This window comes from Streptomyces sp. NPDC026515 (assembly GCF_055567595.1).
The window spans coordinates 11,207-212,968 of the sequence record NZ_JBVHQD010000011.1 but is presented as its reverse complement, the minus strand read 5'-3'; the positions used below and the strand labels follow the sequence as shown (position 1 = coordinate 212,968).

The following is a 201,762-nucleotide window of genomic DNA, read 5'->3' as shown; positions in this document are numbered from 1 at the left end:
CGACATGCGCCCCCTTGTTCTCCTGGTAGGGTTCGGGGGGAGGGTGGACGTCACTGTGCCCGGTGCGGGGACCTTTGTCCAACACAGGCGCCCCCCGGGGGGGCGAGCACAAGGACCCTCCCGCCCCCCCCCGCACCCGTGTCTCCGGCTACTTGCCGATCCTGCGCAGCGTCACCGCCGCCCCCGCCGCCGCCGGCACCAGCAGCAGCGCCCCGGTGATCGCCGCTCCCTGCATGCCGCTGGTGAACGCCTCCCGCGCGGTGTGCAGCAGGGCGTCTCCCGTGTGCCCCGGCAGCCGGCCCGCCGTGGCCAGCGCGCCGCCCAGCGTCTCGCGGGCCGCCGCCGGAGCCGTGGCCGGCATCTCGTGACGGTAGACCGCCGTACCGACCGACCCCAGCACCGCCATGCCGAGCGCCCCGCCGAACTCCGCGCCGGTCTCCAGCAGCGAGGAGGCGGTGCCCGCCTGTTCCACCGGCGCACTGGTCATCGCGAGGTCGGTCAGCTGGGACATGATCGCGACCATCCCGCAGGCCAGGACGCCGGCCCCGGCCAGCACCAGCCACAGCGAGTCGGTGCCGACGAGGGCGAGCAGGACGAACCCGGCCGCCATGGCCGTGAAGCCGCCGGCGACGACGTAGCCCCGGTCGACGCCCCGCTGGACCAGCCGTGCCGTGAGGGGACCGGCGGCCCCGATGAAGACCGAGGGCAGCAGGCTCCACAGCGCGGCCTCCAGAGGGCTCTTGCCGAGCACCGCCTGCAGGTACTGCGTGGTGTAGATCGCCGATCCCATCATGGCGAGCGAGGCGAGAAGGGTCAGGACCAGTGCCGGGGTGAAGCCGTGCCCCTTCAGCAGGCCCGGCGGGATCAGCGGGGAGGCGCCGGTGCGCTGGCGCCGGACGAAGAGCGCGGCGAAGAGCAGGCCGATGGTGACCGAGACGACGTACAGCGGGTGCCAGCCCTCGGAGGGGATCTCCTTCACGCCGTAGACCACCGGGAGCACGGCGGCCATCGAGAGCGGGACGCTCAGCCAGTCGAAGCGGCCGGGGGAGGGGTTCCTGGACTCGGGGAGCAGGATCGGGCCGAGCACCAGCAGCAGCACCATCGCGGGCAGGTTGACCAGGAAGACCGAGCCCCACCAGAAGTGCTCCACGAGGATCCCGCTCATCACCGAGCCGAGCGCGATGCCGCCCGTCATCACACCGGACCACAGGCCGATCGCCTTCGCCCGCTGCCCGGGGTCGGTGAACATCGTCCGCAGCAGGGCCATCGTGGACGGCATCAGGGTCGCGCCGCCGATGCCGAGGAGCGCGCGGGCGGCGATCAGGGTCCCGGCGCTGTCGGCGTACGCGGCGAGCAGCGAGGCGCCGCCGAAGGCCGTGGCGCCGATCAGCAGCAGCCGCCGGCGGCCGATGCGGTCGCCGAGAGCGCCCGTCGTCATCAGCAGACCGGCCAGGACGAAGCCGTAGATGTCCAGGATCCACAGCTGCTGGGTGCCGCTCGGGCGGAGGTCGGCGCCGATCGCCGGAAGCGCGAAGTACAGGACCGATACGTCCATGGAGACAAGGAGCAGCGGCAGCATCAGCACCCCGAGTGCGGTCCATTCGCGGCGCCCCGCACGGTAGTCGGTCTCGGCTGTGCTCGTGGTCGTGCTCGTCGGGTTCGTCATGCCAAGGAATGTACGGGCGTATTAAACGGCTGTCTAGAACGATTGTATAAGTCATCCGTCTGGGACGGTTGTATGGATCTCGGGGTAAGGTGGCCCGCATGGGACACCGTGAGGATCTGCTGGAAGGCGCCAAGCGCTGCCTGCTGGAGAAGGGGTTCGCGCGGACGACGGCGCGCGACATCGTCAAGGAGTCGGGGACCAACCTCGCCTCGATCGGCTACCACTACGGTTCCAAGGACGCGCTGCTCGCGCAGGCCTACATCGCGCTGGTGGAGGAGATGTCCTTCGAGGGCGGCGACGGCGGGCTCACCGGCGCGCCCGGCTCCCTGGAGCGGTTCCGTGAGGTGTGGTCGAACATCGTCGACAGCATGCGCGAGCCCGGCTCGATGTGGCGGCTCGGCATGGAGATCATGGTGATGGGCGACCAGATGCCCGAGGTGCGGGACCAGTTGGCGCGGTCCCAGCGCGAGGGCGGCCGGGGGCTGACCGCACTGCTGATGGGGGTACCGGAGGAGCAGGTGTCCGACGAGACCGCCGACACCCTCGGCCAGTTCTACATGACGCTGATGTCCGGCCTCATCGCGCGCTGGACCTTCGACCCGAAGACCGCACCCGACGGCGAGGCGCTCACCGACGGCCTGCGCCGGATCGTCGAGGCCGCGACCCGCGCCTGACCGGCCGTCAGCCGACGGGGTAGGTGATCACCGCGCGGGCCGGGAAGCGGAGGGAGTCGCCGAACAGCGGTGAGCGTTCGACGGTGACGCCGACGCCGTTCACGGTCCGGTAGGTGAAGACCGGGTCCCGCAGGGCGGTGCCGCACAGCCCCGCCGGGAGGGCGAATCCTTCGCCGGCGACGCCCTTGGTGCCGTACGTCTCGGCGAACAGCTCCCCGTCCCGTGGGACGAGGCCCGCGCTGCGCAGGTAGTCCGCGAGCAGGCCGCTCTCGAAGGTGAGCGCGGCGCTGCCGTTGTGGACGTAGTAGTGCACGTCGGAGGCGTCGGCGGGGATCCGGGTACCGCCGGCGCTGATCGTGCCGGGCAGCCGCTGGTCGCTGCCGGAGCAGGCCCGGTCGTCGCCGAAGGGGTGGAACAGCTCGTCCCGCAGCAGCCACACGGCCCCGCCCGCCAGTACGGCGAGGGCGAGCAGGGCGACCGCCGGCCGGGCCGGCCGACGGCCCCGGCCGCGCCGGCCGGCCGCGTCCCCCGGGACGTCCTGCGCCGCCGCCGCGGTGGTTCTCGTGAAGTCACCCATGTCAGACCCCCGTTGACAGCCGGACGTACCAGCAGGCTGAGCATACGGCGACCAGCGACTACAGCCGCGCCCTCTTCAACGCCATGTGCAGCAGCAGGCGGTCCTCTCCGTCGTCCAGGTCGAGGCCGGTGAGCTGTTCCACGCGGGACAGCCGGTAGTACAGGGTCTGCCGGTGGATGCCGAGGGTCCCGGCCGTGCGGCCCGCCTGGCCCGCGCAGTCCAGGTACGCCTCGGCGGTACGGGCCAGTTCGCGGTGGGCCGGGGTGAGCAGGCCGGCCACCGCGGGATCGTGCGAGGCCCCTACCGGCAGCGTGGTCAGCAGCCGGTAGGGGCCGATGCGCGCCCACTCGGCGACCGGCCCGAACCGCGGCTCGGCCAGCGCGGCGCGGGTGGCGGCCGCGGCCTCCTGCCAGACCGTGCCCAGGTCCGCGAGGCCCGTCCGGGCCTCGCCCACCCCGGCGGCGCGGCCCTGTGCCGCCGCGGCCGTGCCGGTGGACCCCGCGGTGACGGCGGCGGCCGGGCGCGCCCCGGCCCCGCGCACCGGGGCCGGCCGGGCCTCCTCCGCCTCCCTGAGCAGACGCGTGGCGGCCGTCAGGGCGGGGGTGGCCGTGTCCGTGCTGCGCAGCCGGACCAGGACGGCGAGGCAGTGGCCCGCGGTCCCCCACGGCAGCGTGCACAGGGCGGTGGCGTGCGGGACCGTGCGCGGGGACGGGGCGTCGTCCGGGTCGGCGGACGGCCAGGGGGCGACGCAGACCATCGTGTGCGGACCGTCCGCGCGGACGCCGAGGGCGGTACGGAACTCCGCCACCGCCATGTCCCGCTGCCAGCCGTGCTCGGCGACCAGCACCGCCCGCAGCTCCCGGCCCAGGCCCGCTCCCGCCTGCGCCTCGTCCGCGAGCAGGGCGCCGATCCGCCCCGCCACCCCCATGGCGGCGGCCAGCTGGACGTCGGTCGGACCCGGATCGTCGTCCAGCAGCCACACATAGCCGAGGACCACACCCCGATGGCGTACCGGCAGGCAGATCCTTCCCCGGTACACCCCCGCCTCAGGCGTCGGCGGGATGCGGACCGGTCCGGTGGCCCGGGTGATGCCGAACCCCTCGAACCAGGTGCGGACCGCCGCCGTGGAGCGCCGGGTCAGGATCGAGCGGGTCCGGACCGGGTCCAGCGCCGAGGGATCGAGGTCGCCCTCGCTGTCGTACGCCCCGAAGGCGAGCAGCTCGAAGTCGCGGTTCTCCAGGGTCGCCGGGACACCCAGCAGCTCGGAGATCTCGTCGACCAGCTCCTGGTAGTCACCCTTGAATTCCGACGTCACCCGGGCATTCTCCCGCAATTCCCGAGTGCCTTCATACATCTGTCTGAGATCGGCGGCACGGATGCGTGACAGCTGTCGATGGCTCACGATCGGAGGGATCTCTAACTTTCACGGTGGTTCTCCGTGCCGTATCCACCTCGTCGGATCGCGGCCGTTCTGGCATGTGTTGTGGAGGTGCCCCGTGCTGGGTCCCGTGATTCTCGCCGCGTCGCGCAGCGACCGGATGCGTCGTCTCATCTCGGCTGCCCCGGTGACGAAGCAGGTCGTCGACCGCTTCATCCCCGGTGAGTCGGTCGACGACATCGTCCCGATCATCGAGCAGCTCACCGGCCGCGGCCTGGAGCTGACCATGGATGTCGTCGGCGAGGACATCACCACCCCGGAGCAGGCCACCGCCGCCCGGGACGCGTACCTGGCGCTGATCGACCGGCTGCGGGACCTCGGTCTCGGCGAGCGCGTCGAGATGTCGGTGAAGCTGTCGATGTTCGGCCAGGCCCTCCCGTCGCCCAGCACCACCCTGCTCGAAGGGCCCTCCGGGCCCGCACCTGCATTCCACGGCGGCCACGAGCTGGCCCTCGCCAACGTCCGCCCGGTCGTCGAGGCCGCCGCCGCCATCGGCACCACCGTGACCCTCGACGCCGAGGACCACACCACCCTCGACTCGATGTTCGCCATCCACGAGGAACTGCGGAAGGACTTCCCGCAGACCGGCTGCGTCATCCAGGCCTACCTCTTCCGTACCGAGGCCGACGCCCGCCGCCTGGCCGCGGCCGGCAGCCGGGTCCGGCTGGTCAAGGGCGCCTACAAGGAGCCCGCCGAGGTCGCCTACCAGCAGAAGCACGAGATCGACAAGGCGTACGTGCGGATCCTCAAGACTCTCATGGAGGGCGAGGGGTACCCGATGGTCGGCTCCCACGACCCGCGCCTCATCTCCATAGCGCAGGAACTCGCACGGCGCGCAGGGCGCAAGCCCAACGAGTACGAGTTCCAGATGCTGTACGGCATCCGCGGCGACGAGCACCTGCGGCTGGCCGCCGAGGGCCACCGGATGCGTGTCTACACCGCCTACGGCACCGACTGGTACGGCTATTTCATGCGCCGGCTCGCGGAGAAGCCGGCGAACCTGCGCTTCTTCCTCCGCTCCATGCTCAGCAAGGGCTGAGGCGAACCCCTCCCGCCCGCCGCCCGCCTCACTCCCACCCCCTCCCGGCACACCCCGCTCACGTACAAGGAGCTACGGATCTCATGGACGCCGTGACCCAGGTCCCCACCCCCGTCAACGAGCCGGTGCACGGCTACGCCCCCGGCTCATCCGAGCGCGCCCGCCTGGAGGCCAAGCTCAAGGAGCTGGCCGAGAACCCGATCGAGCTGCCGATGACCATCGGCGGCGAGAAGCGGCTCGGCGGCGGCGAGCAGTTCCAGGTGGTGCAGCCGCACAACCACAAGGCCGTCATCGGCACCGGCCGGCACGCCACCCGGCAGGACGCGCAGGACGCCGTCGACGCGGCCCTGGCCGCCGCGCCGGCCTGGCGCGCGATGTCCTTCGACGACCGCGCGGCGATCATCCTGCGCGCCGCCGAGCTGCTCTCCGGCCCGTGGCGCGAGACCATCGCCGCCTCCACCATGCTCGGCCAGTCCAAGACCGCCCAGCAGGCCGAGATCGACAGCCCCTGCGAACTCGTCGACTTCTGGCGCTTCAACGTCCACTACGCCCGCCAGATCCTGGCCGAGCAGCCCCCGGCCAACTCCCCGGGCGTGTGGAACCGCATGGACCACCGCCCGCTGGAGGGCTTCGTCTACGCGATCACCCCCTTCAACTTCTCGGCGATCGCGGCCAACCTGCCCACCGCCCCCGCCCTCATGGGCAACGTGGTGGTCTGGAAGCCGTCCCCGACCCAGACCCACGCCGCCGTGCTGCTCATGCAGCTGCTGGAGGAGGCCGGGCTGCCCAAGGGCGTCATCAACCTCGTCACCGGTGACGGCATCGAGGTCTCCGAGGTCGCCCTGGTCCACCGCGACCTCGCCGGCATCCACTTCACCGGCTCCACCAAGACCTTCCAGCACCTGTGGAAGACGGTCGGCAACAACATCGAGAAGTACCGCACCTACCCGCGTCTGGTCGGCGAGACCGGCGGCAAGGACTTCGTGGTCGCCCACCCGTCGGCCGACCGCGCGGTGCTCAAGACCGCGCTGACCCGTGGCGCCTTCGAGTACCAGGGCCAGAAGTGCTCGGCGACCTCCCGCGCGTACATCCCGGCGTCCATCTGGAACTCCGGCTTCAAGGAGGAGTTCGCCGCCGAGATCGAGCACCTCACCATGGGTGACGTCACCGACCTGTCGAACTTCATCGGCGCCGTGATCGACGACCGTGCCTTCGCCAAGAACAAGGCCGCGATCGACCGCGCCAAGGAGGACCCGACCTGCACCATCGTCGCGGGCGGCTCCTACGACGACTCGGTCGGCTACTTCGTCCGCCCGACCGTCGTCGAGTGCTCCGACCCGGACAACGAGGTCTTCCGCACCGAGTACTTCGGTCCGTTCCTCGCCGTGCACGTCTACGAGGACGACAGCTACGACGAGATGCTGACCCAGATGGAGTCGGTGTCCGAGTACGCGCTCACCGGCTCGGTCATCGCCGGCGACCGCGCGGCGGCGGCGTACACGATGGAGAAGCTGCGCTACGCGGCCGGCAACTTCTACATCAACGACAAGTCGACCGGTGCCGTCGTCGGCCAGCAGCCCTTCGGCGGCGGCCGTGCCTCCGGCACCAACGACAAGGCCGGCGCCCCGCAGAACCTGCTGCGCTGGACGCTGACCCGCGCGATCAAGGAGACCCTGGTCGCCCCGACCGACTACTCCTACCCGCACATGGGCTGACCCGCAGCCCACCCGAGCACGGGCCGGGAAGCCTGACCCACGAGCAGGCTTCCCGGCCCGTTCCCATGCGCGGGCGGCCCGGCCGTCCCGTACGGCACCCCGGCCTGACGGCTGCGTTCGGGTGACCCCCCGAACGCACGAAGGGGCAGCTCAGGGCGGTGTCACCCGCTCCGCCGTCTCAGATAGTAGGAAGTCCGAGTAATTGTGCAGACAGAAGCGGGCCGTTCCCCTATTTTTGTAGGAGCCGAACGTCTCGCTCGATCAAGCGAATGGCGGTCGTGAGCCGGGCCCCGTGCAGGCAACCCCTGCGGCACCGCTCCCCGCCCCTTCCGGCGTCTCGCAACCCCCCATTGCCGTACTCCCTGTGTATGCCGAAGGAGTCGATTCCCATGGCCGAGACGACCGTCCGCCGCCGCGTCCGCCACGTGTCCCGGACCAGCGAGTCCGAGCGCAAGAACGCCGCCGCCGCACTCCAGCGCGCCCTCGACCGCCGTGACAACGGCGGCGAGACCGGCCACTGATCCCACCCGGGACCGCCGGTAACACGTGTAACGCCCTTGTACGGGAGCCGTATCCGCACGGAGTACGGCGCGGCCGGGACGCCGTGCCGTACTCCGGGGCGTGCCCGCGCGGACGGCGCGGTACCGGCCCGCCGGGGTCAGCCGCCACGGCGTATCTCGAAGTGGTCGATCCGCGCACCGCTCTGCGCCAGCGCGGACACCCTCAGCCTCGGGGTGGTACCCGCCTCCGCCTCGACCCTGAGGAACGAGAAGCCGGTGTACCGCACCCGCGACCACTCCACGGTCTCCGCCACGTTGTGCTGCCCCTTGGCCCAGTGGAAGCTGCGCACCGCGCCGTGCCGGGTGACGTGCCCCTCGTAGCTGTCCTTGACGCCGGACGGGAACGAGTACAGGTCACGCCCGCCGCCGCCCGCGGTGACGTACACGATCCCGTCCCGCGTCGGGTCGGTCGAGCCGCCGACCGGGACCGCGCGCCCGACCCCGCCGCCCTTCACCGCGTCGGTGCGCTCGTAGACGTGGTTGTGCCCGTTGACGACCAGGTCCACCTGGTATCTGGTGAACAGCGGCAGCCAGGCGGCCCGGATCCCGCCGTCGGAGGCGTGCGAGGACGTCGAGTACGCGCAGTGGTGGAAGAAGACGACCACGAAGTCGACGTCCGGCGTGGTCCGCAACTGCTTCAGCCTCTCCTCCAGCCACTTCGTCTGCCGGCCGCCGCTGTAACCGAGGTTGGCGGGGATCTCGTACGACACGTCGTTGGCGTCCAGCGCCACGAAGCCGACGTTGCCGTAGGTGAAGGAGTACACGCCCGGCGCCCCGCGCGGGTCGAAGCCGTTGTCGGGCAGGGCGAAGCGGGCGTACTGGCCGCCGTAGCCGTCGGGGGAGTACCAGGCCTCCATGTCGTGGTTGCCGGTCGTCACCATCCAGGGGACCGAGCGTGCCACCGGGTCGTTCTGCCGCAGGAACCGGTCCCACTCGCGGGCGTCGTAGCCGTCGGAGGTACGGCCGGAGCCGTTGCCGTCCGCGTAGCAGATGTCACCCGCGTGGAGGTGGAAGGCCGGGTCCTGCTTCAGCAGCGCGTTGTCGGCGGCCTTTCCGGCCTGGCTGACGCCCTGGTCGCCGAAGGCCGTGAACACGAACCGCTCCGGACTCGCGGGCGCGGTCCGGAAGGGGGCGATGGAGGAGCGGTGGCCGGGGGCGGCCGGGTCCCAGCCGTCGTGGCCGACGCCGTAGTAGTACGTCGTCCCCGGGGTCAGGCCGTCCAGGGCCGCGTGGACGTAGTACTGCTCGACCACCGGCCGCACCCCCCGCATCCCGGGCGTGTGCAGGTGCCGGATCTCCGCGGCGACGCGCCGGCCCAGATCGTCCGGGCGTGTGCCGATCCGCACGAACGGCTTCTTCACCGCGAACGGCACCTGCCAGGAGATCCGCATCCGCGTCCTCGGGTCGGCGCCGAAGGCGAGATGGCGGCCGAACGGCACGACGGCCGCCCCGCGCACCGCCGAGGTGTCCGGCGCCGGGGTCGCCGACTTCGTCGCGCACCCGGTGACCAGGCCGGCACCCGCCGTCGTGCCCGCCGTCACCAGCGCGCGGCGGCTCACCAGCCGGCCGCGCAGGTACGCGTACTGCTCGGCCGTGCTCATCCGGGCGGCGAGCCGCGGCGGAATGCCGAAGTCGGGAAGGTCCATGGGAGCAACGTGCCCAGCGCAGGCCAACACCAGCCACACGTACGGGTGAACGCCGGGCTGCGCGACGACCCGCGATGTCCGGATGGCGGACACCGTGTGTCATCCCATGGGACGGGGAGTAGGGTGCCGACATGTCTCGCAGCATCGATCTCGCAGTGATCCCCGGTGACGGCATCGGGCAGGAAGTCGTGGCCGAAGGCCTCAAGGTCCTCTCCGCCGTCCTCCCGGAGGACGTGAAGCTGGAGACCAAGGAGTACGACTTCGGTGCCCAGCGTTATCACGCCACCGGTGAGACCCTCACGGACGCCGACCTCGACGCGCTGAAGAAGCACGACGTCATCCTGCTGGGCGCGATCGGCGACCCCAGCGTCCCCTCCGGTGTCCTGGAGCGCGGCTTCCTGCTCAAGCTCCGCTTCGCCTTCGACCACCACGTCAACCTGCGTCCGTCGAAGCTCCTCCCGGGTGTCGCCACTCCGCTGGCCGGCGACCCGCAGATCGACTTCGTCGTGGTCCGCGAGGGCACCGAGGGCCCGTACACCGGCAACGGCGGCACCATCCGCAAGGGCACCGAGCACGAGGTCGCCACCGAGGTGTCCGTCAACACGGCCTACGGTGTGGAGCGGGTCGTCCGGGACGCCTTCGCCCGCGCCCAGGCCCGCCCGCGCAAGAAGCTCACGCTGGTCCACAAGAACAACGTGCTGACCTTCGCCGGGCACCTGTGGACGGACGTCTTCAACAAGGTGGCCGGGGAGTTCCCCGACGTCACCACGGACTACATCCACGTCGACGCGGCGACCATCTACCTGGTCACCGATCCGGCCCGCTTCGACGTGATCGTCACCGACAACCTCTTCGGCGACATCATCACCGACCTCGCCGCGGCCGTCTCCGGCGGGATCGGCGTCGCCGCCAGCGGGAACATCAACCCCTCCCGCGAGTTCCCCTCGATGTTCGAGCCGGTCCACGGTTCCGCGCCGGACATCGCGGGCCAGGGCAAGGCCGACCCCACGGCCACCGTGCTGTCCGTCGCCCTGCTGCTGCGTCACCTCGGCTACGACGCGGAGGCCGCCCGGATCGAGGAGGCGGTCACCGCCGACCTCACCGAACGCCAGGGCAGGCCCGCCCGCTCCACCTCGGAGATCGGCGACGCCCTCGCCGTACGAGTAGCCGGCTGACCCGCCGCGCCGCCGAACCACTTCGAAAGCCGCCGGGTCGCACAGGCGCCCGGCGGCTTCCCCATGTCTGCCGCCGGGTGCCACCATCAACCCCGGGTCCGCTTTCACCCTGATTCCTTCCGCCCCGGCCCCGCGCGATAATCGAACGCGGAGCCGCGGTACGAGGGAATGCTCGGACGTCCTACCAGTGGACACCGGCGTACGGGCGTGAGCGCGGCCCATCACTACAACCGGTGAAGGATTACCACTCATGACGACGCCCACGATCGAGCTCAAGCCGTCCGCGCATCCGCTCGCCGCCGCCGAGCGCGAGGCGATCCTCGCCAACCCCGGATTCGGCCGCCACTTCACCGACCACATGGTGATGATCAAGTGGACCGAGGGCCGTGGCTGGCACGACGGCCAGCTCGTTCCGTACGCGCCGATCCCCCTCGACCCGGCCACCAACGTCCTGCACTACGCCCAGGAGATCTTCGAGGGACTGAAGGCCTACCGCCGCCCGGACGGCTCGGTGGCCACCTTCCGTCCCGACCAGAACGCCAAGCGCTTCCAGCGCTCCGCCCGCCGCCTCGCCATGCCCGAACTGCCGGTGGAGACCTTCATCGAGGCCTGTGACCTGCTCGTCCAGCAGGACAAGGACTGGGTTCCGGCCCATGGCGGCGAGGAGTCCCTCTACCTGCGCCCCTTCATGATCGCCACTGAGGTCGGTCTGGGCGTCAAGCCGGCCAACGAGTACCTCTTCCTGGTCATCGCCTCCCCGGCCGGCGCGTACTTCCCGGGCGGGGTCCGGCCGGTCTCCATCTGGGCCTCCGAGGACCGGGTGCGCGCCGTCCCCGGCGGCATGGGCGACGCCAAGACCGGCGGCAACTACGCGGCCTCACTGCTCGCCCAGGCCGAGGCCGCCGCCCAGGGCTGCGACCAGGTCTGCTACCTCGACGCGGTCGAGCACAAGTGGGTCGAGGAACTGGGCGGCATGAACCTGTACTTCGTGTACGGAGACAAGATCGTCACGCCGACCCTCAGCGGCTCGATCCTCGAGGGTGTCACGCGTGACTCCCTCCTCACCGTCGCCCGCGACCTCGGCTACGAGTCCGAGGAGGCGAGGGTCTCCATCGAGCAGTGGCAGCGCGACGCGGAGAACGGCACCCTCACCGAGGTCTTCGCCTGCGGCACGGCGGCCGTCATCACCCCGGTCGGCACGGTCAAGCGCAGCGGCGCCGAGTGGCTGCAGTCGGGCGGTGAGCCGGGCGAGGTGACCATGAAGCTCCGTGAGGCCCTCCTCGACATCCAGCGCGGCAAGGTCGTCGACAAGCACGGCTGGATGCACGAGCTCGGCTGACCGGTCCGGCCGTCCGCGCGCCACGCGCCGTCTCCCCCGCGGGGGAGGTGCGCCGGCGGGTGGCGGGACACCCCGGACGCACACGCGATGCCGCACCCCGGCACCGGCCGGGCGCGGCCCTGCCCCCGGACTGCCTCGACGCCGGCCGGTGTGGGGGGCGAGCAGGTCGCCGGCGGGCCCGGGGTCCGGTGCGACCGGCGCGGCGGCCGGGTGCCGGCCGCCGGTTCGGTGCCACGGGACGGACGGACCCGGTCTCAGACGCCGGTGGGGCTGGGACGCACCGCCGCGCGGGCGTCGTCCTCGGCGGCCGGCCGGGTCGGGCCGGCCGGGCGTGCGGGCAGCAGCAGGTAGAGCGCGCCGCCCACCAGGCCCGACAGCAGGAAGCTGCAGTCCACCCCGCCGGTCAGCGACAGCAGCGGTCCCTCGTACGACGGGAGGGAGACCGCCAGCAGGCCCACGCCCGCGCCCACGGCCCAGGAGAACGTGGCCCGGACGTTCCAGCCGGCCCGGTACCAGTAGATCCCGCCGTGCGACCGGCGGTTGAAGACCTGGAGCGCGTCGGCGTCGTAGACCCCGCGGCAGCGGCGGAAGCCGATCAGGGTGATGACCGCCCAGGGGGTGCCGATCGCCGTCAGCAGGAGCACGAAGGACGTCATCGCGGACTGCGCGTTCCAGGCGTAGTGGCCGACGAGGACGCAGGCCGTGGCGACGATCGCGACCGTGTAGGTGGCGCGGGCCCTGGACGCGCGGGGCAGGATCGCGTCCAGGTCCAGGCCCATCGAGTACAGCATCAGGCCCGCGTTGCCGACCGAGCCCGCCGAGGCGGAGAGCAGGAGCGGGATCAGGTACCAGGCGGGGGAGGCGGACACCAGCGGGCCCGCGTAGTCCGTCGCCGACCGTGCCGCGTACGCGGTGAAGGTGCCGAACAGCTGCGGCACCAGCAGGCCCAGGAGCAGCCCCAGCCAGGTCCCGTGCAGGACCCGGCGGGAGGAGTGGCGGGCGGGGGAGATGTAGCGGGTGTAGTCGCCGAGCAGGGTGATGAAGGCGACCGGCCCGGAGAGCCCCGCCGCGACCGCCGCCAGGCACCACGTCGGCCAGAAGCCGCCGAGCAGACAGCCGCCCGCGTCCGGCAGCGGCGAGGTGGTGAAGTGCGGCGCGTACGCGATGATCCCGAGGATCAGCAGGGCGGTCATGCCGACGGCGAGCACCTTGGACATGGCGAGCAGGACCCGGTAGCCGTAGACCGCGCCCGCCACGGTCGCCGCCGCGAGCACTCCGTAGACCACGGCGTACGCCACCCCGTCGGCCGGCAGCCCGAACAGCCGGTTCAGCACGCCCACCATCACGTCGCCGCCGATCCACACGGTCAGCGCGGTGTAGCCGAGGGCCAGCAGCAGGCCCACCACCGAGCCGACCAGCCGCCCGCGCACCCCGAACTGGGCGCCGGAGGAGGTGGACAGGTTGGTGCCGGTACGCAGTGAGACCAGGGCCAGCGGAGCCGTGAACGCCGTGCCGGCCACCGTGCCCGCCACGATCGCGCTCACCGACGCCCACCAGCCGAGCCCGAAGGACGGCGGCAGCCAGCCGAAGATGATCACGCCGAGGCAGAGGTTGGAGCCGAGCAGGATCGAGACCAGGTCCTTGGGACCGCTGGTGCGTTCACCGTCCGGGATGGTGTCGACTCCGCGCTGTTCGATCGGCATGGCTGGTCTCCTTCGACGGCCGCCCGAGAGTTAGAGCGACGTTCAATGTGGGTGACCTTGGTGTTGATGTCAACGGTTCCCTTCTTGCAACGGTGCATTTAGAGTGTTGCTCCAAGCTGAGCACGCCAAGAGGAAGCGAAGGAGGTACCGGGACGTGCGACTGACCCCCACGGAACGCGACCGGCTGCTGCTCTTCGGAGCCGCCGAGCTGGCCCGGGCCCGCCGCGCCCGGGGCCTCAGGCTCAACGTGCCGGAGGCCACCGCGCTGATCGCGGACACCGTCTGCGAGGCGGCCCGGGACGGCAGGCGGCTCGCCGAGGCCGTCGAGGCCGCCCGCTCCGTCCTCGGCCCGGCCGACGTGCTGCCCGGCGTCGCCGACGTCGTCACCGAGGTGCACGTCGAGGCCGTCTTCGACGACGGCTCACGGCTCGCGGTGGTCACCGACCCGATCGGGGGCGGCGGGCTGGGCGAGGCGGGGCCGGGCGCACTGCTCCCGGGTCCCGGCCACACCGACGCGGAGGCGGTCCTGCGGCTGACCGTGACCAACACCGCGACCGTCCCCGTCTCCGTCACCTCCCACTTCCACTTCTTCGAGACCAATCCGCGCCTCGACTTCGACCGCGCCGCCGCCTACGGCCTGCGGCTCGCCGTACCCGCCGGGTCCTCCGTCCGCTTCGGGCCGGGGGAGTCGCTGGAGGTCGGCTTGGTGCCGATCGGCGGCGCCCGGGTCGCCATCGGCTTCGCCGGGCTGGTCGACGGGCCGCTGGACGCGCCCGGCGCCCGCGAGGAGGCGCTGCGCCGCGCGGCCGCCTGTGGCTACCTGGGTACCGGCGCCGTTCACGGCATCCGCGACGAGGAGGCAGGCCGATGAGCCGTCCCGGAGGCCACCCGGCCGAGGCCCGCCGCCTCACGCCGTACGAGTACGCGGCCACCCACGGCCCCCGTGCCGGCGACCGGATCCGCCTCGGGGACTCGGGGCTGGTGATCCGCGTGGAGGACGACTCCCAGCGCTACGGCGACGAGTTCCTGGCCGGCTTCGGCAAGACCGCCCGCGACGGACTGCACCTGAAGGCCGCCGCGGTCCGCGAGACCTGCGACGTCGTCATCAGCAACGTCGTCGTCATCGACGCCGTGCAGGGCATCCGGAAGGTGTCCATCGGCATCCGCGAGGGGCGGATCCGCGCGATCGGACGGGCCGGGAACCCCGACACCCTCGACGGCGTCGACGTCGTGGTCGGCACCGGCACCTCGATCGTCTCCGGCGAGGGCCTGATCGCCACCGCCGGGGCCGTCGACACCCACGTGCACCTGTTGTCGCCGCGCATCATGGAGGCCTCGCTGGCCTCCGGCGTGACCACGATCATCGGGCAGGAGTTCGGCCCGGTGTGGGGCGTCGGCGTCAACTCGCCCTGGGCGCTGAAGCACGCGTTCGGCGCCTTCGACGCCTGGCCGGTCAACATCGGCTTCCTCGGACGGGGTTCGTCCTCGCACGCGGCCCCGCTGGTCGAGGCGCTGGCCGAGGGCGGCGCCTCCGGCTTCAAGGTGCACGAGGACATGGGCGCCCACACCCGGGCGCTGGACACGGCCCTGCGCGTCGCCGAGGAACACGACGTCCAGGTGGCCCTGCACAGCGACGGACTGAACGAGTGCCTGTCGGTGGAGGACACCCTCAGGGTGCTGGAGGGCCGCACCATCCACGCCTTCCACATCGAGGGCTGCGGCGGCGGACACGTGCCCAACGTCCTGAAGATGGCCGGTGTCCCCAACGTCATCGGCTCCTCCACCAACCCCACCCTGCCCTTCGGCCGGGACGCGGTCGCCGAGCACTACGGGATGATCGTCTCCGTCCACGACCTGAAGACCGACCTGCCCGGCGACGCCGCCATGGCCCGCGACCGCATCCGCGCCGGGACCATGGGCGCCGAGGACGTGCTGCACGACCTGGGCGCGATCGGCATCACCTCGTCCGACGCGCAGGGCATGGGCCGGGCCGGGGAGACCGTCCGCCGCACCTTCGCCATGGCCGGCAAGATGAAGGCCGAGCTCGGCGCGCCCGACGACGGCCACGACAACGAGCGCGTGCTGCGGTACATGGCCAAGCTGACCATCAACCCGGCGATCGCCCACGGCCTCGCGCACGAGGTCGGCTCCATCGAGGCCGGCAAGCTGGCCGACATCGTCCTGTGGTCGCCCGAGTACTTCGGGGCCAAGCCGCAGCTGGTCCTCAAGTCCGGCTTCCCGGCGTACGGCGTGACCGGCGACCCGAACGCGGCCACCGACACCTGCGAACCCCTCGTCCTGGGACCGCAGTTCGGGGCCCACGGAGCGACCCCCGCGGAGATCTCGGTGGCCTTCGTCGCCCAGGCGGCCCTCGACCAGGGCAACGACACGATGCCCACCCGGCGCCGCCGGGTCGCGGTCCGCGGCACCCGTGGCATCGGCCCCGCCGACCTGCGGCTCAACTCCCGTACCGGAGCGGTCGACGTCGACCAGCGCACCGGGCTGGTCACCCTCGACGGCGAGCCGCTGCGCTCGGAGCCCGCCGGCTCCGTCTCCCTCAACCGCCTCTACTTCCTCTAGATTTCACAGCCCGTGAAGGACCCCCACATGGACCCGCGCATGAGCACTCCCGCCTCCGACGGCTTCCGGATGCCCGCCGAGTGGACCCCGCACGAGCGCACCTGGATGGCGTGGCCGGGCCCCAACCCCACCTTCGACGACCCGGACGGCCTGCGCGCCTCCCGGATGGCCTGGGCCTCGGTGGCCCGCGCGATCCTGCGCTTCGAACCGGTGACGGTGGTGTGCGGCCCGGGCCAGTCGGCGGACGCCCAGACCCTGCTCGGCCCGGGCGTCGACACCGTGGAGCGCGAGCTGGACGACGCCTGGATGCGGGACATCGGGCCCACGTTCCTCAGTAACGGGCGTGAACTGGCCGCCGTGGACTGGACGTTCAACGGCTGGGGAGCCCAGCACTGGGCCCGCTGGGAGCACGACGCGAAGATCGCCGCGTACGTCTCGGACCTCGCGGGCGCCAAGACGTACGCCTCGAAGCTGGTGAACGAGGGCGGTGCGATCCACGTCGACGGCGAGGGCACCGTGCTGCTGACCGAGACCGTGCAGCTGGGCCCCGAGCGGAACCCGGACCGGACCCGGGAGGAGGTCGAGGCGGAGATCCACGCGATGCTCGGCACCCGCAAGGCCGTCTGGCTGCCCCGCGGTCTCACCGGCGACTACCCCCCCTACGGCTTCGGCACCCTCGGGCACGTCGACATCGTCGCCGCCTTCGCCCGCCCGGGTGTGGTCGTCGCCCACCACCAGCCGGACCCGGCGCACCCCGACCACGAGGTGACCCGGGAGGTCATCGGCCTGCTCAGGTCCCAGACCGACGCGCGCGGCCGGGCGCTGGAGGTCGTCGAGGTCCCGGCCCCGACCGTCCTGGAGGCCGACGGCCACTGGGCCGACTACTCCTACATCAACCACTACCTCTGCAACGGCGGGGTCGTGCTCTGCGGCTTCGACGACCCGCGCGACGAGGTGGCCGCCGGGATCTTCCGCCGGCTCTTCCCCGAGCGGACGGTCACCCTGGTGGACGCCCGTACGATCTTCTCCGGCGGTGGCGGCATCCACTGCATCACCCAGCAGCAGCCGAAGATCTAGTACGACGAGGAGCAGCTACATGGCCGGTGGGCGCAGACAGGCCCCGCCCCGCGAGGACGTACTCGCCGCGGCCATGGACATGATCGCCGATCGCGGTCTGGAGAAGCTCACCATGGCGGCGCTCGGCCACCAGGTCGGCATGAGCAGCGGCCATCTCCTCTACTACTTCCGCTCCAAGGACGAACTGCTGCTGCAGACCCTGGAGTGGAGCGAGGGCCGGCTGGGCGCCGAGCGCGGCCGGCTGCTCACCCGCCGCGGCACCGCCCGCGAGCGCCTGGACGCCTACGTCGACCTGTACGTCCCCGTCGGTCACCGTGACCCGCACTGGACGCTCTGGCTGGAGGTCTGGAACCGCTCGCAGAACGCCGACGAGGCGGCCCGCGACCGCCAGGCCGCCATCGAGGGCGCCTGGCACCGCGACCTGGTGGCGCTGCTCGCGGAGGGCATCTCACGCGGCGAGTTCCGGCGCGTGGATCCCGACCGGTTCGCCGCACGGCTGCGTTCCCTGCTCGACGGCTTCTCCATCCACGTGGCGATCGGCCTGCGCGGCACGGACCGGGCGCAGGTTCTCGGCCATGTGCGCGAGTTCCTGGACGCGGATCTCCTCGCGGACAGGTGACATCCCGCCGTCCCGGGAAGGCAGGGCCCATGGGACGACATCACTGGAAGAAGATCTGGGTCGGTTCGGCGGGCAACATGGTCGAGTGGTTCGACTGGTTCGTGTACGCGAGCTTCGCCACCTACTTCGCCGGGGCGTTCTTTCCCAGCGGCGATCCCACCGCTCAGCTGATGAACACCGCCGGCATCTTCGCCGTCGGGTTCTTCATGCGCCCGGTGGGCGGGTGGCTCCTCGGCCGGGTCGGCGACCGCAGCGGCCGTAAGGCCGCTCTGACCCTCACCGTCACCCTCATGTCGGTGTCCGCGCTGCTGATCGCCGTCGCCCCGACCTACGGCGTGGCCGGCTACGGCGGAGCCTTCGTCCTGCTCGTCGCCCGCCTGCTGCAGGGCCTTTCGGTGGGCGGCGAGTACGCGGCCAGCGCCACCTACCTCACCGAGGCCGCCGACCCGCGCCGGCGCGGCTTCGCCTCCAGCTTCCAGTACGTGTCGATGACTCTCGGCCAGATCGCCGGCCTCGGCCTGCTGATCATCCTTCAGCACACCCTGTCCGACGCGGCGCTGCACGACTACGGCTGGCGCATCCCCTTCGTCGTCGGCGCGCTCGGTGCCGCCGTGGTCTTCTATCTGCGCCGGACCATGCTGGAGACCGAGGTCTACGCGCAGGACGCCTCGGACACCGCCGAGCGCGGCACCCTGCGCGCGCTGTGGCAGCACCGGCGGGAGGCGTTCCTGGTCGTCGCGCTGACCATGGGCGGCACGGTCGCCTACTACACGTACACGACCTACCTCACGAAGTACCTCTCCAACTCCGCGGGCCTGTCCAAGGAGACCGCGACCCTGGTCTCCTTCACCGCGCTGACCGTCTTCGCCTGCCTCCAGCCGCTCGCCGGCGCCCTCTCCGACCGCATCGGCCGCCGCCCGCTGCTGATCACCTTCGCGGTCGGTTCCACCGTCCTCACCGTGCCGGTCCTGTCCCTCCTCAAACACGCGAACGGATACTGGCCCGCCCTCGGCCTCTCCCTCCTCGCCCTCGTCGTGGTCACCGGCTACACCTCGATCAACGCCTGCGTGAAGGCCGAGCTCTTCCCGACCGGTGTCCGTGCCCTGGGCGTGGCCCTGCCCTACGCCCTCGCCAACGCCCTGTTCGGCGGAACGGCGGAGTACGTCGCCCTGTGGTTCAAGAACGCCGGGATCGAGTCCGGCTTCTTCTGGTACGTGGCGGGCTGTGCCGCCGTATCCCTTGTGGTGTACGTCACCATGCGGGAGACGAAGGACCTGGATCTGGCCCGGATGAGGTCCCGGGAGTCATCCACTGTGACGACCGCATCCTGAGACGGTCGGTGAGCCCGGGGCGGGGTTGTGCCAGACTTCCCCCGTGCTCTCGTTCGCCATGATTATTGGCAGCAGGCGCGCCGGTCCGCAGTGACCACCACGTACGACCAGGTACGGGTGGCCATCGTCGTCCTCGACCCGCGCGCAGACCTCTCGCACCCGCGAGGGGTTTTTTCGTTTTCCGGCCCACCTTCAGCCGGAAGGCCAGCGCGAGGGACCATGGAGGGACGGTGGAGCCGGTCATTCCGGTACGACCGAGATTCGACATCAGGAGCCTAGAGACCATGACCGAGACGGCAACCGGCGAGCTGGACGACTCGTTCCACGTCTTCGACACCACGCTGCGCGACGGTGCGCAGCGCGAGGGCATCAACCTCACCGTCGCGGACAAGCTGGCCATCGCACGGCACCTGGACGACTTCGGCGTGGGCTTCATCGAGGGCGGCTGGCCGGGCGCCAACCCCCGGGACACCGAGTTCTTCGCCCGCGCCCGGCAGGAGATCGACTTCAAGCACGCCCAACTGGTCGCCTTCGGCTCCACCCGCCGGGCGAACGCCAAGGCGTCGGAGGACCCCCAGGTCAGGGCATTGCTGGAGTCCGGAGCCCCGGTGATCACCCTGGTCGCCAAGTCGCACGACCGCCATGTCGAACTGGCGCTGCGCACCACCCTGGACGAGAACCTGGAGATGGTCCGCGACACGGTGTCCTTCCTGAAGGACCAGGGCCGCCGGGTCTTCGTCGACTGCGAGCACTTCTTCGACGGCTACCGCGCCGACCCCGAGTACGCGAAGGCGGTCGTGCGGGCCGCCTCCGAGGCGGGTGCCGACGTGGTCATCCTCTGCGACACCAACGGCGGCATGCTCCCCGCCCAGGTCAACGCCGTGGTCTCCACCGTCCTGGCCGACACCGGCGCCCGGCTCGGCATCCACGCCCAGGACGACACCGGCTGCGCGGTCGCCAACACCCTCGCCGCCGTCGACGCCGGCGCCACCCACGTCCAGTGCACGGCCAACGGCTACGGCGAGCGCGTCGGCAACGCCAACCTCTTCCCGGTGGTCGCCGCCCTGGAGCTGAAGTACGGCCAGAAGGTCCTCCCCGACGGCCGGCTGCGCGAGATGACCCGCATCTCCCACGCGATCGCCGAGGTCGTCAACCTCACGCCCTCCACCCACCAGCCCTACGTCGGTGTCTCGGCCTTCGCGCACAAGGCCGGCCTGCACGCCTCCGCGATCAAGGTCGACCCGGACCTGTACCAGCACATCGACCCCGAACGGGTCGGCAACACCATGCGCATGCTGGTCTCCGACATGGCGGGCCGCGCCTCCGTCGAGCTCAAGGGCAAGGAACTCGGCATCGACCTCGGGGGCGACCGCGAACTGGTCGGCCGGGTGGTGGAGCGGGTGAAGGAGTACGAGCTCAAGGGCTACACCTTCGAGGCCGCCGACGCCTCCTTCGAACTCCTGCTGCGTGCCGAGGTGGAGGGCAGGCGGCGCAGCTACTTCCGCGTCGAGTCCTGGCGGGCCATCGTCGAGGACCGCCCCGACGGCACCCACGCCAACGAGGCCACGGTCAAGCTCTGGGCCAAGAGCGAGCGGATCGTCGCCACTGCGGAGGGCAACGGACCGGTCAACGCCCTGGACCGGGCGCTGCGTGTCGGCCTCGAAAAGATCTACCCCCAGCTGGCCAAGCTCGACCTGGTCGACTACAAGGTCCGCATCCTGGAGGGCAAGCACGGCACCCAGTCCACGACCCGGGTCCTGATCTCCACGTCCGACGGCACCGGTGAGTGGTCGACGGTGGGCGTCGCGGAGAACGTCATCGCCGCCTCCTGGCAGGCCCTGGAGGACGCGTACACCTACGGTCTGCTGCGGGCGGGCGTGGAGCCGGCGGAGTAGCGGCGGCAGGGGAAAGCCGGGGGCTGGGCTCACAGCCCCCGGCTCGTTCCGCGGCACCGCCCTACCGGCCGTACCCCTCTATTGCAGGCGCCACTTCTGGTTCGCGGCGCCCGTGCACGTCCAGATCTGGGCGCGGGCCCCGTTCGCCGACGAGTTGTCCGTGACATCCAGGCACTTGTCGGCCGCCGCGTTCACCACGTCACCCGTGGCGGCGTTGTACGACCACTGCTGCGCGCCGGTGCCGTTGCAGTCGTACAACTGCACCTTCGCGCCGTTCGCCGTGGAGGCCGAGGTCACGTCGAGGCACTTGCCGAGCGCGCGGACCGAGCCGTCGGACTGCACGGTCCACTGCTGGGCGGTGGAGCCGTTGCAGTCGTAGAGCTGCACGGCCGTGCCGTTGGCGCTCGAACCGCCCGCCACGTCCAGGCACTTGCTCGCGAGCCCCACGAAGGCGCCGCTCTGGCCGCCGCCGCCCGACTGGGTGCCGGACCAGGTGAAGGTCGCCGAGGTCTTGCCGGGCAGCGAGTAGGTGGCGTGCTGGCCGCCCCAGTTGACGGTGACGGTCTTGGCCGCGGAGGCGTCGTTGTAGGCGATCAGCGCCTTGGAGCCGTCCGGGTTGCGCCAGGCCACGTTCGGCACGGCGGTGGACGCGGTGGAGGCGATCCGCTGCGCGCCCGGCCGGACGAACTTGGTCAGGTGTCCCATCGTGTAGTACTCGACCGTGTAGTCGACGGTCCCGCTCGCGCCGTCCCCGTCGTGCACGGTGATCAGCCCGGTGCAGGTGCCGCAGCCGCCGTTGTGCGGGCCCATGTTCTGGTCCACGGCCAGCGACCACTTGGTCACCGACTTCGCCCAGTTGCGGGTGTAGTCGATGATGTTGTTCATGTCCTCGCGCTGCTGGTTGGCGATCCAGGTGCCGCCGGAGTGCTCGGTGCCGAAGGCGTCGAGGTCCGGGTACTGGTTGTGCACGGTGGTCTGCTTGTTGATGTCGCCGCCGTACCCGTGCCAGGCGATCCCGCCGAAGTTCGGGTGGTTGCGGATCGCCGCGTCGTTGACGCTCGCGGCCGCGTAGGAGTCGTACACGTCCCAGTTCCAGTCGTGCGCCAGGACCTTGGTGGAGAGCCCGGCGGCCTGGAGCTTCGGCAGCAGCTCGCTCCCCAGGAAGTACTGCAGGCCCGAGGCGTTCCAGCTCATCGACGGATAGCCGGAGCAGCAGGTCGGCTCGTTCTGCGGGGTGACGTAGGAGACCTTCACGCCCTGCGCCTGGTAGGCCTGGAGGTACTTCACGAAGTACGAGGCGTAGGCCCCGTAGTCCTCCGACTTCAGCCAGCCCCCGTTGAGCGAGCCGCTGTCCTTCATCCAGGCCGGCGCCGTCCATGGCGAGGCCATGACAGTCAGAGAGGGGTTCAGCTGGAGCGCCTGCTTGGTGAGCGGGACGACGTCCGCGAGGTCGTGGGAGAGGGAGAAGCTGTTGAGGTTCGGGTCGGTCTGCCCGGCGGGTATGTCGTCGTACGTGTACCCGTACCGTGCCAGGTCCGAGGCGCCCATCGGATTGCGCAGGAACGACAGCCCGATCCCGTCCGTGGGGGAGAACAGCTTCTTCATGGTGGCGTCCCGGGTGGCCGGGGACAGCGCCCCGCTGCTGTTCATCAGCCAGGCCGCGGTGTCGGTGAAGGACGCGCCGCCACCGGTGAAGGTCTGGTAGCGGGTGTTCTCGTCGACGGTGATGTTCTCGCCGCTGCCGCCGCTCCCGGACTGGAACGCGAACGGCGTCTGCGCCTGGAGACCGCGGGTGACGTGGCGGCCGCCGGAGTCGTCGGTGGTCGTGAGGTACGCCGTGACCTGCTCACCGGCCGCGTGCGCGGACGGCACGACCGCGCTGAGGCCGGCCACGGTGAGCAGTCCGGCCAAGAGCAGCCGGACCGTGTGGGGGGTGGTTCTCATGGACACATCGCCCTTCCTGACGGGACGTCTTGACGGGGGTGCGAGCCGTTAGTTAACTCACGTCGTGATCTAAGCCATGAGTGAACTGTGAGAGCCCCGAGTGAACCAGAGAGTCGAGGGAAGGTCTATGCCAAGAGCCGCCCTGCTCGTGTCCACCGCCCTACTCGCAGCCCTGATGCCCCTGTCGGCGGCCCGCGCCGCCGACGACCCCGCACCCACTCCCGTCGACCGCTTCGAGGGCGAGGTCCCCTTCGCCTCCCAGCCCGCCGAGGGCATCTTCACCTGGGGAGGCGACAGCGACGACCCGCCCGCCCTACAGCTCGCCGACCGGGCCGATGCCCCCGAGGGTGCCAAGGTGCTCTCCGGGACCTACGGCATCAGCGGGTACGGCGGCTTCACCCATGACTTCGCCGCCACCGGACCCGCCCACGACTGGTCCGCCCACAAGGGCATCCGCTTCTGGTGGGACGGCCAGGACAACGGCAAGAAGATCGCGTTCGAGATCAAGGACGGCGGCGCCGACGGCGAGGCCTCCGAGCTGTGGACGACGTCCTTCACCGACGACTTCACCGGCTGGAAGCAGATCGAGATCCCCTTCGCCGACTTCGTCTACCGCACGGACTACCAGCCCGTCGGCGGCATCGACCACGTCCTCGGCCTGGACCGGATGTGGGGCTACGCGCTCACCCTCCCGGTCGGGCTCCAGGGTCACTTCGCCATGGACGACGTGGAGTTGTACGGCAAGGCCGACCAGTCCCTGCGCGCCTCCGTCTCCACGGACGCGGCCGTCTACCCGGTGCGGGAGGGCCGCACGGCCACGGTGAAGGTCTCCGTGGGCACCACCGGCTCCGCCCCGCTGGACGAGCCGGTCACGGTCTCCTACGAGACAGCCGGTGGCACCGCCACCTCCGGCAAGGACTACTCCCCGGTCTCCGGCACCCTCACCTTCCCGGCCGGCACGGTCTCCGGCGCCACGCAGACCGTCAGGGTGCGCACACTGGACGACCGGTCCGCCGAATCGGCCGAGACCATCCCGCTGAAGCTCACCGTGACCGGCGCCAAGGCCCCCGCCGAGACCCCGCAGGTCGTCGTCGACGCGCACGGACTCCCCTATCTGGACAGCAAGTTGCCCGTGAAGAAGCGGGTCGCCGACCTGCTCTCCCGGATGTCCCTGGCCGAGAAGGTCGGCCAGATGACCCAGGCCGAGCGCGGCGCGGTGGGCACCGGCGGTGACGTCGCCGCCTACGACCTCGGCTCGCTGCTCTCCGGCGGCGGCTCGACCCCCACGCCCAACACCGCCGAGGCCTGGGCGAAGATGATCGACGGCTTCCAGCTGCGCGCGCAGGCGACCAGGTTCCAGATCCCGCTGATCTACGGCGTGGACGCGGTGCACGGTCACAACAACCTGGCCGGCGCCACGATCATGCCGCACAACATCGGCATCGGCGCGACCCGCGATGCCGCCCTCGCCGAGGACACCGGCGCGGTGACCGCCGCGGAGGTCCGTGCCACCGGCGTCCCGTGGGACTTCGCCCCCTGCCTCTGTGTCACCCGCGACGAGCGCTGGGGCCGCTCCTACGAGTCCTTCGGTGAGGACCCCGCCCTGGTGAAGTCCATGGAGACCATGATCCAGGGCCTCCAGGGGCGTGCGGACGGACGGGACCTCAAGGACGACGACAAGGTCCTGGCCACCGCGAAGCACTTCGTCGGCGACGGCGGCACCGAGTACGGCTCCTCCACGACCGGTTCGTACACGATCGACCAGGGCGTCACCAAGGTCACCCGGCAGCAGTTGGAGGCCGTCCACCTCGCGCCGTACCAGACCGCGGTCGACCGCGGCATCGGCACGGTCATGCCGTCGTACTCCTCGCTCGACATCGCGGGCGACGGCCTCGGTCCGGTGAAGATGCACGCCCGCGCCGACATGATCAACGGTGTGCTCAAGGGCCGGATGGGCTTCGACGGCTTCGTGATCAGCGACTGGAACGCCATCGACCAGCTCCCCGGCGACTATCCGGCCCATGTCGGCACGGCCGTCAACGCGGGCGTCGACATGATGATGGTTCCCTACAGCTACCAGGACTTCACCAGGACCCTGACCGACGAGGTGAACGCCGGCCGGGTCAGCGTGAAGCGGATCGACGACGCGGTCTCCCGGATCCTCACCCAGAAGGTCAAGCTGGGGCTGTTCGAGCACCCGTACGCCGACACCAGCGGCGCCTCCAAGATCGGCTCCGCCAAGCACCGGGCGGTGGCGCGGCAGGCGGCCGCCGAGTCGCAGGTCCTGCTGAAGAACTCCGGCGGCGTCCTGCCCCTGAGGAAGTCGCAGAAGGTGTACGTCGCCGGGTCCAACGCCGACGACCTGGGCAACCAGACCGGCGGCTGGACCATCACCTGGCAGGGCCAGTCCGGTACCCACACCACGGGCACGACCGTCCTCCAGGGCATGAGGAACGCCGGGGGAGACGTCACCTACTCCAAGGACGCCTCGGCACCGACCAGCGGCTACGACGTCGGTGTGGTCGTCGTCGGTGAGACCCCCTACGCCGAGGGCGTCGGGGACGTCGGCAACGGCAACGACCTGGCGCTGACCCCGGCGGATCAGGCCGCCGTGGACAAGGTGTGCGCGGCCATGAAGTGCGCGGTGCTGATCGTCTCCGGGCGCCCGCAGCTGATCGGCGACCGGCTCGGCGAGATCGACGCCCTGGTGGCGTCCTGGCTGCCGGGCACCGAGGGCGACGGCGTGGCCGACGTGCTCTACGGGAAGAAGGCGTTCACCGGCCAGCTGCCGGTCACCTGGCCGAAGTCCGAGGCCCAGCTGCCGATCAACGTCGGCGACGCCTCGTACGACCCGCAGTACCCCTACGGCTGGGGCCTGACGACCCTGACCAAGCCGTCGAAGGGCGGCGAGGCCACCCTGCGGTCGCTCGGCGTCGCGGCGAAGGCCGCGGAACGGACGGGCGCGGACGCGGCCGGCCGGAAACTGGTCACCAAGGCGCGGCTGCTGGTGCAGGCCGAGATCGGGCAGTCGATCACGGCGGCGGTCTCGAAGCCCTTCGCCGACGCCGACCACCTGCTGCTGACCGGCAGGTACGCGGCGGCGGTGGAGAAGCTGAGGGAGGCGTACGAAGCAGCATAAGAAATGACTGGTTATGGGAGGCTTCGGGTAAATTGCGAAACATGAAGGCCGTGCTGCGGACCCGAACCCGAGGCCTCCCAGGCCTGCTGCTGGCCCTGCTGGTGATCGCCCTCACGGCGTTCGCCCCGCAGGCCACGGCGGCCACCGGTGTCTCGACGATCGCCGCCGCCCTCCGCAAGAGCCCGGTGTACGTCGACCCGGCGGCCGCCGCCCAGCTCTCCACGGCCGAGGCCGACACCCTGGCCCGGCAGATCAAGGACGCGGACAAACCCCTGTTCATCGCCGTCCTGCCGGCCGGCTACCCCACCAAGGACCTGTTCACGGACCTGCGCACCGCCACCGGCGTCACGGGCCTGTACGCGGTCCGGCTCGGTGACCGCTTCGACGCCCGCGCCGACTCCTCGGTGCTGCCCCGGACGGCCGTGCAGAACCTGGTCACCAGCGTCCAGGGCGAGAGTGCGAACACGCAGCTGCGCGACTTCACCGACCGCGCCCTGGCCAACCTCGGCGGCAAGGCCCCCGCGTCCTGGGGCGGCGGTGCGGACGGCTCCGGCGTCTCCGGCGCGGCGCTGATCACGATCGGCGCGGTCGTCGTGGCCGGCGGGGCGGGCGCCTACGCCCTGGTCCGCCGCAACCGCCGGCGTCACGAGGAGGAGCAGCGGGCCGCCCTGGACCGGCTCCGGGTGGTCGTGGACGAGGACATCACCGCCTTCGGAGAGGAGCTGGACCGGCTCGACTTCCAGCCGGGCGAGCCGGGCGCCGACGACGCCATGCGCGCGGACTACGAGCGCGCGCTCAACGCCTACGACCAGGCCAAGCAGTACATGGCGGACGCCCGGCGACCGGAGGACGTCCGCGCGGTCACCCAGGCCCTGGAGGACGGCCGCTTCTCCCTGGCGCAGCTGGCCGCCCGGCGCGAGGGCCGCCCGCTCCCGGAGCGCCGGCCGCCCTGCTTCTTCGACCCCCGGCACGGTCCGTCGGTCACGGACGCCACCTGGACCCCGGCCGGCGGCTCGCCCCGAGAGGTCCCGGTCTGCGCGGCCGACGCCACCCGGCTGGCCGACGGCCACGACCCGGCGATCCGCGAGGTCGACACCGACCACGGCCGCCGCCCCTACTGGGAGGCGGGCCCGGCCTACGGCCCCTGGGCGGGCGGCTACTTCGGCGGAGGCCTCCTGCCCGGGCTCCTCATCGGCACCGCCCTGGGCGGCTGGATGTCGGCCCCCGCCTACGCGGCGGACTACGGCACCGGATACGGCGACTTCCAGACCGGCGGCTACCAGGGCGGCGACCTGTCGGGCGCGGACTTCGACCCCGGGGACTTCGGTGACTTCGGCGGTGGCGGCGACTTCGGCGGCGGGGGCGGCGACAGCGGCGACTTCGGCGGCGGTTTCTGAACGTAGGGGGTACGGACCCGGCGCGCGGCGGCCCCGGGCCCGTACCCATGGCTGTTCTACGCGGTGCACGGGGCGTGCGGGGGGTGATTCAGAGCGTCGCCGCCGCGGCGGCGATGGCGGAGGCGAAGGTCGAGACCTCCGAGTAGACGCCGGGGGCGTTGGCCCGGGCGCAGCCGATGCCCCAGCTGACTATGCCGACCTGGATCCACGCGCCGGCGTTGTCCTTGCGGAACATGGGGCCGCCGGAGTCGCCCTGGCAGGTGTCGACGCCGCCCGCCGCGTAGCCGGCGCAGATCTCGTCGCTCGCGACCAGGCCGCTGTAGCCGCTGTAGGAGCGGCAGGTGGCGTCGCTGACGAACGGCACGGTCGCCTTGAGGAGGTAACGCTGCTGGGCGCCGCCCTCGGTGGCCGAGCCCCAGCCGGCGATGGTGAAGGTGCCGGTGTTGTACGTCGTGGTGGTGGTGATGGGCAGCGTCGTCAGGTTGACGGGCGAGGCGAGCTTGATGAGCGCCCAGTCCTTGCCGTTGCCGTTGTAGCCGGGGGCCCGGTAGACGTAGGTGGACCTGACCTGGACCCGGCCGGTGGTCGACTGGAGGTCCACGGCACCGGCGGTGGCCGTGATGCTGGTGTTGGCGCCGGTGCGGCTCACGCAGTGGGCGGCGGTGAGCACGATCTGCGGGGTGTAGAGCGCGCCGCCGCAGCCCATGGAGAGCCGGACCATGAACGGGAACTCGCCCTGTGTGGCCCGGGTCCCGCCGACCACGGGTGCCGGGGCGGCCTGCGCGGCGGAGACGGGCTGAAGGCTGACGACCGCGAGGACGGCCGCACCGGCGACCGCGCATCTCCTGAGCACCTTGAGGAGGTTCTTCAACGTGGTACCTTCCGTGGGGAGTGGTGACGTGTGCATGTCAACAAGGAAGGTTGCGAGCCGTAAAGGAATACCCATGTGCTGGCATGCGCTCGTCAAATTCGGTTGCTGGATTATGGGAACGCCGTGGGCGTTCACACAAGGGGTCCGATCCGGCCAGTGCCCGGCCCGTGATCCGGTCGTGGCACAGCACTTGACGCGGCGTGCTTGCGGCGGAAGCCCCCTGCGCAGGCTGGACAGCCTCACAGCCTCACAGCCTCACAGCCTCACAGCCTCCGGCCCTCGGTCGACGTGCGCCGGGTGGCGGAGCCGACCCCCTGTCGGCTGCATGCGTCCCGCAGGTCTTGCGGAGGTGGCCGCCGCCCGGGCGCCTTCGACGCCCGGGGGCGGGCGGACGGGTACCAGGTGATCCTCGGGCTGGTCACGGCCCGCACCGGAAGGGCCCGGCCGCCGGTCCGGCGGCCGCCCTGGCCGGCCGGCCACGGACACGACCGCGCGCCCGGCCTCCGTGCGGGAAAGGGGAGGGCGGGCGCTACGGACGGAGGGGAGCGGAGGCCGCGGGCGAGACCGCGGGTCCGCGCCGCCGGGTCACGCGTTCTTGATCGCGGAGATGTCGAAGTTCAGCTTGATCTTGTCGGAGACCAGGACGCCGCCGGTCTCCAGTGCCGCGTTCCAGGTCACGCCCCAGTCGGAGCGCTTGATCTCGGCCTTGCCCTCGAAACCGACGCGGTCGTTGCCGAACGGGTCCTTGGCCGCGCCGTTGAACTCCAGATCGATGGTGACCGGCTTGGTGACACCGAGGATCGTCAGGTCGCCGGTGATGCGGTAGTCGTCGCCGCCGAGCGCCTCCGCCTTGGTGGAGCGGAAGGTCATCGTCGGGAACTCGTCCGTCTTGAAGAAGTCCGCGGACTTCAGGTGACCGTCACGGTCCGGGCTGCCCGTGGTGATGCTGTCCATCACGATGTCGAGGGAGGCGGTGGACTTCGCCGGGTCCGAGCCGTCCAGGTGCAGCGTGCCCTCGAACTGCTGGAAGCTGCCCTTGACGTTGGTGACCATCGCGTGGCGAGCCACGAAACCGAGCGTGGTGTGCGCCGGGTCGACCGTGTAGTCGCCGGTCAGCGCGGCGGTGTTGGCGCCGGGGACGGTGGCGGCGTCGTCGTTCTTGCGGCCGAAGATACCCATGAGGTGCTCCTTGAGGGGGACGGATCGCTGATGTTTAATGTTCAACGAACTCAACGACGCCTACCGTAACCCTATTCCGTACAACATTCAACATCATCGGTTTGCGTGTCGCGCTCATTACGCACCGTAACGGCACGTGGGGTGGATCGCCACGTGGTGTGAGGGTGTGGCGGGGGTGCGGTTAGGCTCGGAGGGGGACGGGACGGCAGGGGGCGGAGCCCGCCGTCCGGGGGGCCCGTCACTCCTGGGGTGGTACGGGCCGCCCATGAATGTGAGCCGTGTCTCAGGTCCCGCCTTTGTGGCACCCCTACAACGCCACGGCCCCCTGAGCAGTTGGAACGGCTGCATGCGGTTCTGGTTCTGTTCAGTGCTTCCAGGAAAACGCGTCGGAGACTGTACGGAGTCGACGTCTCCCAATCCTTGGTGTCCTTCGTAAGGTCGCTACATGACCGTTTTGGAAGAGACGACGGGTGAGCCCACCGGTGAGCCGACGGACGCGCGCGGGCGGGTAGCCGAGCTGCACGAGATCCGTGCGGTGGCCGTGGCGGGACCCAGCGAGAAGGCGACCGAGGCGCAGCATGCCAAGGGCAAGCTGACGGCCCGGGAGCGCATCGAGCTGCTCCTGGACCCGGACTCCTTCCAGGAGGTCGAGCAGCTGCGCCGGCACCGCGCGGTCGGTTTCGGCCTGGAGGCCAAGAAGCCCTACTCCGACGGCGTCATCACCGGCTGGGGCACCGTCGAGGGCCGTACGGTCTTCGTCTACGCTCATGACTTCCGGATCTTCGGCGGCGCGCTGGGCGAGGCTCACGCCACCAAGATCCACAAGATCATGGACATGGCCATCGCGGCCGGCGCCCCGCTGGTCTCCCTCAACGACGGCGCCGGCGCCCGTATCCAGGAGGGCGTCTCCGCGCTCGCCGGCTACGGCGGCATCTTCCAGCGCAACACCAAGGCGTCCGGTGTCATCCCGCAGATCTCCGTGATGCTCGGCCCGTGCGCGGGCGGCGCGGCCTACAGCCCCGCCCTCACCGACTTCGTGTTCATGGTCCGCGAGACCTCGCAGATGTTCATCACCGGCCCGGACGTCGTCAAGGCGGTCACCGGCGAGGAGATCACCCAGAACGGCCTCGGCGGCGCCGACGTGCACGCCGAGACCTCCGGCGTCTGCCACTTCGCGTACGACGACGAGGAGACCTGCATCGCGGAGGTCCGCTACCTCCTCTCCCTCCTTCCGCAGAACAACCGCGAGAACCCGCCGCGGGCCGACTCCACGGACCCCGTCGACCGTCGCAGCGACGTCCTGCTCGACCTCGTCCCGGCCGACGGCAACCGGCCGTACGACATGACCAAGGTCATCGAGGAGATCGTCGACGACGGCGAGTACCTGGAGGTCCACGAGCGCTGGGCGCGGAACATCATCTGCGCGCTGGCCCGGATCGACGGCCAGGTGGTCGGCATCGTCGCCAACCAGCCGCAGGTCCTCGCCGGTGTCCTGGACATCGAGGCGAGCGAAAAAGCTGCGCGCTTTGTGCAGATGTGTGACGCTTTCAATGTTCCGATCGTCACCTTCCTGGACGTACCGGGCTTCCTCCCCGGCGTCGACCAGGAGCACGGCGGGATCATCCGTCACGGCGCGAAGCTCCTCTACGCCTACTGCAACGCGACCGTGCCCCGGATCTCCCTCATCCTGCGCAAGGCGTACGGAGGTGCCTACATCGTCATGGACTCCCAGTCGATCGGTGCCGACCTGACGTACGCCTGGCCGACGAACGAGATCGCGGTCATGGGCGCCGAGGGCGCGGCCAACGTGATCTTCCGTCGGCAGATCGCCGCAGCCGAGGACCCCGAGGCCATGCGGCAGAAGATGGTCAAGGAGTACAAGGCCGAGCTCATGCACCCCTACTACGCGGCCGAGCGCGGCCTGGTCGACGACGTCATCGACCCGGCCGAGACCCGCGAGGTGCTCGCCAGGTCGCTGGCGATGCTGCACACCAAGCACGCCGACCTGCCGTCCCGTAAGCACGGCAACCCCCCGCAGTAATCCTGCGGAAACCTCTCTCACGGAGACTGAAGCCATGAACTTCCCTGACATTCGCGTGGAGAAGGGCAACGCGGACCCGGAGGAAGTCGCCGCCATAACGGCGGTCCTCCTGGCCCGCGCGGCCGCCCGGCCGACCGCCGACGACACCGAGCAGACCCACCGAGGCCGCGCGAAGGCCGGCTGGCGCCGCCTGGAACGCGAGAACGGCTTCCGCGCCCCGCACAGCTGGCACGGCTAGGCCGGCGCAGCCGGCCCCGGCCGGTACGCAGGAGAAGGGCCCCTCTCGCTCGAGAGGGGCCCTTCTCCGTGGGCGCCAACGACCGCCGGCGCGGCGGGGAAAGAACTCGGGCCCCTTCGAGGAAGGGGCCCGTACAGCGCCCCGACGGGGGCGCGAGGAACTGCGCGACCGGCCACGAACCACCCGCGGCCGGCGTACTGCCGGCCGTGGCGGCCCGGCCGCCGAACTACCGCAGGCGAGCCATCAAGGCGTGCTCCACCAGCGTGATCAGCGCCGACTTCGCATCGGCACGGTGCCGGGCGTCCGTCGTGATGATCGGGGTGTCGGGACCGATCTGGAGCGCCTCGCGGACCTCTTCGGGGTTGTACGGCTGGCTGCCGTCGAAACCGTTGAGGGCGACGACGAAGGGGAGACCCGAGTTCTCGAAGTAGTCGACCGCGGGGAAGCAGTCGGCGAGGCGACGGGTGTCCACCAGGACGATGGCGCCGATGGCACCGCGTACCAGGTCGTCCCACATGAACCAGAAGCGGTCCTGGCCGGGCGTGCCGAACAGGTACAGGATCAGGTCCTGGTCGAGCGTGATACGTCCGAAGTCCATGGCGACCGTGGTGGTCGTCTTGTCCCCGGTGTGGGTGAGGTCGTCGATGCCGGCCGACGCGGACGTCATCACGGCCTCTGTGCGCAGCGGGTTGATCTCCGAGACGGCACCGACGAACGTGGTCTTGCCCACGCCGAAGCCGCCCGCCACCACGATCTTCGCGGAAGTGGTGGAGCGGGAAGGACCGCCGCTAGAGCTTGCGAAGTCCACTGAGCACCCTTTCGAGCAGTGTCACGTCTGGCTGGCCGCCGGCGCTCTCGTCGCCGCCGGGCTGATGGATGGCGACCAGGCCCGCCTCCGCCAAGTCGGCGACGAGGATCCTGGCCACGCCGAGAGGGATCGACAGGAGGGCCGAGACTTCGGCCACCGACTTGATCTCCCGGCAGAGGTTGCAGATCCGCTGATGCTCGGGCAGTTGGCCCTGCATCTGGTGCGGCTGCGCGGTGGTGTGCACCAGTGCCTCGATGGCGAGCTGGTACCGCGGGCGGGTCCGGCCACCGGTCATGGCGTACGGACGCACCAAGGGGTTGTTCGCCCCCGAGGCCGGCGCCGGCTCGGGACGGCGCTGTGGCTGCACCGGCTGGATACGGGGCGCCGGCGGCTGGTCGTACGGTGACGGGCCGGGGCCCTGCGGGGCGTACGGCTGCCGGTGGCTCGGGGTGGAGGGGAAGTTGTACCGGTTCGCGGAACCGTCGCCCTGGCCCTGCGCAGGACCGTACGACCAGTTGCCGTTATTCGAACCGCCTGGGGGTGTTGCCACTTTCTCTCCTCCTCCGACCGTGCCGGGCACCGTTCCCTATGGAGCCGCGTCCCGAAACCTTACGGCCCCGGGACGCCAAAACGCACCGTCTGGCCGTTAGTTGAGAAGGCTTCCCTGGAGTTCCTGGCGCAGATCCGGGGTAAGAACCGTGCCCGCACGGTCCACCAAAAGGGCCATCTCATACCCAATCAGGCCGATGTCGGCCTCCGGGTGGGCCAGAACGGCCAAGGAGGACCCATCGGAAATGGACATGATGAACAGGAACCCCCGCTCCATCTCCACAACTGTCTGATTCACGCTGCCTCCCTCGAAAATCCGGGAGGCGCCTGCCGTCAGAGACGTCAGACCGGAGGCGACGGCCGCGAGCTGGTCGGCGCGGTCGCGGGGGAAGCCTTCGGACATCGCCAGAAGGAGTCCGTCGGCGGAGACCACCACCGTGTGGGACACCCCCGGGGTGTTGTCCACGAAGTTGGTGATCAACCAGTTCAGGTTCTGTGCCGCCTGGCTCATCGGGCTCACACTAACGCTCCTGGTTGTAGGTGCTGTCAGGACCACTGTGCTGATTCCTAGTGGCCTGGCCGTTCGTTTCACTGCCTGCGTTGCGCCCGCGCTGGACGCCCCTGCGCAGGTTGCTCAGCCTGCCCCGGACATCCTCCGGGGCGCGGGAGACCTGTGGGCCTCCCTGAGGGGTGTTCTCAGCGGCTCCCTCGACCAGGTTGGCCTTGGGAACCCGCCTCGGCAGTCCGGAGGAGGTGACTCCGCCCGCCTTCGGCTTGCGCAGTGCCGAGGCCTGCTGCCAGCGTTCGTCGTTCGCCGAACGCCAGCTGCTGTCTCCGCCGGCCGCCGGAGCGGAGGCCGCCGGAGCCGAGGACGCGGCCGGAGCCTGCTGTGCGGGAACCGTGCCGTTCGGGCCGCCGGATCCACGGCGGGGCAGTCCGGCGTCGGTCAGCTGGTGGCCGGCGGCTGGGGCCGCTCCCGGGCGGTCGAAGCCTACGCCGTTCCGCTCCTCCACGTCACCGGCCTGCGCTGATTCCGCTTCCGGAGCGTACTGGGCCGGGTAACCGTTCTGGTAGCCGTCCTGCCGCTGCCCCTGCTGTGGCCAGTCGTCCTGGTAGGGCTGCTCCCCGAACCCCTGGAAGGACTCGGACGTGGCGGCGGGCGCGGCCGACGGCTCTTCCTGGGCCGGTTCCGGATAGGCCGGTTCCGGGTAACCGCCGTTGGTCGTGAAGGCCTCCGGCGAGAACGTGTCGTGCTGCGGCAGGCCGCCGTTCGGCGCGTAGTACTGCTCGTCGTACGCGCCCTGCGACTGTTCCTGGTACTGCTGCCCGGCGTCGAAGCCCGTGGGCTGTTCCTGGAAGCCCGTACCGCTGCTGTCGTAGCCCTGCCGGCCTCTGTCGAACTCGTCGACGTACGCCGGGATCTCGGCCGTCTCCTGGGGGTTCTGCGGCAGCTGTCCGGCGTTCGGGGGCTGTGCCTGGGCCTCCAGGGCCGCACGGCGCTCCTCACGCATCAGCGAGCGGCCGACGGGGTCCAGGTCGCGGATGTCGTCGGGGACCTCCACGTAACGGCTGTCGTCGAAGCCCAGCTCGGCCGCCGTGCGCATCGGCTGGAGCTGCGGCTGCTGGCTGAAGTTCTCGGCCTGGAACTGCTGCTCCGGGATGATCTGCGAGACGGTGAACTCGTCGCGGTCCAGCTGGAGTTCGCCACCGCCACCGTGGGTGATGGCATCCGGCAGCATGACCAGTGAGGTGGTGCCGGCCTGCTCGCCGGAGGGGCGCAGCTGGACCCGGATGCCGTGCCGGTCGGAGAGCCGGCCGACCACGAAGAGGCCCATGCGCTGGGAGATCGCGGCGTCCACGGTCGGCGGGTTGGCCAGCTTGTGGTTGATGTCCGCGAAGTCCTCGGCGGTGAGGCCGATGCCCTTGTCGTGGATCTCGATCATGATACGGCCGTCGGGGAGACGGGTCGCGGTGACGCGGACCTTCGTCTGCGGCGAGGAGAACGTGGTGGCGTTCTCCAGCAGCTCCGCCAGCAGGTGCACGAGGTCGGTGACCGCGCGGCCGTGGATCTCGGCCTCCGGGACGCCGGAGAGCTCGATGCGCTCGTACTGCTCCACCTCGGAGGAGGCGGCGCGCAGCACGTCGACCAGCGGGACCGGCTGGTCCCAGCGGCGGCCGGGCTCCTCGCCGGCGAGGACCAGGAGGTTCTCGCCGTTGCGGCGCATACGGGTCGCGAGGTGGTCCAGCCGGAAGAGGTTCTCCAGCTGGTCCGGGTCGGCCTCGTTGTTCTCCAGGTCGGTGATCAGGGTCAGCTGGCCCTCGATGAGCGACTGGTTGCGGCGCGAGAGGTTGGTGAAGATCGCGTTGATGTTGCCCCGCAGCAGGGCCTGTTCGGCGGCGAGCCGGACGGCCTCGCGGTGGACCTGGTCGAAGGCGCGGGCGACTTCGCCGATCTCGTCGGTCGAGGTGATCGGGATCGGCGCCACCCGGGTGTCGACCCGGCCGGGGTCGGTGCGGGAGAGCTGGTCGACCAGCATCGGCAGGCGCTGCTCGGCGATGCCGAAGGCGGCGTTGCGCAGCTGGCGCATGGAGCGGGACATCTGGCGGGCCACCATGCCGGCCAGGATGAACGCGGCGAGCAGGGCGACCACGACCGCGGCACCGGTGATGAACGCGTCCGTCTTCGCGTTGTCGGCGATGTCGGAGGCCTCGCTCACCGCCTTGTCGGCCATGTCCGACTCGATCGTCCGGTAGGCCTGGTACTTGAGGGTGTTGACCGCCCACCAGTTCTCGGCGGTCACGCCCTGCGAGGCCAGTGCCTGGCGGGTGCTGGTGTCGGTGTCCTGCAGCGTCGCCAGCGCCTGGACCATCGCGTTGTCCTTGGACGGCGGGGCCACGTAGTTCGGGTCCTTGGCCTTGGCCTGCTGGACCAGGGCCGCGCCTTCGGACTTGATCTTCGTCTGCAGGTCGGCCAGCTTCTGCGCGTCCGCCTCGGTACCGCCGCCCAGGTACTCCTCGACGGCGATGCCTTCGAGGTAGGCGTACGAGGAGAGGGCGACCCGCTGGCTGGCCAGGTTGCCGGCGTCCGGGCCGGGCTTGATCAGCAGGTGCATGCCGATGGAGCGCTCCAGCGACAGGGCCGCCTTGGTGAGCGAGATGGCGTAGACGGTACGGCCGTAGGAGGTGATGTTTCCGGTGCCCAGGCCGAGCTCGTTGGCGAACTCCATCAGGGGATGGGCGACCTCGACGTATCCCTCTTCGGTCTGTACGCCGGTGAGCTTCGTGGTGTACGCGAACCCGCGCAGCTTCGTGAGGGTGGGCTCCGCCTCGCGGAAGAGCTTCAGGCGGCGCTCCAGGCCGGCCTTCTGCGGCATGTTCTGCGCGGCCGCGTCGAAGGCCTCGGCGGCCTTGTCGGTGTTGGCGCGGGCGTCGGACACCGTCTTCTTGTCGGCGGCGTTCTGCAGCGGGCCCTTGAGCAGGGGAGCCGCGGTGACGTCACGCTCCTGGTAGAGGGCGTCGGCGTAGGTCAGGGAGGCGCGGACCAGGCGCGCGGTGTTCTCCGCGTCGCGCGCCTCGTTCCAGGTGTCGATGGAGCTCTTCACCTGGAAGCCGCCCATGACCAGACCGACGACCACGGGTATGAGCAGAATCGCGTTCAGCCTGGTCGGCACTCGCCAGTTGCGCGGCGAGAAACGGCCGCCGCTCTTCGCGGGTGCGGCCGGTGGTGGTTCCGCGGCTGGCACAGGGGTGGGCGCCGCAGCACGCGGCGGCGGGGTGAAGTTTCCCCGCGCCGACGGCTCGGGACCGTTCTTGCTTCGCCTCACTCGACCAACAACCTCTCGGCGGCGGGCACCTGTCGTCGTGCCGCAGTCTCTCAGAGCCCGGTGTGTCTCAGACCACTACTCAGTACGTCCTTGACTAATGGGCAGTTCAGGCATTCCAGCATGGGGGCCTGCGCACTTCCAAACAGTGGAAAGTGGGGGAGTGCGGTGTTGTAAGGCCCAGATAAAACGGTCATAAAGAGCGAGCCCCGCCAAAAGACGGGGCTGTTGTGAGCACAGCGGTACCGCGCGACCGCGACGCGTGGCGATACCACCCGATTCCTCTGCCGAAACGTTATGAACACCGGAGCCGACCGTGTCAAAGGCCACAGCCGGCTCCGGTTTCCGTACGGCAACTGCCGTACACCATGTACGACTTGGGTGCTACCGCAGCCGTGCCATGAGGGCGTGCTCCACCAGCGTGATCAGCGCACTCTTGGCATCGGCACGGTGCCGGGCGTCCGTCGTGATGATCGGCGCGTCCGGGCCGATCTGCAGCGCCTCGCGCACCTCTTCGGGCGTGTACGGCTGGTGCCCGTCGAAGCCGTTGAGGGCTATGACGAACGGCAGACCGCTGTTCTCGAAGTAGTCGACCGCGGGGAAGCAGTCGGCGAGGCGACGGGTGTCCACCAGGACGACGGCGCCGATGGCACCGCGTACCAGGTCGTCCCACATGAACCAGAAGCGGTCCTGGCCGGGCGTGCCGAACAGGTACAGGATCAGGTCCTGGTCGAGCGTGATACGTCCGAAGTCCATGGCCACCGTGGTGGTGGTCTTGTCCCCGGTGTGCGTCAGGTCGTCGATGCCCGCCGAGGCGGACGTCATCACGGCCTCCGTGCGCAGCGGGTTGATCTCGGAGACCGCTCCCACGAACGTGGTCTTGCCGACGCCGAAGCCGCCCGCCACCACGATCTTCGCGGAGGTGGTGGCCCGACCTCCGTCAGAGCTTGCGAAGTCCACTGAGCACCCTTTCGAGCAGCGTCACGTCAGGTGCGCCACCGTTGTTCTCGTCGCCGCCCGGCTGGTGGATGGCGACCAGGCCGGCCTCGGCGAGGTCGGCCACCAGGATCCGGGCCACACCGAGCGGCATGGCGAGCAGTGCCGAGACCTCGGCTACCGACTTCACCTCACGGCACAGGTGGCAGATGCGCTGGTGCTCCGGGAGCAGCCCCATGAGCGCTGCCGGGTCGGCCGTCGTGCTGATCAGTGCCTCGATGGCGAGCTGATAGCGCGGCCGGGTCCGGCCGCCGGTCATCGCGTAAGGACGTACCAGCGGCTGGTCGCCCTCGTCCCCGTACGGCTCCGCGTACGGATCATGAGAGGCGGTGGGCGGGGTCATCGTTCCTCCGGGCGGGACAGCAAGTCGGTCAGTCGTGCCGTCGGACGTGGCCGGTGGGGGGATTGTGGCGGCCGGACGGTGATTTGGTGAGGCGGGTTGGATCCGGGCTGTCAGTGGAGCAGACTGCCTTGCAGTTCGGCACGCAGGTCGGGCGTGAGCACCGCGCCCGCGCGGTCGACCAGGAGCGCCATCTCGTAGCCGACGAGGCCGATGTCGCACTCGGGGTGGGCCAGGACCGCGAGGGACGACCCGTCCGAGACGGACATCAGGAACAGAAAACCGCGTTCCATCTCCACGACCGTCTGCGCCACGTCGCCGCCCTCGAAGATCCGGGACGCCCCGGCCGTCAACGAGGTGAGCCCGGACGCGACGGCCGCCAGCTGGTCGGCTCGGTCGCGGGGGAAACCTTCGGACATCGCCAGAAGGAGACCGTCGGCGGACACGACGACGGTGTGGGACACACCTGGGGTGTTGTCCACGAAGTTGGTGATCAACCAGTTCAGGTTCTGTGCCGCCTGGCTCATCGGACTCAACTAACGCTCCTGCTGGTGAGTGGGGCTCGGGAAGCTGCCGGTCTGCGGGCCGCCGGCCTGCCGACCCTGCGCGATACCCCGACGGAGATTGGTCAGCCGGCCGCGGACGTCGTCAGGCGCACGCGAGACCTGCGGACCGGTGTGGTGCTGTTGCTGCTGAGCCGTGCCCGGGACGAGGTTCGCCCTGGGCACCCGGCGCGGCAGACCGGAGGTGGTGACACCGCCCGCCGCCGGCTGCCGTACACGCTCCGCCTGCCGAACGAGGTCGTCGTTCGGAGAGGTGCGCCAGGCTGCCTGGGCGGGACGCTGGGGGGCCGCGGCGGCCGGAGCCGGCGGCTGCTGGGCAGGAGCGGGCGGGATCGGCGCCGAGCCGTTCCCGTGGCCGCTGCTCTGCTGCGGGTACTGCTGCTGTTCCTGCTGGCCGCCGTGGAACCAGTTGGTCTCCAGCGTGTCGTACAGCGGGGTACGACCGTCACCGGGACCGCTGGCCGGCGGCAGCGCCTCGGGCTCCTGGCGGACCGGCGGGGCCGGCGGACGCTGTGCCGCGCCGAAGTCGGTACCGCGGCCGTTGGTCCCCGGACGCTCGAACTGGCCCGTGTTGTGGCGGCCGTTGCCCGGGTAGCCGTTCTGGTGGCCGGGCAGCGGGTGCTGGCCGGTCGAGCCGTTGTCGTAGCCCTGCGGTGCGCCGAACTGGCCGGTGGAACCGTTGTCGTAGCCCTGAGGAGCCGCGAACTGGCCGGTGTTCTGGGAACCGCCCTGCGGTCCGCCCTGGCCGCCGAAGACGTCGGAGCGGACGAACTGCCCCGAGTCCTGTGGGCCGTTGACGTTGGGCCGCGGGAAGGAGCCCGTGTCCTGCGGACCGGCCGTGCCGGGCCGTTGGAACGAGCCGGTGTCCTGCTGGCCGTTCATGCCCGGGCGGGGGAACGAGCCGGTGTCCTGCTGGCCGTTCATGCCCGGGCGGGGGAACGAGCCGGTGTCCTGCTGGCCGTTCATGCCCGGGCGGGAGTACGAGCCGGTGTTCTGCGAGCCGCTCGGCAGGTTGAAGTCCGGGCGCGGGAACTCGCCGGTGGACGACGGCCCCTGCGGGATCGCCGGCATCTGCGAGGTGGCGCCCAGGTCCTGCCGGTCGTCGATGCGGGGCATCGGCGCGGTCTGCGACGGGTCCTGCTCATCGTGGCCGCGCGGGGTGTCCAGCGAGGCACGGGAGAGCGGCGGCTGGGCGTTGTCGTCGCTCCAGCTGGGCCTGCCCTGCTGCGGGTTGCCGCCGGGCAGCTCGGCCCGCGGGCCACCGCGCGGCGGCAGCTGCGGCTGACGGCCCTGGTCGGAGGGGGAGCCGGAGCGCTGCGGCGGGACCGGACCCCGGTTGCCGAAGGCGTCCTGACCACCGAAGGCGTCCTGACCGCCGAAGGCGTCCTGACCGCCGAAGGAGCCTTGCTGGTTGCCGAACGCGTCCTGGTCGCCGAAGGAACCGCCGCCCGGCCGGCCCTGCGGGGGAGCCGCCGGACCCTGCTGGCCGCGGGCACCGCCCGGCGCACCGGGACGGCCGCCGCTCTGGCCCGCGCCGGGCAGCGCGGCCCGAGGACCCTGGCCCGCGCCGACCTGGCCGCGGGGAGCCGCACCGGCGCCGAGCAGTCCACCGGAGGGGCCGCCCGAACCGAGGGCACCACCGCGCGCACCGGCACCGCCGCCGCCGAGGGCCGCCGCGGGAGCGCCCGCGCCGAGCGAACCGCCCTGGCCGCCGCCCCGCCGGGCCGCGGCCGCACCGGCCGCGGCCTGCGCGGCGGCCGGACCGCCGGACTGCGCCGGAGCACCGGGCTTGCCGGGAGCGGGCTTCTTGCCGCCCTGCGCGACATCCACGGGGAGCATGACCAGCGCGGTCGTACCACCGGAGTCGGAGGGACGCAGCTGGATGCGGATGCCGTGCCGCTGGGACAGCCGGCCGACCACGAACAGACCCATGCGGCGGGAGACCGAGACGTCCACGGTGGGCGGCGAGGCGAGCCGCTCGTTGATCGCCGCGAGGTCCTCCGGGGAGAGACCGATACCGGTGTCGTGGATCTCGATCAGGACGCGGCCGTCGGGCAGCGCGTGACCGGTGACCTTGACCTTGGTCTGCGGCGAGGAGAACGAGGTGGCGTTCTCCAGCAGCTCTGCGAGCAGGTGCACGAGGTCGTTGACCACGCGGCCGGCCACTTCGGTGGTCGGCACGGCGGCCAGTTCGATGCGCTCGTACTGCTCCACCTCGGACGCGGCGGCGCGGAGCACGTCGACCAGCGGGACCGGGCGGGTCCAGCGGCGGCCGGGCTCCTCGCCCGCGAGGACCAGAAGGTTTTCACCGTTCCGGCGCATACGGGTCGCGAGGTGGTCGAGCTTGAAGAGGGAGGACAGCTGGTCCGGGTCGGCCTCGCGGGACTCCAGTTCGGAGATGAGCGAGAGCTGACGCTGGATGAGGCCCTGGGAGCGGCGCGAGAGGTTGGTGAACATCGCGTTGACGTTGCCCCGCAGGAGGGCCTGCTCGGCGGCGAGGCGGACGGCCTCGCGGTGCACGTCGTCGAAGGCCGCGGCCACCTGGCCGATCTCGTCCCGGGAGTGCACACCGACCGACTCCACGGACGTGTCGACGTCCTGCGGGTCGGACTCGGAGAGCTGCTTGACCAGCTCGGGCAGCCGGTCCTGGGCGACCTTGGTGGCGGTCTCCTGGAGGCGGCGCAGCGAGCGGATCATGGAGCGGGCCACGATGAAGGCGCCGACCAGCGACACACCGAGGACGAGCAGGATCAGCGCACCGGAGACGATCGCTTCCTGCTCGGAGGAGGAGCGCAGCTCGCGGGCCTTCTGCTCCATGTCCTCGAGCAGCGTGTGCTCGATCTTCTTCATCTGCTCGATCTTGGTCGAGCTGTCGTCCACCCAGTCGCGGTAGGACCGCTTGGCCAGCTCGTTCAGACCGTTCTGGGCACCCAGCGCACGCTTGGAGTAGGTGTTGGCGGCCTCGATCGTCGGGTTGTTCTCGTCGACCGGCTTGAGCAGCTCGGCGGCGTTGCCCGCGTAGATCTTCCGGAAGATCGTCAGTTCGGAGGTCTCGCTCTCCTGGGCCGACTCGCCGTAGAGGCGGTCGTTCTCGGAGAGGTCGCCGGTGCTCGAGTCGTTCGCGGGCAGGGCCGCGGCGATGACCGCTCGCTGCACCGACGCGTACTCCTTGGCGGTGGAGAACGCCGCCAGGGCGCGGGTGCGCTGGATCATCTCCGGGTTGCTGGAGGCCTGCGCCATGTCCTGCGAGAGGTCGATCAGCTGCGTGATCAGCCGGTGGTAGGCCTCGACCGTCTGGGTCGAGTTCTCCTTCTGCTGGTACGCGTCCTTGCGGATCTTCGCCAGGTCGTCCAGCTGGCCGGCCAGACCGACGAGGCTGTCCCGGACGCCCTGGAGCTGACCGTTCTTGCTCGCGGTGTCGATGGCCTCGGAGGCGTTGAGGAAGTTCTCGCGGGCGCGGTCGGTCTGGGCCTCAAGGCCCTTGACCGCGATGTTGTCGACCGACGTGCCGTGCGCCAGCGGGCCGGCCGTCTCGTCGCGCTCCGCCTGGAGCTGGGAGGCCAGCTCGGTGGCCTGCTTGGTCATGGCGGTCAGCAGCTTGATGTTGTCGAGCTGCTGAATGCTGTCGAGTGACTGGTTGATGCGGACCGCGCCCAGCGAGGTCGCCGCCACCACGGGGAGCGCGAGCAGCGACACCAGGCGCGTGGAGATGCGCCAGTTGCGCAGTGCTATGCGCGAGCCGGGGCCGGACGGGCCCGCGGGCTTGGTCGTGGGCGCCGGTGCGGCGGTCGGCTGGGGGCCCGAAGATCCCGAAGCCGTCGAAGACGCCGACACGGCAGGGCGCCCGGAGCGCTCGCCGCCGTCGCCACCGCCGGCCGGGGCCGGGTTCTGGGCGTGCTGGGGCGAGGAACCGCGGTCGGTCCCGCCGTGCGCCTCAGGCTCCGCCGAAGCGCTGCCATCCCTCTTGAAACGTCCCTGCACTAGCGTCGCAACCTCTGGACCAGGCGCCCCTCCGCTGAACGGAGAGACACGGTGTCGGCGTTGATAGAGGGGAGCGCCCTGAATGCGCGCCCCCTGTTGGTCGTGAGTGTGACCGGCGCTGGCTCCCCCTGTCTCGCCGCCACCCGGCGCTGCGTTGCGCCCCTGCGCGCCGGCTGGATCCCGCGGCGGTCCGTGGAATTCCAGCACAGTGCCGGATCTCCAACAAGGGCCGTGGACCGAGCTGTGACCTCCGTGACAGCGCGTGAGTGACACGTTACGAGACGTCGAAGTCGATCGCGTACATAACGGGCGTATCCCTGCCAGTCGCAGGCGCCTCACTCGTGTCCCAGTCGCCATGATCAGGAGCGGAATGACAGGTTCGGCGCGGCAATGTCCGTTTCGTTGCGGTGAGTTGTCGGCCGGGAATGCCCGGTTTGAGCTCGACTTCGTGAGCAAACTCACACGCGGATCACGGCTACTCGGCGGCTTCCGCCGGGAATTCGATGTTTAGCCTGGCGCTTTACAAGAGGGAAGTTTCTGCCAACCGACACATGACGGGGTCCACGACAACCGTGAAGACGACGATGATGTTCCGCAACATAGCCAACCCCCGGCGCACCACCCTCGCCCACCTCAAGGACGCCGAGGAACTGCAGACCCCGGAATTCCCCGAGCACTCCCTCGAACTCCCCGCCCAGACGGCCAACCCGCGGCGCACCGTCCTCATGGACGTCCCGGTCACGGCCTCGGCCGCCGAGTAGCCGCCGGTACGGGCACGGCCGCCGATCGCCCGCCCGCCGGGTCACCGGGCTGGCTTCACGGCGGCCACCCCCTACCGCGCTAGCCTGGAGTGTCAGACTCCAGCCGGCTCAGTGAGGGGCGCAAGGATCCCGTGCGCATCGCCAGGTTCTCCATCGACGGGAACGTCGCCTTCGGCGCCGTCGAGGGCGACAAGCAGGACGAACTCGTCCTCGACATCATCAAGGGCATTCCGTTCACGGACTTCGAGCTCTCCGGCACGAAGGTCCCGCTGAACAAGGTGCGGCTGCTCCCGCCGGTGCTCCCCAACAAGGTCGTCGCGTTCGGCCGTAACTACCCGGAGCACGCCAGGGAACTGGGCAACGAGGTCCCGGACGCCCCGTTCGCGTTCTTCAAGCCGTCCACCTCGGTGATCGGCTCCGGCGACGAGATCCAGTACCCCTCGTTCTCCCAGGACCTCCACCACGAGGCGGAACTGGCCGTGGTCATCGGCCGTCTGTGCCGCGAGGTCCCGCGCGAGCGCGTCCAGGACGTCATCTTCGGCTACACCTGCGCCAACGACGTCACCGCCCGCGACATCCAGCGGCGGGAGAAGCAGTGGGCCCGGGCCAAGGGCTTCGACACCGCCTGCCCGCTCGGCCCCTGGGTGGAGACGGACCTGGACCTCGCCACCGCGTCCGACCTGACGATCCAGCTCACCGTCGACGGCGAACAGCGCCAGCTCGGCCGTACGAGCGAGATGATCCACTCCATCGCGGACCTGATCGTCAACATCACCGAGGCCATGACGCTGCTCCCCGGCGACGTGATCCTCACCGGCACCCCGGCAGGGGTCGGCCCCCTCAACGTCGGCGACGAGGTCGCCGTCACCATCGAAGGCATCGGCACTCTCACCAACAAGGTTGTCAAGCGTGGCTAGCGCACCCGGCTCCCCCGTACGCGTCCGTTTCTGCCCCTCGCCCACCGGTAACCCCCACGTGGGCCTGGTCCGCACCGCCCTGTTCAACTGGGCGTTCGCCCGGCACCACCAGGGCACGCTGGTCTTCCGCATCGAGGACACCGACGCGGCCCGCGACTCCGAGGAGTCCTACGGCCAGCTGCTCGACGCGATGCGCTGGCTGGGCTTCGACTGGGACGAGGGCCCCGAGGTCGGCGGCCCGCACGCGCCGTACCGCCAGTCCCAGCGCATGGACATCTACGCCGACGTCGCCCGTAAGCTGCTCGACGCCGGCCACGCCTACCACTGCTACTGCTCCCAGGAGGAGCTGGACACCCGCCGTGAGGCCGCCCGCGCGGCCGGCAGGCCGTCCGGCTACGACGGCCACTGCCGCGACCTGACCGCCGACCAGGTGATGGAGTACAAGGCGCAGGGCCGCACCCCGATCGTCCGCTTCCGGATGCCCGACGAGACGATCACCTTCACGGACCTGGTCCGCGGCGAGCTGACCTTCACCGCGGAGAACGTCCCGGACTACGGCATCGTCCGCGCGAACGGCGCCCCGCTGTACACGCTGGTCAACCCGGTCGACGACGCCCTGATGGAGATCACCCACGTCCTGCGCGGCGAGGACCTGCTCTCCTCCACCCCGCGCCAGATCGCCCTGTACAAGGCGCTCATCGAGCTCGGCATCGCCCAGCAGGTCCCGGCCTTCGGCCACCTCCCCTACGTCATGGGCGAGGGGAACAAGAAGCTCTCCAAGCGCGACCCGGAGTCCTCGCTCAACCTCTACCGCGAGCGCGGCTTCCTCCCCGAGGGCCTGCTGAACTACCTCTCGCTGCTCGGCTGGTCGTTCTCCGCCGACCAGGACATCTTCTCGATCGAGGAGATGGTGGCGGCCTTCGAGATCTCCGACGTGAACCCCAACCCGGCCCGCTTCGACCTCAAGAAGTGCGAGGCGATCAACGCCGACCACATCCGCATGCTGGACGTGAAGGACTTCACGGAACGCTGCGCCCCCTGGCTGAAGGCCCCGGTCGCCCCCTGGGCGCCGGAGGACTTCGACGAGGCTCAGTGGCAGGCGGTCGCCCCGCACGCCCAGACCCGCCTGAAGGTCCTGTCGGAGATCACCGACAACGTCGACTTCCTCTTCCTGCCCGAGCCGGTCCGCGACGAGGCGTCCTGGGCGAAGGCGATGAAGGAGGGCAGCGACGCCCTTCTGGCCACGGCCCGCGAGAAGCTGGAGTCGGCCGACTGGACCTCCGCGGAGTCCCTGAAGGAGGCCGTCCTGGCCGCCGGTGAGGCCCACGGCCTCAAGCTCGGCAAGGCCCAGGCGCCGGTCCGGGTGGCCGTCACCGGACGCACGGTCGGCCTGCCGCTCTTCGAGTCCCTGGAGATCCTGGGCAAGGAGAAGACGCTGGCGCGGATCGACGCGGCGCTGGCGAAGCTGACCGCGTAACACGCGGGCGCAGGTGAGGGGCGGCACCCGTGGACTTCGGGTGCCGCCCCTCAGGCGTCTGCGAAAGCCCGCTCTCACCGCCAAGTCCCGCCTTCTGCGCGGGCGTTGGACCTCTCCCGCGCACCTGAGGCGGGCGCGCGCCCGGCACCGGCCCGGTGCCGGGCCCGCGGTCCCGCCGCCGGCGGTCGCGGAGTACGGTCGGTGCCATGACGATCAGGGCCGTGGTCTGGGACGTGGACGACACTCTCTTCGACTACACGAGCGCCGACCGCGAGGGCATGCGGGCGCATCTGGAGGCGGAGGGACTGCTCGCGGGCCCGGAGGGGGCGGAAGCGGCACTGGTGCGGTGGCGGGAGATCACCGACGCGCAGTGGGCGCGGTTCTCGGCGGGCGAGGTCACCTTCGAGGGGCAGCGCCTGGACCGGGTACGGGTGTTCCTGGGCGAGGAGCTGACCGACGAGGAGGCCGACGGCTGGTTCCGCCGCTACCGGGCCCACTACGAGACGGCCTGGACGCTCTTCCCGGACGTCCTGCCCGCCCTGGACGCGCTCGCGGCCAGCCACCGACACGCCGTGCTCTCCAACTCCAGCCTTCACGTCCAGGACCACAAACTGCGCACGCTCGGGGTCCACGACCGCTTCGAGGCCATCCTCTGCGCCGCCGAACTGGGCGTCTCCAAGCCCGCGGCCGGAGCCTTCCTCGCCGCCTGCGAGGCGCTGGAACTGGCCCCGCACCAGGTCGCGTACGTCGGCGACCACCCGGAGATCGACGGACGCGGTGCCGCGGACGCCGGACTGCTGTCGGTCTGGCTCGACCGGCACGGGGCCGGGATAGCGCCGGCCGGCGGCCACCGGATCGGCTCCCTCGCCGAACTGCCCGCGATCCTCCGCGCCGATACCCGTTTTGGAGCCCCGTCCACCTTCAGGTAATGTTCTTCCTGCGCCGCCGGGGAGCGGGCCGAAAGGCCGGAACCGGAGACGCGAAACTAGAACAAGATCCCCGCAGGGGCTTGCGTTCCAGTGGCCTATGGTGTAATTGGCAGCACGACTGATTCTGGTTCAGTTAGTCTTGGTTCGAGTCCAGGTAGGCCAGCTCGCAGAGCTCATCTGCACGAGCGGATCAAATCCGCAAGCCCCCGTTGTGTAGCGGCCTAGCACGCTGCCCTCTCAAGGCAGTAGCGCCGGTTCGAATCCGGTCGGGGGTACGGTGATCGAAGGATCGCTAGGGCCCCCGTTGTGTAGCGGCCTAGCACGCCGCCCTCTCAAGGCGGTAGCGCCGGTTCGAATCCGGTCGGGGGTACGAACTGGTCTAAACCATCATTGGTCTATGGTGTAATTGGCAGCACGACTGATTCTGGTTCAGTTAGTCTTGGTTCGAGTCCAGGTAGACCAGCTCGGATCTGCGGAAACGTAAGATCCATGCCCCCGTTGTGTAGCGGCCTAGCACGCCGCCCTCTCAAGGCGGTAGCGCCGGTTCGAATCCGGTCGGGGGTACAGAAGGAAAGAGCGAGGCCCCTCACTTCGGTGAGGGGCCTTCGTCGTACCGCCGTATGCCGCCCGCCCGCTCACTCGAAACCGTAGCGGCGGGCCGTCTCCTCCTCCTGGGCCAGCCGGTGCAGTGCCTGGAGCATCGGCTCCACCAGGACCGCGCTGGCCACCGCGACCTCCACCTTCTCCTCCTCCGACTGGTGGGTCTCCAGGAAGTCCAGGTCGGCGACGGCTGCCTGGTGCATCAACTTGGCGTGCGACACGAGGAGTTCGGCGTCCCAGTCGTAACCGAGCCGGCGGAACGCGGCCACCGCGACCACCAGCCGGCGGTACGCGGGGGAGATGGTCGTCAGCTGTTTGGCGTTCTCCCAGCCGAGGACGTCCAGCAGGGCGTCGACCTCCTGGTGCGCGCTCCGCACGAACTCGTCATCCTCGTCCGGCTCGGGCACCTGCGGCAGCGCCCACAGTGCGGCGCCCACCCTGATCGTGCGGCCCAGCGAGTCGTCGTCGACGTGTCCGAGCACCTCGCGGACGGTGGCCACGGGGATCCGGCCGACCTGGATCATCGCCCGCACCAGCCGCAGGCGCCGCAGGTGCTCCTCGTCGTACTCGGCGGTGGTGGCGTTGACCTGGCGGCCCGGCGGCAACAGGCCTTCGCGCAGGTAGTACTTGATCGTCGCGGCGGACACGCCGCTGCGCTCGCTCAGCCGGGCAAGCCGCATGTCTTGCGCCCTTCTTCGGTCAGTGCCACTATCCAAGCATCGAAGAGAAGGATAGTGCTGCTATCCGATGAGGATCCGGGGGCGTCGTCATGTTCGCGAAACCGATTCCGGGCCGTACGACCGCGGCGCACGAGGGCGACGCGGTCGTTGTGCTGATCGGCATGCGGGTCAACCACTTCTGGGCGGTCCACCAGTGGCTGCCGGTCGGGCTGTCGATGTTCCGCATGCTGCGCGAGCTCGAACGGGACCCCGGCCGGGGCCTGCTGGGACGCATCCTGCTGACGGCCTCGCCACGCACGTACTACGTCGTCCAGTACTGGGAGTCCAAGGAGAAGCTGTACGCGTACGCGAGCTCGCCCGAACTGTTCCACCACAAGGTGTGGAGCATCGTGAACCGCAAGGAGCGCGCGGGGAAGCTGCGCGGGCACGTCGGGCTGTGGCACGAGGCGTACGTGGCGCCCGAGGGTGCGTACGAGTCGATCTACTTCGACATGCCTCGCTTCGGGCTGGGCGCGGCGAGCGGAGTCGTACCGGTGGAGAGACGGGGCCGGTACGCGAAGGACCGGTTCGCTCATCGCTCCGGGAGCTGAGCTGCCCAGCGCCCTCACGGGAGGCTTCACTCCCGTCGGGAAAGACCTGCCGCGGCGTTGAGGCCGGCCTCTCCCGGTGGAGGTGTCAGCCGGTTCGGCGCAGGGCTTCGGAGAGGCGGCCCGCCGCGTCGATGACCGCCTGGGCGTGCATCCGGCCGGGGTGCCGGGTCAGGCGCTCGATCGGCCCGGAGACGGAGACCGCCGCCACCACGCGGTTGGAGGGCCCCCGTACCGGCGCCGACACCGAAGCGACCCCCGGCTCGCGCTCGCCGATCGACTGGGCCCAGCCGCGGCGGCGGACACCCGACAGGGCCGTCGCCGTGAAACGGGCGCCCTGCAGGCCCCGGTGCAGCCGCTCCGGCTCCTCCCAGGCCATCAGGATCTGCGCCGAGGACCCCGCCTTCATCGTGAGCGTCGAGCCGACCGGGACCGTGTCCCGAAGGCCGGACAGGCGCTCCGCCGCGGCCACGCAGATCCGCATGTCCCCCTGGCGTCGATAGAGCTGCGCGCTCTCGCCGGTGATGTCCCGCAGGTGCGTGAGCACCGGGCCCGCCGTCGCGAGCAGGCGGTCCTCGCCGGCCGCCGCGGCCAGCTCCGCGAGTCGCGGCCCGAGAATGAAACGGCCCTGCATGTCGCGTGCCACCATGCGGTGGTGTTCCAGGGCCACGGCCAGCCGGTGGGCCGTGGGCCGTGCCAGTCCGGTGGCTCCGACCAGACCCGCGAGGGTGGCCGGACCGGACTCCAGAGCGCTCAGGACAAGGGCCGCCTTGTCCAGAACGCCGACGCCGCTACTGTTGTCCATGCAACGATACTCACGTCTCACTCTGTGAAACGCAAGTTCAATTTTCGGTGGAACGCGCCACCCTGGATGGACACAGTGGCCCGCGAACCAACGGGCCCGGCGGCGGAAGCCCGGAACCACGACTTCAGGGGCCCGGAGAACGGGCAGCCGCTACCTCAAGATCTCTAGTTGGGCCGGTGCACGTCTGCCGGCCGGAGGGAAAGCGATGGGTAGGACACTCGCGGAGAAGGTCTGGGACGACCATGTCGTCCGGCGCGCCGAGGGCGAGCCCGACCTCCTCTTCATCGATCTGCACCTGCTGCACGAGGTGACCAGCCCGCAGGCCTTCGACGGTCTGCGCCAGAACGGCCGCCAGGTGCGCCGCCTCGACCTCACCATCGCGACCGAGGATCACAACACCCCGACCCTCGACATCGACAAGCCCATCGCGGACCCCGTCTCCAGGGTCCAGCTGGAGACGCTGCGCAAGAACTGCGCCGAGTTCGGCGTCCGGCTGCACCCGCTGGGCGACGTCGAGCAGGGTGTCGTGCACGTCGTCGGCCCGCAGCTGGGTCTGACCCAGCCCGGTACGACCGTCGTGTGCGGTGACTCCCACACCTCCACGCACGGCGCCTTCGGCGCGCTCGCGTTCGGTATCGGCACCTCCCAGGTGGAGCACGTGCTGGCCACCCAGACGCTGCCGCTGGCCCGCCCGAAGACCATGGCCATCACGGTCGACGGCGAGCTGCCCGAGGGCGTCACCGCCAAGGACCTGATCCTGGCCATCATCGCCAAGATCGGTACCGGCGGCGGCCAGGGCTACATCCTGGAGTACCGCGGCTCCGCCATCGAGAAGCTCTCGATGGAGGCCCGCATGACCATCTGCAACATGTCGATCGAGGCCGGCGCCCGCGCGGGCATGATCGCCCCCGACGAGACCACCTTCGCGTACATCAAGGGCCGCGCCCACGCCCCCGAGGGCGCCGACTGGGACGCCGCGGTCGAGTACTGGAAGACCCTGCGGACGGACGAGGACGCGGTCTTCGACGCCGAGGTGCACATCGACGCCACCGCCCTCTCTCCGTTCGTCACCTGGGGTACCAACCCCGGCCAGGGCGCACCGCTTTCGGCGGACGTCCCCGACCCGGCTTCGTACGAAGACGCTTCGGAGCGCCTCGCCGCCGAAAAGGCCCTGGAGTACATGGGCTTGGAGGCCGGACAGGCGCTGCGGTCCATCAAGGTGGACACCGTCTTCGTAGGCTCCTGCACCAACGGGCGCATCGAGGACCTGCGCGCCGCGGCCGCGATCGTCGAGGGCCGCAAAGTCGCCGACGGCGTACGGATGCTGGTCGTCCCGGGCTCCGCGCGGGTCGGTCTGCAGGCCGTCTCCGAGGGTCTGGACGTCGTCTTCAAGGAGGCCGGCGCCGAATGGCGGCACGCGGGCTGTTCGATGTGCCTGGGCATGAACCCCGACCAGCTGGCGCCGGGTGAGCGCTCCGCGTCCACCTCCAACCGCAACTTCGAGGGCCGGCAGGGCAAGGGCGGCCGTACCCACCTGGTGTCGCCGCAGGTCGCGGCCGCCACGGCCGTCCTGGGCCACCTGGCCTCGCCCGCCGACCTGTCCGACGCCGACGTTCGTACGCCCGCTGGAGTCTGATCAGCCATGGAAGCATTCACCACACACACCGGCCGGGCCGTCCCGCTGCGCCGCTCCAACGTCGACACCGACCAGATCATCCCTGCTCACTGGCTCAAGAAGGTCACCAGGGACGGTTTCGAGGACGGGCTGTTCGAGGCCTGGCGGAAGGACCCCGAGTTCGTGCTCAACCGGCCCGAGCGGCAGGGGGCGACCGTCCTGGTGGCCGGCCCCGACTTCGGCACCGGCTCCTCGCGTGAGCACGCCGTCTGGGCGCTGCAGAACTACGGCTTCAAGGCCGTCATCTCGTCCCGCTTCGCGGATATCTTCCGGGGTAACTCGCTGAAGAACGGCCTGCTCACGGTCGTGCTGGAGCAGAAGACCGTGGACGCGCTCCAGGCGCTCACCGAGAGCGACCCGCAGACCGAGATCACCGTCGACCTCCAGGCCCGTGAGGCGCGCGCCGAGGGCATCACCGCCTCCTTCGAGCTGGACGAGAACTCCCGCTGGCGGCTGCTGAACGGGCTGGACGACATCTCCATCACCCTCCAGAACGAGGCCGACATCGCCGCGTACGAGACCAAGCGGCCGTCGTACAAGCCGAGGACGCTGCAGAGCTGATCGGGAGCCCGCTTCCGGCCTGATCGACCACATCTGAATACGGCTGGTTTCAGCCACCGCCACGCTCCGCCTGTACCCCCGATCGCCACGATTGGGGGTACAGCCATGTCTGCACCCGAACGGACGCTCGCGTTGTCGCAGGTCTTGCCAACTTCCCACGTTAGGACGGATGTTGTGGGGGTAGGTGAGTGCTGTATCCGTGGCTTCCGCAAGTGCCCGGAAGGCCATTTGAGGCGGCAGTTGCCCCCTGCGCAGGCGACAACTCGCCCCAGATGGCACAATCTGTGCATGGAACACGACGGCCAACTCCAGCTCTATGCGGCGGTCGCGGACCAACTGAAGGAAGCGCACACAACAGTGCGCGCACTGCAAGTCCCGGAGGGCGTACGGATGGCGCTGACCCGGAAGCTGCTGGTCATTACGGCCGCGGCCAAGCACGACATCGCCGACGCGGCAAGACGGCTGGAACGGTTCAATGCGGACCTCGACGCGGGTCGATTCCCCGAAGAGAACGCTGACTGAACCGCCCTGGACGACCGAGTCCGTTGCGGCACAAGGGTGATAAGCCCGTTTCGTGTTTGATTTGCGGTATATATCTGCCTAACGTGCGAAAAAGCTTGAACACTTTCGTTCTGGCGATGTCTCCGAAGGGGAAGACGTGAACAAGGCGCAGCTCGTAGAAGCGATTGCCGACAAGATGGGCGGCCGCCAGCAGGCGGCCGAGGCTGTCGACGCGGTTCTGGACGCCGTCGTCCGTGCGGTGGTCGCGGGTGACCGGGTCTCGGTCACGGGCTTCGGGTCCTTCGAGAAGGTGGACCGCCCGGCGCGTTACGCCCGCAACCCCCAGACGGGCGAGCGGGTTCGGGTCAAGAAGACCTCCGTGCCGCGCTTCCGCGCCGGTCAGGGCTTCAAGGACCTGGTGAGCGGCTCGAAGAAGCTCCCGCGTGGCGGCGAGGTCGCGGTCAAGAAGGCGCCCAAGGGCAGCCTGACCGGCGGCGCTTCGGCGACGGTCAAGAAGGCGGCGGCGAAGAAGAGCACCGCCAAGAAGGTGACCGCGAAGAAGGTCACCGCGAAGAAGACGACGGCCAAGAAGACGACGGCTGCCGCCAAGAAGACCACGGCGAAGGCGACCGCGAAGAAGGCCACGGCCACGGCCAAGAAGACGACCGCGAAGAAGGCGCCGGCCAAGAAGGTCACCGCGAAGAAGGCGCCGGCCAAGAAGTCGACGGCACGGAAGGCCACCGCCAAGAAGACGGTTGCGCGCTAGGCACCGGCGTCCCGGGGATACTCACGCGACGGGCCGGACTCCTGGGGGAGTCCGGCCCGCGGTGTGTCCGGCACGGGTCGCGCTCCCGGGTGCGGCCTGACGGGGGCCGGTAGCGCAGTTCCCCTCCCGGCCTTCGGCCCCGGAGGACTCGCGTCGCCCCTGGTCTCCCGCCTCAGAGTGTCTGCAACGTCACCAAGGTGATCCGGAGGCCGGCTCCGGCCCCCTCGGTTTCGATCCGCACGCGCTGACCGGGACGGAGCAGTCGCAGCCCGCCCGCCTCGAACGCGACACCGTCGAAGGGCACCGCGGTCCCGTCGTCCAGGAGCACCTGGCCGCTGCGGCTCTCGGGGTCGTACGTGTATGCGGTCGCCTGCATGACGGCAGCCTACTGGTCCGGGATCAGCAGGCGCGCCGCCACCGCCGCCGTGCGCGGGCCCACGCCCAGGGCCAGGGCCGTGCGCAGGTCGGCGCCCGTGTCCACGTCCTGGCGCACCGACTCCACCCCGGCCGGCCGCAGTTCCACGGCGCCCGAGGCGGTGTGGCGGGCGCGGGAATCCGGGCCGAATGCGGGTGCCAATTCATTGCCGGGGGCCGCGGCCAGCAGGGTGGTGCCGATAGCCGCCGCGTCCGGGAGAAAAGCGCGCGGGAATTCCGCGGCGGCGTCGAGCACCCGGGACAATTCCAGCGGACGCAACGCCGGCAGGTCGGCGTTCAGGGCGGCCACCGGGCTTTCCGGACGCGACGCGCGTACGACCGCCGCGCCGTGCCGCAGAGCGGCGTTCAGGCCGCTTCCCGGCGTGTCCGGGACGATGTGCGCACCCAGCGCCGAGAGCTCGTGTCCGGCCAGCGTGTCGTCCGTGACGACCGCCACATCCTTCACGGCCTGACAGGCCAGCGCCGCGGCCACCGTGTCCTGGGCGAAGGCCAGCGCCAGTCCGGGACGCAGCCCGTCCGTCGCGGTGTCCGCGAGCCTGCTCTTGGCTCGCGCCAGGGGCTTGAGGGGTATCACCAAGGTCCACTGCACCGACGTACCGTCCCTCCCTTGTTGCCTCATTGTCACCCGGGCCCCGAGGCGGGCGCGGCGGCGAGGCGTACGGTGTTCCTCGACAGACCGGCGGTCCGGGGTGACACTTCTCCCGGCCCCCCGGTCCGGGAGAGGAAGTCCCGGGGACCGGGAAGAAGTCCTAGAGGAAGGTGTGCGCGTGCCCCGCCGGAGAATCGGCTTCTGGTACCGCTTCGCTGCAGTGCTCTGCAAACCGCCGCTGGTGGTCCTGATCAAGCGGGACTGGCGCGGAATGGAGAACATTCCGGCAGAGGGTGGATTTATCACCGCGGTGAACCACAATTCCCACATCGACCCCTTCGCCTACGCGCACTATCAGTACAACACCGGGCGTGTTCCACGATTCCTGGCGAAGAGCGGGCTTTTCAAGAAGGGATTCGTCGGCGCCGCCATGCGGGGCACCGGCCAGATCCCCGTCTACCGCGAGTCCACCGACGCCCTCAGCGCCTTCCGGGCCGCGATCGACGCCGTGGAGCGCGGCGAGTGCGTCGCTTTCTACCCCGAGGGAACGATCACCCGCGACCCGGACCAGTGGCCGATGGCCGCCAAGACCGGCGCCGCCAGGGTCGCCCTGCAGACCAAGTGCCCGGTGATCCCGGTCGCCCAGTGGGGTGCCAACGAACTGCTGCCGCCGTACGCGAAGAAGCCCAGCCTGCTGCCCCGCAAGACACACCATGTCCTCGCGGGCCCGCCGGTCGATCTCAGCCGCTTCTACGACAAGGAGATGACCCAGGACGTCCTCAGGGAGGCGACCGAGGTCATCATGGCGGCGATCACGCGCCAGCTGGAGGAGATCCGCGGCGAGAAGGCTCCCGAGACCCCCTACGATCCACGCCAGGTGCGGATCGAGCAGCGGCGCCGGACGCGTGCGCAGAGCGGTCTGGAAGAGGAGAGCGGCAAGTGAGCATGCCTGCCAAGGCGGCGGTCTTCAGCGCGGGTTCATGGGGTACGGCCTTCGGGATGGTGCTCGCCGACGCCGGGTGCCAGGTCACCCTGTGGGCGCGGCGGGCGGAGGTGGCCGAGGCCATCAACTCCGGCCGCACCAACCCCGACTACCTGCCCGGCGTGGAACTCCCCGAGAACCTGCGGGCCACGACCGACCCCGCCGAGGCCGCGAAGGGCGCCGACTTCACCGTCCTGTCGGTGCCCTCGCAGAGCATGCGCGCCAACCTCGCCGACTGGGCGCCGCTGCTCGCGCGCGGCACCACGCTGGTGTCCCTGATGAAGGGCATCGAACTCGGCACCACCATGCGGATGAGCCAGGTCATCGCGGACGTCGCCAAGGTCGGCCAGGACCGTATCGCCGTGGTCACCGGCCCCAACCTGGCCCGTGAGATCGCGGCCCGGATGCCGGCCGCCGCCGTGGTCGCCTGCACCGACGGGGCGGTCGCCGAGCGCCTCCAGGCCGCCTGTCACACCCCCTACTTCCGGCCGTACACCAACACCGACGTCATCGGCTGCGAACTCGGCGGCGCGGTCAAGAACGTCATCGGGCTCGCGGTCGGCATCGCCGACGGCATGGGGCTCGGTGACAACGCCAAGGGCTCGCTCATCACCCGCGGCCTCGCCGAGACCACCCGACTCGGTGTCGCGCTCGGCGCCGACCCGCTGACCTTCTCCGGCCTCGCCGGCCTCGGCGACCTGGTGGCGACCTGTTCCTCGCCGCTGTCCCGCAACCACACCTTCGGCACCAACCTCGGCAAGGGCATGACCCTGGAGGAGACCATCGCGGTTACCCGGCAGACCGCCGAGGGCGTCAAGTCCTGCGAGTCCGTGGCGGATCTCGCCCGCCGGCACGGCGTGGAGATGCCGATCACCGAGACGGTGGTCGACATCGTGCACGAGGGCAAGCCGCCGGTGGTCGCCCTCAAGGAGCTGATGTCGCGCAGCGCGAAGCCCGAGCGACGCTGAGCGAACGCACCCGGCGGACGCTGTATCGGGGCCCTACCACCGGGTACTCTCATCGCGATATGAGCATCGAGAACCTCTCCCAAAGCCCTGAGCAGCCCGCTCGCAAGCCCCGTGTGGCCGTCGTGTTCGGCGGCCGCAGCTCCGAGCACGGGATCTCCATGGTCACCGCCGGAGCCGTGCTGAGCGCCATCGACCGGACGAAGTACGACGTCCTGCCGATCGGCATCACGCGGGAAGGCCGCTGGGTGCTCACGGCCGACGAACCCGAACGCATGGCGATCAGCGACCGCCGTACGCCCGAGGTCGGCGACCTCGCCGAGTCCACCGAGGGCGGCGTGCTGCTCCCCGTCGACCCGGCCAACCGCGAGGTCGTCTACAGCGAGCCGGGCTCCGTGCCCAAGGCGCTCGGCGAGGTCGACGTCGTCTTCCCGATGCTGCACGGACCCTACGGCGAGGACGGCACCCTGCAGGGCCTCCTGGAGCTCTCCGGCGTCCCCTACGTCGGCTCCGGCGTGCTCGCCTCGGCCGTCGGGCAGGACAAGGAGTACATGAAGCGGGTGTTCACCTCGTTCGGGCTGAAGGTCGGCCCGTACCTGGTGATCCGTCCCCGCGAGTGGAAGCAGGACGAGTCCGCCGCCCGCCGCGGGATCGTGGACTTCGCGGGCGAGCACGGCTGGCCGCTGTTCGTGAAGCCCGCGCGGGCCGGGTCGTCGATCGGCATCACCAAGGTCGACGACCTCTCCGGTCTGGACGAGGCGATCGCCACCGCACAGGTCCACGACCCGAAGATCCTGGTCGAGGCGGCGCTGCGCGGCCGTGAGTTGGAGGTCGGCGTCCTGGAGTTCGAGGACGGCCCGCGCGCCTCGGTGCCGGCCGAGATCCCGCCGGCCGACACGCACGCGTACTACGACTTCGAGGCCAAGTACATCGACTCGACCCCCGGCATCGTCCCGGCCCCGCTGACCGAGGCGGAGACCGCCGAGATCCAGGCGCTCGCGGTGGACGCCTTCGAGGCCGCGTCCTGCGAGGGGCTGGTCCGCGCGGACTTCTTCCTCACCGAGGACGGCGATTTCGTGATCAACGAGATCAACACGATGCCCGGCTTCACCCCGATCTCGATGTACCCCCAGATGTGGCAGGCGACCGGCGTCAGCTACCCGGACCTGATCGACCGCCTGATCCAGGCGGCGCTGAACCGCTCGACGGGCCTGCGCTGACACGCCCCCTCAGCCGATGGCCGGGGAGGAGCAACCGCGCGACACGCCACGACGAACCAGCACACGACGCCGGTGAGCGGGGTCTGGCGCGACCCACCGCAGGGCGGCGGGCGGCAGCGTGGTGGGGGCGCCTCCCGGCGGCCCGAAGGCTGGGGACGTGGACGACCGGCGACAACGACGCCCCTGGGGGTCCCCCTGCGGGGGAGGGCCGGCGGACTCCGCGTCCGGCCTGATCCGCCGGACCGGCCTCAGTCGGCGATGCCCTCCGGGACCGCCTTCTTGATGGCCGGCGCCAGGTTCACCAATGGCGCCATACCGTCCCCGGTCCGCCCCGCGGGGATCGTCACCTCGACATAGGCCTTCCGCAGCGTCGTCGTGAAGCGAAACGATTTGTCGGCCTCCTGCTCGAGCAGCCAGCCGACCCCGTCGACCTCGACCCCGTCGGCTTCGGGGTCGGTCATCTTCGCAGGCCGCTCGACACCGCAGCGCAGTATGATCGCGGGGTTCCCCCAGCCCGCCGTCAGCGCGGAGGCGGGCTCGGGGTCACGCCGGGCGAGCTTGTCCACCTTCTCCGGCAACCCCTCGTCGAGGTTCCGGCACAGCTCGGCAACCGCCGCACCCGGACGGGGAACCGCCGCCGACGGGCGGTCGACTGCTGAAGAGCAGCCCGCCGCCGCGATCATCAGCACGACGAGCGCGGGCAGACCGAATGGCCGGTGACGGAAGAAGTTCACCGGCCAAGCGTAGACGGGGGTTACAGATGGACGACCGGGCAGGTCAGGGTACGCGTGATGCCCTCCACTTGCTGGACTCTCGCGACCACGAGCCGGCCGAGTTCGTCGACCGTCTCCGCCTGCGCGCGCACGATGACGTCATACGGTCCTGTCACATCCTCGGCCTGGATGACACCAGGGATCTTGCTGATGATCTCGGCGACGGTCGACGCTTTGCCGACCTCCGTCTGGATCAGGATGTACGCCTGTACCACGGAACCTCCAGGGCGGCCACGAGGATCATGTGGGGAAAAGGAACGCCACGGTATCGCGTCGCCGCTCACCGCGGGGAGACCTGCGCGGACAGGGGCTTGCGCGCCAGGGTGCAGGCAGGACAGAAGTTGACGGTCACCTCGACCGTATCCAGGACGACGATGACGCGCGAGCGGGCACGGCAAGGCAGAGAAGGGGCGTAAGGGCAATGAAGGGCACTGTTGGTGAGCTGGGGGAGTTCGGGCTCATCAGGGAGCTCACCTCCCGTCTCACCACCACTCCGGCGGTCCGGGTCGGCCCCGGCGACGACGCCGCGGTGGTCGCCGCGCCCGACCGCAGGGTCGTGGCGAGCACCGACATCCTGCTGGAGGGCCGGCACTTCCGCCGCGACTGGTCCACGGCCTACGACGTGGGCCGCAAGGCGGCCGCCCAGAACCTCGCGGACATCGCCGCCATGGGTGCCGTGCCGACCGCGTTGCTGCTCGGCCTGGTCGTCCCCGCCGAACTGCCGGTGACCTGGCCCAGCGAACTGATGGACGGCATCCGGGACGAGTGCCAGGTGGCCGGTGCCTCGGTGGTCGGCGGGGACGTGGTCCGGGGCGACACGATCATGGTCTCCATCACCGCGCTCGGCGATCTGCGCAACCAGGAGCCGGTCACCCGGGCCGGCGCCCAGCCCGGTGACCTGGTGGCCGTCACCGGCTGGCTGGGCTGGTCCGCGGCCGGGTACGCGGTACTCTCCCGGGGCTTCCGGTCGCCGCGCGCCTTCGTGGAGGCGCACCGCCGCCCCGAGCCGCCGTACCACGCCGGCCCGGCCGCCGCGGGCCTCGGCGCCACCGCGATGTGCGACGTCAGCGACGGACTGATCGCCGACCTCGGCCACATCGCGGAGGCCAGCAAGGTGCGGATCGACATCCGCTCCGGCGCGATCGACGTCCCGACCCAGATGAACGACATCGGCCAGGCCGTCGGTGTCGATCCCATCCAGTGGGTGCTGACCGGCGGCGAGGACCACGCGATCGTGGCGACCTTCCCGCCGGACGTGAAGCTGCCCGCCCGCTGGAAGGTGATCGGCGAGGTCCTCAACCCGTCGGCGCTGCCTCAGGTGACCGTCGACGGGGCGCCCTGGACCAGCAAGGGCGGCTGGGACCACTTCGGGGACATCGAGTCATGACGCTCCCGCGGGTGCTGACGGTCGCGGGCTCCGACTCCGGTGGCGGGGCCGGGATCCAGGCCGACCTGAAGACGATGCTGGCACTGGGCGTGCACGGCATGAGCGTGATCACGGCGGTCACCGCGCAGAACTCCGTGGGCGTGCAGGGCGCTTGGGAGCTGCCGGTGGCGGCTGTGCGGGCCCAGTACCGCAGCGTGGCCGACGACATCGGCGTGGACGCGGTGAAGACCGGGATGCTCGCCTCGGCCGAACTCGTCGAGACGGTGGCGGAGTTGATCGCCGGTACCGACGCGCCCGTGGTCGTCGACCCGGTGGGGGTCTCCAAGCACGGCGACTCCCTGCTCGCGGCCTCCGCGCTGGACTCGGTGCGCACCAAGCTCCTCCCGCTGGCCACCGTGGCCACCCCCAACCTGGACGAGGTGGCCCAACTCACCGGCGTCCAGGTCGAGTCGGAGTCGGATCTGCGCCGGGCCGCGGCGGCCGTGCTGGCGTACGGGCCGCGCTGGGTGCTGATCAAGGGCGGGCATCTGCCGGGCGACGCCGTGGACCTGCTCACGGACGGCACCGACGAGTTCCGGCTGCGCGTACCCCGGCACGACAACCGGCACACGCACGGCACGGGCTGCACCCTCGCGTCCGCGATCGCCTCGCAGCTCGCGAAGGGACAGTCCGTGCCGGAGGCGGTGGCGGCGGCCAAGGAGTACGTCACCGGGGCGATCGCCGCCGGGTTCGCGCTCGGCGCCGGGATCGGGCCGGTGGACCACGGCTGGGCCCTGGACCGGGACCCTCGGTAGGGGTACTCCCGCGGCTCGACGCGGGTGGCCGTCTTCTCCGCCGTCCTCTTGGGGAAACGGGCCGGCGGGCGGCACCCGGCACCCCGCGGTCCCGGACATCCTCTGGCGCCCCCTGGCGAAGTCCCGGATCCACGTCTCGTACCCGGCGAACGCCGTGCCGCGGCCACCGCCCGCGAGGGCCGGCCCACCGGCGAGAAGACGGGCACCGACGACCGCCACACCGCGCCGACGGGGACCCGGAAGCAGGCCTGCCCGAAGATGGGTACGGCAAAAAGCCGGTCCACCCTCGGGTGGACCGGCTCAGTGCGGCGAACCGGCTGTGGCCGCGCGCTAGCAGCAGTGCGTCAGCGCGAGACCTTGCCGGCCTTGATGCACGAGGTGCAGGCGTTCACGCGCTTCGGCGTCCCGCCGACCACGGTACGCACACGCTGGATGTTCGGGTTCCAGCGACGGGACGTACGGCGGTGCGAGTGCGAGATGTTGTTGCCGAAGCCCGGCCCCTTGCCGCAGACGTCGCAGTTGGCAGCCACGGGTCACTCCAAAGACTTCAGATGCACTTACGGTTGGATCCCGGCTTGCCGGGATCGAGATCCAGGGATCTGAGATCTTGAGTGGCGTTGCCAGGGGTAATGGCCCGATCGGATCGGGCAACCGGAGCAGCATACAACGGCCGCGACGGTTAGACGAAACTAGCATGGCAGCTCAGGGGCCCGCTCACGGCCCACTTCCGGTGGACGCCCTTGCGGGGTCTACGCTGCGACCACATCGGGCCAGCTCAAGGAGGCGCAGGTGGCGCAGGTGCCGCAGACATTCTTCGATGCTCTCGCGGTACGCACCTGGTGCGGTCTCGCGCTCGGGGCGATCGGCCGGGCACGCGAGGAGATCGACGCGATCAACGTCTATCCGGTGGCCGACGGCGACACGGGCACGAACCTCTATCTGACGGTGGAGTCGGCCGCCGGGGCCGTGGAGGCCGTCTTCGCCGGCTACGAGCTGGGCGAGGAGGTCCCCACCCTGGCCGACGCCGTCCGCGCGATGGCGCACGGCGCGCTGATAGGCGCGCGCGGCAACTCCGGCACGATCCTGGCCCAGCTCCTGCGCGGCATGGCCCAGGTCCTCACCAAGGGTGAGACGACTCACAGCGAGGGCGAGCGGCTGCGGCTCGCCCTGCGGCACGCCGCCGACGCCGCCCGTCAGGCCGTGGCCCACCCCGTGGAGGGCACCGTGCTGTCGGTCGCCACGGCGGCGGCCGACGCGGCCCACGCGGCCGAGGGCGACGGCGGGGCGGTCGTCCGGGCCGCCTACGAGGGCGCGTGCGAGGCGCTCGCCAGGACCCCGGGGCAGCTGGCCGTGCTGGAGCGGGCCGGCGTGGTGGACGCGGGCGGGCGGGGCCTGGTCGCGGTGCTCGGGGCGCTGGTGGAGGCGTTCACGGGGGAGACGCCGACGGCTTTCGACCTGCACGCGTACGGAGCGCTCCCGGTCGCACGCGCGCGCGTGGACGCCGTTTCCGACGCCCGGGCCGAGGCGTGCGCCCAGTCGGCCACGGGCCCCGCCTTCGAGGTCATCTACCTCCTGGAGGCCGAGGACGCCGCGGTGGTGCGGCTGCGAGCCCGGCTCGACGCGCTCGGTGACTCCCTGGTCGTGGTCGGCGGCGACGGTCTGTGGAACGTCCACGTGCACGTCGACGACGCCGGTGCCGCCGTGGAGGCGGGCGTCGAGGCGGGCCGGCCGCACCGGATCCGGATCACGCACTTCGGCGCGGGGGACGTGCACACCGGCGCGGAGCCGCCGCGCGAGCGGGTGCAGCGGGCCGTGGTGGCCGTGGTGCCGGGAGAGGGGCTGGTCGGGCTGTACGGCGAGTCCGGCGCGACCACCGTGCTCGCGCGCCCCGGGGAGCCGCCCGCCAGCGGGGAGCTGGTGGACGCCGTGCGACGGGCCCACGCGCGCGAGGTGGTGCTGCTGCCCAACGACGCCGACCTGCGGCACACGGCGGCCGCGGCGGCCGAGCAGGTCCGTGCGGAGGGCATCCGGGTCGCCCTCATCCCGACCCGCTCCGCGGTCCAGGGCATCGCCGCGCTCGCGGTGCACCAGCCGGACCGCCGCTTCGACGAGGACGTCGTCCAGATGACCTCGGCGGCCGGTGCCACCCGCTACGCCGAGGTCGTGGTCGCGGAACGGCAGTCCTGGACCATGGCCGGCATCTGCCAGGCCGGTGACGTGCTCGGCCTGATCGACGGTGACGTGGCGGTGATCGGGTCGGACGTGACCGCCACCGCCGAGAGCGTCCTGGACCGCATGCTCCAGGCCGGCGGCGAACTGGTCACCCTCGTCCTCGGCGCCGAGGCGCCCGAAGGCGTCAGCGAACGCCTCCAGGCACGGGTGCGCGAGGCCTACCTCGCCGTCGACACGGTGGTCTACGACGGCGGCCGGCAGGGGGCCCCGCTCCTCATCGGCGTCGAGTGAGCCCGCCGGGCACGCCTCCTCACGCCTCCGTGGGCTCCAGCAGCTGCCGGGCCTCCGCCCGCCGGGCCCGGACCGTCTCGTCGTCCGGGTCGGCGCCCTCGTAGGCGTCCAGCACCGCACGCGCGCGTGCCGCCGCGTCGGCCGGCCGGCTCAGGTCGGCCTCCAGCCAGCCCGCCGCGAGTTCGGCGCCGGTACGGCTGTGCAGCGCGTCCGCGCCCAGCTCGGCGAAGACGGCGATCGCGGCCGTCGTCTCGGCCAGCGCCGCCTCGAACGCGTCCTGGATCGCCGCGTCCTGCGCGTCCTCGGACACGGACCGGGCCAGCAGATCTCCGAACTGCCGGTGGGTGTGGCCCAGTTCACCGGCGAGCCGGTCCCGGGCCGCCGGGTCCCGGAGCCCCTTCAGTGCCGTCTCGCACTCCGTCACCGCGGCCGTCATCAGGCGCCGCGCGCCCGCCGTCCCGGCCTCCGTGCGCAGCGCCAGCCACGCCCGGGCCCGCAGTGAGCGGACCAGGAAGTGCACGTTGCCCATCGCCCGCCACAGCTCGCCCGCGCGCGTGTACGCCCGGTCCGCCTCGGCGGCCAGGCCCGCGTTGCCCAGCGACTCGGCGGCCAGGTGCGCGAGGGTGGCGTGGTCGTGCTGCTCGGGCCAGTGCCGGGCGATCTCGGCCGCCTGGAGCCGCCGTTCGGCCGCCGCGTGGTGCTCGCCGAGCTCGCTCAGACAGTCCCCGAGCCACCACTGGGTCTGCACGACCGCGCCGTCCCCGTGCGTCTCGGCGCTCAGGTCGGCCAGCGCCGACTCCAGCACCTCGGCGGCCTCCGCGAACCGCCCCTGCCGCAGCAGGAGGCCGCCCAGCTGGTGCCGCGCCCAGGCGCCCAGGGTGGAGCTCTCCCCGGCCTCGTCGGCCCAGTGCGCCGCCTGAAGGGCATGTTCGGCGGCCTCCTCGGCCGCGCCGCGGCCGCCGAGCACCTCGGCCAGCTGGAGATGCAGCTGCGCCCGCCCCACCGGCTCCACGTGCGGGCCGCCGTGCTCCAGGGCCGCGCGCAGCGCGCGCTCCGCCTCGGCCATGTCGCCCTGCTCATGGGCGAGCGCGGCCACCCGCACCTCGTACTCCACCGCGAACCACGGCAGCTTCGCACCGACGAACTGCGCCGACGCCTGCCGGAACAGCTCGCCCGCCCGCTCGCCGTCGCCGGCCTGCTCGGCCAGTTCGGCGAGCATCGCCCGCCCCTCGGCCGCCCGGGACACCAGCCGGACGTCGGAACCGCCGCGCCCGCCGACCAGCGCCAGCAGCTCCCGTACGGCCCGCTCGGCGTCGGCGGTGCCCTCCGACCGCTCGTGGACCCGCCGCATCAGGATCCGCGCCCGGCTCATCAGCACGGACGCCGTCTGCCGTACGCCGGTGGCGTCGTCGGCGTACAGCGCGAGGATCCGGTCGTACGGCTCGCCGATCGCGGCCGTCGCCTCGTCCAGCTCCCCGGACAGCGCGCGGACGTAGGCGGCACGCGCGCGTGCCGCGATCGCCTCGCCCTCGTCACCGGCCTCCGCGTACAGCTCCGCCGCCCGCTCGAACAGCTCGACGCCCTCGGGGCCGCGGCCCATCGCCGTGTGGTCGGCGATCTCCGCGCGGACGTAGGTGTCCACCTCGGCGCCTCCGGCACCCTCGGCGGCCTCCGCCACCGCCGCCCAGACGTCCAGGGCATGCGGCTGGAGGGTGTCCGAGAGCCGGCGCGCCTCGGCGAGCAGCGCGGGCAGCGACGGCCGCTCCGGCGCGGGCGCCCGCACCACCGGCGCGATGGGCCCGGCGGGCGCCGTCCGTGCCGCCCGCACGCCCAGCGGCAGCCGGTCCACCAGCGGCCGCTGGTCCATGCGCTCGCGCAGCTGGTCGCCGACGTGGGAGGTGCCGTTGCGGGCATCGAACCGCGCGGCCAGCTCCAGGGCCTCCGCGCGCGCGTGCCCGGCGAGTTCCGCGGCGGTCCACGCCCGCCCGGCGGGGCCCGGTACCCGCTGCGCACCGAGACCCAGCCCGGCCAGCCGGTCCATCAGCAGCGTCACCACCGCCAGGAAGTCCATCCGGCTGCGCGGCTGCCCGGTGTCCGTGAAGTAGGCGGGACGTTCCGCCAGCAGTTCGAGACCTCGCGCCTCGTTGCCGGTCAGCGCGCAGAACTCCACATGGTCCGCGTACGCGCCCCGCATGCTCTCCATGGGGCGGACGAGACGGAAACCCCGCAGGTGGTGCGCGCGGGCCTCGTCGACCCGGCCGAGCCGCAGCAGCGGGACCAGGGAGGAGGCGAGGACCGTGTGCGGCTCGTGGGCGCAGCTGTACTCGCCCTCCAGGACCGGCCGCCACAGCTGAAGCGCCTCGGCGTCGCGGCCGTTGCGCAGCTGCCAGCCGCCCTGCCCGTGCAGCTCGCACGCGTGGCAGTCGGCCATCCGGTCCCGGTCCGCCGCCAGCCAGGCCGTGTACGCCCGCTCCGCGCGCGGGAAGTCACCGATGTGCGCGGCGACACTGAACTCGGCGCTGCGCACCGCCCGCTCGGAGTGCCCGGCCAGCCGGTAGCGGTGCTCCATCTCGCCCAGCCACTTCTCGACCGAGGCGAGCGGGATGTGCGGCTGGTCGAGCATGCCGGCCGACATCCACTTGAAGACCCAGTGCAGGGAATGCGTCTCGTACTCGTCGAAGTCCCCGGGCCGCTCGTCCCACAGGCGCAGCAGACGCGCGAAGGGGACGAACATCTTGTCCTTCTCGGAGCTGTAGTTGTAGACCTTCAGCTGGTGTCCGAGCGCCTCGATCACGGCGAGCGGGACGTTCAGCTTCTCGGCCTCCGCCAGCAGCTGCTCCGCGCGCGCGTTGCGGGCGGGACCCTCCGGCTCCTCGGAGTTCTCGGCCATCGCGCGGCGCAGCGCGTCGAAGTCCGCGATCCCGCCGGTTTCCTCCATCAGCGGTCACCCTCCCCATGAGTGGCCCACTCCAGGAGGCCGATGAACGAGCGGTTGATCAGCACCGAGTCGGCGGGCCGCAGCGGGCGCTGGGCCATCAGCAGCGCCTGCCCGTAGAGCGATTCGCTCGCGGTGCCGATCAGCTCCGGATCCGTCAGGGAACTGATCCGCCGGATCAGCGGGTTGAGATGGTTGAGCACCAGCCGCGCCCGGGGCGCGCTGCCGCGCAGCGAGCCCAGGATGCCCGCCCACAGGTCGTCGGCCTGTTCCTCGGCCTCCGCACGGGCCTGCTCGTGCCGTGCGGCCCGGTCGTCCAGGTGCAGCGCGGGCACGGAGAGCGGGTGGAAGGCGCGCAGGACGACATCGCACCCCAGCGGGTCCAGCTTCGCCCGCGCGGCCGCGAGAAAGCCCGCCAGCGCCAGCTCCTCCGCCGGATCCACCGCGTCCAGGTGCGCGGTCACGGTGTCCGCGTCCAGCTCGGCGACCACCGTGCCTGGCCGCACCGAGGGCAGCGCCTCGACCAGCTCGCTGTCGTACGTGTAACCGCCGTTGATCACCCCGACGCCCTGCGCGGAGGCGATCGGCGCGACCTGCCGGTACTCCTCGACCGTCCGCGTGAAGTGCACCACCGGGTGGCGCTGTGCGAACTCCTCCAGGGACAGCTGCCCGTCGGTGGTCTCGAAGGGGAGCCACGGCAGCATCGTGCGCAGCATCTCCCGGTCGTGCCGGGCCAGCGACTTCACCCCGAGGTGGTGCACCGACAAGAACGCCGAGAGCCGTTCCGGATCGCCCGCGGCAAGGCCGGTCAGCCAGGACCGAATCCTTTCGCCGAGCGCCTCCCGTACGGCGGCCAGGGTCTCGTCCTCGTACAGCGACTCGCGTGAGGCGGTCGGCCGCAGACTGTCCGTGTCCAGGACGCAGCGCACGAAGAACGCCCAGTCCGGCAGCAGCTGTTCGGCCCGCTCGGTGAGCAGCATGCCCTTGAGGTGCACGCGATGGGTGGCCCGCTGGGCGGGACTCACCGCCGACGGCAGCACGTACGCCACCCCCCGGATCCCGGCCAGCGGCACGTCCAGCGCGATCGAGTCCAGCGGCGCGAAGCCGAACAGCTCCTGACAGTGCCGGGCCAGCGCCACCCGGCGGGTGCCGGGGGAGGGGTACGGCCGGTCCCAGGGCGCGGGCAGGTCGGTGACCGCCTCGTCCCCCACCCGGACGTCGTAGGGCAGCAGCGAACCGAAGTCCCGCGCCAGCGCGAGCACCCGCCGCTCGTCCAGCCACTCCGCCGCGCCCGCCCGCGCCACCAGATGCACGGTGGTGCCGGGCTCGGGCCGCGCCTCGGGCGCCAGCGTCCGCACCGTGTACGACCCGTCGTCGCGCGCCGTCCACTCCACGGGGGGCGCGTCCGGGGTGCGGGCGCTGCGGCTGACCACACGGATCCGTTCGGCGACCACGAAACAGGCCAGCAGTCCGATGCCGAACTGGCCCAGGAAGTCCGAGCGGGCCTCCTGCAGCCCGTCCGACCGCTTGGAGCTGCGCCCGATGGTCGCGAGCAGACCGTGCACGTCCGACTCGGTGAGCCCGACGCCGCTGTCCTCCACCCGCAGGGCGCTGCCGTCGGCGTACAGCCGCACCCGTGCCGGGGCGTCGGGCTGTTCGGCCCGTCTCGCGGTGATCGCGTCCACAGCGTTCTGCAGCAGCTCGCGCAGGTAGACCTTGGGACTGGAGTACAGGTGATGGGAGAGCAGGTCCACCAGACCACGCAGGTCGACCTGGAACGAATGAGGTGGCTGTGATGCCTGGGATGACTGTGAGGTCTGGGAGTCCATCGTCGCTGCGCCGGAGGGGGGAAGAAGACGTGGTCGGCGCGGGGTCGGGCGGTCCCGGGTGGGGTGGTGACCGCGGAAGGATGGCCGGAGCGCGCCATCCTATGACTCAAAACGGCCGCCTGACCAGGGGTTTCCCGAGACATATACGGCATTGTCAGTGGCGTGGTGTGCAATGGATCTCGTGCCCGCACTGGAAGAACCGTTGAAACAACCCCTGAAGTCAGTGCTCGGCCCAGCCACCGCGAAGGTGATGGCCGAGCACCTCGGCCTGCACACGGTCGGCGATCTCCTGCACCACTACCCCCGCAGATACGAGGAGCGCGGCCAGCTCACCCACCTCGCCGACCTGCCCATGGACGAACACGTCACGGTGGTCGCCATGGTGGCCGACGCACGGCTGCACACCTTCGCCTCCGCCAAGGCGCCGCGCGGCAAGGGCCAGCGGCTGGAGGTCACGATCACCGACGGCAGCGGCCGGCTCCAACTGGTCTTCTTCGGCAACGGCGTGCACAAGCCCCACAAGGAACTCCTGCCGGGCACGCGCGCGATGTTCGCCGGCAAGGTCTCGGTCTTCAACCGCCGCCTCCAACTGGCCCACCCGGCCTACGAACTGCTGCGCGGCGACGACCCGGACGAATCGGTGGAGACCTGGGCCGGAACCCTGATCCCGCTCTACCCGGCCACCGCCAAGCTGGAGTCCTGGAAGATCGGCAAGGCCGTCCAGACGGTCCTGCCGAGCGCCCAGGAGGCCCTGGACCCCCTGCCGCCCGCCCTGTGCGAGGGCCGCGGCCTGGTCTCCCTTCCCGAGGCCCTGCTCAAGATCCACCGCCCGCACACCAAGGCGGACGTCGCGCAGGCCCGCGACCGCCTCAAGTGGGACGAGGCCTTCGTCCTCCAGGTCGCCCTCGCCCGCCGCCGCCACACCGACGCCCAACTCCCGGCGGTGGCCCGCAGGCCCCGTCCCGACGGCCTCCTGACGGCCTTCGACGACCGCCTCCCCTTCACCCTCACGGACGGCCAGCAGAAGGTCTCGAAGGAGATCTTCGACGACCTGGCGACGGAGCATCCGATGCACCGGCTCCTGCAGGGCGAGGTCGGCAGCGGAAAGACGCTGGTGGCCCTGCGTGCCATGCTCGCGGTGGTCGACGCGGGCGGCCAGGCGGCCATGCTCGCGCCCACCGAGGTGCTCGCCCAGCAGCACCACCGCTCGATCACCGAGATGATGGGGGAGCTGGCCGAAGGCGGCATGCTGGGCGGTGCCGAGCACGCCACCAAGGTGGTCCTGCTCACCGGCTCGACGGGCACGGCCGCCCGTCGCCAGGCCATGCTCGGCCTCGTCACCGGCGACGCCGGACTGGTGATCGGCACGCACGCGCTGATCGAGGACAAGGTCCAGTTCCACGACCTGGGCCTGGTGGTCGTCGACGAACAGCACCGCTTCGGCGTCGAGCAGCGGGACGCCCTGCGCGGCAAGGGCAAGAAGCCGCCCCACCTGCTCGTCATGACCGCCACCCCGATCCCGCGCACGGTCGCGATGACGGTCTTCGGCGACCTGGAGACCTCCGTGCTGGACCAGCTGCCGGCCGGCCGCTCCCCGATCGCCACCTATGTCGTCCCCGCCGCCGACAAGCCCCACTTCCTGGCCCGAGCCTGGGAGCGGGTGCGGGAGGAGGTCGTGAACGGGCACCAGGCGTACGTCGTCTGCCCCCGCATCGGCGACGAGGAGGACGACCCGAAGAAGGCGAGGAAGTCGGCCGAGGACGAGGCGGAGAAGCGCCCCCCGCTCGCCGTCCTGGACGTGGCCGGCCACCTCGCCAAGGGCCCGCTGAGCGGCCTGCGGGTGGAGGTCCTGCACGGCCGTATGCACCCGGACGACAAGGACGCGGTGATGCGCCGCTTCGCGGCCGGCGACACGGACGTCCTGGTCGCCACCACGGTCATCGAGGTCGGTGTGAACGTCCCCAACGCCACCGCAATGGTGATCATGGACGCCGACCGCTTCGGCGTGTCCCAGCTGCACCAGCTGCGCGGCCGCGTGGGCCGTGGTTCCGCCGCCGGACTCTGTCTGCTGGTCACGGAGATGGCCGAGGCGAGCCCGGCCCGCCAGCGCCTGACGGCCGTCGCCTCGACCCTGGACGGCTTCGAGCTCTCCCGCATCGACCTCGAACAGCGCAGAGAGGGCGATGTCCTCGGCCAGGCCCAGTCGGGAGCCCGCTCCAGCCTCCGCGTCCTGGCGGTGATCGAGGACGAGGAGATCATCGCGGAGGCCCGCGAGGAGGCGACGGCGCTGGTGGCCGGCGACCCGGAGCTGACCGGCCTGACCGGTCTCCGAACGGCCCTGGACGCCCTTCTGGACGAGGAGAGGGAGCAGTACCTGGAGAAGGGCTGAGCCTGACGCGCCCCGAAAGGGTGCTGGGCGACAGGCCACGCCGGACCCGCAGCCGCCGTCGCACCAGGCACCCACCCCGGTCGGCCTGCCAGACTGAACCCGTGAAGCCGCCCCCGAAGAAGGACCCCCCATGACCCGCGTGATCGCCGGCCGGGCAGGCGGACGGCGCCTCTCCGTGCCGCCCGGCACAGGCACCCGCCCCACCTCCGACCGCGCGCGCGAGGGCCTCTTCTCCACCTGGCAGTCCCTCCTCGGCGGCCCCCTGGACGGCGACCGGGTCCTCGACCTCTACGCCGGTTCGGGAGCCGTGGGCCTGGAGGCCCTCTCCCGGGGCGCCGGCCACACCCTCCTCGTGGAGGCCGACCCCCGGGCCGCCCGCGTCGTGCGCGAGAACGTGAGGAACCTGGGCCTGCCCGGCGCCGAGGTGAGGGCGGGCAGAGCGGAACAGATCGTCCGGACACCGGCGCCCGCGCAGCCGTACGACATCGTCTTCCTGGACCCCCCGTACGCGGTCTCGGACGACGATCTTCGGGAGATTCTCCTCACACTCCACTCGGGGGGCTGGCTAGCGCCCGAGGCGCTCGTCACCGTGGAGCGCAGCACCAGAGGCGGTGACTTCCCGTGGCCGGCCGGCTTCGAGGCCCTCCGGTCCCGTCGCTACGGCGAGGGAACGTTTTGGTACGGTCGCGCCGCCTCTACGTGCGAAGACGCACGATGACCGGACCGGAGAGCGAGGGATCACAAGTGCGCCGCGCCGTCTGTCCCGGGTCGTTCGACCCGATCACCAACGGACACCTCGACATCATTGCCCGAGCGTCCCGCCTCTACGACGAGGTCTACGTCGCGGTAATGATCAACAAGTCCAAGAAGGGCCTGTTCGAGATCGACGAGCGGATCGACCTGATCCGCCAGGTCACGGCCGACCACGGGAACGTCCGCGTCGAGGCGTTCCACGGCCTCCTCGTCGACTTCTGCAAGCAGCGTGAGATCCCTGCCATCGTCAAGGGTCTGCGGGCCGTCAGCGACTTCGACTACGAGCTGCAGATGGCCCAGATGAACATCGGTCTGTCGGGCGTGGAGACGCTCTTCGTGCCGACCAACCCCACCTACAGCTTCCTCTCGTCCTCCCTGGTCAAGGAGGTCGCCCAGTGGGGCGGAGACGTGTCGCACCTGGTTCCGGAGCCCGTCTTCGAGGCTCTCAACAAGCGTATTCACCGGGACTGATGGGGCTACAGTCGTCCCGTCCGTCTCCAACACAGCTGTAGAGAGTGGCGAGCGCAGGGTGGACGTACAGAACAAGCTCGACGAGATCGTGGCCACCGTCTCCGGTGCCCGGGCCATGCCCATGTCGGCGTCGTGCGTGGTCAACCGGGCCGACCTGCTCGCGATGCTGGAAGAACTGCGCCAGGCGCTGCCCGGCTCCCTCGCCCAGGCCCAGGAGCTGATCGGCGGCCGTGAGCAGATGGTCGAGCAGGCGCGCATGGAGGCGGAGCGGATCATCGAGACCGCGCACGCCGAGCGCGGTTCGCTGATCTCCGACACCGAGGTGGCCCGCCGTTCCCAGGCGGAGGCCGACCGGATCCTCGGCGAGGCCCGCAGGGAGGCCGAGGAGGTCCGCGCCGACGCGGACGACTACGTCGACTCCAAGCTCGCCAACTTCGAGGTCGTCCTCACCAAGACCCTCGGCTCGGTCGGCCGTGGCCGCGAGAAGCTGCTCGGCACCGGACCCGGCCTCGACGAGCAGGGTTACGAGGACGAGGACGCCCCCGAGCGCAGCCACGACCCGGAGACGCTGCGCCGGGACGCCGACGCCTACGTCGACGTCAAGCTCGGCGCCTTCGAGGCGGTCCTCGCCAAGACCCTGGAGGCCGTCGGCAAGGGCCGCGCCAAGCTGCACGGCCGGATCGCCTCCGACGCCCTCGGCGCCCTGTCCGACGACAACACGACCTTCCAGCACTCCAGCGACGCCGACTACCTCGCCGACCTCGCGGCTCTCGCCGACCAGGACGCCCAGGCGGCGCAGCCCGAGCAGCAGCCGGTCGCCGCCCAGCCGCAGCCGCAGTACGACCGGCAGCCGGCGCAGCAGCCCGTCGCGCAGGACCCGTACGGCTACCCGCAGCAGCAGGACCCCTACGGCGGCTACCCCCAGCAGCAGCCCGCCTACGCGCAGCAGGACCCCTACGGCTACCAGCAGGCCGACCCCTACGCCTACCAGGGCTACGACACCGGCCAGCAGCCCGTCTACGATCCCCAGCAGCAGGCCCAGCACCAGGCGTACGCCCTCGACGAGACCAGCCTCTTCGACACCGGCATGATCACGCCGGAGCAGCTGAGGGCCTACGAGCAGGGCCGCGGCCTGTAGGAAGGGGCCGGAGGACGGCGGATTGGGCCGACAGCGAAAGGTCCAGTATCCTGGCTCTTCGGTCGCGTCCACATCCGCGATCACCGCTGCCCGGAGACGTCTTCCGGACGGCGTCCCTCTGAACTCGAAGATCGAAAGCAGGAATGGCTCCTCACGCACGTCTCGACCACCGCGACCCGTTCGTGTTCGACACGCACGAGCTGGGGCGGCGTCCTGGCGCGCTGCAGCGCCTGACCCGCACGATCGACGCCCCCGAGGACTTCGGTATCAAGGGGGTCATCGGAGTGCCGGAAGGTGCCCCGGTGGAGCTGGACCTCCGTCTCGAGTCGGTCATCGAAGGGGTGCTCGTCACAGGCACCGCCCGTGCACAGGCCGAGGGGGAGTGCGTAAGGTGTCTGGAGCCGGTCGAGCAGGAGCTCGAAGCGGACTTCCAGGAACTGTTCTCGTACCCTGACGCCGACGACCGGGGCCGTGTGATCGCGGAACCGGGCGACGACGCCGAGGACGACGAGGACAGGTACTTCATCGAGGACGGCTTGTTCGACCTCGAACCCGTGCTGCGGGATGCGGTGGTGCTCGCACTGCCGATGCAGCCGGTGTGCCAGGACGACTGTGCGGGACTGTGCTCCGAGTGCGGAGCCCGGCTCGCGGACGACCCGGACCACCACCACGACGCCGTCGACATCCGTTGGGCGGCTTTGCAGGGACTCGCCGGTTCCACCAAGGACGGCGAGAAGGTCGAGATGAGCGGCGCTGACGCGGAAGCGGGCGTCGACGAGAAGCAGGAGAAGTAGCCGTGGCTGTTCCGAAGCGGAAGATGTCGCGCAGCAACACGCGCCACCGCCGGTCGCAGTGGAAGGCTGCGGTCCCCACCCTGGTTGCGTGCGAGCGCTGCCACGAGCCCAAGCTGCAGCACATCGCGTGCCCGTCGTGCGGCACCTACAACAAGCGCCAGGTCCTCGAAGTCTGAGCGGCCAGGTGAGAGGCACTGTGTCCAGTCCCAAGAAGGCGGATGACGCCAAGGCGGATCCATCTGCCAAGAAGAAAACGGACAGCACGGCCTCGTCCCACACGCTTCTGGAAGGGCGGCTCGGCTACAAGCTCGAGTCCGCCCTTCTGGTGCGTGCGCTGACCCACCGTTCCTACGCGTACGAGAACGGCGGCCTGCCGACGAACGAGCGGCTGGAGTTCCTCGGTGACTCCGTCCTCGGCCTCGTCGTCACGGACACGCTGTACAACACCCACCCGGACCTGCCCGAGGGCCAGCTGGCCAAACTCCGGGCAGCGGTGGTGAACTCGCGTGCGCTCGCGGAAGTGGGCCGCGGTCTCGACCTGGGTTCCTTCATCCGGCTCGGCCGCGGTGAAGAGGGCACGGGCGGCCGGGACAAGGCGTCCATCCTTGCCGACACCCTGGAAGCGGTGATCGGCGCGGTCTATCTCGACCAGGGCCTCGACTCGGCGTCCGAGCTGGTACACCGGCTCTTCGACCCGCTGATCGAGAAGTCCTCGAACCTCGGAGCCGGCCTGGACTGGAAGACCAGTCTCCAGGAGCTCACCGCGACGGAGGGCCTCGGCGTGCCCGAGTACCTGGTCACGGAGACCGGCCCCGATCACGAGAAGACCTTCACTGCTGCCGCCCGCGTCGGAGGCGTCTCGTACGGCACCGGCACCGGCCGCAGCAAGAAGGAGGCGGAGCAGCAGGCCGCCGAGTCCGCCTGGCGCGCCATCCGCGCCGCGGCGGACGAGCGGGCCAAGGCCGCCAAGGCGGCAGCGGCAGCCGAACAGGCCGCCGGGGCCGAGGAGGACGACGGCTCGTCGTCCGCCGCCTCCGCCTGAAGAACAGCGCGACGATCCGAGCGCCCGGCCCCTTCGCGGGGCCGGGCGCTCGGACCGTCCAGGGTCCTGCACGGGAGACGCGATGCCCGAATTGCCCGAGGTCGAGGTCGTACGGCGTGGCCTGGAGCGATGGGTCGCCCACCGTGTCGTGGGCGAGACCGAGGTCCTGCACCCGCGTGCCGTACGGCGGCACCTCGCCGGTGCCGACGACTTCACGCACCGGCTCAAGGGCCACCGCGTCGGCACTCCGAGCCGGCGCGGCAAGTACCTGTGGCTGCCGCTGGAGGACACCGGCCAGTCGATCCTCGCCCACCTCGGCATGAGCGGCCAGCTGCTGGTGCAGCCCCATGAGTCACCGGACGAGAAGCACCTCAGGATCCGCGTCAGGTTCGCCGACGGCCTGGGCACCGAACTCCGGTTCGTCGACCAACGGACCTTCGGCGGGCTGTCGTTGCACGACAACACCCTCGACGGGCTGCCGGACGTCATCGCGCACATCGCCCGTGATCCCCTCGACCCGCTCTTCGACGACGAGGCCTTCCACCAGGCGCTGCGCAGGAAGCGATCGACCATCAAGAGGGCGCTGCTCGACCAGTCGCTGATCAGCGGGGTCGGCAACATCTACGCGGACGAGGCGCTCTGGCGGGCCCGGGTCCACTACGAGCGTCCGACGGCCGGCTTCACCCGCCCGCGCACCGCCGAACTCCTCGGCCATGTGCGGGACGTGATGAACGCGGCCCTGGCCGTCGGCGGCACCAGCTTCGACAGTCTCTACGTCAACGTGAACGGCGAGTCGGGATACTTCGACCGCTCGCTGGACGCCTACGGCAGGGAGGGACTGCCCTGCCGGCGCTGCGGTACCCCGATGCGCAGGCGGCCCTGGATGAACCGGTCCAGCTACTTCTGCCCGACGTGTCAGCGGGCGCCGCGCGTCTCGTCGTAGCGTCCGCGGGCGGCCAGCACCTCGTCCATCCGGCTCTCCACGAAGTGGACGACGGACAGCAGGCGGTCGGCGACCTCGCGGCCGAGGGGGGTGAGTTCGTAGTCGACCCGCGGCGGGTTGGTCGGCTGGGCCTCGCGGTGCACCAAACCGTCGCGCTCCAGTGCCTGGAGGGTCTGGGAGAGCATCTTCTCGCTGACGCCGTCCACGCGCCGGCGCAGCTCGTTGAACCGGAACGACCCCTCGTGCAGCGCGCTCAGCGTCAGCCCGCCCCAGCGGCCCATGACGTGTTCGAGCGTGCTGCGCGAGGGACAGGCCCGGGCGAAGGCGTCGTACGCAGGACGCTCTTCCCCGGGACGGTTCTCGGTGCTGATGGTCATGCGTCAAGATTAGGCGAACGCAGCGCTAACCAACAGGGTGCGCTAACCAATGGTTAGCGCACCCTCACGCGGGTGTGCCCCGCAGCACGTGGCTGCGAGGCGCACCCACTGGAGTTCAGTCGACCATCTGCCCGTCGTACGAGCCGCCCTTGCAGAGGTTGGTCGCCCCTGGCCTTTCACGGATTGCCTCGGTTGGGACACCAATCAGCTTGATGTTCCTCCGTATGGGCGACACGTCATGTTGGGCCGTTCGGGTGACAGTGCGGGCGGATGCGTCTGTCGGCCACCGCCGTGGGATCTTCGCTCACATCCGCGGCGGGCGGCCCGGAATCCGGCCAGGACGATTCCCGGACCCACCGGCCCGCGGTTATCTCAGTAGCCGAAGTCCTGCGTCCACCAGGGGCCGCCCGAACCGAGGTGCACGCCGACCCCGAGGGTCTTGAAGTCGCAGTTCAGTATGTTGGCGCGGTGGCCCTCGCTGTTCATCCAGGCGTCCATGACGGCCTCGGCGGTGGCCTGGCCCCGGGCTATGTTCTCGCCGCCCAGGTTGGATATGCCGACGGCCGCGGCCCGGTCCCACGGCGTCCTGCCGTCCGGGTCGGTGTGGTCGAAGAAGTCCCGCGCGGCCATGTCCTCGCTGAACGACTCGGCCAGCCCGGTCAGCGAGGAGTTCACGGACACCGCGCTGCAGCCGACCTTGGCCCGCTCCTCGTTCACCAGCTTGAGCACCTCGGCCTCGGCGGCGGCCGCCTCGGAGACGGTGACCGGCACCGCGGTCTTCACCGGCGCCCTGGTGGCCGTCTTGGCGGGCGCGGGCGTCGCCTTGCCGGACGGCGTGGCGCTGGGCTCCTGCTGCTCGGACGCCGTCTTCGCCGGCGCGGGTGAGGCGGAGGTGGACGCCGGAGCGGACGCGGCGGCCGTCTCGGTGGGCGAGCCGGAACGCTGGGTGTCCCGGCTGGTCGAGGAGCCGGTGTCCCGGCTCTGGGCGCTGCCGGAGGTGCCGCCCTGCTCGGCGGCCGTGTTGCTGGGCACCCCGTCGGCCTGCACCCGGTCGTCGCCGGTGGTGCTGGTGTTCCCGCCGAGCCTGTAGTTCTCCAGGCCCGGCACCACGCCGGTGGCCACCGCGACGGTGCCGATGGCGACGGCCGCCGAGACTCCGAGCAGGCCGGTGCGCATGGGCCGGGCGCCGGCCTTCTTCTTGCGCCGGTGTCCGCTGCCGGCCGCCGGGGAGCCGCCGATGACCGGGGCGAACTCCTCGGTGGAGAAGAGGGCCGTGCCGTCGGCCCGGGCGTAGTCGTCGTGGGTCTCGTACAGGTAGGCGGAGCTGCGCGCGTTGGCGTCGGCGTAAGCCTCCTGGTGCAGGTAGGCCGCGGTACCCGTCCCGAAACGGAGACCCGCGTACGACTCCTGCGGGTCGAGGCCGCCCGTGTAGGGGCCGTCGTTCTCCGTGCCCCCCATGGCGCGGCCCGTGGCGGCGCGGCCGGCGGCGGAGCGTCGGTGGCGTCCCATGTCCTTGCCCTCTTCCCTCGTCCTCGCGGTAGCGGTCGACCAGGGGCCGGTGTGGCCGATGACTCCTTCTGGTCGACCAGCCTCACTCGATCGAGTGAGTTTCAGATGAGATTCATTGGGTCGGGACGGTACCGCATGGCGGTGGGGGCGGAAGCGTTCCGCGTGACATTGGCCGTTAGGTTGCACTCATGAGCGAGGATGTGCGGCTGGTCGCCTGGGTTCGTGGCCGGGTACAGGGTGTCGGTTTCCGCTGGTTCACACGGGCCAGGGCGCTGGAGATCGGCGGCCTGAGCGGTTTTGCCCTGAATCTGGGCGACGGCCGCGTACAGGTGGTCGCCGAGGGCTCCCGGACGGGGTGCGAAAGCCTGCTCGACTGGCTCCAGGGCGATGACACGCCCGGGCGGGTGGAGGGTGTCACCGAGATCTGGGACACACCCCGCGGCGGCTACGACGGCTTCGCCATCCGCTGACCCCGTCCCGCGCAGACCCGCGGGCGCAACCCTCGTGACCTGCCACCGGCATGTGCACAAAGTGGGAATGGCCTGGTGGTTGCCAAGAATCGCATGTCGTGGCAGGCTCCGCGGATAAAGCTGATCGCCGTGCTCCGAGGGCCCCGCGGGAGTCGCGGCGCCGCCGGTCCTGAGCCGCGCGTGCCCGGGTTCGCCCGCCAATACAGGGCGTGATCGTGTTGACCGTCAAACTTTTTGGTGAGACGCTGAAAGCCCCGCGCACCTTAGCTGTTTGGCATGGAGCAACAGGCGAGTAACACTCGGATGTGTCAAGCACCGCGGGTGCGATTCCCTCACGACCCACACCGCTACGGTCGGTCACTCAGTGTGGAGGACCATCCATCATGGCAAAGGCGCTTCTCGGTTACGTCGGCGGCTCTGACCCGCGACTCCTCGCCGAGATGCGACGGCTCCAGCAGCGTGTCCAGGACCTCGAATCCGAGCTCGTACGGATTCAGGCAGAGAACGACGCGCTGACGGCTGCCGCTTCTCCCGACAGGATCATGGAGAGCATCGACGCAAACCAGGCGGAGCCTGCGCTCACCTGATCGCTGCATCGCTCCACAACAGCACATGCGGCGGTCGGGCAGCCTTTTCAACCGCTACGTTGTCAAGATCTGCAAGGGACGCCCCGGCGTCCCTTCTTTTCTTCCTGCTCTCCTGGTATGCCCCCGCGCCCCCGCGTCCGGCACCTTCCAGCCCCGCGCATCCTTTCACCTTCTTTAACGTCTGATGTGCCCTGCATGTTCATGCGCGAAACCGCGAGGTTGCGAGGGGTCGTGGAGTGCGGTAGCGCCGCCGGGTAAAGTCCAACGGCGTGCATCTCAAGGCCCTGACCCTTCGCGGGTTCAAGTCGTTCGCCTCGGCGACCACGCTCCGGTTCGAACCGGGGATCACGTGCGTCGTCGGTCCGAACGGCTCGGGCAAGTCCAACGTCGTGGACGCGCTCACCTGGGTCATGGGCGAGCACAGCGCCAAGTCGCTGCGCGGCGGCAAGATGGAGGACGTCATCTTCGCCGGCACCACCGGTCGCCCCCCGCTGGGCCGCGCCGAGGTGTCCCTGACCATCGACAACTCCGACGGCGCGCTGCCCATCGAGTACGCCGAGGTCACCATCACGCGGATCATGTTCCGCAACGGCGGCAGCGAATACCAGATCAACGGCGACACCTGCCGCCTCCTGGACATCCAGGAACTGCTCTCCGACTCCGGCATCGGCCGCGAGATGCACGTCATCGTCGGCCAGGGCCAGCTCGACTCCGTCCTGCACGCGGACCCGATGGGCCGCCGGGCCTTCATCGAGGAGGCGGCCGGTGTCCTCAAGCACCGCAAGCGCAAGGAGAAGGCCCTCCGCAAGCTGGACGCGATGCAGGCCAACCTCGCCCGCGTGCAGGACCTGACCGACGAGCTGCGACGTCAGCTGAAGCCACTCGGCCGCCAGGCGGCGGTGGCTCGCCGGGCCGCCGTCATCCAGGCCGACCTGCGCGACGCCCGCCTGCGCCTGCTCGCCGACGACCTCGTACGACTGCGCCAGGCGCTGCAGAGCGAGATCGCCGACGAGGCTGCCCTCAAGGAACGCAAGGAGGCCGCCGAGCAGGAGCTGAAGAAGGCCCTCCAGCGCGAGGCGCTCCTGGAGGACGAGGTGCGGCAGCTCAGCCCGCGCCTGCAGCGTGCCCAGCAGACCTGGTACGAGCTGTCGCAGCTTGCCGAGCGGGTGCGCGGCACCATCTCGCTGGCCGACGCCCGGGTGAAGAGCGCCACCTCCGCGCCGCCCGAGGAACGGCGCGGCCGCGACCCCGAGGACATGGAGCGCGAGGCCCACCGCATCCGTGAGCAGGAGGCCGAGCTGGAGGCGGCCCTGGAGGCGGCCCAGCACGCCCTCGACGACACCGTCGCGCACCGCGCCGAACTGGAGCGCGAACTGGCCGTGGAGGAACGGCGCCTGAAGGACGTCGCCCGCTCCATCGCCGACCGCCGGGAGAGCCTGGCCCGGCTGAACGGCCAGGTCAACGCCGCCCGTTCCCGGGCCGGCTCGGCCCAGGCGGAGATCGACCGGCTGGCCGCCGCCCGTGACGAGGCACAGGAACGGGCGGTGTCGGCACAGGAGGAGTACGAGGCACTCAAAGCCGAGGTCGACGGACTCGACGCCGGTGACGAGGAACTGGCCGCACAGCACGACCGGGCCAGACACCGGCTCGCCGAGGCGGAGGCGGCCCTGACCGCGGCCCGCGAGGCGACCACCGCGGCGGAACGCAGGCGCGCCGCGACCCAGGCCCGTCACGAGGCGCTGGCGCTCGGCCTGCGCCGCAAGGACGGCACCGGCATACTGCTCGGCGCCCGGGACCGCCTCACCGGTGTCCTCGGCCCGGCGGCCGAACTGCTCACGGTGACCCCGGGCCACGAGACGGCCCTGGCGGCGGCCTTCGGCACCGCGGCCGACGCCGTCGCGATGACGGCTCCCGCGTCGGCGGCCGACGCGATCCGCCTGCTGCGCAAACAGGACGGGGGCCGAGCGGCCCTGCTGCTGTCGGGAGCCCCCGAGACGCCCCGGCCCGAAGCGCCCCACAGGGGCGCGGGGAACGGCGGGACCGGCCACGACGTACCCGCGGCCGACCGGCGGCCTCCGGCGGCACCCCCCGCCGGGCACTTCGCGGCCGACCTGGTGCGGGGCCCGGCCGACCTGATGCCCGCCGTACGGCGGCTGCTCCGCGACATCGTCGTCGTCGACACCCTCGAGGCCGCCGAGGAGCTCGTCTACCGCCACCCCCACCTCACCGCCGTCACCGCCGAAGGCGACCTCCTCGGCGCGCACTTCGCGCACGGCGGCTCCGCGGGCGCCCCCAGCCTCCTCGAAGTACAGGCGTCCGTCGACGAGGCGGCCGCCGAACTGGAGGAGCTGGCGGTCCGCTGCGAGGCGCTGGCCGAGGCCCAGCGGACGGCCCAGGAGTATCGCAAGGACTGCACCGCCGAGGTCGAGGAGCTGGCGGAACGCCGCCGCGCCGCCGACCGGGAGAAGTCGGCCGTGGCCCAGCAGCTCGGCGGCCTCGCCGGACAGGCGCGCGGCGCGGCAGGTGAGGCGGAACGGTCCACGGCGGCGGCCGCCCGGGCCCAGGATTCCCTCGACAAGGCCCTGGAAGAGGTCGAGGTACTGGCCGAGCGGCTCGCGGTGGCCGAGGAGATGCCGGTCGAGGAGGAGCCGGACACCTCGGCCCGGGACCGTCTCGCCGCCGACGGCGCCAACGCCCGCCAGACCGAGATGGAGGCCCGCCTCCAGGTCCGTACCCACGAGGAGCGGGTCAAGGGTCTCGCCGGCCGCGCCGACTCCCTGGACCGCGCCGCCCGCGCGGAACGCGAGGCACGCGCGCGTGCGGAACAGCGCCGGGCCCGGCTGCGCCACGAGGCCGCGGTCGCGGAGGCCGTCGCCGCCGGCGCCCGCCAGCTGCTCGCCCACGTCGAGGTCTCGGCCGGCCGGGCCGACCGGGAACGCGCCGCCGCCGAGGCCGCGAAGGCCCGGCGCGAGCAGGAACTGGCCGCCGCCCGCACCACCGGCCGCGACCTCAAGGCGGAACTCGACAAACTCACGGATTCAGTTCACCGGGGTGAGGTACTCGGCGCCGAGAAGCGGCTGCGGATCGAGCAGCTGGAGACCAAGGCGCTGGAGGAACTCGGTGTCGAACCGGCGGGACTCGTCGACGAGTACGGACCGCACCAACCGGTGCCGCCCTCGCCCCCCGCCGAGGGCGAGGTGCTGCCGGAGGACCCCGAGCACCCGCGCAACCAGCCCAAGTCGTTCCACCGGGCCGAACAGGAACGCCGGCTCAAGGCGGCCGAGCGGGCCTACCAGCAGCTGGGCAAGGTCAACCCGCTCGCCCTCGAGGAGTTCGCGGCCCTTGAGGAACGGCACAAGTTCCTCAGCGAGCAGCTGGAGGACCTGAAGAAGACCCGCACCGACCTGCTTCAGGTGGTGAAGGAGGTCGACGAGCGTGTCGAGCAGGTCTTCACGGAGGCCTTCCGGGACACCGCCCGCGAGTTCGAGGGCGTCTTCAGCAGGCTCTTCCCGGGCGGCGAGGGACGGCTGATCCTGACCGACCCCGACAACATGCTCACCACGGGCGTGGACGTCGAGGCCCGGCCGCCGGGCAAGAAGGTCAAGCGGCTCTCCCTGCTCTCGGGCGGCGAGCGTTCGCTGACCGCCGTGGCGATGCTGGTGTCGATTTTCAAGGCGCGGCCCAGCCCGTTCTACGTCATGGACGAGGTCGAGGCGGCCCTGGACGACACCAACCTCCAGCGGCTGATCCGCATCATGCAGGAGCTCCAGGAGTCCTCCCAGCTGATCGTGATCACCCACCAGAAGCGCACGATGGAGGTCGCGGACGCGCTGTACGGCGTGTCCATGCAGGGCGACGGTGTGTCCAAGGTCATCAGCCAGCGGCTTCGCTGACGCCGGGTCTCGGCGGGGTTCCCTCCGGGTGCGGTGCGGTGCGGTGCGTCCGTGGCCGGTTGCGCGCATCCCCGCGCCCTTGGGGAGATCATCTGCCCATCTTCTTCAAGAAGTGAACGCATCTCTCTTGCGTGGTATCTGCAACTTCACACCGTACCGACTATTGACTTCGAAACTTGAAGGCATAGTCTCTGCAACGTTGCTTTTACCTTCAGGTGTGAGCGGTGTGGAGTTCTGCGCCACTCGACCTGAGAGGGCTCACCCCCCACCCCCGGCAGCGCTGCCGGGTGGCCCGAGGAGTTTTCTGTGACCAGCACTGCGCAGGCACCCCGTTCAGGAGCCGGGACGGCTCACCCCGATCATCTCGGGCATGTCATCTTCATCGCGGCGGCCGCCGCGATGGGCGGTTTCCTCTTCGGCTACGACAGCTCCGTCATCAACGGTGCCGTCGAGGCCATCCGAAGCCGCTATGACGTCGGGTCCGCCGCCCTGGCCCAGGTCATCGCCATCGCCCTGATCGGCTGTGCCATCGGCGCCGCGACCGCCGGCCGGATAGCCGACCGGATCGGCCGTATCCGCTGCATGCAGATCGCCGCCGTGCTGTTCACCATCAGCGCCGTCGGTTCGGCGCTGCCCTTCGCCCTGTGGGACCTGGCCTTCTGGCGGATCATCGGCGGCTTCGCCATCGGTATGGCCTCCGTGATCGGCCCCGCCTACATCGCCGAGGTCGCCCCGCCCGCCTACCGGGGCCGCCTCGGTTCCTTCCAGCAGGCCGCGATCGTCGTCGGTATCGCCATCTCCCAGCTGGTCAACTGGGGTCTGCTCAACGCCGCCGACGGCGACCAGCGCGGCAAGCTGATGGGCCTGGAGGCCTGGCAGGTCATGCTGGGCGTCATGGTGGTCCCGGCCGTCCTGTACGGTCTGCTCTCCTTCGCCATCCCCGAGTCCCCGCGTTTCCTGCTCTCCGTCGGCAAGCGTGAGCGCGCCCGCGAGATCCTCGAAGAGGTCGAGGGCGGCAAGGTCGACCTGGACGCCCGCGTCGCCGAGATCGAGCACGCGATGAAGAGCGAGCACAAGTCGACGTTCAAGGACCTGCTCGGCGGCTCCTTCTTCTTCAAGCCGATCGTCTGGGTCGGCATCGGTCTCTCGGTCTTCCAGCAGTTCGTCGGCATCAACGTCGCGTTCTACTACTCCTCGACCCTGTGGCAGTCGGTCGGCGTGGACCCGGCGGACTCGTTCTTCTACTCCTTCACGACGTCGATCATCAACATCATCGGCACCGTGATCGCGATGATCTTCGTGGACCGGATCGGCCGCAAGCCGCTCGCCCTCATCGGCTCGGTCGGCATGGTCGTCGGTCTCGCCCTGGAGGCCTGGGCCTTCTCCTACCACCTGGTCGACGGCAAGCTCCCGGCCGCGCAGGGCTGGACCGCGCTGGTGGCCGCGCACATCTTCGTCCTCTTCTTCGCCCTGTCCTGGGGTGTCGTCGTCTGGGTCTTCCTCGGCGAGATGTTCCCGAACCGGATCCGTGCCGCCGCGCTCGGCGTGGCCGCCTCCGCGCAGTGGATCGCCAACTGGGCCATCACCGCGAGCTTCCCGTCGCTGGCCGACTGGAACCTCTCCGGCACCTATGTGATCTACACGGTCTTCGCGGCCCTCTCCATCCCGTTCGTCCTCAAGTACGTCAAGGAGACGAAGGGCAAGTCCCTGGAGGAGATGGGCTGACCTCGCCCCGAGGTCCCCGACTCGAGGAGAGGGGCCAAGTCCCCGCTGCCCCTCTCCTCGTATCCCCCCCCCGTCGCCCCGCCCGGTCACTGCCCGGGCGGGGCGACGGTCCGTTTCGGCACGGCGGTCCTGCCTAGGCCCCCAGCGCCGGAAGTACGGACTCCCCGAACAGACGCAGGCTTCGCCAGCCCTCCTCCACGGGCATGCCGCCCGCCAGCGGGTGCAGCACCAGGTTGTCCAGCCCCGCCGCCACGCACTCCTGCGGCGTGAGGATGCGGTAGACGCCCTCCGCGCGGAGTTCCTCCACCGTCGTGGCCGCCGAGCGCACCGCCGAGCGGATGTCCCCCGACTGCCAGGACGCGTACGTCCGCGCCTCGTGCAGGAAGTGCTGCCCGTACCGGGCCCACGCCCGGTCGGGATCCTCGGCGATGTGCAGCAGCGGCGTCTCCTGCGTGGGCATCATCGTCCAGCCCTCGGTGCCGTACTCGGTGAGCTTCTCCTTGTAGTACGCCTCCAGCTCGGGCAGATGCGCGCTGGGGAAGAACGGCAGGCCGAGCCGGGCGGCACGGCGGGCGGCGGCCTGGGAGGAGCCGCCGACCAGCAGCAGCGGGTGCGGCTCGGTGAAGGGCCGCGGTGTGACCCGTACGGTACGGCCCCGGTACTCGAACTCCTCCCCGGTCCACGCCTTGAGCAGCGTCTCCAGCACTTCGTCCTGCAACCGCCCCCGCCGTTTCCACTCCACGTCGAACAGGGCGTACTCCTCCGGCCGGTAACCGATCCCGGCCACCGTCACCAGCCGCCCCCCGCTGAGCAGATCGAGCACCGCGATGTCCTCCGCCAGCCGCAGCGGGTCGTGCAGCGGGCCGATCACCGCCGACACGGTCACCGCGATGTTCCGCGTGGCTCCGAAGACGGCGCCCGCGAAGGCGAACGGCGACGGCAGCCAGTTGTTGTCCACCCCGTGGTGTTCCTCGGTCTGGACGGTGGTGACCCCGTGTTCGTCGGCGTACGCGGCCATCTCCACGGCGGCCCGGTAGCGGGCGCCCAGGGAGGCGGAGTCGGCTCCGGGCTCGACGAGGTTGAAGCGAACGACCGAGACGGGCATGGGAGTTCCCCTTCACCTAGGGCCTGCCGTGTGGATCACGGCGCAGACGCGTGGTCCGGCGCGCGGGTGTGCGGGGACAGTAGCTGACGGTGCGTCAGACGGCCAGGGGTGCGCGCCCCCCGGCCGACGCCGGCACCACCGCCGGCTTCGGCAGCACCGCGTACAGCAGACCCGAGACGACGATCGTCGCGATCCAGCCCAGCCCGTACCGGCCGACGGGGTTGTTCGCGGCGAACGGGCCGGTGAACCAGTCGGACCTGGTGAACAGGGATCCGGCCAGCAGGCCGAGCGCCCAGGCCGTGACGGCGGCGGGGGAGAAGCCCGCCCGGTACCAGTAGGCGCTGGCGCGGCTGGTGTCGAGGAGCGCCGTGGCGTCGTACTCCCGCCGCCGGAGCATGTCGACCCCGAAGACGCCCACCCACGCCGAGAACGCCACCGCCAGCAGCGACAGGAAGGCGATGAACGTACCCATGAACGAGGTCGCCGCCAGCATCAGCACCCCGGCGAGGACCAGTGAGATCACCGCGTTGACGGCGACGGCCCAGTGGCGGGGGATCCGGAAGCCGAGGGCCTGCGCGGTGAAGCCCGCCGAGTACATCGACATCGCGTTGATCAGGAGCATGCCCGCCAGGGCGACGAGCAGATAGGGGACCGCGAGCCACAGCGGGAGGATCTCGCCGAGGAAGGAGACGGGGTCGCCCGCCCGGGCGAGCTCCGGCATGCCGGACGCCATCACCGCGCCCATCAGGACCATCGGCAGGACGACGATCACGGCGCCGCCGACCGTGTTGCACACGATCGCCGCCGAGGACGCCGTGGACGGCAGATACCGCGTGAAGTCCGGCGAGGCCGGCGCCCAGCTCATCCCGCCCGCGGCGATCAGCCCGATGCCGGTGATCATCGCCGCTGTGGAACCGGCGTGCTGTGCGAGCAGCCTGCTCCACTCCGTCGTCGCGATCAGCCGGCCGAGGACCAGCAGCGTGAAGGCCCCGAACAGCCAGGTCGCCCACCGGTTGCAGCGCCGCACCGCCCTGATGCCCATGCCCGAGATCGCGAACGTGGTGATCACGAAGAGAAGGAGGGTGGCGATGATCAGGACGGGGCCGCTCCGGACCCCGAAGAGGATGTCCAGGACCGTCAGCAGCGCATAGGCGCCGGTCACCGCGTTGATCGTCTCCCAGCCCCAGCGCGCCACCCAGATCAGCGCACCAGGCAGCAGGTTGCCGCGCTGCCCGAAGACCGCGCGGGAGAGGGTCATGCCCGGCGCGGCACCCCGTCGGCCCGCGATGCCGATCAGTCCGACCAGGCCGTACGACACGGTCGGGGCCGCGATGCCGGCCGCCAGGGCCTGCCAGAAGTTCAGTCCGAACAACACCGCCAGGGTCGCGCCCATGGTCAGCAGCAGGACGGTGATGTTGGCGGCGATCCAGATGGGGAGCAGTCCGCCGGGTGTGGCGGTGCGCTCGGAGTCCGGGACGGGTTCGAGGCCCCGGGTTTCGAGGCCGTGCCGCTCCAGCGACTCTTCCAGATGTTCGAGGGCGCCATCGTGGTGGGCGGTGGTCCTCATGGGCAGTCATCGTACTTTAGTCCAACGAATGCCCCCAAAATGGGCATGCCGATTCGGGGCATCGTCCGGAAACTCCTTCGCGAGGGAGCAAAGTCGTGCCCGGGGGAGGGATGGATACTGGACGCGTTATGGAAACCGTCATCCTTGCTGTAGTCATCGCCGTGGTCGTGCTCGGTGCGCTCGGCGGGCTCGTCATCGGCAGCCGGCGCAAGAAGTCGCTGCCCCCGCCGCCGCCCGCCGCGCCCGACATCACCGCGCCCCCGGCCGAGCCGCACGTCGGCGACGAGGCCGAGACGCCGCGCGACGAACCGCGCCGGACGATAGAGGAGGTCGACCTTCCCGACGGCTCGGCTCCCGTCGTCGTAGAAGAGCCACCGGCTCCCGAGATCGAGATCCCCGAGCCCACGGCCGGCCGTCTGGTCCGGCTGCGCGCCCGGCTCTCCCGCTCCCAGAACGCGCTCGGCAAGGGGCTGCTCACGCTGCTCTCGCGCGAGCACCTCGACGACGACACCTGGGAGGAGATCGAGGACACCCTGCTCACCGCCGACGTCGGTGTGCAGCCCACCACCGAGCTGGTCGAACGGCTGCGCGAGCGCGTCAAGGTGCTCGGCACCCGCACCCCCGTGGAGCTGCGCGCCCTGCTGCGCGAGGAGCTGCTCAAGCTGGTCGGCACAGAGGCCGACCGCGTGGTGAAGACCGAGCCCGCGGACCGCAAGCCCGGCATCGTCATGGTCGTCGGCGTGAACGGCACCGGCAAGACCACCACCACCGGCAAGCTCGCGCGGGTGCTCGTCGCCGACGGCCGCACGGTCGTCCTCGGCGCCGCCGACACCTTCCGGGCCGCCGCCGCCGACCAGCTCCAGACCTGGGGCGAGCGGGTGGGCGCCTACACCGTGCGCGGGCCGGAGGGCGGCGACCCCGCCTCCGTCGCGTTCGACGCGGTGAAGGAGGGCAAGGAGATGGGGGTGGATGTCGTGCTGATCGACACCGCCGGGCGTCTTCACACCAAGACCGGGCTCATGGACGAGCTCGGCAAGGTCAAGCGGGTCGTCGAGAAGCACGCCCCGCTGGACGAGGTGCTGCTCGTCCTGGACGCCACCACCGGCCAGAACGGCCTGGTGCAGGCGCGGGTCTTCGCCGAGGTCGTCGACATCACCGGCATCGTGCTCACCAAGCTGGACGGCACGGCCAAGGGCGGCATCGTGATCGCCGTCCAGCGCGAACTGGGCGTACCCGTCAAGCTCATCGGCCTCGGCGAGGGCGCGGACGATCTGGCGCCGTTCGAGCCGGAGGCGTTCGTTGACGCCCTTATCGGGGAGTAGCGGCCGGGCAGTGAACGTGCCGGCCCGCGTGAGAGGCGCCCGTTCCCGACGTGTGGTCGGGGACGGGCGCCTCCGCATGGCGGGCCGCGGTGGCTCGGCCGACGCGAAGAAGGGCCCCGCCGCACGGTGCAGATGCGGCGGGGCCCTCCGCTGTCGGCCCGGCGAAGCCGGCTACGCCCGCGACCGGTGCGCCACGTAGGCGAGCGTGCCGAGCAGCAGCCGGGCCGCCGGCGGCCGGGTCGCCGAGTCCAGGGCCGGTGGCCGCAGCCAGCGCACCGGGCCCAGGCCGCCCCGGTCCGACGGCGGCGCGGTGATGTACGCGCCCGGACCGAGGCCGCGCAGGTCCAGGGAGGCCGGGTCGTCCCAGCCCATGCGGTAGAGCAGTTCGGGAAGTTCGGCGGCGGCGCCGGGGGCGACGAAGAAGTGGGCCAGGCCCTCGGGGGTGGCGGTGACCGGGCCGATCGGCAGGCCCATCCGCTCCAGCCGGACCAGGGCCCGGCGCCCGGCGGGTTCGGCGACCTCGATGACGTCGAACGCCCGGCCGGCCGGCAGCATCACCGCCGCGCCCGGGAACTCGCCCCAGGTCTTGGTGACTTCGTCGAGCGTGGCCCCGGCGGGCAGCCGGGGCGCGAAGTCCAGGGGATGGGCTCCCGGCGCGCCGCAGTCGGCGAGCCCGCACGAACACGCTCCGGCCGCGGCCCGGGCCCCCGGGACCACGTCCCAGCCCCACAGGCCGGTGAACTCGGCGACGGCGGTGCAATCCGATGAACGGCCGCGCCTGCGCGTGCCGGAGCGGATCTCGCGAATGCCGCCGATCGTGAAGCCCATGCCCCCTCCAACGGGTCCGCCGTGCCGGTGGTTACGACACGGAGCGGGACGGAAACGGAACGTGACGCTACGGCTCCGCTTTCCCTCGCGCCCGCAAGGTCAAGGCGGCGCCTGGAGGCGCCGCCGGTGGTGCGCCTGGGGTTGTGCGCCCCCGAGTGCACCGCTCCGCCTACTCCCGGCCGTCCTATGTCAAGTGAATCGCGCCAGCGCCATCGTGGGTTCATTCGAAGGGGTGGCGAATGGTGGCGTTTCCGGGATCGCCATGGCTGGAGCAGTGATCGTAGGATTACTTTGAGTGCACGAGGCCTGGGGGCACATGCACTCATGGGTATGCCGGAGGCAACTAGGCATCCCGTTCGAAGGGTGAGAACTGGCGGACGGGAAGCCGTATTTACCGGCATTCTGATAGGGCTTGGCGCATCCGGCATCAAGTGGTCTCAGGGATGGGGGCGTTCCAGTGGGCGGCAACGGCGGAAGCGGGACGACCGCGGCCAGTACGGACAAGCGCCCCAATGAGCTGCTGAACTCGTGGTTCGTGCGCAGTGGCTGGTCCAAGGGCGAGCTGGCGCGGCAAGTGAACCGCAGAGCGCGTCAGTTGGGGGCCAACCACATCTCGACCGACACGTCGAGGGTGCGCCGCTGGCTCGACGGGGAGAACCCGCGCGAGCCGATCCCCAGGATCCTCTCCGAGCTGTTCTCCGAGCGCTTCGGCTGCGTCGTATCGGTCGAGGACCTCGGTCTGCGGGCCGCCCGCCAGTCACCCTCGGCGACCGGCGTCGACCTGCCCTGGACGGGCCCGCAGGCGGTGGCCCTGCTCAGCGAGTTCTTGCGCAGCGACCTGATGCTGGCGCGGCGCGGCTTCCTCGGAACCTCGCTGATCCTGTCGGCGGGCCCGTCCCTCATCGAACCCATGCAGCGCTGGCTCGTCCCCTCGCCCACCGCCCCGCACCAGGACCCCGAGCCGGCGGCCGACTCCCGCCGCCCGGGCCGTCTGTCCAGGCCCGAGCTGGAGCTCCTGGAGTCCACCACGATGATGTTCCGCCAGTGGGACGCCCAGTGCGGCGGCGGCCTGCGCCGCAAGGCGGTCGTCGGCCAGCTGCACGAGGTCACCGACCTGCTCCAGGAACCCCAGCCCGAGGCCACCACCCGCAAGCTCTTCAAGGTCGCCGCCGAACTGGCCGAGCTGGCCGGCTGGATGTCGTACGACGTCGGGCTCCAGCCCACCGCCCAGAAGTACTTCGTGCTCGCGCTGCACGCGGCCAAGGAGGCCGGCGACAAGCCGCTGGGCTCGTACGTCCTGTCCAGCATGAGCCGTCAGATGATCCACCTCGGCCGGCCCGACGACGCCCTGGAGCTGATCCACCTCGCCCAGTACGGCAGCCGGGACTGCGCGAGCCCGCGCACCCAGTCGATGCTGTATGCGATGGAGGCCCGCGCCTACGCCAACATGGGCCAGCCCGGAAAGTGCAAGCGCGCGGTCCGGATGGCCGAGGACACCTTCGGCGAGGCCGACGAGTGGGACGATCCGGATCCGGACTGGATCCGCTTCTTCTCCGAGGCCGAGCTCCACGGCGAGAACAGCCACTCCTTCCGCGACCTGGCCTACGTCGCCGGCCGCAGTCCCACCTACGCCTCCCTGGCCGAGCCACTGATGCAGCGGGCCGTGGAGCTGTTCGCCAAGGACTCCGAGCACCAGCGGTCGTACGCGCTGAACCTCATCGGCATGGCCACCGTGCACCTGCTGCGCGGCGAGCCCGAGCAGAGCACGGTTCTCGCCTCCGAAGCCATGGGCATCGCCAAGAAGGTGCGCTCGGAACGCGTGAACACTCGTATTCGAAAGACGGTGGACGCGGCCGTCCGTGCCCACGGCGACCTCGCCGCGGTCATCGACCTCACCGAACAGCTCGCCGTCGACCTGCCGGAGACCGCCGAGGCGGTCTGAACCCCGGCACACCCCAGACCCCGGCCGCGGCCGGCCCTCCCGAACTGCCCGACTCGGCTCCCCCATGCCAGGTCATCGGAAGGCCGCCGCGGCCGGTTCTCCTCGTCTCCGCCGTGTCGCGGAGACGACCGGGAGAAGGTTGCGCCACGATAACGATCCCGCGGCCCGGCATCTGGCAGTTCATCGACGCGTAACACGCAGGGCGTCTTCGTCACTCCGGCGAAACAACGAGGGGCAACGACCGAAACCGCGCTGCGCCAGTCTCGTGGCGCATAACCGGCCCACCCCCCGCTTGAACCGGACCGCTCTCAGGCATCGCCCGCACCCGGGCCGTACCAATCGACGAGGAGACGCCGATGGCACCAGCCATCATGCTTGCCGCGGAGGGACCCAAGCTGTCCTCCGCGAACACAGGCTTCATGCTCATCTGTTCCGCCCTGGTGCTGCTCATGACGCCGGGACTCGCCTTCTTCTACGGAGGCATGGTCCGCGTCAAGAGCACCCTGAACATGCTGATGATGAGCTTCGTCAGCATCGGGATCGTCACCATCCTGTGGGTTCTCTACGGCTTCTCCCTTGCCTTCGGCTCCAGCAACGGCTTCATCGGGTTCAACTCCGACTGGCTGGGGATGAGCAACGTCGGTCTGACGGAACTCTGGGACGGCTACACGATCCCGATCTTCGTGTTCATGGTCTTCCAGATGATGTTCGCGGTCATCACACCGGCCCTGATAAGCGGTGCCATCGCGGACCGCGTCAAGTTCTCGGCCTGGGCGCTCTTCGTCGCCCTGTGGCTCACGATCGTCTACGTCCCGGTCGCGCACTGGGTCTGGGGCGCCGACGGCTGGGCCTACAAGCTCGGTGTGATCGACTTCGCCGGTGGTACCGCGGTCCACATCAACGCCGGTGCCGGCGCCCTCGGTGTGATCCTGGTCATCGGCAAGCGCGTCGGCTTCAAGAAGGACCCGATGCGCCCGCACAGCCTTCCGCTGGTCATGCTCGGCGCCGGTCTGCTGTGGTTCGGCTGGTTCGGCTTCAACGCCGGCTCCTGGCTCGGCAACGACGACGGCGTGGGCGCGCTGATGTTCGTCAACACGCAGGTCGCCACCGCCGCCGCCATGCTGGCCTGGCTCGCCTACGAGAAGATCCGGCACGGCGCGTTCACCACGCTGGGCGCCGCCTCCGGCGCGGTCGCCGGTCTGGTCGCGATCACCCCGTCCGGTGGCGCCGTCTCCCCGCTCGGCGCGATCGCCGTCGGCGCCATCGCCGGTGTCGCCTGCGCCGCGGCCGTCGGACTGAAGTTCAGGTTCGGCTACGACGACTCCCTGGACGTCGTCGGCGTCCACATGGTCGGCGGCATCATCGGCTCCCTGCTCATCGGCTTCTTCGCCACCGGCAAGGGCCAGTCCACCGCGACCGGCGTCTTCTACGGCGACCACTCCTTCACCCAGCTGTGGAAGCAGTTCGCCGGTGTCGGCGCGGTCCTCGCCTACTCCCTGGTGGCCTCCGCGGTCCTCGCCTTCCTCCTCGACAAGACCATCGGCATGCGGGTCTCCGAGGACGAGGAGGTCTCCGGCATCGACCAGGCCGAGCACGCCGAGACTGCATACGACTTCAGCGGCACGGGCGGCGGTGTCATCGGCTCCGTCTCCGCCGCGGCCCTGGCCGGCACGAGCAAGAAGGTGGACGCATGAAGCTCATCACCGCCGTCGTGAAGCCGCACCGGCTCGACGAGATCAAGGAGGCCCTGCAGGCCTTCGGCGTGCACGGCCTCACGGTCACCGAGGCCAGCGGCTACGGGCGGCAGCGCGGCCACACCGAGGTCTACCGTGGTGCGGAGTACACGGTCGACCTGGTGCCCAAGATCCGCATCGAGGTGCTGGCCGAGGACGAGGACGCCGAGCAGCTCATCGACGTCATCGTCAAGGCCGCCCGCACCGGCAAGATCGGTGACGGCAAGGTCTGGTCCCTCCCGGTCGAGACCGCCGTACGGGTCCGCACGGGCGAGCGCGGACCGGACGCACTGTAGAACAGAACCATCTGAATACAGGCAGGAGTCGCTGGGTGACGGGTACGGATGTTCGGAACGACGCAGAGGACACGGGACCCAGCGGCTACGCGGCGGCCCGGCTGCGCCTCCTCACCGAGGGGGCGCGGTCCGGGCCGTCGCGCCGTACCGCCCTCGCCGAACTCACGGACGACTGGCTGACCGGCCTGTTCGCGGCGGCCACCGAGGGCATCACCGGTGGCGTCTCCCTGGTCGCCGTCGGCGGCTACGGGCGCGGCGAGCTCTCCCCGCGCAGCGACCTCGACCTGCTGCTGCTCCACGACGGCGGCGACTCCGGTGCGGTGGCCGCCGTCGCCGACCGGCTCTGGTACCCCGTCTGGGACCTGGGCCTGGCCCTCGACCACTCGGTGCGCACGTCCGCCGAGGCCCGCAAGACCGCCGGTGACGACCTCAAGGTCCAGCTGGGCCTGCTGGACGCCCGCCACATCGCAGGCGACCTGGGCCTGACCTCCGGACTGCGCACCGCGATCCTCGCCGACTGGCGCAACCAGGCGCCCAAACGCCTTCCCGAACTCCAGGAGCTCTGCGTCGAGCGCGCCGAACGCCACGGCGAGCTGCAGTACCTGCTGGAACCGGACCTGAAGGAGGCCCGCGGCGGGCTGCGGGACGCCACCGCGCTGCGCGCCGTCGCCGCCTCCTGGCTGGCCGACGCCCCGCGCGAGGGCCTCGCCGACGCCCGCCGGCGCCTGCTGGACGTCCGCGACGCCCTGCACCTGGCGACCGGGCGGGCCACCGACCGCCTCGCCCTCCAGGAGCAGGACCAGGTCGCCGCCGAACTGGACCTCCTCGACGCGGACACGCTGCTGCGCCAGGTCTACGAGTCCGCGCGGGTCATCTCGTACGCCAGCGACGTCACCTGGCGTGAAGTGGGGCGCGTGCTGCGGTCGCGCGCCATGCGGCCACGGCTGCGCGCCATGCTGGGCGGCGGCAAACCGCTCACCGAGCGCTCCCCGCTCGCCGAAGGCGTGGTCGAGCAGGACGGCGAGGTGGTGCTCGCCCGCGCCGCCCGCCCCGAACGCGACCCCGTCCTGCCCCTGCGCGCCGCGGCCGCCGCCGCGCAGGCCGGCCTCCCGCTCTCCCTGCACGCCGTACGGCGCATGGCCGCCACCACGCGCGCCCTGCCCACGCCGTGGCCCGCCGAGGCGCGCGAGCAGCTGGTCACCCTCCTCGGGTCCGGCCGCCCCACCGTGGACGTGTGGGAGGCGCTGGAGGCCGAGGGCCTGATCAGCCGGCTGCTGCCCGACTGGGAGCGAGTGCGCTGCCGGCCGCAGCGCAACGCCGTGCACATCTGGACCGTCGACCGCCACCTCATCGAGACCGCCGTCCGCGCCTCCGAGTTCACCCGCCGCGTGCACCGCCCCGACCTGCTCCTGGTCGCCGCGCTGCTGCACGACATCGGCAAGGGCTGGCCCGGCGACCACTCGGTGGCCGGCGAGATCATCGCCAAGGACGTGGCGGCCAGGATCGGCTTCGACCGCGCGGACGTGGCGGTCCTGTCGACGCTCGTACGACACCACCTGCTGCTCATCGAGACCGCCACCCGGCGCGACCTGGAGGACCCGGCCACCGTCCGGCTGGTCGCCGAGGCGGTCGGCAGCCAGGGCACCCTGGAGCTGCTGCACGCCCTCACCGAGGCCGACGCACAGGCCACCGGCCCGGCCGCCTGGTCGTCCTGGCGCGGCTCGCTCGTCGCCGACCTGGTCAAGCGGGTCTCGGCGGTCCTCGCCGGGGACACCGCCGACGAGCCCGAGCCGGGCGCGCCCACGGCCGAGCAGGAGCGGCTGGCCATCGAGGCCTTCCGCACCGGCGGCCCGGTGCTGGCCCTGCGCGCCCAGACCGAGCCCGCGGCCACCGACGAGGAGCCGACCGGCGCCCCCGAACCGCTCGGCGTGGAACTGCTCATCGCCGTACCGGACCAGCCGGGCGTCCTGCCGGCCGTCTCCGGGGTCCTGGCCGTGCACCGGCTCACCGTCCGCACCGCCGAGTTCCGCTCCCTCGACCTCCCGGACGACGTCGACGACGGCACCGTGCTGCTCCTGGACTGGCGGGTCGCCGCCGAGTACGGCTCCCTGCCCCAGGCCGCCCGCCTCCGCGCCGACCTGGTCCGCGCCCTGGACGGCTCCCTGGACATCGCCGGACGTCTCGCCGAGCGGGACGCGGCCTACCCGCGGCGCCGGGGCTGGGTGGCCCCGCCGCCGCGGGTGACGGTGGCTCCCGCGGCCTCCCGGCACGCCACGGTGATCGAGGTACGGACGCAGGACGCCCCCGGGCTGCTGTTCCGGATCGGGCGGGCGCTGGAGGACGCCGGGGTACGGGTACGCAGCGCGCACGTCAGTACCCTCGGCTCCAACGCCGTCGACGCCTTCTACGTGACCGGCGCCGACCACGCGCCGCTGCCCGCGGAGGAGGCCGGCTCCGTGGCGCGCAAGCTGGAGGAGACGCTGAGGGCCTGACCGCACGGTTGTGCACGGCGGGGACCACTTCCTTGCGCGGCCGGATACCCTGGAAGACGCTCACCGCCCCCGACTCCGAGGACCGACGCCGCCGTGTTCGACACTCTCTCCGATCGCCTTTCAGCGACCTTCAAGAATCTGCGCGGCAAAGGGCGTCTGAGCGAAGCGGACATCGACGCCACGGCGCGGGAGATCCGCATCGCGCTGCTCGAGGCCGACGTGGCCCTTCCCGTCGTCCGCACGTTCATCAAGAACGTCAAGGAGCGGGCTCTCGGCTCCGAGGTCTCCAAGGCCCTGAACCCGGCCCAGCAGGTCCTGAAGATCGTCAACGACGAGCTGGTCACCATCCTCGGCGGCGAGACCCGCCGGCTGCGGTTCGCCAAGCAGCCGCCCACCGTGATCATGCTCGCCGGTCTCCAGGGCGCCGGTAAGACCACCCTCGCCGGAAAGCTCGGCCACTGGCTCAAGGGGCAGGGCCACTCCCCGCTCCTGGTCGCCGCCGACCTCCAGCGCCCCAACGCCGTCAACCAGCTCAGCGTCGTCGCCGAGCGCGCCCAGGTCGCCGTCTACGCGCCCGAGCCGGGCAACGGCGTCGGCGACCCGGTCAAGGTCGCCAAGGACTCCATCGAGTTCGCCAAGCAGAAGGTCCACGACATCGTGATCGTGGACACCGCCGGCCGCCTCGGCATCGACCAGGAACTGATGCAGCAGGCCGCCGACATCCGGGACGCGGTCAGCCCCGACGAGATCCTCTTCGTCGTCGACGCGATGATCGGCCAGGACGCCGTCACCACCGCCGAGGCCTTCCGTGACGGCGTCGGCTTCGACGGTGTCGTCCTGTCCAAGCTCGACGGTGACGCCCGCGGTGGTGCCGCGCTCTCCATCCGCCAGGTCACCGGCAAGCCGATCATGTTCGCCTCGAACGGCGAGAAGCTCGACGACTTCGACGCCTTCCACCCGGACCGGATGGCTTCCCGCATCCTCGACATGGGTGACCTGCTCACCCTGATCGAGCAGGCGGAGAAGACGTTCAGCCAGGAAGAGGCCGAGAAGATGGCCTCCAAGCTGGCGTCCAAGAAGGGCCAGGACTTCACCCTGGACGACTTCCTGGCCCAGATGGAGCAGGTCAGGAAGATGGGCAGCATCAGCAAGCTGCTCGGCATGCTGCCCGGCATGGGCCAGATCAAGGACCAGATCAACAACCTGGACGAGCGGGACGTCGACCGCACCGCCGCGATCATCAAGTCGATGACCCCGGGCGAGCGCCAGGACCCGAACATCATCAACGGCTCCCGCCGCGCGCGTATCGCCAAGGGTTCCGGTGTCGAGGTGAGCGCGGTCAAGGGGCTCGTCGAGCGGTTCTTCGAGGCCCGCAAGATGATGTCCCGCATGGCCCAGGGCGGCGGGATGCCGGGCATGCCGGGGATCCCGGGCATGGGCGGCGGCCCCGGCCGTACCAAGAAGCAGCCGAAGCAGGCCAAGGGCAAGCAGCGCTCCGGCAACCCGATGAAGCGCAAGCAACAGGAGCTGGAGGAGGCCCAGCGCCGCGAGGCGGCCGCCCAGGGCGGGAACGCCTTCGGGGTGCCGCAGCAGGGCGCCCAGGACTTCGAGCTGCCGGACGAGTTCAAGAAGTTCATGGGCTGATACCCACCGTGCGCGTGCCGGGGGTTGGTCGGTGTCGTACCTTCCGCATATGACCAACCCCGCGCCGCCGCGCAAGTCGCCCGACCAGCCCTGGCGTACCGAGGGTGCCCCCGAGGAGCCGTCGAAGCCGCCGCCCGGCGGGCCCAGGATGCGCGGCGGGTGGTGGCGGTTGATCATGACCGCGCTGGTGGTCTACCTGCTCGCCAACCTGGTGCTGTCCTACTTCGACCAGGCGAACGAACCGACGATCTCGTACACCGAGTTCAGCAGGCAGGTGAACGCCGGCAACGTCGACAAGATCTACGCCAAGGGCGACTCGATCCAGGGGCAGCTCAAGAAGGAGCAGAAGAACCCCGAGGGCGAGGGGAGCTACAGCAAGTTCAACACCGAGCGGCCCTCCTTCGCCGACGACGACCTGTGGGCCAACCTGACCAAGCACAACGTCACGGTCACCGCCGCACCGGTCGTCCAGCACCGCAGCTTTCTCGCCAACCTGCTGATCTCGCTGGCGCCGATCATCATCCTCGTCGCGGTGTGGGTCTTCATCGCGCGCCGGATGAGCGCGGGACTCGGCGGCGCGGGCGGCATGCTGGGACGCAAGGCGCCGCCCAAGCCGGTCGAGCTGGAGCCCGGACAGCAGCGGACCACCTTCGAGGACGTGGCCGGCATCGACGAGGTCGAGGGCGAACTCAACGACGTCGTCGACTTCCTGAAGAACCCCGACGCCTATCGCAGGATGGGTGCCAAGATGCCGCGCGGCGTGCTGCTGGCGGGCCCGCCCGGCACCGGCAAGACGCTGCTGGCGCGGGCCGTGGCCGGTGAGGCGGGGGTGCCGTTCTTCTCGGCCTCCGCCTCCGAGTTCATCGAGATGATCGTCGGCGTCGGCGCCTCCCGGGTCCGCGAGCTGTTCGCGGAGGCCCGCAAGGTCGCCCCCTCCATCATCTTCATCGACGAGATCGACACCATCGGCCGGGCCCGTGGCGGCGGCGCCTCCATGGGCGGACACGACGAGCGCGAGCAGACCCTCAACCAGATCCTCACCGAGATGGACGGCTTCTCCGGCTCCGAGGGCGTCATCGTCATCGCGGCCACCAACCGCGCCGACATCCTCGACCCCGCCCTCACCCGGCCCGGCCGCTTCGACCGGGTGGTCCAGGTGTCACCCCCGGACCGCACCGGCCGCGAGGCCATCCTGGAGATCCACACCCGCCAGATCCCGCTCGCCGAGGGCGTCGACCTCGCCCAGGTCGCCCGCACCACCCCGGGCATGACCGGCGCCGAACTGGCCAACCTCGCCAACGAGGCCGCCCTGCTCGCCGTCAAGCGCAAGCAGGACGAGGTCACCCAGGCCGACCTCTCGGAGGCCCTGGAGAAGGTCCAGCTCGGCGCCGAACGGCCGCTGGTGATGCCCGAGGAGGAGCGCAGGCGCACCGCCTACCACGAGAGCGGACACGCTCTGCTCGGCATGCTCCAGCCCGGCGCCGACCCGGTCCGCAAGATCACCATCGTGCCGCGAGGCCGCGCGCTCGGCGTCACCCTGTCCACACCGGACGCGGACAAGTACGCGTACACCGAGGAGTACCTGCGCGGCCGGATCATCGGCGCGCTCGGCGGAATGGCCGCCGAGCAGGTGGTCTACGACGTGATCACCACCGGTTCGGAGAGCGACCTGGAGCAGGTCACCAACATCGCGCGCGGGATGGTCTCCCGCTGGGGTATGAGCGAGGAGGTCGGCCGCCTCTCCGCGCTCCCGAACGACGCCCAGCAGGCCTACGGACTCGCCGCCGCGCCCCAGACCCTCGACGCGATCGACACCGAGATGCGCCGGATCGTCGACGAGTGCTACGAGGAGGCCCGCCGCAAACTCCGCGACCACCGCGACCAGCTGGACGCACTGGCCCAGGCCCTGCTGGAACGCGAGACCCTGGAGGAGGCGGACGCCTACCGCATCGCGGGCATCCCTCGCCTGACCAAGACCTCCGACGAGACCTGACCGCCCCGGATCCGAGCGGCCCGCACGGGCGCGGGGCTGTATCGGCTTGCGGCATCGACTTGCGGCTCCGCCGCGTGGGCGCGACCAGCCCCACGGCGCCGCACACACATATCGGCCAGCCCGGCGGAGCGTCAGCGCACGCGGGCGATCAGATACCGGAAGACGTTCGGCATCCACACCGTGCCGTCCGGCCGCTGGTGCGGGTGGAGCGCTTCGGTCAGCTCCTTGTCGACCTGCTCCTGATCGGTCGCCGCGATCGCCGCGTCGAACAGTCCGGTCGACAGCAGCCCCCGTACGGCACTGGCCGTGTCGGCGTACCCGAACGGGCAGGAGACCCGTCCGGACCCGTCGATCCGCAACCCGGCCCGCTGGGCGACCTCTTCCAGGTCGTCGCGGCAGGCCGGCCGCCAGCTGCCCGCGCTGCGCAAGGGATCGGCCAATTTCGCGGCCACCCGCAGGACGGACGAGGTCGCGCAGCGTTCCGGCGGCCCCCAGCCGACCAGCACCACGGCCGCCCCGTGCGCCGCCGCCGGCGTCGCCTCGGCGAGCAGTCCGCCGAGCCCTTCGGCGTCGCCCGCCAGGCAGCCGATCGGGTCGAAGGCGGTGATCAGGTTGTACGCGGGCGCCTGCGGGTCCGCCGCGTCCGCCGGGCGGCCTTCGACGATCCGGGGACCGCCGCCCCGCGCGCGTGGCCCGCGGGAAGGCTCGGGCAGCAGGCGCTCACGGGCGAGGGCGAGGCGGTCGGGGCAGGAGTCGACTCCGGTGACCGCGGCCCCTGTGGCCGCCGCCATCAGCAGGGCCAGACCCGAGCCGCAGCGCAGGCCCAGCAGCCGGGTGGCGGGACCCACTTCGAGTCGCTCGTGGACGGTCTCGTAGAGCGGCACCAGCATCCGCTCCTGGATCTCTGACCAGTCACGCGCGCGTGCGCCCAGGTTCACGCGGGGTGCGGAGTCCGCGTGAGACGGGTGATGCCGCACGAGCGTAGGTGTCATAGGTAAGCGCCCCAATCCGCCGAGAGTTACGCACTGACCGATCCCGTGGTCCCCGTGTCGTGCGCTCGCACTTCCCACGTATGCCAGGTAACTCCGGGCTCGCGGTGGCGTCCAGAGGTCGCGGCTGCCCGCTTGTGCATGGACTATGACTGTGGCGAGATTTCACATCCCCGCAACTTGTGGCTCTACCATCGGACCCACGACACGGCGGTTCTGGCCATGGTCGGCGGCCACGGCGGCCGCACGGTGTCCGGTCGCGGGAGAGGGGCCGGTGCCGGATGACGACGGGATCCGAGTAACGTCGGAGCCGTCGCGGGCGCTGAGCGAGATGGCGTGTCCGCCACGAGAGCGACCGAAAGGCCTCTTGCGCATCCACGGACCATCGCCGTGACGGCTTCTACGCCGGAGTACGTGCCGGGCCGTACGTCAGGCTACGCACCGGCTTGGTACGAGCTGTGAGGCTTCTCCGCAGATCAGCGCACCCGTACTCGTCTCCACGCATCAGTGCCAACTGACGGGTACGTGCAAATTATTTGGGATGCCCCGGAATCGGAACACAGTGGCACTCCCGCTCGTTCTCATTACGTGAGCACGACACAGACACCACCTGTTCTCGCCGCGGAGCTGGCAGAGGCGTGGGCCGACATTCAGCGGTACCACCCCGAGCTGCCGGACCTCGCCGCGCCGGAGTCCCTGATCGGAGAGTCGTCGTCCGCGTGCGGACACGAACTCTCCTTCGAACGACTGCTCCATGAGGCAGTCCACGGCATCGCCGCAGCCCGTGGAGTGCGCGACACCTCCCGGGCCGGCCGCTACCACAACCGCAGATTCCTCGCGATCGCCGAGGAGCTGGGCCTGGACCACCCCGACGAACCGCACCCCAGCAGTGGCTTCTCGCTGGTCACGCTCAACCCCGAGGCCAAGCGGCGCTACCGGCCGACCATCGAGAGGCTGCAGCGCGCTCTCAAGGCCCATACGGTGGCGACCTCCGCCGACACCTCCCGTACCTTCCGCGGCCCGGCCGCCCGCCACGGCTCGTCCGGTGGCGGCGTCCGGGTCAAGGCGGTGTGCGACTGCGGACGCAACGTCCGGGTGGTGCCGTCGGTCCTCGCCCAGGCGCCCATCGTGTGCGGCGGGTGCGGCAAGCCGTTCCGCATCCCGGAGGTCGTGGGAGCGGCGGCGAGCTGAGCACACGGCTGCTCGTGGCAGTCGTAGCCATCGCTCATCGCCGCACCCCGGTCTCCGCGCAGGCAGCGCACCCGACGCGCCTCACCTCCGCGCCGGGTGCTCCTGCGGCGTGCCCAGGGCCCGGGGCCTCGCCGTCGTCCAGAGCGACCCGCGGGGTGTGGCACAATGGCTAGCTGTACTCGACAGCCGCACAGGACCCCTCTCTCCTCCGGCTGACGCGTCCATCGGGCACTCGGGTACCGCAACCCCACGCGGCAATCTCGCCGTGCCCAAACACGTCAAATCCAGGAGAACCCACTCCAGTGGCAGTCAAGATCAAGCTGAAGCGTCTGGGCAAGATCCGTTCGCCTCACTACCGCATCGTCGTCGCCGACTCCCGCACCCGTCGTGACGGCCGTGCGATCGAGGAGATCGGCAAGTACCAGCCGACCTACAACCCGTCGGTCATGGAGGTGGACGCCGAGCGCGTCGCCTACTGGCTCGGTGTCGGTGCCCAGCCGACCGAGCCCGTGCTCGCCATCCTCAAGAAGACCGGCGACTGGCAGAAGTTCAAGGGCGAGCCCGCCCCGGCGCCGCTGCTCGTCGCCGCGCCGAAGGCCGCGCGTCCGACGTTCGAGGCGCTCGGCGGTGACGACGAGGGCAAGGGTGAGGCCATCACCCAGAAGAAGAAGGCTGAGAAGAAGGACGAGGCCGCGGCTGAGTCCGAGTCGACCGAGGCCTGAGCACCATGCTCGAAGAGGCGCTTGAGCACCTCGTGAAGGGCATCGTCGACAACCCCGACGATGTGCAGGTCGCCTCGCGCGACCTGCGCCGCGGGCGCGTGCTGGAGGTCCGGGTGCACCCCGACGACCTCGGCAAGGTGATCGGCCGCAACGGCCGTACCGCTCGCGCCCTGCGTACCGTCGTGGGCGCCATCGGCGGTCGCGGAGTCCGGGTCGACCTCGTCGACGTGGACCACGTCCGCTGACGCTTCATCGCAACCGGCTCGGGCCGGGGAGGGCCACTGGGCCGTCCCCGGCCCGTAGTCGTATGGCTGGTCGTACGAGTCCTATGACAGGAGAACAAGCACAGTGCAGCTGGTAGTCGCACGGATCGGCCGCGCCCACGGCATCAAGGGCGAGGTCACCGTCGAGGTACGTACCGACGAGCCGGAGCTCAGGCTCGCGCCCGGCGCCGTACTCGCCACCGATCCCGCCTCGACGGGACCGCTGACCATCGAGACGGGCCGGGTGCACAGCGGCCGTCTGCTCCTGCGCTTCGAAGGGGTCGCGGACCGTACCGGCGCCGAGGCCCTGCGCAACACCCTCCTGATCGCCGAGGTCGATCCGGAGGAGCTGCCCGAGGACGAGGACGAGTACTACGACCACCAGCTGATCGACCTGGACGTGGTCACCGTGGACGGCACCGAGGTCGGCCGGATCACCGAGATCTCGCACCTGCCCTCCCAGGACCTGTTCATCGTGGAGCGGGCCGACGGCAGCGAGGTGATGATCCCGTTCGTCGAGGAGATCGTCACCGAGATCGACCTGGCGGAGCAGAAGGCGGTCATCGCGCCCCCGCCGGGCCTGATCGACGACCGGGCCGCGATCGCCTCCGCACGGGAAGAGTCGTAAGAGATGCGCCTCGACGTCGTCACGATCTTCCCCGAGTACCTGGAACCGCTGAACGTCTCGCTCGTCGGCAAGGCACGCGCGCGTGGACAGCTCGACGTGCGTGTGCACGACCTGCGGGCCTGGACCCACGACCGCCACAACACCGTCGACGACACCCCGTACGGCGGCGGACCCGGCATGGTCATGAAGACCGACCCCTGGGGCGACGCCCTCGACACCGTCCTCGCCGACGGCTACGAGACGGGTGCGCACGCCCCCGCCCTGATCGTGCCCACCCCCAGCGGCCGCCCCTTCACCCAGGAACTCGCGGTCGAACTCTCCGAGCAGCCCTGGCTGGTCTTCACACCGGCCCGCTACGAGGGCATCGACCGGCGGGTCATCGACGAGTACGCCACCCGGATGCCGGTCCACGAGGTGTCCATCGGCGACTACGTGCTCGCCGGCGGCGAGGCGGCCGTACTCGTCGTCACCGAGGCCGTGGCCAGGCTGCTGCCCGGCGTCCTCGGCAACGCCGAGTCGCACCGGGACGACTCCTTCGCGCCCGGCGCGATGGCCAACCTCCTGGAAGGCCCCGTCTACACCAAGCCGCCCGAGTGGCGGGGGCGTGACATCCCGGAGGTGCTGCTCAGCGGGCACCACGGGAAGATCGCCCGCTGGCGCCGTGACGAGGCCCTGAAACGCACGACCGCGCACCGGCCCGACCTGATCGAGCGCTGCGAGCCCCAGGCGTTCGACAAGAAGGACCGCGAGATGCTCTCCATCCTGGGCTGGGAACCGGACCCGCAGGGAGCGCCCCACGGCCGATTTTGGCGCCGGGCCCCCGGCGTGGAAGAATAGGCGGCTGTTGTGCCGTGAACCGTCCGGTGTGCGCCCCTGCCACAGGGGGAGACGACGCCCACCCCGACGGCCCGGCCCATCTCCCGAGAACCTCTAGTTCCGTTGATGACCTGTGGCATCAGCGAAGAAAGCAGAAGAAAATGGCTCACCTGCTCGACACCGTCGACTCCGCGTCGCTGCGCAGCGACGTCCCGGCCTTCCGCCCGGGTGACACCGTCAACGTCCACGTCCGCGTCATCGAGGGCAACCGCTCCCGTGTGCAGCAGTTCAAGGGCGTTGTGATCCGCCGCCAGGGCAGCGGTGTCCGCGAGACCTTCACGGTCCGCAAGGTCTCCTTCTCCGTCGGCGTCGAGCGCACCTTCCCGGTGCACACCCCGATCGTCGAGAAGATCGAGCTCGTCACCCGCGGTGACGTGCGTCGCGCCAAGCTGTACTACCTGCGCGACCTGCGCGGCAAGGCCGCGAAGATCAAGGAGAAGCGCGACAACTGATCGCGCGATCGGCTCGCGATCCGCAGGCGAGCGAGCCGATAGGAAAGTGCCTTACCGGGGCCGGATACCATCTGGCTCCGATGGACACCGAAGCACAGCCGACGGAGCGCGACCGCTCCTCCAGCCCCGAACCAGAGGCCGCGGAGGACCGGTCGCGTTTCGCGTTCCTGACGCGGGTCGCCGACTGGCTGCCCGGCGGCTGGATCACCCTGACCCTCTTCACCTGCCTGGCGTTCTTGCTCGTCCTCAACACGTTCGTGGCGCAACCGTTCCAGATTCCCAGCGGATCGATGGAACAGGGATTGAGGATCGGGGACCGGGTTCTCGTAAACAAGTTGGCGTACCGTTTCGGTGCCGAGCCGCGCCGGGGCGATGTCGTCGTGTTCGACGGCACCGGGTACTTCGGGGACGCCGACTACATCAAACGCGTTGTCGGTGTGGGAGGAGACCTCGTGGTCTGCTGCGACAAGGAGGGGAGGATCAAGGTGAACGGCCGGCCGGTCGACGAGACCGCGTTCCTCTATCCCGGGGACACCCCGTCCACCGTGCCCTTCTACGTCGAGGTACCCGAGGGCACGCTCTTCGTCCTGGGGGACCACCGCGGCGACTCCAGCGACTCCCGCGACCATCTGGGCTCGCCCGGCGGCGGCATGATCCCCGTCGGGGACGTGATCGGCCGGGCCGACTGGATCGTCTGGCCGTACGCGCACTGGACCCACCTCACCCGTCCCGCCGCCTACGCGCGCGTGCCGGCGGCACAACAGGGGTCGAAGGGGGCGGGAGCGGCCCATGGGTAACCGCGGCAAACCGCGCGGCGTGCCCAGTGACGCCACCGCCAACCTGCTGCCCACCGGGCTCAGGCGTTCCTCCGGCCCGACCGGCGGCCGGTCCCGCGCGGAGCGGCGCAAGCTGCAGCGTAAAGTCAAGCGCAAACGCCGGCGCTCCGCGGTACGGGAGATACCGCTCCTGGTCGGTGTGGCCGTCCTGATAGCCCTCGTGCTGAAGACGTTCCTCGTCCAGGCCTTCGTGATCCCCTCCGGTTCGATGGAGGAGACGATCCGCATCGGCGACCGGGTACTGGTCGACAAGTTCACCCCGTGGTTCGGCTCCGAGCCGCACCGCGGTGACGTCGTCGTCTTCCACGACCCGGGCGGCTGGCTGGCCGACGAGCAGACCACCAAGGCGAGCGACCCGATCGTCGTCAAGCAGGTCAAGGAAGGGCTCACCTTCATCGGCCTGCTGCCCTCCGCCAACGAGAAGGACCTCATCAAGCGGGTCATCGGCGTCGGCGGCGACCACGTCAAGTGCTGCGACGCGCAGGGCCGGGTCACTGTCAACGGCGTGCCGCTGACCGAGGGCGACTACCTCTATCCGGGGAACGCGCCGTCCGCCACCGAGTTCGACATCACCGTCCCGCAGGGGCGGCTGTGGGTGATGGGCGACCATCGCGGCAACTCGGCCGACTCCCGGGCGCATCAGGACACCGACTACGGCGGCACGGTCCCGGTGAGCCTGGTGGTGGGCCGTGCCAAGTGGATCGGCTGGCCGTTCGGGCACTGGACCTCGCTGGACGAACCTAAAACCTTCGCAAGCGTTTCCAACTCCGTGTCGGGGTCGACCGCGGCTCCCCTGCTGTCGCATAGGGTTGCCTCCGACGATCCGAACGGATACATCCAACTCCCGACCCCTGCGGAACTCCCGCTCGTTATGGGAGTGGTGGGCCTGCGCCGGGGATGGCGCGGGCGGCGGCACGGAGTAAGGAGTTGGCGTGGGGGATGTGGCGGTTGGCGCACGGTCGGGACACGACGGCGAGGAGCACAGCGGGCGCCCCGTGGAGAATGTCTCCCCCGTCGACGGTGGTTCCACCTCCGGGAATGACGGTGGTCCGGCCGGAGACGGCGGTCCGGCGGACGGCCCGTACCCCCGCGGTGGCGGCGGGGACACGGGCGGGGGTACGGGCGACACGGCGGCGTCCGCACCGAAGAAGCCCCGTTCCTTCTGGAAGGAACTGCCGATCCTGATCGGTATCGCGCTGGTACTGGCGCTGCTGATCAAGACGTTTCTGGTGCAGGCGTTCTCGATCCCGTCGGACTCGATGCAGAACACCCTCCAGCAGGGTGACCGCGTCCTGGTCGACAAGCTCACCCCGTGGTTCGGCTCCAAGCCGGACCGCGGCGAGGTCGTGGTCTTCCACGACCCGGACGACTGGCTGGCCGGCGAGCCCACGGCCCAGCCGAACGCCATCCAGACGTTCCTCAGCTGGATCGGCCTGATGCCGTCCGCCGAGGAGAAGGACCTCATCAAGCGGGTCATCGGCGTCGGCGGCGACACCGTCTCCTGCAAGAACAGCGGCCCGCTCATGGTCAACGGCCATGCGCTGAACGAGCCGTATGTGTACCCGGGCAACACCCCGTGCAGCGTCGACGACCAGGGCGGCCAGTTCACGGTGAAGGTGCCCAAGGGCTACATCTGGGTGATGGGCGACCACCGCCAGAACTCCCGCGACTCCCGCTACAACCAGTCCGACAGCCATCACGGCATGGTCCCGGTCAAGGACGTCGTCGGCCGTGCCATCGTCAAGGCCTGGCCGATCAACCGGTGGGGCACCCTGCCCGTCCCGGACACCTTCGACCAGAGCGGCATCAACACGCAGTCGTCCGCCGCGGCCTCCCTCTCGGTGGCGCCGGAGGGCGTGGCCGTCGCGGCGGTCCTGCCGGTCGTCGTGTGGCGCCGCCGGCGGGGCGAGCGGATCCAGTCGAAGTTCGAGAAGCGCCCTGCTGCCGCCGGCAAGCGCTGACCGGCCCGTGTGAAGCCCTTGGGGAGCTTGTGACCAGGGGCGGGAAAGAAGGGCTGCCCCTGCCCGGTACCGCCGGGTAGGGTGCGGCCTCATGGGTGGCGAGAGCACGATACGTACGGCCCCGCGCAGCGGAGGCACCAGCACCGGTACGGCGCAGGCCGGCAGCAGGCTCGGAAATCGCTTGTCCGGGATCGCCGTCGCGCTGGGCATCGTGCTGTTCCTCGGCGGGTTCGCCTGGGGAGCCGTGGTCTACCGGCCGTACACCGTGCCCACCAGTTCCATGACTCCGACGATCGACGCCGGCGACCGGGTCCTCGGCCAGCGCGTCGACGGCAGCGAGGTGCGCCGGGGTGACGTCGTGGTCTTCCACGACACGAGCTGGGTCTCCAACGCGGACGTCGTCAAGCGTGTGGTGGCGGTCGGCGGTGACACCGTCGCCTGCTGCACGAACGGCAAGCTGACCGTCAACGGCAAGCAGATCGACGAGCCGTATCTGCCGGCGGGCAGCCAGGCCGAGCTCCAGGGCTTCCCGACGGTCACCGTTCCCAGAGGCCGGCTCTTCCTCCTCGGTGACGAGCGCCAGGGGTCCCTGGACTCCACCGCGCACCTCACGGACGCGGCCAAGGGCACGGTGGCCCGCAGCGCCGTGCGCGCCCGGGTGGACTCCGTCGTCTGGCCGATGAAGGGCCTGCTCAAGCGCCCGACCGGGTTCGAGACGCTCGGTGCCCTCTCCCAGCCGGGCCCGCTGCGGATCATCGAGTTCATGATCGTGGCCGGTGCCGTGCTGGTGCTCGCCGGCGGCGCCTACGGCCCGATCGCCGGCCTGATGGGCCGCTCCCGCACCCGCGGCCGCACGGAGTCCGCCGGTGCCCGCTGAGGCGCTTGTGGAGGGTGCCCCGGGCGCTCCGCGCAAGGTGGCCCGGGTGGTCCTGCTCGACCCCGACGACCGCATCCTGCTCCTGCACGGCCACGAACCGGACGATCCGGCCGACGACTGGTGGTTCACGCCCGGCGGGGGACTGGAGGGCGAGGAGACCCGTGAGCAGGCCGCACTGCGGGAACTCGCGGAGGAGACCGGCATCACGGACGTCGAACTCGGCCCGCTGCTGTGGCGGCGGATCTGCTCGTTCCCGTTCGACGGCCGCCGCTGGGAGCAGGACGAGTGGTACTACCTGGCCCGTACGGCGCATACGTTTGAGGTGACACCCGAGGCCGGCGCCCTGACCGAGCTGGAGCGGCGCAGTGTCGTCGGAGCACGGTGGTGGACGTGCCGGGAACTGACCCGGGCACATGAGACGGTGTATCCGACCAGACTCGCCGAGCTGTTCCGTAGGCTGCTCGACGAAGGTCCCCCCGTCAGGCCCGTCACCCTTGACACGGAAATCGTCTAGGGGCGCGCGGGACTGGCGCACAATGGTGGGATCGCACGGCTGAAGGGGAACATGCCATGAGCGCCGAGGACCTCGAAAAGTACGAGACCGAGATGGAGCTGAAGCTCTACCGGGAGTACCGCGATGTCGTCGGTCTGTTCAAATACGTGATCGAGACCGAGCGGCGCTTCTACCTCACCAATGACTACGAGATGCAGGTCCACTCGGTCCAGGGTGAGGTGTTCTTCGAGGTGTCCATGGCGGATGCCTGGGTCTGGGACATGTACCGGCCGGCCCGGTTCGTGAAACAGGTTCGCGTACTGACGTTCAAGGACGTGAACATCGAGGAGTTGAACAAGACCGACCTGGAGCTCCCGGGCGGGTGAGCCGGGCTCCCGGGGCGACGACGGGTGTCACTCGTGTGAGTGACGGAGTTGTCCACAACCGCTGAGTAACCCACCAAGATCCACTTGCCGGTGGCGGATGCGTGACGGTTGGCGCCGGAGGTGGTGCCGACATGAACACGAACCGGGCGCGCAGCGCACTCGGCAAGTACGGCGAGACGCTGGCCGCGCGGCGGCTGACGGAGGCCGGTCTGACGATCCTGGAGCGCAACTGGCGCTGCGGCAGGACCGGCGAGATCGACATCGTGGCGCGGGACGGGGACGTCCTGGTGATCTGCGAGGTCAAGACCCGGCGGGCGGGGCTCTTCGAACAGCCCATGGCCGGGGTGACCCCCGTGAAGGCGGAGCGCCTGCGGGGCCTCGCGGAACACTGGATCCACGCACACGGGGGAGCGCCGCCGGGCGGTGTCCGCATCGACGTGGTCGGCGTGCTCCTGCCGCAGCGCGGGGCGCCCGTGGTGGAGCACGCCCGGGGGGTGGCCTGAGATGGGGTTCGCACGGACGTGCTCGGTGGCGCTGGTGGGCGTCGAGGGCGTGGTGGTAGAGGTCCAGGCCGATCTGGAGCCCGGCGTGGCGGCGTTCACGCTCGTGGGGCTGCCGGACAAGAGCCTGACGGAGAGCAGGGACCGGGTCAGGGCGGCGGTGGTGAACTCGGGGACCGCCTGGCCCTCGAAGAAGCTCACGGTGGGGCTGAGCCCGGCGTCGGTGCCGAAGGCGGGCTCCGGGTTCGACCTCGCCGTCGCGTGCGCCGTGCTCGGGGCCGCCGAGCGGATCGACCCGAGGGTGCTGTCCGACATCGTGATGATCGGGGAGCTGGGTCTCGACGGGCGGGTGCGTCCGGTACGGGGCACCCTGCCGGCGGTGCTGGCCGCGGCCGACGCAGGTTACGAGCAGGTCGTCGTGCCGGAATGCGCCGCCACCGAGGCCGCGCTGGTGCCCAACGTCTCCGTGCTGGGCGTGCGCAGCCTCCGGCAGCTGATCGCGATCCTCGCGGACGAGCCGGTGCCCCACGAGGAGCCGGACGAGCCGGGACGCCCCGATCCGCTGCTCGCCGGCCTGCGGATGCCGGGTTCGGGCGCGGCCACCGGGATGCACGGCGCGCCAGCCGCACAGCAGGACCAGGGCCACGACCTGGCGGACGTCGTGGGCCAGCTGTCGGCCCGGACGGCCGTCGAGGTGGCGGCGGCGGGCGGCCACCACCTCTTCCTGGAGGGACCGCCGGGTGCGGGCAAGACCATGCTCGCGGAGCGGCTCCCGGCCGTGCTGCCCCGGCTGACCCGGGAGGAGTCGCTCGAGGTCACGGCGGTGCACTCGGTGGCGGGACTGCTGCCACCGGGCAAACCCCTGGTCGACGCCGCTCCCTACTGCGCCCCGCACCACTCGGCCACCATGCAGGCCCTGGTCGGAGGCGGGCCCGGGATGGCCCGTCCCGGAGCGGTTTCGCTCTCTCACCGGGGAGTTCTCTTCCTCGACGAGACCCCGGAGTTCACCACCCGTGCGCTGGATGCGCTACGGCAGCCGCTGGAGGCCGGTCATGTGGTGATCGCGCGCAGCGCGGGCGTGGTGCGGTTCCCGGCGAAGTTCCTGATGGTGCTCGCGGCGAATCCGTGCCCCTGCGGGCGGTTCTCCCTCGCCGACGACTTCTGCGAGTGTCCGCCCTCGGCCGTCCGCCGCTACCAGGCCCGGCTCTCCGGCCCGCTCCTGGACCGGGTCGACCTGCGCGTACAGGTGGACCGGGTGACACGGGCCCAGCTCGCCGAGCGGGGCGTCCGCGGCGAGTCCACGGCGATGGTCGCGGACCGGGTGCGCTCGGCCCGGGAGCGGGCGGCCCTGCGCCTCGCCGGAAGCCCTTGGCGGACCAACAGCCAGGTGCCCGGCCGTGAGCTGCGCAGCCGCTGGCACGCCGTGCCGGGAGCCATGGACGAGGCCGAGCGCAACCTGGAGCGGGGCGTGCTGACCGCCCGCGGTCTGGACCGTGTCCTGCGCGTCGCCTGGACGGTCGCCGACCTCGCCGGGCACGACCGTCCGGACGCGGCGGACGTGGCACTGGCGCTGCAGTTGCGCACCGGGGTCCCGCGGGGCGTGCCGATGGTCATCGGGGCGCCGGCATGACCGACGACCGCACGCTGCTGGCCCGGGTCTTCCTCTCCCGGGTCGTCGAACCCGGTGACGAGGTGGCCGGACGGTGGATCCGGGAGCGGGGCGTGCACGAGGTGGTCCAGCGGCTCAGAAGGGCAGGCGAGGCCCTGCCGGGCGTCAGCGGCAAGCGGTGGGCGGGGCTGCTGGCCCGGGCGGGGCAGGCCGATCCCCGCGCGGACCTCGTCCTCGCCCAGCGGGCCGGAGCACGGTTCGTCGCCCCCGGTGACACCGAGTGGCCCACCCAGCTCGACGACCTCGGTGACGCCCGTCCCCTCGGGCTGTGGGTGCGGGGCGGGCCCAGCCTGCGGATGTGGGCGCTCCGGGCGGTCGCCGTCGTGGGGGCGCGGGCCTGCACCGAGTACGGGGCGCACATGGCGGCCACCCTCGCCGCGGGGCTCGCCGAGCGCGGCTGGGTGGTGGTGTCGGGCGGTGCCTACGGCGTGGACGGCGCCGCCCACCGCGGAGCCCTCGGCGCCGGCGGTGCCACCGTCGCGGTGCTGGCCTGCGGGGTCGACCGGCCCTACCCCCGAGGGCACACCGAGTTGATCGGCAGGATCGCCGAACAGGGCCTGGTAGTGGGGGAGTTGCCGCCCGGTGACCATCCGACGCAGAGCAGGTTCGTGCTCCGCAACCGGGTGATCGCGGCGCTGACCAGGGGGACCGTGGTCGTGGAGGCCGCCCACCGCAGCGGCTCGCTGGTCACCGCGCGGGCGGCGCAGCGGCTCGGCCGGTTCACCATGGGCGTGCCGGGACCCGCCACGAGCGGCCTCTCGGCCGGGGTGCACGAACTGCTGAGGGGGGAGGCCTCTCTCGTCACGGACGCCGCGGAAGTCGTCGAACTCGTGGGCGACATGGGCGAGCTGGCACCGGCCAGGCGCGGTCCCGTCCTCCCGCGTGACCTGCTGGAACCCGGCGCCAGGCGGGTCCTGGCCGCGCTGCCGGGGAGTCGGCCGGCGTCACCCGAAGAGGTGGCGCGAGGCGCTCAGACGTCCGAGGACGAGGCCGTCGCCAGACTGTACGAACTCCGAGCACTTGGTTACGTCGAACGACACGGCGACGGCTGGAAGTTGACACGCCAGGCGGTGATCTCGGTCCGCGAGGGTCGGAGTCCGTGCTGACCGAGCGTGTTCGGCCGTCCGGGGGAAGACCCGACACCCTTGGGAATTCCCGGAGTTGACACCTCCGGCCGATCACGCAGAGCGATGTTCCGTGCGCGGCCGGACGCGCCGTGCGGGGGGTTCGTGCGGGGGTGGAGCCTCGGTGTTCGCGCACCGCGACTCCTCAGTCACGCTACGCTCACGAAAGCCCTGACGCAGACCGCGCCAACCTGCACCAGACGTACACCTCGACCAACCCGCACCTCTCATCCCCGCCCACCCCCTTCACGGCGCATCACGGCACTTCCTGGCACTTCACGGCAGAACGGCACAAGGCGACGAATGCCCCAGCACACCTCCGGGTCCGACCGGGCGGCGATCCCCCCAGCCGCCCGCGACGGTGGCAGCGTGCGGCCGCCCGCTCCCTCGACGCTCGACGAGCTGTGGCGGTCGTACAAGGCGACGGGGGACGACCGCCTGCGGGAACAGCTGATCCTGCACTACTCACCGCTGGTGAAGTACGTGGCGGGACGGGTGAGTGTCGGCCTGCCGCCCAATGTGGAACAGGCCGACTTCGTCTCCTCCGGGGTGTTCGGGCTGATCGACGCGATCGACAAGTTCGACGTCGACCGGGAGATCAAGTTCGAGACGTACGCGATCACCCGGATCCGGGGCGCGATGATCGACGAGCTGCGGGCGCTGGACTGGATCCCCCGGTCCGTACGGCAGAAGGCGCGCAACGTCGAGCGGGCGTACGCCACGCTGGAGGCCCGGCTGCGCAGGACCCCCTCGGAGAGCGAGGTGGCCGCCGAGCTGGGCATCGAGGTCGAAGAACTCCACGCCGTCTTCAGCCAGTTGTCGCTGGCCAACGTGGTGGCGCTGGAGGAGCTGCTGCACGTCGGGGGCGAGGGGGGTGACGGCCTGAGCGTCATGGACACGCTGGAGGACACCGCCGCGGACAACCCCGTGGAGGTGGCCGAGGACCGGGAACTGCGACGGTTCCTGGCGCGGGCCATCAACACCCTGCCGGATCGGGAGAAGACCGTGGTGACCCTCTATTACTACGAGGGACTCACGCTCGCCGAGATCGGCAACGTGCTCGGGGTCACCGAGAGCCGGGTGAGCCAGATCCACACGAAGTCCGTGCTGCAGCTGCGGGCGAAGCTGGCGAGTTTCGGCCGCTGAGCGGCGCCTCCCCGGTCGCTGAACTGCGGGTTCTGGCGCGTGCCGGCCGGAGTGACCCGTGTCCCGGCCGTGCTGTCTCCCGTCCGGCGCGGCGCGTCCGTACAGTGGTCGACGTGCCAAGGATTCGAGCGGCCTCCGTGGCCGAGCACCGGTCGATGCAGCGAGCCGCCCTGCTGGACGCGGCGCGGTCCCTCCTGTCGGAGGGCGGGACGGAGGCGCTGACGTTCCCCGCGCTCGCCGAGCGGACGGGACTCGCCCGCTCCTCGGTGTACGAGTACTTCCGATCGCGGGCCGCGGTGGTCGAGGAGCTGTGCGAGGCCGACTTCCCGGTGTGGGCTGCGGAGGTCGAGGCCGCGATGGAGCGGGCGGGTTCCGGGGAGGGCAAGGTCGAGGCCTACGTGCGGCAGCAGCTCGCGCTGGTCGGGGACCGGCGGCACCGGGCGGTGGTCGCGATCTCGGCGAGCGAGCTGGACGCGGGGGCGCGGGAGAAGATCCGCGCCGCGCACGGCGGGCTGGTCGCGATGATCGTGGACGCGCTGGGGGAGCTGGGTCACGAGCAGCCCCGGCTGGCGGCGATGCTGGTGCAGGGGGTGGTGGACGCGGCGGTTCGGCGTATCGAGCTGGGTGCGGCCGAGGATCCGGCGGTCATCACCGACGCGGCCGTGGCCATGGCCCTGCGGGGCGTGCGGGGCTGAGACGGGGTGAAGCGCTCCGGTTCACCCTTCCGGTAGCGGGACGCCCAGGACCGGCAGCAGCCTCGACGGACCCCCGTTCAGCAGCCACGGCGGCAACAGCAGCAACGGGTTCACGTACACGTCCCCCCTGCGCAGACCCCAGTGCACACACGCACTCGCACCGCAGTGCGCGCCCGCCGGCGCCACCTGTTCCACGGTCCCCACCACCTGCCCCGCCGTCACCTCCTCCCCCTTGCGCACCCGCGCCGTCACCGGTTCGTACGTCGTGCGCAGGTCCGTCCCGGCGAGCAGCACCGACACCACGCCCCTGCCCGCCACCCGTCCGGCGAAGGAGATCCGGCCCGCCGCCACCGCCCGGACCGCCGTGCCGGGCGGGGCGCCCAGGTCGATCCCGCGGTGGCCGGGGCCGTACACCGTCGCCGGCGGCTCCCAGCCCCGCAGGACCGGCGGCCGCGTCCCCACCGGCCAGGCGCGGCCGATCGCCGGGACCGCCCCCGCAGGGGGCGGGGGATCCTCCGCCCAGGCCGCCCAGGCCCCTGCCCGGGCGAAGGTCCAGAGCCAGGTCCCCGTCACCATGAGCAGCAGTGGCAGCCACCGCATCGTTCGTCGCATCACGCACATGACCGAACCGTCCCGTAAACCGCCGATCATGGCCGGTACCTGTGGATTACTCACGGGTTGTGGACAGCGACGTCACCCGGCGCCCCGCGGGTCCCGTACACTTCCCTTGGCGATCCGGGTCACCGGGTCGACTTCGCACGCCCCGACACCAGGTCAGTAACACGGCCGGGGTCAGCGCTTCTCGGTCCTTCGTGGCACAGCGCAAACGGGCGTCAGGCGCGGGAACCGTCCGGTACCCGCGGCACAACCGAGACATTCAAGGAGATACGGCCATGGCCGTCGTCACGATGCGGGAGCTGCTGGAGAGCGGCGTCCACTTCGGTCACCAGACCCGTCGCTGGAACCCGAAGATGAAGCGCTTCATCTTCACCGAGCGCAACGGCATCTACATCATCGACCTGCTCCAGTCGCTGTCGTACATCGACCGCGCCTACGAGTTCGTCAAGGAGACCGTCGCCCACGGCGGCACGGTCATGTTCGTCGGCACGAAGAAGCAGGCGCAGGAGGCCATCGCGGAGCAGGCCACCCGCGTCGGCATGCCCTACGTCAACCAGCGCTGGCTGGGCGGCATGCTCACCAACTTCTCGACCGTCTACAAGCGTCTGCAGCGCCTCAAGGAGCTCGAGCAGATCGACTTCGAGGACGTCGCCGCGTCCGGTCTGACCAAGAAGGAGCTTCTCGTGCTGTCGCGCGAGAAGGCCAAGCTGGAGAAGACCCTCGGCGGTATCCGCGAGATGCAGAAGGTGCCCAGCGCCGTCTGGATCGTGGACACCAAGAAGGAGCACATCGCGGTCGGCGAGGCCCGGAAGCTCAACATCCCGGTCGTCGCCATCCTCGACACCAACTGCGACCCCGACGAGGTCGACTACAAGATCCCGGGCAACGACGACGCGATCCGCTCCGTCACCCTGCTCACCCGCGTGATCGCCGACGCCGTGGCCGAGGGCCTCATCTCCCGCTCCGGTGTCGCCACCGAGGGCAAGGAGAAGGCCGCCGGCGAGCCGCTGGCCGAGTGGGAGCGCGACCTGCTCGAGGGCGAGAAGAAGGCCGACGAGCCCGAGGTCCAGACCTCCGCCGAGACCGAGAAGGTCGCCGACGCCGAGCAGGCCGAGGCTCCGGCTGCCGCCGAGGCCGCTGCCGAGGCCCCCGCGGCCGAGGCTGCCGCCGCGGACGCCGAGCAGGCCTGACCCGTCAGCGTTGACGGCGGGGGCGGCGACATCCCGAACGCCCCCGCCGTTCATCCACAGATTCGCGTTCCACATCTCCGTGTGGTTCGTGGATCGGGCAGATCTCCCGACTTCGAGAAAGACTTAACGACTCATGGCGAACTACACCGCCGCTGACGTCAAGAAGCTCCGCGAGCTCACCGGCGCCGGCATGATGGACTGCAAGAAGGCCCTGGACGAGGCCGAGGGCGACGTCGACAAGGCTGTCGAGGCGCTCCGCATCAAGGGCCAGAAGGGCGTCGCCAAGCGCGAGGGCCGCTCCGCCGAGAACGGCGCCGTGGTCTCGATCATCGCCGACGACAACTCCTCCGGCGTCCTCGTCGAGCTGAAGTGCGAGACGGACTTCGTCGCCAAGGGCGAGAAGTTCCAGGCCGCCGCCAACGCCATCGCCGAGCACGTCACCAAGTCCTCCTACGCGGACCTGGACGCCCTGCTCGCCTCCGAGATCGAGCCCGGCAAGACCGTCCAGGCGTTCGTGGACGAGGCCAACGCCAACCTCGGCGAGAAGATCGTCCTGGAGCGCTTCGCGCAGTACGCCGACGGTTTCGTGCTCGCGTACATGCACCGCACGATGCCCGACCTGCCCCCGCAGATCGGTGTCCTCGTCGAGCTCGACAAGCCGAACGCCGAGGTCGCCAAGGGCGTCGCCCAGCACATCGCCGCCTTCGCGCCGAAGTACCTCTCCAAGGATGAGGTGCCGGCCGAGGTCGTCGAGTCCGAGCGCCGTATCGCCGAGGAGACCACCCGCGCCGAGGGCAAGCCCGAGGCCGCGCTCCCGAAGATCGTCGAGGGTCGCCTCAACGGCTTCTTCAAGGACGCCACGCTGCTCGGCCAGCCGTACGCGCTCGACAACAAGAAGTCCGTCCAGAAGGTTCTGGACGAGGCCGGTGTCACCCTGAAGCGCTTCACGCGCATCAAGGTCGGCATCTGAGTCCGTACCGCGATCGACGCGCGACCCGTGGGGAAATCCCGATAGGGTCGGTCGACAGCAGCCGTCCGGTACCCGGCCAGACCCAGGGTCGTGACGGACGGCAGCAGATCTGACGAGGAGGCCATTGCCGCGCATGGGCAGCGAAAAGCGACCCCACCGGCAATGGCCTTCTTCGTATGTGCACCACGTGAAAGAGGCGGGATCTCCATGACCACCAAGGCTCAGAAGAGCGACGACGGCAAAGTACGCGGCCGGTTTCTGCTGAAGCTGTCCGGAGAGGCGTTCGCCGGTGGCGGCGGCCTGGGCGTGGACCCCGACGTCGTGCACAAGATCGCCCGCGAGATCGCGGCCGTCGTCCGCGACGGCGCGGAGATCGCCGTCGTCATCGGCGGCGGCAACTTCTTCCGCGGTGCGGAGCTCCAGCAGCGCGGCATGGACCGGGCCCGCTCGGACTACATGGGCATGCTCGGCACGGTGATGAACTGCCTGGCCCTCCAGGACTTCCTGGAGAAGGAGGGCATCGACAGCCGGGTACAGACCGCGATCACCATGGGTCAGGTCGCCGAGCCGTACATCCCGCTGCGCGCCGTGCGCCACCTGGAGAAGGGCCGCGTGGTCATCTTCGGCGCCGGAATGGGCATGCCGTACTTCTCCACCGACACCACCGCCGCCCAGCGCGCCCTGGAGATCGACGCCGAGGCGCTGCTCATGGGCAAGAACGGCGTGGACGGGGTCTACGACTCCGACCCCAAGAAGAACCCGGACGCCGTCAAGTTCGACTCCCTCGGCTACGGCGAGGTCATCACCCGCGAGCTCAAGGTCGCCGACGCCACGGCGATCACGCTCTGCCGCGACAACAGGCTGCCGATCCTCGTGTTCGAGCTGCTCGTGGAGGGCAATATCGCGCGAGCGGTCAAGGGTGAGAAGATCGGCACGCTGGTGGGTGACCAGGGCGGCCGGGCCTGACCGGCACCGCCTGACGCACCCTGACCGGGGGATGGACAATGTCCTGCCGGTCGGGAACCGTGCAGGAAACAAGACGCGACGCAGCCGGCCGCCGCCCGCACAGGAACCGCAGCCGGGCCTTACTCAAGACACGCAGGAGCAAGTGGTGATCGAAGAGACCCTCCTCGAAGCCGAGGAGAAGATGGAGAAGGCCGTCGTGGTCGCCAAGGAGGACTTCGCCGCGATCCGTACCGGTCGTGCGCACCCGGCGATGTTCAACAAGATCGTGGCCGACTACTACGGCGCGCCGACGCCGATCAACCAACTGGCCTCGTTCTCCGTGCCCGAACCGCGCATGGCGGTCGTGACCCCGTTCGACAAGACCGCGCTGCGCAACATCGAGCAGGCGATCCGCGACTCGGACCTGGGTGTCAACCCGAGCAACGACGGCAACATCATCCGGGTGGTGTTCCCGGAGCTCACCGAGGAGCGCCGCCGCGACTACATCAAGGTCGCCAAGGGCAAGGCGGAGGACTCCCGGGTGTCCATCCGTTCCGTGCGCCGCAAGGCCAAGGACGCCATCGACAAGCTGATCAAGGACGGCGAGGTCGGCGAGGACGAGGGCCGTCGCGCCGAGAAGGAGCTCGACGACACCACCGCGAAGTACGTCGCGCAGGTGGACGAGCTCCTCAAGCACAAGGAAGCGGAGCTTCTCGAAGTCTGATGAACGACTCATCCTGGGGAGCGCCGCCACACGCCGGTCCGCAGGCCGGGCAGCCCGGGTACTGGGGGCCGACCGGCCAGGGGTACGGCCAGGGTCCTGCCGAGGACCGGGCGTACGACGGCCAGGGCCCGGTCCAGGGCCAGGGTTACGACCAGGGCCCGGTCCAGGGCCAGGGTTACGACCAGGGCCCGGTCCAGGGCCAGGGTTACGCCGACGGTTCCGGCCGCGGCCAGGGCTACGACCGGGTTCCCGGCCAGGGGTACGACCAGGGTTACGCCCATGGCTACGGCCAGGGAGCCGCCCCGGCGGGTCCCGCGTACGATGCGCATGACGCGCAACAGACTCGCCCCATGCCCATCGTGCCCGACGACGTGCCCGCGTACGGCGGAGACCAGGACGACGACCGGGGGGCCGCTCGGCTGAACGGCCCCCTGTTCCGAGACGAGACGTTCCAGGACGGTACGTCCCGCGACGGGACGTACCGTGACGACACCTCGTCGGCGCAGCCTCTGCCCACCGCGGCGGCGCCGCAGAATCCGGAGCCCATGCCCGACGCCTCGCAGCCGGCGCCCGCGCCGCAGAAGAAGAGCGCGGGCCGGGACCTGGGCGCGGCCATAGGTGTCGGCGTCGGACTGGGCGTCGTGATCGTGGCGTCCCTGTTCGTCGTCAAGGCCGTCTTCGTCGGCGTGGTCGCGGTCGCCGTCGTGGTGGGCCTGTGGGAACTGACCAGCCGGCTCCAGGAACGCAAGGGCATCAAGGCGCCCCTGGTCCCGCTGGCGCTGGGCGGTGCGGCGATGGTGGTCGCCGGCTACGCCCGCGGTGCCGAGGGCGCCTGGGTCGCCCTCGCGCTCACCGGGCTGGCGGTCCTGGTCTGGCGGATGACGGAACCGCCGGAGGGCTACCTCAGGGACGTCACGGCGGGTCTCTTCGCGGCGTTCTACGTGCCGTTCCTGGCGACCTTCGTCTCCATGATGCTCACCGCCGACGACGGCCCCCGCCGGGTGATCACCTTCCTGCTCCTCACGGTGGTCAGCGACACCGGCGCCTACGCGGTCGGCTGGCGTTTCGGCACCCACAAGCTCGCTCCGCGCATCAGCCCCGGCAAGACCCGCGAGGGCCTGGTCGGCGCGGTGCTGTTCGCCATGGTCGCGGGCGCGCTGTGCATGCAGTTCCTGATCGACGACGGCACCTGGTGGCAGGGTTTGCTGCTGGGCCTCGCGGTCGCGGCCAGCGCCACCCTCGGCGACCTCGGCGAGTCCATGATCAAGCGGGACCTGGGCATCAAGGACATGGGCACCCTGCTCCCCGGTCACGGCGGAATCATGGACCGACTGGACTCCCTGCTGCCGACAGCTCCGGTCGTGTGGCTGCTGATGGTGCTCTTCGTCGGCAGCGGCTGACGTACACCTGGTGTTTCCGGGCCCCCGTCCTGCACAGGGCGGGGGCCCGTCGGCCTGCCCGGCCCCGGATGACGCAACAGAAATCGCATGGCCCCTCCGGTCGGAGCAGACTCCCTGTGAGGACGCCGCGTCCTCCGACGCGGTCCTCCGACGCGCAGGGAGTGCGCCCATGCCCCTCGACCCGGCCCCGGCCGCCACCCCGGACCCGCCCCCGCCGCCTCCGGTGCGGTCCTGGCCCGTCGACGACCTGCCCGCCCTCGACCCCGACCCGTTCCTCGACGAGATGCTGCGGGACGAGCCGGTCACCCGGATCAGACTGGCGCACGGCGAGGGCCACGCCTGGCTCGTCACCCGGTACGAGGACTGCCGTTTCGTCACCTCCGACCCCCGCTTCTCCCGGGAACGGGTCGTCGGCCGTGACGTCACCAGCATGCGCCCGGAGCCCGTGGCCTCGCAGACGGCGGGCCTGCAGTACATCGACCCGCCCCGGCACAACCGGCTGCGCCGGGTCGTCGCCCGCGCCTTCACCGGGCGGGCCATGCAGCGGCTGCGGCCGATGGCCGAGCGCCGGGCCGCGGCACTGCTCGACGTGATGGCGGCCGCCGGGCCGCCCGCCGACCTCATGGAGCACCTGCACGGCCCCTTCCCGATCGCCGTGGTCCGTGACTTCCTCGGCGTCGACGAGAGGGACTGGCATCGCTGGGCGGCGACCGGCGAGGCCCTGCTGTCCGCCGGTGCCGACTCCGAGGAGCGCGCCAAGGAGGCCGCCCGGACCACCCGGACGCGGATCGCCGAACTGCTCCGGCACCGGCGCGATGAATCCCGGGAGGACCTCGCCGGAGTGCTGGCGCTGGCCACCGGGGCCGGCGAGATCACCGAGGACGAGGCGATCTCCCTGGCCACCGCGATCCAGGTGAGCGGCGGTCACGCGGTCCGCAACAACAGCGGCTCGATGATGTACGCGTTGCTCACCCACCCCGGCCATCTGGAGCGGCTGCGCCGTGAGCCGGAGCTGCTCCCCAGGGCCGTGGACGAGCTCTTCCGCTACGTCCCGCACCGCAACGGCGTCGGCATCCCGCGGGTCGCCGTCGAGGACGTCGTGGTCGGCGGCCAGACGATCCGGGCCGGTGAGGTCGTCTACAACGCGTATGTCGCCGCCAACCGGGATCCCGCGGTCTTCCCCGACCCCGACGAGCTGGACTTCGACCGCGCCGACGGCCCCCACCTGGCGTTCGGACACGGTCCGCACCACTGCATGGCGGCGATCATGGCCCGTATGGAGGCCGAGATCATGATCGGCTCGGTCCTGACCCGCTTCCCCGGCATCCGGCTGGCCGTACCCGCCGAGGAGGTCGAGTTCCAGCTGCACGGGCTGATCCGCGGACCGCGCACACTGCCGGTGACCTGGTGACCGGCGGTGGTTCCGCACGGTCATCCGAGCGGGGATCACCATCCCCGCTCCCAGGAAAGCCGTGCTCTCGCAAGCGGGTCTCTGCTGGTCATCCGTGCTGGTCCCCCATGCCACTCGAACGAGGGAGCAGCCGGCGCGGCTCCGGATGTCGTAAGTCAGGCAGGCGTTTTTCCGCCCCGTCAGGCATGTGTGCGGGCGGGTCCTGTGCCGCATCGGCGGGCGGAGAACTGCCGTGCGAGCACTGAGACACCCTCACAGGCTGACGACGACCAGGGCGGTGTCGTCTGTGACGCCTTCGGCGGGGATCAGGTCGTTCATCACGGCATCGGCGAGCGCTTCGGGGGCGGTGAGTTCCTTGTGGCGGATCAGGGCGTCGGTGAGTTGGCCGAGTCCGGTGTCGATGTCCTGGTGGCGGCGTTCGATGAGGCCGTCGGTGTAGAGCAGGAGGGTGCCGCCGTCGGTGAAGGCGGTGGTGGCTTCCGGCCGCGGGCTGGACTCGAGGACGGCATCCAGCGGCGGATCGGTCGCCCGGTCCAACAACTCCACAGTGCCGTCGCCGCGAAGAAGGACCGGAGGGGGGTGGCCGGCGCTGGAGTAGGTGATGAGGTGGCGGCCGAAGTCGACGAAGGCGGTCACCGCCGTGGTCGACTCGGCGCCGGTGACGCAATGCGCGTACCGGCCGAGGACCTCGAGGGCCTGGGCGGGGCCGGTGGCGACCAGGGAGGTGGCGGACAGGGCGCTGCGGAGCCGACCCATGATGCCCGCGGCCTCCAGGCCGTGGCCGACGACATCGCCCACTGCCACGGCGATCTTGTCGCCGTCCTGGAGCTGGACCAGGTCGTACCAGTCGCCGCAGACATTGAGGGAGCCGACCGCGGGCCGGTAGCGGACGGCGTACCGGTGATGGCCGATCGGGGGCGGAACGGGGAGCATGGCGCGCTGCAGGGCGAGGGCGACCTCACGCTCACGGGCATGGGCGCGACGCAGGCGCTCGTTCACTTCGTGCAGCTGCCGCATCCGGCTGAAGAGCTCGGCCTCGAGCCGGCGTGAGCCGTCCGGCCGGCTGGTGGCGCGCAGGAGTTCAGTGACTTCCTCGACGCGGTGGATCACCAGGGTGATGTGGCCGTCGGGCGCGAAGAGGGGCGCGTTGACCGAGCTCCAGTACCGTTCCTCCCAATGGCCGGGGCGCTGCGCGGATTCCACGTCGTAGCGCTGCAGGTCCATGTCGATCTCGCGGTTGGCCAGGACCGCGCGCAGGGATGTCTCCAGGTGGCGGGCGCTGGAGGCTGCCGGGTCCTGCGGGCTGCCGGGGAAGGCGTCGAAGAGGTAGCGGCCCACCACCTGGTCGCGGCTGCGTCCGGCCTGGCGCAGCCACGCGAGGTTGGCGTCGGCGAAGACCAGATCGGGAGTCAGCAGAGCGACTGCGCCCGGCAGTGCCTGGAACACTGCCGCGTAGTCGATATTCATGGATGCAGGATATGGATAAATAGTGTGATTCACGCTTACCGGCATCCTCCTGACGGAGACCCGGGCCTTTCTCTGCCGGCGGCGACCCGATCAGGAAGCCAAGGCGCTGGTTACCGCAAGCCAAGGCCCTGGTGGACGGGGAGGTCCTCCGGCGCACCGCCCGCAACCGTCAGGTCAAGGGCCGGCTCGGTGAGTGGCCGGCAGCCGACGAGTGATCTCCACCGGGCCGTCCCTGGGCCCTCCCAGGCCGCTCGGCGATGACAGGTGACCCTGCCGACGGCAGTCGTGGCGAGCGCCCGCCCCAGGTCACCCGATTGGATCTGCGACACTGGTGGGGCTATGCCTAAGCCCGGAGAACTTACCTTTGTCGCGCCGCGCGGAGCCAAGAAGCCGCCGCGGCATCTCGCCGACCTCACGCCCGCCGAGCGCAAGGACGCGGTGGCCGAGATCGGTGAGAAGCCGTTCCGCGCCAAGCAGCTCTCGCAGCACTACTTCGCGCGGTACACGCACGAGCCCGAGCAGTGGACGGACATTCCGGCCGGCTCCCGGGACCGGCTGCGGGACGCGTTGTTCCCCGAGCTGATGACCGTCGTACGGCATCTGTCGACCGACGAGGGGACGACCCGCAAGACGCTGTGGCGGCTGTTCGACGGCACGCTCGTGGAGTCCGTGCTGATGCGCTACCCGGACCGGGTGACCATGTGCATCAGCTCACAGGCGGGGTGCGGGATGAACTGCCCGTTCTGCGCGACCGGTCAGGCGGGCCTGGACCGGAACCTGTCCGCCGCCGAGATCGTCCACCAGATCGTGGACGGGATGCGGGCGCTCAGGGACGGGGACGTGCCGGGCGGCCCGGCGCGGCTCTCCAACATCGTGTTCATGGGCATGGGCGAGCCCCTCGCCAACTACAAGCGCGTCGTCACCGCCATCCGCGCGCTGACCGACCCGGCCCCGGACGGCCTGGGCCTGTCTCAGCGCGGGATCACCGTGTCGACGGTCGGGCTCGTGCCGGCCATCCACCGGTTCGCCGACGAGGGCCTCAAGTGCCGGCTGGCGATCTCCCTGCACGCCCCCGACGACGAACTGCGCGACACCCTGGTCCCCGTGAACACCCGGTGGAAGGTGCGCGAGGTCCTCGACGCGGGGTTCGAGTACGTCGAGAAGAGCGGGCGGCGGCTGTCGATCGAGTACGCCCTCATCCGGGACATCAACGACCAGGCGTGGCGGGGCGACCGGCTGGGCCGCCTGCTCAAGGGCAAGCCCGTGCACGTCAACCTCATCCCGCTGAACCCGACACCGGGCTCGAAGTGGACCGCCTCCCGGCCCGAGGACGAGAAGGCGTTCGTCGAGGCGATCGCCGCGCACGGTGTGCCCGTCACCGTCCGGGACACCCGCGGGCAGGAGATCGACGGGGCGTGCGGTCAGCTCGCGGCGACCGAGCGGTAGGATCGGGACACATTTTCATATTCCGACAGGGGAGCGCCACAGCGCTGAGAGTGCGGCAATCGGGCCGCAGACCCTCTGAACCTCGCCCAGGTCATTCTGGGTAGGAAGTTCGGTCATCACTCAAGCTGTTGTGCCCTGCCCGGGTGGTTCCACCGGGTGGGGCCGCGTCTCTTCCTGGTCCACCCCAGGAGGAAAACACCAGTGCACACCAAGACCTTCTTGGCCGCGGCCGTCGGGCTCGGTCTCGTCACGCTGTCCGCGTGCGGGTCGTCCTCCGGCGATGCCGCGGACTCCAGGACCGTCACCCTGGTCAGCCACGACTCGTGGGCCGTCTCCAAGAACGTGCTCCAGGACTTCGAGAAGCGGTCCGGCTACAAGGTGCACGTCCTCAAGGACGGCGACGCCGGTCAGGCCGTCAACAAGGCCATCCTCACCAAGGACAACCCGCAGGGCGACGTCTTCTTCGGCGTCGACAACACCCTGCTGTCCAGGGCCCTCGACAACGGGCTCTTCCAGCCGTACGAGGCCAAGGGGCTGGACCGGGTCGGCGCCGGCTACCAGCTCGACGCCGCCAAGCACCGGGTCACGCCCGTCGACTACGGCGACATCTGCGTCAACTACGACAAGGCCTACTTCAGCGAGCACAGGCTGACCCCGCCCGCCTCCTACGCCGACCTCGTCAAGCCGCAGTACAAGAACCTCCTCGTCACGGAGAACGCGGCCACCTCCTCGCCGGGCCTGGGATTCCTGCTCGGCAGCGCCGCCCAGTACGGCGACGGCGGATGGCAGGGCTACTGGAAGAAGCTCAAGGACAACGGCGTCAAGGTCGTCGACGGCTGGGAGCAGGCCTACAACGAGGAGTTCTCCGGCTCGGCCGGCGGGAAGAAGGCCAAGGGCGACCGGCCGCTGGTCGTGTCGTACGCCTCCTCCCCGCCCGCCGAGGTCATCTACGGCGACCCGAAGCCGAGCACCGCGCCCACCGGCGTCGCGACCGGCACCTGCTTCCGGCAGATCGAGTTCGCCGGGCTGCTGAGCAACGCCGGGAACACCAAGGGCGGCAAGGCGCTCATCGACTTCCTGGTCTCCAAGGAGTTCCAGGAGGACATGCCGTTGAACATGTTCGTGTATCCGGTCCTCAAGGGGGCGGCCGTGCCCGCCGAGTTCACGAAGTACGGGCCCGCCGCCCAGGACCCCGAGACCATGGCGCCCGAGAAGATCGCCGCCAACCGTGACCAGTGGGTCAAGACGTGGACCTCACTCGTACTCAAGTAGCGGGCGGGCGCGGCAGCGCGGCGCGGCTCGGCCTGATGGCCGTGCCCGTCGCGTTCTTCGCCGTCTTCTTCGCCTGGCCGGTCGCGGCGATCGTCACGCGCGGGCTGAAGACCGACGGGGGGTGGCGGCTCGGGCGGATCTCCGACGTCGTCGGCCAGTCGGACATCCGGCACGTCCTGTGGTTCACCACCTGGCAGGCGCTCGCCTCCACCGGACTCACCCTGCTGGTGGCGCTGCCGGCCGCCTATGTCTTCGCCCGCCTGGACTTTCCGGGCAGACAGGTACTGCGGGCCGTGGTGACGGTGCCCTTCGTGCTGCCGACGGTGGTGGTCGGTACGGCGTTCCTGGCGCTGGTCGGCCGCGGCGGCCTGCTGGACGAGCTGTGGGGCGTACGACTGGACACCACTGTCTGGGCGATCCTGCTCGCGCACGTCTTCTTCAACTACGCGGTCGTCGTACGGACCGTGGGCGGACTGTGGGCGCAACTGGACCCGCGGCAGGAGGAGGCCGCGCGGATGCTGGGCGTCTCGCCGTTCGGCGCCTGGCGGAAGGTCACCCTGCCGGCGCTGGCGCCCGCCGTGGCCGCCGCCGCGCTGATGGTCTTCCTGTTCACCTTCACGTCCTTCGGTGTGGTGCAGATCCTCGGCGGACCGACCTTCTCCACCCTCGAAGTGGAGATCTACCGGCAGACCTCCGAGATCTTCGACCTCGCCACGGCCGCCGTCCTGACGATCGTGCAGTTCGTGGCGGTCGGCGCGATCCTCGCCGTGCACGCGTGGACGGTACGGCGGGGGGAGAGCGCGCTGCGGCTGGTGGACCCGTCGGTGACGGCGCGCCGGCCGCGTGGGGCCGGGCAGTGGGCGCTGCTCACGGGCGTCCTCGCGACCGTCGCCGTACTCCTCGTGCTGCCGCTGGCGGTGCTGGTGCGACGGTCGCTCGACGGGGGATTCGGCTACTACCGGGCGCTGGGCGACGCCGACGGGGGCACCTTCCTGGTCGCGCCCGTCCAGTCGGTGGTCAATTCCCTCGAGTACGCCGTCGCCGCGACCGCCGTCGCCGTGGTGATCGGCGGGCTGGCCGCCGCCGCGCTGGCCCGGCGGGACGCGGGGCGGCTGGTACGGGGCTTCGACGCGCTGCTGATGCTGCCGCTCGGGGTGTCCGCGGTGACGGTCGGCTTCGGGTTCCTGATCGCGCTCGACAGGCCGCCACTGGATCTGCGGCAGTCCTGGATCCTGGTGCCGCTCGCGCAGGCGCTGGTCGGGGTGCCGTTCGTCGTCCGCACCATGCTGCCCGTGCTGCGTGCCGTGGACGAACGGCTGCGGGAGGCGGCGGCCGTGCTCGGAGCCTCGCCGTGGCGGGTGTGGCGGGAGGTCGATCTGCCGATGGTGCGCCGGGCGCTGCTGGTCGCAGCGGGCTTCGCCTTCGCGGTGTCGCTCGGGGAGTTCGGGGCCACGGTGTTCATCGCCCGGCCGGACAACCCGACCCTGCCGGTGGCCGTGGCGCGGCTGCTGTCCCGCCCCGGCGATCTCAACTACGGCCAGGCGATGGCCCTTTCCACGATTCTGATGGTGGTGTGCGCGGTGGCGCTGCTGGTGTTGGAACGGCTGCGGACCGACCGGACGGGGGAGTTCTGATGCCGCTTCTCGAACTGGAGCGGGCCACCGTGCGGTTCGGCGGGCGGGCCGTGCTCGACGCCGTGGACCTCAAGGTCGCCGAGCACGAGGTGGTGTGTGTGCTCGGGCCGAGCGGGAGCGGCAAGTCGACGCTGCTGCGGGTGGTGGCGGGGCTGCAACCGCCCGATGCGGGCCGGGTGTTGCTCGACGGGCAGGACCAGGCGCGGGTACCGGCGCATCAGCGCGGGGTCGGGCTGATGTTCCAGGACCATCAGCTGTTCCCGCAGCGTGACGTGGGCGGGAACGTGGCCTTCGGGCTCCGGATGCGCGGTGCGGGCAAGGACCGGCAGGCCGAGCGGGTCGGTGAGCTGCTGGAGCTGGTCGGGCTGCCGGGGGCGGCCGGGCGGGCGGTGGCCGGGCTCTCCGGTGGTGAGCAGCAGCGGGTGGCGCTCGCCCGGGCACTGGCGCCCCGGCCCAGGCTGCTGATGCTCGACGAACCGCTGGGACAGCTCGACCGCTCGCTGCGGGAGCGGCTGGTGGTCGAACTGCGCGAGCTGTTCGGGCGGCTGGGTACGACCGTGCTCGCGGTCACGCACGATCAGGGCGAGGCCTTCGCGCTGGCCGACCGGGTGGTGGTGATGCGGGACGGACGGATCGCCCAGTCCGGCACCCCCCTCGATGTCTGGCAGCGGCCCGCCGACGCGTTCGTGGCGCGCTTCCTCGGCTTCGACAACGTGGTCCCGGCGACCGTCCAGGGGGCGGTCGCGGTGACGCCGTGGGGGAAGCTCCCGGTGCCCGGGAACGCGCCACAGGGGCCGCGCACCGTCCTGGTGCGGCCCGCGGGCGTGCGACTGGTGGCGGCCGGCGCGGGGCTGCCCTGCGCGGTGACCGCGCGCACCTTCCAGGGCACCCATGTCACCGTCCACCTCCAGCCCCAGGACGGCGGCCCGCGCCTGGCGGCGGCCTGCGCGCTGCGGGAGGCGCCGGCGGCCGGGGACACGGTGGGCGTCGAGTTCGACGCGGCGGAGACCGTCGTACTGGGCTGACGGCCTGGAGCACGGCCGAGGCCCGTCCCCCGGGGATGCGGGGACGGGCCTCGACGGTGTGCGAAGAGATGTAGTACCGCGGCTGGTGCGTCAGCTTCCGCTGTTCGCCCCACGACGGCGCATGCCGAACCACACGGCGCCGCCACCGACCACGACGAGCGCGCCCGCGACGCCGGCGATCAGGCCGGTGTTGGAGTTGGCACCGGTCTCGGCGAGGTTCGACTCACCGACCGCCGGGGACGGGGCGTTGTCCGACGCGCCCGCGGGGGCGGTGCTGCTGCTCTGCGAGGCCGACGGGGTCGGGGAGTCGGACTCGGCCGGGGTGGACGCGGACTCCGACGGAGCCGGCGTGGCCGAATCCGACGGGGAGGGGCTGGCGCTCTCGTCGGACTTGCACGCCGTCGACGGGGTCGTCAGGTTGGGCGTGATGTCCTTGTCGATCTGGATCTTGCCGCTGTCGACCTTGACGTGAACGCGGTACTCCGCGTTCGGCTTCCAGGCCTCGGAGAAGGTGACCGTGGTGCCCGCGCGGGACCCCTTGACGGTCTGGGCGGTGCCGACCTGGTTGGCGTCGGCGCCGTTGCTCTCCAGGAAGACCGTGATGGTGGCCGAAGTACCGGAGGCGTCGATGTCCTTGACGTTGATGACACCGTTGGTGCCGTCGCAGGTGGCCTCGGCGGAGAAATCGGAGATGTTGCACGCGAGCGCGGAACCGGAGACGCCCAGCGTCAGCGCGGCCGACGCGGCGGCGACACCCAGGATGCGCACGGAACGACGTGCACTGCGGCGGGATATGGACACGTTTGTCCTTACTGAGTGCATAACTGCGGGGGGCTTGAAGGGGAGTTGACGCAACGCGAGGTGAGGCATCAGCAACCCCGGGAGACTCACAGGTCTATAAGTGTGCCGTAAGTACTGTCAATGCATATGCGGTCCACAGGTGTTGACTTTGCCTGCTTATTAACTGCCGAGACGTTTCAGCGCCTCAGAAGCCTGCTCGATCCGGTCAACCAGGGTGATACGGGACGCCATCGGCCGCTCCCGGGCAAGCGAGGTCAACAGCTGCCAGGCGGGCAGCCGTTCGCTCCAGTGCGCCTCGTTCACGAGCACCATCGGGGTCGGCTCGCCCCGTGACCCGTAGTAGTTGGGTGTCGCGTTCTCGAAGATCTCCTGCACGGTCCCGGCGGCGCCCGGCAGGAACACCACGCCGGCGTTGGAGCGGGCCAGCAGGCCGTCCTCGCGGGTGGCGTTGGCGAAGTACTTGGCGATGTGCGCGGCGAAGGCGTTCGGCGGCTCGTGGCCGTAGAACCAGGTGGGGATGCCGACCGAGGCACCGCCGTCCGGCCAGCGCTCGCGGACCTCGAAGGCCGCCCGGGCCCAGTCGGTGACCGAGGGCCGGAACGACGGTGCCTTGGCGAGGATCCGCAGCGCCTCCTCCAGCATCCCGTCGTCGAAGGGCGCCGCGTACGCGCCCAGGTTCGCCGCCTCCATCGCTCCCGGACCGCCCCCGGTGGCCACCGTGTAACCGGCGCGCGCCAGCTCCCGGCCGAGCCGGGCGGCCCCGCCGTACTCCGCCGTGCCGCGCGCCATCGCGTGCCCGCCCATGACGCCCACCACCCGGGCGCCGTCGAGGAGTTCGTCGAGCGCGTCGGAGACCGCGTCGTCGTGGATCGAGCGGAGCATCGAGGCGAATATGTCGCCGTCCGCCTTGGTCCGCTGGAACCAGGCGTACGAACGGGCGTCCGGGGTCGCCTCGTAGCCCTCGCCGAGCGCGTCGAACAGTTCGCCGGGTGTGTAGACGAAGGCGCGGTACGGATCGAAGGGGAGGTCGGGGACGGGCGGGAACACCAGGGCGCCCGAGGCGCGGACCCGGGCGGCGGCCTCGGCCGACATCGGGCAGCCGAGGAAGACCGCGCCGGCGGTGTCGGTGGTGAGCAGGGCGTCCGTACGGTCCGTCAGGTCGACGGTCTGGACGCGGTACTGGGCGAGCGTGGCGTGCGCGGCGACGACCTCGTCGAACTCGGCGAGGGACTCGATCTCACGGTCGTGGGCGGCACGGTGGGGCTGCGGCTGGGCGGGTGTCTGATGCACCCGCCCACCCTAGGCGTCAGCCCTGCACGGCCGCCGGGTCCATCCACACGACCTCCCAGCTGTGACCGTCGAGGTCGTCGAAGGAACGGCCGTACATGAAGCCCTGGTCCTGGACGTCGTCGTTCGCCGTGCCGCCCGCCGCGACCGCCTTCTCCACCAGTTCGTCGACCTTCCCGCGGCTCTCCGCGCTCAGACAGATCAGCACCTCGCTGGTCTTGGCCGAGTCGGCGATCTCCTTCTTGGTGAAGTCGGCGTAGCGCTGCTTGCTCAGGAACATCGCGATGATCGTGTCGCTGATCACGACACAGGCGCAGTTGTCGTCGCTGAACTGCGGGTTGATCGAGTAGCCGAGCTCCGTGAAGAACTTCCGCGACGCGGGGACGTCGGCGGTGGCCAGGTTCACGAAGATCATCTGCTGGTACATGGGGGTCTCTCCCTCGGATGTCGTGCGGTTCGGGGGGACAGACCGAAGGCGGGTGCGAAAGTCATCGGCGGGTTCGGATTTTGCTGCCGCGGTTCGTCCGTACGACGTCTCAGCGCGTGAGGGGCAGCGCGGCGAGGTCGGCGACCAGCAGGGTCGGCGGGGCGAAGAAGGCCAGCAGGGCGCCGGTGCGCAGGGCCGCGGCGCTGCGCAGCGCGGTGGCCGGGGCGCCGAGGCGGAGCAGGGCCGCGGTGGTGTCGGCGCGGGACTGGCGGGCCTCCACGGCCGCGGTCAGCAGGGTGGCCAGCGCACAGCCGGCGACCACGACACCGCCGAGGGTGGTGAGCGGGCCGAGGGCGTCGCCGTCGTCGTAGAGCGTGAGGGCCGCGAAGCCCGCGGACGCCACCGCGCAGACGACGCCGAGCGGGCGGCCGATCCGGGTGGCCTCCGCCATCAGGCCCCGGCCGGCCAGCAGGCGGAGGGCGCCGGGACGGAGGGTCTGCAGCAGGCGGCCGCAGAGGTGGGTGAGGCCGGGGGCGGCGAGGACCAGGCCCAGGGCGGTGAGCGACCAGCCGGCGAGGACGCCGACGGGGCTCACGGCCAGGCCGCCGGGGAGGGTGGTGCGAGGGGTGGCGCCGGCGTAGGACTCCACGGCGAGGCCCGCGGCGAGTACGGCGATGCCCCAGGGCAGGCCGCTGGGCGACTTGCCGAGCGCCGTCGGCTCCGGTGCGGCCGCGGGGGGCGGGGCTTCCCCCGCCGGCGACTGCCGGGTGCCGTCCCCGGCGGGGGCGTCCGCGGCCGGCGCCGCCGTGCCGGTGGCGCGGCCTGCCGTGGACGGTGCCGCGGGGCGCGGCACGGCGGTGAAGAGGCGGGCCCCGAAGCGTCCGTACACACCCGCCCGGCCCGCCGGCCCCGGCAGGTCCCTCGGGCGCAGGGTCACCGCCACCGCCGCGGAGGCGAGCACCGGGAGCACGGCCAGGAGGGTCAGGGCCGCCGGGACGGGCAGGGACCTGTTCGCCGCCAGGAAGTCCTTCGCCGCGCCGTCGAAGGGCATGCCCGTGAGGTCTCCGCGCAGGTGCAGGAAGACCAGGAGGGCCAGCAGCGAGCCCAGGGTGCAGGCCAGGGCCGTGTTCAGGGCGGCGACGGCCATCAGGCGGCCCGGGCCCAGTCCCAGGGCGGACAGGCCCGGGCGCGGCCTGGTGCCGGGGTCGGTGCGGGCGACCGCGACCGCGAGGTACACCGTGGCGGCGAGCGGGATCGCGCACCACGACAGGCGCAGCAGCGCGGCCGTGGAGTGGGTCGGGTGGACCATCGCGTAGCCGAGGGCGGACAGCAGCAGGAAGCCCGTACCGCCGGCCGCCGCGGCCACCAGGAGTCGGCGCAGGTGGACGGCCGGACGGGCGGCGCGGCTCAGACGGAGAGCGAGCACTCGGCCCGGCCTTCCGTCTCGGGGACCGGCGGCAGGTGGAGGGTGTTCACCCGGCGCCCGTCCAGGAGCGCGACGGTGCGGTCGGCGAGCGCCGCCGTCTCGGCGTCGTGCGTGGCGAGGACGACCGTGATGCCGTGCGAGCGGGCCGCCGTGGTGAGGGTGCGCAGCACGTGGGCGCGGTCGGCGCGGTGCAGCGGCGCGGTCGGTTCGTCCGCGAAGAGGATCGTGGGGGAGGGGGCGAGCGCGCGGGCGACGCAGACGCGCTGGCGCTCGGACTGCTGGAGCTCCGCCGGGTGGCGACGGGCCCGGTCTCCGACGTCGAGGCGCTCCAGCCACTCCAGTGCGGCCACCTTGGCCCGGCGGCGGCCGGTGCCCCGCAGCATCAGCGGCAGGGCGGTGTTCTCCCAGACGTTCAGCTCGGGGACCAGCGCGGGGGCCGGGTCGATCCAGCCGAAGCGGTCGCGGCGGAGCCGCTCGCGGGTGAGCGGGCCCATCCGGTGTACGGCCATGCTGTTGAACCAGACCTCGCCGTGCTGCGCCGGGACCAGACCGGACAGGCACCTCAGCAGCGTGGTCTTGCCACTGCCGCGCGGGCCGCTGACGGCGAGGATCTCGCCCTCCCGCACACCGAGCGAGACACCGGTGACACCGGGCGAGCCGTCCTGGTGGCGGAAGTGCAGGGAGCGTGCCCACAGCACGTCGTTGTCCGGCGGGGCCTCCATGGGCGTACACCTCGGTTCTGATCCGTTTCCGCGCGTCCGATCCCCCGTCCGGGGGAACGAAGGCTGGGCCGATCGGTCACGTGCACGCTAGGCAGGTCGGGGGCCGAGCCCGGACAGCACACGGCCCCGGGCCTCCGTTCTCACTCGAACGGACGGCACCGGGGCCGGATCGGACCGCCGATCCGATGATCAGAGCTTCGTCCACGCCTCCGTCAGCGTGGCGCGCAGGATCTGCTCGATCTCGTCGAAGGTCTCCTGGTTGGAGATCAGCGGCGGGGCGAGCTGGACGACCGGGTCGCCGCGGTCGTCGGCACGGCAGTACAGGCCGTTCTCGAACAGCGCCTTGGAGAGGAAGCCGTACAGGACGCGCTCGGTCTCCTCGTCGTTGAAGGACTCCTTGGTGTTCTTGTCCTTCACCAGCTCGATGCCGTAGAAGAAGCCGTTGCCGCGGACGTCGCCGACGATCGGCAGGTCGTGCAGCTTCTGCAGGGTGGACAGGAACGCGCCCTCGTTGTCGAGCACGTGCTGGTTGATGTTCTCGCGCTCGAACAGGTCGAGGTTGGCGAGACCCACCGCCGCGGAGACCGGGTGGCCGCCGAAGGTGTAGCCGTGCAGGAAGGTGTTGTCGCCCTTGTAGAACGGCTCGGCGATCCTGTCGGAGACGATGCAGGCGCCGATCGGGGAGTAGCCCGAGGTCATGCCCTTGGCGCAGGTGATCATGTCCGGGACGTAGCCGAACTTGTCGCAGGCGAACATCGTGCCCAGCCGGCCGAAGGCGCAGATGACCTCGTCGGAGACGAGCAGCACGTCGTACTTGTCGCAGATCTCGCGGACCCGCTGGAAGTAGCCGGGCGGGGGCGGGAAGCAGCCGCCGGCGTTCTGCACGGGCTCCAGGAAGACCGCGGCGACGGTGTCCGCGCCCTCGAAGAGGATCTCCTGCTCGATCTGGTCGGCGGCCCAGCGGCCGAAGGCCTCCGGGTCGTCGCCGAAGAGCGGGGCGCGGTAGATGTTGGTGTTCGGGACCTTGTGCGCGCCGGGGACCAGCGGCTCGAAGGGGGCCTTCAGGCCCGGCAGGCCGGTGATGGACAGGGCGCCCTGCGGGGTGCCGTGGTAGGCGACCGCGCGGGAGATGACCTTGTACTTGGTCGGCTTGCCCTGCAGCTTGAAGTACTGCTTGGCGAGCTTCCAGGCGGTCTCCACGGCCTCGCCGCCGCCCGTGGTGAAGAAGACCTTGTTCAGGTCGCCGGGGGCGTAGTCGGCCAGCCGCTCCGCGAGCTCGACGGCCTTCGGGTGGGCGTACGACCACACCGGGAAGAACGCCAGTTCCTGGGCCTGCTTGAAGGCGGTCTCGGCGAGTTCCGTGCGGCCGTGACCGGCCTGGACCACGAACAGGCCCGCGAGACCGTCGAGGTAGCGCTTGCCCTTGTCGTCGTAGATGTAGGTGCCCTCACCCCGGACGATGGTCGGGACGGGCGAGTTCTCGTACGAGGACATGCGGGTGAAGTGCATCCACAGGTGGTCGTACGCGGTGCGGCTGAGGTCCTTCTGGGTCACGGTTATCGGGTTCCCCACATGTAGGTCTGCTTCTTCAGCTTCAGGTAGACGAAGCTCTCGGTGGAGCGCACGCCGGGCAGCGCCCGGATGCGTTTGTTGATGACGTCCAGCAGGTGGTCGTCGTCCTCGCAGACGATCTCCGCGAGGATGTCGAACGAGCCCGCGGTCATCACCACGTACTCGACTTCCGACATGGCCGTCAGCGCGTCCGCGATCGACTCGACATCGCCCTCGACGTTGACGCCGACCATCGCCTGCCTGCGGAAGCCCACGGTGAGCGGGTCCGTCACGGCGACGATCTGCATCACGCCCTGGTCCAGCAGCTTCTGGACGCGCTGGCGCACGGCCGCCTCCGACAGGCCGACGGCCTTGCCGATCGCGGCGTACGGCCGGCGGCCGTCCTCCTGGAGCTGCTGGATGATGGCGAGGGAAACGGCGTCCAACTGCGGGGTGCCGTTCCTGGACTCGCGGGAGGAGTCCCTCTGGTCTGCGCTTCGACTGGCCACGACCTCACTGTGCACGACGTCTCGACGGTTCCGCAAGGCCGTAGCGATGAAATTCGTTGTTTGTGGTGGCTGGTATTGCGGATTTCGCAGAAGGGATGCCAGTGGGGGTGTTGAAAACGTGGGATCTCGGATTACTGTGGTGTCTCAGTCAATGGACACCCGAACTTGGAGGGCCGGCAGTGAGCACCGAGCTGCGTCGTCTGCGCAACTACATCGACGGTGAGTTCCGGGACGCCGCCGACGGACGGACCACCGAGGTGGTCAACCCCGCGACGGGCGAGGCGTACGCGACGGCGCCGCTGTCCGGGGCGGCGGACGTCGACGCGGCCATGGCGGCCGCCGCGGCGGCCTTCCCGGCGTGGCGGGACAGCACGCCCGCCGAGCGCCAGAAGTACCTCCTGAAGATCGCCGACGCGTTCGAGGAGCGCGCCGAGGAGCTCATCGCGGCCGAGGTGGAGAACACGGGCAAGCCCGTCGGGCTGACCCGCTCCGAGGAGATCCCGCCGATGGTCGACCAGATCCGCTTCTTCGCGGGTGCCGCGCGGATGCTGGAGGGCCGCTCGGCCGGCGAGTACATGGAGGGGCTCACCTCCATCGTCCGCCGCGAGCCGATCGGTGTCTGCGCGCAGGTCGCGCCCTGGAACTACCCGATGATGATGGCCGTGTGGAAGTTCGCACCGGCGCTCGCCGCGGGCAACACGGTCGTACTCAAGCCGTCCGACACCACCCCGGCGTCGACCGTCCTGATGGCCGAGATCCTCGGCGGCATCCTCCCCAAGGGCGTCTTCAACGTCGTCACCGGCGACCGTGACACCGGCCGTCTCATGGTCGAGCACCCGACTCCGGCGATGGCCTCCATCACCGGCTCCGTGCGCGCCGGCATGCAGGTCGCCGAGTCCGCCTCCAAGGACCTCAAGCGGGTCCACCTGGAGCTGGGCGGCAAGGCGCCGGTCGTCGTCTTCGAGGACACCGACATCGCCAAGGCCGTCGAGGACATCTCCGTCGCGGGCTTCTTCAACGCCGGCCAGGACTGCACGGCCGCCACCCGCGTCCTGGTCCAGGAGTCCATCCACGACGAGTTCGTCGCCGCGCTCGCCAAGGCCGCGGCCGAGACGAAGACCGGGCAGCCGGACGACGAGGACGTGCTGTTCGGCCCCCTGAACAACCCCAACCAGCTCAAGCAGGTCTCCGGGTTCATCGAGCGGCTGCCCGCCCACGCCAAGGTCGAGGCCGGCGGACAGCGGGTCGGCGACAAGGGCTACTTCTACGCCCCGACCGTCGTCTCCGGGCTCAAGCAGGACGACGAGATCATCCAGAACGAGGTCTTCGGGCCGGTCATCACCGTCCAGTCCTTCACGGACGAGGACCAGGCCACCGAGTGGGCCAACGGCGTCGAGTACGCGCTGGCCTCCTCCGTGTGGACCAAGGACCACGGGCGGGCGATGCGGATGTCCAAGAAGCTGGACTTCGGCTGCGTGTGGATCAACACGCACATCCCGCTGGTCGCGGAGATGCCGCACGGCGGGTTCAAGAAGTCCGGCTACGGCAAGGACCTGTCGGGGTACGGGTTCGAGGACTACACGCGGATCAAGCACGTGATGACGTCGCTGGACGCGTAGGTCCGGATGCGGCGCGGTGGGGGGCGGGGCTGGTCGCCCGGGTTCCCGCGCCGCTGGGTACGTGGCGCTGCCCGGGGACGAGGAGTCCCCGGGCAGCGCTTTGCCGTCGGCCCCCGGTGACCGGCCGTGCAACGCCGCGTCGACCCAGGTCATCGACAAGGTGTCCGGTCCGCGTCAGAGGGCTCGACGCAGCGTCGATTGCCCGGCCGCGGGCAGGCGGGACATGCTTCAGGTGTGCCCCAGAATCCCTCTCGAACGCCCGGGCCGTCCCGTCGCTCCCTGTTGCGCGCGCTCGGCGGTGCCGCCGCGCTGGGCGCCCTGGCCGGCTGCGGGGTGCCCGCCGCCTACGTCAAGGCCGACGACCGCGACGTCACCGACGTGTCCGCCCGGGACCGCAGGCTGGTCTTCGCGAACTGGCCGCTGTACACCGACGTCGACGACGACGACCCGAACAAGCGGCCCACCCTCGACGCCTTCGAGAAGCAGACCGGGATCTCCGTCGACTACATCGAGGAGATCAACGACAACGACGAGTTCTTCGGCAAGATCAGCCCGGCGCTGATGAACCACCAGTCCACCGGCCGCGACCTGATCGTCATCAGCGACTGGATGTGCGCGCGGTTCGTCCGGCTCGGCTGGGTCCAGAAGATGGACCGCGCCCACCAGCCGCACGTGGCGAGGTACCTGGACCCGCTGCTCCGCTCGCCCGCATTCGACCCGGGCCGCCGGTACACGGTGCCCTGGCAGTCGGGCATCACCGGCATCGCCTACGACCACCGCAAGCTGGGCCGCGAGATCCGGCACGTCAAGGACCTGTGGGCGAGCGACCTCAAGGGCCGGGTGACCCTGCTCTCCGGTCTCGACGAGGCGTTCGCGCTGCTGATGCAGGGCAACGGGGTGGACATCACCAAGTGGACCGCCGACGACTTCTACGACGTCTGCGACGAGGTGGACAAGCAGGTGGCCCGCGGTCAGATCCGCCGCTTCACCGGCAACGACTACACCAAGGACCTGGTCAGCGGCGACGTGCTGGCCTGCCAGGCGTACTCCGGTGACGTGATCCAGCTCCAGGCCGACAACCCCGACATCCGCTTCCTCGTCCCGGAGGAGGGCGCGGAGCTGTGGTCGGACTCCCTGATGATCCCGGACCGCGCCGACCACAAGGTCAACGCCGAGCGCCTGGCCGACCACTACTACGAGCCCGAGGTCGCCGCCCGGCTGGCCGCCTGGGTCAACTACGTCTGCCCCGTCCCGGCGGCCCGGCAGGTGCTCGCCGACTCCAAGGACAAGGACACCGCGGCCCTCGCCGAGAACCCCCTGATCTTCCCGAACACGGCGATGCGCAGGCGCCTCGCCATCGCCCGCGACATCACCTCGGCCGAACGCGTGGACTTCGCGAAGCGGTGGAACAAGATCGTGGGGCTGTAGGCGCCGGCCTGCGGTCGCCGGGCCGGCCGGGGACCATGCGTGAGGCCGGTGATCTGCTCGGCGATCATCCCGAAGCCCGGCGGCACCGGGTGAAGAAGCACGATGTCCAGGCTGCCCCGCAGGCTCCTGCCACCCGTGACGAGTCCGCACGGGCTCGGCAGCCGGAAAAGGAGAACGGCGAGCTACGGCGGGTGAACGAGGTACTCGAGGCCGCGGGTGTTTCTTTCGCACCGGCACCCGCCCGCGACCCGCGCCGAACCTTTCGGCGGCGCCTCACCATGAGGCGGGCCGTCACCGATCACCCCGGCGTCCTTCGCGTCGGTCGTCGCCTCGCCGGGTTCGGTGGACGGGGACACGGCCGTGCTCACCTGCTCCCTGATCGGGCAGCCGGGCCGCTCGCCACGGTGTCGGCGCTCCTCAAGGGCACCCCCCGCAGTGCGTCCCCCAACCCTGTGGACGAAGCCGGCGTCTCCTGTTCGGTGACGGCCCGCCTCAGGGCGTGGCGCCGGCCGGCCCATCGCTGATCAACAGGTGGAGGCGGTTCAGGTGGCGCGCACGCCGGGCCTGTTCGTGGACTAGGCCGGGGCAGCAGGGGTGAGCCTTGGCTTCGCTCCGACCAGTGCACGGTCGATGTCGTCACCCGTGATAGCAGTGCGGGACAGGGTCTTGAGCACGGAGTATCGCGACTCCACGCTCACCCGTGAAAGCGACTGCCGCACGGTGAGCGGCGTGACCGACTGCCTACTCTCGCACCAGCTCAGCGGTTTGGAGGCGTTGTGCGTCCTGAACCGGCGGGACTCCGAACATACGCCGGTACTCGCGGCTGAACTGCGACGGGCTGTTGTACCCCACGGTGGCACCAATCGCGGCGACGTCATGTGGCGCTGCGATGAGTTGCAGGCGGGCCTTTTGCAGTCGCAGCTGCTTCTGGTACTGCAGCGGACTCATGGCGGTCACCGCGCGGAAGTGCCGGTTGAGTGAAGAGACGCTTGTGTTGACTTCGTCGGCGAGGTCGTCGATCCGGATCACTTCGTCGTAGTGGGCCGTGATCCATGTGATGGCGCGGGAGACGAGGGACACACGGCTATCGGCCAGGCCGATCTGTCTGACCAGGCCGCCTTGGGGTCCGTTCAGCAGGCGCCAGTGAATCTCCCGTTGCACGCCAGGAGCGAGAATCGCGAGGTCACGTGGCTCGTCCAGCAGGCGCAGCAGCCGGGCGACAGCATCCAGTAGTTTGTCGTCGGCGTCGCTGGTGGCGATGCCGGGCCCGTCGTGAGGGCGGAACGCAGTGGAGCCGGCCTCCATCAGCAGTTCGGCGATGGTCGCGGATCGTAGCGGCAGTCCGAACGCGAGAAACGGCTCGTCGAACGTGGCGCGTGTGATCTGAGAGGTCAGCGGGAGATCGACGGTCACAACGAGGTACTGGCTCGCGTGGTAATCGAGGATGCGGTCATTGAGTATGGAGCGTTTCGCCCCCTGGAGGACCAGAGCGAACGTGGGCTCGACGACCATGCCCAGAGGTTCGGTCACATGCCGGGCCGAGAACACCGTCATTCCTTCGATCGCCAACGGTCGCTGGCTGACTGCGGCGAGTCGCGCAATCCGGTGACGCAGTTCATCAAGGTGGTCCACTACGCCAGGAGACCATGAGCGCCTGCGCTCGGGCAACGAGATGCACGCAGGTTTGAGCGTATCGTGCAAGGAATTGCGCAGGTTGTTCTAGGTGGCTTGCGCCGAGTGGGCTCCAATGGAGGAACACAGAGAAACGGTATTCACGCCGCCGCCTCATGGCTCCGGTCGCCAGATCGCGGGCGCGGACGGATGACCGATACGCCGAAGCCGGGGGCATGCCGTTTCGCGTGGTGACGTACATCCCCATCAGCTTGGAGATTCACAATGACCCTCGATTCCTTCGCCACGCTGGGCCGCTCGGGACTGCGAATAAGCCCGTTCACGCTGGGCACAATGACATTCGGCGAGGATCACGGTTGGGGTTGCAGCCCGGAAGAGGCCAGGAACATCATCGCCGCCTATCTGGACAGGGGCGGCAACTCGATCGACACGGCCAACATCTACACCAACGGCCATGCCGAGAAGATCGTCGGCGACTACTTCGCCGAGCGGCCCGGACTTCGCGATCGAGTCGTTCTGGGCACGAAGTTCTTCGGCAACCTGTACGAAAATGACCCCAACGGCGGCGGAGCCGGCCGTAAGGCAATCGTGCAGCAGCTCGAGAACTCGCTCCGACGCCTCCAGACCGACTATGTCGACATTTACTGGCTGCACAACTTCGACCCCTCCACGCCCGTGGAGGAGACCCTTCGCGCCCTGGACGACTTGGTCAGCGACGGCAAGGTTCGCTACGTCGGCTTCTCCGACGTGCCCGCGTGGGCGACGGCCGAAGCAGCCACCATCGGGCGCTTCCGAGGCTGGGCTCCCATCACCGCATTGCAACTGGAGTACTCCCTGCTCGAGCGGACCTCGGAGGGGGAGCTCCTCCCCATGGCCCAGGCCCTGGGCATGGGTGTCATGGCCTGGGGGCCGCTGAAGAGCGGGTTCCTGTCTGGTAAGTACTCCAGCAGCAGCACCCTCCCCGTGGACACTGCTCGCGCACAACTGGTCGGCACCCCCAGCGAGACCGACTACATCGTCATTGACGCCCTCAACACCGTCGCCGGCGAGGTGGGCGCGAGTTCCGCCCAAGTAGCCCTGGCCTGGGTCCACGCGCGATCCGGAATTGCCTCCACTCTGATCGGCGCGCGTCGCCTGGACCAGTTTGAGGCCAATCTGGGTGCTCTGGAGGTCGCCCTCACCGAGACTCAGCGCGCCACCCTCGACGAGGTGTCCGCTCCCGCCCTGAACTTCCCGGCCGACAACAACAGGATGCTGGCCCGCATGCTGCAGTTCACGGGAGCGACAGTGGACGGAGTCCCGTCGATCGTGTCGCCGCTGCTGCAGATCAGCGACGCCCGCTACTGACCTCGGCTCCAGTTCCCGAGATGCAATGTGAAAACGAAGGACAGATATGACCAAGCAGTTCGCTGACAGGTCGGTGCTCATCACCGGCGGTGGGAGCGGCATAGGGCGGGCGTCAGCCCTGGCGCTGGCCGCCGAGGGGGCGCTGGTGACGGTCGCGGGCCGTACGGTGGAAACCCTGCAGGAGACCGTCAGCCAGATTGAGGCCCGCGGTGGCTCGGCTCGCTATGTGGTGGCGGACATCACCGACGAGTCCCAGGTGGAAATGGCCGTCCGGACTGCGGCCGACGGCACCGGCCGCCTGGACCTTGCCGTGGCGTCTTCCTGTCGATGAAGTACGAGCTGCAGTACATGGTCGCTCAAGGGGCCGGCGCGATCGTGAACATGTCCTCAGCTGCGGGGCTGGTGGGCGTCGCGGGGTTCTCTGGCTATACGGCCACCAAGGCTGCGGAGATCGCGATGACCAAGAGCTCCGCGCTTGAGGCCGCACCGCACGGCATCCGCATCAACGCCGTATGCCCCGGTCTCGTGGACACTCCCATGATCGCAACCCTGGACGACCAGGCGCGGAAGTCACTCGCCGACGCTCACCCCCTCGGCAGGATCGCCCGTGCCGAGGAGATCGCCGACGCTGTCGTTTGGCTCTGCTCCGGCAAGTCGAGCTTTGTCACCGGCATCGCACCGCCCGTCGACGGCGGCTACTCCGTTCCCTGACCCTGGGACCGCAATCTCCGGACATCCTGTGGCCGTCTGCCGTGGGGGATGGCCACAGGTTCCGTTGTTGGAATCGACCAAGCGACGGCCTGGCAGGGATGGGTCTCAGCCGCAGTCCTTGAGTCGACGCCGCAGGGGCTGGGCGTCTGGCGACACTCCGTATCCAGTGCTGACCGCATGGGTCGCCGGGCGGCGGTCGTACAGGATTACGACTTCTCGTTCCAGCCCGAGCTCGCCCCCCCCCACGAGGTCAATGACCTGGCCCCGCTCTCCTTCGTCGAGGCCAAGGCGACGCAGCCCTGCTCGGACCGCCGGGCGTGGGCGGCGCCTGACCAAACTCGGAAGCTACCTGCGGCCAGCCGTCCTCGTCCTGGACGAAGTCGGCTACTCAGTCCGTCGGCCGGGCGCCCTCGGGGAGTTCGGCCGGGTAGTCCTGGTCGGAGTCGGCCGAGCGGCTCACCTGCTCCCAGGTGCCGGCCTCCTCCAGTTGGGCACGCGAGTAGCTCTGCGCCATCTCGACGGCGTCGACGCCGAGGAGCAGGTGCGTGGGCGGGTTCGGTGACTTGACGACCCGGACCAGGATCTCCCCGGCACGCCTCGGGTCGCCGGCGGCGGCACCGCCCAGTCGGCGGACCATCTCCCCGACGGTCGGCTCGTACTCCGGGGCCACCTCGGGGATCCGCATCGAGGGGCCGGCCCAGTCGGTGGCGAAGCCGCTGGGTTCCACGACCAGGCAGTGGATGCCGAAGGGTGCGGTCTCGGCCGCGAGGACCCGGGTGAAGCCGTCCACGGCGAACTTGGCGGCCTGGTAGGAGCCGAGGCCGGGGGTGGAGCCGACGCGGCCGCCGATGGAGGAGAACTGCACGATGGTGCCGCCGCCCTGGGCCCTGAGGAGCGGGAGCGCGGCGGTGGAGACGTTGTAGACGCCCCAGAAGTTCGTGTCGAACTGGCGGCGGAAGTCCTCCTCCGGGGTCGTCTGCACGGCGGCGAGGTTGGCGTATCCGGCGTTGTTGACCACGACGTCGACCCGGCCGAAGCGGTCGACGGCGGCCCGCAGGGCGGCCTCGGCGGCGGGCCGGTCGGTGACGTCGAGCGCGACGGGCAGGACGCGGTCACCGTACTTCTCGACGAGGCCGTCCAGCTGCTCGGGCCTGCGGGCGGTGGCGACGACGTCGTCGCCGGCCTCCAGGGCGGCGATCGCGAGATCGCGGCCGAAGCCGCGGGAGGTGCCGGTGATGAACCAGGTGTGGGTGGTGGGGGAAGTCATGACGACAGCACAACACGGTTTCGTTATTAGTGCAACTGTGTTGTGTTAGACGTCTCGTCGGGCGCCGCGGTGTTCAGGGGTGCCGTGGCACTCCGCCCGTCCCGGCCGTCGTGTTCAGGGCGTGGTCGATGAAGCGCCGGGCGGCCGGGGGCAGGGAGCGGGCGGCCAGGCGGGCGACGCCGATGTCCCGCGCGGCCCGTACGTCGGTGAGCCTGAGGTAGCGGATGGGGAGGTCCGGGTTGGTCTCCGGGGCCGCGGTGGCCTCCGGCGCGGCCGGGATCAGGGAGACGCCGAGACCGGACGCGACGAGTCCGCGCAGCGTCTCCACCTCCTCGCCCTCGAAGCCGACCAGGGGGCTGAACCCGGCCTGGTGGCACAGGGTCTCGGTGACACTGCGCAGCCCGTAGCCCGGCTTGAGCACGATGAACTGCTCGTCGGCCACCTCGGCCAGCCGCACCCGCCGTCGCTGCGCGAGCCGGTGCCGGGCGGGGACCGCCAGCCACAGGGGCTCGACCAGGAGCCGCCGCCAGGTGATCAGCGGATGGCCGGGGTCCTTGCCGGTGATGATCAGGTCCGCGGTGGAGTCCAGGAGGTGCTGGGCGAGACCGTTCTCGTCGGCCTGGTGCAGTTCGAACCGGACGGCGGCGAAGCGCTGCCGGAATCCGGTGACCAATGTGGGTACGAGCCAGGTGCCCAGGGTGTGCAGGAAGGCCAGCGACACCACGCCCGTGTCGGGGTCGACGACCTCGGCCACCGCCCGCCGTCCCCGGTCGTAGCTGTCCAGCAGGGTGTCGACGTACTCCTTGAACACGCGCCCGGCCGGGGTGGGCCGCAGGACCCGGCCGACCCGCTGGAGGAGTTCCGCGCCGACCTCGCCCTCCAGCCGGTTCAAGGCCCGGGAGAGCGCGGGCTGGGTGATGTGCGCGGCCGCCGCGGCCTCGGTGACGGTCGCCCCCTCGGCCACGGCCTGGAAGGAGCGCAGTACCTGGAGATCCATGCTCCTATTCTCCCGCCGCATCGGACGGGCCGTACGCAGACCGTGGGTGCATGTGGGGGAGTGGTGCGGGAAATGCTCCGCCGGCCGCCGCCGCGGCGCGCGGTGGGTCAGACGGCCTTGACCGGCGGGTAGACGGGCTTCCATATCGCCGCCCGCACCCGGTCCTCCACCGAGTCGTCCACCGCCACGCGCGCCACCCCGTCGTCGGCGGCGGCGCGGGCCACCGCGACCGCCACGGCGACCGAGGTCTCGCGCAGCTGGTCGGTGAGGGGCAGGATCGGCGCGCCGGGGCCGGTGGCGTCGGTCCGGCCGGCGACGGCGTGCGCGGCGGCGGCCAGCATGCCGTCGGTGACCCGGGTGGCCCGGGCGACGATCGCGCCGAGTCCGAGGCCGGGGAAGATCAGCGCGTTGTTGGCCTGCCCGATCTCGTACCGGACCCCGTCCTGCTCGACCGGGCGGAACGGGCTGCCGGTGGCGATCAGGGCGCGGCCGTCCGTCCAGGCCAGCAGGTCGGCCGGGACCGCCTCGGCCAGGTCCGTCGGGTTGGACATCGGCAGCACGATCGGGCGGTCGGTGTGGGCGGCCATCGTGCGGACGATGTCCTCGGTGAAGGAGCCGCCCTGGCCGGAGGTGCCGATCAGGACCGTCGGCCGCACCCGCGCGACGGTCTCGGCCAGTGCGATGCCCCCGATCTTCTCGTCCCGGTGCCAGTCGGCGACCTCGGCGGCGGGACGGGCGTAGGGGACCTGGAAGTCGCGCAGCCCCTCCTGGTCGTCGGTGAGCAGGCCGAAGCGGTCCACGGCGTAGATGCGGGCGGTGGCCTCCTCGGCGGTCAGCCCGTCGGCGACCATGGCGTCGCGCAGCTGGTCGGCGATGCCGATGCCGGCGGTGCCCGCGCCGAAGATCACCGCACGGTGGTCGCGCAGCGCGATCCCGCTGGCCCTCACCCCGGAGAGCACGGCGGCGAGGTTGACGGCGCCGGTGCCCTGGACGTCGTCGTTGAAGGTGAACTCGTTCGGACGGTAACGCTCCAGGATCCGGCGGGCGTTGGCGGCGCCGAAGTCCTCCCAGTGCAGCAGGGCGTCCGGGAAGAGCCGGCGGGCGGTGGTGACGTAGGCGTCGATGAAGGCGTCGTACGTCTCCCGGTCCACCCGCGGGTGCCGGTTGCCCAGGTAGAGCGGGCTCTCCAGGAGTTCCTGGCGGTTGGTGCCGACGTCCAGCATGACCGCCAGGGTGCGGTTCGGGTCGATGCCCGCGGCGGCGGTGTAGACGGCGAGCTTGCCCACCGAGATGTCGATACCGCCCACGCCCCAGTCGCCGATGCCGAGGATGGCCTCGCCGTCCGTGGCGACGATCAGGTCGACGTCGGCGGGGCCCAGGCCGGTGGCCGTGAGCGCGTCCTCGATGTCCTCCGGCTCGTCCACCGACAGGTACACGCCGGCCGGGCGCCGGTACTCGTTGCTGTAGCGCTGGATCGCCCGGCCGACGGTCGGCGTGTAGACGATGGGCAGCATCTCGTCGAGGTGGTCACCGAGCAGCCGGTAGAAGAGCACCTGGTTGCGGTCGTGCAGCGCGGTGAGATTGACGTTCTTGGCCAGGTCGGTCGGCTGGGCCGCGTATTGCTGGTACGCCCGCTCGGCCTGTTGTTCCAGGGTCAGCACCGCCGTCGGCACGAGGCCCACCAGGCCCAGTGACCGCCGTTCCTCACGGGTGAAGGCGGTGCCCTGGTTGAGGCGGGGCTGGGAGAGCACGGCACGGCCGCGCGCGGTCGTCTCGATGTGTCCCTCGGCTGCGTTCCACTGGGTCCTCATGATCGGCTCCTGGTCGGAGGAACAGGTGATGTCCGCAAGCCTCGGCCGTCGGCACGCATACGTCCAATGCCTGCATGGGCGCCAATCGATGACCAGAAGGCATGTCTGGCGCGCCATCTGCACGCTTTGCGAACCCCTGGCGATCGGCCGGTCAGCGTTTCATGACGTGGTTCGCGGCGGGCCGCCTTTTCCATTACCCGGGGGCATTCCTCACCGACCGAGGCTTGTGCGCGCTGAGCAAAGAGGAGCCGCGGAAGGCGGCCCGTGCCCTCGCGCCCGAGGACGTGCCGGCGACGGTCTGCCTGCCGGCGGGCTCCGCCGCGGAGACGCCGGCCCGCCGGCGTCTCGACCGTGGTCGGCGGGGATCCCCTAGGCCGCAGGCCGGAGCAGTCCCGACTCGTACGCGAAGGTCACCGCCTGCACGCGGGCGCGGGCGCCGATCTTCGCCAGGACGTTGCTGACGTGGGTTTTCACCGTGGTCGGGGCGATGGACAGCCACTGCGCGATCTCGGCGTTGGACCAGCCGGAGGCCACGGCGACCAGGACATCGTGCTCGCGCCCGGTGAGGGCGCCGAGCCCCGGAGTGCGGGGGAGGGGGCGGACCGTGTGCTGCTCGCGGACCGCGTCGATGAGCGCACGTGTCAGACCCGGCGTGATGACGGCGTCCCCGGCGGCCACCACCTTGATGGCAGCGGTCAGTTCGGCCGGGTCGGCGTCGTCGAGCAGGAAGCCGCCGGCGCCCGCGCGCAGGGCGGCCCAGGCCTCCGCCTCCTGCTCGGCCGGGGTCAGCACCAGGACCCGGGGGGCGAGGGTCTCCTCCGCGGTGGCGGGGAAGCCGGGGGTCCGGGTGGTCCTGGGGGCGGGGTGGGTGAGGCGCCGGATGGTCTCGGTGCCGGCCGCCCCGGACAGCCGGCCGTCCATGAGGACGACGTCCGGGCGGAGTTCGGCACTCGCGCGGATCGCCCCGTCCCCGTCCGTCGCCTCTCCCGCGACGGTCAGGCCCGGCTCGGCGGTGAGGAGCATGCGCAGGGCGAGGCGCTGGAGGGATTGGTCGTTGACGACGAGTACGGAGACCATGCCTGTCTTCTCCATGCGAGGTCCGTTCCGTAAACGAAACTGTTTCGTTCACATGCTACGCCGGGATCGGCCGCCCCGGGAGGGGGGCCGCCCCACCAGGTCCCCCCGCGGAGCCGGGTTCACTCCGACGTGTTCACCTGGCGCGAACCAGCCCCGTATCCCGTGATCACGGCCTGGACCCGGTCCCGCGCCCCGGGCCTTCGCGATCGCGCGGCCACCGGGTCCGTCTCCTCGCCCGTGGCGTCGGTCGCGGCGACCGAGTGGACGAGGGCCCGGCTCAGGTCCCGGGTTCCGGCGAGCTCCGCGCCGTGGCCGTACCGGGAGCCCGACCTGAGCCGGTACACCCGGCCTCCGTACGCGAACCGCTGCAACCCGGCGCCGTGGACGGCTCCTTCGATGTGTGCCGGGGCCGTGGACATCTCCTCCGGCCACGGTCCCGGCGGCACGATCCGCCCGCGGAGGAGGGAGGCCGGCAGCCGTTCCAGGTCGGCGGCGGTGGAGATCACGTCGCCGGCCGCGAAAGCGGGCCTCCCGGATTCCGGCGGGGCGGAGTACGAGCCGGCCGGCCACGGAGGCGTACCAGCGCCCGGCCACCTTCGTAGCGGTGCGCGTACTGCGCGGAGAAGGAGCCGGCGAAGTTGCCGCCCGCCCGGACGCCGCTGATGTGGTTCGGCAACTTCCCTACGGTGAGGCCGGAAGGCGGGGTCGAACAGGCCCGGAAGGCAGTGCTGCGCGGGGGCGCCGAGATCGACGCGGTGCTCCGGCGCGAGCGTCGGCACCGCCGCCGTCACCTTCGTCGTCGAACCGGCCCGGAAGCGGGCGCCCGGGTCCGCCGCGCGGCGGCTCGTCAGGCCGTGCACGCCGACACTGCCGCGCCAGGTGCCGTCGGTGCCGCCCACCCGGACGAGTGCGGCGCGCAGGACCTCGGTGTGCGGACCGGCGGCGGTCGCTCAGCGGTCGGTGAGGTGGCGGCGGAGCGAGTCGAGCATGTCCACCCGGTTCGTGGTGACGGAGTCGACGCCCATGTCCAGCAGACGGCGCATCGAGCGGCGGGTGTCCGGGGTCCAGCACGAGACCAGGTGGCCGTTGCGATGGACGTGCTCGGTCAGGGCGTGGTCGAGCAGGGTGAAGCGGTAGTTGAGGTAGCGGGGGCGGATCACGTCCAGGAGCGCCGGGCGCACCGGCGCCAGTGTCTTGCGGGTCAGGGCGATCTCCGCCGCCGCGTCCGCCGCCCGTACCGCCAGCATCGCCGCCGCGTCTCCCGTGTAGTAGACGCGGTCCGCCGCACCGCTCTCCCGGGCCACGGCGACGATCCTCGCCACCGCCCGCTCGCCCGGACCGCCGGGCAGGTCGATCATCACCCGGCTGTCCACCGCCGCCAGCGCCTCGGCGAGCGTCGGTACACCGCCCTCCGTGAGACCGCGCACCTCGTCCGCGGACAGCGCGCTCAGCGGGCGCTCGACCCCCCAGAGGCGCTTCAGGGTCGCGTCGTGCAGGAGGACGGGGACGCCGTCACGCGTCAGCCGTACGTCGATCTCCACCGCGTCCGCGCCCTGTTGGAGCGCGGAACGCAGGGAGGCCGGCGTGTTCTCGCGGAAGCGGTAGGGGTCGCCGCGGTGGGCCACGGCGGTCACGGTCTGCATGGGCCCATGGTGTCAGGGTCGCGCAGCCGTTTTTCAGGGGGCGAGCCACGCCTTCGTGTACGCGTCGATCTCCGCCGAGATCCTCGCCTTGCCCGTCCGGTCCAGGAAGGACGCCTCCACCGCGTTCTTCGCGAGGTCGGCGACACCGCGCTCGTCGAGGGCGAGGAGACGGGCCGCGACCGCGTACTCGCTGTTCAGGTCGGTGCCGAACATCGGCGGGTCGTCGGAGTTGACGGTGACCAGCACGCCCGCGTCCATGAAGGCCCTGATCGGGTGCTCTTCCAGGGTGCGGACCGCGCGGGTGGCGATGTTGGAGGTCGGGCACACCTCCAGAGCGATGCGGTGCTCGGCGAGGTGGGCGAGGAGCTTCGGGTCCTGCGCGGAGCTGGTGCCGTGGCCGATGCGCTCGGCGTGCAGGTCGGTCAGGGCGTCCCAGACCGTCTGGGGCCCGGTGGTCTCACCGGCGTGCGGGACGGAGTGCAGGCCGGCCGCGACGGCCCGGTCGAAGTACGGCTTGAACTGCGGCCGGGGGACGCCGATCTCGGGGCCGCCGAGACCGAAGGAGACCAGTCCCTCCGGACGGAGCCGGTCGTCGGTCGCGAGCCGGACCGTCTCCTCGGCGGCCTCCAGGCCCGCCTCGCCGGGGATGTCGAAGCACCACCGCAGTACCGTCCCGAACTCGGACTCCGCCGCCTTCCGCGCGTCCTCGATCGCGTCCATGAAGGCCCGTGCGTCGATCCCGCGCCGGGTGGAGGAGAAGGGGGTGATGGTCAGCTCGGCGTAGCGCACCTGCTGGCGGGCCAGTTCGCGGGCCACCTCGTAGGTGAGCAGCCGGACGTCCTCGGGCGTGCGGATCAGGTCGACGACCGAGAGGTAGACCTCGATGAAGTGGGCGAAGTCCGTGAAGGTGAAGTAGTCGGCCAGCGCCTCGGGATCGCTGGGCACCTTGGAGTCGGGGTGCCGGGCGGCCAGTTCCGACACGATCCGGGGGGAGGCTGAGCCGACGTGGTGGACGTGCAGTTCGGCCTTCGGCAGCCCGGCGATGAAGGCGTGCACATCGCGTGGCGCGGGTTCGGTGCGGTGGTCGGTCAAGGGTTCCTCCCCGGAACGGCGCCGGGCCGCCCTCGGCGGTGGTACGGCCGTGAGCTGGCGCCTTGCGCGGTGATCGGCTGATCGTTGATCCGGGGCCATCGTAGGCCGGACCGGCGTTCGAGGCGGACGGGCCTTAGCATGACGGCGGCACGCGTGCAGGAGAGGGGACATCGCGAGATGGCTGACGAGGCGCCGGAAGCTCCGAGGGTACGGCTGGACAAGACGGCTGCGGCGGGGGACGGAGCGGGAGCGGAGGCAGCGGTGCCGCCCTCGGTCCATGACCAGCGGACGGTCGCGGCGATGCCGGGGGCGGACGAGGGGGCGACGCCCCAGGGCTGGGCGAACCCCTACGCGGCGCCGTCGGACGCGGCTCCGGGCGTGGCGGCCGACCCGTTCGCGGCTCCGGGTGCCCGTCCCGCGCCGAGCCCCTACACACCGCCCGCCCCGGGCCCCTACGCGCCGCCGTATCCGCAGAGCGCGGCGGTGCCGCCGCCGCCGATGGCTCCGGGCGGGCCCGGCCAGGTCCCCTACGGCTGTCCGGTCGCGCCCGGTCCCGGCCAGGGCCCGGGGTACGGCTACCCCGGGCAGCCGTTTCCGCCCTACCCCGTCGGGCCCGGCGGATACGGCGGCTGGCCCGGTGCGCAGCCGATGCCCAACAACGGGCTGGGCACGGGGAGTCTCGTCACCGGGATCATCAGTGTCGTCGGGTTCTGCGCCTGGCCGGTCGCGCTGGTGATGGGAGTGCTGGCCATCGTCTTCGGTTCGATCGGGCGGGCCCGGGTCCGGCGCGGAGAGGCCACGAACGGGGGGCAGGCGCTGGCGGGCATCATCTGCGGGTCGGTGGGTCTGCTGCTCGCCGTGGCGTTCATCGTGGTGATCGTGGTGGCGAGCACGCGTTGACAGGGGGTGGCGTGGCGAGCACGCGTCGAAGAGGGCGGCGGGGCGACGGCCGACTGCGCGTGGCCGGGGGCCCGCCGTTGTCCGCGCCCCTTCACGTCGGGCCGGCCCCCGTCGCCCGCAGCCTCTCGCGTGCCTCCATCAGCGCGAACCCCAGCAGGTTGAGCCCCCTCCAGCGGGACGGGTCCGCCGCCGCCTCGTCCGTCGCCGCCAGGCCGATGCCCCAGACCCGGTCCACCGGACTCGCCTCCACCAGGACCCGGTCACCGGTGTTGAGCAGGTAGTCCCGCAGACCCGGGTCGGCGGCGAACTTGTGCACGCTGCCCTCGGTCACGATCCCGAAGCGCTCCCGCCGCCATGTCTCCTCGTCGAAGTTCCGGACCAGCCGGCCCGCCTTCTTCGCCCCGGCGGGGTGTCCGGCCGCCACGGCCCGGCGCTCGGCCTCCGCGTCCCCGAACAGCCGGGCCTTTCCTGCCATCATCCAGTGCTCGGCGGTCGCGTACTCGACACCGTCGACCACGAAGGGTGACGGCCACCACTGGCTCAGGCAGCTCGCCGAGAGCTGTCCGTCCGGCCGCGGCCGGTGTCCCCAGAAGTGCAGGTACTTGATCCTGGCCCCCGCCCGGGCCGCCCTGATCAGGGCTTCCGCCGAATCGATCTTCGCCATGCACGGCAGTCTGGCAGGCACCACTGACACTCCGTCCTGCCTTTTCCACCCTGACTCGACACCTGGTCGACAGATTCCGTCGCGTAACCAAAAGGCAACAACGGAATCACTTGTTGGACTCCCTCTGCTCTGCCAGGATCGGCAGTCAATTCGAGCTGGAGCTACGCCACCCGCCTCTCGTGCGGGGTGACGGCGGAGGAGAGGCGACATGGACAACCCGGGCACCGCCACCCCGGAGACCTTCCCCGCGCAGGAGCGGCTCGCGGGCGGCGCACAGTACATCGCGGGACGGTTCGCCAAGGGCACGTCCGGGCGTAGGCACGCCGTCGTCGACCCGGCCACCGGCACGGACGTGTACACCTACGAGCTGGCAGGGGCGGACGACGTCGACCGGGCCGTGGCCGCCGCGCGGGACGCCTTTCCCGGGTGGGCCGGGTCGACACCGGGTGAGCGGTCGGACGCGCTCCACCGGTTCGCCGCCGTGCTCGCCGACCGCGCCGAGGAGTTCGCCCGCGCCGAGTCCCTCCAGTGCGGCAAGCCGCTCAAGCTGACTCGGGAGTTCGACGTACCGGGGACCATCGACAACACCGCGTTCTTCGCGGGCGCCGCCCGGCACCTCCAGGGGCAGGCGGCCGGGGAGTACTCCGGCGACCACACCTCGTACGTCCGCCGGGAGCCGATCGGTGTCGTCGGGTCGATCGCGCCCTGGAACTACCCGCTCCAGATGGCCGCGTGGAAGATCCTCCCGGCGATCGCGGCCGGCAACACGATCGTCCTGAAGCCGGCCGAGCTGACACCGCTGACCTCGCTGCTCTTCGCCGAGGCCGCCACTCTCGCCGGCATCCCCGACGGTGTCGTCAACATCGTCACCGGGACCGGGAAGGAGGCCGGTGAGCATCTCGTCGGGCACCCCGACGTCGCCATGACCTCCTTCACCGGCTCCACCGGGGTCGGCAAGCGGGTGGCGGAGGTCGCCACGGCGACCGTGAAGCGGCTCCACCTGGAGCTCGGCGGCAAGGCGCCGTTCGTCGTCTTCGACGACGCCGATCTGGAGGCGGCCGTCAACGGGGCCGTCGCGGGGGCGCTCATCAACACCGGTCAGGACTGCACCGCGGCCACGCGCGCGTACGTGCAGCGGCCGCTCTACGAGGCCTTCGTCGAGCGGACGGCCGCGCTGATGGAGACCGTGCGGCTGGGCGACCCGTTCGCGCCCGGCACCGACCTCGGACCGCTCATCTCGCATGCCCAGCGGGACCGGGTCGCCGGCTTCGTCGAGCGGGCGCGCGGCTACGCGCGCGTGGTGACCGGCGGCGAGCCCCCGCAGGACGAGCTGAAGAGCGGCGCCTACTACCGGCCCACGCTGATCGCCGACGCGCCGCAGGACAGTGAGATCGTCCAGGCCGAGATCTTCGGCCCGGTGCTGGTCGTTCTGCCGTTCGACAGTGATGATGAGGGCATCAGGCTGGCCAACGACACCCCCTACGGTCTGGCCGCCTCCGCGTGGAGCAGCAGCGTCTACCGGGCGAACCGCGCCACCCGCGAGATCAAGGCGGGGTGTGTGTGGGTCAACGACCACATTCCGATCATCAGCGAGATGCCGCACGGCGGCTACAAGGCGTCCGGCTTCGGCAAGGACATGTCGGTGTACTCGTTCGAGGAGTACACCCAGGTCAAGCACGTAATGTTCGACAACACGGCGGTGGCCCGGAAGGACTGGCACCGCACGATCTTCGGGGACCGATAGTCACACCTGAGGCCGCTCATCACGGCCCTCTTCCCGAAAGGGCATCAAGCGCATGAGGCAGTACGAGCCCGACCGCCTTTCGCCGGTCGTAGCGGCCGCGATGCGGCGCAGCCTCCGCACCGGCCGGGCCGCCCTGGCCCGCCGGTCGTTCCTGGGCGGTGCGCTCGCGGTGGGCGGCGCCGGGGTGCTGAGCGCCTGCGGCATCCCCGCGGCCGGCAAGTCCCAGGGCGGTGTATCGGCCGACGACCACTCGGCCGAGGAGAAGGTCGTCAACTTCTCCAACTGGCCCGAGTACATCGACGTCGACGACAGCGGGAAGACCCACCCGACCCTTGACGCGTTCCGCAAGCGGACCGGGATCACGGTCAAGTACACCGAGGACATCAACGACAACGACGAGTTCTTCGGCAAGATCCAGCCGCAGCTCGCCGCGGGCCAGGACACCGGCCGGGACCTGATCGTCCTCACCGACTGGCTGGCCGCCCGCATGATCCGGCTCGGCTACGTCCAGAAACTGGACGCGTCGAACCTCCCGCACGCCTTCGCCAATCTGACGGACCAGTTCCGCAGCCCCGACTGGGACCCGGGCCGGGCCTACTCCTACCCCTGGCAGGGCATCTCGACCGTCGTCGCCTTCAACAAGAAGGCCCTGGACGGCGTCGAGGTGAAGTCGGTCTCCGACCTCCTCGACAACCCCGCGCTCAAGGGCCGGGTCGGGCTGCTGACCGAGATGCGGGACACCGTCGGCATGACCATGCTCGACATGGGCATCGACCCGGGCAAGTTCACCGGCGACAACTACGACGCGGTGATCGCCCGGCTCCAGAAGGCCGTCGACAAGGGGCAGATCCGCCGGTTCACCGGCAACGACTACACCTCCGACCTCAGCAAGGGCGACCTGGCGGCCTGCGTCGCCTGGGGCGGTGACGTCGTGCAGCTCCAGGCCGACAACCCGGACGTCGCGTACGTCATCCCGGACAGCGGCTACATGACGTCCACCGACAACCTGATGATCCCCAACAAGGCGCGCCACAAGACGAACGCCGAGCGGCTCATCGACTACTACTACGAACCGGAACCGGCCGCGGAACTCTCGGCCTACGTCAACTACGTCAGTCCGGTCGCGGACGTGCAGCCGTACCTCGCCAAGATCGACAAGGGGGCGGCGAGCAACCCGCTGATCGTTCCCGACAAGGCCATGCAGGCCAGGTCCCATGCCTTCCGCGCCCTGAGCTCGAAGGAAGAGACGGCCTACCAGCAGAAGTTCGCGAAGCTCACAGGGGCGTGACGACACCATGACGACGACAGACAGCAGCGGCGACGTCCGCCTCACCGGTATCGGCAAGACCTACGACAACGGCTTCACCGCCGTGAAGCCGATGGACCTGACCGTGCCCCAGGGCTCCTTCTTCGCCCTGCTCGGAGCATCCGGCTGCGGCAAGACCACCACCCTGCGCATGATCGCGGGCCTGGAGGAGCCGACCAGCGGCACCGTGCACCTCGGCGACCAGGACGTGACCCGTCTGCCGCCGTACAAGCGGCCGGTGAACACGGTCTTCCAGTCCTACGCGCTCTTCCCGCACCTCGACATCTTCGAGAACGTCGCCTTCGGCCTGCGCCGGCGCGGCATCAAGAGCGTGAAGAAGCAGGTCGAGGACATGCTGGAGCTGGTCCAGCTCGGCGAGCAGGCGCGCAAGAAGCCACACCAGCTCTCCGGCGGCCAGCAGCAGCGCGTCGCGGTGGCCCGGGCACTCATCAACCACCCCAAGGTGCTCCTCCTCGACGAGCCGCTCGGTGCCCTCGACCTCAAGCTGCGCCGCCAGATGCAGCTTGAGCTCAAGCGGATCCAGACCGAGGTCGGCATCACCTTCGTCCACGTCACGCACGACCAGGAGGAGGCCATGACCATGGCCGACACGGTCGCCGTGATGAACGCGGGACGGGTGGAGCAGCTCGGCTCGCCCACCGACCTGTACGAGAACCCCAACACCACCTTCGTCGCCAACTTCCTCGGCACCTCGAACCTGATCGAGGCCGAGGTGGACACGAAGAGCGGCGACGGCATCGTGCTCAAGGCCGGCGGCGGCAAGCTCGTCCTGCCCGAGGCACGATGTTCCGCGCCCACCACGACGGGCGGCAAGGTACTCGTCGGCATCCGGCCCGAGAAGATCTCCCTCACCCACGCCGACGACGCCGGCTCCATCCCCGAGGGCCGCAACCGGATCACCGGCAAGATCGCCGACGCCAGCTTCATCGGCGTCTCCACGCAGTACGTCATCGACAGCGCGGTCTGCCCCGAGTTCGCGGTGTACGTGCAGAACGTCGACCGCGACGGACGGCTGGTCCCGGGGGCCGACGTCGTCCTGCACTGGAGCCCGGCCCACACCTTCGGTCTCGACGCCGCCCAGTCCCTGCTTGCTGGGACGGCGGGCTCCGCCGGCACCGAGGAGGAAGCCGCCTGATGGCCACGCTCTCCGAGGCGCCGCCGCCCCTGGCGCCCGCCGCACCCGAGGCGACGAAGCCCCCGCGCAAGCGGGGCCGTTTCACGCCGTACTGGCTGCTGCTGCCCGGCCTGCTCTGGCTGGTGATCTTCTTCGCGCTGCCGATGATCTACCAGGCGTCCACGTCCGTCCAGACGGGTTCCCTGGAAGAGGGCTACAAGGTCACCTGGCACTTCGCGACCTACTGGGACGCGCTGAGCGAGTACTGGCCGCAGTTCCTGAGGTCCGTCTTCTACGCGGCCGCGGCGACCGTGCTCTGCCTGCTGCTCGGCTACCCGCTGGCGTACCTCATCGCCTTCCGGGCGGGCCGCTGGCGGAACCTGATCATGATCCTGGTGATCGCGCCGTTCTTCACCAGCTTCCTGATCCGCACCCTGGCCTGGAAGACGATCCTCGCCGACAACGGCCCGGTCGTGCACGTCCTGAACTCGCTGCACATCCTGAGCGTCACCGACTTCCTCGGCTGGACGGCCGGCGACCGGGTCCTCGCCACACCGCTCGCCGTGGTCTGCGGTCTGACGTACAACTTCCTGCCGTTCATGATCCTGCCGCTCTACACCTCGCTGGAGCGGATCGACGGGCGGCTGCACGAGGCGGCCGGCGACCTGTACGCGAAGCCCTGGACGACCTTCCGCAAGGTCACCTTCCCGCTGTCGATGCCCGGCGTGGTCTCCGGCACGCTGCTGACCTTCATCCCGGCGGCCGGTGACTACGTCAACGCCGAACTCCTCGGCTCGACCGACACCCGCATGATCGGAAACGTGATCCAGACGCAGTTCCTGCGGATCCTCGACTATCCGACGGCGGCCGCGCTCTCCTTCATCCTCATGGCCGCGATCCTCTTCATGGTCACGATCTACATTCGCCGGTCCGGGACGGAGGATCTGGTCTAAATGCCCTTCGTCAACTGGCTCAGGAAGCGGCTCGTCGTCATCGCGGGACTGCTCACCCTCGGATATCTGCTGCTTCCGAACGTCATCGTCACGGTGTTCTCCTTCAACAAACCGAAGGGGCGTTTCAACTACGAGTGGCAGCAGTTCTCGCTCGACGCGTGGAAGCAGCCGTGCGGAGTCGCCGACATGTGCGGCTCGCTCTCCATCAGCCTTCAGATCGCCGCCCTGGCGACCATCGGCGCCACGCTCCTCGGCACGATGATCGCCTTCGCACTGGTCCGCTACCGGTTCCGGGCCCGTGGCGCCGTGAACTCGCTGATCTTCCTGCCGATGGCGATGCCCGAGGTCGTCATGGCGGCCTCGCTGCTCACCCTCTTCCTGAACATGGGCGCCCAGCTGGGCTTCTACACGATCCTGATCGCCCACATCATGTTCTGCCTCAGCTTCGTCGTCACCGCGGTCAAGGCGCGTGTGATGTCGATGGACCCGCGCCTGGAGGAGGCTGCCCGGGACCTCTACGCCGGACCGGTGCAGACGTTCGTCAGGGTCACCCTCCCCATCGCGGCCCCCGGAATCGCGGCGGGCGCGCTGCTCTCCTTCGCGCTCTCCTTCGACGATTTCATCATCACCAATTTCAACGCGGGCTCCACCGTCACCTTCCCCATGTTCGTCTGGGGTTCGGCGCAGCGCGGTACGCCCGTCCAGATCAACGTCATCGGTACGGCCATGTTCCTGGTCGCGGTACTGCTCGTGCTGGTATCGATGCTCCTCACCAACCGCCGCACCAGGCAAAAGGCATAAGGCACCAGAAAAACTCTGTAGGGAGTTGAAATCATGGCCCCAAGCGCCATGAGCCGTCAGGCAGATTGGACCACGTCTCTCTCCGAAGCACGGCCGGTCCCGTACTGGCTCGAAGACCCCGGCAAGCCGCCCGCCGAGCCCGCGCTCACCGCCCCCGACACCTGCGACCTGCTGGTCGTCGGCGGCGGATACAGCGGACTGTGGACCGCGCTCAACGCCAAGGAGCGCGACCCGGGGCGTGACGTGGTTCTGCTGGAGGGCCGTGAGGTGGGCTGGGCCGCCTCCGGCCGCAACGGCGGCTTCTGTGCCGCCTCCCTCACCCACGGCCCGGCCAACGGCCTGGCCCGCTGGCCGGGCGAGATCCACCGCCTCGAAGAGCTGGGCCGGCGCAACCTCGACGAGATCGAGGCCGCCGTCGCCCGGCACGGCATCGACTGCGAGTTCGAGCGCACCGGCGAGATCGACGTGGCCACCGAGCCCTACCAGGCCCGGGAACTGCGCGACTGGCACCAGGAGCTGGAGGGCGAGGGCCTCGCGGACGGCATCGAGTTCCTCGACGCCGACGCGCTGCGCGCGCAGGTCGACTCGCCCACCTTCGAAGCCGGTCTGTGGGACCGCCGGGGCGTGGCCATGCTCAACCCGGCGAAGCTGGTCTGGGGTCTCAAACAGGCCTGCCTCGCCCTCGGCGTCCGGGTCTACGAGCACACGCCCGCCCTCGAACTGAAGGCGTACGGCGCCGGCATGGCCGTACGCACCCCGTACGGGTCGGTCCGGGCCCGGCGGGTCGCGCTCGGCACCAACATCTTCCCGAACCTGGTCAAGCGGGTCCGCGCCTACACCGTGCCGGTCTACGACTACGCCCTGATGACCGAGCCGCTCACCGCCGAGCAGCTCGGCGCCATCGGCTGGAAGAACCGGCAGGGCCTCGGCGACTCGGCCAACCAGTTCCACTACTTCCGCCTGTCCGCGGACAACCGGATCCTGTGGGGCGGCTATGACGCCATCCACCACTACGGCGGCCGGGTGCGCGCCGAGTACGACGACCGCCCGGAGACCTACGCCAAGCTCGCGGGGCACTTCTTCACCTGCTTCCCGCAGCTGGAGGGTGTCCGCTTCACGCACGCGTGGGGCGGCGCGATCGACACCTGCTCCCGTTTCTCGGCGTTCTTCGGCACCGCCCACCAGGGAAAGGTGGCGTACGCGGCCGGGTACACCGGTCTCGGCGTCGGCGCGACCCGGTTCGGCGCCGACGTGATGCTGGACCTGCTGGCCGGTGAGGAGACCGAGCGCACCCGCCTGGAGATGGTCCGCAAGAAGCCGCTGCCGTTCCCGCCGGAGCCGTTCGCCTGGACCGGCATCGCGCTGACCAAGTGGTCGCTGGCCCGCGCCGACGCCCACGGCGGCCGCCGCAACCTCTGGCTCAGGGCGATGGACCGGATAGGGCTGGGCTTCGACAGCTGACCCGTCCGTGGATGTGATCCAGGTCACTCCGAAAGGGTCACGAAACCCGCGTAATGCTCCTGGAAGACCTCCCTCTCTCCCCGTGACGCGACGCCCGCGTCGACGAGTGGGACTGGGAGGTCTTCTGATGACTGGGGCGAAGACGGCGGTCGAATGGCTGGCATCCGTCGCACCTGACCCCGAGGCGTGCCGGTGGGAATGGGAGCGCAACCCCCTGGGGGTCGCGCTGCTGCCCGCCGGCCGGGCCTGGGACGTGCTGATCCTGCCGGGCGAGCTCGGCTACCCCACCCTCGACGTGCTCACCCGCGTCCTCGACCGGCCGGGGCCCGTCCTGGTCGACTTCGGGGACAGCCGGGTGGGCTTCTTCGTGCCGCCGGGCACGGCCGCCCGGTGGCTCGGCACCGGTATCCGCACGGCGGGCGCCGGCACCTGGATCGTCGTGCCGTATCCCGGCCGGTCGACCCAGGGGGTGCGGTGGCTGGTGGCGCCGGACGGGTCGGGGACGCTGACGGATCCGGCACTGCTGGAGCTGGCGATGCACGAGGCCGCGGCGGGTCTGGCCGACCGTGACTAGGTGCCGTTCGTATGAGGTCGCCGGTCGGGTGCGGGTGTGTGGCATGTGCCCGCACGGTTTCCCGCGCCTCCTGGCGGGGTGGCAGGTCCGTGGGGTGTCCGTTGCCGCAGCCCTTGACAGGTAAATTGGTCTGGACCAAATTGAGCGCGGCACACCCCACCTCCAATTCCCCCATTCACGGAGGCACTTGTGGTTCGCGCGAGACCTGTCCTCACCATGCTCACGGCCTTGCTGCTGGCCGTACCCGGTATCACCGCGCTCTCGTCGGCCGCCCGTGCGGCCGACGCGGACCTCGCCAGGAACGGCGGCTTCGAGTCCGGTCTCGACAACTGGAGCTGTACGGCCGGTACGACGGTCAACTCGCCCGTGCACAGCGGCGCCTCGGCACTGCAGGCGACCCCGGCCGGCAGCGACAACGCCCAGTGCACGCAGACGGTGACCGTGCAGCCGGGCGCGCAGTACACCCTGTCCGGTTACGTCCGCGGCGCCTACGTCTACCTCGGCGCGAGCGGCACCGGGACCACCGACGTCTCCACCTGGACCCAGTCCGCCCCCGACTGGCAGAAACTCACCACCACCTTCACCACCGGCGCCGCCACCACCAAGGTCACCCTGTACACCCACGGCTGGTACGGCACCGGCGCCTACAACGCCGACGACATCTCCCTCGTCGGCCCCGGCGGCAGCACCGGCCAGCCGCCCGCCGCGCCCACCGGCCTGAGGACCGGCACGATCAGCTCCTCCAGCGTCGGTCTGTCCTGGACGGCCGTCGCGGGCGCCACCGGCTACGCGATCTACCGCGACGGCACCAAGGTCCAGACGGCGACCGGGACGTCGGCCACGGTCACCGGTCTCACACCCTCCACCGCCTACAGCTTCCAGGTCACCGCCGTGAACGACGCCGGCGAGTCGGCGAAGTCCGCCGCCGTCACGGCCACCACCACCGCGGGTTCCTCCGGAGGCTCCGGTGATCTGCCCACCCACGCCCTGGTCGGCTACCTGCACGCCTCCTTCGCCAACGGCTCCGGCTACACCCGGATCGCCGACGTCCCCGACAGCTGGGACGTCATCGACCTGGCCTTCGGCGAGCCGACCTCGGCGACCTCCGGGGACATCCGCTTCAACCGCTGCCCGGTCACCGAGTGCCCGAACGTCGAGAGCGACGCCGACTTCAAAGCGGCGGTCAAGGCGAAGCAGGCGGCCGGCAAGAAGGTGCTGATATCGATCGGCGGCGCCAACGGCCAGGTGCAGCTCACCACCGCCGCCGCCCGGGACGCCTTCGTCTCCTCCGTCTCGGCCATCATCGACACCTACGGCCTGGACGGCCTCGACATCGACTTCGAGGGCCACTCGCTGTCCCTGAACACGAACGACACGGACTTCAAGAACCCGACGACCCCGGTGGTCGTCAATCTCATCTCCGCGCTGAAGACGCTGAAGGCCAGGTACGGGGCGAAGTTCGTGCTGTCCATGGCGCCCGAGACCTTCTTCGTGCAGATGGGCTACCAGTTCTACGGCACCGGCAAGTTCGGCGGCCAGGACCCGCGCTGCGGGGCGTACCTCCCGGTCATCTACGCGCTGCGCGACGACCTGACCCTGCTGCACGTCCAGGACTACAACTCGGGCCCGATCATGGGCCTCGACAACCAGTACCACTCCATGGGCGGCGCGGACTTCCACATCGCCATGACCGACATGCTGCTCACCGGCTTCCCGGTGGCGGGCGACGCGAACAACGTCTTCCCGCCGCTGCGCCCGGACCAGATCGCGATCGGCATGCCCGCCTCGACCAACGCGGGCAACGGCTACGTCGCCCCGGCCGAGGTCACCAAGACCCTGGACTGCCTCACCAGGAGGACGAACTGCGGCGCGTACACGACCCACGGCACCTGGCCCGCCCTGCGCGGTCTGATGACCTGGTCGGTCAACTGGGACCGGTTCTCGAACTGGGAGTTCCAGAAGACCTTCGACGCGTACTTCGGCTGACCACCGGCCACAGGGCCGTCAGCAGGACCGTGCACAGGCACCAGCTGGCCGCGACGTCCAGCGGCCAGTGGTAGCCGCGGCGGACCAGACCGTAGGAGACGGCGAGGACCAGGGCCGCGCAGACGGTGACGACGGTGCGGCGGGCGGCACGGGAGCGGAGCCAGGGAAGGAGGAGCAGGGCCGCGCCGCCGTAGGCGATCGCCGCCGTCGCCGTATGGCCGGAGGGGAAGTAGCCGGCCGCCGGGGGCACCACGGGGGTCCCCGGACGGGCGGTCCACTCCTTGACCGGCACCACGACCGCCGGGACCAGGGCCATCAGGACGGCGGCCGCGGCGGGCGGCAGCCACCAGCGGTCTGTACCGGTGGCGCGGCCGCGCATCGCGGCGTATCCGATGACGATCACCAGGACCGGCACCGCGACCTGTGCGTTGCCGAGGTCGGAGAGCAGCTCGGAGAACCGGTCCGGGTGGACGAGTGCGCCGCTCAGCCTGCTGTCCAGGCGCAGCAGGGGGCCGTGGGCCATAACCTGCCAGGTGACCAGCGCGAAGAGGAGGGCCGGAAGGGCCACGAGCCCCAGGAGTCCCGCGAGGGAAAGGCCGGGGAAGCCGAGAAAGGAGGTCGGCCGCCCCGGAACAGGGGGGGTGGTTCCGAGGCGGCCGTCCGGATCGGAACGCCGCGCGCCCCGGGGGGTTTGGGGCGGGCGACCGTCCGATCGGTGAGGAGATCCGGAGCCGGAGGCACCGGTTGTGTGCGCGAGGGCACGACCAGGTCGAAGCTGGGGAGGCCCCGGCCTGAAGTCGCCCACAGTCCCCTGTGGGCGGGGTGTATCTCTCATCTGAGTAGAACCTACGGCAGGGTCAGGCATGGCGACAGGCGGAATCGCGTCCCGTCATCCACCTCGCACACGTTCTTCACACGGCCTGACGGGGGCCGCCCCAGCCCCCCGGATCACGCCAGGTGGGCGGGGAGGGGCGGCCATGGCACAGGGGTTCGGCCTCCTGTGGACGGGCTGGGTGAAGCCTGTGGGTCAGATCCGGGCGAAGGCCTGCTCGATGATGTCGAGGCCCTCGTTCAGCAGGTCCTCGCCGATGACCAGCGGCGGCAGGAAGCGCAGCACGTTGCCGTAGGTGCCACAGGTCAGGACCAGCAGGCCCTCCTGGTGGCAGGCCTTGGCGAGGGCCGCGGTCGCCTCCGGGGCCGGCTCCTTGGTCGTACGGTCCTTGACCAGCTCGATGGCGATCATCGCGCCGCGGCCCCGGACGTCACCGATGACGTCGAACTTCTCGGCCATGGCGGACAGCCGCGGCTTCATGATCGCCTCGATGGCCTTCGCCTTGGCGTTGAGGTCCTGCTCCTTCATGGTCTCGATGGCACCGAGCGCACCGGCGCAGGCGACCGGGTTGCCGCCGTAGGTGCCGCCGAGACCGCCGGAGTGCGCGGCGTCCATGATCTCGGCGCGGCCCGTGACCGCGGCCAGCGGCAGACCGCCGGCGATGCCCTTGGCGGTGGTGATCAGGTCCGGGACGATCCCCTCGTCCTCGCACGCGAACCACTGACCCGTACGGCAGAACCCGGACTGGATCTCGTCGGCGACGAACACGATCCCGTTGTCCTTGGCGAACTGGCTGATCGCCGGCAGGAAGCCCTTGGCGGGCTCGATGAAGCCGCCCTCGCCGAGCACCGGCTCGATGATGATCGCGGCGACGTTCTCCGCGCCGATCTGCTTGTTGATCATGTCGATGGCCTGGGCGGAGGCCTCGGCACCGGCGTTCTGGGGGCCCGTGAGCCAGCGGTAGCCGTAGGCCACCGGCACCCGGTACACCTCGGGCGCGAACGGCCCGAAGCCCTGCTTGTACGGCATGTTCTTCGCGGTCAGGGCCATGGTGAGGTTGGTCCGGCCGTGGTAGCCGTGGTCGAACACGACGACGGCCTGCCGCCTGGTGTAGGCGCGGGCGATCTTCACGGCGTTCTCGACGGCCTCGGCGCCGCTGTTGAACAGCGCGGACTTCTTGGCGTGGTCACCCGGGGTGAGCTCGGCCAGCGCCTCGGCGACGGCCACGTAACCCTCGTACGGGGTGACCATGAAACAGGTGTGGGTGAAGTCGGCCAGCTGGGCGGCGGCCCGGCGTACGACGGCCTCGGCGGAGGCGCCCACGCTGGTCACCGCGATGCCGGAACCGAAGTCGATCAGGCGGTTGCCGTCGACGTCCTCGATGATGCCGCCACCCGCGCGCGCGGTGAACACCGGCAGCACGGAACCGACGCCCTGCGCGACCGCGGCGGTGCGGCGGGCCTGCAGCTCCTGCGACTTGGGGCCGGGTATGGCGGTGACGACGCGGCGCTCCTGCGGAAGTGCGGTCATGGGGGCTCCCTGATCAATCGTGCGTTCCGGGGCGCTGTGCGTGTCCGGCGGCCCCGGGGCGGATCCGGCGGTGCGTATCCGGACGCTCTCCTTCTTTCTTCGCAGGCTAGGGCCGGGTATGAGAGGTGGGCATGCTCCATGTGGGTGTTGTCGGGAGAGGGCGTTGTCCGTGGTGGACATAGGGCGCCGGGCGACGCGGGGATCCGGCCGACGGTTCCTCGGCCGTGTAAGCGGTGAACTCCCCTTCGGAGGGCGTTAGATTGACTCGCTGACGGTGGACGGAACGGCTGGTCAGGGGGAAAGGGCGATGGACAGCGACGGGACGCGGGACCCGAGGGGCACGCACGCGCATCCTGTGCCGCGTCCGGCGGGGCCACAGGACGCGGGCGCGGTGCCGCCGCGGCCGAGCCTGCCCCCGGGGACGCCGCACCTGCCGCCCGGGGCGCCTCCGAGGCCCGACGGCTCGGCCTTCGTGAGCTGGCTGCGGGCGCCGAGGCCGGAGGCCGCGCCCGGGGTGTGGCGGTTCCGGTACACGCCCAGGCCCGCGGAGGAGCCCGAGCGGATCCCGGCCCGGCAGCTGCTGAGCGGCGCGCTGATCGCGTTCCTGGTCGGCTGGCTGCTCTGGTCGCTGCTGTGGAACGGCTATCTGGGCGGCTGGTGGGTGGTGCCCCTGGAGCTGTTCACCCCGGACTCCTGGCGGCACAGCGACGACCGCGTCGGCAACGCCGTCCTCTGGTACGCCTACTACACACTCATCGCCCTGGCGATCATGCTCGTGGTCGGCCGGCTGGGCCGCTGGGGCGAGGTCTGGCGCCGCTACGGCCCGCGGGCCTGGACCCGGGCCGCCGGTGCCCCCGCCGTCGAGCGGCCGCCCGTCCCCGAGCAGGACCCCGCCCAGTGGCCGCACCTGCGGGCCGCCGGGGCGCAGGAGGCCGCCGACCGGCTGGCCGCCGAGGCCCGGGCCGGGCTGATGGGGGACGTGGACCAGGCCCGGATCGCCCGGGCCTGGCAGGGCGTGCGCAGCGGCCGGCACACCATGGCCTCCTTCTCCGCCTCCGTGGTCAAGGACGGCGCCGCCGCCTGCCCGCACCCCTCGGGGGAACGCGACCTGCCCGCCCGGCACGCCCGGCACGACCTGGTCACCGGTCAGGTGCGGCTCGGCACCACCGCCGACGACCCCCGCAACCCCTACCTCTACCGCGGTACCGGCCTCGCCCTCGGCCCCGAGCTGCTCGGCACCTCCCTGCTCGCCGTCGGCCCGGCCGGCTCCGGCAAGACCGGCGCGCTGGTGCGCCCGCTCGCCGAGTCGCTCTGCCTGCACGCGCTGGCCGGCCGCGCCTCGGTGGTCGTCGTCGGCGCGGCCGGCGCCGGACTCGGACCCGCCGACTCCTACGACGTCGTGGTCCGTATCGCCCACCCCGAGTCCGTCTACGACCTCGACCTGTACGGCGGCACCAGCGACCCCGACGAGGCCGCCGCCATACTCGCCGAGGCCCTCGTCGGCGACCTCGCCGACCCGCACCCCGGCAGCGACAGCCGCCGCTCCACGACCGTCCTCGCCCAGTTGCTCGGGCCGTTCCGGGCGGTCCACGGCCGCTTCCCCTCCGTACCCGAGCTCCGCCGCCTCCTGGACGGCGCCCCGGGCCCGGTGGCCGCGCTCCGCAAGGCCCTGACGGATACCGGACACGAGTCGCTGCTGCGCGAACTCGACGCGAGGGAACGGCAGATGGGTCATCCGGGGGACGTCGGATCGGTCCTGGCCGACCGTCTCGCCCTGCTCGACCGTCCGGCCTTCGCCGGGTTCTTCGACACCTCCGGCCAGACCCGGCCCTTCTCCCTCAAGGCCCTCGACCACCCGGTCCGGGTCCGTATCGACCTGCCCGAGCGCGGCCACGCCGACGCCTCCCGCATCCTGGCCCGGCTGGTGCTCGCCCAGTTCACGACGAGCGTGACGGTCCGGGACGACCGTTCGCTCTTCGCCTGCCTGCTCCTGGACGACGCGACGGGCGTGGTGACGCCGGAGGCGGTACGCGCGGTCCAGCGGCTGCGGTCGGCCAACGCGGGCGTGGCGCTGACCCTGCGCAGCCTGGACGACGTACCGCGCCCCCTGCGCGGGCCGCTGCTGGGTGCCGCCGGCTGCCGGATGGCCTTCTCCGGGCTGACCCCCTGGGACGGCCAGGACTTCGCCGAGGTCTGGGGCAAGGAGTGGATCGAGGCCCGGGACGTGACCGATCGCCAGATCATCGCGGAGACCCCGGCGGGCAAGGCGCTGCATGCCGTACGCCAGGTCATCACCGGCAAGGCGCCCACGGCCCGCGCGGTCACGGTCCGCCAGGTGGAGCGCGAGCGCTGGTCGGCCTCCGAGCTCGCCCACGGCGTGCCGCCGGGCCATGCGGTCCTCTCCCTGACCTCCGTCAAGGGCGAGCACGCGCCGCCGCTGCTGGTGGACCTCAGGGGTGGCGCCGGCCGGGTTTGAACAGGGGGGCACACGCGACCGTACAGTGAGGCAGAATCGAGAGAGGTCGTTCATACGAGACGGCCAAAGGCCAACCGCCCTCTGTGCACGTCATCACGTGTTCCCGACCCAAGAGAAGATCTGACGGCCCGATGCCACCGACGCTCGCCTCGCTCGTCCACCATTCCGCGCTCAAACTGACCGTGCGCGCGGGCGAGGACCGCCTCGACGTGCCCGTGCGCTGGGCCCATGTCAGCGAACTGGCCGACCCGGTGCCGTACATGGAGGGCGGGGAGCTGCTCCTGATCACCGCGCTGAAGCTGGACGCGGACGATCCGCAGGCGATGCGCCGGTATGTGAAACGCCTGGTGGGAGCAGGTGTGGTGGGCCTCGGCTTCGCCGTCGGGGTCAACTACGACGAGATCCCGGCAGCCCTCGTCGACGCGGCCGAGCAGGAGAACCTGCCGCTCCTGGAGGTGCCGCGCCGCACCCCCTTCCTCGCCATCAGCAAGGCCGTGTCGGCGGCGATCGCGGCCGACCAGTACCGGGCGGTGACGGCGGGTTTCGCCGCCCAGCGCGAACTGACCAGGCAGGCCCTGAGCGCCGGTCCCGAGGGCCTGCTCGCCGCACTCGCCGCGCAGGTCAACGGCTGGGCGGCGCTCTACGACGCCTCGGGCGCGGTCGTCGCCACGGCACCGGAGTGGGCGGGCCGCCGGGCGGCCCGGCTGACGGCCGAGGTGGAACGGCTGCGGGAGCGCCCGGCGCCGGCCTCCTCGGTGGTGGGCGCCCCGGACAACGAGGACCGGGTGGAGCTGCACTCGCTCGGCACCGGGCGCAGGCCCCGGGCCGCTCTGGCGGTCGGCACCGCGGCGGCCCTCGGCACCGCCGAGCGGTACGCCGTCCACTCGGCCATCGCCCTGCTCACGCTCACGACGGAACGTTCCCGTTCGCTGCACGAGGCCGAGCAGCGGGTGGGCGCGGCGGTGCTGCGCATGCTGCTCGCCGGCCAGCCGGACCACGCCCGGTGGGTCGCCGGGGATCTGTACGGCGGACTTCTCGACGCGCCCTTCCGGATGATCGTCGCCGACGCGGGCGGCGAGCTGCTCGCCGGTCTCGCGGAGGCCGTCGAGTCGGCCGCCGCACGCGCCGGGGAGGCGGTGCTGGTGGTGCCCGAGGGAGAGCGGCTGGTGGTGCTGGCCGCCGACGGCGGTGCTGCGGTGGGCGCGTGCGTCGACCACGCGGCGGCGCGCGAGACCGCGCGGACCGTATCTGAGCAGGACGCCGCCGCGGAGGACGACCTGGTCATGGGGATGTCCGCCCCGTCCGGCCCGATCGGCGCGGCGGCCGCCTACAAACAGGCCGAACAGGCACTGTCGGTGGCCCGGCGGCGCGGCCGGGTGCTGGTCGAGCACGAGCATCTGGCCGCCGGTTCCGTGCTGCCGCTGCTGGCCGACGACGCGGTCAAGGCGTTCGCGGACGGCCTGCTGCGGGCGCTGTACGAGCATGACGCCACGGGCCGCGGCGATCTGGTGGCCTCCCTGCGGGCCTGGCTGTCCCGGCACGGCCAGTGGGACGCGGCCGCTGCCGACCTGGGCGTCCACCGGCATACGCTGAGGTACCGGATGCGCAGGGTCGAGGAGATCCTGGGCCGTTCCCTGGACGACCCGGACGCCCGGATGGAGCTGTGGCTGGCTCTCAAGGCGACCTCGACGGAGTGACCGGCGCCGGAGAACCCCCGGAGCCCTGGAGAACACGGTCCGTGCGTCCCTGACAAAGAGGCGCACCCCCATTCCCCACCACTACACCCCGGACAAGCGCCGCTTCTCCTTCCCGCGCCTACGGTGGAGCTCGAAAGCCAAGAACATCCCCACACGCGGAAGGGCCGGGACTCTCATGACCGCCACCCACGCCTTCTGGCTCGCCGGCCGTCAGGTCACCGGCGAGGACACCTTCGACGTCACCAGCCCGTGGGACGGGCGCCTCGTCGGCAGGGTCAGCGTGCCCACCGACGCCCAGGTCGAGGAAGCCGTCGCCGCCGCGTACGCCGTACGGGACGAGTTCGCCGCCACCCCGGCCCACGTACGCGCCGCCGCCCTCGACCACGTCAGCCGGCGTCTGGCCGAGCGGACCGAGGAGATGGCCCAGCTGATCTCCGCCGAGAACGGCAAGCCGATCAAGTGGGCGCGCGGCGAGGTCGGCCGCGCCGTCTCCGTGTTCCGGTTCGCCGCCGAGGAGGCCCGGCGCTTCAACAGCGGCGAGGCCCAGCGGCTCGACACCGACCTCGGGGGCCAGGGCCGGCTCGCGCTGACCCGCCGGTTCCCGAAGGGCGTCGTCCTCGGTATCGCCCCCTTCAACTTCCCGCTCAACCTCTGCGCCCACAAGATCGCCCCGGCCATCGCCGCCGGCGCGCCGATCATCCTCAAGCCGGCGCCCGCCACCCCGCTGTCCGGCCTGATCATCGGTGACCTGCTCGCCGAGACCGAGGGCCTGCCGGCCGGGTCCTGGTCGATCCTCACGGTCGCCAACGACAAGATGGCCGCCCTCGTCCAGGACGAGCGGCTCCCGGTCATCTCGTTCACCGGTTCCGAGAAGGTCGGCTACTCGATCATGGACTCGGTCCCGCGCAAGCACTGCACGCTGGAGCTGGGCGGCAACGGCGCGGCCGTCGTCCTCGGCGACTGGGCGAGCGACGCCGACCTGGACTGGGCGGCCACCCGCATCGCCACCTTCTCCAACTACCAGGGCGGCCAGTCCTGCATCTCCGTGCAGCGGGTCATCGCCGACGCGTCCGTCTACGACCGGCTGCTCCCGCGCATCGTCGCCGCTGTGGAGGCCCAGGTCACCGGTGACCCCGCGGACGCGAAGACCGATGTCGGCCCGCTGGTCAGCGAGGCCGCCGCGGAGCGCGTGGAAGCGTGGGTGAAGGAGGCCGTGGAGGCCGGCGCCACCCTGGTCACCGGCGGCGACCGCGACGGCGCCGCCTTCGCGCCGACCGTTCTCACCGAGGTCCCGGCCGACACCACCATCTCCTGCGAGGAGGTCTTCGGACCCGTCCTCACCGTGCAGAAGGTGTACGGCGAGGACGCGGCCTTCGCCGCCGCCAACGACTCCAAGTACGGCCTCCAGGCGGGCGTGTTCACCCACGACCTGCAGACCGCCTTCCGCGCCCACCGCGCCCTTGAGGTCGGCGGTGTCATCATCGGTGACGTCCCCTCCTACCGTGCCGACCAGATGCCGTACGGCGGCGCCAAGCAGTCCGGTGTCGGCCGCGAGGGCGTCAAGTTCGCGATGGACGACTACACCTACGAGCGGGTCCTGGTCCTCACCGGCCTCGCCCTCTGACCTGCCACGGACAGGACACCACGGCCGGAGCCCGCTGTGCGGGGGCTCCGGCCGCCGGTGTACCTCAGCCGCGTCCGGCCGCTCGGCCCGGCGTCACCTCAGGTGCCGGGCGAAGAACTGGGCCGCGGCGTCCCCGGCGAACTGCGGGACGCCGGTGTGCCCGCCCATGTTGGCGTGCAGCGTCTTCTCCTTGGAGCCGAAGGCGTCGAACAGGTCCAGGGCCGCCTGCCGGTCGTTGCCCTCGTCGTCCCACTGCAGCAGGACGTGCAGCGGGACGGTGACCCGACGGGCCTCCTCGAACATGGCGCGGGGTACGAAACTCCCGGCGAACAGCACGGCGGCCGTGATGCGCGGCTCGACCGCCGCCAGCCGGGTCCCGACGGATATCACTCCCCCCGAATAGCCGACCGGGCCGCCGATCCCGGGCAGCGCGAGGAGGGCGTCCAGGGCGGTCCGCCATTCCGGGACCGCCTGGCCGACCAGCGGGAGGACGAGCCGGTCCACGATGTCGTCGCCGACCGGCTCGCCGGCCTCCAGCGCCCGGCGCAGGTCGGCGCGGGCCTCCTCCAGGGCGGGGGAGCGGGGCCGGTCACCGCTTCCGGGGAGCTCGATGGTGGCCGCGGCGAAACCGTCCGCCGCGGAGTGCCGGGCCCGGGCCACCAGCCGGGGGTGCATCCGGTGCAGTCCGCCGGGGTGTCCGAGCAGGATCAGCGGCACCGGTCCGGACACGGATCCGGGTGTCCACAGGATGCCCGGGACATCGCCGAGGGTGAATGTGTGTTCGAGGACGCCGTCGTCGAGGCGTCGCTCCGAGGTGAGACGCATGGTCGTGCCTTTCGGGAATACGCGTGAACGGCGCTCCCGGACGACCTATCGCCCGACCGTGACCCCGGAGGGGAGCACCCATGTCGTCAGTGTGTTCACGGGTACCACCTCCTGGTTCTCTCGCACGGCCGTCAGGAACGTAGCAGGGGCCGCCGTGGTCCGCCAACGGGTTTTCGCCGGCCCTTCCCGCCACCGGCCGCCGCGGCGGGCCGCGCAGCTGCAACGGGATGTCGTGCACGCCCGTGGCGGCGAAGCCCGCGGTCGGCGTGACGTAGGCGTACTGACCGGGGGTCGGCTCGGCGAGTGTCAGCGCGGCCGCCGACGGCCCGCGGTCCAGGGCGAGTTCCAGCGAGCCCGAGCCCGACACCCGTACGCTCGTCTCTGGGTCGACAAGACCGGAGCCGTCGGCCCGCTCGGCACCTCGCAGGACACGCTCACCCCGGGCGGCAACACCCGGACCGTCCACAAGGACAACAACGGCTCGGACAACGTCTACTCGTTCATCCGGCTCCAACTCCGGTTCCGGCACGGTCGGCATCCTGCCGATCCTGTAGTGGATCAAGGACACCAAGGGCTGGTTCGGCAACGTGACCATCGGCGACGTGCAGTTCGGCTACGAGATCACCAGCTCGTCCGGTGGCCTGAACGTCACCACCAACAGCCCGACCGTCAGCGGGGGTTGAGCAGAGCGGGCCGGTCCCGCACGGTCATGCCCGGTCGACCCGTGCGCGCAGCTCGTTGTAGTCCGCGAAGGCCGCGTCGACGTCCGCGCGGGTGAGGCCGTAGCGGGCCAGGTCGTAGCTGTGGACGCGGGTGCCACGGGGGCGGGCGGCGACGGCGGGAAGGCGGGCCGCGTCGGCCTCGGTCCAGCGGGCGCCGACGGCCGCGTAGAGCTTCGGGGCGCCCGCCGCCGGGTTTGTGCCGAGCCAGGTGTACGGCACGTCCACCAGCGCCTCGCCGGGGATGCGCGCCCGGGCGGCCAGGCCGCGGGCGGCCGAGCGGCTGAGCAGCTCCAGCCAGGTGGCGCCGATCCCGTTCAGGTCGAGGGGCCGGGTGCTGACCGCCATGCCGTGCTCGACCAGGCTGCAGAACGAGGCCACGGCGGTGGCCGGATCGCGGTGCGTCCACACGATGGTGGCGTCCGGGAAGACCGCGCGCAGCGCGTCCAGGTTCTCCAGGTGCAGCGGGGACTTCAGCACCCAGCGGCGGCGCGGGCGGCCGTACTGGAGCACCTGGTAGATCTGCTTGAGATACCGGTAGTCGGCCGCGAAGTCATGGCTCTCGTGCCAGGGCAGGTACTCCGGGATCACCGCCTGGGACAGCGGCATCACCGTGTGCGGCAGTGCGAAGGTGCACTCCTCCGGGCCCGCCGGGCGCAGGTGGTGGACGTGGCGGAAGCCCGGGGCGAAGAGATCGATCCCGCCGACCAGGCGCTGGGCGGTGGCGATCGCCTTCCGCCGCTCCTCGGGGCCCGGTTCGAGGCCGGGGGTGAGCAGCTCCCAGAGCAGCGGGCAGCGGTGGTCCGCGGAGAGGGAGAGCACGCCGTGCGTCAGCGTGGTGGCGGTGCGGGGCAGGCCCACCACGAACACCGGCCGGTCGACGGGCTCCCGCTCGATCCCGGGGTGTTCGGCGAGCAGCCGGCGGACGCGGGCCCGGTTGGCGAGGTGCCGGCCGATGTGGCCGCGCGCCGACAGCCAGCCGACGGGGGTGAGATGTTCGGCGCCGGACCAACATCGCAGCAGGTGACGGAAGCCGTCGGCGAACGGTTCGTCGCCCTCCGTCCATCCGGCCGCGTCGAGCAGCCGCTCGAAGATCCGGTCCGGTGTGCGGCGGCTGCGGGAGGCGGGTCCGAGCAGCAGATTGGCCAGCGTGAGGGGGAGCGGCGCAAAGGACACGGTGACGGGGCCCTTCGTGGGGGAACAGGCGGGAGGAGATATCTATTACTCCTGTCAACTGCCCCACCGCGCTGTGGAGTTGAGACATTCGCCGAGACGGTGGCCGGAGGCCGCCGGTGATGGCCGCCTCCCGCGGCGGTGTACAGGCGTGGGCCGGGCCACCGGAAGTGGGCGCGCTCCGCGGTCAGGATCTCCGCGAGGCCGTCGGTGCGCAGGAACCGGACCAGCCCCACGGCGGGCACCTCGGCGGTCAGGCCGCCGACCGTCAGCCGCCCCTCACCGCCGGCGATCCCGACGGTCGACCCAGCGCGCCCGGCAGGCCGTCGAGGATCCGACCGCCGAGCCGGGCACGCACCCGGACCGCGTCCGGCCCCCGCGGCTCGACCCGCAGCGTCTCCTGCCGGCCGCTCCACTCCAGGGCGCCGTCCCGCTCACGGAACGTGCCGACGGTGGGCGGGGACTGCGCGAGGCTCACTTTGGGCGGCGCCACGGCGGACGTGTCTTCGGCAGGCTGATTGACCGGGCGGGCTTCTGAACGGGTGCAGACACGGGGTGCCCCGGAACGGCGGGGCACTGCAAGGGGGTCAGGACCCGGCCGGCGCCGGGCCCGTGCTCGCCCGTACCGTCAACTCGGGAGCGATCAGGAGGACTTCGTCACCACCGCGGCCGTCCAGCTTGGCCACCAGGTGCTCCACGGCGTACCGGCCCATCTCCTGGGCGGGGATGGCGACCGACGTCAGTCGCACCGAGGCCTGGACGGCGACCTGGTCCGGGCAGATCGCGACCACCGACACGTCCTCGGGCACGGCCCGGCCCTGCTGGCGCAGCAGCGCGAGGAGCGGCTCGACCGCGGACTCGTTCTGCACGACGAAGCCCGTGGTGCCCGGGCGCTCGTCGAAGATCCTGGCCAGGGTGACGGCCATCGCGTCGTAACCGCCCTCGCACGGCCGGTGCAGCACCCTGAGACCCAGTTCCCGGGCCCGGGACCGCAGTCCGTCGAGGGTGCGCTCGGCGAATCCGGTGTGCCGCTCGTAGACCGCGGGAGCCTCGCCGATGACAGCGATGTCGTGGTGGCCGAGTTCGGCGAGGTGCTCCACGCACAGCGCCCCGGTCGCCCCGAAATCGAGATCTACGCAGGTCAGCCCGGTGGTGGAGGCGGGCAGCCCGATGAGTACGGAAGGCTGGTGGGTCCCCCGGAGCAGCGGCAGCCGTTCGTCCTCCAGTTCCACGTCCATCAGGATCATCGCGTCGGCCAGTCCGCTGCCGGTGACCCGGCGCACCGCGTCCGGCCCTTCCTCGCCGGTGAGCAGCAGCACGTCGTAGCCGTGCGAGCGGGCCGTGGTGGCGACCGCGATCGCGATCTCCATCATCACCGGCACGTACATGTCCGTGCGCAGCGGGATCATGAGAGCGATGATGTTCGACCGGCTGCTGGCCAGGGCGCGGGCGCCGGCGTTCGGGTGGTAGCCCAGCTCGCGGATGCTCTGCTCGACCCGTTGCCGGGTGGTGGTGGAGATGGACCGCTTGCCGCTGAGGACATAGCTCACCGTGCTCGCCGAGACTCCGGCGTGCTGGGCGACCTCGGCGAGGGTGACCATCCAGCTCTCCAAGTTGTGTGAAGCGCTTCGACAGTGCGCCTTGCTGACAAAGGGGAGTGAGGGTGGCTCGACAGTAGCTCCAGTGGGGGTGGGTGTCCATAGGTCGTCGAAGCGCTTCGACAGTCCCATGGCGGCCTGCCCTCGCCGAACCGTCCCCCGGGCGCCCCCCGGATGCGACACCGTGGACGGCATCGGCGGGTCCGGGTGACCCGATCGGACCGCGAGGACTGGTGGGGGCGGCCCGTTTCAGGTACCAACGATCCAGTAGCACTGGTCGGTAACGAACGGTCCGCACACAACCCCTTTCGTGGCGAGGTGAGCCTCAATGTCCGCCCCCACCACCAAAAAACCCACCGTCACCGAGCGGGAGGCCCGTCAGGTGGCGGAGGCCGCCCGGGAACAGGACTGGCGCAAGCCGAGCTTCGCCAAGGAACTGTTCCTCGGGCGCTTCCGGCTCGACCTCATCCACCCGCATCCGCTCCCCGCGGACGAGGACGTGCGCCGCGGCGAGGAGTTCCTCGCGCGGCTCCGCGAGTTCTGCGAGACGAAGATCGACTCGGCCCGCATCGAGCGCGAGTCCCGCATCCCCGACGAGGTCATCAGCGGCCTCAAGGAGATCGGCGCCCTCGGGATGAAGATCGACACCAAGTACGGCGGCCTCGGCCTCACCCAGGTCTACTACAACAAGGCCCTCGCCCTGGTCGGCTCCGCGAACCCGGCGGTCGGCGCGCTGCTCTCGGCCCACCAGTCGATCGGCGTGCCCCAGCCGCTGAAGATCTTCGGCACCCAGGAGCAGAAGGACGCCTTCCTGCCCCGCTGCGCCCGCACCGACATCTCCGCGTTCCTGCTCACCGAGCCGGACGTCGGCTCGGACCCGGCCCGCCTGGGCACCACCGCCGTACGGGACGGGGACGACTACGTCCTCGACGGGGTCAAGCTGTGGACCACCAACGGGGTGGTCGCCGACCTCCTCGTGGTCATGGCCCGGGTCCCGAAGACCGAGGGCGGCAAGGGCGGCATCACGGCCTTCGTCGTCGAGGCCGGCTCCGAGGGCATCACGGTCGAGAACCGCAACGCCTTCATGGGCCTGCGCGGCATCGAGAACGGCGTCACCCGCTTCCACCAGGTCCGGGTCCCCGCCGCCAACCGCATCGGCCCCGAGGGTGCGGGCCTGAAGATCGCCCTCACCACCCTCAACACCGGCCGGCTCTCGCTCCCCGCGATGTGCGTGGGCGCCGGCAAGTGGTGTCTGAAGATCGCCCGCGAGTGGTCGGCCGTCCGGGAGCAGTGGGGCAAGCCGGTCGCGCTGCACGAGGCGGTCGGCTCCAAGATCAGCTTCATCGCCGCCACCACCTTCGCCATGGAGGCGGTCGTCGACCTGTCCTCCCAGATGGCCGACGAGAGCCGCAACGACATCCGGATCGAGGCCGCCCTCGCCAAGCTCTACGGCTCCGAGATGGGCTGCCTGATGGCGGACGAGCTGGTCCAGATCCGCGGCGGCCGAGGCTTCGAGACGGCGGAGTCCCTCGCGGCGCGCGGCGAACGCGCGGTGCCCGCCGAGCAGCTCCTGCGCGACCTGCGCATCAACCGCATCTTCGAGGGCTCCACGGAGATCATGCACCTGCTGATCGCGCGCGAGGCCGTCGACGCCCACCTCTCGGTCGCGGGCGACCTCATCGACCCCGACAAGTCCCTCCAGGACAAGGCCAGGGCGGGCGCGAACGCGGGTGTCTTCTACGCCAAGTGGCTGCCGAAGCTGGTCGCGGGTCCGGGGCAGCTCCCCACGGCGTACGGCGACTTCAAGCACGGCGTGGACCTCTCCCCGCATCTGCGCTACGTCGAGCGGCACTCCCGCAAGCTCGCCCGGTCCACCTTCTACGCCATGTCCCGCTGGCAGGGCCGCATGGAGACCAAGCAGGGCTTCCTGGGCCGGATCGTGGACATCGGCGCCGAGCTGTTCGCGATGAGCGCGGCCTGTGTGCGCGCCGAACTGCTGCGCCGTCAGGGCGACCACGGCCGTGAGGCCTACCAGCTCGCCGACGCGTTCTGCCGGCAGTCCCGGGTCCGCGTCGACGAGCTGTTCGCGCGCCTGTGGTCGAACACCGACGACCTGGACCGCAAGGTCGTCAAGGGCGTGCTCGGCGGCTCCTACGAGTGGCTGGAGCGGGGGATCGTCGACCCGTCGGGCGAGGGCCCGTGGATCGCCGACGCGACCCCCGGGCCGTCGCGGCACGAGAACGTCCGCCGCCCCTTCGAGTAGGTCAGCAGTACTTGTCGCTCGGATCCCGCGTCGTCCAGGAGCAGGAGTCGACCTTGCTGCCGGTCGCCTTCGTCAGGGTCGCCGTGTCGCTGGTGTTGTTCCACACGTAGGCGCCACGGTTCTGGAACTTGTCCGACGCGGTGTCCGTGCCCCGGCCGGTGTGCACCTTCATCGTCTTGTGGGCGCCGATCTTGATGTTCTTGAAGACGTAGCGGTGGTTGGAGGCGTCCTTCAGGACCCAGCCCTTGATCGAGACGGCCGAGCCGCCGGTGTTCTTGATCTGCACCCACTCGCCGTTGAGGCTCGTGTTGGAGCCCCGGTCGCTGCCCGGGCTGTCGAACCACACGTGGTAGATGGTCACGCCGCCGGCGGCCTGCGCCGGGGTGCTGAGCAGGGTGCCGGTGAGCAGCGCGGCGCCCGCGAGCGCGGGCACGGCGGCACGTATGCGCACAGTACGCATGGAGAGATCCCCCCAGGATGTCTTCCGGTCGGACCGACCCCCTGCCGGCCCGAGAGAAGTGTTATCACATGATCTTCACGTGAACCTCACAAAGGGAATTACGCTCCATAGAGCGCCAAGACCTGATAAGGCACCCGGGTGAGGGACGCGCTGTCCTCCGGGCCCCCGGTTGCGGCCACAATGGGGGGATGACCGACAGTCCTGCCAGTCCGGCCCCCCTCGCCGACCCGCACCTCGTCTACGACCCGCTCGCGGGCGACGGCCCCAAGGACGTGGTGATCCTCGGCTCCACCGGATCCATCGGCACCCAGGCCATCGACCTCGTCCTGCGCAACCCCGGCCGCTTCCGGGTCACCGCACTGTCCGCCAACGGCGGCCGGGTCGCCCTCCTCGCCGAGCAGGCGCACCGGCTGCGGGTACGGACCGTCGCGGTCGCCCGCGAGGACGTCGTACCGGCGCTGCGCGAGGCCCTGACCGGCCTGTACGGACCCGGCGAGCCGCTTCCCGAGATCCTCGCCGGACCGGAGGCGGCCACCCGGGTCGCCGCTTCCGACTGCCACACGGTCCTCAACGGCATCACCGGCTCCATCGGCCTCGCGCCCACCCTCGCCGCCCTGGAGGCGGGCCACACCCTCGCGCTCGCCAACAAGGAGTCGCTGATCGTCGGTGGACCGCTGGTCAAGGCGCTCGCCAAGCCCGGTCAGATCATCCCGGTCGACTCCGAGCACGCGGCGCTCTTCCAGTCGCTGGCGTCGGGGACCCGGGCCGACGTCCGCAGGCTGGTCGTCACCGCGTCCGGGGGACCCTTCCGCGGCCGTACCAAGGCCGACCTGGCGCGGGTCACCGTCGAGGAGGCACTCGCCCACCCCACCTGGGCGATGGGACCGGTCATCACGATCAACTCGGCCACCCTGGTCAACAAGGGACTGGAAGTGATCGAGGCGCACCTCCTGTACGACATTCCCTTCGACCGGATTGAGGTGGTCGTGCATCCGCAGTCGTATGTCCACTCGATGGTCGAGTTCACGGACGGATCCACGATCGCGCAGGCGACGCCCCCCGACATGCGGGGGCCGATCGCCATCGGTCTCGGCTGGCCCGAACGGGTCCCGGACGCCGCCCCCGCCTTCGACTGGAGCAAGGCCTCCACCTGGGAGTTCTTCCCACTGGACAACGAGGCCTTCCCCTCCGTGAACCTCGCCCGGCACGTCGGTGAGCTCGCGGGCACGGCGCCGGCGGTGTTCAATGCCGCCAACGAGGAATGCGTAGAGGCGTTCCGGAGCGGTCTGCTGCCCTTCAACGGGATCATGGATACCGTCACCCGGGTGGTCGAGGAACACGGCACTCCTCGTACGGGAACTTCGCTCACCGTGCCGGACGTACTCGAAGCGGAGACCTGGGCCCGGGCCCGGGCCCGGGAACTGACAGCACAGACGGCGACCGCGGAGGCGCGTGCATGACAGCCCTGATGATGATCCTCGGCATAGTCGTCTTCGTGGTCGGCCTGCTGGTCTCGATCGCCTGGCACGAGCTGGGGCACCTGTCCACCGCCAAGCTCTTCGGCATCCGCGTCCCGCAGTACATGGTCGGCTTCGGCCCGACCATCTGGTCGCGGCACAAGGGCGAGACCGAGTACGGCTTCAAGGCCATCCCGGCCGGCGGCTACATCCGCATGATCGGCATGTTCCCGCCGGGCGCCGACGGCCGCATCACCGCGCGCTCCACCTCCCCCTGGCGCAGCATGATCGAGGACGCCCGTTCGGCCGCCTTCGAGGAGCTCCAGCCCGGTGACGAGTCCCGCCTCTTCTACACGCGCGCGCCCTGGAAGCGCGTGATCGTGATGTTCGCGGGCCCCTTCATGAACCTGATCCTCGCGGTGGCCCTGTTCCTCACGGTCCTGATGGGCTTCGGCATCAGCCAGCAGACCACCACCGTCAGCTCCGTCTCCCAGTGCGTGATCGCCCAGAGCGAGAACCGCGACAGCTGCAGGACGACCGACGCGGCCTCCCCGGCCGCCGCCGCGGGGCTGAAGGCCGGCGACAAGATCGTCTCCTTCGACGGGGTGCGGACCACCAGCTGGAACCAGCTCTCCGACCTGATCCGCGCCACCCCCGGCAAGGACGTCGCGATCGTCGTCGACCGCAAGGGCCAGGACGTCACCCTGCACGCGAAGATCGCCACCAACCAGGTCGCCAAGAAGGACTCCAGCGGCCAGATCGTCACGGGCCAGTACGTCTCGGCGGGCTTCCTCGGCTTCAGTGCCGCCTCCGGCATCGTCCGCCAGGACCTCGGCCAGTCGGTGACCTGGATGGGGGACCGGCTCGGCGAGGCCGTCGACTCCATCGCCGGCCTGCCCGGCAAGATCCCGGCCCTGTGGGACGCGGCCTTCGACGGCGCCCCCCGCCAGCCGGACTCCCCGATGGGCGTGGTCGGCGCGGCGCGGGTCGGCGGCGAGATCTTCACCCTCGACATCCCGCCCACGCAGCAGCTGGCCATGGCCCTGATGCTGGTGGCCGGGTTCAACCTCTCCCTGTTCCTCTTCAACATGCTCCCGCTGCTCCCGCTGGACGGCGGCCACATCGCCGGCGCCCTGTGGGAGTCCCTGCGCCGGAACCTGGCCAGGGTGCTGCGCCGCCCGGACCCCGGTCCCTTCGACGTGGCGAAGCTGATGCCGGTGGCCTACGTGGTGGCGGGTGTGTTCATCTGTTTCACCCTGCTCGTCCTGGTGGCCGACGTGGTCAACCCGGTCAAGATCAGCTAGCGGCCGGACACCGCCTGCCGCGGTGGGCCGGTTAACCCCCTGAAAATCTCGTGGCCACACGACGTTCGAAGCGGCTCGGAACGCTGTGTTCCGGGCCGCTTCCATCGAGTGGGTTTAGCGGTAGGGGATGTGCTCGCGCCTGGCCCGGTGCCGTAATCTCGGAGACTGGAACCCGCTTTCGACGGGACCTGGACCTAGATCCACGACTTGGGGTTGCACAGCAGATGACTGCGATTTCTCTCGGCATGCCGTCCGTTCCGACCAAGCTCGCCGAGCGCCGGAAGAGCCGGCAGATCCAGGTCGGCTCCGTGGCTGTCGGCGGAGACGCACCGGTCTCGGTCCAGTCGATGACCACGACCCGTACCTCGGACATCGGCGCCACGCTCCAGCAGATCGCCGAGCTCACCGCGTCCGGATGCCAGATCGTCCGCGTCGCCTGCCCCACCCAGGACGACGCGGACGCTCTCGCCACCATCGCGAGGAAGTCCCAGCTCCCGGTGATCGCGGACATCCACTTCCAGCCGAAGTACGTGTTCTCGGCGATCGAGGCCGGCTGCGCCGCGGTCCGGGTGAACCCCGGCAACATCAAGCAGTTCGACGACAAGGTCAAGGAGATCGCGGCGGCCGCCAAGGACCACGGCACCCCGATCCGCATCGGCGTCAACGCCGGCTCCCTGGACCGCCGGCTGCTGCAGAAGTACGGCAAGGCGACCCCCGAGGCCCTGGTCGAGTCGGCCCTGTGGGAGGCGTCCCTCTTCGAGGAGCACGACTTCCGGGACATCAAGATCTCCGTCAAGCACAACGACCCGGTCGTGATGATCGAGGCGTACCGGCAGCTCGCCGCCCAGTGCGAATACCCGCTGCACCTCGGTGTCACGGAGGCCGGCCCCGCCTTCCAGGGCACCATCAAGTCGGCGGTGGCCTTCGGCGCGCTGCTCTCCGAGGGCATCGGCGACACCATCCGGGTCTCCCTGTCGGCTCCTCCGGTCGAGGAGGTCAAGGTCGGCAACCAGATCCTGGAGTCCCTCAACCTCAAGCAGCGCGGCCTGGAGATCGTCTCCTGCCCGTCCTGCGGGCGCGCCCAGGTCGACGTCTACAAGCTGGCCGAGGAGGTCACGGCGGGCCTGACCGGCATGGAGGTTCCGCTGCGCGTCGCGGTCATGGGCTGTGTGGTGAACGGCCCCGGCGAGGCCCGCGAGGCCGACCTCGGCGTCGCCTCCGGCAACGGCAAGGGGCAGATCTTCGTCAAGGGCGAGGTCATCAAGACCGTCCCCGAGTCCAAGATCGTGGAGACCCTCATCGAGGAGGCCATGAAGCTGGCCGAACAGATGGAGGCGGACGGCGTGGCCTCCGGCGAGCCGTCGATCTCGGTGGCGGGCTGAGGGAGTCCTCGGCCGGCGGGGGAGGGTTCTTCGCCCCCGCCGCCCCGAAGGGGGCGCGGCGAACTTCGCGAGCGGCCACGGGCCACCCGCACGCCCGAACGGACGGGCTTTCCCCGGTCCATGGGCGTCTGAAAGCGGGGGCGCGGGAGGCGGCAGGCCCCGACGGCGGGACGGCGGCCGACGGCAGGGCAGAGCCCAGGGTCACCCACACGGGGCGGCACGGCCAGGCTTCCGCAGGTACAGTGCGGAGATCAGCAGAACCCCTCAGTGTGAGGCCCCGCACGTGTTGACGCAGACCACCTCTCGGGTGCTCGAACCGAGTGACCTGGACGCCGCGCTCGCCGTACTCGACCGCGAGCCGGTCACGAACGCCTTCGTGACCTCACGTGTCCAGGTGGCCGGCCTCGACCCCTGGCGCCTCGGCGGCGAGATGTGGGGCTGGTACGAGGACGGCATGCTCACGTCCCTCTGCTACGCCGGCGCCAACCTGGTCCCGATCTGTGCCACCCCCCGCGCGGTCCGCGCGTTCGCCGACCGCGCCCGCCGGGCCGGCCGCCGCTGCTCCTCCATCGTCGGGCCCAGCGAGGCCACCGCACTGCTGTGGCGGCTCCTCGAACCGCACTGGGGCCCGGCCCGCGAGGTCCGCGCCCACCAGCCCCTGATGGTCACCGAGCGGATGCCCGCCGACATCGCCCCGGATCCGTACGTCCGCCGCATCCGCAAGGACGAGATGGAGACGATCATGCCGGCGTGCGTGGCGATGTTCACCGAGGAGGTGGGCGTCTCGCCGATGGCCGGCGACGGCGGCCTCCTCTACCAGGCGAGGGTCGCCGAACTCGTCGGCTCCGGCCGCTCGTTCGCCCGGCTCGACGACGGCGGCAGGGTGGTCTTCAAGGCGGAGATCGGCGCGGCGACCCCGGACGCCTGCCAGATCCAGGGCGTGTGGGTGGCCCCCGAGTACCGGGGCATGGGTCTGGCGGCGCCCGGCATGGCCGCGGTCCTGCGCTACGCGCTCACCGACGTGGCCCCGGTGGTCAGCCTCTACGTCAACGACTTCAACACGGCGGCGCGCAGGACGTATCTGCGGGTGGGCTTCCAGGAAGTCGGCGCGTTCATGAGCGTCCTGTTCTGACGGTTCCCCCGCGACAGGAGGCAGGGGCGGGAACCGTGGCCTGCCTGTACCCTCCCCCCATGGACCTCGCGATCGGCCCCCTGGACCTCTCCTCCCACGTGGACGAGGCCCTGGCAGTCCAAGCGATCGCCTTCGGCCTGGGCCCCGACGAGGTAGCCGTACGCCGCCAGATCGTCGTGCGCCACATGCAGTACCCCGGTGCCAGAGCCCTCGGAGCCACCGCCGACGGCCTGCTCGTCGGCTTCGTCTACGGCATGCCGAACAGCCGCACCCACTGGTGGTCGACCGTCGTCGAGCCCTACCTCCGGGCCCAGGGCCACGCCGACTGGCTCGACGACTCCTTCGTGATCACCGAGCTGCACGTGCACCCCCGCCATCAGAACCGCGGCGTCGGCCGCCGGCTGATCACGACGATCACGGACCGCGCCACCGAGCCCCGCTCGATCCTCTCCGCGATCGACGTCGACAGCCCGGCCCGCGGCCTCTACCACTCCCTCGGCTACGTGGACCTCGCCCGCCAGGTCCACTTCCCGAGCGCGCCGAAGCCGTACGCCGTGATGGGCGCCCCCCTGCCGTTGCGCCGCCCGGGGAGCGAGCCCCGTTAACGGATTTCCACCGGCGCAGCAGGCCCGGCTAACCTCCTAGCCATCAACCTTTCCCGGCAGGAGTACGAGAACCATGGCGAACGCACCGGTCCAACGCATGTCCCAGTTGATGGCGAAGACGCTGCGTGACGACCCGGCGGACGCCGAGGTCCTCAGCCACAAGCTCCTCGTCCGCGCCGGCTACGTCCGCCGCACCGCGGCCGGCATCTGGTCCTGGCTGCCCCTCGGCCTGAAGGTGCTCTCCAACATCGAGCGGGTCGTCCGCGAGGAGATGGACGCGATCGAGGGCCAGGAGGTGCTGCTCCCGGCGCTCCTGCCCCGGGAGCCGTACGAGGCGACCGGCCGCTGGGAGGAGTACGGCGCCGAGCTGTTCCGCCTCCAGGACCGCAAAGGCGGCGACTACCTCCTCGGACCGACCCACGAGGAGATCTTCACCCTGCTGGTGAAGGACCAGGCGTCCTCCTACAAGGACCTGCCGGTCATCCTCTACCAGATCCAGAGCAAGTACCGGGACGAGGCCCGTCCGCGGGCCGGCATCCTGCGCGGCCGCGAGTTCCTGATGAAGGACTCCTACTCCTTCGACCTGGACGACGACGGCCTCGCCCACTCCTACGCCCTGCACCGCGCGGCATACCAGCGGATCTTCGAGCGCCTCGGCCTCGACTACCGCATCTGCGCCGCCACCGCGGGCGCCATGGGCGGTTCCAAGTCCGAGGAGTTCCTGGCCCCGGCCGAGGCGGGCGAGGACACCTTCGCCGACTGCCCGAACTGCGACTTCGCGGCCAACACCGAGGCGATCAGCTATGAGCTCAGGCCGGTGGACGCGTCCGGCGTGCCCGCGCTCGAGGAGATCCCGACCCCGGACACCCCGACCATCGAGACCCTCGCCGCCCACCTCGGCGTGCCGGCCTCCGCCACCCTGAAGAACCTGCTGGTGAAGGTCGACGGCGAGATCGTGGCCGTCGGTGTCCCGGGTGACCGCGAGGTCGACATGGACAAGGTCGAGGCGCACTTCGCCCCGGCCGCCGTAGAGCTGGTCACCGAGACCGACTTCGCCGGCCGTCCCGACCTGGTGCGCGGCTACGTGGGTCCGCAGGGCCTCGGCGAGAAGGTGAAGTACATCGCCGACCCGCGCATCGCCCCCGGCACCGGCTGGATCACCGGCGCCAACAAGGCGGGCACGCACGCCAGGAACGTGGTGTCCGGGCGGGACTTCGAGGTCGACGAGTTCGTGGACGTCGTGGTCGTGCAGGACGGCGACCCCTGCCCGAAGTGCGGCACCGGCCTCAAGCTGGACCGCGCCATCGAGATCGGCCACATCTTCCAGCTGGGCCGCAAGTACGCCGACGCCCTCAAGCTGGACGTCCTCGGCCAGCACGGCAAGCCGGTCCGCGTCACCATGGGCTCCTACGGCATCGGCGTCTCCCGCGCCGTCGCCGCCCTCGCCGAGCAGACCGCCGACGAGAAGGGCCTGGTCTGGTCGCGTGAGGTCGCCCCGGCCGACGTGCACGTCGTGGCCGCCGGCAAGGCGCCGCAGATCGAACTCGCCCTGGAGGTCTCCGAGAAGCTGCGGGCGGGCGGGCTGCGCGTCCTGGTCGACGACCGGGCCGGCGTCTCCCCGGGCGTGAAGTTCACGGACGCCGAGCTGATCGGCGTACCGCAGATCCTGATCGCGGGCCGCCGCTCCGGCGAGGGCGTCCTGGAGCTCAAGGACCGCAAGACGGGCGAGCGCGAGGAGCTGACGGTGGACGAGGCGATCGCCCGCCTGACCAGCTGAGCCCCGACTCCCGCCGCGGCGGCCGCCGGTGACCCACCGGCGGCCGCCGCGCCCTTCCCAGCCGCGTCTCAGGCGGTTCTTGGAAACCGGGGGCCGGCCGAGCGCCCCGTCAGGGTCGCTGGGGGTCCCCCCGGCGAAGGCCGGGGGAGGAATCGCGCGGCAAGCCAGGCCGCCTCCCCCCGCAGCGCGCGGACGACCGACGCCGCCCAGGCCGTCGGCCCTAAAGCCACCCGGCGAATTCGAGCAACAGCTCGGCGTCCTTCGGCCGCCCCACCCGGAGGGCCCGCACGCCGGACTCCACCGCCCGGAACAGCGTCCACCCCCGAAGCCGCTCCTGATCCACCTCCAGCGACTCCGCGAGCCGCTTGATGCGGCGCCGCGTGATCGTCGGACCCGACGGCGAGGCGATCAGGTCCTCCACCCGGTCCCGCACCAGCCGCGCCAGATCGAACGCACACTCCCCGACCACCGGATCCGGCCCCACCGCCAGCCACGGCAGCCGCTCCCCGGCCAGCACCTTGCTCTGCCGGAACGTTCCGTGCAGCAACCGCCGCTCAGGGGGCGCGGCCAGCAGCTCGTCCCGGGCGGCGAGTGCCGCGTCGACCAGCGGGGTGACCTCCAGGCCGGCGGCCGCCCGCATCGCCGTGGCCTGCCGGCCGGTCCGGTCCGCCACCGTCTCGAACGCCGTGCCCCGGGGCGGCTCCACCCACAGCCGGCGCAGCGTCCCCGCGGCCTCCAGCGACGCCTTCGCCTCCGGCAACGACCGCACCGAGACCTCCGGGTGCAGCCGCTCCAGCAGCAGCACCCCGTCGGCTCCGTCCGCCTCCAGCAGCCGTACGGCACCCAGCCCACCCCAGTGCGCCAGCGCCGCGGCCTCACTCTCCGGCCGGGCCCGGCGGGGCGCCAGCTTCAGCACCGCCGGTGTTCCCTCCGCCTGCCGGACCAGCAGGACGACGCTGCTGCGTCCACCGGGTTCCTGCACCCGTTCCACGGCCAACTCGCGTCGGGCGACGGCCTCTTCCACCGCTCCGGGCAGCTTCTCCAGCCACTCGTCACCGTCCGGCGCCGTCTCACCGAGCGCCTTCACCAGGCGCCGCGGCGGTTCGAAAGCCATACGCGAGTCGTTCCCTTCCTGCTCTGTTGTCTACGGAGTCGACGAGGCCGAAGGCGAGGCCGAGGCCGAAGCACCGGCCCGGCCCAGCGGCGCGTCCCGCTCGGCGAGACCAGGGAAGGCTACGCTCTGCCCGCTCCACCGCACCGCCCGCACCGCTGCCTCCCGCAGTGCCCCGGCCGCGGATCCGCGCCGCTCACCGGAGGAGGCCCGGACCAGGTCGGAGTAGACGTCGGCCACCCGTGCCTCCAGTGCGGCGGCGAGGCGTACGGCCGTCGTCGCGTCGGTGACCTCGAACGGCAGCGCGTAGGCCGCGTTCGCGGCGACGGGCGCCGCGCCCAGGTCCCGTACCTCGCGGGCGAGCGCGTCCCGCCGGGCCCGGTGCGCGTCGTAGGCCGAGCGGGCCTCGGTCAGCCGCTGCGCGCCGATCCGGCCGCCGACGACGCCGTACCCGTAGACCGCCGCGTGCTCGGCCGCCAGCGCTGCCTGCAGCGCCTTCAGCACCTCGGTCGTGGCCTCGTCGCTCACTTCTCACCCTCCGTCAGCAGGTAGGCATGCGCGGACCCGGACGCCGACACCCCGGCCAGCAGCCGCGCCAGTTCGCCGGGCACGTCCAGCAGCTCCTTGGCGCGCCGGCCCGCGAGGGTGCGCTCGGCGGCGGCCAGCGCGCTGAGTGCGGACTTCTCGTCGGCCGGCACCGCGGCCGAGGCCGACGCGGACACCGTGGCCGAGGGCGAGCGGGTCGCCGTGGCAGAGGCCGTGGCCTTCGTGTCCTGCGTGCCCTCCATAAAGGCCGCGGCGTGGGCCGCGACTTGGGCGCGCAGCGGCCGCAGCCGCTCCGCGAGCCCGGGATGGGCGGCGAGGACGGCGTCGTACTGCCCGAGCAGCATCTGGCTGTCCCGGGCCGCCCGCACGCGTGCCCGTGCGGTGGCGGTGACCGACGCGCCGCCGCCGCTGCCCGCGGAGTCGGGGGCGGCGGAGCAACCCGCCAGTACGGCGGCCGAGGCGGCCGAGACGATCAGGCTCCTGCGGCGTACTTCCCAGGGGGTACGCGACGGCGGGGGGAACGGCACGGCAGACGTCCTCGGGGGAGCTGGATACGAAAAAACGCGAAAGAAATGGGGCACGGGACGGACCCGCCCGTGATCACCGTACCCGCGCACCTGTCCGAAGCCACTCATCGGCACCGTCCGTACCCGGGTGGACGGCAACACTCCTCACGACCGGATACCCTTTGACCAGACACGCGACCCAACCCACAACAGCACACGCGGCCGAGGAGTCACCCGGATGAGCACGACCCAGAGCGAGAGGCTCCGAGAGCTCCTGGAACCGCTCGTCACCTCTCAGGGCCTGGATCTCGAAGAGATCGCCGTGGACTCCGTCGGACGCAAGAGGGTGCTGCGCGTGGTCGTCGACTCCGACACCGGGGCCGACCTGGACCGGATCGCCGATGTGAGCCGCGAGCTCTCGGCGAAGCTCGACGAGAGCGACGCGATGGGCGCGGGCGAGTACACCCTCGAGGTCGGCACCCCGGGCGCGGAGCGCTCCCTCACCGAGCACCGGCACTACGTGCGAGCCCTGGACCGCCTGGTGCGGTTCCAGCTGGCCGAGGGCGGGGAACTGGTCGCGAGGATCCTGGACGTCGACGACGAGGGCCTCGATCTCGAAGTGCCCGGCGTCAAGGGCCGCAAGGCCACCGGCCGCAGACTCGGCTTCGCCGAGATCGACAGGGCCCGGGTCCAGGTCGAGTTCAACCGCAAGGACAAGAAGGACATGACGGAAGAAGAGGAGGCGTAGCCGTGGACATCGACATGAGTGCCCTGCGGGGCTTGGTTCGGGAGAAGGAGATCTCCTTCGACCTGCTGGTCGAGGCGATCGAGTCGGCCCTCCTCATCGCCTACCACCGCACCGAGGGAAGCCGCCGGCACGCGCGCGTGGAGCTCAACCGGGAGACCGGGCATGTGACCGTGTGGGCGAAGGAGGACCCCGAGGACCTGGAGGAGGGGCAGGCGCCCCGCGAGTTCGACGACACCCCGTCGGACTTCGGGCGGATCGCCGCGACCACCGCCAAGCAGGTCATCCTGCAGCGGCTGAGGGACGCCGAGGACGACGCCACGCTCGGCGAGTACGCCGGCCGCGAGGGCGACATCGTCACCGGTGTGGTCCAGCAGGGCCGCGACCCGAAGAACGTGCTCGTGGACATCGGCAAGCTGGAGGCCATCCTGCCGGTGCAGGAGCAGGTTCCCGGCGAGACCTATCCGCACGGGATGCGGCTGCGCTCCTACGTCGTCCGGGTGGCCAAGGGCGTCCGCGGCCCCTCCGTCACGCTGTCCCGCACGCACCCGAACCTGGTGAAGAAGCTCTTCGCCCTGGAGGTGCCGGAGATCGCCGACGGGTCCGTGGAGATCTCCGCCATCGCCCGCGAGGCCGGTCACCGGACGAAGATCGCGGTCCGCTCCACCCGTTCGGGCCTGAACGCCAAGGGCGCCTGCATCGGCCCGATGGGCGGCCGGGTGCGCAACGTGATGGGCGAGCTGAACGGCGAGAAGATCGACATCGTCGACTGGTCGGACGACCCGGCCGAGATGGTGGCGAACGCGCTGTCGCCGGCCCGGGTCTCCAAGGTGGAGGTCGTGGACCTGGCGGCCCGGTCCGCCCGGGTGACCGTGCCCGACTACCAGCTGTCACTGGCGATCGGCAAAGAGGGGCAGAACGCCCGTCTCGCCGCCCGGCTCACCGGCTGGCGGATCGACATCCGGCCGGATGTCGAACAGGTGACCGAGTAGAGTGCCGTCCCCCCGCCGTCGGTTCACCCGGACGGGGGGAATAGTTCCAAGCCGCAGGTCGCTTGGATTACGACAACGGCCGTTCGATCTTTGCCCCGAAGGGGTGAGGTCGGTGCGGGGAGGTAGACTTAGCAGTGTCTGGCCGGACGCGTGCCCGCGTATGCCCTGAGCGCACCTGTGTGGGGTGCAGGCAGCGAGCGGCCAAGACCGAACTGCTGCGGATCGTGGCGGTCGAGGGCGAATGTGTCCCCGATCCTCGCGGTACGCTGCCCGGCCGGGGTGCATATGTACACCCCGCCCAGGTCTGTCTGGACCAGGCGGAGCGCCGCCGGGCACTTCCGAGGGCGCTCCGCGTCCCGGGTCCGCTGGACGTAAAGGCGTTGCGGCCCTACGTCGAGCAGTAACACCGTTAGAAGCGTCGTGCGGAACCCCCGTGCGGCTCTGGTACCCCGCGAGTTGGAAGTAGGTCGAGATTGCGATGAGCACTCGATGAGCACGCGATGAGTACGCCCATGAAGTAGCGACGGTCCGGACGCACCCGGACCTAAAAGGAGCGAAGTGGCTAAGGTCCGGGTATACGAACTCGCCAAGGAGTTCGGGGTTGAGAGCAAGGTCGTCATGGCCAAGCTCCAGGAACTCGGTGAATTCGTCCGTTCGGCGTCCTCGACGATCGAGGCGCCCGTTGTACGCAAGCTGACCGACGCCTTCCAGGGCGGCGGCAACGGCAAGTCCGCCCCGCGCAAGGCTGCGCCCAGGCCCGCCGCGCCTTCTCCGGCGCAGGCGGCACGTCCGGGTGCCCCGAAGCCGGGCGCCCCGCGTCCGGCCGCCCCGCAGCCGCCGGCCCCTGCGGCGCCCGCCCCCGCGGCTTCGGCCCCGGAGGCGCCCGCGGCTCCGGCACCGGCGCCGGTCACCCCCGCACCGGCCGCCGCCGGCGGCCCGCGTCCGGGCCCGCGGCCCGCGCCGCGTCCGGCTCCGGCCGTGCCCGAGTTCACCGCGCCGCCGGCCCCTCCGGCCGCCCCGGCGCAGAGCCCGGCCGCCGCGCAGGGCCAGGGCCAGGCCCAGGGGCAGCGTCCCGGTGGCGCCCCCCGTCCCAGCCAGGGCGCCCCGCGCCCCGGCGGTCGTCCCGCCCCCGGCCAGGGCCAGGCCCGTCCGGGTCAGGGCGGCGGCCAGCGTCCCGGTGAGCGCGCCCCCCGTCCGGGCGGTGCCCGTCCGGCCGGTCCGCGTCCGGGCAACAACCCCTTCACCTCCGGTGGCTCCACCGGCATGGCCCGCCCGCAGGCTCCGCGCCCGCAGGGCGGCGCGCGTCCCGGCCCCGGCGGTCCCGGCGGTGCTCCCCGTCCCCAGGCGCCCGGCGCCCAGGGCGGCGGCCCGCGTCCCCAGGCTCCCGGCGGCGCCCGTCCGAGCCCGTCCGGCATGCCCCGTCCGCAGGGCGGCCCGCGTCCCGGCGGCGGTTCCGCAGGTCCGCGTCCGAACCCCGGCATGATGCCGCAGCGTCCCGCTGCCGGCCCGCGTCCCGGCCCCGGTGGCGGCGGTCGCGGTCCCGGCGGTGCGGGTCGTCCCGGCGGCGCCGGTCGTCCCGGTGGTGGCGGCGGCTTCGCCGGTCGTCCCGGCGGCGGCGGTGGCGGCGCCCGTCCGGGCGGTGGCGGCGGCTTCGCCGGTCGTCCCGGCGGCGGTGGCCCCGGTGGCGGTGGCGGCGGCTTCGGCGGCGGTCCCGGCGGCGGCGGTCGTCCCGGCTTCGGCGGTCGTCCGGGCGGTCCCGGCGGCCGTGGTGGCACGCAGGGCGCCTTCGGCCGCCCCGGCGGTCCGGCGCGTCGCGGTCGCAAGTCGAAGCGGCAGCGTCGCCAGGAGTACGAGGCCATGCAGGCCCCGAGCGTCGGCGGCGTGATGCTGCCGCGCGGCAACGGCGAGACCATCCGTCTCTCCCGCGGCGCGTCGCTCACCGACTTCGCGGAGAAGATCAACGCCAACCCGGCGTCCCTCGTCGCGGTCATGATGAACCTCGGCGAGATGGTCACGGCCACGCAGTCCGTCTCCGACGCGACCCTCGAGGTCCTCGCCGGCGAGATGAACTACACGGTCCAGATCGTCAGCCCCGAGGAGGAGGACCGCGAGCTGCTCGAGTCCTTCGACATCGAGTTCGGCGAGGACGAGGGCGGCGAGGACGACCTGGTGGTCCGTCCGCCGGTCGTCACCGTCATGGGTCACGTCGACCACGGTAAGACCCGACTGCTCGACGCCATCCGCAAGACGAACGTCATCGCGGGCGAGGCCGGCGGCATCACCCAGCACATCGGTGCCTACCAGGTCTCCACCGAGGTCAACGACGAAGAGCGCAAGATCACCTTCATCGACACCCCGGGTCACGAGGCGTTCACCGCCATGCGCGCCCGTGGTGCGAAGTCGACCGACATCGCGATCCTGGTCGTCGCGGCCAACGACGGCGTCATGCCGCAGACGGTCGAGGCGCTCAACCACGCCAAGGCGGCCGACGTCCCGATCGTCGTCGCGGTCAACAAGATCGACGTCGAGGGTGCCGACCCGACCAAGGTGCGCGGTCAGCTGACCGAGTACGGCCTGGTGGCCGAGGAGTACGGCGGCGACACCATGTTCGTCGACATCTCCGCCAAGCAGGGTCTGCACATCGACTCGCTGCTGGAGGCCGTGATCCTGACGGCCGACGCCTCGCTCGACCTGCGGGCCAACCCGAACCAGGACGCGCAGGGCATCTCGATCGAGTCCCGTCTCGACCGCGGCCGCGGTGCCGTGGCGACGGTCCTCGTCCAGCGAGGCACCCTGCGGGTCGGCGACACGATGGTCGTGGGCGACGCCTACGGTCGCGTCCGCGCCATGCTCGACGACAACGGCAACAACGTCGCCGAGGCCGGACCCGCGACGCCGGTCCAGGTCCTGGGTCTGACCAACGTCCCGGGTGCGGGCGACAACTTCCTGGTGGTGGACGAGGACCGTACGGCCCGTCAGATCGCCGAGAAGCGCGCCGCCCGTGAGCGCAACGCCGCGTTCGCCAAGCGCACGCGCCGTGTCTCCCTCGAGGACCTGGACAAGGTGCTCAAGGCCGGCGAGGTCCAGCAGCTCAACCTCATCATCAAGGGTGACGCTTCTGGTTCCGTCGAGGCCCTCGAGTCCTCCCTGCTCCAGCTGGACGTCGGCGAAGAGGTCGACATCCGCGTCCTGCACCGCGGCGTCGGTGCGGTCACGGAGTCGGACATCGACCTGGCGATGGGCTCGGACGCCATCGTGATCGGCTTCAACGTCCGTGCGGCAGGCCGCGCGGCGCAGATGGCCGAGCGCGAGGGCGTGGACGTCCGCTACTACTCGGTCATCTACCAGGCGATCGAGGAGATCGAGGCGGCCCTCAAGGGCATGCTCAAGCCGGAGTACGAAGAGGTCGAGCTCGGTACGGCGGAGATCCGCGAGGTCTTCAAGTCGTCCAAGCTGGGCAACATCGCGGGTGTTCTCATCCGCTCCGGCGAGGTCAAGCGCAACACCAAGGCCCGCCTCATCCGCGACGGCAAGGTCATCGCGGAGAGCCTCAACATCGAGGGTCTGCGCCGCTTCAAGGACGACGTCACCGAGATCCGCGAAGGCTTCGAGGGTGGTATCAACCTCGGAAACTTCAACGACATCAAGATCGACGACGTCATCGCGACGTACGAGATGCGCGAGAAGCCGCGGGTGTAAGACCCACGGTTGATGCTGGCCGACGGGAGTCCGCTCCCGTCGGCCAGCACTTTTCCCGCGGGCAGTGCGGCGGCTTCGCCGACCGCGGGGAAAGTCGGTCGAGTGCCCGGCAGGTACGGGGTACCGTTCCTGAACAGGGCCATCGATCCCGTGCCGGCGGGTGAACCGGTTACACGCATGTACGTGGGGACTCTGTCCTTCGACCTCCTCCTCGGCGACATCCACTCGCTGAAGGAGAAGCGCTCCGTCGTCCGCCCGATCGTCGCCGAACTCCAGCGGAAGTTCGCCGTGTGCGCGGCCGAGGTGGACCACCTGGACCTTCACCGCAGGGCCGGCATCGGCCTTGCCGTGGTCTCCGGCGACGCCGCGCACCTGACCGACGTGCTCGACCGGTGCGAACGGCTGGTCGCGGCCCGCCCCGAGGTGGAGCTGCTGTCCGTCAGACGGCGCTTCCACGGCGACGACGACTAGACCTGAGAACGACACAGAAGAAAGAACGGGAGACGGACCAGTGGCCGACAACGCGCGCGCCAAGAGGCTGGCGGACCTCATCCGAGAGGTGGTGGCCCAGAAGCTGCAGCGCGGGATCAAGGACCCGCGGCTCGGCACCCACGTCACCATCACGGACACCCGGGTGACGGGTGACCTCAGGGAGGCGACCGTCTTCTACACGGTCTACGGCGACGACGAGGAGCGGGCCGCCGCCGCCGCGGGCCTGGAGAGCGCCAAGGGCGTGCTCCGCTCGGCGGTCGGCGCCGCGGCGGGCGTGAAGTTCACGCCGACCCTGACGTTCGTCGCGGACGCCCTCCCGGACACCGCGAAGACCATCGAGGACCTGCTCGACAAGGCACGGGCCTCGGACGCGAAGGTCCGCGAAGTCTCCGCGGGCGCCGACTTCGCCGGTGAGGCGGACCCGTACAAGAAGCCGGGTGCCGAGGACGACGCCGACGAGACGGACGACGCCACCGAATGACCAGCAAGCCCACCCCGCCCGACGGCCTTGTCATCGTCGACAAGCCGTCGGGTTTCACCTCGCACGACGTCGTCGCCAAGATGCGGGGCATCGCCCGTACCCGGCGCGTCGGGCACGCCGGCACCCTCGACCCGATGGCCACCGGCGTCCTCGTCCTCGGCATCGAGCGGGCGACCAAGCTCCTCGGGCACCTCGCCCTCACCGAGAAGGAGTACCTGGGGACCGTCCGCCTCGGGCAGAACACCCTCACCGACGACGCCGAGGGCGAGATCACCTCGTCCACCGACGCCTCCGGGGTCACCCGCGAGGCCGTCGACGCCGGCATCGCCGAGCTGACCGGCCGCATCATGCAGGTGCCGTCCAAGGTCAGCGCCATCAAGATCGACGGTGTCCGGTCCTACAAGCGCGCCCGGGAGGGCGAGGACTTCGAGATCCCGGCCCGGCCGGTGACCGTCTCGTCCTTCACGGTCCACGACGTCCGGGACGCCATCGCCGAGGACGGCACCCCGGTGCTCGACCTGGTCGTCTCGGTGGTCTGCTCCTCCGGCACCTACATCCGTGCCCTCGCCCGCGACCTGGGCGCCGGCCTGGGCGTCGGCGGCCACCTCACCGCGCTGCGCCGCACACGCGTCGGACCGTACAAGCTGGACTCCGCGCGCACCCTCGACCAGCTCCAGCAGGAGCTGACCGTGATGCCGGTCGCCGAGGCGGCCACAGCCGCGTTCCCACGCTGGGAGGTCGACGCCCGGCGGGCCGCTCTGCTCACCAACGGGGTGCGGATCGACATCCCCGAGCAGTACGCCGGCGCCGGTCCCGTCGCCGTGTTCGGCCCCGAGGGGCGCTTCCTCGTGCTCGTCGAGGAGCAGAAGGGCAAGGCCAAGAGCCTCGCCGTGTTCGGCTGATCCGACCGGTGTGCCCGTGGAGCGGCGACCACGGGGTCTGCGCCGCCGCCGCTCCACGGTCCCCCCTCGGTTCCCCCACCCCTAGGGTGTATCCACCCGTCCCGGGCTATTCACCCGACCGGGCAGGCGCTCGGAGTGAACCGGGGGAGCGGAGGGGGGCGCGTTCGCCACCCGCTCTGTCCCGCTGATCATTTCGCCCCTACCGTCGCAGGCAGGGTACGGGTGTACGGGCGGGGAGGTCGATCATGGCGGGACGGCGCCCGCAATGCCGCACGGCGGACGGTACCCGGGAGGCGGGACAGGACATCCGGCCGGTGCTCGACGACCGGCTGGTCCGGGTCCGCGACCTCGCCGGGCGGCCGCGTGGCACCGGGTTCCTCGCCGACCATGACGGCACCCTGGTCACCAGCCACGAGGCCGTCGACGGGCTCGCCCGGATCGTGCTGCACGCGGTCGGGGACCGCACCTGCGTGGCCGGCCCGGACGCGGTCACCCTGCTGCCCGCCCACGGCCTGGCGCTGATCCGCACCGAGGGTCTCCGCGTGGATCCGCTGCCGATCACGGCACGGAAGCGGATCCCGGCCGGGACCTACGTACGGATCGCCGCCGATCGCTGGCGCGAGGCCCGGGTGCTGGCCGCGACCCAGGTGACGTACACCGCCACCGACCGCCTCCATCTCCTGGACGACGCCCTTGAGCTGGCGATGGGCACGGCGGCCCGGGACGCCCTGCGTCTCGGCGGCGGGGCGGCCGGCGGCCCGGTCCTCGACGCCGAGAGCGGCGCGGTCCTCGGCGTACTGGGCACCGCCCTGCGGTCCGGCCGGCGAGACGTGGGCTTCGCCGTCCCGCTCCACCACCCCGGCCCCGGCCCCCTGGCCGACCTCCTCGCCCGCAACGCGGCAGGCGTCCCCGCCTACGGCGCCGACCTCAACCTCGGCGGCATCCTGGAACTGACCGCCACATCGGTGGGCCAGGACGCCCCGCCAGGCACCCTGGCCGGTCATACCGGCCGCACCGGAGCGCCCTTGAGGGGCGCGCAGAACCGCGCGACCGGCCCCCATGCAGCAACCGGCCCCCACGCATCAGCGGCCACACGCTCACCTGCTGCCGTACTCTCGTCACTCTCGTCGGAATCCACCGACCCCGGGCATCCCGTCGAACGTACGGCGACCTCGAAGGAGCTGTCGGCCTTCGCCGAAGGCACCGGCACCGGCAACGCGAACGGCACCGTCCTGGCCCTCGTCGGAGACCCCGGCACCGGTCGCACCACCGAACTCGCCGCCCTCGCCGCCCGCCGCAACCGCGCGGCACACCCCGCCCCCACCCTCTGGCTCCGTGGCGCCGACCTCAAGGACGCCGACGGTTCGGTAGCCGACGCGGCCCGCCGCGCCCTGGAGCGCGCGGTCCGGATCGTCGCCGCCTCCCGCTCCCAACTCCCGGGCGACCTGGGCGAACTCACCGTCGAGCGGCTGGCCCGGCTCGCCTCCCGGGCCGGCCGCCCACTCCTCCTCCTGCTGGACGGCCCCGAAGAGATGCCAGCGGTCCTCGCACACCGGCTCACCGCCTGGACCACGGACACCGCCGGATGGCTGCGCGACACCGGCGCCAGGCTCCTGGTCGCCTGCCGTGAGGAGTACTGGGAGCACGCCGGGGCCGCGTTCCCGGCCGAGCTGCTGCACCGGGGCACCGGCGACCCCGCCCGCGTCCGGCTGGCAGGCCTCACCCCCGACGAGGCCCGCCGCGCCCGCTTTCGCTACGGCGTCCCCGACGGGGCCCTCACCGACCGCGACGCCCGCCACCCCCTCGCCCTGCGCCTGCTCTGCGAGGTCCGCGCCGCCCTCCCGGACGCCCCCGCCGCCGGCCCGCTCGACCGCCACGACGTCTTCGCCGCCCACCTCGACCTGCTCTGCCTGCGCATCGCGGTCCGGCTGGCCGCGGAGAACGGCCTGCGCGGCACGGCCGTACGACGGCTCGCCGTGCGTGTCTGCGGCCAGGTGCACGAGGCCGCCCGGCGCAGCCTCGGACCCGGTCAGGGCGAACTGGACGGGGAGTCGTTCGAGGCGCTGTTTCCCCCGGGGCCCGCCAGGGACCGTCCCGGCGGCGGCTCAGGCTGGGCCGGGGCCGTGCTCACCGAGGGCCTGCTGGTCCCGGCGGGCGGTGGCTACCGCTTCGCGCACGAGGAGTTCGCCGACTGGATCCAGGGCCTGCACCTGGACCTGGACGACGCCCTGCACGCCCTCGTCCACCGCCCCCGCAGCTCCGAGAGCGCCCACCCGGTGCCCGTTCCGCGCCACCGGATCGGCCCGGTCGTCCAGGCGCTGCTGCTCCTCGACCGCCAGTACGGACCGGTCCGACTCGCCCCGCACCTCAACGACCTGGCGCACGCCCTCGACCTCGACCCCGACTCCTGGTGGGCCGCCCGGCTGCTCGCCCAGACCCTGCTGCGGCTGCCCGACGCCACGCCGTACACCGGGGTGCTGCGGCTGCTGGCCGACCGGGTGGTTTCCCGGCAACACCCCGCGCGCACCGAGTTCGGACCGGACTTCTGGACCGCGCTCACCCTGCCCGACGCCGAACGCTTCGACCTGCTGCGGAGGCTGGTCCGCGCGGACGAGCCCCTGCCCGGGACCGCGGGCGGCGGCCGCTTCGGAGCCCGGCCGACGGCGAAGGCGCCGGAGGGCACGGCCCCGCGTCACCTGGACGCCGTCGCCCGGCTGCTCGCCGCCGATCCCACCGCCGTACAGCCCCACCTCACCCGGTGGTTCGACGACGAGAGGCCGTTGCCCGCGATGCCGCACGCGACCGTGGCGACCGCGGCGCAGGCGCTGCTGCACACCCACCGCCACCGCGCACTGGACGACCTCACCGAGGTGCTGGTGGACGCCGCGCACCGCCGGGGCGACGAACTGCTGGCCGTGCTCGCCGAGGACGAGCCGTCCGCGGTGTGCCGGGCCGTGGACCGCTGGGCCCACGACGAGCGCCCGGCCCGCCGGGTGGCCGCCGTGGCCCACGCGCTGAGCGCCGCCCCGCACGTCCGCACCGAGCCCGACCGCGAACTGCTCCGTCATGCCGCGCTCGCCCTGCTCGCCCGCCCCGCCGACTGCACCCTGCACGGCGGCGCCCTGGCCCTGCTGGTCCGGGACCCGTGGACCCGGGCCCGCCAACTCCCGCAGGCGCTTCGGCACTTCGCCACCGGTGATCCGCAGCTCCCGCCCAGCGCCCTGGTCCCCGCCCTGGCCACCCACCCCGACGACGTCCTGGCCGCCTTCCGCGCCCGGCTGCGCGGACCGGCCGCCGGGCAGGTGCTGCGCGCCCTCGCCGACGTCACCGCACCGGCCCTCGCCCACCGGGTCACCGAGCTGGTCCTCGCGGCCGTAGAGCTGGGCCCGGAAGCCGCCGGGCAGCTGGCCGGGTTCGTGGAGCGCCGCCTGGAGCACGGTGCCGGGGCCCGCGCCGTCCTGCTGCCGCTGGTCACCGGGCTGCTGGGTGACGGCCCCGAGCGGGTGCGGGCGGCCCTGGCGACGGTACTGGGCGCGGCCGGCACCCCCGTCTCGCGCCCGCTGCGCCGGGAACTGCTGGAGCTCCTGCTGGACCATGAACGGGACCCGGAGGTCCTCGACGCCCTGCTGCACGCGGCCGCCGTACAGCGCGAGGACGACGGCGACGGGATGCGTGAGCTGGTCAGGCGCACCGGTCTGCTGCTGGTCCGCACCCCGGACGGGGCGACCCGGTTCGACCGCGGACTGGTCGACCTGGGGCGGCACGTGCCCGGATTCGCCGCTCTGATGGCCCGCTGGCTCACCGACACCCCGGAGGAATGGGCCGCGGTGGTGGGGCCGAGCACCCGGCGGATGCTGGGGAACCTGGCCGGTGTGAGAGTGCCCGCGTGAGGAGCCGGACGCGTGCGCCAGGTCACAGCGACCGTGCCGGTGTGAGACGTGTCCGGCAAACATGGCACCCTTAGAGCTGCGTAAGACGGACAACGGACACAGGTTCGAGGAGCGGTCACAGTGCAGCGCTGGCGTGGCTTGGATGACATCCCCGAGGACTGGGGGCGCAGTGTCGTCACCATCGGGTCCTACGACGGGGTGCACCGCGGTCACCAGCTGATCATCCGGCATGCCGTGGACCGCGCCCGTGAGCTGGGCGTTCCGGCGGTCGTCGTGACCTTCGACCCGCACCCCAGCGAGGTCGTGCGCCCGGGCAGTCACCCGCCGCTGCTCGCCCCGCACCACACCCGCGCCGAGCTGATGGCGGAGCTGGGCGTGGACGCGGTACTGATCCTGCCCTTCACCACCGAGTTCTCGCGGCTGTCGCCGGCCGAGTTCGTGGTCAAGGTGCTGGTCGACAAACTGCACGCCAAGGCCGTCGTCGAGGGCCCCAACTTCCGCTTCGGCCACAAGGCCGCGGGCAACGTCGAGTTCCTCGCCGAGCAGGGCAAGGTCTACGACTTCGAGGTCGAGGTCGTCGACCTGTACGTGCGCGGCGAGGCGGGCGGCGGCGAGCCGTTCTCCTCGACCCTGACGCGGCGCCTGGTCGCGGAGGGTGACATGGCGGGCGCCCGCGAGATCCTGGGCCGCCCGCACCGGGTGGAGGGCGTGGTCGTACGCGGTGCCCAGCGCGGCCGTGAACTGGGCTTCCCCACCGCCAACGTGGAGACCCTGCCGCACACCGCCATCCCCGCCGACGGCGTCTACGCCGGCTATCTGCACGCCCAGGGCGAAGTGATGCCAGCCGCGATCTCCGTCGGCACCAACCCGCAGTTCGACGGCACCGAGCGCACGGTCGAGGCGTACGCCATCGACCGCGTCGGACTCGACCTGTACGGGCTGCACGTCGCCGTCGACTTCCTGGCCTTCGTCCGCGGCCAGGCCAAGTTCGACTCGATCGACGCGCTGCTGGAGCAGATGGCCGAGGACGTCAAACGGTGCCGGGAACTGGTGACGGCCGACGACGCCTGACCACGGTCCACGCCACAGGGCGGCCGGTGCGGTGAAGCACCGGCCGCCCTGTGGTGTTCTGGCTACTGCTGCGGAGGCTGCGGCGGCTCCTGGGGCTGTCCCGGCTGCGGCTGCTGCGGGAAGCCGTAGCCGCCGGGCGGAACCGGCGGAGCGGGGGGCTGGGCGCCGGGCTGCGGATACCCGTAGCCGGGCTGCTGTCCCGGCTGCTGCGGGGGATACGGCTGTCCGGGCTGCTGCTGCGGGTAGGGCGCGGGCCGGCCGTAGTGCTCCTGCTGCGGAGGCTGTCCCGGCTGCTGCGGGTACGGCTGTCCGGGCGCGTACGGCTGCTGTCCCGGAGCCTGCGGCGGGGCGTACTGCTGGCCGCCGGGCAGCGGCTGGCCCGGCAGTGGCGGGGCGGCGACCGGCGGCGGGTTGCCGTCGCTGGTCCACAGGCCGTGCATCTGCTGGTGGCGTACGAAGTCCTCGGCGACCATCGCCGCGAGGTTGAAGTACGCCTCGCGCACCTTCGGCCGCATCATGTCGAGGTCGACCTCCGCACCGGCGGACAGATGCTCGTCGAACGGCACGACCACGACACCCCGGCAGCGCGTCTCGAAGTGCGACACGATGTCCTCGACCTTGATCATCTTGCCGGTCTCGCGGACTCCGGAGATCACGGTGATCGACCTCGACACCAGGTCGGCGTACCCGTGCGCGGACAGCCAGTCCAGGGTCGTACTGGCGCTGCTCGCCCCGTCCACCGACGGCGTCGAGATGATGATCAGCTGATCGGCGAGGTCCAGTACGCCGCGCATGGCGCTGTAGAGCAGACCGGTACCGGAGTCGGTGAGGATGATCGGGTACTGCTTGCCCAGGACGTCGATAGCGCGCCGGTAGTCCTCGTCGTTGAACGTGGTCGAGACGGCCGGGTCGACGTCGTTGGCGATGATCTCCAGCCCGGATGCGGCCTGCGAGGTGAACCGCCGGATGTCCATGTAGGAGTTGAGGTACGGGATCGCCTGGACCAGGTCACGGATGGTGGCCCCGGTCTCGCGGCGAACCCGGCGGCCGAGCGTGCCGGCGTCCGGGTTGGCGTCGATGGCCAGGATCTTGTCCTGGCGCTCGGTGGCGAGGGTGGAGCCGAGCGCGGTGGTGGTGGTCGTCTTGCCGACACCACCCTTGAGGCTGATCACCGCTATCCGGTAGCAGGACAGCACCGGCGTACGGATCAGGTCCAGCTTCCGCTGCCGCTCGGCCTCTTCCTTCTTGCCGCCGAGCTTGAACCGCGAGGGCGCGGCACCGGGCCGGCCGCTCTTCGCTTTCTGCTTCTTGTTGTTGAGCAGCCGGTCGGAGGACAGCTCGACGGCCGCGGTGTAACCCAGCGGAGCCGCACCGGGGTTGGTCATCTGCCGCTGGTCGTGCTGCATGGGCTGCGGCCAGGCGGCACCGACCCGCGGGTCGACCGGGGGCTGGGGGGCCGGTGGCACCGGCTGCTCGGGGTGCGGGGCCGCAGCGGGGGGCTGGACGGGCTGTGCGGCGCGCGGATCCTGGGGTGCCTGCGGCTGCTGACCGGGCTGCGGGAAGCCGTGGCCGACGGGCGGGGCAGGGGGCGCCGGGGGCTGAGCGGCCGGCTGCGGAAAGCCGTAACCGGCGGGCGCGGGCGCCTGCGGCACGGGAGCCCCGGGGTAGCCGTAGCCGCCCTGGGGGTCCGGGGCGGCGGCCAGCGGCGGCTGCGCCGCCGGCGGCACGGGGGGCTGGACGCCGGGCTGCGGGAAGCCGTAGCCGCCCGGTGTCTGCGGAGGCACGGGAGCCTCCGGCTGCTGGACCGGGGGCTGGTTCCAGGCGGCGGGGGCGGGCGGCGGTGCCTGCGGTGGCTGGAACGCCGGCTGCTGGAAGGATGCGCCCACGGGGCCCTGGCCGGGCGCCTGTTGGGGCTGCGGGCGGCCGGGCACAGGCTGCGACGGCTCCGACGGTCCCGACTGGGCCGGCCAGTGGGCGGCCGGTGCGGGGGCCGCGGGCTGGTAGGACGGCGGCAGGGGCGGCACCACGGCCGGCGGCGTGGGCGGCGTGGGCGGAGGCGTCCAGGCGGCGGGCGGCACGCCGGCCTCGGGCGCCGGGGGCGCGTCCTGCGGCGCGGGAGCGGCGGCTATGGCGTCCTGCGGCGCGGGGGGCGCGTCCTCGGGCTCGTCGGTGTCACCGGCGTCGTCGGTGTTCTCGGGGGCTACGGCGTCGGCCGCCAAGTGCGCCTCGCCGTCTGCGCTTTCGCCACCGTCGTGCTGTTCGTCGCCGGAGTCGTCGGAGTCTTCCTCGGAGTCGTCGTCGGTGTCGGAGACGGTGTCCTGGGGCTCGTCCCTCTCGGTGTCGTCCACCGGGGAGGCGTCCTGGGCCGGTTCGGCGCCGAGCGGAGCGTCGTCCTCGGGGCCGGTCTCGTCGGTGCCGACGTGCGGCGAGTCGTCGGCACCCCTGGGTCCGGAGTCGACCAGCAGCGCGATGACGTCGGCCGCCGGCTGCTCCGCCGCGTCGGCTTCGGTCTCGTCCTCGGCGCGGCTGTCCTCGGCCGCGGTGTCCTTGGCGGCGGCCGCCTGCTCTGCGGCCTCGGCGAGGTCACGCTTGAGCGCGACCGCGGAGAACCGCATCGTCGCACCGCTGTCCAGGTCACCGTTGTCCGGCTCGGCCTCCGGTGACGGCTCTTCGGCGGCGGGCCGCTGCGGTTCGAAACCGGCCGGCAGCTTCGGCACCGCGGTCGCACCCTGTGCGGGCGGCGCGGCAGGGGTGAACGGCGCGGCGACCGGCGCCGGCGGAGCAGCCGGGGCCCCGGCGTCCGCGCTCGGGGCGGGCGGCGTGAACGGCGCGCCCGGCGTCGCGGTGGGCGGCGGCGTGAACGGAGCCCCCGGTGCCACCCTCGGAGGGATGAAGGGTGCTCCCGGAGTTGACGCGGGCGCGGACGTGAACGGAGCTTCGGGCGTTGGCGCCGGCGGAGCACTCGGCGCCGCAGCGGGCGGCGGTGTGAACGGCGCGCCAGGTGTGGCGCTGGGCGGCGGTGTGAACGGCGCGCCCGGCGTCGCGGTGGGCGGCGGCGTGAACGGGGCCCCGGGCGTCGCCGCCGGCGGCGTGAACGGCGCGCCCGGAGCCGACGTCGGCGCGGGAGTGAACGGACCGCCGGGACCCGGCGTTCCGCCCCCCTGCTGGGCATGCGGCGGGGGAGCCAGCCCCGGGATCGGCGCCCCCGGCGGGAACGGCGAACGGGGCTGCGCGGCGGGCGTCGTGCCGGAGCCGGACGCCGGGGCCCCCGGACCGCCGGCACCGTCGGCCGCCTCCGGTCCGCCCGTCGCGTTCTGCGTGTACCAGGCGGGCGGCGCGTAGTCGATCGTGAACTCGCCCGTCATCTCGTTGAGGGACTCCGCGTCGGGCTGGTCTTCGCCGGGTGTCGCCCAGCCCCCGCGGATCCCGTCCCGATCGCTGCTCACAGTTCCTCCTGGTGTGGTCGAGCACCCTCATGCCGTGCCGGCGCGACGACCGTGTCGTGTCGTTCTCAGCATCCGTATTCGTTTGAGGTAGTCCGATCCACCGGCTCTCCCCCGCAGGGCCCCGACGCCGCGTTCACGGTCCTGACGTCGCGCCCCCCTCCCAGCCTAATCACCGGGAGCCGGACCTCGGCAGGCCTGTCCGTCTCAATACGGACGTCCGCCTGGTCACACCATGCCCTGAACTCCTGTGCAGAACTTTCGTATTGCCCAACAATCGATGAACAAAACGGGCAAGAACCGCCAGTTCGGGCACCGGTTGACTGCGCGGCAGCTGCGCGTCATGCCTGCGACGCCCTGCTGCCGGAAGGGGCGGGGCGCGTGCGCACGGGGGTGGAGGAGTGCGAGGCGGGCACGGCAAATGCCGCAGCCCTCCCCGAAGTTCTCACCGGCCGTCGACGGCGAGTGCGGGAAGCGGCACAGGCAACTGCCCCCGCTCCGGCCGGGATTCGGCGGACCGCCGGGCGGGCTCGGCCCCGCCCGAGGGCCTTGTCACCCCCGACGGAGACGCGGCGGCAAGCTCGCCGCCATCCCGATGGGCGGTGACGCCTACGGCAGGCGCCCCGAGGGCGCCGTGCCCCGCGTGCTCGGCATCGGCGGCGCCGAGGAGAACCGGGCCCGGTGGTGGGGCGGCACGCGCGCGT

At 71.2% G+C, this 201,762-nt stretch carries 168 protein-coding genes, 5 tRNA genes and 5 pseudogenes; 117 read left to right on the top strand and 61 right to left on the bottom strand.

Going from position 1 to position 201,762, the window contains the following annotated elements; genetic code table 11:
- Positions 1 to 148: 148 nt before the first annotated feature.
- Entirely contained in the window at positions 149 to 1,666 is a 1,518-nt protein-coding gene (locus ACZ4O3_RS24400; protein WP_467724206.1) for an MFS transporter, read from the bottom strand.
- Positions 1,667 to 1,764: 98 nt separating this feature from the next.
- Between ACZ4O3_RS24400 and ACZ4O3_RS24395 the strand changes: the two genes are divergently transcribed.
- Positions 1,765 to 2,340 carry a TetR/AcrR family transcriptional regulator gene (locus ACZ4O3_RS24395; protein WP_362731138.1) on the top strand — a complete coding sequence of 192 codons (576 nt, stop codon included), beginning with the start codon at positions 1,765 to 1,767 and terminating at the stop codon, positions 2,338 to 2,340.
- Positions 2,341 to 2,347: 7 nt separating this feature from the next.
- On the opposite strand, the gene ACZ4O3_RS24390 is transcribed toward ACZ4O3_RS24395, so the two are convergent.
- Entirely contained in the window at positions 2,348 to 2,917 is a 570-nt protein-coding gene (locus ACZ4O3_RS24390; RefSeq protein WP_467724204.1) for a hypothetical protein, read from the bottom strand.
- Positions 2,918 to 2,975: 58 nt separating this feature from the next.
- Positions 2,976 to 4,232 (bottom strand): PucR family transcriptional regulator, encoded by a 1,257-nt coding sequence (locus ACZ4O3_RS24385; RefSeq protein WP_467724202.1) that lies wholly within the window; start codon positions 4,230 to 4,232, stop codon positions 2,976 to 2,978.
- A 181-nt stretch (positions 4,233 to 4,413) separates the two neighbouring features.
- Here ACZ4O3_RS24385 and ACZ4O3_RS24380 point away from each other — a divergent pair, with 181 nt between their 5' ends.
- The 3 genes from ACZ4O3_RS24380 (at position 4,414) to ACZ4O3_RS24370 (ending at position 7,630) form a co-directional block, all read left to right on the top strand.
- On the top strand, positions 4,414 to 5,394 hold the full coding sequence (locus tag ACZ4O3_RS24380) for a proline dehydrogenase family protein (protein ID WP_362731571.1): 981 nt from the start codon (positions 4,414 to 4,416) through the stop codon (positions 5,392 to 5,394).
- An 83-nt stretch (positions 5,395 to 5,477) separates the two neighbouring features.
- The gene (pruA, locus tag ACZ4O3_RS24375; protein WP_467724200.1) at positions 5,478 to 7,109 is read left to right on the top strand and encodes an L-glutamate gamma-semialdehyde dehydrogenase; all 1,632 of its coding nucleotides are present in this window, start codon (positions 5,478 to 5,480) and stop codon (positions 7,107 to 7,109) included.
- Between the two features lie 389 nt (positions 7,110 to 7,498).
- On the top strand, positions 7,499 to 7,630 hold the full coding sequence (locus ACZ4O3_RS24370; protein WP_089098576.1) for a hypothetical protein: 132 nt from the start codon (positions 7,499 to 7,501) through the stop codon (positions 7,628 to 7,630).
- A 137-nt stretch (positions 7,631 to 7,767) separates the two neighbouring features.
- Here ACZ4O3_RS24370 and ACZ4O3_RS24365 read toward each other — a convergent pair whose 3' ends face one another.
- Positions 7,768 to 9,315: a purple acid phosphatase family protein gene (locus ACZ4O3_RS24365; protein WP_467724199.1), complete on the bottom strand. Its 1,548-nt coding sequence runs from the start codon at positions 9,313 to 9,315 to the stop codon at positions 7,768 to 7,770.
- Positions 9,316 to 9,446: 131 nt separating this feature from the next.
- Between ACZ4O3_RS24365 and ACZ4O3_RS24360 the strand changes: the two genes are divergently transcribed.
- Positions 9,447 to 10,490 (top strand): 3-isopropylmalate dehydrogenase, encoded by a 1,044-nt coding sequence (locus tag ACZ4O3_RS24360; protein ID WP_362725407.1) that lies wholly within the window; start codon positions 9,447 to 9,449, stop codon positions 10,488 to 10,490.
- Positions 10,491 to 10,740: 250 nt separating this feature from the next.
- Complete coding sequence (locus ACZ4O3_RS24355; RefSeq protein WP_384995231.1) at positions 10,741 to 11,829, top strand: branched-chain amino acid aminotransferase; 1,089 nt, start codon at positions 10,741 to 10,743, stop codon at positions 11,827 to 11,829.
- A gap of 254 nt (positions 11,830 to 12,083) precedes the next feature.
- Here ACZ4O3_RS24355 and ACZ4O3_RS24350 read toward each other — a convergent pair whose 3' ends face one another.
- The gene (locus ACZ4O3_RS24350; RefSeq protein ID WP_362731708.1) at positions 12,084 to 13,532 is read right to left on the bottom strand and encodes a cytosine permease; all 1,449 of its coding nucleotides are present in this window, start codon (positions 13,530 to 13,532) and stop codon (positions 12,084 to 12,086) included.
- A 154-nt stretch (positions 13,533 to 13,686) separates the two neighbouring features.
- Between ACZ4O3_RS24350 and ureA the strand changes: the two genes are divergently transcribed.
- The 6 genes from ureA to cimA all read left to right on the top strand — a co-directional run bounded on the left by ureA (position 13,687) and on the right by cimA (position 21,034).
- Positions 13,687 to 14,403 carry an urease subunit gamma gene (gene ureA / locus ACZ4O3_RS24345; protein WP_467724197.1) on the top strand — a complete coding sequence of 239 codons (717 nt, stop codon included), beginning with the start codon at positions 13,687 to 13,689 and terminating at the stop codon, positions 14,401 to 14,403.
- A complete protein-coding gene (locus ACZ4O3_RS24340; protein WP_362720991.1) occupies positions 14,400 to 16,112 on the top strand; it encodes an urease subunit alpha in 1,713 nt (570 codons plus the stop codon). Before ureA ends, ACZ4O3_RS24340 begins: the two co-directional genes overlap by 4 nt.
- A 39-nt stretch (positions 16,113 to 16,151) precedes the next feature.
- The gene (locus ACZ4O3_RS24335) at positions 16,152 to 17,189 is read left to right on the top strand and encodes an agmatine deiminase family protein (protein WP_467724195.1); all 1,038 of its coding nucleotides are present in this window, start codon (positions 16,152 to 16,154) and stop codon (positions 17,187 to 17,189) included.
- A gap of 19 nt (positions 17,190 to 17,208) precedes the next feature.
- Complete coding sequence (locus tag ACZ4O3_RS24330; protein WP_362720985.1) at positions 17,209 to 17,808, top strand: TetR/AcrR family transcriptional regulator; 600 nt, start codon at positions 17,209 to 17,211, stop codon at positions 17,806 to 17,808.
- A 29-nt stretch (positions 17,809 to 17,837) separates the two neighbouring features.
- The gene (locus tag ACZ4O3_RS24325) at positions 17,838 to 19,139 is read left to right on the top strand and encodes an MFS transporter (RefSeq protein ID WP_467724193.1); all 1,302 of its coding nucleotides are present in this window, start codon (positions 17,838 to 17,840) and stop codon (positions 19,137 to 19,139) included.
- 284 nt (positions 19,140 to 19,423) lie between these two features.
- Positions 19,424 to 21,034, top strand: a complete 1,611-nt coding sequence (gene cimA, locus ACZ4O3_RS24320) for a citramalate synthase (RefSeq protein WP_362720979.1) — start codon at positions 19,424 to 19,426, stop codon at positions 21,032 to 21,034.
- Positions 21,035 to 21,112: 78 nt separating this feature from the next.
- Here cimA and ACZ4O3_RS24315 read toward each other — a convergent pair whose 3' ends face one another.
- Positions 21,113 to 22,978 (bottom strand): ricin-type beta-trefoil lectin domain protein, encoded by a 1,866-nt coding sequence (locus tag ACZ4O3_RS24315; RefSeq protein WP_362720976.1) that lies wholly within the window; start codon positions 22,976 to 22,978, stop codon positions 21,113 to 21,115.
- 127 nt (positions 22,979 to 23,105) lie between these two features.
- Between ACZ4O3_RS24315 and ACZ4O3_RS24310 the strand changes: the two genes are divergently transcribed.
- Both ACZ4O3_RS24310 and ACZ4O3_RS24305 read left to right on the top strand, forming a co-directional pair.
- Positions 23,106 to 26,117, top strand: a complete 3,012-nt coding sequence (locus tag ACZ4O3_RS24310; RefSeq protein WP_467724192.1) for a glycoside hydrolase family 3 protein — start codon at positions 23,106 to 23,108, stop codon at positions 26,115 to 26,117.
- 41 nt (positions 26,118 to 26,158) lie between these two features.
- Positions 26,159 to 27,514 (top strand): hypothetical protein, encoded by a 1,356-nt coding sequence (locus tag ACZ4O3_RS24305; RefSeq protein ID WP_467724190.1) that lies wholly within the window; start codon positions 26,159 to 26,161, stop codon positions 27,512 to 27,514.
- Between the two features lie 88 nt (positions 27,515 to 27,602).
- On the opposite strand, the gene ACZ4O3_RS24300 is transcribed toward ACZ4O3_RS24305, so the two are convergent.
- Positions 27,603 to 28,385: a serine protease gene (locus ACZ4O3_RS24300; RefSeq protein WP_467724188.1), complete on the bottom strand. Its 783-nt coding sequence runs from the start codon at positions 28,383 to 28,385 to the stop codon at positions 27,603 to 27,605.
- A 585-nt stretch (positions 28,386 to 28,970) separates the two neighbouring features.
- Positions 28,971 to 29,564 carry a YceI family protein gene (locus tag ACZ4O3_RS24295; RefSeq protein ID WP_362729977.1) on the bottom strand — a complete coding sequence of 198 codons (594 nt, stop codon included), beginning with the start codon at positions 29,562 to 29,564 and terminating at the stop codon, positions 28,971 to 28,973.
- A gap of 445 nt (positions 29,565 to 30,009) precedes the next feature.
- Between ACZ4O3_RS24295 and ACZ4O3_RS24290 the strand changes: the two genes are divergently transcribed.
- A complete protein-coding gene (locus ACZ4O3_RS24290) occupies positions 30,010 to 31,605 on the top strand; it encodes an acyl-CoA carboxylase subunit beta (protein WP_362729974.1) in 1,596 nt (531 codons plus the stop codon).
- 34 nt (positions 31,606 to 31,639) lie between these two features.
- Complete coding sequence (locus ACZ4O3_RS24285; RefSeq protein ID WP_384995259.1) at positions 31,640 to 31,843, top strand: acyl-CoA carboxylase subunit epsilon; 204 nt, start codon at positions 31,640 to 31,642, stop codon at positions 31,841 to 31,843.
- Positions 31,844 to 32,069: 226 nt separating this feature from the next.
- Here the strand turns inward: ACZ4O3_RS24285 and ACZ4O3_RS24280 are convergent, their stop codons facing one another.
- The 8 genes from ACZ4O3_RS24280 to ACZ4O3_RS24245 form a co-directional block, all read right to left on the bottom strand.
- Complete coding sequence (locus ACZ4O3_RS24280) at positions 32,070 to 32,651, bottom strand: GTP-binding protein (RefSeq protein ID WP_123973912.1); 582 nt, start codon at positions 32,649 to 32,651, stop codon at positions 32,070 to 32,072.
- Positions 32,632 to 33,201, bottom strand: coding sequence for a DUF742 domain-containing protein (locus ACZ4O3_RS24275; RefSeq protein ID WP_362724264.1), 570 nt, complete (start codon positions 33,199 to 33,201; stop codon positions 32,632 to 32,634). The genes ACZ4O3_RS24280 and ACZ4O3_RS24275 overlap by 20 nt, the downstream gene beginning before the upstream one ends.
- Positions 33,202 to 33,297: 96 nt before the next feature.
- Complete coding sequence (locus tag ACZ4O3_RS24270) at positions 33,298 to 33,711, bottom strand: roadblock/LC7 domain-containing protein (protein WP_362724269.1); 414 nt, start codon at positions 33,709 to 33,711, stop codon at positions 33,298 to 33,300.
- 10 nt (positions 33,712 to 33,721) lie between these two features.
- Positions 33,722 to 37,024 (bottom strand): sensor histidine kinase, encoded by a 3,303-nt coding sequence (locus ACZ4O3_RS24265; protein WP_362724262.1) that lies wholly within the window; start codon positions 37,022 to 37,024, stop codon positions 33,722 to 33,724.
- 381 nt (positions 37,025 to 37,405) lie between these two features.
- On the bottom strand, positions 37,406 to 37,981 hold the full coding sequence (locus ACZ4O3_RS24260; RefSeq protein ID WP_046729249.1) for a GTP-binding protein: 576 nt from the start codon (positions 37,979 to 37,981) through the stop codon (positions 37,406 to 37,408).
- Positions 37,962 to 38,360: a DUF742 domain-containing protein gene (locus ACZ4O3_RS24255; protein WP_019058642.1), complete on the bottom strand. Its 399-nt coding sequence runs from the start codon at positions 38,358 to 38,360 to the stop codon at positions 37,962 to 37,964. The genes ACZ4O3_RS24260 and ACZ4O3_RS24255 overlap by 20 nt, the downstream gene beginning before the upstream one ends.
- A 110-nt stretch (positions 38,361 to 38,470) precedes the next feature.
- On the bottom strand, positions 38,471 to 38,884 hold the full coding sequence (locus ACZ4O3_RS24250) for a roadblock/LC7 domain-containing protein (protein ID WP_005479910.1): 414 nt from the start codon (positions 38,882 to 38,884) through the stop codon (positions 38,471 to 38,473).
- Positions 38,885 to 38,893: 9 nt separating this feature from the next.
- Complete coding sequence (locus ACZ4O3_RS24245; protein ID WP_467724186.1) at positions 38,894 to 42,901, bottom strand: nitrate- and nitrite sensing domain-containing protein; 4,008 nt, start codon at positions 42,899 to 42,901, stop codon at positions 38,894 to 38,896.
- A 572-nt stretch (positions 42,902 to 43,473) separates the two neighbouring features.
- Here ACZ4O3_RS24245 and ACZ4O3_RS24240 point away from each other — a divergent pair.
- The 9 genes from ACZ4O3_RS24240 (at position 43,474) to ACZ4O3_RS24200 (ending at position 47,549) form a co-directional block, all read left to right on the top strand.
- Positions 43,474 to 43,662, top strand: a complete 189-nt coding sequence (locus ACZ4O3_RS24240) for a hypothetical protein (RefSeq protein WP_362717338.1) — start codon at positions 43,474 to 43,476, stop codon at positions 43,660 to 43,662.
- A gap of 131 nt (positions 43,663 to 43,793) precedes the next feature.
- On the top strand, positions 43,794 to 44,579 hold the full coding sequence (locus ACZ4O3_RS24235) for a fumarylacetoacetate hydrolase family protein (RefSeq protein WP_362717332.1): 786 nt from the start codon (positions 43,794 to 43,796) through the stop codon (positions 44,577 to 44,579).
- Complete coding sequence (gene gltX, locus ACZ4O3_RS24230) at positions 44,572 to 46,056, top strand: glutamate--tRNA ligase (RefSeq protein WP_362717329.1); 1,485 nt, start codon at positions 44,572 to 44,574, stop codon at positions 46,054 to 46,056. Before ACZ4O3_RS24235 ends, gltX begins: the two co-directional genes overlap by 8 nt.
- 206 nt (positions 46,057 to 46,262) lie before the next feature.
- The gene (locus ACZ4O3_RS24225; protein WP_362717327.1) at positions 46,263 to 46,985 is read left to right on the top strand and encodes an HAD family hydrolase; all 723 of its coding nucleotides are present in this window, start codon (positions 46,263 to 46,265) and stop codon (positions 46,983 to 46,985) included.
- A gap of 91 nt (positions 46,986 to 47,076) precedes the next feature.
- Positions 47,077 to 47,148 (top strand) — tRNA-Gln (locus tag ACZ4O3_RS24220).
- Between the two features lie 39 nt (positions 47,149 to 47,187).
- Positions 47,188 to 47,260 (top strand) — tRNA-Glu (locus ACZ4O3_RS24215).
- Positions 47,261 to 47,282: 22 nt separating this feature from the next.
- Positions 47,283 to 47,355 (top strand) — tRNA-Glu (locus ACZ4O3_RS24210).
- A 21-nt stretch (positions 47,356 to 47,376) separates the two neighbouring features.
- A tRNA-Gln gene (locus ACZ4O3_RS24205) sits at positions 47,377 to 47,448 on the top strand.
- Positions 47,449 to 47,476: 28 nt separating this feature from the next.
- A tRNA-Glu gene (locus tag ACZ4O3_RS24200) sits at positions 47,477 to 47,549 on the top strand.
- Between the two features lie 71 nt (positions 47,550 to 47,620).
- Here the strand turns inward: ACZ4O3_RS24200 and ACZ4O3_RS24195 are convergent.
- Positions 47,621 to 48,265: a MerR family transcriptional regulator gene (locus tag ACZ4O3_RS24195; RefSeq protein WP_467724185.1), complete on the bottom strand. Its 645-nt coding sequence runs from the start codon at positions 48,263 to 48,265 to the stop codon at positions 47,621 to 47,623.
- Positions 48,266 to 48,354: 89 nt separating this feature from the next.
- On the opposite strand from ACZ4O3_RS24195, the gene ACZ4O3_RS24190 reads away from it, so the two are divergent.
- Positions 48,355 to 48,855: a DUF4188 domain-containing protein gene (locus tag ACZ4O3_RS24190; RefSeq protein WP_362717321.1), complete on the top strand. Its 501-nt coding sequence runs from the start codon at positions 48,355 to 48,357 to the stop codon at positions 48,853 to 48,855.
- A gap of 85 nt (positions 48,856 to 48,940) precedes the next feature.
- Here ACZ4O3_RS24190 and ndgR read toward each other — a convergent pair whose 3' ends face one another.
- Entirely contained in the window at positions 48,941 to 49,657 is a 717-nt protein-coding gene (gene ndgR / locus ACZ4O3_RS24185; protein WP_003993203.1) for an IclR family transcriptional regulator NdgR, read from the bottom strand.
- 205 nt (positions 49,658 to 49,862) lie between these two features.
- Between ndgR and leuC the strand changes: the two genes are divergently transcribed.
- The 4 genes from leuC to ACZ4O3_RS24165 all read left to right on the top strand — a co-directional run bounded on the left by leuC (position 49,863) and on the right by ACZ4O3_RS24165 (position 53,160).
- A complete protein-coding gene (gene leuC, locus ACZ4O3_RS24180; protein ID WP_362717317.1) occupies positions 49,863 to 51,293 on the top strand; it encodes a 3-isopropylmalate dehydratase large subunit in 1,431 nt (476 codons plus the stop codon).
- A gap of 6 nt (positions 51,294 to 51,299) precedes the next feature.
- Positions 51,300 to 51,893, top strand: a complete 594-nt coding sequence (leuD, locus tag ACZ4O3_RS24175; protein WP_467724184.1) for a 3-isopropylmalate dehydratase small subunit — start codon at positions 51,300 to 51,302, stop codon at positions 51,891 to 51,893.
- Between the two features lie 288 nt (positions 51,894 to 52,181).
- A complete protein-coding gene (locus tag ACZ4O3_RS24170) occupies positions 52,182 to 52,415 on the top strand; it encodes an SCO5555 family protein (protein WP_362717313.1) in 234 nt (77 codons plus the stop codon).
- 136 nt (positions 52,416 to 52,551) lie between these two features.
- The gene (locus tag ACZ4O3_RS24165; protein ID WP_362717310.1) at positions 52,552 to 53,160 is read left to right on the top strand and encodes an HU family DNA-binding protein; all 609 of its coding nucleotides are present in this window, start codon (positions 52,552 to 52,554) and stop codon (positions 53,158 to 53,160) included.
- 172 nt (positions 53,161 to 53,332) lie between these two features.
- Here ACZ4O3_RS24165 and ACZ4O3_RS24160 read toward each other — a convergent pair whose 3' ends face one another.
- Both ACZ4O3_RS24160 and cofC read right to left on the bottom strand, forming a co-directional pair.
- Positions 53,333 to 53,536: a hypothetical protein gene (locus ACZ4O3_RS24160; protein WP_362717307.1), complete on the bottom strand. Its 204-nt coding sequence runs from the start codon at positions 53,534 to 53,536 to the stop codon at positions 53,333 to 53,335.
- A 9-nt stretch (positions 53,537 to 53,545) separates the two neighbouring features.
- Positions 53,546 to 54,184: a 2-phospho-L-lactate guanylyltransferase gene (cofC, locus tag ACZ4O3_RS24155; RefSeq protein ID WP_467724182.1), complete on the bottom strand. Its 639-nt coding sequence runs from the start codon at positions 54,182 to 54,184 to the stop codon at positions 53,546 to 53,548.
- Between the two features lie 178 nt (positions 54,185 to 54,362).
- Here cofC and ACZ4O3_RS24150 point away from each other — a divergent pair, with 178 nt between their 5' ends.
- The 3 genes from ACZ4O3_RS24150 to ACZ4O3_RS24140 are packed head-to-tail and all read left to right on the top strand — an operon-like array spanning position 54,363 to position 57,351.
- The gene (locus ACZ4O3_RS24150; RefSeq protein WP_362721601.1) at positions 54,363 to 55,127 is read left to right on the top strand and encodes a lysophospholipid acyltransferase family protein; all 765 of its coding nucleotides are present in this window, start codon (positions 54,363 to 54,365) and stop codon (positions 55,125 to 55,127) included.
- Positions 55,124 to 56,134: an NAD(P)H-dependent glycerol-3-phosphate dehydrogenase gene (locus tag ACZ4O3_RS24145; protein WP_362721598.1), complete on the top strand. Its 1,011-nt coding sequence runs from the start codon at positions 55,124 to 55,126 to the stop codon at positions 56,132 to 56,134. The genes ACZ4O3_RS24150 and ACZ4O3_RS24145 overlap by 4 nt, the downstream gene beginning before the upstream one ends.
- 59 nt (positions 56,135 to 56,193) lie before the next feature.
- Positions 56,194 to 57,351 (top strand): D-alanine--D-alanine ligase family protein, encoded by a 1,158-nt coding sequence (locus tag ACZ4O3_RS24140; protein ID WP_362721595.1) that lies wholly within the window; start codon positions 56,194 to 56,196, stop codon positions 57,349 to 57,351.
- 248 nt (positions 57,352 to 57,599) lie between these two features.
- Here ACZ4O3_RS24140 and ACZ4O3_RS24135 read toward each other — a convergent pair whose 3' ends face one another.
- Positions 57,600 to 58,085 (bottom strand): DUF3515 domain-containing protein, encoded by a 486-nt coding sequence (locus tag ACZ4O3_RS24135; protein ID WP_467724179.1) that lies wholly within the window; start codon positions 58,083 to 58,085, stop codon positions 57,600 to 57,602.
- A 20-nt stretch (positions 58,086 to 58,105) separates the two neighbouring features.
- On the bottom strand, positions 58,106 to 58,339 hold the full coding sequence (locus ACZ4O3_RS24130; RefSeq protein ID WP_352219363.1) for an Lrp/AsnC family transcriptional regulator: 234 nt from the start codon (positions 58,337 to 58,339) through the stop codon (positions 58,106 to 58,108).
- 206 nt (positions 58,340 to 58,545) lie between these two features.
- Here ACZ4O3_RS24130 and ACZ4O3_RS24125 point away from each other — a divergent pair, with 206 nt between their 5' ends.
- Together ACZ4O3_RS24125 and thiD are read left to right on the top strand one after the other, a co-directional pair.
- Positions 58,546 to 59,511, top strand: coding sequence for a thiamine-phosphate kinase (locus tag ACZ4O3_RS24125; RefSeq protein WP_046733970.1), 966 nt, complete (start codon positions 58,546 to 58,548; stop codon positions 59,509 to 59,511).
- Positions 59,508 to 60,305 carry a bifunctional hydroxymethylpyrimidine kinase/phosphomethylpyrimidine kinase gene (gene thiD / locus ACZ4O3_RS24120; RefSeq protein WP_467724178.1) on the top strand — a complete coding sequence of 266 codons (798 nt, stop codon included), beginning with the start codon at positions 59,508 to 59,510 and terminating at the stop codon, positions 60,303 to 60,305. The genes ACZ4O3_RS24125 and thiD overlap by 4 nt, the downstream gene beginning before the upstream one ends.
- 344 nt (positions 60,306 to 60,649) lie before the next feature.
- Here the strand turns inward: thiD and rpmB are convergent, their stop codons facing one another.
- Positions 60,650 to 60,835 (bottom strand): 50S ribosomal protein L28, encoded by a 186-nt coding sequence (gene rpmB, locus ACZ4O3_RS24115; RefSeq protein ID WP_003993230.1) that lies wholly within the window; start codon positions 60,833 to 60,835, stop codon positions 60,650 to 60,652.
- A gap of 259 nt (positions 60,836 to 61,094) precedes the next feature.
- Here rpmB and ACZ4O3_RS24110 point away from each other — a divergent pair, with 259 nt between their 5' ends.
- A complete protein-coding gene (locus tag ACZ4O3_RS24110; protein ID WP_467724176.1) occupies positions 61,095 to 62,768 on the top strand; it encodes a DAK2 domain-containing protein in 1,674 nt (557 codons plus the stop codon).
- A 19-nt stretch (positions 62,769 to 62,787) separates the two neighbouring features.
- On the opposite strand, the gene ACZ4O3_RS24105 is transcribed toward ACZ4O3_RS24110, so the two are convergent.
- The gene (locus ACZ4O3_RS24105; protein ID WP_467724174.1) at positions 62,788 to 65,706 is read right to left on the bottom strand and encodes a tetratricopeptide repeat protein; all 2,919 of its coding nucleotides are present in this window, start codon (positions 65,704 to 65,706) and stop codon (positions 62,788 to 62,790) included.
- Entirely contained in the window at positions 65,706 to 67,532 is a 1,827-nt protein-coding gene (locus tag ACZ4O3_RS24100) for an HSP90 family protein (protein ID WP_362721231.1), read from the bottom strand. The genes ACZ4O3_RS24105 and ACZ4O3_RS24100 overlap by 1 nt, the downstream gene beginning before the upstream one ends.
- A 172-nt stretch (positions 67,533 to 67,704) precedes the next feature.
- On the opposite strand from ACZ4O3_RS24100, the gene recG reads away from it, so the two are divergent.
- From recG to mutM, 8 genes are all read left to right on the top strand, one after another.
- Entirely contained in the window at positions 67,705 to 69,921 is a 2,217-nt protein-coding gene (gene recG / locus ACZ4O3_RS24095; protein WP_467724172.1) for an ATP-dependent DNA helicase RecG, read from the top strand.
- Positions 69,922 to 70,051: 130 nt separating this feature from the next.
- On the top strand, positions 70,052 to 70,639 hold the full coding sequence (gene rsmD / locus ACZ4O3_RS24090) for a 16S rRNA (guanine(966)-N(2))-methyltransferase RsmD (protein WP_362721236.1): 588 nt from the start codon (positions 70,052 to 70,054) through the stop codon (positions 70,637 to 70,639).
- A gap of 26 nt (positions 70,640 to 70,665) precedes the next feature.
- Positions 70,666 to 71,145, top strand: coding sequence for a pantetheine-phosphate adenylyltransferase (coaD, locus tag ACZ4O3_RS24085; RefSeq protein WP_362721239.1), 480 nt, complete (start codon positions 70,666 to 70,668; stop codon positions 71,143 to 71,145).
- 58 nt (positions 71,146 to 71,203) lie between these two features.
- Positions 71,204 to 72,283, top strand: a complete 1,080-nt coding sequence (locus tag ACZ4O3_RS24080) for an ATP synthase F0 subunit B (protein WP_467724170.1) — start codon at positions 71,204 to 71,206, stop codon at positions 72,281 to 72,283.
- A gap of 143 nt (positions 72,284 to 72,426) precedes the next feature.
- On the top strand, positions 72,427 to 73,077 hold the full coding sequence (locus ACZ4O3_RS24075) for a YceD family protein (RefSeq protein WP_384995316.1): 651 nt from the start codon (positions 72,427 to 72,429) through the stop codon (positions 73,075 to 73,077).
- A 2-nt stretch (positions 73,078 to 73,079) separates the two neighbouring features.
- Entirely contained in the window at positions 73,080 to 73,253 is a 174-nt protein-coding gene (rpmF, locus tag ACZ4O3_RS24070; RefSeq protein WP_007493396.1) for a 50S ribosomal protein L32, read from the top strand.
- Between the two features lie 8 nt (positions 73,254 to 73,261).
- Positions 73,262 to 74,119, top strand: a complete 858-nt coding sequence (gene rnc, locus ACZ4O3_RS24065) for a ribonuclease III (RefSeq protein ID WP_362721248.1) — start codon at positions 73,262 to 73,264, stop codon at positions 74,117 to 74,119.
- 82 nt (positions 74,120 to 74,201) lie between these two features.
- Positions 74,202 to 75,062, top strand: coding sequence for a bifunctional DNA-formamidopyrimidine glycosylase/DNA-(apurinic or apyrimidinic site) lyase (gene mutM / locus ACZ4O3_RS24060; RefSeq protein WP_362724981.1), 861 nt, complete (start codon positions 74,202 to 74,204; stop codon positions 75,060 to 75,062).
- On the opposite strand, the gene ACZ4O3_RS24055 is transcribed toward mutM, so the two are convergent.
- Together ACZ4O3_RS24055 and ACZ4O3_RS24050 are read right to left on the bottom strand one after the other, a co-directional pair.
- Complete coding sequence (locus ACZ4O3_RS24055) at positions 75,035 to 75,439, bottom strand: winged helix-turn-helix transcriptional regulator (RefSeq protein WP_362724978.1); 405 nt, start codon at positions 75,437 to 75,439, stop codon at positions 75,035 to 75,037. The genes mutM and ACZ4O3_RS24055 overlap by 28 nt on opposite strands.
- 372 nt (positions 75,440 to 75,811) lie before the next feature.
- The gene (locus ACZ4O3_RS24050) at positions 75,812 to 76,948 is read right to left on the bottom strand and encodes a CAP domain-containing protein (protein ID WP_467724168.1); all 1,137 of its coding nucleotides are present in this window, start codon (positions 76,946 to 76,948) and stop codon (positions 75,812 to 75,814) included.
- A 188-nt stretch (positions 76,949 to 77,136) separates the two neighbouring features.
- Here ACZ4O3_RS24050 and ACZ4O3_RS24045 point away from each other — a divergent pair, with 188 nt between their 5' ends.
- From ACZ4O3_RS24045 to ACZ4O3_RS24030, 4 genes are all read left to right on the top strand, one after another.
- Positions 77,137 to 77,418 (top strand): acylphosphatase, encoded by a 282-nt coding sequence (locus tag ACZ4O3_RS24045; protein ID WP_384995328.1) that lies wholly within the window; start codon positions 77,137 to 77,139, stop codon positions 77,416 to 77,418.
- A 383-nt stretch (positions 77,419 to 77,801) separates the two neighbouring features.
- A complete protein-coding gene (locus tag ACZ4O3_RS24040; RefSeq protein WP_093498859.1) occupies positions 77,802 to 78,005 on the top strand; it encodes a hypothetical protein in 204 nt (67 codons plus the stop codon).
- 269 nt (positions 78,006 to 78,274) lie between these two features.
- Entirely contained in the window at positions 78,275 to 81,898 is a 3,624-nt protein-coding gene (gene smc, locus ACZ4O3_RS24035) for a chromosome segregation protein SMC (protein ID WP_467724166.1), read from the top strand.
- Positions 81,899 to 82,204: 306 nt separating this feature from the next.
- Positions 82,205 to 83,623 (top strand): sugar porter family MFS transporter, encoded by a 1,419-nt coding sequence (locus tag ACZ4O3_RS24030; protein WP_362730364.1) that lies wholly within the window; start codon positions 82,205 to 82,207, stop codon positions 83,621 to 83,623.
- A 133-nt stretch (positions 83,624 to 83,756) separates the two neighbouring features.
- Here the strand turns inward: ACZ4O3_RS24030 and ACZ4O3_RS24025 are convergent, their stop codons facing one another.
- Together ACZ4O3_RS24025 and ACZ4O3_RS24020 are read right to left on the bottom strand one after the other, a co-directional pair.
- Positions 83,757 to 84,728 carry an LLM class flavin-dependent oxidoreductase gene (locus ACZ4O3_RS24025; RefSeq protein ID WP_467724164.1) on the bottom strand — a complete coding sequence of 324 codons (972 nt, stop codon included), beginning with the start codon at positions 84,726 to 84,728 and terminating at the stop codon, positions 83,757 to 83,759.
- Positions 84,729 to 84,822: 94 nt separating this feature from the next.
- Entirely contained in the window at positions 84,823 to 86,295 is a 1,473-nt protein-coding gene (locus ACZ4O3_RS24020; RefSeq protein WP_467724162.1) for a purine-cytosine permease family protein, read from the bottom strand.
- Positions 86,296 to 86,423: 128 nt separating this feature from the next.
- Here ACZ4O3_RS24020 and ftsY point away from each other — a divergent pair, with 128 nt between their 5' ends.
- Positions 86,424 to 87,617 (top strand): signal recognition particle-docking protein FtsY, encoded by a 1,194-nt coding sequence (ftsY, locus tag ACZ4O3_RS24015; RefSeq protein ID WP_384995341.1) that lies wholly within the window; start codon positions 86,424 to 86,426, stop codon positions 87,615 to 87,617.
- A gap of 171 nt (positions 87,618 to 87,788) precedes the next feature.
- Here ftsY and ACZ4O3_RS24010 read toward each other — a convergent pair whose 3' ends face one another.
- Entirely contained in the window at positions 87,789 to 88,445 is a 657-nt protein-coding gene (locus ACZ4O3_RS24010; RefSeq protein ID WP_362721355.1) for a bifunctional DNA primase/polymerase, read from the bottom strand.
- Positions 88,446 to 88,902: 457 nt separating this feature from the next.
- On the opposite strand from ACZ4O3_RS24010, the gene nsdA reads away from it, so the two are divergent.
- The 6 genes from nsdA to ftsH all read left to right on the top strand — a co-directional run bounded on the left by nsdA (position 88,903) and on the right by ftsH (position 98,545).
- The gene (gene nsdA, locus ACZ4O3_RS24005; RefSeq protein WP_467724159.1) at positions 88,903 to 90,387 is read left to right on the top strand and encodes a transcriptional repressor NsdA; all 1,485 of its coding nucleotides are present in this window, start codon (positions 88,903 to 88,905) and stop codon (positions 90,385 to 90,387) included.
- Positions 90,388 to 90,743: 356 nt separating this feature from the next.
- Entirely contained in the window at positions 90,744 to 92,081 is a 1,338-nt protein-coding gene (locus ACZ4O3_RS24000; protein WP_362721349.1) for an ammonium transporter, read from the top strand.
- Positions 92,078 to 92,416 (top strand): P-II family nitrogen regulator, encoded by a 339-nt coding sequence (locus ACZ4O3_RS23995; RefSeq protein ID WP_093498850.1) that lies wholly within the window; start codon positions 92,078 to 92,080, stop codon positions 92,414 to 92,416. The genes ACZ4O3_RS24000 and ACZ4O3_RS23995 overlap by 4 nt, the downstream gene beginning before the upstream one ends.
- A gap of 35 nt (positions 92,417 to 92,451) precedes the next feature.
- On the top strand, positions 92,452 to 94,908 hold the full coding sequence (locus tag ACZ4O3_RS23990) for a [protein-PII] uridylyltransferase (RefSeq protein ID WP_467724157.1): 2,457 nt from the start codon (positions 92,452 to 92,454) through the stop codon (positions 94,906 to 94,908).
- A 93-nt stretch (positions 94,909 to 95,001) separates the two neighbouring features.
- Positions 95,002 to 96,552, top strand: coding sequence for a signal recognition particle protein (gene ffh, locus ACZ4O3_RS23985; RefSeq protein WP_362726765.1), 1,551 nt, complete (start codon positions 95,002 to 95,004; stop codon positions 96,550 to 96,552).
- A 49-nt stretch (positions 96,553 to 96,601) separates the two neighbouring features.
- The gene (gene ftsH, locus ACZ4O3_RS23980) at positions 96,602 to 98,545 is read left to right on the top strand and encodes an ATP-dependent zinc metalloprotease FtsH (RefSeq protein ID WP_362726762.1); all 1,944 of its coding nucleotides are present in this window, start codon (positions 96,602 to 96,604) and stop codon (positions 98,543 to 98,545) included.
- Between the two features lie 131 nt (positions 98,546 to 98,676).
- Here ftsH and ACZ4O3_RS23975 read toward each other — a convergent pair whose 3' ends face one another.
- A complete protein-coding gene (locus tag ACZ4O3_RS23975; protein ID WP_467724155.1) occupies positions 98,677 to 99,537 on the bottom strand; it encodes an SAM-dependent methyltransferase in 861 nt (286 codons plus the stop codon).
- A 585-nt stretch (positions 99,538 to 100,122) separates the two neighbouring features.
- Between ACZ4O3_RS23975 and ACZ4O3_RS23970 the strand changes: the two genes are divergently transcribed.
- From ACZ4O3_RS23970 to ACZ4O3_RS23890, 17 genes are all read left to right on the top strand, one after another.
- Entirely contained in the window at positions 100,123 to 100,725 is a 603-nt protein-coding gene (locus tag ACZ4O3_RS23970) for a hypothetical protein (protein ID WP_351323543.1), read from the top strand.
- A 302-nt stretch (positions 100,726 to 101,027) separates the two neighbouring features.
- Entirely contained in the window at positions 101,028 to 101,447 is a 420-nt protein-coding gene (gene rpsP, locus ACZ4O3_RS23965; protein WP_362718974.1) for a 30S ribosomal protein S16, read from the top strand.
- Between the two features lie 5 nt (positions 101,448 to 101,452).
- Positions 101,453 to 101,692, top strand: a complete 240-nt coding sequence (locus ACZ4O3_RS23960) for an RNA-binding protein (RefSeq protein ID WP_005479813.1) — start codon at positions 101,453 to 101,455, stop codon at positions 101,690 to 101,692.
- A 103-nt stretch (positions 101,693 to 101,795) separates the two neighbouring features.
- A complete protein-coding gene (gene rimM, locus ACZ4O3_RS23955; RefSeq protein ID WP_467724153.1) occupies positions 101,796 to 102,338 on the top strand; it encodes a ribosome maturation factor RimM in 543 nt (180 codons plus the stop codon).
- A gap of 3 nt (positions 102,339 to 102,341) precedes the next feature.
- Entirely contained in the window at positions 102,342 to 103,175 is an 834-nt protein-coding gene (gene trmD / locus ACZ4O3_RS23950; RefSeq protein ID WP_362718969.1) for a tRNA (guanosine(37)-N1)-methyltransferase TrmD, read from the top strand.
- A gap of 140 nt (positions 103,176 to 103,315) precedes the next feature.
- Positions 103,316 to 103,666, top strand: a complete 351-nt coding sequence (rplS, locus tag ACZ4O3_RS23945) for a 50S ribosomal protein L19 (protein ID WP_362718966.1) — start codon at positions 103,316 to 103,318, stop codon at positions 103,664 to 103,666.
- Between the two features lie 80 nt (positions 103,667 to 103,746).
- A complete protein-coding gene (gene lepB, locus ACZ4O3_RS23940; RefSeq protein WP_362718963.1) occupies positions 103,747 to 104,463 on the top strand; it encodes a signal peptidase I in 717 nt (238 codons plus the stop codon).
- Positions 104,456 to 105,544 carry a signal peptidase I gene (gene lepB, locus ACZ4O3_RS23935; protein WP_467724151.1) on the top strand — a complete coding sequence of 363 codons (1,089 nt, stop codon included), beginning with the start codon at positions 104,456 to 104,458 and terminating at the stop codon, positions 105,542 to 105,544. The genes lepB (ACZ4O3_RS23940) and lepB (ACZ4O3_RS23935) overlap by 8 nt, the downstream gene beginning before the upstream one ends.
- Positions 105,435 to 106,463 carry a signal peptidase I gene (gene lepB / locus ACZ4O3_RS23930; protein ID WP_467724149.1) on the top strand — a complete coding sequence of 343 codons (1,029 nt, stop codon included), beginning with the start codon at positions 105,435 to 105,437 and terminating at the stop codon, positions 106,461 to 106,463. Before lepB (ACZ4O3_RS23935) ends, lepB (ACZ4O3_RS23930) begins: the two co-directional genes overlap by 110 nt.
- 91 nt (positions 106,464 to 106,554) lie before the next feature.
- Positions 106,555 to 107,340 (top strand): signal peptidase I, encoded by a 786-nt coding sequence (gene lepB, locus ACZ4O3_RS23925; protein ID WP_362718955.1) that lies wholly within the window; start codon positions 106,555 to 106,557, stop codon positions 107,338 to 107,340.
- The gene (locus tag ACZ4O3_RS23920) at positions 107,330 to 107,854 is read left to right on the top strand and encodes an NUDIX hydrolase (RefSeq protein WP_362718953.1); all 525 of its coding nucleotides are present in this window, start codon (positions 107,330 to 107,332) and stop codon (positions 107,852 to 107,854) included. Before lepB (ACZ4O3_RS23925) ends, ACZ4O3_RS23920 begins: the two co-directional genes overlap by 11 nt.
- Positions 107,855 to 107,910: 56 nt before the next feature.
- The gene (locus ACZ4O3_RS23915) at positions 107,911 to 108,219 is read left to right on the top strand and encodes a DUF2469 domain-containing protein (RefSeq protein WP_008745401.1); all 309 of its coding nucleotides are present in this window, start codon (positions 107,911 to 107,913) and stop codon (positions 108,217 to 108,219) included.
- Positions 108,220 to 108,350: 131 nt separating this feature from the next.
- Positions 108,351 to 108,722, top strand: coding sequence for a YraN family protein (locus tag ACZ4O3_RS23910; RefSeq protein ID WP_362718951.1), 372 nt, complete (start codon positions 108,351 to 108,353; stop codon positions 108,720 to 108,722).
- A gap of 1 nt (position 108,723) precedes the next feature.
- On the top strand, positions 108,724 to 110,349 hold the full coding sequence (locus ACZ4O3_RS23905; protein WP_467724147.1) for a YifB family Mg chelatase-like AAA ATPase: 1,626 nt from the start codon (positions 108,724 to 108,726) through the stop codon (positions 110,347 to 110,349).
- A complete protein-coding gene (gene dprA, locus ACZ4O3_RS23900; RefSeq protein WP_467724146.1) occupies positions 110,346 to 111,494 on the top strand; it encodes a DNA-processing protein DprA in 1,149 nt (382 codons plus the stop codon). Before ACZ4O3_RS23905 ends, dprA begins: the two co-directional genes overlap by 4 nt.
- A gap of 321 nt (positions 111,495 to 111,815) precedes the next feature.
- Positions 111,816 to 112,658 (top strand): RNA polymerase sigma factor WhiG, encoded by an 843-nt coding sequence (gene whiG, locus ACZ4O3_RS23895; protein ID WP_362730496.1) that lies wholly within the window; start codon positions 111,816 to 111,818, stop codon positions 112,656 to 112,658.
- A gap of 137 nt (positions 112,659 to 112,795) precedes the next feature.
- A complete protein-coding gene (locus ACZ4O3_RS23890) occupies positions 112,796 to 113,353 on the top strand; it encodes a TetR/AcrR family transcriptional regulator (protein ID WP_362730505.1) in 558 nt (185 codons plus the stop codon).
- A gap of 21 nt (positions 113,354 to 113,374) precedes the next feature.
- Here the strand turns inward: ACZ4O3_RS23890 and ACZ4O3_RS23885 are convergent, their stop codons facing one another.
- Positions 113,375 to 113,965, bottom strand: coding sequence for a murein hydrolase activator EnvC family protein (locus ACZ4O3_RS23885; RefSeq protein WP_467724144.1), 591 nt, complete (start codon positions 113,963 to 113,965; stop codon positions 113,375 to 113,377).
- Positions 113,966 to 114,246: 281 nt separating this feature from the next.
- On the opposite strand from ACZ4O3_RS23885, the gene rpsB reads away from it, so the two are divergent.
- From rpsB to frr, 4 genes are all read left to right on the top strand, one after another.
- On the top strand, positions 114,247 to 115,161 hold the full coding sequence (gene rpsB / locus ACZ4O3_RS23880) for a 30S ribosomal protein S2 (protein ID WP_384995377.1): 915 nt from the start codon (positions 114,247 to 114,249) through the stop codon (positions 115,159 to 115,161).
- 133 nt (positions 115,162 to 115,294) lie between these two features.
- Complete coding sequence (gene tsf / locus ACZ4O3_RS23875) at positions 115,295 to 116,131, top strand: translation elongation factor Ts (RefSeq protein ID WP_362715577.1); 837 nt, start codon at positions 115,295 to 115,297, stop codon at positions 116,129 to 116,131.
- Positions 116,132 to 116,338: 207 nt separating this feature from the next.
- Positions 116,339 to 117,097, top strand: a complete 759-nt coding sequence (pyrH, locus tag ACZ4O3_RS23870) for a UMP kinase (protein ID WP_351323560.1) — start codon at positions 116,339 to 116,341, stop codon at positions 117,095 to 117,097.
- A 145-nt stretch (positions 117,098 to 117,242) separates the two neighbouring features.
- Positions 117,243 to 117,800, top strand: coding sequence for a ribosome recycling factor (gene frr, locus ACZ4O3_RS23865; protein WP_132889831.1), 558 nt, complete (start codon positions 117,243 to 117,245; stop codon positions 117,798 to 117,800).
- A gap of 8 nt (positions 117,801 to 117,808) precedes the next feature.
- On the opposite strand, the gene ACZ4O3_RS23860 is transcribed toward frr, so the two are convergent.
- Positions 117,809 to 118,129, bottom strand: a complete 321-nt coding sequence (locus ACZ4O3_RS23860) for a hypothetical protein (RefSeq protein ID WP_467724142.1) — start codon at positions 118,127 to 118,129, stop codon at positions 117,809 to 117,811.
- Between the two features lie 21 nt (positions 118,130 to 118,150).
- On the opposite strand from ACZ4O3_RS23860, the gene ACZ4O3_RS23855 reads away from it, so the two are divergent.
- Complete coding sequence (locus ACZ4O3_RS23855; protein ID WP_467724140.1) at positions 118,151 to 119,200, top strand: phosphatidate cytidylyltransferase; 1,050 nt, start codon at positions 118,151 to 118,153, stop codon at positions 119,198 to 119,200.
- Positions 119,201 to 119,369: 169 nt separating this feature from the next.
- Positions 119,370 to 120,611 carry a cytochrome P450 gene (locus ACZ4O3_RS23850; RefSeq protein ID WP_362715584.1) on the top strand — a complete coding sequence of 414 codons (1,242 nt, stop codon included), beginning with the start codon at positions 119,370 to 119,372 and terminating at the stop codon, positions 120,609 to 120,611.
- A gap of 252 nt (positions 120,612 to 120,863) precedes the next feature.
- On the opposite strand, the gene ACZ4O3_RS23845 is transcribed toward ACZ4O3_RS23850, so the two are convergent.
- Positions 120,864 to 122,078 carry a PP2C family protein-serine/threonine phosphatase gene (locus ACZ4O3_RS23845; protein WP_362715586.1) on the bottom strand — a complete coding sequence of 405 codons (1,215 nt, stop codon included), beginning with the start codon at positions 122,076 to 122,078 and terminating at the stop codon, positions 120,864 to 120,866.
- Positions 122,079 to 122,417: 339 nt separating this feature from the next.
- Here ACZ4O3_RS23845 and rlmN point away from each other — a divergent pair, with 339 nt between their 5' ends.
- The 4 genes from rlmN (at position 122,418) to ACZ4O3_RS23825 (ending at position 127,455) form a co-directional block, all read left to right on the top strand.
- Positions 122,418 to 123,524 (top strand): dual-specificity RNA methyltransferase RlmN, encoded by a 1,107-nt coding sequence (gene rlmN / locus ACZ4O3_RS23840; protein WP_384995391.1) that lies wholly within the window; start codon positions 122,418 to 122,420, stop codon positions 123,522 to 123,524.
- A gap of 201 nt (positions 123,525 to 123,725) precedes the next feature.
- Entirely contained in the window at positions 123,726 to 124,796 is a 1,071-nt protein-coding gene (locus ACZ4O3_RS23835; protein WP_362715592.1) for a thiamine ABC transporter substrate-binding protein, read from the top strand.
- Between the two features lie 35 nt (positions 124,797 to 124,831).
- Positions 124,832 to 126,430: an ABC transporter permease gene (locus tag ACZ4O3_RS23830; RefSeq protein ID WP_467724137.1), complete on the top strand. Its 1,599-nt coding sequence runs from the start codon at positions 124,832 to 124,834 to the stop codon at positions 126,428 to 126,430.
- Positions 126,430 to 127,455 carry an ABC transporter ATP-binding protein gene (locus tag ACZ4O3_RS23825; RefSeq protein ID WP_467724135.1) on the top strand — a complete coding sequence of 342 codons (1,026 nt, stop codon included), beginning with the start codon at positions 126,430 to 126,432 and terminating at the stop codon, positions 127,453 to 127,455. Before ACZ4O3_RS23830 ends, ACZ4O3_RS23825 begins: the two co-directional genes overlap by 1 nt.
- A 90-nt stretch (positions 127,456 to 127,545) precedes the next feature.
- Here the strand turns inward: ACZ4O3_RS23825 and ACZ4O3_RS23820 are convergent, their stop codons facing one another.
- The 7 genes from ACZ4O3_RS23820 to ACZ4O3_RS23790 form a co-directional block, all read right to left on the bottom strand.
- Complete coding sequence (locus ACZ4O3_RS23820) at positions 127,546 to 128,277, bottom strand: LAETG motif-containing sortase-dependent surface protein (protein ID WP_467724134.1); 732 nt, start codon at positions 128,275 to 128,277, stop codon at positions 127,546 to 127,548.
- Between the two features lie 138 nt (positions 128,278 to 128,415).
- Positions 128,416 to 129,546 carry an LOG family protein gene (locus ACZ4O3_RS23815; RefSeq protein ID WP_467724132.1) on the bottom strand — a complete coding sequence of 377 codons (1,131 nt, stop codon included), beginning with the start codon at positions 129,544 to 129,546 and terminating at the stop codon, positions 128,416 to 128,418.
- 16 nt (positions 129,547 to 129,562) lie between these two features.
- Entirely contained in the window at positions 129,563 to 129,970 is a 408-nt protein-coding gene (locus tag ACZ4O3_RS23810) for a VOC family protein (RefSeq protein WP_467724130.1), read from the bottom strand.
- A 109-nt stretch (positions 129,971 to 130,079) separates the two neighbouring features.
- Positions 130,080 to 131,396 (bottom strand): hypothetical protein, encoded by a 1,317-nt coding sequence (locus ACZ4O3_RS23805; protein ID WP_467724128.1) that lies wholly within the window; start codon positions 131,394 to 131,396, stop codon positions 130,080 to 130,082.
- On the bottom strand, positions 131,378 to 132,118 hold the full coding sequence (locus tag ACZ4O3_RS23800) for an ABC transporter ATP-binding protein (RefSeq protein ID WP_384995408.1): 741 nt from the start codon (positions 132,116 to 132,118) through the stop codon (positions 131,378 to 131,380). Before ACZ4O3_RS23800 ends, ACZ4O3_RS23805 begins: the two co-directional genes overlap by 19 nt.
- Positions 132,119 to 132,307: 189 nt before the next feature.
- Positions 132,308 to 133,690 carry an aspartate aminotransferase family protein gene (locus tag ACZ4O3_RS23795; protein ID WP_362728234.1) on the bottom strand — a complete coding sequence of 461 codons (1,383 nt, stop codon included), beginning with the start codon at positions 133,688 to 133,690 and terminating at the stop codon, positions 132,308 to 132,310.
- The gene (locus ACZ4O3_RS23790; protein WP_089098474.1) at positions 133,675 to 134,193 is read right to left on the bottom strand and encodes an Lrp/AsnC family transcriptional regulator; all 519 of its coding nucleotides are present in this window, start codon (positions 134,191 to 134,193) and stop codon (positions 133,675 to 133,677) included. Before ACZ4O3_RS23790 ends, ACZ4O3_RS23795 begins: the two co-directional genes overlap by 16 nt.
- Before the next feature lie 164 nt (positions 134,194 to 134,357).
- Here ACZ4O3_RS23790 and ACZ4O3_RS23785 point away from each other — a divergent pair, with 164 nt between their 5' ends.
- The gene (locus ACZ4O3_RS23785; protein ID WP_362728237.1) at positions 134,358 to 135,797 is read left to right on the top strand and encodes a gamma-aminobutyraldehyde dehydrogenase; all 1,440 of its coding nucleotides are present in this window, start codon (positions 134,358 to 134,360) and stop codon (positions 135,795 to 135,797) included.
- A gap of 234 nt (positions 135,798 to 136,031) precedes the next feature.
- Positions 136,032 to 137,225, top strand: coding sequence for a polyamine ABC transporter substrate-binding protein (locus ACZ4O3_RS23780; RefSeq protein ID WP_467724125.1), 1,194 nt, complete (start codon positions 136,032 to 136,034; stop codon positions 137,223 to 137,225).
- 741 nt (positions 137,226 to 137,966) lie between these two features.
- Here the strand turns inward: ACZ4O3_RS23780 and ACZ4O3_RS23775 are convergent.
- Positions 137,967 to 138,779, bottom strand: coding sequence for an AraC family transcriptional regulator (locus ACZ4O3_RS23775; protein ID WP_467724298.1), 813 nt, complete (start codon positions 138,777 to 138,779; stop codon positions 137,967 to 137,969).
- Between the two features lie 342 nt (positions 138,780 to 139,121).
- Here ACZ4O3_RS23775 and ACZ4O3_RS23770 point away from each other — a divergent pair, with 342 nt between their 5' ends.
- From ACZ4O3_RS23770 to ACZ4O3_RS23760, 3 genes and pseudogenes are all read left to right on the top strand, one after another.
- Entirely contained in the window at positions 139,122 to 140,204 is a 1,083-nt protein-coding gene (locus tag ACZ4O3_RS23770; RefSeq protein ID WP_467724123.1) for an aldo/keto reductase, read from the top strand.
- 46 nt (positions 140,205 to 140,250) lie between these two features.
- A pseudogene (locus ACZ4O3_RS23765) lies at positions 140,251 to 140,915 on the top strand (SDR family NAD(P)-dependent oxidoreductase).
- Positions 140,916 to 141,113: 198 nt separating this feature from the next.
- A pseudogene (locus ACZ4O3_RS23760) lies at positions 141,114 to 141,303 on the top strand (ATP-binding protein); the annotation flags it as partial.
- Here ACZ4O3_RS23760 and ACZ4O3_RS23755 read toward each other — a convergent pair.
- The 7 genes and pseudogenes from ACZ4O3_RS23755 to ACZ4O3_RS23725 form a co-directional block, all read right to left on the bottom strand.
- A complete protein-coding gene (locus tag ACZ4O3_RS23755; RefSeq protein ID WP_467724122.1) occupies positions 141,304 to 142,182 on the bottom strand; it encodes an SDR family NAD(P)-dependent oxidoreductase in 879 nt (292 codons plus the stop codon).
- Positions 142,183 to 142,255: 73 nt separating this feature from the next.
- Positions 142,256 to 143,179 carry a LysR family transcriptional regulator gene (locus ACZ4O3_RS23750; protein WP_362723252.1) on the bottom strand — a complete coding sequence of 308 codons (924 nt, stop codon included), beginning with the start codon at positions 143,177 to 143,179 and terminating at the stop codon, positions 142,256 to 142,258.
- 107 nt (positions 143,180 to 143,286) lie between these two features.
- Positions 143,287 to 144,990, bottom strand: coding sequence for an NAD-dependent malic enzyme (locus ACZ4O3_RS23745; RefSeq protein WP_467724120.1), 1,704 nt, complete (start codon positions 144,988 to 144,990; stop codon positions 143,287 to 143,289).
- 369 nt (positions 144,991 to 145,359) lie between these two features.
- Entirely contained in the window at positions 145,360 to 146,067 is a 708-nt protein-coding gene (locus ACZ4O3_RS23740) for a response regulator transcription factor (protein ID WP_362726260.1), read from the bottom strand.
- Between the two features lie 119 nt (positions 146,068 to 146,186).
- The gene (locus ACZ4O3_RS23735; protein WP_467724118.1) at positions 146,187 to 146,573 is read right to left on the bottom strand and encodes a hypothetical protein; all 387 of its coding nucleotides are present in this window, start codon (positions 146,571 to 146,573) and stop codon (positions 146,187 to 146,189) included.
- Between the two features lie 444 nt (positions 146,574 to 147,017).
- Positions 147,018 to 147,710 (bottom strand): glycerophosphodiester phosphodiesterase, encoded by a 693-nt coding sequence (locus ACZ4O3_RS23730; protein ID WP_362726254.1) that lies wholly within the window; start codon positions 147,708 to 147,710, stop codon positions 147,018 to 147,020.
- Positions 147,711 to 147,743: 33 nt separating this feature from the next.
- Positions 147,744 to 148,942 (bottom strand): annotated as a pseudogene (locus ACZ4O3_RS23725) (adenosine deaminase).
- Positions 148,943 to 148,979: 37 nt separating this feature from the next.
- On the opposite strand from ACZ4O3_RS23725, the gene ACZ4O3_RS23720 reads away from it, so the two are divergent.
- On the top strand, positions 148,980 to 149,702 hold the full coding sequence (locus tag ACZ4O3_RS23720) for a DUF4190 domain-containing protein (RefSeq protein ID WP_467724116.1): 723 nt from the start codon (positions 148,980 to 148,982) through the stop codon (positions 149,700 to 149,702).
- 91 nt (positions 149,703 to 149,793) lie between these two features.
- On the opposite strand, the gene ACZ4O3_RS23715 is transcribed toward ACZ4O3_RS23720, so the two are convergent.
- Positions 149,794 to 150,366 (bottom strand): NADAR family protein, encoded by a 573-nt coding sequence (locus ACZ4O3_RS23715; RefSeq protein WP_467724114.1) that lies wholly within the window; start codon positions 150,364 to 150,366, stop codon positions 149,794 to 149,796.
- 208 nt (positions 150,367 to 150,574) lie between these two features.
- Between ACZ4O3_RS23715 and ACZ4O3_RS23710 the strand changes: the two genes are divergently transcribed.
- The 8 genes from ACZ4O3_RS23710 (at position 150,575) to ACZ4O3_RS23675 (ending at position 160,326) form a co-directional block, all read left to right on the top strand.
- Positions 150,575 to 152,110 (top strand): gamma-aminobutyraldehyde dehydrogenase, encoded by a 1,536-nt coding sequence (locus ACZ4O3_RS23710; protein WP_362716221.1) that lies wholly within the window; start codon positions 150,575 to 150,577, stop codon positions 152,108 to 152,110.
- A gap of 52 nt (positions 152,111 to 152,162) precedes the next feature.
- Positions 152,163 to 153,398 (top strand): ABC transporter substrate-binding protein, encoded by a 1,236-nt coding sequence (locus ACZ4O3_RS23705; RefSeq protein ID WP_362716224.1) that lies wholly within the window; start codon positions 152,163 to 152,165, stop codon positions 153,396 to 153,398.
- Between the two features lie 7 nt (positions 153,399 to 153,405).
- The gene (locus ACZ4O3_RS23700; protein WP_362716227.1) at positions 153,406 to 154,572 is read left to right on the top strand and encodes an ABC transporter ATP-binding protein; all 1,167 of its coding nucleotides are present in this window, start codon (positions 153,406 to 153,408) and stop codon (positions 154,570 to 154,572) included.
- A complete protein-coding gene (locus ACZ4O3_RS23695; RefSeq protein WP_467724112.1) occupies positions 154,572 to 155,504 on the top strand; it encodes an ABC transporter permease in 933 nt (310 codons plus the stop codon). The genes ACZ4O3_RS23700 and ACZ4O3_RS23695 overlap by 1 nt, the downstream gene beginning before the upstream one ends.
- Positions 155,505 to 156,305, top strand: a complete 801-nt coding sequence (locus ACZ4O3_RS23690) for an ABC transporter permease (RefSeq protein ID WP_362716233.1) — start codon at positions 155,505 to 155,507, stop codon at positions 156,303 to 156,305. It abuts the gene before it with no gap.
- Positions 156,306 to 156,338: 33 nt separating this feature from the next.
- A complete protein-coding gene (locus tag ACZ4O3_RS23685) occupies positions 156,339 to 157,766 on the top strand; it encodes an NAD(P)/FAD-dependent oxidoreductase (protein ID WP_467724110.1) in 1,428 nt (475 codons plus the stop codon).
- A 127-nt stretch (positions 157,767 to 157,893) separates the two neighbouring features.
- Positions 157,894 to 158,340 (top strand): hypothetical protein, encoded by a 447-nt coding sequence (locus tag ACZ4O3_RS23680; protein ID WP_467724108.1) that lies wholly within the window; start codon positions 157,894 to 157,896, stop codon positions 158,338 to 158,340.
- A 216-nt stretch (positions 158,341 to 158,556) separates the two neighbouring features.
- A complete protein-coding gene (locus ACZ4O3_RS23675) occupies positions 158,557 to 160,326 on the top strand; it encodes a chitinase (protein WP_362716240.1) in 1,770 nt (589 codons plus the stop codon).
- On the opposite strand, the gene ACZ4O3_RS23670 is transcribed toward ACZ4O3_RS23675, so the two are convergent.
- Complete coding sequence (locus ACZ4O3_RS23670; protein ID WP_467724297.1) at positions 160,265 to 161,131, bottom strand: phosphatase PAP2 family protein; 867 nt, start codon at positions 161,129 to 161,131, stop codon at positions 160,265 to 160,267. The two genes, ACZ4O3_RS23675 and ACZ4O3_RS23670, sit on opposite strands and share 62 nt — an antisense overlap.
- A gap of 222 nt (positions 161,132 to 161,353) precedes the next feature.
- Entirely contained in the window at positions 161,354 to 162,688 is a 1,335-nt protein-coding gene (gabT, locus tag ACZ4O3_RS23665; protein ID WP_467724107.1) for a 4-aminobutyrate--2-oxoglutarate transaminase, read from the bottom strand.
- Positions 162,689 to 162,995: 307 nt separating this feature from the next.
- On the opposite strand from gabT, the gene ACZ4O3_RS23660 reads away from it, so the two are divergent.
- The 3 genes from ACZ4O3_RS23660 to ACZ4O3_RS23650 all read left to right on the top strand — a co-directional run bounded on the left by ACZ4O3_RS23660 (position 162,996) and on the right by ACZ4O3_RS23650 (position 168,485).
- Positions 162,996 to 165,164 (top strand): ATP-binding protein, encoded by a 2,169-nt coding sequence (locus tag ACZ4O3_RS23660; RefSeq protein WP_467724105.1) that lies wholly within the window; start codon positions 162,996 to 162,998, stop codon positions 165,162 to 165,164.
- A 131-nt stretch (positions 165,165 to 165,295) separates the two neighbouring features.
- The gene (locus ACZ4O3_RS23655) at positions 165,296 to 166,861 is read left to right on the top strand and encodes a PucR family transcriptional regulator (protein WP_467724104.1); all 1,566 of its coding nucleotides are present in this window, start codon (positions 165,296 to 165,298) and stop codon (positions 166,859 to 166,861) included.
- A 175-nt stretch (positions 166,862 to 167,036) separates the two neighbouring features.
- Positions 167,037 to 168,485: an aldehyde dehydrogenase family protein gene (locus ACZ4O3_RS23650; protein WP_467724102.1), complete on the top strand. Its 1,449-nt coding sequence runs from the start codon at positions 167,037 to 167,039 to the stop codon at positions 168,483 to 168,485.
- Positions 168,486 to 168,578: 93 nt separating this feature from the next.
- Here ACZ4O3_RS23650 and ACZ4O3_RS23645 read toward each other — a convergent pair whose 3' ends face one another.
- Positions 168,579 to 169,310, bottom strand: coding sequence for a dienelactone hydrolase family protein (locus ACZ4O3_RS23645; protein WP_467724100.1), 732 nt, complete (start codon positions 169,308 to 169,310; stop codon positions 168,579 to 168,581).
- A 379-nt stretch (positions 169,311 to 169,689) separates the two neighbouring features.
- Here ACZ4O3_RS23645 and ACZ4O3_RS23640 point away from each other — a divergent pair.
- Positions 169,690 to 169,993: pseudogene (locus tag ACZ4O3_RS23640) on the top strand (GH12 family glycosyl hydrolase domain-containing protein); the annotation flags it as partial.
- A 24-nt stretch (positions 169,994 to 170,017) separates the two neighbouring features.
- Here ACZ4O3_RS23640 and ACZ4O3_RS23635 read toward each other — a convergent pair.
- From ACZ4O3_RS23635 to ACZ4O3_RS23625, 3 genes and pseudogenes are all read right to left on the bottom strand, one after another.
- Complete coding sequence (locus ACZ4O3_RS23635; protein WP_467724099.1) at positions 170,018 to 171,205, bottom strand: sulfotransferase family protein; 1,188 nt, start codon at positions 171,203 to 171,205, stop codon at positions 170,018 to 170,020.
- A 113-nt stretch (positions 171,206 to 171,318) separates the two neighbouring features.
- Positions 171,319 to 171,695, bottom strand: a pseudogene (locus tag ACZ4O3_RS23630) (glycoside hydrolase family 31 protein); the annotation flags it as partial.
- Between the two features lie 94 nt (positions 171,696 to 171,789).
- Entirely contained in the window at positions 171,790 to 172,803 is a 1,014-nt protein-coding gene (locus tag ACZ4O3_RS23625) for a LacI family DNA-binding transcriptional regulator (protein ID WP_467724097.1), read from the bottom strand.
- Between the two features lie 325 nt (positions 172,804 to 173,128).
- Here ACZ4O3_RS23625 and ACZ4O3_RS23620 point away from each other — a divergent pair, with 325 nt between their 5' ends.
- A complete protein-coding gene (locus tag ACZ4O3_RS23620) occupies positions 173,129 to 175,063 on the top strand; it encodes an acyl-CoA dehydrogenase family protein (protein ID WP_384995477.1) in 1,935 nt (644 codons plus the stop codon).
- A 1-nt stretch (position 175,064) separates the two neighbouring features.
- On the opposite strand, the gene ACZ4O3_RS23615 is transcribed toward ACZ4O3_RS23620, so the two are convergent.
- A complete protein-coding gene (locus tag ACZ4O3_RS23615; RefSeq protein WP_362723863.1) occupies positions 175,065 to 175,523 on the bottom strand; it encodes a lamin tail domain-containing protein in 459 nt (152 codons plus the stop codon).
- A 188-nt stretch (positions 175,524 to 175,711) separates the two neighbouring features.
- Here ACZ4O3_RS23615 and dxr point away from each other — a divergent pair, with 188 nt between their 5' ends.
- The 6 genes from dxr to ACZ4O3_RS23585 all read left to right on the top strand — a co-directional run bounded on the left by dxr (position 175,712) and on the right by ACZ4O3_RS23585 (position 183,180).
- Positions 175,712 to 176,983 (top strand): 1-deoxy-D-xylulose-5-phosphate reductoisomerase, encoded by a 1,272-nt coding sequence (dxr, locus tag ACZ4O3_RS23610; RefSeq protein ID WP_362723860.1) that lies wholly within the window; start codon positions 175,712 to 175,714, stop codon positions 176,981 to 176,983.
- 8 nt (positions 176,984 to 176,991) lie between these two features.
- Entirely contained in the window at positions 176,992 to 178,284 is a 1,293-nt protein-coding gene (locus ACZ4O3_RS23605; RefSeq protein WP_362723872.1) for a M50 family metallopeptidase, read from the top strand.
- A 224-nt stretch (positions 178,285 to 178,508) separates the two neighbouring features.
- Positions 178,509 to 179,666 carry a flavodoxin-dependent (E)-4-hydroxy-3-methylbut-2-enyl-diphosphate synthase gene (ispG, locus tag ACZ4O3_RS23600; RefSeq protein WP_467724095.1) on the top strand — a complete coding sequence of 386 codons (1,158 nt, stop codon included), beginning with the start codon at positions 178,509 to 178,511 and terminating at the stop codon, positions 179,664 to 179,666.
- A 283-nt stretch (positions 179,667 to 179,949) separates the two neighbouring features.
- Positions 179,950 to 180,798: a GNAT family N-acetyltransferase gene (locus tag ACZ4O3_RS23595; RefSeq protein WP_362728853.1), complete on the top strand. Its 849-nt coding sequence runs from the start codon at positions 179,950 to 179,952 to the stop codon at positions 180,796 to 180,798.
- Between the two features lie 59 nt (positions 180,799 to 180,857).
- Positions 180,858 to 181,403 carry a GNAT family N-acetyltransferase gene (locus ACZ4O3_RS23590; RefSeq protein ID WP_362728851.1) on the top strand — a complete coding sequence of 182 codons (546 nt, stop codon included), beginning with the start codon at positions 180,858 to 180,860 and terminating at the stop codon, positions 181,401 to 181,403.
- A gap of 73 nt (positions 181,404 to 181,476) precedes the next feature.
- Positions 181,477 to 183,180, top strand: a complete 1,704-nt coding sequence (locus ACZ4O3_RS23585) for a proline--tRNA ligase (RefSeq protein ID WP_467724092.1) — start codon at positions 181,477 to 181,479, stop codon at positions 183,178 to 183,180.
- A 220-nt stretch (positions 183,181 to 183,400) separates the two neighbouring features.
- Here the strand turns inward: ACZ4O3_RS23585 and ACZ4O3_RS23580 are convergent, their stop codons facing one another.
- From ACZ4O3_RS23580 to ACZ4O3_RS23570, 3 genes are read right to left on the bottom strand one after another with little or no spacing between them, the layout of a single operon-like run.
- Positions 183,401 to 184,294: an aminoglycoside phosphotransferase family protein gene (locus tag ACZ4O3_RS23580; RefSeq protein WP_467724090.1), complete on the bottom strand. Its 894-nt coding sequence runs from the start codon at positions 184,292 to 184,294 to the stop codon at positions 183,401 to 183,403.
- Between the two features lie 30 nt (positions 184,295 to 184,324).
- Entirely contained in the window at positions 184,325 to 184,819 is a 495-nt protein-coding gene (locus tag ACZ4O3_RS23575) for a ferritin-like domain-containing protein (RefSeq protein ID WP_467724088.1), read from the bottom strand.
- Positions 184,816 to 185,364 (bottom strand): hypothetical protein, encoded by a 549-nt coding sequence (locus ACZ4O3_RS23570; RefSeq protein WP_467724086.1) that lies wholly within the window; start codon positions 185,362 to 185,364, stop codon positions 184,816 to 184,818. The genes ACZ4O3_RS23575 and ACZ4O3_RS23570 overlap by 4 nt, the downstream gene beginning before the upstream one ends.
- A gap of 217 nt (positions 185,365 to 185,581) precedes the next feature.
- On the opposite strand from ACZ4O3_RS23570, the gene rimP reads away from it, so the two are divergent.
- From rimP to ACZ4O3_RS23525, 9 genes are all read left to right on the top strand, one after another.
- Positions 185,582 to 186,091: a ribosome maturation factor RimP gene (gene rimP / locus ACZ4O3_RS23565; RefSeq protein WP_362730972.1), complete on the top strand. Its 510-nt coding sequence runs from the start codon at positions 185,582 to 185,584 to the stop codon at positions 186,089 to 186,091.
- Between the two features lie 2 nt (positions 186,092 to 186,093).
- Positions 186,094 to 187,080 (top strand): transcription termination factor NusA, encoded by a 987-nt coding sequence (gene nusA, locus ACZ4O3_RS23560; RefSeq protein WP_362730970.1) that lies wholly within the window; start codon positions 186,094 to 186,096, stop codon positions 187,078 to 187,080.
- A 134-nt stretch (positions 187,081 to 187,214) separates the two neighbouring features.
- Positions 187,215 to 187,484 carry a YlxR family protein gene (locus ACZ4O3_RS23555; RefSeq protein WP_362730968.1) on the top strand — a complete coding sequence of 90 codons (270 nt, stop codon included), beginning with the start codon at positions 187,215 to 187,217 and terminating at the stop codon, positions 187,482 to 187,484.
- 154 nt (positions 187,485 to 187,638) lie between these two features.
- Positions 187,639 to 190,779 (top strand): translation initiation factor IF-2, encoded by a 3,141-nt coding sequence (gene infB / locus ACZ4O3_RS23550; RefSeq protein WP_467724084.1) that lies wholly within the window; start codon positions 187,639 to 187,641, stop codon positions 190,777 to 190,779.
- A gap of 177 nt (positions 190,780 to 190,956) precedes the next feature.
- On the top strand, positions 190,957 to 191,250 hold the full coding sequence (locus ACZ4O3_RS23545) for a DUF503 domain-containing protein (protein ID WP_385003152.1): 294 nt from the start codon (positions 190,957 to 190,959) through the stop codon (positions 191,248 to 191,250).
- A 40-nt stretch (positions 191,251 to 191,290) separates the two neighbouring features.
- Positions 191,291 to 191,752: a 30S ribosome-binding factor RbfA gene (gene rbfA / locus ACZ4O3_RS23540; protein WP_362726960.1), complete on the top strand. Its 462-nt coding sequence runs from the start codon at positions 191,291 to 191,293 to the stop codon at positions 191,750 to 191,752.
- Positions 191,749 to 192,654, top strand: a complete 906-nt coding sequence (truB, locus tag ACZ4O3_RS23535; RefSeq protein WP_362726963.1) for a tRNA pseudouridine(55) synthase TruB — start codon at positions 191,749 to 191,751, stop codon at positions 192,652 to 192,654. Before rbfA ends, truB begins: the two co-directional genes overlap by 4 nt.
- Before the next feature lie 245 nt (positions 192,655 to 192,899).
- Positions 192,900 to 196,544: a trypsin-like peptidase domain-containing protein gene (locus ACZ4O3_RS23530; protein ID WP_467724082.1), complete on the top strand. Its 3,645-nt coding sequence runs from the start codon at positions 192,900 to 192,902 to the stop codon at positions 196,542 to 196,544.
- Positions 196,545 to 196,664: 120 nt separating this feature from the next.
- Entirely contained in the window at positions 196,665 to 197,615 is a 951-nt protein-coding gene (locus ACZ4O3_RS23525; protein ID WP_362732826.1) for a bifunctional riboflavin kinase/FAD synthetase, read from the top strand.
- 62 nt (positions 197,616 to 197,677) lie between these two features.
- Here the strand turns inward: ACZ4O3_RS23525 and ACZ4O3_RS23520 are convergent, their stop codons facing one another.
- Complete coding sequence (locus tag ACZ4O3_RS23520; protein ID WP_467724080.1) at positions 197,678 to 201,061, bottom strand: SCO5717 family growth-regulating ATPase; 3,384 nt, start codon at positions 201,059 to 201,061, stop codon at positions 197,678 to 197,680.
- Between the two features lie 418 nt (positions 201,062 to 201,479).
- Here ACZ4O3_RS23520 and ACZ4O3_RS23515 point away from each other — a divergent pair.
- The coding region (locus ACZ4O3_RS23515; RefSeq protein ID WP_467724078.1) for a hypothetical protein at positions 201,480 to 201,762 on the top strand (283 nt) is incomplete at its 3' end.

Excerpts from the sequence above, each read along its gene's own strand:
- ACZ4O3_RS24400 (WP_467724206.1), bottom strand. The coding sequence starts at position 1,666 with ATGACGAACCCGACGAGCACGACCACGAGCACAGCCGAGACCGACTAC.
- ACZ4O3_RS24395 (WP_362731138.1), top strand. The coding sequence starts at position 1,765 with ATGGGACACCGTGAGGATCTGCTGGAAGGCGCCAAGCGCTGCCTGCTG.
- ACZ4O3_RS24390 (WP_467724204.1), bottom strand. The coding sequence starts at position 2,917 with ATGGGTGACTTCACGAGAACCACCGCGGCGGCGGCGCAGGACGTCCCG.
- pruA (WP_467724200.1), top strand. The coding sequence starts at position 5,478 with ATGGACGCCGTGACCCAGGTCCCCACCCCCGTCAACGAGCCGGTGCAC.
- ACZ4O3_RS24370 (WP_089098576.1), top strand. The coding sequence starts at position 7,499 with ATGGCCGAGACGACCGTCCGCCGCCGCGTCCGCCACGTGTCCCGGACC.
- ACZ4O3_RS24365 (WP_467724199.1), bottom strand. The coding sequence starts at position 9,315 with ATGGACCTTCCCGACTTCGGCATTCCGCCGCGGCTCGCCGCCCGGATG.
- ACZ4O3_RS24360 (WP_362725407.1), top strand. The coding sequence starts at position 9,447 with ATGTCTCGCAGCATCGATCTCGCAGTGATCCCCGGTGACGGCATCGGG.
- ACZ4O3_RS24355 (WP_384995231.1), top strand. The coding sequence starts at position 10,741 with ATGACGACGCCCACGATCGAGCTCAAGCCGTCCGCGCATCCGCTCGCC.
- ACZ4O3_RS24350 (WP_362731708.1), bottom strand. The coding sequence starts at position 13,532 with ATGCCGATCGAACAGCGCGGAGTCGACACCATCCCGGACGGTGAACGC.
- ACZ4O3_RS24340 (WP_362720991.1), top strand. The coding sequence starts at position 14,400 with ATGAGCCGTCCCGGAGGCCACCCGGCCGAGGCCCGCCGCCTCACGCCG.
- ACZ4O3_RS24335 (WP_467724195.1), top strand. The coding sequence starts at position 16,152 with ATGAGCACTCCCGCCTCCGACGGCTTCCGGATGCCCGCCGAGTGGACC.
- ACZ4O3_RS24330 (WP_362720985.1), top strand. The coding sequence starts at position 17,209 with ATGGCCGGTGGGCGCAGACAGGCCCCGCCCCGCGAGGACGTACTCGCC.
- ACZ4O3_RS24325 (WP_467724193.1), top strand. The coding sequence starts at position 17,838 with ATGGGACGACATCACTGGAAGAAGATCTGGGTCGGTTCGGCGGGCAAC.
- cimA (WP_362720979.1), top strand. The coding sequence starts at position 19,424 with ATGACCGAGACGGCAACCGGCGAGCTGGACGACTCGTTCCACGTCTTC.
- ACZ4O3_RS24315 (WP_362720976.1), bottom strand. The coding sequence starts at position 22,978 with ATGAGAACCACCCCCCACACGGTCCGGCTGCTCTTGGCCGGACTGCTC.
- ACZ4O3_RS24310 (WP_467724192.1), top strand. The coding sequence starts at position 23,106 with ATGCCAAGAGCCGCCCTGCTCGTGTCCACCGCCCTACTCGCAGCCCTG.
- ACZ4O3_RS24305 (WP_467724190.1), top strand. The coding sequence starts at position 26,159 with ATGAAGGCCGTGCTGCGGACCCGAACCCGAGGCCTCCCAGGCCTGCTG.
- ACZ4O3_RS24295 (WP_362729977.1), bottom strand. The coding sequence starts at position 29,564 with ATGGGTATCTTCGGCCGCAAGAACGACGACGCCGCCACCGTCCCCGGC.
- ACZ4O3_RS24290 (WP_362729974.1), top strand. The coding sequence starts at position 30,010 with ATGACCGTTTTGGAAGAGACGACGGGTGAGCCCACCGGTGAGCCGACG.
- ACZ4O3_RS24285 (WP_384995259.1), top strand. The coding sequence starts at position 31,640 with ATGAACTTCCCTGACATTCGCGTGGAGAAGGGCAACGCGGACCCGGAG.
- ACZ4O3_RS24270 (WP_362724269.1), bottom strand. The coding sequence starts at position 33,711 with ATGAGCCAGGCGGCACAGAACCTGAACTGGTTGATCACCAACTTCGTG.
- ACZ4O3_RS24255 (WP_019058642.1), bottom strand. The coding sequence starts at position 38,360 with ATGACCCCGCCCACCGCCTCTCATGATCCGTACGCGGAGCCGTACGGG.
- ACZ4O3_RS24250 (WP_005479910.1), bottom strand. The coding sequence starts at position 38,884 with ATGAGCCAGGCGGCACAGAACCTGAACTGGTTGATCACCAACTTCGTG.
- ACZ4O3_RS24225 (WP_362717327.1), top strand. The coding sequence starts at position 46,263 with ATGACGATCAGGGCCGTGGTCTGGGACGTGGACGACACTCTCTTCGAC.
- ACZ4O3_RS24195 (WP_467724185.1), bottom strand. The coding sequence starts at position 48,265 with ATGCGGCTTGCCCGGCTGAGCGAGCGCAGCGGCGTGTCCGCCGCGACG.
- ACZ4O3_RS24190 (WP_362717321.1), top strand. The coding sequence starts at position 48,355 with ATGTTCGCGAAACCGATTCCGGGCCGTACGACCGCGGCGCACGAGGGC.
- ndgR (WP_003993203.1), bottom strand. The coding sequence starts at position 49,657 with ATGGACAACAGTAGCGGCGTCGGCGTTCTGGACAAGGCGGCCCTTGTC.
- leuC (WP_362717317.1), top strand. The coding sequence starts at position 49,863 with ATGGGTAGGACACTCGCGGAGAAGGTCTGGGACGACCATGTCGTCCGG.
- leuD (WP_467724184.1), top strand. The coding sequence starts at position 51,300 with ATGGAAGCATTCACCACACACACCGGCCGGGCCGTCCCGCTGCGCCGC.
- ACZ4O3_RS24170 (WP_362717313.1), top strand. The coding sequence starts at position 52,182 with ATGGAACACGACGGCCAACTCCAGCTCTATGCGGCGGTCGCGGACCAA.
- ACZ4O3_RS24160 (WP_362717307.1), bottom strand. The coding sequence starts at position 53,536 with ATGCAGGCGACCGCATACACGTACGACCCCGAGAGCCGCAGCGGCCAG.
- ACZ4O3_RS24140 (WP_362721595.1), top strand. The coding sequence starts at position 56,194 with ATGAGCATCGAGAACCTCTCCCAAAGCCCTGAGCAGCCCGCTCGCAAG.
- ACZ4O3_RS24125 (WP_046733970.1), top strand. The coding sequence starts at position 58,546 with ATGAAGGGCACTGTTGGTGAGCTGGGGGAGTTCGGGCTCATCAGGGAG.
- thiD (WP_467724178.1), top strand. The coding sequence starts at position 59,508 with ATGACGCTCCCGCGGGTGCTGACGGTCGCGGGCTCCGACTCCGGTGGC.
- ACZ4O3_RS24105 (WP_467724174.1), bottom strand. The coding sequence starts at position 65,706 with ATGGAGGAAACCGGCGGGATCGCGGACTTCGACGCGCTGCGCCGCGCG.
- ACZ4O3_RS24100 (WP_362721231.1), bottom strand. The coding sequence starts at position 67,532 with ATGGACTCCCAGACCTCACAGTCATCCCAGGCATCACAGCCACCTCAT.
- recG (WP_467724172.1), top strand. The coding sequence starts at position 67,705 with ATGGATCTCGTGCCCGCACTGGAAGAACCGTTGAAACAACCCCTGAAG.
- rsmD (WP_362721236.1), top strand. The coding sequence starts at position 70,052 with ATGACCCGCGTGATCGCCGGCCGGGCAGGCGGACGGCGCCTCTCCGTG.
- ACZ4O3_RS24075 (WP_384995316.1), top strand. The coding sequence starts at position 72,427 with ATGGCTCCTCACGCACGTCTCGACCACCGCGACCCGTTCGTGTTCGAC.
- mutM (WP_362724981.1), top strand. The coding sequence starts at position 74,202 with ATGCCCGAATTGCCCGAGGTCGAGGTCGTACGGCGTGGCCTGGAGCGA.
- ACZ4O3_RS24055 (WP_362724978.1), bottom strand. The coding sequence starts at position 75,439 with ATGACCATCAGCACCGAGAACCGTCCCGGGGAAGAGCGTCCTGCGTAC.
- ACZ4O3_RS24050 (WP_467724168.1), bottom strand. The coding sequence starts at position 76,948 with ATGGGACGCCACCGACGCTCCGCCGCCGGCCGCGCCGCCACGGGCCGC.
- ACZ4O3_RS24045 (WP_384995328.1), top strand. The coding sequence starts at position 77,137 with ATGAGCGAGGATGTGCGGCTGGTCGCCTGGGTTCGTGGCCGGGTACAG.
- ACZ4O3_RS24040 (WP_093498859.1), top strand. The coding sequence starts at position 77,802 with ATGGCAAAGGCGCTTCTCGGTTACGTCGGCGGCTCTGACCCGCGACTC.
- ACZ4O3_RS24025 (WP_467724164.1), bottom strand. The coding sequence starts at position 84,728 with ATGCCCGTCTCGGTCGTTCGCTTCAACCTCGTCGAGCCCGGAGCCGAC.
- ACZ4O3_RS24020 (WP_467724162.1), bottom strand. The coding sequence starts at position 86,295 with ATGAGGACCACCGCCCACCACGATGGCGCCCTCGAACATCTGGAAGAG.
- ftsY (WP_384995341.1), top strand. The coding sequence starts at position 86,424 with ATGGAAACCGTCATCCTTGCTGTAGTCATCGCCGTGGTCGTGCTCGGT.
- ACZ4O3_RS24010 (WP_362721355.1), bottom strand. The coding sequence starts at position 88,445 with ATGGGCTTCACGATCGGCGGCATTCGCGAGATCCGCTCCGGCACGCGC.
- ACZ4O3_RS24000 (WP_362721349.1), top strand. The coding sequence starts at position 90,744 with ATGGCACCAGCCATCATGCTTGCCGCGGAGGGACCCAAGCTGTCCTCC.
- ACZ4O3_RS23995 (WP_093498850.1), top strand. The coding sequence starts at position 92,078 with ATGAAGCTCATCACCGCCGTCGTGAAGCCGCACCGGCTCGACGAGATC.
- ftsH (WP_362726762.1), top strand. The coding sequence starts at position 96,602 with ATGACCAACCCCGCGCCGCCGCGCAAGTCGCCCGACCAGCCCTGGCGT.
- ACZ4O3_RS23975 (WP_467724155.1), bottom strand. The coding sequence starts at position 99,537 with ATGACACCTACGCTCGTGCGGCATCACCCGTCTCACGCGGACTCCGCA.
- ACZ4O3_RS23960 (WP_005479813.1), top strand. The coding sequence starts at position 101,453 with ATGCTCGAAGAGGCGCTTGAGCACCTCGTGAAGGGCATCGTCGACAAC.
- trmD (WP_362718969.1), top strand. The coding sequence starts at position 102,342 with ATGCGCCTCGACGTCGTCACGATCTTCCCCGAGTACCTGGAACCGCTG.
- rplS (WP_362718966.1), top strand. The coding sequence starts at position 103,316 with ATGGCTCACCTGCTCGACACCGTCGACTCCGCGTCGCTGCGCAGCGAC.
- lepB (WP_362718963.1), top strand. The coding sequence starts at position 103,747 with ATGGACACCGAAGCACAGCCGACGGAGCGCGACCGCTCCTCCAGCCCC.
- lepB (WP_467724151.1), top strand. The coding sequence starts at position 104,456 with ATGGGTAACCGCGGCAAACCGCGCGGCGTGCCCAGTGACGCCACCGCC.
- lepB (WP_362718955.1), top strand. The coding sequence starts at position 106,555 with ATGGGTGGCGAGAGCACGATACGTACGGCCCCGCGCAGCGGAGGCACC.
- ACZ4O3_RS23915 (WP_008745401.1), top strand. The coding sequence starts at position 107,911 with ATGAGCGCCGAGGACCTCGAAAAGTACGAGACCGAGATGGAGCTGAAG.
- ACZ4O3_RS23910 (WP_362718951.1), top strand. The coding sequence starts at position 108,351 with ATGAACACGAACCGGGCGCGCAGCGCACTCGGCAAGTACGGCGAGACG.
- ACZ4O3_RS23905 (WP_467724147.1), top strand. The coding sequence starts at position 108,724 with ATGGGGTTCGCACGGACGTGCTCGGTGGCGCTGGTGGGCGTCGAGGGC.
- dprA (WP_467724146.1), top strand. The coding sequence starts at position 110,346 with ATGACCGACGACCGCACGCTGCTGGCCCGGGTCTTCCTCTCCCGGGTC.
- whiG (WP_362730496.1), top strand. The coding sequence starts at position 111,816 with ATGCCCCAGCACACCTCCGGGTCCGACCGGGCGGCGATCCCCCCAGCC.
- ACZ4O3_RS23885 (WP_467724144.1), bottom strand. The coding sequence starts at position 113,965 with ATGCGACGAACGATGCGGTGGCTGCCACTGCTGCTCATGGTGACGGGG.
- rpsB (WP_384995377.1), top strand. The coding sequence starts at position 114,247 with ATGGCCGTCGTCACGATGCGGGAGCTGCTGGAGAGCGGCGTCCACTTC.
- tsf (WP_362715577.1), top strand. The coding sequence starts at position 115,295 with ATGGCGAACTACACCGCCGCTGACGTCAAGAAGCTCCGCGAGCTCACC.
- pyrH (WP_351323560.1), top strand. The coding sequence starts at position 116,339 with ATGACCACCAAGGCTCAGAAGAGCGACGACGGCAAAGTACGCGGCCGG.
- ACZ4O3_RS23860 (WP_467724142.1), bottom strand. The coding sequence starts at position 118,129 with ATGCGCATCGTACGCGGGACCCGCCGGGGCGGCTCCCTGGCCGTAGCC.
- ACZ4O3_RS23855 (WP_467724140.1), top strand. The coding sequence starts at position 118,151 with ATGCCCATCGTGCCCGACGACGTGCCCGCGTACGGCGGAGACCAGGAC.
- ACZ4O3_RS23850 (WP_362715584.1), top strand. The coding sequence starts at position 119,370 with ATGCCCCTCGACCCGGCCCCGGCCGCCACCCCGGACCCGCCCCCGCCG.
- ACZ4O3_RS23845 (WP_362715586.1), bottom strand. The coding sequence starts at position 122,078 with ATGAATATCGACTACGCGGCAGTGTTCCAGGCACTGCCGGGCGCAGTC.
- rlmN (WP_384995391.1), top strand. The coding sequence starts at position 122,418 with ATGCCTAAGCCCGGAGAACTTACCTTTGTCGCGCCGCGCGGAGCCAAG.
- ACZ4O3_RS23830 (WP_467724137.1), top strand. The coding sequence starts at position 124,832 with ATGGCCGTGCCCGTCGCGTTCTTCGCCGTCTTCTTCGCCTGGCCGGTC.
- ACZ4O3_RS23825 (WP_467724135.1), top strand. The coding sequence starts at position 126,430 with ATGCCGCTTCTCGAACTGGAGCGGGCCACCGTGCGGTTCGGCGGGCGG.
- ACZ4O3_RS23820 (WP_467724134.1), bottom strand. The coding sequence starts at position 128,277 with ATGCACTCAGTAAGGACAAACGTGTCCATATCCCGCCGCAGTGCACGT.
- ACZ4O3_RS23810 (WP_467724130.1), bottom strand. The coding sequence starts at position 129,970 with ATGTACCAGCAGATGATCTTCGTGAACCTGGCCACCGCCGACGTCCCC.
- ACZ4O3_RS23800 (WP_384995408.1), bottom strand. The coding sequence starts at position 132,118 with ATGGAGGCCCCGCCGGACAACGACGTGCTGTGGGCACGCTCCCTGCAC.
- ACZ4O3_RS23775 (WP_467724298.1), bottom strand. The coding sequence starts at position 138,779 with ATGACGGTGTTCTCGGCCCGGCATGTGACCGAACCTCTGGGCATGGTC.
- ACZ4O3_RS23770 (WP_467724123.1), top strand. The coding sequence starts at position 139,122 with ATGACCCTCGATTCCTTCGCCACGCTGGGCCGCTCGGGACTGCGAATA.
- ACZ4O3_RS23755 (WP_467724122.1), bottom strand. The coding sequence starts at position 142,182 with ATGACTTCCCCCACCACCCACACCTGGTTCATCACCGGCACCTCCCGC.
- ACZ4O3_RS23750 (WP_362723252.1), bottom strand. The coding sequence starts at position 143,179 with ATGGATCTCCAGGTACTGCGCTCCTTCCAGGCCGTGGCCGAGGGGGCG.
- ACZ4O3_RS23745 (WP_467724120.1), bottom strand. The coding sequence starts at position 144,990 with ATGAGGACCCAGTGGAACGCAGCCGAGGGACACATCGAGACGACCGCG.
- ACZ4O3_RS23740 (WP_362726260.1), bottom strand. The coding sequence starts at position 146,067 with ATGGTCTCCGTACTCGTCGTCAACGACCAATCCCTCCAGCGCCTCGCC.
- ACZ4O3_RS23730 (WP_362726254.1), bottom strand. The coding sequence starts at position 147,710 with ATGCAGACCGTGACCGCCGTGGCCCACCGCGGCGACCCCTACCGCTTC.
- ACZ4O3_RS23720 (WP_467724116.1), top strand. The coding sequence starts at position 148,980 with ATGGCTGACGAGGCGCCGGAAGCTCCGAGGGTACGGCTGGACAAGACG.
- ACZ4O3_RS23715 (WP_467724114.1), bottom strand. The coding sequence starts at position 150,366 with ATGGCGAAGATCGATTCGGCGGAAGCCCTGATCAGGGCGGCCCGGGCG.
- ACZ4O3_RS23710 (WP_362716221.1), top strand. The coding sequence starts at position 150,575 with ATGGACAACCCGGGCACCGCCACCCCGGAGACCTTCCCCGCGCAGGAG.
- ACZ4O3_RS23705 (WP_362716224.1), top strand. The coding sequence starts at position 152,163 with ATGAGGCAGTACGAGCCCGACCGCCTTTCGCCGGTCGTAGCGGCCGCG.
- ACZ4O3_RS23700 (WP_362716227.1), top strand. The coding sequence starts at position 153,406 with ATGACGACGACAGACAGCAGCGGCGACGTCCGCCTCACCGGTATCGGC.
- ACZ4O3_RS23695 (WP_467724112.1), top strand. The coding sequence starts at position 154,572 with ATGGCCACGCTCTCCGAGGCGCCGCCGCCCCTGGCGCCCGCCGCACCC.
- ACZ4O3_RS23690 (WP_362716233.1), top strand. The coding sequence starts at position 155,505 with ATGCCCTTCGTCAACTGGCTCAGGAAGCGGCTCGTCGTCATCGCGGGA.
- ACZ4O3_RS23685 (WP_467724110.1), top strand. The coding sequence starts at position 156,339 with ATGGCCCCAAGCGCCATGAGCCGTCAGGCAGATTGGACCACGTCTCTC.
- ACZ4O3_RS23680 (WP_467724108.1), top strand. The coding sequence starts at position 157,894 with ATGACTGGGGCGAAGACGGCGGTCGAATGGCTGGCATCCGTCGCACCT.
- ACZ4O3_RS23675 (WP_362716240.1), top strand. The coding sequence starts at position 158,557 with ATGCTCACGGCCTTGCTGCTGGCCGTACCCGGTATCACCGCGCTCTCG.
- gabT (WP_467724107.1), bottom strand. The coding sequence starts at position 162,688 with ATGACCGCACTTCCGCAGGAGCGCCGCGTCGTCACCGCCATACCCGGC.
- ACZ4O3_RS23660 (WP_467724105.1), top strand. The coding sequence starts at position 162,996 with ATGGACAGCGACGGGACGCGGGACCCGAGGGGCACGCACGCGCATCCT.
- ACZ4O3_RS23655 (WP_467724104.1), top strand. The coding sequence starts at position 165,296 with ATGCCACCGACGCTCGCCTCGCTCGTCCACCATTCCGCGCTCAAACTG.
- ACZ4O3_RS23650 (WP_467724102.1), top strand. The coding sequence starts at position 167,037 with ATGACCGCCACCCACGCCTTCTGGCTCGCCGGCCGTCAGGTCACCGGC.
- ACZ4O3_RS23645 (WP_467724100.1), bottom strand. The coding sequence starts at position 169,310 with ATGCGTCTCACCTCGGAGCGACGCCTCGACGACGGCGTCCTCGAACAC.
- ACZ4O3_RS23625 (WP_467724097.1), bottom strand. The coding sequence starts at position 172,803 with ATGGTCACCCTCGCCGAGGTCGCCCAGCACGCCGGAGTCTCGGCGAGC.
- ACZ4O3_RS23620 (WP_384995477.1), top strand. The coding sequence starts at position 173,129 with ATGTCCGCCCCCACCACCAAAAAACCCACCGTCACCGAGCGGGAGGCC.
- ACZ4O3_RS23615 (WP_362723863.1), bottom strand. The coding sequence starts at position 175,523 with ATGCGTACTGTGCGCATACGTGCCGCCGTGCCCGCGCTCGCGGGCGCC.
- dxr (WP_362723860.1), top strand. The coding sequence starts at position 175,712 with ATGACCGACAGTCCTGCCAGTCCGGCCCCCCTCGCCGACCCGCACCTC.
- ACZ4O3_RS23605 (WP_362723872.1), top strand. The coding sequence starts at position 176,992 with ATGATGATCCTCGGCATAGTCGTCTTCGTGGTCGGCCTGCTGGTCTCG.
- ispG (WP_467724095.1), top strand. The coding sequence starts at position 178,509 with ATGACTGCGATTTCTCTCGGCATGCCGTCCGTTCCGACCAAGCTCGCC.
- ACZ4O3_RS23590 (WP_362728851.1), top strand. The coding sequence starts at position 180,858 with ATGGACCTCGCGATCGGCCCCCTGGACCTCTCCTCCCACGTGGACGAG.
- ACZ4O3_RS23585 (WP_467724092.1), top strand. The coding sequence starts at position 181,477 with ATGGCGAACGCACCGGTCCAACGCATGTCCCAGTTGATGGCGAAGACG.
- ACZ4O3_RS23580 (WP_467724090.1), bottom strand. The coding sequence starts at position 184,294 with ATGGCTTTCGAACCGCCGCGGCGCCTGGTGAAGGCGCTCGGTGAGACG.
- rimP (WP_362730972.1), top strand. The coding sequence starts at position 185,582 with ATGAGCACGACCCAGAGCGAGAGGCTCCGAGAGCTCCTGGAACCGCTC.
- ACZ4O3_RS23545 (WP_385003152.1), top strand. The coding sequence starts at position 190,957 with ATGTACGTGGGGACTCTGTCCTTCGACCTCCTCCTCGGCGACATCCAC.
- truB (WP_362726963.1), top strand. The coding sequence starts at position 191,749 with ATGACCAGCAAGCCCACCCCGCCCGACGGCCTTGTCATCGTCGACAAG.
- ACZ4O3_RS23530 (WP_467724082.1), top strand. The coding sequence starts at position 192,900 with ATGGCGGGACGGCGCCCGCAATGCCGCACGGCGGACGGTACCCGGGAG.